Source organism: Prauserella isguenensis (assembly GCF_014191605.1).
GTDB classification, from domain to species: domain Bacteria; phylum Actinomycetota; class Actinomycetes; order Mycobacteriales; family Pseudonocardiaceae; genus Prauserella; species Prauserella isguenensis.
In genome coordinates, this window is sequence record NZ_JACHWU010000003.1 from 1 (window position 1) to 229,553 (window position 229,553).

General features: G+C 70.8%; 210 protein-coding genes, 2 tRNA genes, 2 pseudogenes and 1 riboswitch (1 of these 215 running past the window's edge). Of the genes and pseudogenes, 98 read left to right on the plus strand and 116 right to left on the minus strand.

Annotated features, from left to right (window positions below; translation table 11 throughout):
* Positions 1–91: 91 nt before the first annotated feature.
* On the minus strand, positions 92–661 hold the full coding sequence (locus FHS23_RS12745; RefSeq protein ID WP_183653974.1) for a TetR-type transcription factor C-terminal domain-containing protein: 570 nt from the start codon (positions 659–661) through the stop codon (positions 92–94).
* Positions 662–811: 150 nt separating this feature from the next.
* On the opposite strand from FHS23_RS12745, the gene FHS23_RS12750 reads away from it, so the two are divergent.
* The 3 genes from FHS23_RS12750 to FHS23_RS12760 are packed head-to-tail and all read left to right on the plus strand — an operon-like array spanning position 812 to position 3,809.
* Positions 812–2,002 carry an acyl-CoA dehydrogenase family protein gene (locus FHS23_RS12750; protein ID WP_183653977.1) on the plus strand — a complete coding sequence of 397 codons (1,191 nt, stop codon included), beginning with the start codon at positions 812–814 and terminating at the stop codon, positions 2,000–2,002.
* Positions 1,999–3,045, plus strand: a complete 1,047-nt coding sequence (locus FHS23_RS12755; RefSeq protein ID WP_183653980.1) for a phosphotransferase family protein — start codon at positions 1,999–2,001, stop codon at positions 3,043–3,045. Before FHS23_RS12750 ends, FHS23_RS12755 begins: the two co-directional genes overlap by 4 nt.
* Positions 3,042–3,809 (plus strand): SDR family NAD(P)-dependent oxidoreductase, encoded by a 768-nt coding sequence (locus tag FHS23_RS12760; protein ID WP_183653984.1) that lies wholly within the window; start codon positions 3,042–3,044, stop codon positions 3,807–3,809. The genes FHS23_RS12755 and FHS23_RS12760 overlap by 4 nt, the downstream gene beginning before the upstream one ends.
* Before the next feature lie 22 nt (positions 3,810–3,831).
* On the opposite strand, the gene FHS23_RS12765 is transcribed toward FHS23_RS12760, so the two are convergent.
* Entirely contained in the window at positions 3,832–4,206 is a 375-nt protein-coding gene (locus tag FHS23_RS12765) for an ArsR/SmtB family transcription factor (protein WP_183653987.1), read from the minus strand.
* Between the two features lie 227 nt (positions 4,207–4,433).
* Between FHS23_RS12765 and FHS23_RS12770 the strand changes: the two genes are divergently transcribed.
* Positions 4,434–5,363 (plus strand): cation diffusion facilitator family transporter, encoded by a 930-nt coding sequence (locus tag FHS23_RS12770; RefSeq protein WP_343053877.1) that lies wholly within the window; start codon positions 4,434–4,436, stop codon positions 5,361–5,363.
* A gap of 198 nt (positions 5,364–5,561) precedes the next feature.
* Positions 5,562–6,596 (plus strand): M23 family metallopeptidase, encoded by a 1,035-nt coding sequence (locus FHS23_RS12775; protein WP_246382149.1) that lies wholly within the window; start codon positions 5,562–5,564, stop codon positions 6,594–6,596.
* A 78-nt stretch (positions 6,597–6,674) separates the two neighbouring features.
* Here FHS23_RS12775 and FHS23_RS12780 read toward each other — a convergent pair whose 3' ends face one another.
* Together FHS23_RS12780 and FHS23_RS12785 are read right to left on the minus strand one after the other, a co-directional pair.
* A complete protein-coding gene (locus FHS23_RS12780) occupies positions 6,675–7,163 on the minus strand; it encodes a glutathione peroxidase (protein ID WP_183653994.1) in 489 nt (162 codons plus the stop codon).
* Between the two features lie 94 nt (positions 7,164–7,257).
* Entirely contained in the window at positions 7,258–7,743 is a 486-nt protein-coding gene (locus FHS23_RS12785; protein WP_183653997.1) for a hypothetical protein, read from the minus strand.
* 95 nt (positions 7,744–7,838) lie between these two features.
* Here FHS23_RS12785 and FHS23_RS12790 point away from each other — a divergent pair, with 95 nt between their 5' ends.
* The gene (locus FHS23_RS12790) at positions 7,839–8,795 is read left to right on the plus strand and encodes a TetR family transcriptional regulator (RefSeq protein WP_183654000.1); all 957 of its coding nucleotides are present in this window, start codon (positions 7,839–7,841) and stop codon (positions 8,793–8,795) included.
* Positions 8,796–8,897: 102 nt separating this feature from the next.
* Here the strand turns inward: FHS23_RS12790 and FHS23_RS12795 are convergent, their stop codons facing one another.
* The gene (locus tag FHS23_RS12795) at positions 8,898–9,677 is read right to left on the minus strand and encodes a M15 family metallopeptidase (RefSeq protein WP_246382215.1); all 780 of its coding nucleotides are present in this window, start codon (positions 9,675–9,677) and stop codon (positions 8,898–8,900) included.
* Between the two features lie 490 nt (positions 9,678–10,167).
* Between FHS23_RS12795 and FHS23_RS12800 the strand changes: the two genes are divergently transcribed.
* On the plus strand, positions 10,168–11,631 hold the full coding sequence (locus FHS23_RS12800; protein ID WP_183654007.1) for an MDR family MFS transporter: 1,464 nt from the start codon (positions 10,168–10,170) through the stop codon (positions 11,629–11,631).
* Between the two features lie 55 nt (positions 11,632–11,686).
* On the opposite strand, the gene FHS23_RS12805 is transcribed toward FHS23_RS12800, so the two are convergent.
* Genes FHS23_RS12805 through FHS23_RS12815 form a run of 3 tightly spaced genes read right to left on the minus strand, consistent with a single transcriptional unit; the run spans position 11,687 to position 15,441 of the window.
* The gene (locus FHS23_RS12805; RefSeq protein WP_183654010.1) at positions 11,687–13,285 is read right to left on the minus strand and encodes a flavin-containing monooxygenase; all 1,599 of its coding nucleotides are present in this window, start codon (positions 13,283–13,285) and stop codon (positions 11,687–11,689) included.
* Positions 13,282–14,253: an alpha/beta hydrolase gene (locus FHS23_RS12810; protein WP_183654012.1), complete on the minus strand. Its 972-nt coding sequence runs from the start codon at positions 14,251–14,253 to the stop codon at positions 13,282–13,284. Before FHS23_RS12810 ends, FHS23_RS12805 begins: the two co-directional genes overlap by 4 nt.
* Positions 14,254–14,313: 60 nt before the next feature.
* A complete protein-coding gene (locus tag FHS23_RS12815; RefSeq protein ID WP_183654015.1) occupies positions 14,314–15,441 on the minus strand; it encodes an NDMA-dependent alcohol dehydrogenase in 1,128 nt (375 codons plus the stop codon).
* 260 nt (positions 15,442–15,701) lie between these two features.
* Between FHS23_RS12815 and FHS23_RS12820 the strand changes: the two genes are divergently transcribed.
* The 6 genes from FHS23_RS12820 to FHS23_RS23745 all read left to right on the plus strand — a co-directional run bounded on the left by FHS23_RS12820 (position 15,702) and on the right by FHS23_RS23745 (position 22,502).
* A complete protein-coding gene (locus FHS23_RS12820; protein ID WP_183654018.1) occupies positions 15,702–16,826 on the plus strand; it encodes an AraC family transcriptional regulator in 1,125 nt (374 codons plus the stop codon).
* A gap of 319 nt (positions 16,827–17,145) precedes the next feature.
* Entirely contained in the window at positions 17,146–18,159 is a 1,014-nt protein-coding gene (locus FHS23_RS12825) for a 2-keto-3-deoxygluconate permease (RefSeq protein WP_343053879.1), read from the plus strand.
* Positions 18,156–19,493 carry a four-carbon acid sugar kinase family protein gene (locus tag FHS23_RS12830; protein WP_183654021.1) on the plus strand — a complete coding sequence of 446 codons (1,338 nt, stop codon included), beginning with the start codon at positions 18,156–18,158 and terminating at the stop codon, positions 19,491–19,493. Before FHS23_RS12825 ends, FHS23_RS12830 begins: the two co-directional genes overlap by 4 nt.
* Complete coding sequence (gene pdxA, locus FHS23_RS12835; RefSeq protein WP_221219520.1) at positions 19,490–20,545, plus strand: 4-hydroxythreonine-4-phosphate dehydrogenase PdxA; 1,056 nt, start codon at positions 19,490–19,492, stop codon at positions 20,543–20,545. Before FHS23_RS12830 ends, pdxA begins: the two co-directional genes overlap by 4 nt.
* A 61-nt stretch (positions 20,546–20,606) precedes the next feature.
* Positions 20,607–21,512, plus strand: a complete 906-nt coding sequence (locus FHS23_RS12840; protein WP_183654027.1) for a GntR family transcriptional regulator — start codon at positions 20,607–20,609, stop codon at positions 21,510–21,512.
* Between the two features lie 240 nt (positions 21,513–21,752).
* Positions 21,753–22,502, plus strand: coding sequence for an IclR family transcriptional regulator (locus tag FHS23_RS23745; RefSeq protein ID WP_343053881.1), 750 nt, complete (start codon positions 21,753–21,755; stop codon positions 22,500–22,502).
* 27 nt (positions 22,503–22,529) lie between these two features.
* On the opposite strand, the gene FHS23_RS12850 is transcribed toward FHS23_RS23745, so the two are convergent.
* Genes FHS23_RS12850 through FHS23_RS12890 form a run of 9 tightly spaced genes read right to left on the minus strand, consistent with a single transcriptional unit; the run spans position 22,530 to position 32,244 of the window.
* The gene (locus FHS23_RS12850; RefSeq protein ID WP_183654031.1) at positions 22,530–23,999 is read right to left on the minus strand and encodes a dihydroorotase; all 1,470 of its coding nucleotides are present in this window, start codon (positions 23,997–23,999) and stop codon (positions 22,530–22,532) included.
* A gap of 12 nt (positions 24,000–24,011) precedes the next feature.
* Positions 24,012–25,409 (minus strand): FAD-dependent oxidoreductase, encoded by a 1,398-nt coding sequence (locus FHS23_RS12855; RefSeq protein ID WP_183654034.1) that lies wholly within the window; start codon positions 25,407–25,409, stop codon positions 24,012–24,014.
* On the minus strand, positions 25,406–26,083 hold the full coding sequence (locus tag FHS23_RS12860; protein ID WP_183654036.1) for a hydantoin racemase: 678 nt from the start codon (positions 26,081–26,083) through the stop codon (positions 25,406–25,408). The genes FHS23_RS12855 and FHS23_RS12860 overlap by 4 nt, the downstream gene beginning before the upstream one ends.
* Complete coding sequence (locus tag FHS23_RS12865) at positions 26,080–27,522, minus strand: MmgE/PrpD family protein (RefSeq protein ID WP_183654039.1); 1,443 nt, start codon at positions 27,520–27,522, stop codon at positions 26,080–26,082. Before FHS23_RS12865 ends, FHS23_RS12860 begins: the two co-directional genes overlap by 4 nt.
* Positions 27,522–28,223 carry an ABC transporter ATP-binding protein gene (locus FHS23_RS12870; protein ID WP_183654042.1) on the minus strand — a complete coding sequence of 234 codons (702 nt, stop codon included), beginning with the start codon at positions 28,221–28,223 and terminating at the stop codon, positions 27,522–27,524. Before FHS23_RS12870 ends, FHS23_RS12865 begins: the two co-directional genes overlap by 1 nt.
* Positions 28,210–28,947 (minus strand): ABC transporter ATP-binding protein, encoded by a 738-nt coding sequence (locus FHS23_RS12875; RefSeq protein WP_183654050.1) that lies wholly within the window; start codon positions 28,945–28,947, stop codon positions 28,210–28,212. Before FHS23_RS12875 ends, FHS23_RS12870 begins: the two co-directional genes overlap by 14 nt.
* Entirely contained in the window at positions 28,944–30,008 is a 1,065-nt protein-coding gene (locus FHS23_RS12880) for a branched-chain amino acid ABC transporter permease (RefSeq protein WP_183654054.1), read from the minus strand. Before FHS23_RS12880 ends, FHS23_RS12875 begins: the two co-directional genes overlap by 4 nt.
* Complete coding sequence (locus FHS23_RS12885) at positions 30,005–31,000, minus strand: branched-chain amino acid ABC transporter permease (RefSeq protein WP_183654056.1); 996 nt, start codon at positions 30,998–31,000, stop codon at positions 30,005–30,007. The genes FHS23_RS12880 and FHS23_RS12885 overlap by 4 nt, the downstream gene beginning before the upstream one ends.
* Before the next feature lie 2 nt (positions 31,001–31,002).
* Positions 31,003–32,244: an ABC transporter substrate-binding protein gene (locus FHS23_RS12890; protein ID WP_183654059.1), complete on the minus strand. Its 1,242-nt coding sequence runs from the start codon at positions 32,242–32,244 to the stop codon at positions 31,003–31,005.
* A gap of 239 nt (positions 32,245–32,483) precedes the next feature.
* On the opposite strand from FHS23_RS12890, the gene FHS23_RS12895 reads away from it, so the two are divergent.
* The 5 genes from FHS23_RS12895 to FHS23_RS23575 all read left to right on the plus strand — a co-directional run bounded on the left by FHS23_RS12895 (position 32,484) and on the right by FHS23_RS23575 (position 37,611).
* Positions 32,484–33,671 carry a CaiB/BaiF CoA transferase family protein gene (locus tag FHS23_RS12895; protein WP_183654062.1) on the plus strand — a complete coding sequence of 396 codons (1,188 nt, stop codon included), beginning with the start codon at positions 32,484–32,486 and terminating at the stop codon, positions 33,669–33,671.
* Complete coding sequence (locus FHS23_RS12900; protein ID WP_183654065.1) at positions 33,668–34,507, plus strand: aldolase/citrate lyase family protein; 840 nt, start codon at positions 33,668–33,670, stop codon at positions 34,505–34,507. The genes FHS23_RS12895 and FHS23_RS12900 overlap by 4 nt, the downstream gene beginning before the upstream one ends.
* Complete coding sequence (locus FHS23_RS12905; RefSeq protein ID WP_183654068.1) at positions 34,504–35,325, plus strand: cyclase family protein; 822 nt, start codon at positions 34,504–34,506, stop codon at positions 35,323–35,325. Before FHS23_RS12900 ends, FHS23_RS12905 begins: the two co-directional genes overlap by 4 nt.
* Positions 35,322–36,725 (plus strand): MmgE/PrpD family protein, encoded by a 1,404-nt coding sequence (locus tag FHS23_RS12910; RefSeq protein WP_183654071.1) that lies wholly within the window; start codon positions 35,322–35,324, stop codon positions 36,723–36,725. Before FHS23_RS12905 ends, FHS23_RS12910 begins: the two co-directional genes overlap by 4 nt.
* A gap of 343 nt (positions 36,726–37,068) precedes the next feature.
* Positions 37,069–37,611 (plus strand): DUF732 domain-containing protein, encoded by a 543-nt coding sequence (locus tag FHS23_RS23575; RefSeq protein ID WP_183654074.1) that lies wholly within the window; start codon positions 37,069–37,071, stop codon positions 37,609–37,611.
* Between the two features lie 35 nt (positions 37,612–37,646).
* On the opposite strand, the gene FHS23_RS12920 is transcribed toward FHS23_RS23575, so the two are convergent.
* Positions 37,647–38,333, minus strand: a complete 687-nt coding sequence (locus FHS23_RS12920) for a ribonuclease domain-containing protein (protein WP_246382221.1) — start codon at positions 38,331–38,333, stop codon at positions 37,647–37,649.
* A gap of 217 nt (positions 38,334–38,550) precedes the next feature.
* Positions 38,551–39,474, minus strand: a complete 924-nt coding sequence (locus FHS23_RS12925) for a LysR family transcriptional regulator (RefSeq protein ID WP_183654080.1) — start codon at positions 39,472–39,474, stop codon at positions 38,551–38,553.
* Positions 39,475–39,570: 96 nt separating this feature from the next.
* Here FHS23_RS12925 and FHS23_RS12930 point away from each other — a divergent pair, with 96 nt between their 5' ends.
* Positions 39,571–40,866: an aspartate aminotransferase family protein gene (locus FHS23_RS12930; protein ID WP_183654083.1), complete on the plus strand. Its 1,296-nt coding sequence runs from the start codon at positions 39,571–39,573 to the stop codon at positions 40,864–40,866.
* 60 nt (positions 40,867–40,926) lie between these two features.
* On the opposite strand, the gene FHS23_RS12935 is transcribed toward FHS23_RS12930, so the two are convergent.
* Positions 40,927–41,751 carry an SDR family oxidoreductase gene (locus tag FHS23_RS12935; RefSeq protein WP_183654086.1) on the minus strand — a complete coding sequence of 275 codons (825 nt, stop codon included), beginning with the start codon at positions 41,749–41,751 and terminating at the stop codon, positions 40,927–40,929.
* A gap of 72 nt (positions 41,752–41,823) precedes the next feature.
* Between FHS23_RS12935 and FHS23_RS12940 the strand changes: the two genes are divergently transcribed.
* On the plus strand, positions 41,824–42,837 hold the full coding sequence (locus tag FHS23_RS12940; RefSeq protein WP_183654089.1) for an SDR family NAD(P)-dependent oxidoreductase: 1,014 nt from the start codon (positions 41,824–41,826) through the stop codon (positions 42,835–42,837).
* 15 nt (positions 42,838–42,852) lie between these two features.
* On the opposite strand, the gene FHS23_RS12945 is transcribed toward FHS23_RS12940, so the two are convergent.
* The 3 genes from FHS23_RS12945 to FHS23_RS23235 all read right to left on the minus strand — a co-directional run bounded on the left by FHS23_RS12945 (position 42,853) and on the right by FHS23_RS23235 (position 45,318).
* Complete coding sequence (locus FHS23_RS12945) at positions 42,853–43,401, minus strand: TetR/AcrR family transcriptional regulator (RefSeq protein WP_183654092.1); 549 nt, start codon at positions 43,399–43,401, stop codon at positions 42,853–42,855.
* A gap of 38 nt (positions 43,402–43,439) precedes the next feature.
* Positions 43,440–44,981, minus strand: a complete 1,542-nt coding sequence (locus tag FHS23_RS12950) for a hypothetical protein (RefSeq protein ID WP_183654095.1) — start codon at positions 44,979–44,981, stop codon at positions 43,440–43,442.
* A gap of 103 nt (positions 44,982–45,084) precedes the next feature.
* The gene (locus FHS23_RS23235; RefSeq protein WP_246382154.1) at positions 45,085–45,318 is read right to left on the minus strand and encodes a hypothetical protein; all 234 of its coding nucleotides are present in this window, start codon (positions 45,316–45,318) and stop codon (positions 45,085–45,087) included.
* Between FHS23_RS23235 and FHS23_RS23240 the strand changes: the two genes are divergently transcribed.
* The gene (locus FHS23_RS23240; protein ID WP_246382157.1) at positions 45,308–46,291 is read left to right on the plus strand and encodes a hypothetical protein; all 984 of its coding nucleotides are present in this window, start codon (positions 45,308–45,310) and stop codon (positions 46,289–46,291) included. The two genes, FHS23_RS23235 and FHS23_RS23240, sit on opposite strands and share 11 nt — an antisense overlap.
* 154 nt (positions 46,292–46,445) lie before the next feature.
* Here FHS23_RS23240 and FHS23_RS23245 read toward each other — a convergent pair.
* The 3 genes and pseudogenes from FHS23_RS23245 to FHS23_RS12965 all read right to left on the minus strand — a co-directional run.
* Positions 46,446–46,808, minus strand: a pseudogene (locus FHS23_RS23245) (NAD(P)-binding protein); the annotation flags it as partial.
* Between the two features lie 83 nt (positions 46,809–46,891).
* A complete protein-coding gene (locus FHS23_RS12960; protein WP_183654098.1) occupies positions 46,892–47,737 on the minus strand; it encodes an SDR family oxidoreductase in 846 nt (281 codons plus the stop codon).
* Positions 47,738–47,858: 121 nt separating this feature from the next.
* Positions 47,859–48,527 carry a GyrI-like domain-containing protein gene (locus FHS23_RS12965; RefSeq protein ID WP_183654101.1) on the minus strand — a complete coding sequence of 223 codons (669 nt, stop codon included), beginning with the start codon at positions 48,525–48,527 and terminating at the stop codon, positions 47,859–47,861.
* A 103-nt stretch (positions 48,528–48,630) separates the two neighbouring features.
* Between FHS23_RS12965 and FHS23_RS12970 the strand changes: the two genes are divergently transcribed.
* Positions 48,631–49,686: a PQQ-dependent sugar dehydrogenase gene (locus FHS23_RS12970; RefSeq protein WP_183654104.1), complete on the plus strand. Its 1,056-nt coding sequence runs from the start codon at positions 48,631–48,633 to the stop codon at positions 49,684–49,686.
* Positions 49,687–49,692: 6 nt separating this feature from the next.
* Here the strand turns inward: FHS23_RS12970 and FHS23_RS12975 are convergent, their stop codons facing one another.
* On the minus strand, positions 49,693–50,922 hold the full coding sequence (locus tag FHS23_RS12975) for an MFS transporter (RefSeq protein WP_183654106.1): 1,230 nt from the start codon (positions 50,920–50,922) through the stop codon (positions 49,693–49,695).
* A 257-nt stretch (positions 50,923–51,179) separates the two neighbouring features.
* Between FHS23_RS12975 and FHS23_RS12980 the strand changes: the two genes are divergently transcribed.
* On the plus strand, positions 51,180–52,199 hold the full coding sequence (locus FHS23_RS12980) for a LacI family DNA-binding transcriptional regulator (protein ID WP_246382160.1): 1,020 nt from the start codon (positions 51,180–51,182) through the stop codon (positions 52,197–52,199).
* Positions 52,200–52,227: 28 nt separating this feature from the next.
* Here the strand turns inward: FHS23_RS12980 and FHS23_RS12985 are convergent, their stop codons facing one another.
* The 3 genes from FHS23_RS12985 to FHS23_RS12995 are packed head-to-tail and all read right to left on the minus strand — an operon-like array spanning position 52,228 to position 55,456.
* Positions 52,228–54,129, minus strand: a complete 1,902-nt coding sequence (locus FHS23_RS12985) for a hypothetical protein (RefSeq protein ID WP_183654109.1) — start codon at positions 54,127–54,129, stop codon at positions 52,228–52,230.
* A 35-nt stretch (positions 54,130–54,164) separates the two neighbouring features.
* Positions 54,165–54,608: a hypothetical protein gene (locus tag FHS23_RS12990; RefSeq protein ID WP_343053883.1), complete on the minus strand. Its 444-nt coding sequence runs from the start codon at positions 54,606–54,608 to the stop codon at positions 54,165–54,167.
* Between the two features lie 14 nt (positions 54,609–54,622).
* On the minus strand, positions 54,623–55,456 hold the full coding sequence (locus FHS23_RS12995; RefSeq protein WP_183654112.1) for an ESX secretion-associated protein EspG: 834 nt from the start codon (positions 55,454–55,456) through the stop codon (positions 54,623–54,625).
* Positions 55,457–55,812: 356 nt separating this feature from the next.
* Between FHS23_RS12995 and FHS23_RS13000 the strand changes: the two genes are divergently transcribed.
* The 9 genes from FHS23_RS13000 to FHS23_RS13040 all read left to right on the plus strand — a co-directional run bounded on the left by FHS23_RS13000 (position 55,813) and on the right by FHS23_RS13040 (position 66,009).
* Entirely contained in the window at positions 55,813–56,343 is a 531-nt protein-coding gene (locus FHS23_RS13000) for a YbaB/EbfC family nucleoid-associated protein (RefSeq protein ID WP_343053884.1), read from the plus strand.
* Positions 56,340–56,651, plus strand: coding sequence for a hypothetical protein (locus FHS23_RS13005; RefSeq protein WP_343053885.1), 312 nt, complete (start codon positions 56,340–56,342; stop codon positions 56,649–56,651). The genes FHS23_RS13000 and FHS23_RS13005 overlap by 4 nt, the downstream gene beginning before the upstream one ends.
* A complete protein-coding gene (locus FHS23_RS13010; RefSeq protein ID WP_183654115.1) occupies positions 56,648–58,222 on the plus strand; it encodes a WXG100 family type VII secretion target in 1,575 nt (524 codons plus the stop codon). Before FHS23_RS13005 ends, FHS23_RS13010 begins: the two co-directional genes overlap by 4 nt.
* A gap of 289 nt (positions 58,223–58,511) precedes the next feature.
* The gene (locus FHS23_RS13015; protein ID WP_183654118.1) at positions 58,512–59,549 is read left to right on the plus strand and encodes a substrate-binding domain-containing protein; all 1,038 of its coding nucleotides are present in this window, start codon (positions 58,512–58,514) and stop codon (positions 59,547–59,549) included.
* A gap of 147 nt (positions 59,550–59,696) precedes the next feature.
* Positions 59,697–60,995 carry an MFS transporter gene (locus FHS23_RS13020; RefSeq protein WP_221219521.1) on the plus strand — a complete coding sequence of 433 codons (1,299 nt, stop codon included), beginning with the start codon at positions 59,697–59,699 and terminating at the stop codon, positions 60,993–60,995.
* The gene (locus FHS23_RS13025; RefSeq protein WP_183654121.1) at positions 60,992–61,351 is read left to right on the plus strand and encodes an L-rhamnose mutarotase; all 360 of its coding nucleotides are present in this window, start codon (positions 60,992–60,994) and stop codon (positions 61,349–61,351) included. Before FHS23_RS13020 ends, FHS23_RS13025 begins: the two co-directional genes overlap by 4 nt.
* Positions 61,351–62,517 (plus strand): L-rhamnose isomerase, encoded by a 1,167-nt coding sequence (gene rhaI / locus FHS23_RS13030; protein ID WP_183654124.1) that lies wholly within the window; start codon positions 61,351–61,353, stop codon positions 62,515–62,517. The genes FHS23_RS13025 and rhaI overlap by 1 nt, the downstream gene beginning before the upstream one ends.
* A gap of 29 nt (positions 62,518–62,546) precedes the next feature.
* Entirely contained in the window at positions 62,547–64,589 is a 2,043-nt protein-coding gene (locus FHS23_RS13035; protein ID WP_425501117.1) for a bifunctional aldolase/short-chain dehydrogenase, read from the plus strand.
* 10 nt (positions 64,590–64,599) lie between these two features.
* The gene (locus FHS23_RS13040; protein ID WP_343053888.1) at positions 64,600–66,009 is read left to right on the plus strand and encodes a rhamnulokinase; all 1,410 of its coding nucleotides are present in this window, start codon (positions 64,600–64,602) and stop codon (positions 66,007–66,009) included.
* 91 nt (positions 66,010–66,100) lie between these two features.
* Here FHS23_RS13040 and FHS23_RS13045 read toward each other — a convergent pair whose 3' ends face one another.
* Both FHS23_RS13045 and FHS23_RS13050 read right to left on the minus strand, forming a co-directional pair.
* Positions 66,101–67,504, minus strand: coding sequence for a sodium:solute symporter family protein (locus tag FHS23_RS13045; RefSeq protein WP_221219522.1), 1,404 nt, complete (start codon positions 67,502–67,504; stop codon positions 66,101–66,103).
* Positions 67,501–68,724 (minus strand): metal-dependent hydrolase family protein, encoded by a 1,224-nt coding sequence (locus tag FHS23_RS13050; protein ID WP_183654130.1) that lies wholly within the window; start codon positions 68,722–68,724, stop codon positions 67,501–67,503. The genes FHS23_RS13045 and FHS23_RS13050 overlap by 4 nt, the downstream gene beginning before the upstream one ends.
* Positions 68,725–68,849: 125 nt before the next feature.
* Here FHS23_RS13050 and FHS23_RS13055 point away from each other — a divergent pair, with 125 nt between their 5' ends.
* Positions 68,850–69,815 (plus strand): Lrp/AsnC family transcriptional regulator, encoded by a 966-nt coding sequence (locus tag FHS23_RS13055; protein WP_246382162.1) that lies wholly within the window; start codon positions 68,850–68,852, stop codon positions 69,813–69,815.
* Positions 69,816–69,907: 92 nt separating this feature from the next.
* Here the strand turns inward: FHS23_RS13055 and FHS23_RS13060 are convergent, their stop codons facing one another.
* Positions 69,908–70,675, minus strand: a complete 768-nt coding sequence (locus FHS23_RS13060; RefSeq protein ID WP_183654133.1) for an IclR family transcriptional regulator — start codon at positions 70,673–70,675, stop codon at positions 69,908–69,910.
* A gap of 69 nt (positions 70,676–70,744) precedes the next feature.
* Between FHS23_RS13060 and pcaH the strand changes: the two genes are divergently transcribed.
* The 7 genes from pcaH (at position 70,745) to FHS23_RS13095 (ending at position 76,835) form a co-directional block, all read left to right on the plus strand.
* Positions 70,745–71,494, plus strand: coding sequence for a protocatechuate 3,4-dioxygenase subunit beta (pcaH, locus tag FHS23_RS13065; RefSeq protein WP_183654136.1), 750 nt, complete (start codon positions 70,745–70,747; stop codon positions 71,492–71,494).
* Positions 71,487–72,053 (plus strand): protocatechuate 3,4-dioxygenase subunit alpha, encoded by a 567-nt coding sequence (pcaG, locus tag FHS23_RS13070; RefSeq protein ID WP_183654139.1) that lies wholly within the window; start codon positions 71,487–71,489, stop codon positions 72,051–72,053. Before pcaH ends, pcaG begins: the two co-directional genes overlap by 8 nt.
* Complete coding sequence (locus FHS23_RS13075) at positions 72,050–73,234, plus strand: lyase family protein (RefSeq protein ID WP_183654142.1); 1,185 nt, start codon at positions 72,050–72,052, stop codon at positions 73,232–73,234. The genes pcaG and FHS23_RS13075 overlap by 4 nt, the downstream gene beginning before the upstream one ends.
* Positions 73,235–73,264: 30 nt before the next feature.
* Positions 73,265–73,711 carry a 4-carboxymuconolactone decarboxylase gene (gene pcaC / locus FHS23_RS13080; protein WP_221219523.1) on the plus strand — a complete coding sequence of 149 codons (447 nt, stop codon included), beginning with the start codon at positions 73,265–73,267 and terminating at the stop codon, positions 73,709–73,711.
* Entirely contained in the window at positions 73,708–74,895 is a 1,188-nt protein-coding gene (locus FHS23_RS13085; protein WP_183654148.1) for a 4-hydroxybenzoate 3-monooxygenase, read from the plus strand. The genes pcaC and FHS23_RS13085 overlap by 4 nt, the downstream gene beginning before the upstream one ends.
* Before the next feature lie 110 nt (positions 74,896–75,005).
* Positions 75,006–75,884, plus strand: a complete 879-nt coding sequence (locus FHS23_RS13090) for an SCO6745 family protein (RefSeq protein ID WP_183654151.1) — start codon at positions 75,006–75,008, stop codon at positions 75,882–75,884.
* Positions 75,885–75,980: 96 nt separating this feature from the next.
* Positions 75,981–76,835: an alpha/beta fold hydrolase gene (locus FHS23_RS13095; protein ID WP_183654154.1), complete on the plus strand. Its 855-nt coding sequence runs from the start codon at positions 75,981–75,983 to the stop codon at positions 76,833–76,835.
* Between the two features lie 66 nt (positions 76,836–76,901).
* Here the strand turns inward: FHS23_RS13095 and FHS23_RS13100 are convergent, their stop codons facing one another.
* Both FHS23_RS13100 and FHS23_RS13105 read right to left on the minus strand, forming a co-directional pair.
* A complete protein-coding gene (locus FHS23_RS13100; protein WP_425501118.1) occupies positions 76,902–78,506 on the minus strand; it encodes an AMP-binding protein in 1,605 nt (534 codons plus the stop codon).
* Positions 78,507–78,601: 95 nt separating this feature from the next.
* Positions 78,602–79,321 (minus strand): alpha/beta hydrolase, encoded by a 720-nt coding sequence (locus tag FHS23_RS13105; RefSeq protein WP_183654157.1) that lies wholly within the window; start codon positions 79,319–79,321, stop codon positions 78,602–78,604.
* A 159-nt stretch (positions 79,322–79,480) separates the two neighbouring features.
* Here FHS23_RS13105 and FHS23_RS13110 point away from each other — a divergent pair, with 159 nt between their 5' ends.
* A complete protein-coding gene (locus FHS23_RS13110; protein WP_246382165.1) occupies positions 79,481–79,882 on the plus strand; it encodes an amidohydrolase family protein in 402 nt (133 codons plus the stop codon).
* A 10-nt stretch (positions 79,883–79,892) separates the two neighbouring features.
* Here FHS23_RS13110 and FHS23_RS23750 read toward each other — a convergent pair whose 3' ends face one another.
* Positions 79,893–81,095 (minus strand): RsbRD N-terminal domain-containing protein, encoded by a 1,203-nt coding sequence (locus FHS23_RS23750; protein WP_183654160.1) that lies wholly within the window; start codon positions 81,093–81,095, stop codon positions 79,893–79,895.
* 127 nt (positions 81,096–81,222) lie between these two features.
* On the opposite strand from FHS23_RS23750, the gene FHS23_RS13120 reads away from it, so the two are divergent.
* From FHS23_RS13120 to FHS23_RS13145, 6 genes are read left to right on the plus strand one after another with little or no spacing between them, the layout of a single operon-like run.
* Positions 81,223–82,719 (plus strand): long-chain-fatty-acid--CoA ligase, encoded by a 1,497-nt coding sequence (locus tag FHS23_RS13120; protein ID WP_183654163.1) that lies wholly within the window; start codon positions 81,223–81,225, stop codon positions 82,717–82,719.
* A gap of 35 nt (positions 82,720–82,754) precedes the next feature.
* Positions 82,755–83,960, plus strand: a complete 1,206-nt coding sequence (locus FHS23_RS13125) for an ABC transporter substrate-binding protein (protein WP_183654166.1) — start codon at positions 82,755–82,757, stop codon at positions 83,958–83,960.
* Positions 83,961–84,009: 49 nt separating this feature from the next.
* The gene (locus FHS23_RS13130) at positions 84,010–84,876 is read left to right on the plus strand and encodes a branched-chain amino acid ABC transporter permease (protein WP_183654169.1); all 867 of its coding nucleotides are present in this window, start codon (positions 84,010–84,012) and stop codon (positions 84,874–84,876) included.
* The gene (locus FHS23_RS13135) at positions 84,873–85,910 is read left to right on the plus strand and encodes a branched-chain amino acid ABC transporter permease (RefSeq protein WP_183654172.1); all 1,038 of its coding nucleotides are present in this window, start codon (positions 84,873–84,875) and stop codon (positions 85,908–85,910) included. Before FHS23_RS13130 ends, FHS23_RS13135 begins: the two co-directional genes overlap by 4 nt.
* Positions 85,907–86,689, plus strand: a complete 783-nt coding sequence (locus FHS23_RS13140) for an ATP-binding cassette domain-containing protein (protein ID WP_183654175.1) — start codon at positions 85,907–85,909, stop codon at positions 86,687–86,689. Before FHS23_RS13135 ends, FHS23_RS13140 begins: the two co-directional genes overlap by 4 nt.
* Positions 86,689–87,396, plus strand: coding sequence for an ABC transporter ATP-binding protein (locus FHS23_RS13145; RefSeq protein WP_183654178.1), 708 nt, complete (start codon positions 86,689–86,691; stop codon positions 87,394–87,396). The genes FHS23_RS13140 and FHS23_RS13145 overlap by 1 nt, the downstream gene beginning before the upstream one ends.
* 44 nt (positions 87,397–87,440) lie before the next feature.
* Here the strand turns inward: FHS23_RS13145 and FHS23_RS13150 are convergent, their stop codons facing one another.
* From FHS23_RS13150 to FHS23_RS13160, 4 genes and pseudogenes are all read right to left on the minus strand, one after another.
* Positions 87,441–88,061 (minus strand): IMPACT family protein, encoded by a 621-nt coding sequence (locus FHS23_RS13150; RefSeq protein ID WP_183654181.1) that lies wholly within the window; start codon positions 88,059–88,061, stop codon positions 87,441–87,443.
* Positions 88,062–88,101: 40 nt separating this feature from the next.
* Complete coding sequence (locus FHS23_RS23755; RefSeq protein ID WP_343054010.1) at positions 88,102–88,326, minus strand: hypothetical protein; 225 nt, start codon at positions 88,324–88,326, stop codon at positions 88,102–88,104.
* A 49-nt stretch (positions 88,327–88,375) separates the two neighbouring features.
* A pseudogene (locus tag FHS23_RS23760) lies at positions 88,376–88,741 on the minus strand (trimeric intracellular cation channel family protein); the annotation flags it as partial.
* A 370-nt stretch (positions 88,742–89,111) separates the two neighbouring features.
* The gene (locus tag FHS23_RS13160; RefSeq protein WP_183654184.1) at positions 89,112–90,026 is read right to left on the minus strand and encodes an AraC family transcriptional regulator; all 915 of its coding nucleotides are present in this window, start codon (positions 90,024–90,026) and stop codon (positions 89,112–89,114) included.
* Positions 90,027–90,215: 189 nt separating this feature from the next.
* On the opposite strand from FHS23_RS13160, the gene FHS23_RS13165 reads away from it, so the two are divergent.
* Positions 90,216–90,812 carry a flavin reductase family protein gene (locus tag FHS23_RS13165; protein WP_183654187.1) on the plus strand — a complete coding sequence of 199 codons (597 nt, stop codon included), beginning with the start codon at positions 90,216–90,218 and terminating at the stop codon, positions 90,810–90,812.
* A gap of 140 nt (positions 90,813–90,952) precedes the next feature.
* Positions 90,953–92,431 (plus strand): 4-hydroxyphenylacetate 3-hydroxylase family protein, encoded by a 1,479-nt coding sequence (locus FHS23_RS13170; RefSeq protein WP_246382226.1) that lies wholly within the window; start codon positions 90,953–90,955, stop codon positions 92,429–92,431.
* A gap of 116 nt (positions 92,432–92,547) precedes the next feature.
* Here FHS23_RS13170 and FHS23_RS13175 read toward each other — a convergent pair whose 3' ends face one another.
* From FHS23_RS13175 to FHS23_RS13195, 5 genes are all read right to left on the minus strand, one after another.
* Positions 92,548–94,908, minus strand: coding sequence for a xanthine dehydrogenase family protein molybdopterin-binding subunit (locus tag FHS23_RS13175; RefSeq protein WP_183654193.1), 2,361 nt, complete (start codon positions 94,906–94,908; stop codon positions 92,548–92,550).
* 98 nt (positions 94,909–95,006) lie between these two features.
* Positions 95,007–96,350, minus strand: a complete 1,344-nt coding sequence (locus FHS23_RS13180) for an acetyl-CoA carboxylase biotin carboxylase subunit (protein ID WP_183654197.1) — start codon at positions 96,348–96,350, stop codon at positions 95,007–95,009.
* On the minus strand, positions 96,347–96,586 hold the full coding sequence (locus tag FHS23_RS13185) for an acetyl-CoA carboxylase (protein ID WP_183654199.1): 240 nt from the start codon (positions 96,584–96,586) through the stop codon (positions 96,347–96,349). The genes FHS23_RS13180 and FHS23_RS13185 overlap by 4 nt, the downstream gene beginning before the upstream one ends.
* Before the next feature lie 17 nt (positions 96,587–96,603).
* Positions 96,604–97,581, minus strand: coding sequence for a 5-oxoprolinase subunit C family protein (locus FHS23_RS13190; protein WP_183654202.1), 978 nt, complete (start codon positions 97,579–97,581; stop codon positions 96,604–96,606).
* Complete coding sequence (locus tag FHS23_RS13195; RefSeq protein ID WP_183654216.1) at positions 97,578–98,480, minus strand: 5-oxoprolinase subunit B family protein; 903 nt, start codon at positions 98,478–98,480, stop codon at positions 97,578–97,580. The genes FHS23_RS13190 and FHS23_RS13195 overlap by 4 nt, the downstream gene beginning before the upstream one ends.
* A gap of 120 nt (positions 98,481–98,600) precedes the next feature.
* On the opposite strand from FHS23_RS13195, the gene FHS23_RS13200 reads away from it, so the two are divergent.
* From FHS23_RS13200 to FHS23_RS13230, 7 genes are all read left to right on the plus strand, one after another.
* Positions 98,601–100,043: a PucR family transcriptional regulator gene (locus FHS23_RS13200; RefSeq protein WP_183654218.1), complete on the plus strand. Its 1,443-nt coding sequence runs from the start codon at positions 98,601–98,603 to the stop codon at positions 100,041–100,043.
* A gap of 199 nt (positions 100,044–100,242) precedes the next feature.
* On the plus strand, positions 100,243–101,013 hold the full coding sequence (locus FHS23_RS13205; protein WP_183654221.1) for a LamB/YcsF family protein: 771 nt from the start codon (positions 100,243–100,245) through the stop codon (positions 101,011–101,013).
* Between the two features lie 179 nt (positions 101,014–101,192).
* Positions 101,193–102,071, plus strand: a complete 879-nt coding sequence (locus FHS23_RS13210; protein WP_183654224.1) for a slipin family protein — start codon at positions 101,193–101,195, stop codon at positions 102,069–102,071.
* Positions 102,072–102,159: 88 nt separating this feature from the next.
* Positions 102,160–103,119 carry an ABC transporter ATP-binding protein gene (locus tag FHS23_RS13215; protein ID WP_183654226.1) on the plus strand — a complete coding sequence of 320 codons (960 nt, stop codon included), beginning with the start codon at positions 102,160–102,162 and terminating at the stop codon, positions 103,117–103,119.
* On the plus strand, positions 103,116–103,919 hold the full coding sequence (locus FHS23_RS13220) for a hypothetical protein (protein ID WP_221219524.1): 804 nt from the start codon (positions 103,116–103,118) through the stop codon (positions 103,917–103,919). The genes FHS23_RS13215 and FHS23_RS13220 overlap by 4 nt, the downstream gene beginning before the upstream one ends.
* A gap of 147 nt (positions 103,920–104,066) precedes the next feature.
* Entirely contained in the window at positions 104,067–105,137 is a 1,071-nt protein-coding gene (locus FHS23_RS23255; RefSeq protein ID WP_183654228.1) for a histidine kinase, read from the plus strand.
* Positions 105,134–105,739 (plus strand): response regulator, encoded by a 606-nt coding sequence (locus FHS23_RS13230; protein WP_183654230.1) that lies wholly within the window; start codon positions 105,134–105,136, stop codon positions 105,737–105,739. Before FHS23_RS23255 ends, FHS23_RS13230 begins: the two co-directional genes overlap by 4 nt.
* A gap of 44 nt (positions 105,740–105,783) precedes the next feature.
* Here the strand turns inward: FHS23_RS13230 and FHS23_RS13235 are convergent, their stop codons facing one another.
* Positions 105,784–106,383, minus strand: coding sequence for a TrmH family RNA methyltransferase (locus tag FHS23_RS13235; protein WP_343053895.1), 600 nt, complete (start codon positions 106,381–106,383; stop codon positions 105,784–105,786).
* Positions 106,384–106,532: 149 nt separating this feature from the next.
* Here FHS23_RS13235 and FHS23_RS13240 point away from each other — a divergent pair, with 149 nt between their 5' ends.
* From FHS23_RS13240 to FHS23_RS13255, 4 genes are all read left to right on the plus strand, one after another.
* A complete protein-coding gene (locus FHS23_RS13240) occupies positions 106,533–107,222 on the plus strand; it encodes a FadR/GntR family transcriptional regulator (protein ID WP_183654232.1) in 690 nt (229 codons plus the stop codon).
* Positions 107,219–107,980, plus strand: a complete 762-nt coding sequence (locus FHS23_RS13245; RefSeq protein ID WP_183654234.1) for a creatininase family protein — start codon at positions 107,219–107,221, stop codon at positions 107,978–107,980. Before FHS23_RS13240 ends, FHS23_RS13245 begins: the two co-directional genes overlap by 4 nt.
* A gap of 116 nt (positions 107,981–108,096) precedes the next feature.
* Positions 108,097–109,050, plus strand: a complete 954-nt coding sequence (locus FHS23_RS13250) for a CE1 family esterase (protein ID WP_183654236.1) — start codon at positions 108,097–108,099, stop codon at positions 109,048–109,050.
* A gap of 10 nt (positions 109,051–109,060) precedes the next feature.
* Positions 109,061–110,608 carry an AbgT family transporter gene (locus FHS23_RS13255; RefSeq protein ID WP_183654239.1) on the plus strand — a complete coding sequence of 516 codons (1,548 nt, stop codon included), beginning with the start codon at positions 109,061–109,063 and terminating at the stop codon, positions 110,606–110,608.
* A gap of 110 nt (positions 110,609–110,718) precedes the next feature.
* Here the strand turns inward: FHS23_RS13255 and hrpA are convergent, their stop codons facing one another.
* Positions 110,719–114,630: an ATP-dependent RNA helicase HrpA gene (gene hrpA, locus FHS23_RS13260; RefSeq protein ID WP_183654242.1), complete on the minus strand. Its 3,912-nt coding sequence runs from the start codon at positions 114,628–114,630 to the stop codon at positions 110,719–110,721.
* A gap of 189 nt (positions 114,631–114,819) precedes the next feature.
* On the opposite strand from hrpA, the gene FHS23_RS13265 reads away from it, so the two are divergent.
* The 6 genes from FHS23_RS13265 (at position 114,820) to FHS23_RS13290 (ending at position 119,027) form a co-directional block, all read left to right on the plus strand.
* Complete coding sequence (locus FHS23_RS13265) at positions 114,820–115,482, plus strand: hypothetical protein (RefSeq protein WP_183654244.1); 663 nt, start codon at positions 114,820–114,822, stop codon at positions 115,480–115,482.
* On the plus strand, positions 115,473–116,135 hold the full coding sequence (locus tag FHS23_RS13270; RefSeq protein ID WP_183654247.1) for a hypothetical protein: 663 nt from the start codon (positions 115,473–115,475) through the stop codon (positions 116,133–116,135). Before FHS23_RS13265 ends, FHS23_RS13270 begins: the two co-directional genes overlap by 10 nt.
* Before the next feature lie 152 nt (positions 116,136–116,287).
* Complete coding sequence (locus FHS23_RS13275; RefSeq protein WP_183654251.1) at positions 116,288–117,526, plus strand: Bcr/CflA family multidrug efflux MFS transporter; 1,239 nt, start codon at positions 116,288–116,290, stop codon at positions 117,524–117,526.
* A 36-nt stretch (positions 117,527–117,562) separates the two neighbouring features.
* The gene (locus FHS23_RS13280; protein ID WP_183654255.1) at positions 117,563–117,850 is read left to right on the plus strand and encodes a YrhK family protein; all 288 of its coding nucleotides are present in this window, start codon (positions 117,563–117,565) and stop codon (positions 117,848–117,850) included.
* 104 nt (positions 117,851–117,954) lie between these two features.
* On the plus strand, positions 117,955–118,176 hold the full coding sequence (locus FHS23_RS13285; protein WP_183654259.1) for a hypothetical protein: 222 nt from the start codon (positions 117,955–117,957) through the stop codon (positions 118,174–118,176).
* 188 nt (positions 118,177–118,364) lie between these two features.
* Complete coding sequence (locus FHS23_RS13290) at positions 118,365–119,027, plus strand: O-methyltransferase (RefSeq protein ID WP_183654262.1); 663 nt, start codon at positions 118,365–118,367, stop codon at positions 119,025–119,027.
* 171 nt (positions 119,028–119,198) lie between these two features.
* Here FHS23_RS13290 and glyA read toward each other — a convergent pair whose 3' ends face one another.
* The 24 genes from glyA to FHS23_RS13410 all read right to left on the minus strand — a co-directional run bounded on the left by glyA (position 119,199) and on the right by FHS23_RS13410 (position 146,745).
* Positions 119,199–120,470: a serine hydroxymethyltransferase gene (gene glyA, locus FHS23_RS13295; RefSeq protein WP_183654265.1), complete on the minus strand. Its 1,272-nt coding sequence runs from the start codon at positions 120,468–120,470 to the stop codon at positions 119,199–119,201.
* 2 nt (positions 120,471–120,472) lie between these two features.
* Positions 120,473–120,847 (minus strand): glycine cleavage system protein GcvH, encoded by a 375-nt coding sequence (gcvH, locus tag FHS23_RS13300; protein WP_183654268.1) that lies wholly within the window; start codon positions 120,845–120,847, stop codon positions 120,473–120,475.
* Between the two features lie 10 nt (positions 120,848–120,857).
* Positions 120,858–121,937, minus strand: a complete 1,080-nt coding sequence (gene gcvT, locus FHS23_RS13305; RefSeq protein ID WP_183654271.1) for a glycine cleavage system aminomethyltransferase GcvT — start codon at positions 121,935–121,937, stop codon at positions 120,858–120,860.
* 4 nt (positions 121,938–121,941) lie between these two features.
* Positions 121,942–124,785, minus strand: a complete 2,844-nt coding sequence (gcvP, locus tag FHS23_RS13310) for an aminomethyl-transferring glycine dehydrogenase (RefSeq protein ID WP_183654274.1) — start codon at positions 124,783–124,785, stop codon at positions 121,942–121,944.
* Between the two features lie 47 nt (positions 124,786–124,832).
* Positions 124,833–124,930, minus strand: a riboswitch (glycine riboswitch).
* A 306-nt stretch (positions 124,931–125,236) separates the two neighbouring features.
* The gene (locus FHS23_RS13315; protein WP_183654277.1) at positions 125,237–126,304 is read right to left on the minus strand and encodes an NAD(P)-binding domain-containing protein; all 1,068 of its coding nucleotides are present in this window, start codon (positions 126,302–126,304) and stop codon (positions 125,237–125,239) included.
* A gap of 128 nt (positions 126,305–126,432) precedes the next feature.
* Positions 126,433–127,248, minus strand: a complete 816-nt coding sequence (locus FHS23_RS13320; RefSeq protein ID WP_183654280.1) for an SRPBCC domain-containing protein — start codon at positions 127,246–127,248, stop codon at positions 126,433–126,435.
* Positions 127,249–127,445: 197 nt separating this feature from the next.
* The gene (locus FHS23_RS13325; RefSeq protein WP_183654283.1) at positions 127,446–128,300 is read right to left on the minus strand and encodes an FAD binding domain-containing protein; all 855 of its coding nucleotides are present in this window, start codon (positions 128,298–128,300) and stop codon (positions 127,446–127,448) included.
* Entirely contained in the window at positions 128,297–130,738 is a 2,442-nt protein-coding gene (locus tag FHS23_RS13330; RefSeq protein WP_183654297.1) for a xanthine dehydrogenase family protein molybdopterin-binding subunit, read from the minus strand. The genes FHS23_RS13325 and FHS23_RS13330 overlap by 4 nt, the downstream gene beginning before the upstream one ends.
* The gene (locus tag FHS23_RS13335) at positions 130,735–131,268 is read right to left on the minus strand and encodes a (2Fe-2S)-binding protein (protein WP_183654299.1); all 534 of its coding nucleotides are present in this window, start codon (positions 131,266–131,268) and stop codon (positions 130,735–130,737) included. The genes FHS23_RS13330 and FHS23_RS13335 overlap by 4 nt, the downstream gene beginning before the upstream one ends.
* A 367-nt stretch (positions 131,269–131,635) precedes the next feature.
* Complete coding sequence (locus FHS23_RS13340; RefSeq protein ID WP_183654302.1) at positions 131,636–132,760, minus strand: XdhC family protein; 1,125 nt, start codon at positions 132,758–132,760, stop codon at positions 131,636–131,638.
* Positions 132,753–133,868: a vWA domain-containing protein gene (locus FHS23_RS13345; protein ID WP_183654305.1), complete on the minus strand. Its 1,116-nt coding sequence runs from the start codon at positions 133,866–133,868 to the stop codon at positions 132,753–132,755. Before FHS23_RS13345 ends, FHS23_RS13340 begins: the two co-directional genes overlap by 8 nt.
* Positions 133,869–133,924: 56 nt before the next feature.
* Positions 133,925–134,800, minus strand: a complete 876-nt coding sequence (locus FHS23_RS13350) for an AAA family ATPase (protein ID WP_221219561.1) — start codon at positions 134,798–134,800, stop codon at positions 133,925–133,927.
* A gap of 114 nt (positions 134,801–134,914) precedes the next feature.
* Positions 134,915–135,484, minus strand: a complete 570-nt coding sequence (locus FHS23_RS13355; protein WP_183654311.1) for a nucleotidyltransferase family protein — start codon at positions 135,482–135,484, stop codon at positions 134,915–134,917.
* A complete protein-coding gene (locus FHS23_RS13360) occupies positions 135,481–136,368 on the minus strand; it encodes an IclR family transcriptional regulator domain-containing protein (protein WP_183654314.1) in 888 nt (295 codons plus the stop codon). The genes FHS23_RS13355 and FHS23_RS13360 overlap by 4 nt, the downstream gene beginning before the upstream one ends.
* A 26-nt stretch (positions 136,369–136,394) precedes the next feature.
* Positions 136,395–137,162, minus strand: a complete 768-nt coding sequence (pcaD, locus tag FHS23_RS13365; protein ID WP_183654317.1) for a 3-oxoadipate enol-lactonase — start codon at positions 137,160–137,162, stop codon at positions 136,395–136,397.
* A gap of 55 nt (positions 137,163–137,217) precedes the next feature.
* A complete protein-coding gene (locus tag FHS23_RS13370) occupies positions 137,218–138,393 on the minus strand; it encodes an acetyl-CoA C-acyltransferase (RefSeq protein WP_183654320.1) in 1,176 nt (391 codons plus the stop codon).
* Complete coding sequence (locus FHS23_RS13375; protein ID WP_183654323.1) at positions 138,390–139,184, minus strand: CoA-transferase subunit beta; 795 nt, start codon at positions 139,182–139,184, stop codon at positions 138,390–138,392. Before FHS23_RS13375 ends, FHS23_RS13370 begins: the two co-directional genes overlap by 4 nt.
* Positions 139,181–140,029 (minus strand): CoA-transferase, encoded by an 849-nt coding sequence (locus FHS23_RS13380; RefSeq protein WP_183654327.1) that lies wholly within the window; start codon positions 140,027–140,029, stop codon positions 139,181–139,183. The genes FHS23_RS13375 and FHS23_RS13380 overlap by 4 nt, the downstream gene beginning before the upstream one ends.
* 249 nt (positions 140,030–140,278) lie before the next feature.
* The gene (lgt, locus tag FHS23_RS13385; RefSeq protein ID WP_183654330.1) at positions 140,279–141,415 is read right to left on the minus strand and encodes a prolipoprotein diacylglyceryl transferase; all 1,137 of its coding nucleotides are present in this window, start codon (positions 141,413–141,415) and stop codon (positions 140,279–140,281) included.
* A gap of 42 nt (positions 141,416–141,457) precedes the next feature.
* A complete protein-coding gene (gene trpA / locus FHS23_RS13390) occupies positions 141,458–142,243 on the minus strand; it encodes a tryptophan synthase subunit alpha (RefSeq protein ID WP_183654333.1) in 786 nt (261 codons plus the stop codon).
* Positions 142,240–143,460, minus strand: a complete 1,221-nt coding sequence (trpB, locus tag FHS23_RS13395) for a tryptophan synthase subunit beta (RefSeq protein ID WP_183654336.1) — start codon at positions 143,458–143,460, stop codon at positions 142,240–142,242. Before trpB ends, trpA begins: the two co-directional genes overlap by 4 nt.
* Before the next feature lie 5 nt (positions 143,461–143,465).
* Positions 143,466–144,275 (minus strand): indole-3-glycerol phosphate synthase TrpC, encoded by an 810-nt coding sequence (trpC, locus tag FHS23_RS13400; protein WP_183654339.1) that lies wholly within the window; start codon positions 144,273–144,275, stop codon positions 143,466–143,468.
* A gap of 144 nt (positions 144,276–144,419) precedes the next feature.
* Complete coding sequence (locus tag FHS23_RS13405; RefSeq protein ID WP_183654342.1) at positions 144,420–145,106, minus strand: Trp biosynthesis-associated membrane protein; 687 nt, start codon at positions 145,104–145,106, stop codon at positions 144,420–144,422.
* Positions 145,099–146,745, minus strand: a complete 1,647-nt coding sequence (locus FHS23_RS13410) for an anthranilate synthase component I (RefSeq protein WP_183654344.1) — start codon at positions 146,743–146,745, stop codon at positions 145,099–145,101. Before FHS23_RS13410 ends, FHS23_RS13405 begins: the two co-directional genes overlap by 8 nt.
* Before the next feature lie 74 nt (positions 146,746–146,819).
* Between FHS23_RS13410 and FHS23_RS13415 the strand changes: the two genes are divergently transcribed.
* Entirely contained in the window at positions 146,820–147,449 is a 630-nt protein-coding gene (locus FHS23_RS13415; RefSeq protein WP_183654347.1) for a TetR/AcrR family transcriptional regulator, read from the plus strand.
* Positions 147,450–147,479: 30 nt separating this feature from the next.
* Here the strand turns inward: FHS23_RS13415 and hisI are convergent, their stop codons facing one another.
* Positions 147,480–147,866 (minus strand): phosphoribosyl-AMP cyclohydrolase, encoded by a 387-nt coding sequence (gene hisI / locus FHS23_RS13420; protein ID WP_183654350.1) that lies wholly within the window; start codon positions 147,864–147,866, stop codon positions 147,480–147,482.
* Entirely contained in the window at positions 147,863–148,636 is a 774-nt protein-coding gene (gene hisF / locus FHS23_RS13425) for an imidazole glycerol phosphate synthase subunit HisF (RefSeq protein WP_183654353.1), read from the minus strand. The genes hisI and hisF overlap by 4 nt, the downstream gene beginning before the upstream one ends.
* A 258-nt stretch (positions 148,637–148,894) precedes the next feature.
* Between hisF and FHS23_RS13430 the strand changes: the two genes are divergently transcribed.
* On the plus strand, positions 148,895–150,676 hold the full coding sequence (locus FHS23_RS13430; protein ID WP_183654357.1) for a hypothetical protein: 1,782 nt from the start codon (positions 148,895–148,897) through the stop codon (positions 150,674–150,676).
* Between the two features lie 18 nt (positions 150,677–150,694).
* Here FHS23_RS13430 and priA read toward each other — a convergent pair whose 3' ends face one another.
* From priA to FHS23_RS13450, 4 genes are all read right to left on the minus strand, one after another.
* Entirely contained in the window at positions 150,695–151,432 is a 738-nt protein-coding gene (gene priA, locus FHS23_RS13435; RefSeq protein WP_183654361.1) for a bifunctional 1-(5-phosphoribosyl)-5-((5-phosphoribosylamino)methylideneamino)imidazole-4-carboxamide isomerase/phosphoribosylanthranilate isomerase PriA, read from the minus strand.
* Positions 151,433–151,489: 57 nt separating this feature from the next.
* The gene (gene hisH / locus FHS23_RS13440) at positions 151,490–152,119 is read right to left on the minus strand and encodes an imidazole glycerol phosphate synthase subunit HisH (RefSeq protein ID WP_183654364.1); all 630 of its coding nucleotides are present in this window, start codon (positions 152,117–152,119) and stop codon (positions 151,490–151,492) included.
* Between the two features lie 9 nt (positions 152,120–152,128).
* Positions 152,129–153,283 carry an MFS transporter gene (locus FHS23_RS13445; RefSeq protein ID WP_183654368.1) on the minus strand — a complete coding sequence of 385 codons (1,155 nt, stop codon included), beginning with the start codon at positions 153,281–153,283 and terminating at the stop codon, positions 152,129–152,131.
* 67 nt (positions 153,284–153,350) lie between these two features.
* On the minus strand, positions 153,351–154,358 hold the full coding sequence (locus tag FHS23_RS13450; protein WP_183654370.1) for a PHP domain-containing protein: 1,008 nt from the start codon (positions 154,356–154,358) through the stop codon (positions 153,351–153,353).
* 628 nt (positions 154,359–154,986) lie between these two features.
* Between FHS23_RS13450 and FHS23_RS13455 the strand changes: the two genes are divergently transcribed.
* Positions 154,987–157,080: a VanW family protein gene (locus FHS23_RS13455; RefSeq protein ID WP_343053897.1), complete on the plus strand. Its 2,094-nt coding sequence runs from the start codon at positions 154,987–154,989 to the stop codon at positions 157,078–157,080.
* Positions 157,081–157,180: 100 nt separating this feature from the next.
* Here FHS23_RS13455 and FHS23_RS13460 read toward each other — a convergent pair whose 3' ends face one another.
* The 5 genes from FHS23_RS13460 to FHS23_RS13480 form a co-directional block, all read right to left on the minus strand.
* The gene (locus FHS23_RS13460; protein WP_183654373.1) at positions 157,181–158,257 is read right to left on the minus strand and encodes a Glu/Leu/Phe/Val dehydrogenase dimerization domain-containing protein; all 1,077 of its coding nucleotides are present in this window, start codon (positions 158,255–158,257) and stop codon (positions 157,181–157,183) included.
* A 210-nt stretch (positions 158,258–158,467) separates the two neighbouring features.
* Entirely contained in the window at positions 158,468–159,412 is a 945-nt protein-coding gene (locus FHS23_RS13465) for a lysophospholipid acyltransferase family protein (RefSeq protein ID WP_183654376.1), read from the minus strand.
* Positions 159,409–160,176 carry a GNAT family N-acetyltransferase gene (locus FHS23_RS13470; RefSeq protein WP_183654379.1) on the minus strand — a complete coding sequence of 256 codons (768 nt, stop codon included), beginning with the start codon at positions 160,174–160,176 and terminating at the stop codon, positions 159,409–159,411. Before FHS23_RS13470 ends, FHS23_RS13465 begins: the two co-directional genes overlap by 4 nt.
* 166 nt (positions 160,177–160,342) lie before the next feature.
* On the minus strand, positions 160,343–161,302 hold the full coding sequence (locus FHS23_RS13475) for an electron transfer flavoprotein subunit alpha/FixB family protein (RefSeq protein WP_183654382.1): 960 nt from the start codon (positions 161,300–161,302) through the stop codon (positions 160,343–160,345).
* Positions 161,303–161,334: 32 nt separating this feature from the next.
* On the minus strand, positions 161,335–162,120 hold the full coding sequence (locus FHS23_RS13480; RefSeq protein WP_183654385.1) for an electron transfer flavoprotein subunit beta/FixA family protein: 786 nt from the start codon (positions 162,118–162,120) through the stop codon (positions 161,335–161,337).
* 236 nt (positions 162,121–162,356) lie between these two features.
* Here FHS23_RS13480 and FHS23_RS13485 point away from each other — a divergent pair, with 236 nt between their 5' ends.
* From FHS23_RS13485 to FHS23_RS13500, 4 genes are all read left to right on the plus strand, one after another.
* Positions 162,357–163,196: a DegV family protein gene (locus FHS23_RS13485; RefSeq protein ID WP_183654388.1), complete on the plus strand. Its 840-nt coding sequence runs from the start codon at positions 162,357–162,359 to the stop codon at positions 163,194–163,196.
* A gap of 225 nt (positions 163,197–163,421) precedes the next feature.
* Complete coding sequence (locus tag FHS23_RS13490) at positions 163,422–163,616, plus strand: hypothetical protein (protein ID WP_183654391.1); 195 nt, start codon at positions 163,422–163,424, stop codon at positions 163,614–163,616.
* A 90-nt stretch (positions 163,617–163,706) separates the two neighbouring features.
* On the plus strand, positions 163,707–164,474 hold the full coding sequence (locus tag FHS23_RS13495) for a methyltransferase domain-containing protein (RefSeq protein ID WP_183654394.1): 768 nt from the start codon (positions 163,707–163,709) through the stop codon (positions 164,472–164,474).
* Positions 164,471–165,976 carry a 1,4-alpha-glucan branching protein domain-containing protein gene (locus FHS23_RS13500; protein ID WP_183654397.1) on the plus strand — a complete coding sequence of 502 codons (1,506 nt, stop codon included), beginning with the start codon at positions 164,471–164,473 and terminating at the stop codon, positions 165,974–165,976. The genes FHS23_RS13495 and FHS23_RS13500 overlap by 4 nt, the downstream gene beginning before the upstream one ends.
* Positions 165,977–166,064: 88 nt before the next feature.
* On the opposite strand, the gene ggt is transcribed toward FHS23_RS13500, so the two are convergent.
* Both ggt and FHS23_RS13510 read right to left on the minus strand, forming a co-directional pair.
* Positions 166,065–167,921: a gamma-glutamyltransferase gene (gene ggt / locus FHS23_RS13505; protein ID WP_183654400.1), complete on the minus strand. Its 1,857-nt coding sequence runs from the start codon at positions 167,919–167,921 to the stop codon at positions 166,065–166,067.
* Positions 167,922–168,014: 93 nt separating this feature from the next.
* On the minus strand, positions 168,015–170,033 hold the full coding sequence (locus tag FHS23_RS13510) for a glycoside hydrolase family 2 protein (protein ID WP_221219526.1): 2,019 nt from the start codon (positions 170,031–170,033) through the stop codon (positions 168,015–168,017).
* Between the two features lie 235 nt (positions 170,034–170,268).
* Here FHS23_RS13510 and FHS23_RS13515 point away from each other — a divergent pair, with 235 nt between their 5' ends.
* The gene (locus FHS23_RS13515; RefSeq protein ID WP_183654402.1) at positions 170,269–171,537 is read left to right on the plus strand and encodes a glycosyltransferase family 4 protein; all 1,269 of its coding nucleotides are present in this window, start codon (positions 170,269–170,271) and stop codon (positions 171,535–171,537) included.
* An 81-nt stretch (positions 171,538–171,618) separates the two neighbouring features.
* On the opposite strand, the gene FHS23_RS13520 is transcribed toward FHS23_RS13515, so the two are convergent.
* Together FHS23_RS13520 and FHS23_RS13525 are read right to left on the minus strand one after the other, a co-directional pair.
* Positions 171,619–172,431 carry a serine protease gene (locus FHS23_RS13520; RefSeq protein WP_183654404.1) on the minus strand — a complete coding sequence of 271 codons (813 nt, stop codon included), beginning with the start codon at positions 172,429–172,431 and terminating at the stop codon, positions 171,619–171,621.
* A gap of 332 nt (positions 172,432–172,763) precedes the next feature.
* Positions 172,764–173,162, minus strand: a complete 399-nt coding sequence (locus FHS23_RS13525; protein ID WP_183654406.1) for a DUF5313 family protein — start codon at positions 173,160–173,162, stop codon at positions 172,764–172,766.
* A 46-nt stretch (positions 173,163–173,208) separates the two neighbouring features.
* Here FHS23_RS13525 and FHS23_RS13530 point away from each other — a divergent pair, with 46 nt between their 5' ends.
* Complete coding sequence (locus FHS23_RS13530; RefSeq protein WP_183654408.1) at positions 173,209–173,655, plus strand: MarR family winged helix-turn-helix transcriptional regulator; 447 nt, start codon at positions 173,209–173,211, stop codon at positions 173,653–173,655.
* Between the two features lie 107 nt (positions 173,656–173,762).
* Here the strand turns inward: FHS23_RS13530 and aceB are convergent, their stop codons facing one another.
* Entirely contained in the window at positions 173,763–175,370 is a 1,608-nt protein-coding gene (gene aceB, locus FHS23_RS13535) for a malate synthase A (protein WP_183654410.1), read from the minus strand.
* Between the two features lie 150 nt (positions 175,371–175,520).
* Positions 175,521–176,798: an isocitrate lyase gene (gene aceA / locus FHS23_RS13540; protein WP_183654413.1), complete on the minus strand. Its 1,278-nt coding sequence runs from the start codon at positions 176,796–176,798 to the stop codon at positions 175,521–175,523.
* A gap of 225 nt (positions 176,799–177,023) precedes the next feature.
* Between aceA and FHS23_RS13545 the strand changes: the two genes are divergently transcribed.
* Positions 177,024–178,457, plus strand: coding sequence for a short-chain fatty acyl-CoA regulator family protein (locus FHS23_RS13545; RefSeq protein WP_183654416.1), 1,434 nt, complete (start codon positions 177,024–177,026; stop codon positions 178,455–178,457).
* On the opposite strand, the gene FHS23_RS13550 is transcribed toward FHS23_RS13545, so the two are convergent.
* A complete protein-coding gene (locus FHS23_RS13550; protein ID WP_183654418.1) occupies positions 178,458–179,444 on the minus strand; it encodes a GlxA family transcriptional regulator in 987 nt (328 codons plus the stop codon).
* A 53-nt stretch (positions 179,445–179,497) separates the two neighbouring features.
* On the opposite strand from FHS23_RS13550, the gene FHS23_RS13555 reads away from it, so the two are divergent.
* The gene (locus FHS23_RS13555) at positions 179,498–179,917 is read left to right on the plus strand and encodes a cupin domain-containing protein (protein WP_183654421.1); all 420 of its coding nucleotides are present in this window, start codon (positions 179,498–179,500) and stop codon (positions 179,915–179,917) included.
* Between the two features lie 150 nt (positions 179,918–180,067).
* On the opposite strand, the gene FHS23_RS13560 is transcribed toward FHS23_RS13555, so the two are convergent.
* The 4 genes from FHS23_RS13560 to FHS23_RS13575 form a co-directional block, all read right to left on the minus strand.
* Positions 180,068–181,321, minus strand: a complete 1,254-nt coding sequence (locus tag FHS23_RS13560) for a M14 family zinc carboxypeptidase (RefSeq protein ID WP_183654424.1) — start codon at positions 181,319–181,321, stop codon at positions 180,068–180,070.
* A 274-nt stretch (positions 181,322–181,595) separates the two neighbouring features.
* A complete protein-coding gene (locus FHS23_RS13565; RefSeq protein ID WP_183654427.1) occupies positions 181,596–182,351 on the minus strand; it encodes an acyltransferase in 756 nt (251 codons plus the stop codon).
* Between the two features lie 76 nt (positions 182,352–182,427).
* Complete coding sequence (locus FHS23_RS13570) at positions 182,428–182,622, minus strand: hypothetical protein (protein ID WP_183654431.1); 195 nt, start codon at positions 182,620–182,622, stop codon at positions 182,428–182,430.
* A gap of 144 nt (positions 182,623–182,766) precedes the next feature.
* On the minus strand, positions 182,767–183,228 hold the full coding sequence (locus FHS23_RS13575; RefSeq protein WP_183654434.1) for an HNH endonuclease signature motif containing protein: 462 nt from the start codon (positions 183,226–183,228) through the stop codon (positions 182,767–182,769).
* Between the two features lie 413 nt (positions 183,229–183,641).
* Between FHS23_RS13575 and FHS23_RS13580 the strand changes: the two genes are divergently transcribed.
* The 3 genes from FHS23_RS13580 to FHS23_RS13590 all read left to right on the plus strand — a co-directional run bounded on the left by FHS23_RS13580 (position 183,642) and on the right by FHS23_RS13590 (position 186,815).
* Complete coding sequence (locus FHS23_RS13580; protein WP_183654437.1) at positions 183,642–184,598, plus strand: nucleoside hydrolase; 957 nt, start codon at positions 183,642–183,644, stop codon at positions 184,596–184,598.
* 44 nt (positions 184,599–184,642) lie between these two features.
* Complete coding sequence (locus FHS23_RS13585) at positions 184,643–185,893, plus strand: C40 family peptidase (protein WP_183654440.1); 1,251 nt, start codon at positions 184,643–184,645, stop codon at positions 185,891–185,893.
* A gap of 67 nt (positions 185,894–185,960) precedes the next feature.
* Positions 185,961–186,815: an alpha/beta fold hydrolase gene (locus tag FHS23_RS13590; protein WP_246382172.1), complete on the plus strand. Its 855-nt coding sequence runs from the start codon at positions 185,961–185,963 to the stop codon at positions 186,813–186,815.
* Positions 186,816–186,888: 73 nt separating this feature from the next.
* Here the strand turns inward: FHS23_RS13590 and FHS23_RS13595 are convergent, their stop codons facing one another.
* The 3 genes from FHS23_RS13595 to FHS23_RS13605 all read right to left on the minus strand — a co-directional run bounded on the left by FHS23_RS13595 (position 186,889) and on the right by FHS23_RS13605 (position 189,512).
* Positions 186,889–188,058: a DUF6596 domain-containing protein gene (locus tag FHS23_RS13595; RefSeq protein ID WP_183654444.1), complete on the minus strand. Its 1,170-nt coding sequence runs from the start codon at positions 188,056–188,058 to the stop codon at positions 186,889–186,891.
* A complete protein-coding gene (locus FHS23_RS13600) occupies positions 188,055–188,462 on the minus strand; it encodes a YciI family protein (protein WP_183654446.1) in 408 nt (135 codons plus the stop codon). Before FHS23_RS13600 ends, FHS23_RS13595 begins: the two co-directional genes overlap by 4 nt.
* 138 nt (positions 188,463–188,600) lie before the next feature.
* Positions 188,601–189,512 carry an RNA polymerase sigma-70 factor gene (locus FHS23_RS13605; protein ID WP_221219528.1) on the minus strand — a complete coding sequence of 304 codons (912 nt, stop codon included), beginning with the start codon at positions 189,510–189,512 and terminating at the stop codon, positions 188,601–188,603.
* Between the two features lie 202 nt (positions 189,513–189,714).
* Here FHS23_RS13605 and FHS23_RS13610 point away from each other — a divergent pair, with 202 nt between their 5' ends.
* The gene (locus FHS23_RS13610) at positions 189,715–190,209 is read left to right on the plus strand and encodes a carboxymuconolactone decarboxylase family protein (RefSeq protein WP_183654448.1); all 495 of its coding nucleotides are present in this window, start codon (positions 189,715–189,717) and stop codon (positions 190,207–190,209) included.
* A gap of 100 nt (positions 190,210–190,309) precedes the next feature.
* Here the strand turns inward: FHS23_RS13610 and FHS23_RS13615 are convergent, their stop codons facing one another.
* The 5 genes from FHS23_RS13615 to glgP all read right to left on the minus strand — a co-directional run bounded on the left by FHS23_RS13615 (position 190,310) and on the right by glgP (position 196,907).
* On the minus strand, positions 190,310–191,500 hold the full coding sequence (locus FHS23_RS13615; protein ID WP_183654450.1) for a class I SAM-dependent methyltransferase: 1,191 nt from the start codon (positions 191,498–191,500) through the stop codon (positions 190,310–190,312).
* A 31-nt stretch (positions 191,501–191,531) separates the two neighbouring features.
* Entirely contained in the window at positions 191,532–192,518 is a 987-nt protein-coding gene (locus FHS23_RS13620; protein WP_183654452.1) for a methyltransferase domain-containing protein, read from the minus strand.
* Between the two features lie 2 nt (positions 192,519–192,520).
* On the minus strand, positions 192,521–193,300 hold the full coding sequence (locus tag FHS23_RS13625; protein WP_183654454.1) for an enoyl-CoA hydratase-related protein: 780 nt from the start codon (positions 193,298–193,300) through the stop codon (positions 192,521–192,523).
* A 63-nt stretch (positions 193,301–193,363) separates the two neighbouring features.
* The gene (locus FHS23_RS13630) at positions 193,364–194,206 is read right to left on the minus strand and encodes an ABC transporter ATP-binding protein (protein ID WP_343053901.1); all 843 of its coding nucleotides are present in this window, start codon (positions 194,204–194,206) and stop codon (positions 193,364–193,366) included.
* Between the two features lie 145 nt (positions 194,207–194,351).
* Positions 194,352–196,907: an alpha-glucan family phosphorylase gene (glgP, locus tag FHS23_RS13635; protein WP_183654460.1), complete on the minus strand. Its 2,556-nt coding sequence runs from the start codon at positions 196,905–196,907 to the stop codon at positions 194,352–194,354.
* Positions 196,908–197,029: 122 nt separating this feature from the next.
* Here glgP and FHS23_RS13640 point away from each other — a divergent pair, with 122 nt between their 5' ends.
* Entirely contained in the window at positions 197,030–198,502 is a 1,473-nt protein-coding gene (locus FHS23_RS13640) for a neutral zinc metallopeptidase (protein ID WP_183654464.1), read from the plus strand.
* A 126-nt stretch (positions 198,503–198,628) separates the two neighbouring features.
* Here FHS23_RS13640 and FHS23_RS13645 read toward each other — a convergent pair whose 3' ends face one another.
* A complete protein-coding gene (locus tag FHS23_RS13645) occupies positions 198,629–199,612 on the minus strand; it encodes a tetratricopeptide repeat protein (RefSeq protein ID WP_183654467.1) in 984 nt (327 codons plus the stop codon).
* Between the two features lie 100 nt (positions 199,613–199,712).
* A complete protein-coding gene (locus FHS23_RS13650; protein WP_183654470.1) occupies positions 199,713–200,015 on the minus strand; it encodes a thiamine-binding protein in 303 nt (100 codons plus the stop codon).
* 201 nt (positions 200,016–200,216) lie between these two features.
* On the opposite strand from FHS23_RS13650, the gene FHS23_RS13655 reads away from it, so the two are divergent.
* Positions 200,217–200,717 carry a MarR family winged helix-turn-helix transcriptional regulator gene (locus tag FHS23_RS13655; RefSeq protein WP_183654473.1) on the plus strand — a complete coding sequence of 167 codons (501 nt, stop codon included), beginning with the start codon at positions 200,217–200,219 and terminating at the stop codon, positions 200,715–200,717.
* 36 nt (positions 200,718–200,753) lie between these two features.
* Here FHS23_RS13655 and FHS23_RS13660 read toward each other — a convergent pair whose 3' ends face one another.
* Entirely contained in the window at positions 200,754–201,110 is a 357-nt protein-coding gene (locus FHS23_RS13660) for a DUF3817 domain-containing protein (protein WP_183654476.1), read from the minus strand.
* A gap of 273 nt (positions 201,111–201,383) precedes the next feature.
* Here FHS23_RS13660 and FHS23_RS13665 point away from each other — a divergent pair, with 273 nt between their 5' ends.
* Both FHS23_RS13665 and FHS23_RS13670 read left to right on the plus strand, forming a co-directional pair.
* Positions 201,384–202,505, plus strand: coding sequence for a 5-methyltetrahydropteroyltriglutamate--homocysteine S-methyltransferase (locus FHS23_RS13665; protein WP_183654480.1), 1,122 nt, complete (start codon positions 201,384–201,386; stop codon positions 202,503–202,505).
* Between the two features lie 65 nt (positions 202,506–202,570).
* Entirely contained in the window at positions 202,571–203,608 is a 1,038-nt protein-coding gene (locus FHS23_RS13670) for a class I mannose-6-phosphate isomerase (protein ID WP_183654483.1), read from the plus strand.
* Between the two features lie 21 nt (positions 203,609–203,629).
* On the opposite strand, the gene FHS23_RS13675 is transcribed toward FHS23_RS13670, so the two are convergent.
* Positions 203,630–205,015 carry an MFS transporter gene (locus FHS23_RS13675; protein WP_183654486.1) on the minus strand — a complete coding sequence of 462 codons (1,386 nt, stop codon included), beginning with the start codon at positions 205,013–205,015 and terminating at the stop codon, positions 203,630–203,632.
* Between the two features lie 81 nt (positions 205,016–205,096).
* On the opposite strand from FHS23_RS13675, the gene FHS23_RS13680 reads away from it, so the two are divergent.
* A complete protein-coding gene (locus tag FHS23_RS13680) occupies positions 205,097–206,026 on the plus strand; it encodes a LysR substrate-binding domain-containing protein (protein WP_183654489.1) in 930 nt (309 codons plus the stop codon).
* A gap of 104 nt (positions 206,027–206,130) precedes the next feature.
* Here FHS23_RS13680 and FHS23_RS13685 read toward each other — a convergent pair whose 3' ends face one another.
* Positions 206,131–207,315, minus strand: coding sequence for an acetyl-CoA C-acyltransferase (locus tag FHS23_RS13685; protein WP_183654492.1), 1,185 nt, complete (start codon positions 207,313–207,315; stop codon positions 206,131–206,133).
* Between the two features lie 189 nt (positions 207,316–207,504).
* On the opposite strand from FHS23_RS13685, the gene mce reads away from it, so the two are divergent.
* A complete protein-coding gene (gene mce / locus FHS23_RS13690; protein ID WP_183654495.1) occupies positions 207,505–207,951 on the plus strand; it encodes a methylmalonyl-CoA epimerase in 447 nt (148 codons plus the stop codon).
* Between the two features lie 64 nt (positions 207,952–208,015).
* Here mce and FHS23_RS13695 read toward each other — a convergent pair whose 3' ends face one another.
* The gene (locus FHS23_RS13695; RefSeq protein WP_183654499.1) at positions 208,016–208,393 is read right to left on the minus strand and encodes an SPW repeat protein; all 378 of its coding nucleotides are present in this window, start codon (positions 208,391–208,393) and stop codon (positions 208,016–208,018) included.
* A gap of 332 nt (positions 208,394–208,725) precedes the next feature.
* Here FHS23_RS13695 and FHS23_RS13700 point away from each other — a divergent pair, with 332 nt between their 5' ends.
* The 3 genes from FHS23_RS13700 (at position 208,726) to FHS23_RS13710 (ending at position 211,462) form a co-directional block, all read left to right on the plus strand.
* Complete coding sequence (locus FHS23_RS13700) at positions 208,726–209,844, plus strand: coiled-coil domain-containing protein (protein WP_246382175.1); 1,119 nt, start codon at positions 208,726–208,728, stop codon at positions 209,842–209,844.
* A gap of 90 nt (positions 209,845–209,934) precedes the next feature.
* The gene (locus FHS23_RS13705; RefSeq protein ID WP_183654502.1) at positions 209,935–210,384 is read left to right on the plus strand and encodes a universal stress protein; all 450 of its coding nucleotides are present in this window, start codon (positions 209,935–209,937) and stop codon (positions 210,382–210,384) included.
* 7 nt (positions 210,385–210,391) lie between these two features.
* Positions 210,392–211,462 (plus strand): adenylate/guanylate cyclase domain-containing protein, encoded by a 1,071-nt coding sequence (locus tag FHS23_RS13710; RefSeq protein WP_343053903.1) that lies wholly within the window; start codon positions 210,392–210,394, stop codon positions 211,460–211,462.
* Between the two features lie 164 nt (positions 211,463–211,626).
* Here FHS23_RS13710 and FHS23_RS13715 read toward each other — a convergent pair whose 3' ends face one another.
* The 4 genes from FHS23_RS13715 to FHS23_RS13730 all read right to left on the minus strand — a co-directional run bounded on the left by FHS23_RS13715 (position 211,627) and on the right by FHS23_RS13730 (position 216,871).
* Positions 211,627–213,339 (minus strand): DEAD/DEAH box helicase, encoded by a 1,713-nt coding sequence (locus FHS23_RS13715; RefSeq protein ID WP_425501129.1) that lies wholly within the window; start codon positions 213,337–213,339, stop codon positions 211,627–211,629.
* 345 nt (positions 213,340–213,684) lie between these two features.
* Complete coding sequence (locus FHS23_RS13720) at positions 213,685–214,926, minus strand: aldehyde dehydrogenase family protein (protein ID WP_183654508.1); 1,242 nt, start codon at positions 214,924–214,926, stop codon at positions 213,685–213,687.
* A 140-nt stretch (positions 214,927–215,066) separates the two neighbouring features.
* Complete coding sequence (locus FHS23_RS13725; protein WP_343053904.1) at positions 215,067–215,792, minus strand: M50 family metallopeptidase; 726 nt, start codon at positions 215,790–215,792, stop codon at positions 215,067–215,069.
* A gap of 29 nt (positions 215,793–215,821) precedes the next feature.
* A complete protein-coding gene (locus FHS23_RS13730; protein WP_183654511.1) occupies positions 215,822–216,871 on the minus strand; it encodes a DNA-3-methyladenine glycosylase family protein in 1,050 nt (349 codons plus the stop codon).
* A gap of 233 nt (positions 216,872–217,104) precedes the next feature.
* Here FHS23_RS13730 and orn point away from each other — a divergent pair, with 233 nt between their 5' ends.
* The 4 genes from orn (at position 217,105) to FHS23_RS13750 (ending at position 218,904) form a co-directional block, all read left to right on the plus strand.
* On the plus strand, positions 217,105–217,707 hold the full coding sequence (gene orn, locus FHS23_RS13735) for an oligoribonuclease (protein WP_183654514.1): 603 nt from the start codon (positions 217,105–217,107) through the stop codon (positions 217,705–217,707).
* Between the two features lie 97 nt (positions 217,708–217,804).
* Positions 217,805–217,880: transfer RNA gene (locus FHS23_RS13740), tRNA-His, on the plus strand.
* 200 nt (positions 217,881–218,080) lie between these two features.
* The gene (locus FHS23_RS13745) at positions 218,081–218,434 is read left to right on the plus strand and encodes a metalloregulator ArsR/SmtB family transcription factor (RefSeq protein WP_183654518.1); all 354 of its coding nucleotides are present in this window, start codon (positions 218,081–218,083) and stop codon (positions 218,432–218,434) included.
* Complete coding sequence (locus FHS23_RS13750) at positions 218,431–218,904, plus strand: SRPBCC family protein (RefSeq protein WP_183654530.1); 474 nt, start codon at positions 218,431–218,433, stop codon at positions 218,902–218,904. Before FHS23_RS13745 ends, FHS23_RS13750 begins: the two co-directional genes overlap by 4 nt.
* Positions 218,905–219,051: 147 nt before the next feature.
* On the opposite strand, the gene FHS23_RS13755 is transcribed toward FHS23_RS13750, so the two are convergent.
* Positions 219,052–220,200 (minus strand): L,D-transpeptidase, encoded by a 1,149-nt coding sequence (locus tag FHS23_RS13755; RefSeq protein ID WP_246382178.1) that lies wholly within the window; start codon positions 220,198–220,200, stop codon positions 219,052–219,054.
* Positions 220,201–220,552: 352 nt separating this feature from the next.
* Here FHS23_RS13755 and FHS23_RS13760 point away from each other — a divergent pair.
* A tRNA-Lys gene (locus FHS23_RS13760) sits at positions 220,553–220,628 on the plus strand.
* Positions 220,629–220,892: 264 nt separating this feature from the next.
* Here FHS23_RS13760 and FHS23_RS13765 read toward each other — a convergent pair.
* Together FHS23_RS13765 and FHS23_RS13770 are read right to left on the minus strand one after the other, a co-directional pair.
* Positions 220,893–222,254: a cation:dicarboxylate symporter family transporter gene (locus tag FHS23_RS13765; RefSeq protein WP_183654532.1), complete on the minus strand. Its 1,362-nt coding sequence runs from the start codon at positions 222,252–222,254 to the stop codon at positions 220,893–220,895.
* Between the two features lie 194 nt (positions 222,255–222,448).
* Positions 222,449–224,089, minus strand: a complete 1,641-nt coding sequence (locus tag FHS23_RS13770) for a PucR family transcriptional regulator (RefSeq protein WP_183654533.1) — start codon at positions 224,087–224,089, stop codon at positions 222,449–222,451.
* Positions 224,090–224,241: 152 nt separating this feature from the next.
* Between FHS23_RS13770 and pruA the strand changes: the two genes are divergently transcribed.
* The 3 genes from pruA to FHS23_RS13785 all read left to right on the plus strand — a co-directional run bounded on the left by pruA (position 224,242) and on the right by FHS23_RS13785 (position 228,021).
* Positions 224,242–225,879 carry an L-glutamate gamma-semialdehyde dehydrogenase gene (gene pruA / locus FHS23_RS13775; RefSeq protein ID WP_183654535.1) on the plus strand — a complete coding sequence of 546 codons (1,638 nt, stop codon included), beginning with the start codon at positions 224,242–224,244 and terminating at the stop codon, positions 225,877–225,879.
* A 5-nt stretch (positions 225,880–225,884) separates the two neighbouring features.
* Positions 225,885–226,841: a proline dehydrogenase family protein gene (locus FHS23_RS13780; protein ID WP_183654537.1), complete on the plus strand. Its 957-nt coding sequence runs from the start codon at positions 225,885–225,887 to the stop codon at positions 226,839–226,841.
* A 208-nt stretch (positions 226,842–227,049) separates the two neighbouring features.
* The gene (locus FHS23_RS13785) at positions 227,050–228,021 is read left to right on the plus strand and encodes an NADPH:quinone oxidoreductase family protein (protein WP_183654539.1); all 972 of its coding nucleotides are present in this window, start codon (positions 227,050–227,052) and stop codon (positions 228,019–228,021) included.
* On the opposite strand, the gene FHS23_RS13790 is transcribed toward FHS23_RS13785, so the two are convergent.
* The gene (locus FHS23_RS13790; RefSeq protein ID WP_183654542.1) at positions 227,934–229,115 is read right to left on the minus strand and encodes an MSMEG_0565 family glycosyltransferase; all 1,182 of its coding nucleotides are present in this window, start codon (positions 229,113–229,115) and stop codon (positions 227,934–227,936) included. The genes FHS23_RS13785 and FHS23_RS13790 overlap by 88 nt on opposite strands.
* Positions 229,112–229,553, minus strand: the 3' portion of a protein-coding gene (locus FHS23_RS13795) for a carbon-nitrogen hydrolase family protein (protein WP_183654545.1). 392 nt of this gene lie beyond the right edge of the window; the window shows 442 of its 834 coding nt (coding positions 393–834); the start codon falls outside the window, past its right edge; the stop codon is at positions 229,112–229,114. The genes FHS23_RS13790 and FHS23_RS13795 overlap by 4 nt, the downstream gene beginning before the upstream one ends.

A 229,553-nucleotide genomic window follows, 5' to 3' on the forward strand; every position in this document is an offset into this window, starting at 1 on the left:
TCTCCGGATAGATGTTGATCTTCTTGGTCGTTGATCCATCTACCGGAGACCTCCCCACATCCCCACACCAGGGCCCGTTCTTAAACAGCTCCTAGCCCACGTGGCCGACCAGGCGCAGCGCGAACGTGCTGTACTGCCAGACCACCGCGTCCTCGGCGAGCTCGCCGTCCTCGCGGTACCACGCCGACACGCCCATGCCGAGGTCGAGCACGGCGTAGGAGGCGAGCCGCACGGAGTCGACGTGGAACACCCCGGCCGCCACTCCGTCGGCGACCAGGCACCGGAAAGCGTGTTCGTACTCGGCGCGCAACGCGAGCACGCGGGCGCGATGGGGGTCGACGAGGCTACGGATCTCGCGGTTGCCGACGAACGCCTCGAGCCGGTGCCTCGCGTGGTAGCGCACGTGCGCCTCGGTCGCCCGGCGCAACCGTTCCACCGGGTCGTCGGAACTCGCCACCGCGGTGCGGTATCCCGCCAGCAGCGCCTCCATCGTCGTGGTCATGATGCGCGCCAGCAGGTCCTGTTTGGACTCGACGTGCTTGTACAGGCTGGGCCCGCGCATGCCGACGGCGGCGCCGATGTCGGCCATCGTGGTGGCACGGAAGCCCCGGTCGGTGAACAGCTCGAGGGCGGCCGCGCGGATGTCGTCGAACCGGTCCACGACCCCTCCTCGATCCGATCCGGTCTGTGTGGCTAACCAATCGTAGCCGTACCGGCAAGTGTGTATCGCCAGCACCGACGTTGCTTGCACCCGATCCGGTAGGACGTCTACAGTTCGGCTAACGTCTATTAGCCGAACCGGGAGTCGCCCATGGCCGTCGACCTCAGCCCCACTCCCGACGTCGCCGAACTCGTCGAACGCACGACGACGTTCGTGCGCGACGTCGTGATCCCGCTGGAGGAGCGGCACGGCGGGGTCGCCCGCACCGAGGATGTCCGCACCGAACTGCAGCGGGCCGCCAAGGACGCCGGGGTGTTCGCCCCGCACGTGTCCCACCGGTACGGCGGCCACGGCCTGGACATGCGCGGCCGCGCCGCCGTGTTCGAGGCGGCCGGCTACTCGCTGTTCGGTCCGCTCGCGCTCAACATCGCGGCGCCCGACGAGGGCAACATGCACATGCTCGAGGCGATCGCCACGGAGGAGCAGCAGGAGCGCTACCTGCGCCCGCTGGCCACCGGCGAGGTGCGGTCGTGCTTCGCGATGACCGAGCCCGCGCCGGGCGCGGGGTCCGATCCGAACGCGCTCGCCACGGTCGCCGAACGCGAGGAGGGCGGCTGGCGCATCAACGGGCACAAGTGGTTCATCACCGGCGCCGACGGCGCGGCCTACGCGATCTGCATGGCGCGGACGTCCGGCACCGGCGGCGGAGCGGGCGCCACGATGTTCCTCGTCGACGCGGACAACCCCGGCATGCGGCTCGTGCGCCACATCGACACGCTCGACGAAAGCCTCTACGGCGGGCACCTGGAGGTGCTGTTCGAGGACTGCCGGGTGCCCGACGACGCGGTACTCGGCGAGGTCGACGAAGGGTTCCGGTACGCACAGGTGCGCCTCGGCCCCGCCCGCATGACGCACTGCATGCGCTGGCTCGGCATCGCCCGGCGGTCGCAGGACATCGCGGTGGCCCGCGCGGCCGAGCGCGAGGCGTTCGGTTCCCGGCTCGGCGAGCTCGGCATGGTGCAGCAGATGATCGCCGACAACGAGATCGACATCGCCGCCTCGCGAGGGCTCATCACCCAGGCGTGCTGGGAACTCGACCAGGGGCGGTCGGCAGCGCAGTCGACCGCGATGGCGAAGACGTTCTGCGCCGAGGCGATCTGGCGGGTCGTGGACCGGTCACTGCAGATCTGCGGATCGCTCGGTGTGTCCGGCGACGTCCTGTTGAGCCGGTTCCTGCGCGAGGTGCGGCCGTTCCGCATCTACGACGGCCCCTCGGAGACGCATCGATGGTCCATCGCGCGGCGGGTGCTGCGCCGTCACGACACGGAGGCGCGCCGATGACCACGACGCCGGCCACCGGGCCGGGATCGTCGCCCGACGGTCTCGACCTGCACGCACTCACCGGGTTCTTCGCCGCTCACGTCCCCGGCTTCGGCGGCACGCTGGAGGCCGAGCTGATCGCGGGCGGCAAGTCGAACCTCACGTTCCTGCTGACCGACGGCACGCACCGCTGGGTGCTGCGCAGGCCACCGCTCGGCAACCTCACCCCCTCCGCGCACGACATGCTGCGCGAGTACCGCGTCGTCGCGGCCCTGTCCGGGACCGACGTGCCCGTCGCACCGGCGGTGGCCTACGACGACACGGTGCTGGACGTGCCGTTCGCACTCGTCGAGTACGTCGACGGGCCCGTGTTGCGCACCGAACGGCAGCTGCACGAACTACCGGACGCCGACATCGAACGCTGCGGGTACGCACTCGTCGACGTGCTGGCCTCACTGCACTCCGTCGATCCGGAGACGGTGGGACTCGGAGACTTCGGCAAACCCGCGGGCTATCTCCAGCGGCAGGTGCGCCGGTGGTACGACCAGTGGCAGCGGGTGCGGACCCGCGACCTGCCGGACATCGATGCGCTGCACGCCCGACTGGCGGAGCTGTGCCCGCCCGAGAGCGGGGCATCGATCGTGCACGGCGACTACCGCATCGACAACACGATTCTCGACCCCGACGATCCCGGGCGCGTGCGCGCCGTCGTGGACTGGGAGATGGCGACCCTCGGCGATCCCCTCGCCGACCTCGGCCTCTACCTCGTCTACGCGGACCCGTCGTTCGCCCCGGTGCTGTCCGGCTCCGCGGCCTCGACCAGTGCGAAACTGCCGTCGGCGGGCGCCGTGGCGCAGCGCTACGCCGACGCGAGCGGACGCGACCTGAGCCGGTTCGAGTTCTACCTCGGCCTCGGTTACTTCAAGATCGCCGTGGTGGCCGAGGGCATTCACGCGCGGTACCGGCAGGGCATGACACGTGGCGAGGGTTTCGACCACGTCGGGGAGGCCGTCGCGCCGCTCGCCGCGGGCGGGCTGCGCGCGCTGAAGGGAGACATCGCATGAGCGGCGTACTGGATCTGTTCCGACTGGACGACAGGGTCGCCGTGGTGACGGGAGCGAGCTCCGGCCTCGGCGCGGGGTTCGCCGTCGCACTCGCGGAGGCGGGCGCCGACGTCGTCCTCGCCGCCCGGCGCACCGACCGCCTCGCGGAGACGGCCGAACGGGTACGGAAGACCGGCAGGCGCGCGCTCACCGTGGCCACCGACGTCGCCGACGCCTCCAGTGTCGACGCGATGGCGGCCGCGGCGGTCGACGAGTTCGGCCGTATCGACGTGCTGATCAACAACGCGGGCGTCGGCACCGCCGTCCCGGCGCTCAAGGAGGACCCCGACGAGTTCCGCAGGGTCGTCGACATCAATCTGAACGGCGCGTACCTGGCCGCACAGGCCTGCGCGAAGCGGATGGAGGCCGGCTCGAGCATCGTCAACATCGCGAGCGTGCTCGGCCTGATCAAGTCGTTCGCCCCACAGGCCTCCTACGCCGCCAGCAAAGCGGGCGTCCTCGGGCTGACCCGCGACCTGTCCCAGCAGTGGTCCGGCCGCAAGGGCATCCGCGTCAACGCCATCGCACCGGGCTACTTCGCCAGCGAGATGACCGCCGAGATCCCCGAGGACAAACTGCTGCCCTTCGTGCAGCAGACCTCCACGCTCGGCAGGCTCGGCGTGCAGCGGGAGCTCGACACGGCCGTCGTCTTCCTCGCGGGCCCGGCCTCGTCGTACATCACCGGCTCCACCCTCGCTGTCGACGGCGGCATGTCGGGCCACTGACGGCCCCGCGGCACCGACGTGGTCAGGACACCGCGTGGTGCGCGTTGTCCGCGGCCGGGTCGGCCGCGGGCGGCAGGTCGCGGTCGATGTGGTCGGCGTGGAACAACGCCTGCGCGAGCAGCCCGCGCACGTGGTTGTTGGCGGCGGAGTAGTAGACGAACGTGCCTTCCCTCCGCCCCGTGACCAGGCCGGCGAGCCGCAGCTTCGCGAGGTGCTGACTCACCGCCGTCGGCGCGGCACCGGCGAGTTCGGCCAGGCACGCGACCGACGATTCGCCCTGGAGCAACGCCCACAGCACCTTGATCCGCGTCGGGTCGGCGAGCAGCCGGAACGTCTCCGCGGCCAGGTCGACCTGCTCGTCGTTCGGCATGTCGAAGTCGGGCACGGAACTGTGCATGCGGCACACGCTACGGCATGTCTTCTGTCTGCGCACTTGCTTATCTGCGTGAGTACGCAGATAGTGAGTTCGTGACACATCAGCACGTACACGACGACGGTCCCGGGGCCGACGACCACGACCGGCCGGCCGGACACGGACAGCACGGGCACGGGCACGGGCACGGGCACGGGCACGGGCACGGGCACGGGCACGGCGGAAGTGTCGCCGCCCGGCTGCGTCATGTCGTGACCCCACACAGCCACGACTCCGCCGACCGGGTCGACACCGCTCTCGAAACGAGCGCGAAAGGCCTGCGCGCACTCGCGTGGTCGTTCGCGGGGCTGCTGCTCACCGCCGTGGTGCAGCTCGGCCTCGTGCTGATCACCGGGTCGGTGGCGCTGCTGAGCGACACCATCCACAACTTCGCCGACGCCCTCACCTCGATCCCCCTGGCGATCGCGTTCGTCCTGGGCAGGCGCGCGGCCTCACGCAGGTACACGTACGGCTTCGGCCGCGCCGAGGATCTCGCGGGCGTGGTCGTGGTCGTCCTTATCGCCGCATCGGCGGCGCTGGCCGGCTACGAGTCCGTCAGTAGGTTGTTCGACCCACAGCCGATGTCCCACGCATGGGTGGCGATGATCGCGGGCGTGGCCGGGTTCGCGGGCAACGAGCTGGTCGCGCGCTACCGGATCCGCATCGGCAGGGAGATCGGTTCCGCCGCCCTCGTGGCAGACGGGCTGCACGCGAGGACCGACGGTTTCACCTCACTGGCCGTCGTCGCGGGCGCCTTCGGCAGCATGGTCGGGTTCCCACTCGCCGACCCGATCATCGGCCTGCTCATCACGGTCGCGATCCTCGCCGTCCTCCGCGGCGCCGCGCGCGAAGTGTTGGGCAGGCTCATGGACGCCGTCGAACCCGACGTCACCGAGCGTGTGGAACGCACCGCAGCCGCGGTCGCCGGAGTCGAGGCGGTCCGACAGGTGCGCGTGCGCTGGCTGGGCCACAGTCTCCGCGCGGAGCTCGACGTGGCCGTGGACGGCACGCTCGACGTGGCCTCCGCGCACGCGATCTCCCACGACGTCGAACGCGCGCTCACCGGCGCCGTGCCCCGGCTGACGGCGGCGACGGTACACACCGAACCCGTGACCGGCGCGGCCGACGCACACCTCCGCTGAACCGGCACCCGGCCACGCATCTCGCCCATCCGGGTGATACGACTGTGTGCGATCGAGGCCGGTCCGTGATCGAACCGTTGTGGCGTTTCTCAAAGCCGCTGGACCGCGTGCCGCCGGGTGCGCATCCTCGGTCCTCTCCCCGACCCGAGTGACGCGTCGCCCCCACGCGCGTCCGACCGACACAATTGGAGACCCCGCATGAGTGCGCCCCACGCGCTCAGCCGGGCGGCGGCCGTGGCGCTGGCAACACTGGCGCTCGTCGTCGCCCCGACCACCCCGGTCCACGGCCAGGAATCCCCCGGCGACCTGGAGGCCGCGCGCAGCCAGCTGAGCGAGGCCCAGGCCGCACTGGCACAGACCTACCAGCGCTACGGCGACGCGCAGCGCAAGCACGACCGCACGCAGCGGGCCGCCCAGCAGGCCCGCACCCGCGCCGAGCAGACCCGCGGCGCCGCCGAAGCCGCCGCCGCCCGCGTGCGCGGCATGCGCGGCGACGTCGACCGGTTCGCCTCCGCGAGTTTCCGGCAAGGCAGCACGATCGGCTCGATCTCGGCCTATCTGGGCGCCGAGAGCACGACCGAGATGCTCGAGCGTTCGTCCCTGCTGAACGCGATCAGTGACGACCAGCTCAGCATCCTGGACCGGATGCGCACCGCGCTCGAGAAACGGCGTTCCTCCCAGCGACAGGCCACCGCCGCGCTGCGCGAGGCGTCGCAGAACGAGCGGGCCGCCGAGACCGCGAAGGCCGAGGCGCAGCGGGCGTTTCGCGCCGCGAAGGCGAAGAAGCAGGAGGCGCAGTCCGAGATCGACCGGCTGTCGGCCGCCACCGCGCAGGTGAGCGCCGCACCGGGAGGTGCGGCCAAGCCCGCCGAGGGCGAACTGACCTCCACCTACGGCGCCCGGTGGGGCACGGTCCACTACGGGATCGACATCGCTAACAGCATCGGCACGCCGATCCACTCGACGCTGCCGGGCGAGGTGATCGACGCCGGGACCGCGAGCGGCTTCGGCATGTGGGTGCGCGTGCAGCACTCCGACGGCCTCGTCTCGGTGTACGGCCACATCGACCAGGCGACCGTGTCGGTGGGCCAGCAGGTCGGAGCGGGTGAGCAGATCGCCACGATGGGCAACCGCGGCCAGTCCACCGGTCCGCACCTGCACTTCGAGATCCACGAGAACGGCAACAAGATCGATCCGCTGCCGTGGCTGCGCAGCCGGGGCGTGGACATCTGACGTCGGCGAGAGCCGCACCGGCGACACGGACGAGGCCGCCCACCGAGCTCGGTGGGCGGCCTCGTCCGTGTCGCTCGCTCAGCTCACGAGTGCGCGTTCGATCGCCGCGACGATCTCGGGCGCCTCGGGGTCGGTGCGCGGACGGAACCGCGCCAACGGTGTCCCGTCCCCGCGGACGAGGAACTTCTCGAAGTTCCACTGGACGTCACCGGCCTCGCCGTCGCCGTCGGCGAGTGTGACCAGCTCACGGTACAGCGGGTGGCGCCGCTCGCCGTTGACGTCGATCTTGGCGAACATCGGGAACGTGACGCCGTAGATGGCCGAGCAGAACTCGGCGATTTCCTCCGGGGAGCCGGGCTCCTGACCCATGAACTGGTTGCATGGGAAGCCTGCCACCGAGAATCCCCGGCCGGCGTACTGTTCGTACAGCCGCTCCAGGCCTTTGTACTGCGGGGTCAGACCGCATTTCGAGGCGACGTTGACGACCAGCAGCAGGCGCGCACCGAGCCCGCCCAGTGTGGCCGGTTCACCGGCGAGGGTTCGGAGTTCGAGGTCGGTGACGGTCATCGGCACAGGCTCCAGCAGGCTCGGCGCGGGGTGGACACGGACCGCCCACGGCAAAGGAGCACCGGCGGGCGGCGCGGGCACTCTACCCGCCCTGTCACCAACTGAGCAGTTCGCGCGGTATGCCGTGCTCGACCGCGCCGGGCCGGCCGACGACGGGTACCGAGGAGACGGCCGCGAGCACCGCGCCGAGGCTGGGCAGCCAGCGCCGGCTCGCGTCCGGGGCAACGAGCCACCGTGCCGCGCATGCGTCCCTGCCGTCCGGCAGCGGCACGACCGAGCCGGCGGGCAGCACGCGGACCCCACCGGGCAGAGGCCGGTGTGCCGTGCCGAAGTCGTCGGCCTCGGCGAGCAGGACCGTGACGCGTTCCCTCCGGGTCGGCAACGCGAGGGCGGGACCGGCGCAGTCGAGTTTCCGAAGGTCCGCGAGGACGGTGTCGGACAGCGCGCGCGGCACGACGACGGCGGCGACCCCGGAACCGGTGATCAGGCGCTGGCCACCGGCGTGCTGTTCGACGGGCCAGCCGTACGTGCCGCGGTAGTCGGGACGGGTGCCCTGGGACTCGTCCAGTTCTAGGGTCATCGCGGTCCTCCTGCGGTGCCTCGTCGCTCCACGTGCACGCCCACGCTAGTGGCACTGAGTGCCGTTAGCAAGAGGTTTTCTGCTACCTTCCTGCCATGCCCGCGACCACGTCCTCGCCGTCGCCCGGATCCGCGTCCCAGTCCGGTACCGCTCCCGCCGGGTCGCCGCCGGCCGGAGCGGTACCGGCAGGAGCGTCGGAGTCGGAGTCCCCTCGCCCCCGTGCCGGCCGCACCGCCGCGGGCAGGCGCAAGCTCCGGCGGACACTCACCCACGCCGCGATCGACCTGTTCCTGGCACACGGCTACGACACGACGACCGTCGACGACATCGCGGCGGCCGCCGGGGTCGGCAGACGCACCTTCTTCCGCTACTTCCGGTCGAAGGAAGATTCGATCTTCCCCAACCACGACGAGCTGCTGACCGACATCGAACACACCCTCGCCGAGTCGGACCCGGCGGCCGAGGCGCCGGTCGACGCGGTGTGCCGGGCCGTCCGGCTCGTGCTCGACTCGTACCTGGCAGACCCGGACGTCTCACTGAAGCGCTACCAGCTCACCCGGACCGTGACGTCGTTGCGCGACAAGGAGGTCGCGAGCGTCGACCGGTACCAGCGCGTGTTCACCCGGTTCCTGCGCGAGCGGCTGAACGCGGCCGGCGATCCGGCCGCCGACATGCGCGCCCCCATCATCGCCGCGGCCGTGGCGGCGGCGCACAACCACGTGCTTCGCCAGTGGCTGCACAGCGGAGGTGAGGTCGACGCGCACCGGCTGGCCGACCGGGCGTTCGCGATGGTCCGGCAGGCGAATCCGCCCTACACGATCACGACCACCGACACCTCTGCTCATGCCACTGCCGACACCGACGCCACGGCACCGCAGGAGTCGCCCGCCTCGGCGCGCACTCGGGCGACGGCCACGACCGGCTCCGCGACACCGGAGCAGTCCGGTACCGCGGAGCCGGTCGTGGCGGTACTCCACACATCGGTGCCCGCCGACGAGCTGGTCCGGCGGATCAACGCCGCTCTCACCGACGACACGTGGCCGACACCGTGAGCGCACGTGCTGCGACACTGTTCGGGGCTAACGGCACCGCGTGCCGTTAGCCCCGAACAGTGTTCGAGCCGACCCCGGCGCGTACCGGGGCCGGCCCCGTGCTCAGCTGCCGGTCAGCGCCCTCCGCGCCACGGGGAAGTCGAAGTAGGTGTCCGGGTACGGCTCATCGTCGAGCGTGAAGTGCCACCACTCGAGCGGATAGTTCGAGAAGCCGCCGCCGGCCATCAGTTCCCGCAGCAGGTACCGGTTCTCGCGGACGTGTTCGTCGACTTCCGGCGCCTCGGTCGCGGCCAGCTCGTCGAAGCAGTCGTACCCGGTGCCCATGTCGACCGAGTTGTCGGGGAACCGCTCCCCTTCCGGCGCGAAGCACGCGGTGAGCGGTTCGCCCGGCCGGTACGGGCGCTGGGGCGGCGCGGGCAGGTCGACCAGCGTCAGGTCGACGGTGCTACCCCTGCTGTGCCCGGACCGTTCGGCGATGTAGCCCTCCGGGAACAGTCGTGACTTGTCGATGCGCGGGTAGAACTCCTCGCGCATCCGGTCGTTGCCGTCCTGCTGGGCCCAGCGGACGAAGTCGTCGACCGAACGCTGCGGCCGGAAACAGTCGTAGACCTTGAGGGTGTATCCGCGAGCCAGCGCCGCGCGCTGCACCTCGCGCAGCGCCTCCGCGGTCTCACGGGTCAGCAGGCACAGCGGCTCCTGGTAGCCGCGGACGGGCCTGCCGACGAAGTTGTGCGCCGTCACGTACCGGATGTCGTGCCGGATCGTGGGGTCGACGTCACTCAGCGCCACGAACGACTCCGGTGCGCGATCGGGGCCGCGCGTGTCGGCCGCGCCGGCGGGCACGCCGCTCAGCATCGCGCCGCCCAGCAGGGCACCGACCATCACGCCGACGACACCGCGTGTTGCCCGTCGACTTTCTCGCCATCGAGTCAGCTTCATGCGCGTTTCCTAGCAGCGCACGGCGGGCCGGACAAGGTCCGTCCGGGCGAGATCGCGTCCACTGTGGACCTTCTCGGACGCGGCGGCGCGGTGATCGCCGCTGAGACACACGTCACCGGCCGCAAGTGCCGTCGAAACCCGTTCGCGACCGGTTCCGTCGGTGTGCCAATCTAGACTCGGGATCAACGTCCGGCGAGCCGTGTCGGCCGTTCGGAGGTGCGTCGTCCGCACGGGCCGGCCGGTACACCACCGCGAGCGGTCCGCGACGGCGGCCGGCGGCACACCGCCGCAGCACACACGGCCGCAGCACATCGCCGCAGCACATCGCCGCAGCCGAGCCGCTCGCCGGACGTTCGGGGTGACGACACCCGCCACACCGTGGCGGGTCGCCGCGCTCCGGCGCACCGAGCACGCCAGTTCACTAGGGGGACGTATGACCGACACTGCCCAGACCGGCACCCAGGCGGAGGGGCCCGGGCAGCAGGATCGGGAGACGGATCCCAAGGCGCTGTTGCTGATCGGCATGCTCGTGGCGTCCGCGTTCGTCATGATCCTCAACGAGACGATCCTGAGCGTGGCGCTGCGACAGCTGAGCCAGGAACTCGGTGTCGCGACGACGACCGCGCAGTGGGTGACCAGTGGCTTCCTGCTGACGATGGCGGTGGTCATCCCGACGACGGGATTCCTGCTCGAACGCTTCACCCCGCGACAGGTGTTCCTCGCCTCGCTCACCGCGTTCAGCACGGGCACGTTGGTGTCCGCACTCGCGCCCGGTTTTCCCGTGCTGCTCGCAGGCCGGGTCGTGCAGGCTTGCGGCACGGCCGTGATGATCCCGCTGCTGATGACGTCGGTCATGCGGCTCATCCCGGAGCACCGCCGCGGTTCGATGATGGGCACGATCGGCATCGTGATCGCGGTCGCGCCCGCGCTCGGGCCGTCGATCGGCGGCGCGATCCTGTCCGGTCTCGGCTGGCGCTGGATGTTCTGGCTGGTGCTGCCCCTGGCGATCGCGGCACTGCTGATCGGCGCGCGCTGGCTCAAGCTAGGCAGTGAGACGCGGAACGTGCCACTGGACGTGCTGTCGGTGATCCTGTCCGCGCTCGGTTTCGGCGGCCTTCTCTACGGCCTGTCGTCGATCGGCGAGGGCGGCGGCCACGGCCCGCCGCCGTGGCTGCCGATCATCGTCGGCCTCGCGGTGCTGTCGGCGTTCGTGTGGCGGCAGCTGAGGCTGCAGCGCCGCGACCGCGCGCTTCTCGACCTGCGGCCGTTCGAGTCGCGGAACTTCGTCGTCTCGCTCACGCTGACCGGCCTGTTGTTCATGTGCCTGCTGGGTGTCGCGTCGATCCTCCTGCCGCTGTACCTGCAGACGGTGCTCGACGCCTCGGCGTTCGAGAGCGGACTGGCGGTGCTTCCCGGCGGCCTTGCGCTCGGCCTGCTGGGCAGGCCCGTCGGTTCGCTCTACGACCGCGTCGGTCCGCGCCCGCTGGTCATCCCCGGCACCGTCGCGATGGCGGCGGGACTGTGGCTGTTCACGACGTTGGGCCCGGGTTCTGCGATCGAGACCGTCGTCATCTACCACGTGATCATGATGATCGGCCTGGCGCTGATGATGACGCCGCTCATGACCCAGGCACTCGGCTCCCTGAGCGAGCAGCTGAGCTCGCACGGCAGCGCCATCCTGGCCACGTTGCAGCAGGTGGCGGGCGCGCTCGGCACCGCGGTGTTCGTGACCGTCGCCGCGGTCGCCAGCACCACCGGGTCGGCCGGTCCGGACGCCGACGGCCTGCGCGTGGCGTTCATGGTCGCCGGCACCATCGGGCTGATCGCGATGGCGACCTCGCTGCTGCTCAGCAAGCACAAGTCGAGCTCGGCGGCGGCCGCAGGCCACGGCCACTGAGCGCGGGCGGAGTGGTGTCCGCCGCGCACCGCCGCGGCGGACACCACTGCCCCCGTCAAGCCATCTCGAACCCGTGATACCCGGCGACGGCCACGCCGTCGCCGATCTGCTTGTATGTGCCCACCCCTCCGACGAACGGCATGAACACCCGCTGTTTGCCGGGGATGTTGGCGCCCGTGTACCACGACGCGGCACGCGGCATCAGAGTCAGATCACCGACGTCGTTGGTGGTGTTCACCCAGTTGTCCTCGGCCGCCACGTCCGGTTCCATACGGTGCTTACCGCGGGCCCGCAGATGCTCGATCGCTCGCGTGACCCAGTCGACGTGATACTCGATGGACGTCATCATGTTCGACAGCACAGAGGGGCTCTGCGGCCCGGTGATCATGAACAGGTTCGGGAAGCCCGCCGTCATCAGGCCCAGATACGTGCGCGGTCCCGCAGCCCACTTCTCCGCGAGCGGGCCGTCGGTGCCGCGGACGTCCATCGCCGTGAGCGCGCCGGTCATCGCGTCGAACCCGGTCGCCAGGATGATCACGTCGAACTCTCGCTCGACGTCGCCGGCGACGACGCCACGTTCGGTCAATCGCGCGATCGGCTGCTCCCCGAGGTCCACGAGCGACACGTTGTCCTGGTTGTAGACCTCGAAGTACCCGGTATCGACGCACATCCGTTTCGAGCCGATCGGGTACGACCGCGGTGTCAGCTTCTCGGCCGTCTCCGGGTCGTGCACCTTCCCCCGGATGCGCTCCCGCACGTACTCGGCGAGCGCCTCGTTGGCCTCGACGTCGAACAGCACGTCGCGGAACGACTGGGTGAAACACAGGCCGCCGTCGGACCACCGGGCGTCGAGCTCCCGGCGGACGTCTGCAGCGGACGTCTCGGTGTAGTACCCCGTCTCACCCTCGCGGCAGTGGAAGCCGAGCCGGGAGAGCCTGCTCTCGTCACGGAAGGCCGGGTAGCCGGATTTGACGTCGTCGAGGCGCTGCCCGATCGGGCCGTTGTGCGCGGGAACGGCATAGGACGGGGTGCGCTGGAACACCGTGAGCGAGCCGACCACCGGGGCGATCGCCGTGATGGTCTGCAATCCCGACGAACCGGTGCCCACCACCGCGACCCGTTTCCCCGCCAGGTCGACGCCCTCGTGCGGCCAGTGGGAGGTCCAGTACAGCTCACCCGCGAAGTCCCCCAGACCGTCGAAATCCGGGCGCGACGGCACCGACAGACACCCCGTCGCGGCGATCACGAACCGCGCGGTGCGGGAACGGCCGTCGTCGGTGCGCACCGTCCACCGCTCCGAGCCGTCGTCCCACCGCATCGCCTCGACACGGGTGTCGAACGTGATGTCGCGCCGCAGGTCGTAGCGGTCCGCGACGTACCGGATGTAGTCGAGGATCTCCGGCTGCGAGGCGTACCGCTCGCTCCAGTTCCACTCCTGTTCGAGGGCACGGTCGAACGAGTAGGAGTATTCGATCGACTCGATGTCGCACCGCGCCCCCGGATACCGGTTCCAGTACCACGTGCCGCCGACGTCGCCGCCCGCTTCGAGCACGCGCACGTCGTAACCGGCGTCGCGGAGGCGGATCAGCTGGTACAGGCCTGCGAATCCGGCGCCGACGACGATCACGTCGTGGCCGCCTCGGTGCTCGGTCATGACGTGGCTCCCACCTTTCCCCGCTCGGTCCGCCGCTGGGCGACGAACTCGTTGATGTGGTGTGAGACGAGCCCGATCCCCTCCTCGTAACCGGGGAGGATGTCGGCCATCTGGAAGAACGCGTGCATCTGGTCGGGCGCCTCCTCCAACGCGACCGGCACGCCGGCGGCGGCGAGGGCACGGGCGTAGGCCACGCCCTCGTCGTGCAACGGGTCGTACCGCGCGACGTACACCAGCGCGGGCGGCAGTCCGCCGTGGTCGGCCGCGCGCAACGGTGAGGCGTCCGGGTTCGTGCGTGCGGCCTCGTCGGGCAGGTAGTGGTCCCAGAACCACCGCATCGTCTCCCGGTTGAGCAACAACTGGTTCTCCGGGTCCACATAGGATGGTACGTCGACGTCGCAGTCGGTCACCGGGTAGACGAGCACCTGGTAGTCGATCGACGGCCCCGACCGGTCGCGCGCCCACAGCGTCATGACCGCGGCGATGTTGCCGCCCGCGCTGTCGCCGGCGACGATCAGCGGGGCACTCTCGGCGGCCAGTTCGGCCGCGTGCTCGGCGGCCCACGTCAGGCCGGCGTAGCTGTCGTCGATCGCTGCCGGGAAGCGGTGTTCCGGGGCCTTGCGGTAGTTGACCAGCACGACGGTCGACGACGTCAGGTTCGCCAGCCTGCGCCCGACGTGGTCGTACTGCAGGTCGATGTCGCCGATCACCCAGCCGCCGCCGTGGAAGTACACGATGATCGACTGCGGCGTGCCCGCGGGCCGCAGCACCCGCATCCGGAACCGGCCGCCGTCACCGTCGGGGAGCTTGAGGTCGGTCACCTCGGCCACCGCGGGGCCGGGGCCGCTCATCCCGGCGAAGATCGGCCCGCTCATGCGCGCGATCGCGGGCGTGGACTCGTGGATCGGTGGTGTTCCGGACTCGGCGAGCTGTGCCAGCAGCGCCTGTGACGGGCCGTCCAACGGCATGTCGAACCTCCTGGGAGAGCGTGGTCACGGACTGTCCACAGTGATGCACCGCGGTACGGATCAGTGGTCGTCGTGGGGAAACACGACGAGGCCGCGCAGGTTCTTGCCGTCGGCCAGGTCCTGGTACCCCTGGTTGATGTCCTCGAGGCGGTAGGTCGCCGTGACGAGCTCGTCGAGCTTGAGGCGGCCCGCCCGGTACAGGTGGAGCAACCGCGGAATCTGGGTCCTCGGGCCGGTGCCGCCGAAGATCGCGCCCTGTACCCGCTTCTGCAGCAGGGTCAACTCGAAGAGGTTCAGTGAGACGTCGGTCTCGCGGAAGTCCCCCATGCCGGTCACGACGACCCGGCCCGCCTTGCCCGTCATGTCGAGCGCCTGCTGGATGTGCTCGCCGTGGATCTCGCCGACCGTGACGATGACGACCTCGGCGTTGCGGCCCCACGTCAGATCCGGAAGCTCCGCCATGACCTCGTCGACGGACGCGTAGGCGTGGGTCGCTCCGAAGTCGAGCGCCGTCTTCCGCTTGTACTCCACGGGATCGATCGCCAGCACCTGCCGCGCACCCGCGAACACCGCACCCTGCACGGAGTTGATACCGACGCCGCCCACCCCCATCACGACCACCGTGTCGCCGGGTCGGACGTCGCCGACCTCCGTGGCCGACCCCCAGCCCGTCGACACGCCACAGCCGAGCAGCGCCGCCTTGTCGAGGGGGATGTCCTTCTCGATGCGCACCACGGACGACTCGTTCACCGTCACGTACGGCGAGAACGTACCCAGCAGGCACATCTGCACCGCGGGCCTGCCGCCGACATGCGCGCGGAACGACCCGTCGGCGATCGCCTTACCCGTGAGCAGGCCCGCGCCCTCGTCGCACAGATTCTGCATTCCGGACGCGCACGCCGGACACGTTCCGCACGCCGGGATGAACGCCAGCACGACGTGATCACCCTCCTCGACGCCGCGCACGCCGGGTCCCACCTTCGTGACCACGCCTGCACCCTCGTGCCCGCCGACCACCGGCAGGAACGCCACCGGACTCGCACCCGACACCACGTGCGCGTCCGAATGACACAGTCCCGACGCGGCCAGGCGCACCTGCACCTCGCCCGCCACCGGGTCGCCGAGTTCCACGTCCGAGATCTGCCAGGGTGCGCCGATCTCCTCGAGGACTGCCGCTTTCACCTTCATGCGCTGCTCCCGTACATCGATGGACAGGTGCGACTCGTGCGGACCGATCACCGCCGAACGCCGACTTGTGACACGGGTCACGATGCACGGATCAAGGTACGATCGTCCGAGGTCGCGGCCATAGCGCCATCGCGGCCACAACCGCACCGTTCCGGCCACACCGATGCCGCCCGTGACACTCCGACCCGAGCGGACCCTTGGCACTGACCAGGGATTCGACGGCGTTGACGCCGTGATACGGGCTCGGCGAAACTGGCCGGATGGACCCCGGCAGCGTTGCCGACGACGTTCCACCGATCGCAGGACCCGACCCCCTCCGGCGGCACGGCGCGCGTCGGCACGCAGCCGTCGACTCCAACCGGCTGATCGCGGCGATCACCGACTCGTGGGACCACCCGCGCACGATGGTGGGGGTGTCGATCCTGCTCGACTGGGCCGCCGACCACGGTCTCGACCGGCAGGCGCTGCTCGAGGGTTCGCGCATCGAGCCCACGCTGCTGCCCGATCCGATCGCGTTGATCGAGGCGCACCAGGAGCTCACCGTCATCCGCAACCTCGTCGTCGCGTGCGGCTGCCGGCCGGGGCTGGGCGTCGAACTCGGCGCCCGTTACCACCTGACGGCGTACGGGCATTTCGGCTATCTCCTCGCGACCTGCGGCTCGGTGCGCGAAACCGCCGAGAAGGGCCTGCGCTACGCACTGCTCACGTTCGCGTTCTCCACCATGACGGCACGTCTCGGCGATCACGACGACTACGTGCTGGCCTTCGAGGCCGACGACGTGCCCGCCGACGTGCGGCGGTTCGCGGTCGAACGTGATGCGGCCGCCACGATGCAGATCCAGCGCGAACTGTTCCCCGGCGTGGGCCGCGTGCCGCTGCGCGAGGTGCGGTTCGCGTTCTCACCGGACCGGCCGGACGACGCCGCGGCGTACCACGCACACTTCCGCGTACCGGTGTCGTTCGGCAGACCGCGGACCGAACTGGTCTTCGACGCCGCCTACCTGGACCGCATCCCGCCGATGGCCAACCGCCACACGGCCAAGCTGACGACCGCCGAGTGCGAGCGCATCCGCGCCGAACGCCTCCACCACACGGGGGTCGCCGCGCGAGTGAGGGCGTTCCTGCTCGATCAGACGTCGCTGGACCTCACGCTGGAGACGGTCGCCGAACGGCTGCACTACGCACCGCGGACCCTGCGCCGACACCTGGAGAGCGAGGGCACGACGTTCCGCGCGGTCCTCGACGAGGTGCGGCGGGTCGTGGCCGAGCGGCTGCTGCAGGATCCGTCGGTCCCCCGCTACGAGATCGCCCGCCGCCTCGGGTACCAGGACTGGTCCAGCGTCACCCGCGCACGCCGTCGCTGGGACATCCGGACGGCCACCTGACGGGTCACTCCGTCACCGCTCGGCACGCCGGGCGGGAGCAGCACCCCCTCTTGCGGCCACCTCTCCTAACGGCCATCCCCTCCTGCGGCCGCCACGCGACGTCCCGAACGTGCCGTACGGGCCCCCCGAATCCACAACACGGGCCCCGGAGACGACAACACGGGCCCCGGAACCTGCAACACGGGCCCTTGAATGCGAAACACGCGACCCTGGCGGCCGGGGTTCCCTCGGACGGCGTAGTGTGCGACCTTGTCCGTACAACTTATGCGTACAAGTTTTCGGCGCGAGTGCTCGCGCCGATGCCGACAAGGAGGCCGGCGTGAGCAACCAGGAAACTTCGCGCGTCCCGCTGTTCGCCACGATGCAGCGGATCCCCGGCGGGCTGATGCTGATTCCCCTGATCCTCGGGGCGATCATCGGCACGTTCGCGTCCGGCGCGCTCGAGATCGGCAGCTTCACGACCGCGCTGTTCGCCGACAGCGCGCTGCCGCTGATCGCGCTGCTCATCTTCGCCACCGGCACCCAGGTGAGCGCGCGCACCGGTGGACCGATCCTCGCGACCGCCGGCACGCTGCTGCTCACCAAGAGCCTCATCCCGGCGGGCCTGGCCGTGCTGCTGGGCCTGTTCGTGGGCATCGACGGCGTCTTCGGCATCTCGCTGCTGGCGCTGCTCGCGGCGGTCGACAACAGCAACGGCGGCCTGTGGCTGGCGTTCACCGGCCAGTACGGCGACGAGCGCGACCGCGGTGCCTACCTCGCGAGCGCGGTCAACGACGGCCCCTTCCTGACGCTGCTGTTCCTCGGCGCGTCAGGCCTCGGCGACATCCCGCTGTTGGCGCTGATCGGCGCGATCGTGCCGTTCCTGCTCGGCGTGCTCGTCGGCAACATCGACGCCCAGTGGCGCAAGGTCGTGGCACCGGTGCCCAACATCGTCATCCCGTTCTTCGCGTTCGCGCTCGGCACCGGTATCGACCTCGGTGACATCGTCACCGGTGGCGTCAGCGGCCTGGTGCTCGGTGTCATCGTCGCGCCGGTGACGGGCTTGTTCGTCTACCTCGGCTACCGGTTCCTGCTGCGCCGCGGCAAGATGTCCGGCATCGGCTTCGCCGCGGGCACGACGGCGGGCAACGCGATCGCCACACCTGCGGTCGTCGCCGCGGCCGACCCGACGTTCCAGCAGTACGTGGGCACGGCCACCGCCCAGATCGCGGCGTCGGCCCTCGTCACCGCGATCCTGGCACCGTCGATCGCCGCGTTCATGCTCAAGCGCTCCGGGGCGCTCCGGAAGCAGGATCCGGCGGCGGAACCGGCCGGTCCGGTGGAATCGGTATGACGGCAACGGGCGGTACAGGGGTCGACAGCGCACCGGCCGGCGACCCCGCGATCGGCGACACAGGAGGCGACGGCGTGGCGATCGGCGGCGCATCGCGCGGACACGACGTCGTGATCGTCGCCGACGACGTCACCGGAGCCGGCGATACCGCGGTGCAGTTCGCGGAGGCGGGTTGGACGGCCGAGCTGCGGTTGCAGCCGGGCGGCGGCGACGTCCAGGTCGTCGCCGTGAGCAGCGACTCGCGGGCGTGCCCGGACGCCGAGGCCGCCGAGCGCGCCCTGCAGGCGGCCGCGGGCACGCAGGCCGACCGGATGTTCAAGAAGATCGATTCGACGGTGCGCGGCCCGATCCGTGCCGAGCTCGACGCGCTGCTGGGACAGCTCGGCCCGGACGCGGTGGCTGTCGTGTGCCCGGCGTTCCCCGGGGTGGGCCGGACGATCGTCGACGGCACCGTGCTGGTCGACGGCGTGCCCGTCGGCGACACCCCGGTGGGCCGCGACCCGGTCACGCCGGTGACGGAGAGCCACCTGCCGACCCTGCTCGGTGCGACGCAGGTACGCCTCGACCCCGCGGGCGACCCAGCGGGGTGGGCAGCCCGGCTCCGCGAGGCCGGACCAGTGGTCGTGGTCGACGCCGCCACCGACGACGACCTCGACCGGATCGCACGGGCCATCGACGCGCTCGGCGAACGTGGTCTGCCGGTCGGCGCGGCGGGGCTGGCCGGTGCGCTCGCCCGCCGGTGGCGCCCGACCAACCCCGCCGCCGCACCGGAGTCCGCACCCGCGCCCACCGGCCCCGGCGGCGCGGTGCTGGTCGTCGTGACGAGCCTGCACGCCGCGGCGCGCGCCCAGGTGCAGGCGCTCGTCGACGCGGGCGCCACCCACCACCGGCCCACGCCCGACCAGCTGCTCGACGACGGCGCCTGGCACGCCCTGCTGGAACGGCTCTCCCGCCCACCGGCGGCCGGCGCGGACACGCCCGGGCCGGCCGCCGTGGTACTCAGCGCCCCCGAACGCGGCGACACCGACGTGCCGCCGGCCCTCGTCGCGCGCCGCCTCGCCGACGCCGCGGCCGAACTGGTCCGGACCACCGAACCAGCGGGTCTCGTCGTCACCGGCGGCGACGGCGCCCGCGCCCTGCTGGCGGGTCTCGGCAGCAGTGGCATCAGGCTCGACGCGACCGGCACCGATGCGGGAGCCGGTGTCGCGACGGGCACCGTCGTCGGCGGCCGGGCCGAGGGCCTGCCGATCGCGACCAAAGCCGGTGGTTTCGGCGAATCGAACGTGTTGATCACGGCCGCGCACGCGGTCCGCAGGAGAAGGAGTGACCGTTGACGGCAACAACGCAGGCCGGGGTGCCGACCCTCGCCCTCACGCTCGGCGATGTCGCGGGCATCGGGCCCGAGATCACGGCGCGGACACTGCTGGAGCACGACGAGCTCCGCACGATCTGCCGTCCCGTCGTCATCGGGGACGCCGAGGCACTGCGCCGCGCGGTCACCGGGGTGCTCGGCCGCGACGCCGGACTCGTCCGCGTCGTCGACCGTCCCGCCGACGCGACGAACGACCCCGGCACGATCGAGGTCGTCCAGGACGGGCCGCCGCTCGGCCACGTGCCGTACGGCGAGCTCAGCCCCGACGCCGGTGACGCCGCGGCGCGCTTCGTGATGCGGGCGTGCGACCTCGCGAGGGCGGGCGAGGTCGACGGCATCGTGACGGCACCACTCAACAAGGCGGCGATGCACGCGGGCGGGCACCACTGGCCGGGCCACACCGAACTGCTCGCGCACGAGTTCGGCGTCGACAACTTCAGCCTCGTACTCTCGGCGGGCGAGCTGTACTTCTTCCACCTCACGACGCACGTCTCGCTGCGGGACGCGATCACGGGCGTGAGCGCCGAGCGGACCGACAACGTGCTCCGGCTCGTCGGTTCGTTCGCCGGTGCGCTGGGCACCCCCGACGAGGCGATCGGTGTCGCGGGGCTGAACCCGCATGCAGGCGAGAACCGGCTGTTCGGCGACGAGGACGCCGACGTGCTGGAGCCGGCCGTCCGGCGTGCCACGGCCGCCGGAATCAATGCCGTCGGACCGCTGCCCGCCGATGCGCTGATTCCCCAGGCCGTCAACGGAAAGTGGCGCTTCGTCGTCGTCTGCTACCACGACCAGGGGCACGCCCCGTTCAAAGCGGTCTACGGCGACGACGGGGTGAACATCACGGTCGGCCTGCCGGTCGTGCGGGTGTCGGTCGACCACGGCACGGCGTTCGACATCGCGGGCACGGGCGTCGCACGCGAGGCCAGCCTGGTACTCGCTGCGCGACGCGCCGCCGAGCTCGCACCCGGCTGGCACCAGGTGTGGGAGACCGCCCGGTCGGCCGCGGCCTCGTGACCGGCCCGGCGGCACCGGCCTGCCGTCCCCGAAACCGGCCGACTTCGTAGACTCCAGCATCATGGGCGTCGATCGCAGCACTCGCGCACCGTTGCACCAGCAGGTCGCGGACACGTTGCGCCAGGAGATCCTCGGCCACGACCTCCCGCCGGGTGAGGCGCTGCCGAGCGAGGCAGCGCTGTGCGAACGGTTCGGCGTCGCCCGGAGCGTCGTCCGCCAGGCCGTCGCCGGACTCGCCGGCGACGGCCTGGTGATCCGCAGGCAGGGCAGGCCGACGATCGTCGCACCACCCGCCGAGTACCGCCGCCTGGTGCAGCGCGCGACCGGCATGTTCGACCAGTTCGCCCGCCGCGGCCACCAGCTGCGCACGACGATCCTCGACCTCTCCCCCGCCGCGCCGCCGCCGGGTGGGCGCGGCTTCCTCGGCACCGACGACGCGCTCCGTCTCGAACGACTGCGCCTCGTCGACGGCGACCCACTGTCCTATGTGCGCACCTGGCTGCCGGTCGACCGCGTGCCCGGCCTGCACGCCGAACACCTCACCGACGCATCGCTGCACCGGCTGCTGACCCGGGACTACGGCCTGCGCCCGATGCGCGGCAGGCGGCAGGTGCACGCCGTGGCCGCGGACGACCGTCTCGCCGACGCACTCGACACCGCCATCGGCGATCCGCTGCTGCTGCTCGAAGGCGGCACGACCGATCAGCACGACCGTCCCCTCGAATGGTTCAGCGCCTGGCATCGGGCCGACCGCGTCGTGTTCGACATCGACGTCTCCGAGTCCATGGAGACGCTGCGCCTCGACGCGGCCGACACGACCGCCACCGACCACTTCGCCGACGCCGCGGCCCGGGACGGCGACGAAGACCCGGGCGACCGCGAGCCCACGGGTGACCGAGACCGCGACGACGTCGACCTCGAGCGCGCCCGCAGGCTCCTCGCCGAACTGACCCGTATTCTCGGCTGACCGCGGCGACAAACTTTCCGCCTAGCGGAACAGTCGTTTGTTGTCACCCGTTAGTGGTCCTGCTTGACCGTCGATTTCGCCTGGTGAGACACTCGATAACACCATTCCTGCAACAGAAACGAAGTCGTGGCCGAAAGTACTGTGCCCCCTCACAGCACGCCCCCTCACAGCACGCCCCCTCACAGCACGCCCTCCCCTACGACGGCCCAGGGCGGTACCGGGACGGAGGCCGCCGCGAGGGTGGCGGACGTGCTCCTGCTGTTCACCGGCGGCCCCGAGTATCTCGGCGTGAGCACCATCAGCCGCAAACTCGGCATCTCCAAGGCCGTCGTGTACCGCATCCTGCAGTCGCTGGTGTCGCGGGACGTGCTCGCCACGACGCCCGGCGTGACCGGTTACCGGCTCGGACCCGCCGCTGTGGCGCTGGGCGCGAGCGCCCTTCGCCGCTTCGACGCGAGGACGGCGGCCGCCCCCGTCCTCCGGAGGCTGCGCGACCAGACCGGCGAGACGACGACGCTGTCCGGGCTGGTCGGCGACGAACGCGTGTACCTCGAACAGTTCGAGAGCCGCGCCGAGATCAAGATGACCGTCGACATCGGCACCCGATTCCCCCTGCACGCCGGCTCGTCGGGCAAGGCGATCCTCGCGCAGCTGCCGGACTGGCGTCGAGACGACATCCTCGCAGGCGACCTCGGCGCGTTGACCGAGCGCACCGTGACCGACCGGGAGACGCTGGCCGACCAGCTCGACGCCATCGCGGGCGACGGCGTCGCCGTGTCCCTCGGGGAACGGCAGAGCGGCGCGGGGTCCGTCGCCGCCGCGCTCGTGACGCCGGACGGCGAGGTGCACGGTGCGATCAGTGTGTGCGGGCCCGAGTACCGGTTCACCGGGGAGAAGATCGAGCGCTACCGCGAGCTGGTGCGCGACGCCACCGCCGAGATCATCCGGAACTGGGCGAACGGGCCCGCCGCGGGTGGGCGCCGGGACTGACCCCGGCACTCACCCGCGGCGGGCGGTTCAGCGGCCGCGGGGCAGGTAACGACCCTGCGGGTCACCCTGGACCTTGCCGTCGGCGAACACGTGGTTGCCGCGCACGAAGGTGTCGGTGACCTTGGCCGTCATGTCGAAGCCTTCGAACGGCGTGTACTCCTGGGTGGACTCGGAGTCGGCCGCGCGCACCGTCCACGACGCCGTCGGGTCGACGAGCGCGATGTCGGCGTCGTAGCCCTCGGCGATCGCTCCCTTGTTGACGAGACCGTACCGCCGCGCCGGGTTCCACGACGTCAGCTTCGCGACCCGCTGGGGCGACAGGCCGCGCTTGGCGCCCTCGCCGACCAGACCCGGCAGCAGGTACTCGGCTCCGCCGAACCCCGACTTGGCGACGAACACGTCGTCGCGATCCTCGCCGAACTTCAGCTCGTCCTTGCAGCAGGCGTGGTCGCTGACGACCCAGTCGACCTCGTCGGCCAGCACGTGGCGCCACAGCGCTTCGACGTCCTCCCGCTCGCGCAGCGGCGGGTTGACCTTGCCGCCGATGCCGCTCGCGGTGTCCACATCGGCCAGCAGATGGCCGACCGTGATCTCCCGCCGGAAATCCACGTGCGGGAACGTCTTCGCCATCCGCAGCGCCGCGTCCAACGCCTTCTCCGACGACAGGTGCAGCAGGTTGATGTTCCGCAGGCCGGTCTCGTGGGCCAGGTACGATGCGATCGTCACGGCCAGCCCCTCCGAGTGCGGCGGGCGAGACCGGCTGTAGGCGCGCAGTCCGGACAGCGACGGGTCCTGCTCGACGAGTCTGGTGTAGGCGGTCATGATCTCCGCCGTCTCGCAGTGCAGCGACAGCGAGAGGTGATCGGCGTAGTCGGGCAGCGCCTCGCGCGCTGCCTGGATGCCGCGCATGACGAACTCGAAGTGCGCCAGGTCGTAGCGCTCGTCCGGCGGCGTCATGAGGAAGTCGCTCTGGCTGGCCGACCGTCCGTGCAGACCGTGGCTGCCGTAGAACATGAAGATCTTGAACGACGTCACGCCGTGCTCCTCGACCAGATACGGGATCTCGTCGATGTGCTGCGACATCATCGGTGCCAGGTGGAAGGCGTAGTCTACGTACGCGTTGCCCGATGCGGCAGAGAGCACCTCGGGGAAGAACTCACGGTACGGCCCGCCCTTGTTGAGGTAGTACTGGCCGGTGCGCATGTACGTCAGCGCCGTCGTCACGCCGCCCTGCGCGCTCGCACGACTCTCGGTGCGCGTGTCCGTGGGCAGCTCGTTGTAGATGCCCCAGTGCTGGTGCGCGTCCACCACGCCGGGGAACGCCAGCAGGCCGCGGCCGTCGACGACGTTCGCGGCGTCCTCGCGCGACAGTCCACTCGCGACTCGAGCGATCGTTCCGTCGTTGACCGCGATGTCGGTCGTCTCCGGCGTCGCGTTGTCGGGATCGTCCGGGCGCACCACCCGGACATCAGTGATGAGCAGTTCCGTCGTCGCCATCCGTCGTTCTCCTTACTGCGTGTTCGAATACCGGCGGGCCACGTCGTCGGCGGCCAGCCAGGACAGGCCGAACGCCGGCAACAAGCCGTTGCCCGGCAGATAACCGGCGGCGCCGTGCCCGGAGATCCCGGCCGCGGCACCCCCTGCGGCGTACAGGCCGGTGATCGGCCGGTCGTCGGCGTCGACGACCGCCGCGTGCTCGTCGACCAGCAGGCCTCCTTGCGTGTGGAACAGGGCCGGCACGACGCGGACGGCGGCGAGCCTTCCCGCCAGCGGGCGCTCCCAGTTCGTCCTGCCGAACCGGTCGGCGCGCTCCCCCCGCGCGGCCGCGGCGCTGTCGGCGAGCTCGGCGGCGAGCGCCTCGGACGGCAGGCCGGTCATTTCGGCGAGCTCGGCGACGTCGGCACCCCACACGATCGCGCCCGCGTCGACGTTGTCCTGGAAGTCGCGGAACGGCAGACACTGCTCGTAGATCGTCTCGTCGATGACGATCCATCCCGTCGAGCCGCGGCGGGCGGCGAGTTCCGCGGCGTACTCCGAGTAGCCGCGCGTCTCGTCCCCGAAGCGCCTGCCGTCGAGGTCGACGAGGACGCCGCCGTGGATGACGGTCGCCCATCCGACGAGCGTGCCGGACTTCGCGCCGACCGCGCCGTGTCCCTGGTAGGCGTCGAGGAACCCGGATGCGGCACCGATGCCGTCGCCGATCCGCAGCGCGTCGCCGAGCGAGTACTCGCCGCCCTGGTACAGCGCGCCGGCGATCTCGGGCAGGTGTTCGGCGACGAGACCACGGTCGGCGCCGAAGCCGTTCGTGGCGAGCAGCACCGCGCGGGTCGGGATCTGCTCCTCCGTACCGTCGGGGTAGCGCACGATCACCCCGCGGACGGCGCCGTCGTCGTCGAGGCGCACGTCGACGAGCCGCGCGGGCGCCAGCAACTCGATGTCCGGATGCTCGCCGGCGCGGCGGGCGAGGTGGTCGATCACAACGGATCCGTGCCTGCCGGGAATGGTGTGGCAGCGCGGCACGGCGTGACCGGGATAGTTGAAGTCGGTCACGAGTGAGAGCGGCAGCCCGGCCGAATCGGCCAGCCATTCCACGAGCGGTGCGCTGATCCCGGCCAGCGTCCGCGCCAGTCGCGCGTCCGCGGTGCCGTGGGTCTTGGCCATGATGTCGGCGACGAAGCGTTCCGGCCCGTCGTCGATCCCCGCTTCGGCCTGCCAGCGTGAGCCGGCACCGGGGAACATCGCCGTGGACATCGACGTGTTGTTGCCCCTGCGGAAATGTTCGCCGGCCTCGACCACGAGCACGCTCAGCCCGTGTTCGGCCGCGCGCAACGCACCGGCCAGGCCGCCGCCGGCGCCGGCGACGACGAGGTCGGGTCCCTCGGGCTCTGTCGGGTCGGCACCGGTCATGCTGTCGGCGCTCCTTCCACGGTCAGCAACCGCAGCGCGAGCGCGGTCGGGTCGACGATGCGTGCCGCCAGGTCGGCGGGTTCGACGTCCACCGCGGAGCAGCCGTTGAGCACCGCGGTGGCTCCGCGCTCGGCGAGCCGGGTCACCGCCTGGCCGAGCGCGGCGTTCCAGGCCGCGGTGTCGGCGATGGCGTCGAACGGCAGGTCCAGCACTTCGACCCCCGCCGAGTACGCCACCAGACCGTACGCCGCGAGCCGCCGGGTGAACTCCGCGCCGATCGCCTCGTTGCGGACGACGGCACCGAACCGCTCACCACGGGCCGCGAGGAAGCCGGCCGAGAGTTTCAGCAGCCCGTGCACCGCCGGTCCCGGTGCGGTCGTTCCACAGGGGCCGGCCCCATCGGGCACGGCCGGGTCGAGCACACAGTCGGGAAACGCCAGGTCCCAGCCCGCCGCGCCGTCGGTCAGCGCCGTGTCGAGCGCCGACCTGACAGCCCGTTCCGACGTGCGTACGGCCGCGTCGGTGTCCAGCGCGGGCGGCGCTTCGGGGCCGACGTCGCGCAGCACGATCTCGAGGTCCGGAGGAGCCAGCCGGTCGTATCGGTCCTGCCGCCTGCGGATCTCCTCGTCCGGCAGGTGGATGGGCGTCACCGCCAGCGCGCGCGCCACCTTCATTCCTCCTCCTTCGGGGCCGTGTTCTCCGCGACCGTGCTGTCCGCCGCCGTGCTTTCCGGAGTCGCGCTTTCCGTAGTCGCCGTCGCCGGGAGGTGGGCCAGCCCGCGCAGCGCCTCACCCACCCGCGGCGACGCGGCGAAGCGCGTGCTGAACGCCACCAGCCGGTCGAGCACGGTGTCGTCGCCGAGCAGACCGCGGAGAAGCCCGATGACGGCGTCGCGGTCGAAAGGACGGTGGTCGGCGTCTCCCACCGGGTTGGGCACCTCGGCGGTGCGGGTGTCGCCGTCGGTGTAGCGCACGGTCACACGCGTGGCGCGTTGGCCGGGCAGTCGGGCGGTGAGGTCGTCGGCGGCCACGACGGTCACGCGACGGGCCAGGTCCCGCAGCCGCGGATCGTCCAGCCTGCCGTCCGCGTAGGTCCGTGGCTCTACGGCGCCGTCCAGGGCGACCGCCGCGACCACGAACGGCGTCGAGAACATGGCAGACAGCCGGTTGTCCCAGTCCGTCCGGGACAGACCGGCGCCCAGGGCGTGGGTCTCGACGCGCACGTCGGCGACGGTCCTGCCGTCGGCGAGTGCGAGCATCGCGTCCGCGGCCGGATGGGTGAACGAGCACGACGCGTGCCGCTTGAAGTAGCCGGCGGTGATGTCCCAACGGGTACCGAGCTCCGCCGTGAGCTCGCCCGGGTCGAACTCGCCCAGCAGGGAGCCGAGCGACAACGCCGCGGTACCGGTGTTGCGGGCGACGCCCGCCGCCGCCATCCGCGCCGCGGCGAGGCCGGAGGCGTTGGCGGCGCCGAGCCAGGCGTCGCGCACGGGATTGCCGGTCGTCGCCGAGTCGAAGTGTCCCGCCACGGGCATCCCGGCTCCGGCGTCGATCGCGGCGGCGCACGCGCCGGCGCCGAGACCGAGCAACCGGGCGCACCCGGCGGCGGCACCGGCCACACCCCAGTTGCCGTGCGGATGTACGCCCGCACGCAGCCGCGTCGCCCTGCCGAACCGGGCCGCCACCTCGTAGGCCGCCAGCAGCGCCGCGACGGTGTCGGCACCCGTGGCGTCCCGTTCCGCGGCCAGCGCCAGCACCGCGGGGAACCCGTGCACGGCGGGATGTCCCTTGGCGTACTTGTTGCCCTCGTCGAGCTCCAGACACGCCATCGCGGAGGCATTCAGCCACGCCGCGGTGTCCACCGGTGCCGTCTCCCCCGCCCCGAACAGCGGTGCCGGTCCCCCGGCCACCGCCCACGCACGCCGCAGCGCGGTCTGGTCGTCGGTCCGGGCGCCGACCGCCGCCACCCCGACGACGTCGAGCACCACGAGACCGAGGCGGTCGACGACCGCGGCCGGTGCGGCGGCGGGGTCCAGCCGCGACACCCATGCGCCGAGCTCGGCCGTGGCCGCCACGGCAGCATCCGTCGACGACGTCGTCGTGTGGCCGTCCATCACAGTCCCAGGTAGGCCTTCCGCACGCGTTCGTCGTCGGCGAGTTCTCCGCCGCCACCGGACAGCACGATCGAACCGCTCTCCATGACGTACGCCCTGTCGGCGATGGCGAGCGCCTGTTTCGCGTTCTGTTCGACGAGCAGCACCGACACGCCCGTGTCACGGATCTCGCGAACCGCGTCCAGCATCGTCCACGTCAACTTGGGCGCCAGGCCCGTCGACGGTTCGTCGAGCAGCAGCATCCGCGGGCCCGCCATCAGCGCACGGCCGATCGCGAGCATCTGCTGCTGGCCGCCGCTGAAGGTCTGCGCCACCTGGCCGCGGCGTTCGGCGAGGATCGGGAACAGGTCGTACACCTGCTCCAGCCGGGTCGTCGTGTCCTCCGCCGACGCGGTCCACGCCCCCATCCGGAGGTTCTCCTCGACGGTGAGCGTGCCGAACAGTGCCCGGTCCTCGGGCACGTGCACCAGGCCGTCCCGGACGAGCACGTCGGGCCTGCGTCCCGCGGTGTCACCGCCGTCGAACACGATCCGCCCCGCCTGCGGCGGGAGCTGCCCGCAGATGCTGCGCAACGTCGTGGTCTTGCCCGCACCGTTGGCCCCGACCAGCGCGACCAGCTCCCCCGCACCGACATGCAGGTCCACCTCGTGCAGGATGCGCATGCGGCCGTATCCGGCGCTCAGCTTCTCAAGCGTCAGCATCGGTCGTCGGCTCCTCCCCGAGGTAGGCGTCGATCACGCGCGGGTCGGCCGTGACCTCGTCGGGTGTACCGGTGGCGAGCACCGCACCCTGGTCCAGCACCAGCACGCGATCGGACAGCCGCATCACCGCGGCCATGATGTGCTCGATGAACACCAGCGTCGTGCCGTCCTGCTCCCGTAGTTCGGCCAACAGGTCGAGCACGGGTTCGCGCTCGGCGGGCAGCAGGCCGGCGAGCACCTCGTCGAGCAGCAGTACCCGCGGTCGCGCGGCGAGTGCCCTCGCGAGTTCGAGCCGTTTCAGGCCGGCCGTGGGCAACTCGGTCGCGGGCCGGTGCGCCCACTCCTCCAGGCCGACCCGTGCGACGACCTCCGTCGCGTGGTCGCGCAGCCGCGCCGCCCCACGCGTGTGGTGCTGCGCGGCCAGGCTCACGTTCTCGGCGACCGTCATGCTCGCGAACGGTCGCATCAGCTGGAAGGTCCGCACCATGCCCCGCCGCGCGATCGTCTCCGGTTTGCGGCCGGTCACGTCCGTGCCGGAGAACCGCACCGACCCCGAGTCGGGTTTCAGCGCGCCGCAGATGACGTTGAACAGGGTGGTCTTGCCCGCGCCGTTCGGTCCGATCACACCGACGATCTCGCCCTCCGACACGGACATCTCCACATCGGACAGCGCGTGCAGCCCGCGGAACTTCTTGTCCACACCGGACAGTTCGAGCAGGCTCATCGGCGCCGCCTTTCCGAGATCTTGTCGGCGAGGGTCCCGAAGATGCCCTTCGGCATCAACCGCACGATGAGGATCAGCATCACCGCGTACAGGATGACGTCGAGGCCGCTGCGCCCTTGCAGGAAGCTCAGGAACTCGGGCGGGGTCGCCAGCAACGTCGCGGTCACGTCCGAGAGCGAACCCACGATGACCGCTCCCACGACCGGACCCCAGATCGTGCCGATCCCGCCGATCACGGCGGTGACGATCGCTTCGATGGACACCGAGGACCCGAACGCCAACTGCGGATCGATGAACAGGTAGTACTGGGTGTAGAACGCGCCCGCCACCGCGGTGATCGCACCGGAGAGCGCCACGGTGAGCAGCTTGTGCCGCATGACCGGCGCGCCGACCGAGGCGGCAGCCAGCTCGTCGTCCCGGATCGCCACGACGTACCGTCCCGCGGGCGAGTGCCGGAACAGGATGCTCAACGCCACGGCCCCGCCCGCCAGCACGAGCGCGATCCAGAAGTACGCGGGCGACCCGGCCGGGAACTGCATCTGCCACACCGAAGAACCCTGGATCAGCGGCACCTGATAGCCGACGGCACCGTTGACGACATCACTGCTCGTGGTGACCAGCCGCAGCATCTCGGCGAACGCGAACGTCGCCAGCGCGAAGTAGGCGCCCTTGAGGTCGTACCGGAACGAGAAGTAGCCGATCACCATGGCGACCGCGGCCGCCACGACCATGCCCGCTGCCATGCCGACCCACGGCGACACGCCGTGCTCGACCAGCAGGTACGCGCTCGTGTAGGCACCGAGCCCGAAGTAGGCCGCGTGGCCGAAGCTGAACATCCCGCCGAAACCGCTCATGATGTTCCAGCCCACGGCCATGATCAGGAAGATCAGGATCCGCACGGCCACCGCACCCTGCGCGGACGGCAGGATCAACGGCAGCGGGATCGCCAGCAGCACCAGGACCGCGAGCACCGCGAACTGCCGGTTCTGGGGACGCAACGGCGGCGCCGCCGGCGCCCCGGGCCGCGTCTGTCGCCGCGACTCGACTGCGGTGTCGGTCATGTTCGCCTCCCGAACAATCCTTGCGGACGCAGGAACAGCACCAGCACGAACACCACGAACACGCCGAGCAGCGAGCTCTGGCCGTCGAGATAGATCGTGGTGAGCTGCTCGACCAGTCCGATCAGCAGCCCGCCGACGAGCGCGCCGACGACATTGCCCATACCGCCGAGGACCACCACGACGAACGCGGTGATGTTGAACTGCTCGCCCAACGTGGGCGTGACCGACAGCAGCGGCACGGCCAGCGCCGCGGCCGCACCGGCACAGGCGGCGCCGATGGCGAAGGTCAGCGTGTGGATGCGGCGCACGTTGATGCCGACCAGTTCGGCACCGGGGCCGTTCGACGCCACCGCGCGAATCGCCGTGCCGAGCCCGGTGTGCTGCAACATCCAGTACAGCGCGAGGCCGAGCGCCACGGCGCCGGCGAATGCGTACAACCGTGAACCCGCCACTACGGCGCCGAACACGTCGAGGTGCGTCTCACCGGGCAGCCCCACGTTCTTCGGCTCGGCGCCGAAGAACAGCAACAGCCCGTTCTCCAGCAACAGCGACAGCCCGAGTGTGATGAGCAGCTGGTTCTCCAGCGTCGCTCCGCCCGAACCGGACAGCAGCCCGCGGTGTACGAGCACACCCACGAGGAACAGGGCGGGCACGGTGACCAGCATCGTCAGGTACGGGTGCAGACCGGTCGCCTGCACCACGCCGAACGAGATGAACATGGCCACGGCCAGCAACGCGCCGTGCGCGAAGTTCACGATGTCGAGCACGCCGAAGATCAGCGTGAGGCCCATCGCGATCAGCCCGTACAGCCCGCCGGTCAGCAGACCGGTCACCACCGACTGCCAGACCACGATGCCGCTTCCCGACTGGACCAGCGCGACGGCGATGGCCACCGCCACCAGGGCGCCCACGACGCCCGCACGTTTCAGCACCGCCAGGGTGGCCGACGGCGCCCGGGTCTCCGGGGCGTCGGTGTCGATCGTCGCCGTCATCGTCACCACGCCACCGAGTAGTCGGGATCGGATTCGGCCTTCTCCGGGGGATACACCTGTTTCACCCGTCCGTTCTGGATCTGCATGAGCACCGCGGCCGAGTTCACGTTCTCGCCGTCACGGCCGAACCGCACCGGGCCGTTGCCGACGGTGAGCGGGGCGATCCGCGCCCGGGCGATCCCGTCCCGCACGGCTGCCGGATCGGTGCTGCCCGCCTCCTCGACGCCTGCGGCGATCGCCTGCACGGCGTCGTAGGACAGGACCGCGCCGGTGCGCATCGGTGCTCCGAACCGCTGTTGGTACTCCGCGCGCAGCCGCCGGGTTTCGGGGTTCTGCGCGTCGAAGTGGTAGTTGGTGCTGAAGTACCGGTCGCCGAGTTCCCCGGCGTCGGACACGAACTTCGGCTGGTCGTAGGCGCCGTTCGAGACGCCCCACACCGCGTCGAGATCGGGCTTGACCGCGTCGACGGCCTTGGCGATGAGCAGGCTGTCGCCGTAGTAGCCCGCCACGACGAGCACGTCCGCACCGGAGGCCTTCACCTGCGTGATCTGGGACGTGAAGTCGGCGGCCGTCGTCGCGTCGTAGCTGATGCGCGGGCCGACCTCCATGCCCAGCTTTCCGGCCGCCACCTCGAAGGCGTCGGCCGCTCCGGTGCCGAAGTCGGTCTGCTCGTGGAGCACGGCGACCCGCTCGGCCGGCTTGCCGGCCTTCTCGGAGACCTGCTCGAGATACTCCGCGGCGGACTCGGAGATCTTCGCGCTGCCCGGCTGCACCCGGAACGAGTACCGGTAGCCGTGCTGGAAGATCTCGTCGGAAGCGGTCACGTCCATGACGAACGGCACCTCGTTGCGCTCGGCCACGACGGAGACGTTGCTGCTGACCGAGCTCTGATACGTGCCGATCAGGCCGACCGCGCCGCCCGAGATGAGGCGCTGCGCCTCACTCTGCCCGATCTCGGGCTTTCCCTGGGTGTCCGCGGTCGCCAACCGAACCTCACGGCCGCCGAGCGAGGCGATTCCGCCGGATTCGTTGATCTGTTCGACCGCGAGCTGCGCACCGCGGCGCATCTGCAGTCCGTCGACCGCCATCGACCCGCTGACCGGGTGCAGTGCCCCGATCCTGACCGGACCGTCACCGCTACCGGCAGCGTCCCCCGCGGCGCCGGACGGCGCGGAACCACCGCAGCCCGCAGCTGCGAGCAGGGAGCCCGCGCCGAGGACGGCGATCAGTCTGCGAACGATCATCTCTGATCCCTGTTCTCTGATGTGTTCCGCTGGAGCGCATGTTTCGCTAAGAGAAACATGATTTCGAAGTTGGGCTATCGTGACACCGTCAGCTGCCGTTGGTCAACAACCGTCGACAGCTTGACTACACGCGATCAGCAGTGCGAACTTGACGAGCAGGGGCACGCGGCAGCCACGAGACATGGGCGTTATCGTTGTTCCCCTAAACGAAACGGCTGACGAAAGGCAGGTACCGCCCCATGACGGGCGCATTGTCGGGAATCCGCGTCCTCGACGTGGCCACGCTGTTCGCCGGCCCCCTGGCCGCGACCACGCTCGCCGATTACGGGGCCGAGGTCATCAAGATCGAGCACCCCAACGGCGATCCGGTCCGCCACCACGGCGCCCAGCGCGACGGTGTCGGCCTGTGGTGGAAGCTGCTGGGGCGCAACAAGAAGGCCGTCACGCTCTACCTGGGCTCACCCGAGGGCCAGGAGATCTTCCGTGAGATGGTCGCCGACGCCGACGTGGTGATCGAGAACTTCCGCCCGGGCACGCTCGAACGGTGGGGCCTCGGCTACGACGAGCTCCGGAAGATCAACCCCGGGATCGTGCTCACCCGCGTCACCGGGTTCGGTCAGGTCGGGCCCTACGCCAAACGTCCCGGGTTCGGCACGCTGGCCGAGGCCATGAGCGGCTTCGCCGCCATCACCGGCGAACCGGACGGGCCGCCGACGCTGCCACCGTTCGGGCTCGCCGACGGCATCGCGGCGCTGGCGACGGCCTTCGCCGTCACGACCGCGCTCCGCGCCAGGGAACAGACCGGCGAGGGTCAGGTCGTCGACATGGCCATCATCGAACCGATCCTGACGCTGCTCGGGCCGCAGATCATCGCCTACGATCAGCTCGGCGTGCTGCAGGAGCGCACGGGCAACCGCTCCAGCAACAACGCGCCGCGCAACACTTACCGCACCCGGGACGGCAACTGGGTCGCCATCTCCACCAGCGCGCAGTCGATCGCCGAACGCGTCATGCGCCTCGTGGGCAGGCCCGAGTTCATCGACGAGCCCTGGTTCGCCAGCGGAGCCGAGCGAGCCCAGCACGCCGACGAGCTCGACGAGGCGGTCGGCTCGTGGATCGCCGCACGTGACCGCGACGAGGTCATCACGGCGTTCGAGGAGGCCGAGGCCGCGATCGCGCCGATCTACACGGCGGCCGACATCGTGGAGGACCCGCAGTTCCAGGCGCTCGGCACCATCGCCACGCTGTCCGACGACGAGCTCGGACCGGTGCGCATGCAGAACGTGCTGTTCCGGATGTCGGAGACTCCCGGTTCGATCAACTGGACGGGCGCGCCGGTCGGCGCGCACACGGAGGAGGTCCTCGGCGAGTACGGGGTGACGCCGCAGCAGCTGGCCCGACTCCGCGAGCAGGGGGTCGTCCGGTGAGCGCACCGGTGCGGACGTGGCTCTACGTTCCCGCCGACCGCCCCGACCGGATCGCCAAGGCACTCGGCTCCGACGCCGACGCCGTGATCCTCGACCTCGAGGACGCCGTAGCACCGGAGGACAAGGAGCGGGCGCGACGTAACGTCGTCGCGACGCTGGCCGACGGCCACCGTGTCCACGTGCGCGTCAACGAACCCGGCACTCCACACGGGACGGCCGATGTGGACGCGCTTGCGGCGTCCTCCCACACTCCCGCCGGGGTCCGCGTGCCGAAGTGCGTGGACCCGGTGCGGCTGGGCCACACGGCCGACCGACTCGGCGTGCCCGTGTACCCGATCCTCGAGTCGGCGCTCGGGGTGGAACACGCCTACGCCCTCGCCACGGCGCATCCCCTGGTGTCCGGCATCTCCCTCGGCGAGGCCGACCTCGCCGCGGATCTGCGCGTCAGCGACCGCGGCGCGCTCGCGTGGCCGAGGTCCCGGGTGGTCGTCGCGGCCCGCGCGGCGGGACTGCCCAGCCCCGCGCAGAGCGTGTGGACGGCGGTGCGCGATCTGGAGGGTCTGCACGCCGACACCGACGAGGGACGACGGGCCGGCTTCTTCGGCAGGTCGGTCATCCATCCGGCACAGATTCCCGTGGTGCACGAAGCATGCCGCCCCGACGCCGACGACGTGGCGTGGGCGCGGTCGCTCGTGGACACCGTGCGTGATTCCGGCGAGGCGGCGTGGATCGACTCCGCGGGCCGCTTCGTCGACAAAGCGGTCGTCGAGCGCGCGCTGTGGCTGCTCGCGATCGCCGACGAGGACCCGAACGTCAAGGAAGGCCAGACGTCATGACACGTTCCCAGGACCCGCTGCTCGCCGCCGTTTCCGGCGGGGTCCGGCTCTACGAGCTCGGGCAGCCCTTCTTCACCGGTATGCCGTGTTCGCCGAACCACCCCGGATTCCGGATGACGCTCATCCGCAGGCACGGTGACATGGAGCGTCCGGACGGCGGTTCGGCCGCCAACGAGATCATCGTCACCGGCGGCCACGTCGGCACCCACATCGACGCGCTCTCGCACGTCAGCCACTGCGGTGAGCTCCACGGCGGGGTCGACGCGGCCGAGGCGCAGCAGGGCGGCACGTTCAGCACACACGGCGCGGAGAACCTGCCGGGGCTGCTGCGGCGCGCCGTGCTGCTCGACGTCGCGGCCGTCCACGGCGTCGACACGCTGCCCGCCGGGTACGGCGTCACGGCCGACGACCTCGCCGCGGCCGCCGAGCTGGCGGGTGCCGAACCGGGACAGGGCGACGTCGCACTCGTACGCACCGGCTGGGCGCGCAACTTCGAGGACTCGGCCACGTACATGGGCAAGACGACGGGCGTGCCGGGGCCGACCGTCGAGGCCGGACGGTGGCTCGCCGACCGCGGCATCGTCGCGACCGGCGCCGACACCACGGCCTACGAGCAGATCCCCGCGGGAGCGGGACACGCCGTGCTTCCGGTGCACCGGGTACTGCTGGTCGAGTCCGGCATCTTCATCATGGAACACCTCGATCTCGAGAAGGTCGCCGAGGCGGGCGTCCGCGAGTTCACCTTCCTGCTCGCTCCCCTGCGTATCACCGGCGGCACCGGTTCGCCGATCCGTCCGCTCGCGGCGGTGAGCGCATGACGACGCTGGTCCAACACCTCGCGCGGCTGGCCGCGACCACGCGCGACGAGGGGCTCGCGCCCGATCTGCGCGACGACGTCGCACGCCGGGTTCTCGACGTGCTCGGCAACAGCCTCGCCGCGACCGCCGAACCACCCGCCGAAGCGGTCGGCAGGCTCGTCCGGGAATGGGGCGGCGAGGGCCGGTCGACCGCCATCGGCGCACAGGCGATGCCGGAACCGAGCGCCGCGCTGCTGAACGGCACGCTCGCCCACTCGCTCGACTTCGACGACACGCATCTGCCGTCGGTGCTCCACCCGTCGGCGTCCGTGGTGCCCGCGGCGATGGCGGTGGCCGAGTCCCGGGAAGCGAGCGGCGCGCAGCTGCTCGACGCGATCGGCGTGGGCATCGAGGTCGCCGTGCGGCTCGGGATGGCAGGCTACGACTCCGACCTCGGCAATTCGGTGTTCTTCGAGAACGGCCTGCACGCCACCGCGATCTGCGGCGCGGTCGGCGGCGCGGTGTCGGCGGCGATGCTGTCCGGTGTGGACACCGACGGCATCGCCGACACCGTGGGCATCGCGGCGAGCATGGGGTCCGGCCTGCTCGAGGCGAACCGCACCGGCGGCACGGTCAAGCGAATCCACTGCGGCTGGGCCGCGCACGCTGCCGTCACGGCCGCCGGACTCGCGCGCACCGGCATCACCGGTCCGCCGACGGTGCTGGAAGGCCGGTTCGGCATGTTGCAGGCGTTCTGCGGCGACCGGGTCGACCCCGCCGCCATCACGGCCGGGCTCGGCGAGCGGTGGGAGCTGCCGGGGATCTTCTTCAAGCCCTACCCGTGCAACCACTTCACCCACGCCGGCATCGACGCGGCGCTCCGGCTGCGGGCCCGCGGGATCGATCCCTCGGCGATCGAGAGCATCGAGCTCGGCGCTCCCACAGCCGTGTTGCGGACCATCGGCCAGCCTCCCGAGGAAAAGGCCATCCCCAAGTCGGGGTACCACGCGGCGTTCTCCGGCCCGTACACCGTGGCGGCGGCCCTGCTCGGCGGTGGCGGGCTGGGCGTGTTCCACGAGGACTTCACCGACGCGGCGGCCGCCGATCCGGACCGACTGGCCCTCGCCGCCAAGGTGACGTGCGTTCCCGACGCGGAATGCGACCGGATCTTCCCGCACCAGTTCCCCGCGGTGCTGCGCGTCCGGCTGGCCGACGGCACGGCCTTCACCGAGCGCGTCGACGCCAACCGGGGTGGCCACGGCAACCCGCTGTCGGCCGGCGAGCTCGCGACCAAGTTCCGGCTCAATGCCGCGCGTGCCGTGACCGCCGAGCGCGCCGAGCGGATCACCGAGCTCACCTACGACCTGGCCGGCCTGCGCGAGGTCACCACGTTGACCCGGGAGCTCGTCGGCGACGCCTGACCCCGCCGGTCCGCCCGTCCGTTCCCGGCCGGGAACGGACGGGCAGCCACACCCCGGGAACCACTCGCCACCCACCCGTCCGGATGTCACACGTAAAGGCGACTCCACGGGCCTCGGGAACTGCGCCCCACTAGATTCGGCGCCACTCGCAGGCCTCGAGGTCCGTGTTGCGGTTCCCGGGGTCCGTGTTGCGTTGTCCAGGGGCCGTGTTGCGGTTCCCGGGGGCCGTGTTGCGCCCGCCCGTTGCCCGGTCTCCGTCTCGCATCGGCGCGCTGTCGTGCGGCTGCACTTCCGGGGCCCGTGTTGCAGAAGCCCGTTCCCCGACCGCGTCCCGGGAGTCACCGTGCGCCGATGCGGCATCGCCCTCAGCGCCCTCACCGTCCTGCTCGCACCCGTGGCGGGCTGCGCCGCCACCGGATCCACGGAACCCTCCGCCGGTCGGGCCGCTCCGATCACCGTCGACGCGGCTCCCGTCGACACCGAACCGCCCGCCGACACCGAACCGGCCGGCGTCCCGTTACGGAACGGCACACCACACGCCCCGTTCCCCCTCGCTGACTCGGCCGACTACCTGGCGACGTTGACGAACGCGGGCGTCCGGCCGCGGACCTGGACCGCGGCGGAACAGGCCGCGGCACGCACAGCAGGCACGGCAGGTCAGGGGACCCGCGGCTGGAGCCCGGAGACGTGGGTCGACCTCGGACTGGCGGCCTGCGACCGGCTGTACGACGCCGACGGCGACGTCGCCGCGGTGATCCGGGCGGTCCGCGGGTCCCTGCCCACCGCCGGCGGCTACGGGTGGGCGGACATGACCGCGGCCGAACGGTCCACCCTGATCGTCACGACCGCGGCCGAAGAACTGTGCCCCGACGCCGCGGCACAGTGACCGCCGCGCCGTCACCCGCGGGAGAGTCCCGCGGGTCAGGCGTCGACATCCACCGCCTGGAACGTCGAGTAGTGGTCCGGCGTGTAGACGATCTCGCCGCCCTCTCCGGAGATCACCCGATCCTGGGCGCCGACCTCGAACAACCGGTAGTAACCGGCCTCGCAGTCCGGAAGGACACCCTCGCGGTTCTCGTAGGTCGTGCCCGTGGCACCGCCCTTGGCGTCGGCGACGACAGCCTGCGCGTCCTGCGACAGCGACGACAGTGCGACCGTGTCCAAGGCGGACGTGTCACCGCATTCGGGTTCCTGGGGCGGCGGCGTCCCGCCGTCGCCGGTGTCGATGAGGACGAAGCTCGCGTAGTGGTCGTCGGTGTAGAAGTACTCGCCATCGCTGCCCGCGACGATGCGCCGGGCGCCGCGGTGGTCGAGACCGGGCGTCTCGACGGTGTACTCGCGGTAGTAGCCCTCGTCGCAATCGGGCAGCAGGCCCTCGCGGTTCTGGAAGACCGTGTCGTCCTCCGGGTACGGGTACGGCCCGTCGCTCCGGATCAGCTCGTAGGTGTCGGTGGCCTCCGGCGGCAGGCTCCCGAGCGGGGTCGTCTCGAACCCGGAGGTGTCGCCGCATGCCGCCTGCGCCGCGACGGGGGCAGCCTGCTCGGCGCCCACGGCCGGAGCCGCCGAGCCGAGCCCGCCCACGAGCGCCAGGAGCAGACCGAGAAGCATCGTCACGAGTCGTGACCGGTGTAAGCGCGATCGGTGAGTGCCCATGAGCGGACGGTAGCCCGCCGGTATGACGTCCGCCTAGCCGAAAAATGAACGATTAACCGAATGATCGCAGACGTCGTCAGGGGTTGACCATCGGAGGCCACCCTCACACACCCGACATTCCGCCGGACCGCCGCCGCCCGGACGCACGCCGCTCCGATCGGCCGACCGCCGGTCAGCCCGGGTCGGCGGCCGGGGACGTCAACGCCGGGATCTCCGGGTGATCGCACAGCGCGGTCACGACCGCGTCGACGGCGGCCCGTGGGGCGGTGCCGCCACGAACGACGATCGTGACGTTGCGATGCACCGGCGTGGTCAGCTCGCACGTCGCCACCGCGCGGTCGGCGGGCACGGCGAGTGCGGGCAACAGCGTCACGGCCCGGCCCGCCTCGACCTCACCGAGCTGCAGGAGGTAGTTGCTGAAGCGGCTCACCGTCCGGGGTTCGAACCCCGCCTGCCGGCACAGCCGGAGCGTCAGCTCGGCCATGTACGACCCCGTGCGGTCGCCGGTCCACGTCTCGTCCGCACAGGCCGCGAGGTCGACGGCGCGCCTGCGTGCGAGCGGATGTGCCCGGGGCAGCACGAGAACGACCGGGTCGGTGCCGAGCGGCACGATCTCCAGGTCGCGGCCCCAGGGGAACTCGACGTAGTCGGTGGTCGTGATGATCACGTCCAGGTCGCCGGTGCGGAGGGCGGGTCCGCTCTCGTGTGGTTCCGATTCCACGAGCTCGACCTGCAGGTGCGGATGAGAAGCGGCCAGCCTCGCCACGGCGGGCACGGCAAGCGGGTGGATCGCGCTCTGGAACGCACCGACCCGCACGGTGCCGATCGGCTCGTCACCGAGCATGCGCAACTCGACCTCCGCCTCGGCCATGCTGTCGAGGATCTCCCTGCCCCGCCGCGCCAGCAGGCTGCCCTGCCGGGTGAGCTGCACCCGCCTCCCGTTCCGCTCCAGCAGCGTCGCCCTGGTCTCCGATTCCAGCACCGCCAGCTGCTGCGACACCGTCGACGCGCTCAGGTGCAGCGTCTCGGCCACCGCGCGGACGGTGCCGAGGCTCTCCAGCAGGGACAGCAGCCGTAGTCGCCACGGGTTGAGCATGCTCCCATTGTGCGCTGGATTGTTCGGCGGAACCGAACAGCTGCGTCGACATCGTGTGATGGACACGATGCAACGCGCGTTCGTAGCGTCGAATGCATGACCGACAACGGCACGACCGGCACCGCGCACCTCATCCGCTATCTGGGCCGCGGCGGGTTCAGCCCCTCCGTCATCGACCGCGCCGCAGGCACCTCGGTGTTCACCGAGGACGGTCGCGAACTGCTGGACTTCACGTCCGGGCAGATGAGCGCCATCCTCGGCCACTCCCACCCCGAGATCGTCGCCACGATCGGCGACCAGGTGGGCCGGCTCGACCACCTCTACAGCGGGATGCTGAGCCGTCCCGTGCTCGAGCTCTGCCGAAGGCTCGCCGAATCGCTGCCCGCCCCGCTCGAGAAGACCATGCTGCTCAGCACCGGCGGCGAGGCGAACGAGGCGGCACTGCGCATGGCCAAGCTCGTCACCGGCGGCCACGAGGTCGTGTCGTTCGCGCGGTCGTGGCACGGAATGACGCAGGCCGCGGCGAGCGCCACGTACAGCGCGGGCCGTGGCGGCTACGGCCCGGCGGCGCCCGGCAACTTCGCACTTCCCGTGCCGGACCGGTTCCGGCCCGACATCGTCGACGCCGACGGCGAGCTCGACTGGCGCCGCCAACTGGACCTGGCGTTCGACCTCATCGACGCGCAGTCGACCGGCAGCCTCGCCGCGTGCCTCGTCGAGCCGATCCTGAGCTCGGGCGGCATCATCGACCTGCCGCCCGGCTACCTCGGCGCGCTGCGCGACAAATGCCACGAGCGCGGCATGCTCCTGATCCTCGACGAGGCCCAGACCGGGCTGTGCCGCACCGGCGACTGGTACGCCTTCGAACGCGACGGCGTCGTGCCGGACATCATCACGCTGTCCAAGACGCTCGGCGCCGGACTGCCGCTGTCGGCCGTGGTGACCAGCGCGGAGATCGAGCAGCGTGCCCACGATCTCGGTTTCCTGTTCCTGACGACGCACGTCAACGACCCGCTTCCCGCGGCCGTCGGCAACACCGTGCTCGACGTGCTGACCCGCGACCGCCTGGACGTGCGCGCCGCGGAGCTCGGCGCGCGGCTGCGCGAGGGGCTCAACGAGCTCGCCGCGCGGCACCCGGCCATCGGCGACGTGCGCGGACGTGGCCTGCTGATCGGGCTGGAGCTTGTCACCGCAGTCGGCGGCACCGCGGACACCGACCGGCTCGGCGCGGCCGTCACCGCGCGGGCGAGCGAGCTCGGCCTGCACATGAACATCGTGCAGCTGCCCGGCATGGGCGGGACGTTCCGTATCGCCCCGGCGCTGACCGCCACCGAGGCGGAGATCGACCGCGGCGTCGAGATCCTGGACAAGGCACTGGGCGACGTCACCTGACGGCACCGGCCCGGGTGGCGCCGCCGCAGACGCCGCCCGGGCCACCCGAGCGCAGGGCCGTCAGCCGGCCGCGCGCCCATGCTGTACGGCGGTCACCCCGCCGTCGACAAGCAGGTCCGTGCCGGAGATGAAGCCGGCCGACGACCCCGTCAGGAACGCGACGGCCTCTGCGACGTCGGCCGCGGTTCCGACACGTTTGGCATTGGACGCCGCGACCGCGTCACGCATCCTCCCACCGTGCTCGCTGCCGAGTTCGGACTTCCCCATCGGCGTGGCGATGACGCCGGGGCTGACCGAGTTGATGCGGGCGCCGCGCAGGCCCCACACCTCGCTGGCCGCCTGCACCTGCATGAGGTTGACGCGTTTGGCGAACGCGTACGCGACCCCCGGCCCCGCGAAGTTGCCCTCCGCCAACAACGGCGAGTCCGCGAGGTCGGCGGCGGGCGTCGTGGCCAGCCCGCGCACGTCCGCGGTGGGCGACCCCGGGGCGGAATGCCCCGCCATGCTGGCGATCACGATTCCCGAACCGCCCGGTGCGATCACCGCACCGAACGCGTCGAGCACGTACGCCACTCCCAGCAGGTCGACGTCGAGAATCGCGCGGACCGGCGCCTGCACGGGAGACAGTCCCGCGGTGTGCACGACGGTCCGGACGTCGCCGAGCGCCGCGGCCCGTTCGGCCAGCGCACCGACCGATGCCTGTGACGACACGTCGACCTCCACAGGCGTCGCGTCGTAGCCCTCGTCGAGAAGCCGATCGGTCGCCGATTCCGCCGCGGCCGCGTCGACGTCGGCCAGCAGGACGCGGCTGCCCGATCCGAGCCGCCGTGCCACGGCGATCCCCATACCACCGACGCCGATCACGACGAGCACGTCGTCCGACATGGTTCCCACCTCCCATTCCGTGGGTAAACTTAGTTTACATTCGATCGTCCGTCGACCCGCCCGGAGGCAGCCTTGAGCACGACACCCCGCGTCCTGACCGCCGCCAGCACGGTCGGCGCCTGGCTCGAACATCCCGAGGGCGGCGCCGCGATCCGCGAACTGCTCGAGGAGGCGGGTGTCGGTGCCGACGCGCTCGCGCCCGTGTCGAACCTGCCACTGCAGGAACTCGTGACCGTCAGCCAGGGCAGGCTGTCGCAGGACGTCGTCGACACGCTGGTGCAGCGGGTCGGCGGTGGATCCGCCGACGCGGACGAGACCGCGTGGCGGGAACGCATCACGCCGGGCCGGTTCGACGGCCGCACCGTCGTCGTCACCGGTGCGGCCTCCGGCATCGGCCGCGCCACCGCGTCCCGCATCGCCCGCGAGGGCGGCACCGTCGTGGCGACCGACATCACCCAGTCCGGCCTCGAGGCACTGGCGTCCGAATCGGACACCGACCGCATCGTTCCGGTCACGGGCGACATCACCGGCGACGGCGACATCGAGCGCATCGTCGCGGCCGCAGGTGGACGGATCGACGGGCTGGCCAACGTCGCGGGGATCGTCGACGACTTCTCCCCCGCCCACGAGACGTCCGACGAGCTGTGGCGCCGGGTGTTCGCGGTCAACGTCGACGGCGTCTTCCGGCTCACCCGCGCCGTGCTGCCCGCCATGCTCGAGCGCCGGTCCGGATCCATCGTCAACGTCGCCTCGGAAGCCGCGCTGCGCGGCAACGCCGCGGGCGTCGCCTACACCGCGGCGAAACACGCGGTCGTCGGCATCACGAGGAACACGGCGTTCATGTACGGCCCGCACGGGATCCGCGTCAACGCCGTCGCCCCCGGCGGGGTCGCCACCGGCATCGCCCACGGCGGCGCACCGGACTCGGCCTGGGGCAACGAGCGCACCCGCGAGTTCCTGCGCCTGATCCCGCCGATCGCAACGGCGCAGCACCTCGCCGCCTCGATCACGTTCCTGCTCAGCGACGACGGCGTGAACATCTCCGGCGCGATCGTGCCCTCGGACGGCGGGTGGTCGGTGCAGTGAGGCAGCCGCGACGCGTCAGGCCTGCGGGGTGACGAGCCGCTGCACGATCGATCCGTAGCGCGCGACGAGTTCCTCGCGGTCGGCAGCGAGGTCCTCGTCCCCCACCACCCACAGCGAGTACAGCAACCCGCCCACCGCGGCGGCCGCCATCCGGGCACGGAGATCCGCGTCCACGCCGGACAGCCGGGCGCGCAGCGGAGCGACGAGCGCCGTCTCGTGGACCTCGCGCAACCGCTCGGCGATCCGCCGCTCACCGCTCCCGCGCACGAGCGCGAGGTAGACGCCGCGAATGTCCCCTGTGGACAACACGACCTCGACGAACCTCCTGCCGAAGGATTCCATCGGCACGTCCAGCAGGGGCTCGTCGTCGATGTTCAGGCGCATCGTCTCGAGGAACAGTTCCTCCTTGCTGCCGAAGTAACGGATGACGAGCGCGGCGTTCACGCCCGCGGCGGCCGCGATGTCACGTACCGGCGTGCGCGTGTATCCGCGTTCGAGAAACAGCCGCGCGGCCGCCTCCCGGATCGCCTCCCGGGTGGCGCGCCCCGATCCCCGCTCCGACATGGGTGCCAGCGTAGGTGACGACGGCGTGTACCCGGCGTTTACTCCCCCGTCGAGGGCATGGTGAGCCGCAGCACCGTGCCCTCAGCGGCGGCCGCGACGTACAGCGCCCCGTCGGCACCGACGTCGATCCCGGCGAACGGTACGGCCACACCCGGGAGTCCGTGGTTGAACAGCGCCGGTTGGGCGCGCGCACGTCCCGCCGGAGCCGCGAGCGGCAGCTCGGCGGCCACGATCGCCCGTTCACCGGTGTCCGGGTCGACGCTGAGCACCCGCCGGCGGCCGGTCTCGACGACGAACAGCAGACCGTCGGCAGCGGTGATGCCGTGCGGTGCGTCGAGGCCGCCGGTCACGATCTCGACGCCCGCCCCCGTGATCAGCCCGATGGTCCCGGCGTGCTGCTCGGTGACGTAACACCGGCCCCGGACGTCGACCGCGACATCCACCGGCTCGTCGAGACCGTCGGCGAGCACCGCGAGGTCACTCCCCTCGCTCACCCCGGTCACCGCGTCGGCGGAGTCGAGCGTCACGACCCGGCCCGCGCCGGTCTCCGCCACGACGAGTCCACCCTGCGGCAACTCGGCTATCCCCGTCGGACGCGACAATCCCTCGGCCCGCGTGAGCACGCGGCGGCCGTCCGGGTCGTACGTCCGGACGGTGCCGAACTGGGACGTCAGGTGCAGACCACGCGACCCGGCCGCGACGCCGTGGGTGAGCAGCAGGAGTTCGCGGGTGTGTGCCCGGCCGTCAGCAACGGCGGCGAGACGGTAGTTGTCCGCTGCGAACACGGTTCCCGAGAAGTGCACGGCCACGCCGTACGGACCCGCCAGCCCCGGGGCGACGACCTCGCGGGCACGGCCGTCGGCTGTGACTTCGGCGATACCCCCGGCCGCGAACCGGGAGACGTACATCCGGTTCTCGGCGTCGAACGCCGCGTTGTCCATTCCGGACAGTTCGCCGGGTGTCGTGCGGTGACGCCCGTCCCCGTCCGGGTCGATCCCTTCCGGGCCGCGCGAGAGCACCGTGAGCGTCCCCGCACGGTCGAAGCGCGCCGCGACCGGCGCGTCGACGCCCGTCGCCACGACCTCCGGATCCCCTCCGTCGGGTGAGACCCGGTGGATCTCGCCGGTCAGCATGTGCGGGTAGTACAGCATTCCGTCCGGGCCGAGCTGCATCGCGTTGCCCAGCATCACCCCGTCGGCGAGGACCGTGTGGCCGCCGTCGGCCGTCAGCTCGAGAAACCTACCTCCGGGGCACATCTCGTTGACGAACAGCCGCTCACCGGCGCACGCGATCCCGTTGGGAGCCGCGAGGCCGTCGGAGACGAGGGTGAACGACCCCGAGGGATCGCGCCGCCACACGCGCCCGGGTGTGAGGTCGGTGATGTACATCGACCCGTCGGCGGCAAACGCGAGGTCGTCGGGTGCCTGTACCGGCCCGTCCGGGGCGACGACCCGCTCGACGTCCCCCGACGCCAGGTCGACCGCGCTGATCCGGCCCGCGATGAACTCCGCGACGTACAGCCGGCCGTCCGGTCCGAACGCGACACCGTTCGACCCACGCAGCGGCTCCGGCCGGTTCATCCGCTCGACCCGGGCGGTCCGCGGCGACGAGGACGGCAGCGGCGGGCGGGACTGCGGCGGACAGAAAGCCGGCGAGCGAGACCCCGGCGGACGGCCCGCGCACTCAGCCACCGCCGAGCACCTCCTCGATGCCGTTCCCGGAACGCCACTCACGCAGCAGCCGCTGGAAGGGGCCCGGGCCGGGGCCGTAGGTCTGCCGTGGGCCGCGGGAACGACCCTCGTTGTTGTAGTAGCCGGGCGTGCATTCGGCGTCGAACCGTTCGCGGTCCGGGGACGTGCGGCGGAGCGTCTCGGCCCACTCGCTCTCGGCCTCGGCGGTCGGTTCGATGAGCTTCACGCCGCGACGGCGGGCCTCCGCGACCAGCTCTGCGACGCACCGCCCAGGACTGCAACAGGTTCGTGCCGTCGCGGCCGTACACGGGCAGCCGGCCGGTCAGGACGTCCGACATGCCGACCTCGAACCCGGTGGCGAAGATGATGCAGTCCACCGGGTACTCGACACCGCCGACGACGGCGCGCTCGGTCATCCGTTCCACGCCACCGTGGTCCGCGGTGTCGACGAGCGTGACGTTCGGCCGGTTGAACGCCTGCAGGTACTCGTCGCTGAAGGTCGGCCGTTTGCAGGCGTAGCGGTACCACGGCTTGAGCAACTCGGCCGTGGCGGGATCGTCGACGACGTGGTCCACGCGCGCCCGGATCGCCGTCATCTTCTCCAGATCGAGGTACTCCTCGATCTCCTCCCACTCACCGGGGTCGACGTCGTCGTGGGCGTCCGTGCTGATGATCTTGCCGAGGACGTGCCCGCTCGCGGTCCAGGCGTCGGCGACGAGATCCTCGGCCGCGACGTGCCCGGTGACGACCGCCTGGAAGTTCTCCCGCCGCCGCGTGTGCCACCCGGGCTCCAGCGAGGCCGCCCACTCGGGATCCGTCGGACGGTTCTCCCGAACGTCCACGGTGGACGGTGTGCGCTGGAACACGTAGAGGTGCTCGGCGTCCCGGGCGAGCGCGGGTACGACCTGGATGCCCGTGGCACCGGTGCCGACGACGGCGACGCGCTTGTCGGCGAGTCCGTGCAGCCCGCCGTCCGGGCCACCTCCGGTGTAGCCGTAATCCCAGCGGCTCGTGTGGAACGTGTGCCCTGTGAAGTCCTCGATGCCGGGGATGCGGGGCAGCTTGGCGTGGTCGAGGTGCCGTTCGACACGACGACGTACGACGCGCGCACCTCGTCGTCACGGTCGGTGCGGACGATCCATTCGCCGTCGTCCCACCGAAGCTCGCGCACGCCGGTCCGGAACAGCGCGTCGTCGTAGAGGCCGAAGGTGCGGCCGATCGCCATAGCATGTTGCCGGATCTCCTCGCCCGGTGCGTACTTCCACCGCGGCACGTAGCCAGTAGTGGGAGATACACATAGGACTCGATGTCGCAGTGAATCCCGGGGTAGCGGTTCCAGTACCAGGTGCCGCCGAAGTCGCCCGCCTTCTCGATGACGCGGATCCGCTCCAACCCCGCCTGCCGTAGGCGCGCACCGGCGAGCAGTCCGCCGAACCCGCCGCCGACGACCACGGCGTCGACCCGGTCGGCGAACGGTTCCCGCGTGAAACCGGGTTCGACGTACGGGTCCTCGGCATAATAGCCCCATTCGCCTTCGGCACGCCGATACCGCGCACCGGGGTCGCCGGGTACACGGCGTTCGCGTTCCACGCGGTATCGCTCGCGCACGTGGTCGAGGTGCGCGCCGTGCCGCACGCGCAGCTCAGACAACCGGGGAATCGACATGCCGCCCCTTTCGTGCCCGCCCTCCGGGCGACAGCGGCGGGCCGTGCACATTTTCAGTCAAGTGCCTTATCTCGGTGGCAGACTACCGGGACCGCTCAGCGTCGTGACGGTGGGGGACGTGGCCAGCGACGCGGTCACTCGCGCCGGAACGACCGCATCCGCCGCAGATACCGGGCCAGACCATGCAACGACACGGGCCGCGGCCACTCCTCGGCTCGGAAGTAGGCGTCGGTTCCGCCGTCCACGAACACGACACTGCCCGCCATGAAGTCGGCGGCGTCGGACAACAGGAACACGATCCACTCGGCGAGTCGCCCCGGATCACCGAAGCCGCCCACCGGGACGGGGAACGACGTCACCGCCCTCGCCGACGACGGATCGGCGAGCTGGCGTTCCAGCAGCGGTGTCAGGATCGCCCCCGGCGCCAGCGCGTTGAGCCGGATGCCGGCGCCCGCCCACTCCGGCTTCACGGCCTCGCGCCGCACCCAGTGACTCACCGCCAGCTTGGAACCGCCGTAACTCGTCACCGCACGCGCCGGGCCGTGAAACCGCAGGGCCTGCCCCGCCCGGCGAACGTCGCCCGCGAGCAGCGCCCGCACCATGCGCCGCGGCACCAGCGGGGTCGTCGTCGTCGCGTTGCTGGACAGGACCACCGCTTTGCCGCCGCCGCCTGCCGCCAACGCGGGCCGCCACGAACGCAGCAACTCGGTCACGCCGAAGTAGTTGACCTCCACGATCTCGCGTTCCTTACCCCGCAGAGGGCCGAGTCCGGCTGCCAGGACGGCACCGTCGAGCCGGCCGGCACAGGCCTCGAGCACCGCCGCCGCGGCGCTGCGCCGACCCGCCGTGGTGGCCAGGTCGGCGACGACTTCTGCGTCGCGCAGATCCACCCCGATCACGGTGTGCCCGGCGTCCTCCAGCTTGCCCGCCGCCGCCCGGCCCATTCCGGAGCCCGCTCCGGTGACCACGTACACACCCATGTCGCACACCTCTCACCGCCTGCGCTGGAACGTAGCAGCGGGCCACGGCCGCGCCGCAGTGTCGTTTCAATCAGTGCTGTCCGGGTCGTTTCAATCAGCGCTGTCCGACGGCGCCGGCGTGTCAGCGGTCTCCGCCGGTGTCCCGCCCGCCTGCACCGTGCTCGTCGGCGGCCACAACCGGCTGCCGGAGGATCGTCCGCCGCCTGTCGGCGGGCGTGCGACGGGGGTCGCTGAAGTAGATCTCGTGGTGCGTCCCGGTCATCCGGAGGCCGCGGGCAGGGATGACGTCGTCGTGCATCGTGGCGAGCACGGGTGCCTCGTCGTCGAACGAGCCGACGTACAGCGTCTGGACACAGGTGCCCTCGGAGAGCACGTCACACCGGACGTCGTCGATGCGCGCGGGGCGCTTCTTCACCGCCACGGCCGAGATCGCGGCGTCGACCATGCCGTCACCGACCCAGTCCGGCACCATGATCAGCATCGTCCACGACCACTGCGTCTTGTCGCGCCCCGTGGTGAAGGCGGCCATGTCCTCGGCCCACCACAGGCCTTCCAAGGGCGGCACGACGTAGTCCCTGCCGAGGTCGCGTTTGCTGGCGAACTTCAGCGTGTAGGCCACCGGGTACAGCGCGCCGAGCGCGTCGGCGAACGCCGCGGACGTGTTCGGGTCGCCGCGACCGTCGACCATGAGGAACCGCAGATCCGGCACGTCCACGACGTCGAACCGGCCCTTCCTGGCGCGATAACAGTCGAGCGTCTTCGTGACGTCGACCTTCCCGGTGGCGGCCATGGTGTGATCGTCCCGCACTCGTACCCGGTTGTCGCGGGGATCGATTGCCGGCGGGAACGTCCGACCCCGGTCCGGCGACGCCGCGGGTCGTACGGTGGTCGATATGACCTCGATGCGCAGCCTGCCCGCCCTCGGTGCCGTGACGCTCGTGCTGCTCACCGGGTGCTCGGCCGGCTCGTCCGGCGGTCCCGCGGAACGCACCGACGCCCGCGGCACCACCGAGACGGTGGTCACGGGACTCGACGCGCCGTGGTCGATCGCGTTCGTCGGGGACACGCCGTTGGTGAGTACTCGGGACGACGGCGAGATCCTCGAGGTCACCGGCGACGGCACGCGGGTGGCCGGGACGATCGACGACGTCGAGCCCAGCGGGGAGACCGGACTGATGGGACTGGCGACCGACGGCCGGGACCGCCTGTACGTGCACTCGACCGGGGCCGGCGGCAACCGTGTCCAGCGCTACACCGTCGAGGGGCGACCCGGCGGACTGTCGCTCGGCGACGCGGCGACGATCGTCGACGGGCTGCCGTCCGCGACGTTCCACTCCGGGGGCCGGATCGCGTTCGGGCCCGACGGCATGCTGTACGTGACGGTGGGCGATGCCGGGGTCTCCGACGCCGCGCAGGACCGCGGCGACCTCGCCGGATCGATCCTGCGCCTGACGCCGGACGGCGACGTTCCCGCCGACAACCCGTTCGACGGATCGCCGGTGTACAGCTACGGCCACCGCAACCCGCAGGGTCTCGCCTGGGCCTCCGACGGCACCATGTTCGCGTCCGAGTTCGGCGAGGACACCTGGGACGAGCTCAACGTGATCGAACCGGGCGGCAACTACGGCTGGCCGATCGTCGAAGGGAAGGGCGGCGACGACCGGTTCGTCGACCCGGTTCAGCAGTGGCAGCCCGACGAGGCCAGCCCGAGCGGCATCGAGATCCACGACGGCACGATCCACATCGCGAACCTGCGCGGCGAGGTGCTGCGCACAGTCCCCGTGGCCGACCCGTCGTCGTCGACGGAGCTGCTGGCGGGCGAGCACGGACGGCTCCGCGACGTCGTCACGGCGCCCGGCGGCGAGCTGTGGATTCTCACCAACAACACCGACGGCCGGGGCGAGCCCACCGCCGGCGACGACCGCATCCTCCGCCTGACCGGGCGGTGAACGGCGTCAGTGGGCCCGGCCGACGACCGCCACGTCCGCGGCGCCGGCACCGGACTCGCCGTCGACGTCCGCGGCGTCGGTGCTCGGTTCGGACGGGTCGCGGTCCACCGCCCCGGCGGCGACGGCGATCCCGAGGCCGACGACGGCGAGCACCGCACCGATGATCGCCGGTGAGGCGTATCCCAGCCCGGCACTGATCCCGACCCCGCCGAGCCACGCTCCGCCGGCGTTGGCGAGGTTGAACGCCGAGTGGTTGGACGCCGCGGCCAGGGTCGGGGCCTTCCCCGCTTTCTGCATGATCAGCACCTGCAGCGGTGCGGTGACGCCGAATCCGACGGCGCCGAGTACGACGGTCATGACCACCGCCGACCACGGGGAGTCGATCGCGAACCAGAAGGTCACCAGCGCGACGGCGAGCGCCGCCAGCGAGCCGTAGATCGTCGGCCGGAGCGCACGATCGGCCAACGGTCCGACGATCAGCGACCCCGCGGTCATCCCGGCACCGAACAGGGCCAACACCACAGGCACCGCGCCGTCCGACAGACCGGCCAGCTGCGTCAGCATCGGCGAGATGTAACTGTAGACGGCGAACACGCCCGCGAATCCGAACACCGCGGTGGTCAGTCCGAGCACGACCTGCTTCCTGCCGAGCGCGACGACCTCCGTCCGTAGTCCGACGCCCTCCGGCTTCGGCAGCGACGGCACGAAGCGCGCCACACCCGCCGCGGCGAGCACCCCGAGCACGCCGACGACCAGGAACGCGGCGCGCCAGCCGAAGATCTGACCGAGGAACGTTCCCGCGGGCACACCGACGATGTTGGCGACCGTCAGGCCCATCAGGACCCGCGCGACCGCCGTCGCCTGCCGCGCCGGCCCGACGAGCTGGGCCGCGACGAGGCTGGCAGCGCCGAGGTACGCACCGTGCGGCAGGCCCGCGATCACACGGGACGCGAACACACCCGCGTACCCCGGCACGAGCACGGTCGCCACATTGCCCAGTACGAACAGCGCCAGAAACGCCACCAGCGCCGGTTTGCGGCCGAGCCTCGTGGCCACGGCCGTCAGCAACGGCGCACCGACCACGACACCCAGCGCGTAGGCCGAGATGAGGTTGCCCGCGGTGGCCACGGACACGTCGAGACCCCCTGCCACCTGCGGCAACAGGCCCATGATCACGAACTCGGTGGTACCGATGGCGAACGCTCCGAGCGCCAGAGCGCACAACGCCAGGGCCATGAGGGCACACCTTTCCTGCACAGCGATCGAAGGAGGGACGGCGACGATCGGGCCCGCAGCTCCGGAGACCCATTTGGCACGTGCCAAATCCACGGTCTCAAGAGGCCTCGGGATCGTTCAAGTCGAAGGCCTGTGATCTGCCTCGCGGCCGGCGGTGGCAGTCACCCCGGCCCGGGTGGCCGGTACGATTCCGGGCACATCTCGCGGGCGACCGGACGGTGGCGGGCCGGTCGGGTGGCAGCGTTCAGGAGGCAGCGATGCCGCGGTCGGAGGACTGCGAACCCAGCCGACGTCCCACGATGGCCGACGTCGCGGCACGTGCCGGGGTGTCCCGCCAGACGGTGTCGCTCGTGCTCGGCGACAAGCCGGGCCCGAACCCGCACACGCGCGAACACGTCCTGCGCGCCGCCGAGGACCTGGGGTTCCACGCGGACACGGCGGCCCGGCTGTTGCGGCGGGCCCGCAGCCGTCAGCTCGGCGTACTGTTCACGATGGAACACTCCCTCGATCCACTGGTCATCGAGGGCCTGTACACCGCGGCGGCCGACCTCGACTACAGCATCGTGCTCAGCGCGATCCTCCCCACGCGCGGGGTGCGCCGGGCCGTGGACGAACTGCTCGGCCTGCGCTGCGAGGCGATCATCCTCATCGGACTGTCGATCGAGTCGCCCGCACACCTGACGAACATCGCGCGGCAGTTGCCGGTCGTCGAGATCGGCCAGCACACGGACGGAGCCGGTGTCGACAGCGTGCGGACCGCCGACGAGGAGGGCGCGCGGATCGCGGTCGACCACCTCGTCGAGCTCGGCCACCGCCGGATCGTGCACGTCGACGGCGGCCACCTGCCGGGCGCCGCCGACCGGCGACGGGGCTACGGCGACCGGATGCACGAGCACGGACTCGGCGAGCACGTCGAGGTCCTACCGGGCGACTACACCGAGGAGTCCGGCGTCCGTGCCGCCGCCGAACTGCTGTCACGGACGGAGCGGCCGACCGCGGTGTTCGCGGCCAACGACAGCTGCGCGGAGGGCCTGCTGCACACGCTCGCCCGCGCGGGCGTGCACGTGCCGCGGGACGTGTCGGTCGTGGGCTACGACGACACCCGCGCGGCCGGCATGTCCTACGTGGACCTGACGACGGTGAGGCAGGACGCGACGGCGATGGCCGAGTTCGCCGTACAGGCGTGTTCCGAACGCCTCGACGAGCAACGCGGCTCGGCGAAGGACGTGGTCCTCACGCCGACGCTGACCGTCCGCGGCAGCACCGCCGCACGGTGACCGGCTGCTCGTCCGCCCGAGAGGTCCGCTACCGCCAGTCCTCGTTCTTGTTGTTCTCCCAGTCACCGATGACCGGCGGCGCGATCGCCTGTTCGGGCGCGAAGACATCCTCGTCGTCCTCGAGGTAGCCCGCGACGCGGTGCTCCTTGTCGTCCTCGCCCTTCCGGCCCGCGGCACCACCCATTCCGGGTGCCATTCCGCCGGCCGCACCGCTGCCAGCCGTGCCACCCCCGCTCGCACCGCCACTCACGTACTGGGCCCCGGCACCACCGGCGGAGCCGCCCGCACTCCACGACCCGCTCCCGGTGGCCGGACCGCGTCCGCCTGCACCTGCGCCACCGGAACCGCCTGCCAGCACGCCGCCGATGCCGCCGCCCGGGCTCGCTCCGGTAGCACCACCGAGCCTGCTGCCGATGTCACCGTTCACCGACCCGGACCAGCCGGGCGGGTTGCCGCCCGAGGGACGCAGATCCGGCGAGTCGAACGTCGCGGGTGCGTACGACGACGTGCCCGTGCCACTGCGGTCGACATCCGGGACGTCCACGGGGCCCGGCGCGAAGGACCCACCGCCCTGCGGCACATTCGGAACGTCCGCTACCCCGGACCCGTACGACACATCACGCGGAACACCCTGGGACGGAAACGACTCCCCACCACCCTCCGCCAGGTGCGGAGCCGTCGCCGAGAACGGCGACCCACCCTCACCGGGCCCGGCCGGCGAGTTGGGTACGAAGGACTCAGCACCGCGCTGCCGCACATCGGGTCCGTCCGGCGCCGCAGGCGGAAACGACACGTCACCCGGCGCATCCCACGACGAGAACGACTCGCCACCACCGACCCTCGCCGACAACGGCAGCCCACCGACACCGGACCCGGCCGGGCCGGCCCCACCGTCCCCCACCGCGCCGGTCCCGGCGGCACCGTCGCCCGCGAACGCCCCATCGGCCGGTGGCACCGTCCCGGCGACCGGCGGGAACTCCTGACCGCCTGCGGTGAGTGAGTCCGCGTCTGCCACACCCGACGGCTCGGCGGGTGTGGCCGGTGCCGCTCCTGCGGCCGCCGCACCGGGGGACGCGGCCGCCCGCGGATCGGCGAGGGCGGGCGGCGGCGAGAACAGCGGCATGTCCACGGCGCCCCCGACGGTGTCGTCGAACTGCGACATGATCCGGGCTGCCTGTCCCCGCCTGGCCTCGCTCTCCCCCATCGCCTGCATCTCCTGTTGCGCCGCCATCGCGTACGCCGTCGGATCGTCGATGCCGGCCAGTCGCCGGTTCGCCTCCGCCGCGGAGAACGGCATCGGCGGGTTGGCGTCCAGCTGCTTCTGGGTCTCGTTGAGCGTCTGTGAGTGGACCTGTTGCTGCCGTCCGGTGAGGACCGCCCCCTGTGCGGTCTCGCCCAGCCACTTGGCGACACCGGCCAGATGCTCCCTCGCAGCATCACCGCCCTCGCCCCGCCAGTCGCCCATGCTGTCGTTGATCGCGTCGGCGACGGCCTGCTGGTGCAGCGTCAGCTCGTTGCCCGCCCGCACCCATTCCTCCGAGGTCTCGGCCACCGCCGCCGAATCGGCGCCGGTGCCGAGCGTCTCGACCATCTGCTCGTGCGAGGCGTTGTCCCACACGGTTCTGGGAATCTCGCCCGTCTGCCGGATCTCCAGGCCTTCGTCCATACCGGCCCGGTCGCGGGTCAGGAAACCCTCGTAGAGACCCTGGGTGAACGCGTCACCGAGAGCGCTGAACGGGAAGATCTCCGACACGGCCTCCGCCACGTCGCGGAACTCGTGGCCCGACTCGGCCTTGTCGGTGATCTCGCCGACGTAGAACGGCGACGACGAGTCCATCGTCACGTCGTAGTGGGGGCTGTCGGGGTCGTAGGTCTCACTCTGCGGGTCCGAAACAGACCGCGTCTTCTCTTCCGGAGTGGACGTGGACACGATCGTGGCACCTTTCTCGGCCGGCGCGGAAACGGTCAGAAGCGTTCGTGGAAAGCGTCGAGTTCGCCGCGGGTTCCCGACTCCGTGTCGGCGTACCGGCGCTTGGCCTCGCGGATCGCCTCGATGTACTGCGGCAGCTCTTCCCGTGCGCGGCGCAGCTGGGTGAGCAGCCCTCGTTCGTCGGAGGCCGTCCTGACCGTGTGTTGCGCCACCCATTTCGCGGTCGGCGTCGAACTCAGCTGCGGCGACGTCTCGAGCTTCGACAACGCCGCCCAGCGGTTGTCGAGGGATTCGAGGATGTCCTGGAGTGCACTGATCATCCGGTTGCCCGTGGTCTCGTCCACGGCGAAACCACCCTCGGCGGCCAGCCGTTTCAGCTCGCGCCCGCTCAACATCGAGGTCGGTCGCTCCGCACCACCCATCGCCGAAGCCGTTGCCACAACCGCGGGCCGGGCTTCGCGAATATCGCCCTCACTCATCACACACTCCAGACTCAGTAGGCTGCGGCGATCAGACCGTGGACGGCCCGGGACACCTCGGTACGGCCGGCGGGCTCGTAGCGGGCGACGAACTCGTTGTCGCTCTCGTCCACGTGCACCAGATACCGGCCCTCGCCGGTATCGACCCAGCCCACCGACGGCGGCACGGATCCGTCACCGCGGGACGTCGACACGACGATCTGCCCGCCACCGCGTCGCTCACCGGCGAGCGCACGGCGCAGTCGCTCTTCCCCGGACTCGCCGGTGTTCCGTGATCGCCGCCGTGTGGTCGTCTTCCCCACGACGCGAATGTTCCCGAACGCGCTCGTCTCTTCCTCGTCGTGGGCCCGTTCGGCGGCCTTCCGAGCGTCGAACGCCGAGCGGTGCTCCGGCAGCCTCCGGCGAACCGTCGTCTCCGGGCCGGCGGCCGCGGGAACGGCGGGCAGCGCGTCGGTGAGGGTGTCGACCAGATCGTCGTCGGAGAACAGCCCGAACACCAGGTCGTCCTCCCCGTGGTGCTGCGCGACGCCCAGCGCCTCGGCACCGTCGGTGAACACCAACCGCACGATATCGCCACACCGATCGTCGATTCCACTGATCGCTACCGACACCCGGTGACGACCGAACAGCTCGAACGCCCTTCTCAGAATCGGGTGGGGGTCCTTGCCGACGAGGAGCCCCCGTTCCGCAAGCGTGCCGCTGACGATCCCGGCGAGTGTGCGCAACCGCCCAGGATCGGTTGTCGTGTTGCGGACACGGAGCGGGAAACGCCGGATGTCGGTCCCGAAGGCTTGGGCGACGACACTCGCCTCGACGCTTCCCAGCACGAACTCGTCACGACCGAACACCTTGCTGCAGGCCACCTTTCCGGGAGAACGCCGGGTGATCGTTGCGGCGCGAACGCTAGCAGTACCCCGGACGGGAACCCACGGTTGTGTGCCGAGTTCGACTCACGTGCGCTCATATGAGCAGTCGCGAGGTGGATTGACGAGGGCGGCCTGGACCACGGCTGCGCGTGACGATAGGTTGCCCCGCGGCATCGTCGCCTCCTCCTCATTGGACCGAGCCCGACACCGCGCGCGGTCCTCGCCCGCCGTCTCCCCGTCACACGCCGGACGTCGTGCCGCACTCGACACGGCCGGGTCCATCGCCACCGCACGAGGTAGCGCGTCGGTGGCGTTCCAACGTATCGAAGGAAATGGGTGTGGAACCGAATCCGAACCTGAGACCAGGCGAAGACCTCGAGCACTACGTCGAACGGCAGGCCCGCGAGATGCAGCATCGGGCCTCCGAGCTGCAGGACGCGTTCGCGGCAGCGGCGGCCACGGTGAGCTCGCGCGACGGCGCGGTCACGGTCTCGCTGGCACCGAACGGGGCGCTCCGCGACATCCAGCTCGGCAAACGTGCGTGCGAGCTGGGCGAGGCGCGGCTGACTGCGGCCATCATGGACACCGTGCGGGAGGCGCAGCGGCAGACCGCGCAAGCCATCGCCGGTTCCGTTGAGTCGATCATGGGCGGCGGCGAGGTCCTCGAGATGATGCAGGGCTTCCTACCCACGGACTCCGGGACAGGTTCTGGTATGGACCACTCCGCGTTCACCGGCGAATCCGAACCCGACACGGAGAGCCGGCCGCCGACGAGCTCGGCATCGACACCGCCACCGTCGTCGCGCCCCGCGCCCCGGCGCAGGCCCGAACGGGACGACGCGGATGACGACGAGGTGAATCCCTGGTGAGCGGTGGATACGAAGTAGACGACCCGGAGGCGTTCGAGGTGTTCGGCAAGCATCTCGACGACCTCGCCGACAACCTCCGTGGGACGGCCGAGATGATCGGCGGGTGTGTCGCCGACCCGGGCCTTTTCGGCGTGGTCGGCCAGCTCTTCGGCCTGGGCGCGACCATCCACTGCGGCAAGGCACAGTCCCAGCTCGGCAGCTACGCGGACTCGATCGGCACGTTCCGCGAGAAGCTCGACAAGGCGAGGCAGACCTACCGCCAGCAGGAGGACGACGTGGCCGGTTCGATCTCGGAGCACACCGTATGAGCGAGGACTACCGGCCCGGCGACTTCTGGCACAACCCACAGGAGACCCTGGGCAAGGAGGACATGCTCGCCGGCGCGGGCATCATGGACTCTGCCAACACGCTGGCCGTCGGGGTCGACAAGAAGAACGATGTGGCGATAGGCCTCGGCTCCGTGGGGCTGGCGCTCGACACTCTGGGGCTGGCGATCGACCCGGTCGGAAGCCTCGTGTCGGCGGCCATCGGCTGGTTGATCGAGCACCTCACCCCGTTCCGCGTTCCCCTCGACATGCTGATGGGCGACCCCATCGGGATCAATTCCGCCAAGGACGCCATCGACGCCGAGCGGAAGAAGCTGACCGACTGGGCCGAGGATCACAAGAAGGCGTTGGAGGAACTGCGCAAATCGTGGCGGGGCGCGGCCGCCGATGCCTTCTCCAGGGACATGGAAGGCTTGGCGGCCCATCTGGACTCGCTCGGCAAGTACGTCGATTCAGCATCGCAGCAGATGGGCATCGCCGGTGGCCTCGTGGGTGCCTTCCGCGGCGTCATCCGGGACATCATCGCGGGTGTTCTCGGCGGCATCATCGCCGGCGCTTTCGCCGCCGCGGCAGCGATGCCCTTCACGTTCGGCGCCTCCATTCCCATCTTCATCGGTACGGTCGCCGCGACCGTCGGCATCACGATGACGAAGATCGGCGTCCAGATCACCAAGCTCACACAGAAGCTCACCGCGGCCCGGACCAACATCGACGAGACAGGAAAACTCGGTGACGACGCCGCCAGGGCGTTCGCCGACGGTGCCGGGGGCGGGCCGAAACCCACACCGGGCGGCGGCAACGGGAGCGGTAGCAGCGGTGACGCGGGCGGGCCGGGCGGCAACACGCCTGGCAGCAGTGCCGACACGTCGGGCGGCGGTGCCGGAGGCCCCGGCGCCGCGGTGGGCGATGCCGGTGCCGACGCATCGCCGAAACCGGATCTCACCATCGACACCGATGTGCCGAAGCCCGCCACGGGAGGCAGCCCGTCGAGCGGAGCCACCGAGTACTTCACGCCCGACACCTCTCCCCGGCCCGGCGGTGAATCGCCGGCGGGCTCCGGTTCGGAGGCGCCGAGCCCCGTTTCGAACGGCGACAACGGGTCGGTCTCGTCCGTACTGGACGGTGGCGGCAGACCCGGTGACAACGGCGGGAACGCGAACGCCGGGCCCGGTGGTAACGGCGGGGAGCCCCACGGAAACGGGGACACCCCCGGTGGCGAGAAGTCCGTGGGGCCACGGCACGAACCCCTCTCGGACAAGATGGTGCGTTATGCCAAGGAGAACCTGGACTCCGAGATCGCCGAGAAGCTTCCCCACATCAGGCCGGCCGAACACCGCATCATCCACGAGAAGTTCGACAGCTACGTGAACATGGGAAAGCCGGACCTGACGCGGGTGTTCGGCGAACACGGTGCGGCGCGCTTCGAGTCCATCGTGAAGACCCTGACCGACCCTGGGTACGGCGCCCGCGGATCCCTCTCCAAGAGTGGAATCGAGTTCATCAAGGCGATGGGCAGCGTCCACGAGGAAGTGAACATGAACGACGAGAAATGATCGGCCCCTGTCCCACGGCGCGGCGTCGGAGGCGCCGTGGGACACGTGTGCGCGGTTCTCGCTCGACGTCCCTCGCGTGCGGGGCCTCGTCCGGCGGGAGTGAACCCGGCGTGCGCCCCGTCCACCAGGGCCCGTCGTGCGTGGAGACCCGCGGCCGGAGCCTGGAAGAGATCGGCACAGTGTCGGCGCGGCAGCGAGATCAAAACGATTCAAGTGGGTTATGGTCCGATCATGAACCGATCCACCGGCACGCACCGTCGCGAACGCGGCACTGCAGGCGGGAGTCGGGGTGTCGGACCGACCCGATAGCCGCTCCCGTGGGGTCAGCATCAAGGATGTCGCTCGGGCCGCCGACGTGTCGGTCGCGACGGTGTCCAACGCCCTGAACCATCCGGAACTGCTCTCCGCCGACACGCACGCGCGGGTGATGCGGGCCGTCGAGAAGCTCGGCTACGTGCGGAGCGAATCGGCCCGCCAGCTGCGCGCGGGCCAGAGTCGCATGCTCGGCCTGCTCGTGCTGGACATGCGCAATCCGTTCTTCGTCGGCATGGCGCACGGCGCCGAGCAGGCCGCCCGCGCCGACGGACTCGGCGTCATGCTGTGCGACAGCTCCCAGGAGCTCGCCGCGGAGGAGTTCTACCTGGGCCTGTTCGCCGAGCAGCGGGTTCGCGGCGCGCTCGTGACGCCCACCGACAGCTCGACGACGTCACTGTCCGTGCTGCGCAGGCACGGGATCCCGTACGTCTTCCTCGACCGCGTCGCCTCGGGCGACGAGGCCTGCTCCGTCTCGGTCGACGACGTCACCGGCGGCAGACTCGCGGTCGGCCACCTGCTCGAACAGGGCCACCGTGACATCGCCTACCTGAGCGGGCCGATGTCGCTGCCCCAGTGCCGTGACCGGCGCACCGGCGCTCTGCAGGCCTGCGACGAGGCGGGCGTCGACCACGACGCCGTCACCGTCGTCGAGACCGAATGCCTGGACGTCGACGCAGGCCGGGACGCCGGTTCCCGCCTGCTCGGACGGAGCCCGCGCCCCACGGGCGTGTTCTGCGCCAACGACCTCATCGCCCTCGGCGTGCTCCAGACCCTCGTCGCGGCGGGCGTCGCCGTGCCCGACGACATCGCGCTCGTCGGCTACGACGACATCGACTTCGCCGCGGCCGCCGCCGTGCCGCTCACGTCCGTCCGCCAACCCGCCGCCCAGATGGGCGCCACCGCGACGGAACTGCTGGTGCGCGAGATCGCGGGCGACGAGCAGCACGTCCACGAGAACGTGGAGTTCGCCCCCGAGCTGGTCGTGCGGCGCTCCAGCATCACCCGCCACTGAGCGGAGTCCCCACGCGCCGGTTGGCGGAGCCTCACCCGCCAGCGGCCGGTGCACCCCTCCCCCGGGTCCGGGCCTTGTTCACACGGTCGTGGTCCCCTACAGTGCCTTGAAACGATTCAACGAACGGCGGCTGAAGCGGGAGGACCAATGACGGTCCGCGTGGGAGCACGACGCACGACAGGCTGGCGAGCGACGATCGCCGTGGCCATGTCCAACTACATCGAGGCGGGCTCGATCATCGCGATCGCGACGAGCCTGAGCTTCTGGCAGGAGCACTTCGGACTCGACGACCTGGCCGTCGGCCTGCTCGCCTCGCTCAGCGCCAACGCCTTCGGCGCGGCGGCGGGCGCCGCCATCGGCGGTCCGCTGTGCGACCGCTACGGCAGGAAGTTCATCTACACCTACGACCTGCTGCTGTTCATGTTCGGCTCGCTGCTGGCCGTCTTCGCCTCGTCGTTCGCGATGCTGCTCGTCGCGTTCGTCCTGACCGGCATCGCGGTCGGCGCCGGCGTCACGGCCTCCTGGACCTACATCGCCGAGGAGGCACCCGCCGATCGCAGAGCGGCGCACGTCGGCACCGCGCAACTGGCGTGGTCGCTCGGCCCCATGGTCGGCTATCTGCTGGCCGCGGCCCTCGTCCCGCTCGGACTACTCGGCAGCAGGCTGATCTTCGCGCACCTGTTCGTCGTCGCCGCGATCACCTGGTGGGTGCGCCGGGGCCTGGCCGAATCCACGATCTGGACGAACCGCACCACCTCCGGCAAACAGGTCACGTTCCTGTCCAGTCTGCGCGGACTGCTGACCACCCGCGTCAACGTCACCGCGCTGTTGTTCCTGTTCGGCGTCTACGCACTGTGGAACGCGGTCGCGGGCCAGGCGGGCATCTTCCAGCCGCGCGTGTACGACGCCGCGGGCTTCACCGAGGTCACCCAGCAGTACCTGCTGCAGGTCGTGGTCTGGGGCTGTACGAGCCTGACGACCTACCTCGGGTTCATGCTCCTCGCCGACCGCGTGAGCAGGCGGTGGCTGTACTTCTCCGGGGCAGCGCTCGGCATCGTCGCGTGGGCCGCCCTCATCTACGCCCCGCCGGGCACGGCCACGCTGCTGTTCTTCGCGATCGGCTGGGGCGTCTCCTCCGGTATCGGCGCGCAGGCGTTCTACGGACTGTGGACCAGCGAACTGTTCGCCACGCGGTACCGCGCGAGCGCCCAGGGAGTGCTGTTCCTGTCCGCGCGCATCGTCGTCGGCCTGCTGAGTGTGTGGTTCCCGATGATGCTCACGGGGATCGGACTCAAGGGCGTCGGCGTGATCATCCTGGGACTGTTGGCCGTCGCACTGCTCGTGGGCACGATCGGCGCACCGAACACCCAGGGCAGGACGCTGCAGGACATCGAGCGGGAACGGTACGGCCCGTCCTCCGACGACGACCTGGCGGTGCGCTCGTGATCAGGGTCTGTTTCCAGCTGCAGGTCGCACCGGACCGGATCGACGAGTACCGCCGCAGGCACGCCGCCGTGTGGCCCGAGATGCTCAGGGAGATCGAGGCGTCCGGCAGGCGTAACTACTCGCTCTTCCTCCGCGAGGACGGCCTGCTCATCGGCTACTACGAGACCGAGTCGGTGGAACGCTCGGACGCCTATCTCGCGAGTTCGGAGGTCGCCGCCCGGTGGGAGGCGGAGATGAGCGAGTTCTTCGTCGGCGACGGTCGTCCCGACCGGACCGCGGTGCCGCTCGACGAGGTCTTCCACCTCGAGGACCAGCTGTCCGAGATCGCTCCCCTACAGGAAGGGAATGGCGCGTAATGCCCCGTTTCGCCGACATCACCGACACGCTCGCCCGGCAGGCCATCGAACTGCCCAGCTGGGCGTTCGGCAACTCCGGCACCCGGTTCAAGGTCTTCTCCACCCCGGGAACCCCTCGCACCCCCGAGGAGAAGATCGCCGACGCCGCCAAGGTCCACGAGCTGACCGGCCTCGCGCCGACCGTCGCGCTGCACATCCCGTGGGACACCGTCGACGACTACGCCGCGCTGGGCCGCCACGCCCGGGAACTCGGAGTCGAGCTCGGCACGATCAACTCGAACACGTTCCAGGACGAGGACTACAAGTTCGGCAGCCTGACCCACTCCGACGCGCGGATCCGGCAGAAGGCGATCGACGCGCACTTCCGGTGTCTCGACATCATGCACGCCACCGGGTCGACGGACCTGAAGATCTGGCTGGCCGACGGCACCAACTATCCGGGCCAGGATTCGTTGCGTGCCAGGCAGGATCGCCTCGCCGAGTCGCTGGCCACGATCTACGAGCGGCTCGCACCGCACCAACGGCTGGTGCTCGAGTACAAGTTCTTCGAGCCGGCCTTCTACCACACCGACGTGCCGGACTGGGGCACGTCGCTCGCCCAGGTCAGCGCACTCGGTGACCGCGCACTGGTGTGTTTGGACACCGGCCACCACGCCCCCGGAACGAACGTCGAGTTCATCGTCATGCAGCTGCTGCGGCTCGGCAGGCTGGGGTCGTTCGACTTCAACTCCCGGTTCTACGCCGACGACGACCTGATCGTCGGCGCCGCCGACCCGTTCCAGCTCTTCCGCATCCTGCACGAAGTCGTCGCGGGCGGCGGGCTGGCCGAGGACTCGGCGGTGCGGTTCATGCTCGACCAGTGCCACAACATCGAGGACAAGATTCCCGGCCAGATCCGTTCGGTCCTCAACGTGCAGGAGATGACGGCGCGGGCGCTGCTCGTCGACCACGCCGCGCTGGAGAAGGCGCAGGCATCCCACGACGTGCTAGCCGCCAACGAGGTACTGATGGACGCGTTCCAGACCGACGTGCGCGGGGAACTGGCCGCGTGGCGGGAATCCCGGGGACTGCCCGCCGACCCGATGCGCGCGTACGCCGAGTCGGGACACCAGCGGCGACTCGCCGAGCAGCGGGTCGGTGGCACGCAGGCGGGCTGGGGCGCATGAGCGACGGTCGTACAGCGAAGGAGAACACCGTGACCACAGCCGATTCCGTCGTCGCCGACCTGCTGGCTCGCAGCAACCGCCTCGGGTCCGATCCGAAGAACACCAACTTCGCGGGCGGCAACGCCTCCGCGAAAGGCACGGATGTCGACCCGGTCACCGGCGAGCCCGTGGACCTGTTGTGGGTCAAGGGCTCGGGCGGCGATCTCGGCACGCTCACCGAGCAGGGCCTCGCGGTGCTACGGCTGGACCGGCTGCAGGCGCTGCGCGCCGTCTACCCCGGACTCGACCGCGAGGACGAGATGGTCGCGGCGTTCGACTACACGCTGCACGGCAGGGGCGGCGCGGCCCCGTCGATCGACACGGCGATGCACGGACTCGTCGACGCCTGCCACGTCGACCACCTCCACCCCGACAGCGGCATCGCGATCGCCACCGCCGTCGACGGTCCCGCGCTGACGGAGAAGATCTTCGGCGGCGCGGTGGTGTGGGTGCCGTGGCGCCGTCCCGGTTGGCAGCTCGGTCAGGACATCGCCGACATCAAGCGGGACCATCCGGACGCGGTCGGCGTGGTGCTCGGCGGTCACGGCATCACGGCGTGGGGTGACACGAGCGACGAGTGCGAGCGGAACTCGCTGTGGATGATCGACACCGCCGCGGCGTACATCGCCGAGCACGGCGAACCCGAACCGTTCGGCCCCGTGCTCGACGGTTACGAGCCGCTACCGGTGGAGCAGCGCCACGCGAAGGCCGCCGCACTCGCACCGATCATTCGCGGCCTGGCGAGCACGGACCGGCGGCAGGTCGGCCATTTCACGGACAGTCCCGAGGTGCTGGAGTTCCTGTCGCGTGCCGAACACCCGCGTCTCGTCGAGCTCGGCACCAGCTGTCCGGACCACTTCCTGCGCACGAAGGTCAAGCCGCTCGTGCTGGACCTGCCCGCGACCGCCACGGTCGAGGAGTCGGCACAGCGACTGCGTGAACTGCACGCCCGGTATCGCGAGGACTACGCCGGCTACTACCACCGGCACGCCACCGCGGACTCGCCGCCGATGCGCGGGGCCGACCCGGCGATCGTGCTCGTGCCCGGTGTCGGCATGTTCAGCTACGGCGGCGACAAGCAGACCGCGCGGGTGGCGGGCGAGTTCTACGTGAATGCCGTCAACGTGATGCGCGGTGCCGAGGCGATCTCCAGTTATCGGCCCATCGACGAGTCCGAGAAGTTCCGCATCGAGTACTGGGAACTCGAAGAGGCCAAGCTGCGCAGGCGTCCCGCGCCGAAACCGCTGGCGACCCGCGTCGCGCTCGTCACCGGCGCGGCGTCGGGCATCGGCAAGGCCACGGCGCAGCGGCTCGCCGCGGAGGGCGCCATGGTGGTGATCGCCGACCTCGACGCCGACGAGGCCGCGGCGGCCGCAGCGGAACTCGGATCGGCCGACGTCGCCATCGGCGTGCGGGCCGACGTCACCGACGAGGCCGGTGTCGCCGGCGCCGTGCGGGAGGCCGTACTGGCGTTCGGCGGGCTGGACCTGGTGGTCAACAACGCCGGGATGTCGCTGTCGAAGCCGCTGCTGGAGACCACGTCGGAGGACTGGGACCGCCAGCACGACGTCATGGCGAAGGGCTCGTTCCTGGTCAGCCGCGCCGCTGCCGAGGTGTTCATCGCACAGGACCTGGGCGGCGACATCGTCTACGTCGTGTCGAAGAACAGCGTGTTCGCAGGGCCGAACAACATCGCTTACTCGGCGACGAAGGCCGACCAGGCGCATCAGGTGCGGCTCCTCGCCGCCGAACTGGGCGAGCACGGTATCCGGGTCAACGGCGTCAACCCCGACGGAGTGGTGCGCGGCTCCGGCATCTTCGCAGGCGGGTGGGGCGCCGAGCGCGCGAAGGTCTACGGCGTGCCGGAGTCCGAGCTCGGCGCGTTCTACGCCCAGCGCACGCTACTCAAACGGGAGGTGCTGCCCGAGCACGTCGCCAACGCGGTGTTCGCACTGACCGGCGGGGACCTGAGCCACACGACGGGGTTGCACGTGCCTGTGGACGCCGGCGTCGCCGCAGCGTTCCTGCGATGAGGAGGGGCCGGTGAGCACTGCCCACGGGAGCGTCGCCGCGGTCGACCTGGGCGCATCGGGCGGACGGGTCATGCTCGGCCACGTCGGCGAGAACGAGCTCCGGCTGGAGACCGTCGGCCGGTTCGACAACGAGCCGGTGCGCACGCCCGACGGGCTGCACTGGAACATTCTCGAGCTGTACCGGCGGTTGCGGGAGGGCGTGGCCGAGGCCGCGATCCGCGCGCCCGGCCTGCTGAGTGTCGGCATCGACTCGTGGGCCGTCGACTACGGGCTCCTGCGCGCGGGCACGCTGCTCGGTGTTCCGTACCACTACCGCGACACCCGGACCGGCGACGCTGTCCGGGACATCCACGCGATCGCCGGTCCCGAGGAGCTGTACCGGCACAACGGCCTTCAGCACCTGCCGTTCAACACGCTGTTCCAGCTGGCCGCCGACCGGCGTACGGGGCTGCTCGACGTCGCGGAGCGGATGCTGCTGCTCCCGGATCTGCTGGCGTACTGGCTGACGGGCGTGCAGGGGGCCGAACGCACCAACGCGTCGACCACCGGGCTGCTGGCCCCCGGCGGCGGGGCGTGGAACGAAGCCTTGCTGGGACGGCTCGGCCTCGACCGTTCACTGTTTCCTTCCCTCGTCTCCCCCGGAGACACGATCGGCGAGACCGAGGTGCGGGACGGGCACCGGATCCGCGTCACGGCGGTCGGTTCGCACGACACCGCGTCGGCGGTGGCGGCCGTACCCGCCGCCGAGGAGTCGTTCGCCTACATCTCGTGCGGCACGTGGTCGCTGGTGGGTGTCGAACTCGACGAACCGGTGCTGTCGGAGGAGTCGCGTGCGGCCGGGTTCACCAACGAGCTGGGCGTCGACGGTCGGATCCGGTATCTGCACAACGTCACGGGACTGTGGCTGCTGAGCGAGTCCGTGGCGCACTGGCGCCGCAGCGACCCCGCCGTCGAACTGTCCACAGTGCTCGCCCAGGCCGCGGACGTGCCACCGGGGCACGTGCCGGTTTTCGACACCGATGACGAGCGATTCCTGCCTCCGGGGGACATGCCCGCGAGGATCGCGGCGTGGTTGGCCGAACGCGACCTGCCCGTTCCCGCGACCCGCGCCGAGTTCGTGCGATGCATCCTGGAGAGCCTCGCCGAGGCCTACGCCCGGACGATCACCACGGCGGAGAAGCTCACGGGCCGTTCGGTGCCGGTCGTGCACATGGTCGGCGGTGGCTGCCGCAACACGCTGCTGTGCCGGCTCACCGCCGAGCGCACGGGCCGTCCCGTCGTCGCGGGCCCGGTCGAGGCGACGGCCACGGGCAACGTGCTCGTTCAGGCACGAGCCGCGGGGCTGATCCGCGGAGGCCTCGACGACCTCCGCGCCCTCGTCGCCCGCACCCACCACCTGGAGACCTACCTGCCGTCATGAGCGGCTCGCCGAGCCGGCCCGTACCGGTCTCCGCCGCCGGCCGTCCGGGGCCGACGACGGAGACCGGCCGTCGCGGCAGCAGCTCACCCGATCATGCGGGGACCGACTGCTCGGCCGGTGCCCGCGGGGTGGTCAGCAGGCTGCCGACGACGAGCGCCAGTACGGCCAGTGGCAGGGCGACGAGCACACTGTTCCAGTCGAAGGGCTTGTCGAGGCCGAACTCCCATCCGACGGTCGCCACGATGCCGGTGATCATCGACGCGATACATCCGACGGCGGTCGCGCGCCGCCACAGGAACGTCGCGAGCAGCGACGGCGTCACCACCGCGCCGTACATCGTGTACGCGAACACCTGGATCTCCAGCACCCCGGGGAAGAACTCGCCGATCACGAACGCCGCCGCGCCGAGCAGGACGATCGTCATCCTCGTCAGCAACAGCTCCCTGCGGGAACCGCGTTCCTTCTTCGACAGCGAACCGTAGATGTCACGGACCAGGTTTCCGGCCGACGACAACAAGTACGAGTTGGCGGTCGTGATGATGAACGCGGTCGCGGCCATGAGCATGATCGCCCCGAGCGCCACCGGCAACGAGTCGGTCGAGAGCCGCAGCACCGCGGTGTCCGGCTGGATCGCGGGCAGCAGCACCGCGGCGCCCGAGGAGATGACGATGACCGCCCCGTAGAACAGCAGGTCCCCCGCCAGGAAGCCGACGGTCGAGCGTTTCGCCACCTCCGGGCTCTGTGCGGCGCTGAACCGCTGGTACATGTTCTGGTCGCCCAGGATCAGCAACAGCGTCGGCAGTATGTACCCCAGCATCTGGATCGGGGTCAGTCCGCCGCTCCACGTCATGTGGTCCTCGGGGAGCCGCTCGGCCAGTCCGCCGAAACCGCCGAGCGTCACGAGCACGAAGACGAACGCCCCGACCAGGCCGATGGTGATCAGCAGCGCGCTCAGCGCGTCGGTGTAGGCCACCGAGATCAGACCGCCGCTGAAGGCGAGGAACACGACCACGACCAGTCCCACGATCTTCGCGACGCCCTCGGGAAAGCCCGTCGTGAGGTGCAGGATGTAGCCGAGGCCGCGTACCTGTTCGGAGACGATCGCGCTGTAGGCGATGACGATCGCCACGGCGGTGACGATCCGGACGGACGGCCCGTAGCGTTGCTGCATCAACTCGGGAACCGTGTACTTGCTGTGCTCGCGGACGCGCTTGGCGAGGAACAGGTACATGATCAGGATGCCGAGCGGAGCGCCGATGCTGTAGAAGATGCTCGCGAGCGGCCCGTAGGTGTACGAGAACGACGCGCGCCCCATGATCGTGCCCGCGCCCGTCCAGGTGGCCAGCAGTGTGCCCATCAGCACGAGCCTGCCGAGCCGCTGTCCGGCCAGCATGAAGTCGTGATTGTTCTTGATCTTCCTCGCCGCCCAGACGCCGATCGCGACCATCGCGGCGACGTAGGCACAGATCGAGCCGAGAATCAGCGCGTCCCTCATGGCTCACTCCTGACCACGCGAGCGCCCTGCACGACCGTGCGGATGTTGCCGGGGTCGGCCAGCACGGTGACATCGGCGAGCGGGTCCTCGTCGAGGACCACCAGGTCGGCGTGCGCCCCCGGCGCGAGTGTGCCGAGCTCTCCCCGCATACCGACGAGCGCCGCAGCGTTGGTCGTCGCCGCCCGGATGACGTCGAGCGGGCGCTGCACCTGCGCCCTGATGCGGAACTCCTCGTTCTGCCTCCGCTGCATTCCGCCGAGCAGGTCGGAGCCGTAGGCCAGCCGCACACCCGCCCGTGAGGCCGTCTCCAGCGCGCCGAGGCCGTTGTCGAGCACCTCGCCGACCTTCTCCCAGCTGGCCTGCGGCAACCCGTGATCCCGGCCCTCCTCGCGCAGCGCGAAGTAGGTCACGAGCGTGGGGACGAGGAACGCATCCCGTTCGAGCAGCAGCTCCACCGTGCGGTCGTCGAGGAGGTTGCCGTGTTCGACGCAGTGGACACCGGCCTCGAGGGCACGGTTGATGGCGTACGGCGGATAGGCGTGCACCGTGACGTAGCGGCCCGCCGCCTCGACCTCGTCGACGGCCGCACGCAGCTCGTCCATCGAGTACTGCGTCGAGCCGATCCGGTCCCCCAGTGACGACACCCCGCCCGAGGCGTGCAGCTTCACGTGGTGGGCACCGCGCCGCAGCTCCTCCCGGACGGCCTTACGCACCTCGTCCGCACCGTCGACGACCCGGCCGGTTCCGGAGCAGCACGGGTGCCCGTCGACGTGGTTCTGCTCGACGGTCCGCTTGTCACCGTGCCCGCCCGTCTGGCTCAGGGCCTTGCCGCCGTAGAACAGCCGTGGGCCGCGGATGAGTCCCTCTTCCCGAGCCCGTGCCAGGCCGAAGTCCGCGCCGCCGGTGTCGCGGACGGTCGTGAAGCCGCGGTCGAGCATCGCACCCATGTTGCGGACGGCTCCGGCCGTGACGTAGGTCGGCGGCGCGTCGGCGACGACGGTGAGGTTGCCGCTGAAGGCGAGGACGTGCACGTGACAGTCGATCAGTCCCGGCAGCACGTATCCGCCGTGGACGTCGAGCACCGGGATGTCGGACGCCGGGCGAATGCGGTCGTCGACCTCGACCACCCGGCCGTTCTCGCACCGTAGGTCGGCTCGCCGATACTCCCCCTGCTCGGGATCGAGCACGTGGGCGTCACGGACGAGGAGCGTTGCGGTCATCGGACAAACCTCCGATCAACAGAACAATATGACCGCATACCTTCAACCGATGACATGAATCTGTCAATATAGATCTGTACATGGCTCTGATCGTTCACTCAGGGCGCTCGTGCTAGAAACAGGACATGCTGGCGGACACCCTCGATCCCGAAGACCTCGACCTCGTCGCGGCGCTGCAGCTGGCGCCACGGGTGAGCTTGCAGGTGCTCGCGACGACGCTCGGGATCTCGACGGGCACCGTGAGCAGGCGGTTGACGAGACTGCGGGAGCACTACGGGCTCCGCATCGTCGGCCAGATCCCCTGGTGGCTCGACGGGGCCACCCCGCACCACGTGTGGGTCTCCACTGCGCCGGGGCACGCACGCGAGGTCGCCACGGCGGTCGCGGACCTGTCCGAGGCACAGTTCGTCGCGTCGACCACGGGCCGCGCCGACGTCTACTGCATCCTGCACCCGCGGCGGCGTGACGAGGCGGCCGAGCTGCTGACCGTGACACTGCCGTCGATCCCGGGCATCGCCACGACGCATTCGGAACTCGGTCTGCACCGGTACGTCTCCGGCTCGACCTGGCGGCTGCACCGACTGACGGCCGACCAGGAACAGGCGCTCGTCCAGCACCGCCACGGTGCCCCGCCCGACACGCCCGTGCCGATGGACGACGACGAACGCGCCGTGGCCACGGTGCTGCACCGCAACGGCAGGGCCAGCGCCGCCGAGATCGCCCGCGAACTGGGCAGGAGCGCGTCCACCGCGTATCGCACGACCCAGTCGGTACTGGACCGCGGGCTCGTGCAGCCACGGGTCGAGATCGAACCGGCGATCCTGGGCTATCCGCTCGAGGCCGTCGTCTCACTGTCCACGTCGCCGGCGTCGATGCGCGCCATCGCCACCGCACTGGCGGGCCACGAATCGGCCCGCTACGTGACGACCGTGGCGGGCACCTCGTCCGTCCTGCACCACGGCTTGTTCCACCACGAGGACGACCTCGCGACGTTCCTCTCCGACGATCTCGGCAAACACGCCGGCGTCACCGCATTCGAGGTGTCGACCGTGCTGTCGGTGCTGACCCGCTACTGGTCACCGAGGCGCTAGTGGCACATCAGGGACACCGGCGTCACCACTTCGCCACTCTCTGTCCATTGCGGACCGACGACGGGACTGGGCCCGACCGGGCCCGCAACCACTCACGGCAGGCTGCGGCCGATGCCCCGGGCAGCGACCTGCAGCGCGGCCAGCAGCCGGGTGCGCTCCCGTTTGAGGGTGGGCACGACGATGCCCAGCGCGGCCGCGACCTCGGGGACACCATCTGCCGAAGCTCTGCGCAGGATCGGCACCGCGATGGAGCAGGCCCCGAGGGTCATCTCGTCCTCGGTCGTCGCGTAGCCCTCGCGCCGGACCGCGGCGAGCTGCCGTCGCAACCGTTCCGGGTGGATGATCGTGTGCACGGTGGGTCGGCGCAGCTCCGCAGCGAGGTAGTCGTCCCGCAGCTCCGCGGGCGCGTGCGCGAGCAGCACCTTCCCGACCCCCGTGGCGTGCAACGGCAGCCGGGAACCGGCACGGCTGACCACCGGGACCGAGGCGCGTCCCGACAACCGGTCGAGATACAGCACCTCCCGCCCATCGCGAACCGCGAGGTGGACGGTCGCACGAGTGGCCGCGTGGATGTCGCTCAGGAACGGCGACGCGACCTGCTGGAGCTCGGTCTGCTCGGGCGCGAGCATGCCCACGTCCCACAACCGCCGCCCGATCGCGTACCGGCCCTCCGCATCCCGCGTGAGCGCCTCCCCCGCGACGAGTTCACGCAGCAGACGGTGCACGGTCGGCACGGGCAGGTCCGCCCGCCGCGCCAGGTCGGTGACGCCGAGTCGGCGATGCCCGTTGTCGAACGCGTACAGCACGGCCAGCACCCGGGACACCACACTCGCACCCGGGGTCGACACATTGCCGGACATACAGCTCGCCTTTCACTCAGTGAAAGGACACTCTAGCCCTGGCAGCCACCTCCGCGCACGATGTGGCCCATGACGCCCGCAACGCAGCGGTCCATCTCCGACGAGATCGCACAGCTCCACGCCGCGGCCGAGCCCGGCGAGACCCGCACCCGCCTGGACTTCGCGCCGTACCGCAGCTCCACCCTCCGGCACCCGACGAAACAACCCCTCGCCGTCGACCCGGAGGAGGTGGAGTTGGCCGCCCCGGTCTTCGGCCAGTCCGATGTGGACCCGATCGAGGCGGATCTGACGCTGCACCCTCAGGGTGAGCCGATCGGGGAACGCATGGTCGTGACCGGACGGGTACTCGACGCCGACGGACGCCCCGTGCGCGGCCAGCTCGTCGAGATCTGGCAGGCCAACGCCGCCGGCCGCTACGTGCACAAACGCGACCAGCACCCCGCTCCCCTCGACCCGCACTTCCACGGCGCGGGCCGGTGCCTGACCGACGACGAGGGCCGCTACCGGTTCACGACAGTCAAGCCCGGCCCGTATCCCTGGCGCAACCACGACAACGCCTGGCGTCCCGCCCACATCCACTTCTCGCTCTTCGGCCGGGAGTTCACGCAACGTCTCGTCACGCAGATGTACTTCCCCGGGGACCCGCTGTTCCCACTGGACCCGATCTTCCAGTCCATCACCGACGAACAGGCACGCCGGCGCCTGATCGCGACCTACGACCACGACGTCACCACCCACGAATGGGCCACCGGATACAGCTGGGACATCGTGCTGACCGGCTCGCACGCCACCCCGATGGAGGAGGACGACCATGCGTGAGCAGGGACGGAGCACCCCGACCCCCGGCCAGACCGTCGGCCCGTTCTTCCACTACGCCCTGCCCTACGACGACGGCCCACGCCTGGCACCGCCCGGCGCGGCAGGCACGATCCGGCTGCACGGCACCGTCTACGACGGCGCAGGCGCCCCGGTTCCCGACGCGCTCCTGGAGATCCGGCAGGCCGACGCCGCGGGCCGCATCCCCCGCACCGAGGGGTCGCTGCGCCGCGACGGCCGGTTCACCGGCTGGGGCCGGGCCGCCACGGACGCGGCCGGCCGCTACGCGTTCACGACCGTCGAACCGGCGCCCACCCGGGACGGCGCGGCCGCGTACTTCGCGGTGACCGTGTTCGCCCGCGGCCTGCTCGACCGGGTGTTCACCCGCATCTACATCCCCGGCCCGGCCCTCGACGGCGACCCGTTGCTCACCGCGCTGCCGGAGGAGCGCAGGGGCACACTGGTCGCCATGCGCGACTCCAACGGCGGCCTGCGCCACGACATCCGTCTCCAGGGTGACGGCGAAACGGTGTTCCTGACGTTCCCGGGTCACGACGGATGAGCGGACTGCTCGAACCCGGCGCGCACCGGGCGGCCGACCTGACCGGCGACGCCGCGGTGGCGGAGGCACTGCGTACGGTCGAGATCGCCTGGCTGCACTCGCTCGCCAAGACCGGCGCGATGGAGGCCGCCGACGCCGGCCGCGCGGCCGAGGCTCTCGCCCGCGTGCGCCTCGACGTCGACGAGCTCGCGCGGAAGACCGAAGACGCGGGCAACCCGGTGGTTCCACTCGTCACCGCGCTGCGGGGCGCCCTCGGCGACGACCGTCTCGCCGCACGCGTCCACCGCGGGCTGACCAGCCAGGACACACTGGACACCGCGCTCGTGCTGCTGGCGAGGGACGCATTCGACCGGATCGGCGCGGAACTCCGCACCACCGCGGACCACCTCGCGGCGCTGGCCGAACGCCACCGCGACGACGTCATGCCGGGCCGTACCCTCACGCAGTACGCCGTCCCGGTCACCTTCGGACTGACGGCGGCGCAGTGGCTCGCCGGTGTCCTCGACGCCGGTGGCGCCGTCCGGGACCGCAGAGACCGCCTGCCGGTGCAGTGCGGCGGCGCCGCCGGCACGCTCTCACTCGTTGCCGAGCTCGGACCCGACCCCGTGTCGACGGGCCGCACGTTCGCGGCCGAACTCGGGTTGCGATGGCCCGGCCTGCCGTGGCACACCCGTCGACGTCCGATCACCGACATCGGCGACGCTCTCGTCGGCGTGTGCGATGCGCTCGGGGTCGTCGCCACCGACGTCGGGGTGTTGGGCAGGCCCGAGATCGGCGAGGTCCACGAGGGCTCCTCCCCCGGCCGCGGTGGTTCGTCGACCATGCCGCACAAACGGAATCCGGTGCTGTCCGTCCTGATCCGCGGGGCGGCACTGCAGGCCCCTCAGCTCGGCGCGCAGCTGCATCTCGCGGCCGCACAGGCCGTGGACCAACGACCGGACGGTCCGTGGCACGCCGAGTGGCCCGCGCTCCGCCGCCTCCTCGAACTCGTGATCACGGCCACGTCGCAGGCCACCGAGCTGGTCCAGGGGCTCGAGGTCGACACCGCCACCATGCGCGCCCACGCCGACAGCGCCGCCGACCGGCTCCTCGCCGAGCGGGGCACCTCCGGCGACCCGGCCGGCTATCTCGGTGCCGCGGGACGATTCGTCGACACCGTCCTCGACCGTCACCGCCGCTGACATCCGACCGACCCACGACGGGAGATGGCCATGCCCGACACGTACGACGACGGCATGCGGGTGCGCCGCGAGGTCCTCGGCGACGCGCACGTCGACCGCGCCGAAGCGCGCAAGAACGGTTTCACCGAGGACTTCCAGGACCTGATCACCCGCTACGCGTGGGGAAGCGTGTGGACACGCCCCGCCCTCGACCGGCGTATGCGCAGCGTCGCGGTGCTCACGGCACTGCTCGCCCACGGCCACTGGGACGAGTTCGCCATGCACGTGCGCGCGGCGCTCACCAACGGCCTCACCACCGACGAGATCCGCGAGGTGATCCTCCAGAGCGCCGTCTACTGTGGAGTTCCGGCCGCCAATCACGGATTCGCCGTGGCACAACAGGTTCTCGAAGAGCAGCAGGTGCTGGATGAGCAGCGGGGTCGCGGGGAAGAACCGGCTGCCGGTCAGGACGGCGGCCGGCGGGCGGGTGGGGCATGAGTGCGCGCGAGGTCACCACCACGCGCGTGGGGATCGTCGGCGGTGGCCCGGCGGGACTCATGCTCTCCCACCTCCTCGCGCGGCGTGGGATCGACTCGGTCGTCGTCGATCACCGCACCCGCGACGAGATCGAACGGACCGTGCGGGCGGGCATCCTCGAAGCCGACAGCGTGCGACTGCTCAGTGAGACCGGCGTGTCCGACCGTGTCCTGTCCGACGGCGACCGCCACGGCGGCACGTACCTCGCCTTCGGCGGCCGGCTGCACCACATCGACTTTCAGGAGCTCGCCGGGGCGTCGGTGTGGCTGTACCCGCAGACCGAGGTGTTCGTCGACCTCGCCGACACCCGCGCCGCCGCGGGTGGGGATGTACGGTTCGGCGTCAGCGACACGTCGGTACACGACATCACCGGCGAGCGACCATCGATCCGGTTCACCGGGGCCGACGGCAACGCCCATGAGGTGCGGTGCCGCTACCTCGTCGGCGCCGACGGCTCCCACAGCCTGTGCCGGCACGCGATCCCTCCCACCGCGATCCGGCAGTACCGCAAGGAGTATCCCTTCGCGTGGTTCGGCATCCTCTGCGAGGCACCGAGAAGTGCGCCGGAGCTGATCTACAACCACTCCGACCGCGGGTTCGCGCTGATCAGTCAGCGGACCGAGACGACGCAGCGGATGTACTTCCAGTGCGATCCCGACGAAGACGTCGACGCCTGGTCGGACGACGCGATCTGGTCGGAGCTGCAGGCCCGAGTGGGAGCCAACGGCCACGAACTCCCGGAGGGCCCGATCACCGGGAAATCGGTGCTCCGGTTCCGGAGCAACGTCGTCGAGCCGATGCGGTACGGGAGCATGGTGCTGGCGGGCGATGCCGCCCACACTGTTCCGCCGACCGGTGCGAAAGGTCTCAACCTCGCGCTGGCCGACGTGCGCGTCCTCACCGACGCTCTCGGACAGGCGCTGGCGGGCGACGACGACGCGCTGGACGAGTACTCCCGCCGCGCGCTCGACCGGGTCTGGCGGTCACAGCATTTCTCGTACTGGATGACCTCGATGCTGCACCGTCACGACGGAGCCGACGCGTTCGACCTGCGGCGCCAGGTCGCGGAACTGCGTTCGGTGGTGGGATCCACAGCGGGCGCGACGTATCTCGCGGAGGCCTACACGGGCTGGCCCTCCGGATGACCGCCCGGACCCGCACTCGCAATCGGACTTGAGCTCGACGCCCCGTACTGACAGGCTTCCCACCGCGGCACCGACCGAGGCGGGCGGTGTCATGACCAGGAGGTGCACACGTGGCGAAACCGGCTCGCGCGCTCGCCGGCGCGCTCGAACCCGTCACCGGTCAGGTCTACTTCGCGCAGGAATGTCACGACGCCTACGAGGCGCTCGGGTTCGACGGCAGCCCCGGCTCCCGCGACGGCGTGGCCAACCCGGACGGCGCCGCCTACTTCACCAGTCGCGGGTCGATCCTGGGCCAGGTGCCCGGCGAGGTGATCGCGGCGACCTTCGCCGTGTTCAACCCCGAGGTCGTCGTCCCCGCCGTCGCCCACGGTTGGTCGCTCACCGACGCCGCGACGATCTGCCGCGCACGGACCGACGGCGCGACGCGCCAACTCGCCGGTGTCCTCGGTGAGCGCCCCGACCGCCTCGACGAGGCGCGGTCGCTGTTGGAGCGGGCCGTCGAGCCGCTGCGCCCCGAGGGCAAGCCGCTGTTCGCGGGCCTGCGGTCACTCGGCCTACCCGGTGATCCCGTCGGTGACGTGTGGCGCCTCGGCGACATGCTCCGCGAGTACCGCGGCGACGCCCACATCGCCGCCTGGACCGACGCCGGATTCGACGCCACGGAGATCGGACTGCTCACCGAGCTGTACTGGGGCCTGCCCATGCGCACCTACATCCGCTCGCGCGCGTGGCGTGCCGAGCAGCTCGACGCCGCCGAGCAGCGGCTCGTCGCCCGCGGCCTGGTCGCCGACGGTGCTCTGACCGACCGGGGCAGGACGGAACGCGAGGCCGTGGAGACCGCGACGGACCGCCAGTGCCGGCCGATCGTCGACGCGCTCGGCGACGAGCTGCAGACCCTGATCGAGATCGTGCGCCCGTGGGGCCGCGCCGTGTGTGAGGCGGGCGGGTACCCGTCGGCCGGCCCGATGGTCGAGGCCGCCCGGCGCTGATTCCGCGCCTCGCCGCGGCGTCGGCGACCCGCCTACGTCGGTCGTTCCGTCTCCCGACGTGACCGACCGAGGACGGCGCCGGTTAGATTCGATGCGATGGATTTCAACAGTGATGCCGAGGCGCCGTCGTGGTTCCGCACCGCGCTGGCCCAACGGCCCGAACACCATGACACGACCGTCGACGACGGCAAGGTTCACCTGCGCTGCTGGGGAACCGAGGCCGGGCCCGGGGTGGTGCTCGTGCACGGTGGTTCGGCCCATTCCGGATGGTGGGATCACATCGCGCCGCTGCTCGCCCAGGATCGGCGGGTCGTGGCCGTGGACCTGTCGGGTCACGGCGACAGTGCCGCCCGGGAGGCCTACGACATCACGCTCTGGGCACGGGAGGTCGTCGCCGCCGCCGAGGCCGGTGGCATCGACGGGCCGTTCCACGTCGTCGGGCACAGCATGGGCGGCTGGGTGACCGCCCAGACCGGCGCCGAGTTCGGCGACCGGCTCACGGGCCTGACGATCGTCGATTCCCCGCTCAACGACCAGCCCCCGGAGGACCGCCAGGCCAGGCCCGTCCGCGTGTACCCGGACCGGGAGACGATCCTCGGCCGATTCCGCACGCTGCCGCCCCAGGATGTGCTGCTGCCCTACATCCGCAGGCACATCGCCGAGGAATCCGTGCGGGAGGTCGACGACGGCTGGACGTGGAAGTTCGACCCGACCCTGAAGGTCCCGCACACGCCGTTGCGCGGCATCCTGCCCCGGATCGACCGGCCGACGTCGTTCATCCGTACCGAGCACGGCCTCGTCCCGCCGGAGATGGCCCGCGAGATCCGGTCCCTGTTGCGGCCGGACAGTGTGCTGGTCGACCTGCCCGACGCGGGACACCACCCGATGCTGGACCGGCCGTTGTCCCTCGTCACGGCCCTGCGCACGATCCTCGCCGCAGCCGGGAGCTGACGCCCGCACCGGCGAACCGGGCCGCCGCCCGTGCCGGTCCGGCCCGGCGGCGGGCGGAGCGATTCGTCAGCCGATGCGCGGTCGGCCCTGCCAGACCTGTTCCCGCAGCACGTACTTGCGGATCTTGCCCGTGGAGGTCTTGGGCAGATCCGTGAACACGACGCGGCGGGGCGCCTTGAACCGCGCGAGCCGTGTCCGGACGTGTTCCACGATCTCGTCGGCGGTGACGTCGGCGCCCTCGTGCACGGTCACGTAGGCCGCGGGCACCTCGCCCCACTTCTCGTCGGGCACGGCGATCACCGCGACCTCGAGGACGGCCGGATGGTCGGCGATGACCTGCTCCACCTCGACCGAAGCGATGTTCTCGCCGCCGGAGATGATCACGTCCTTGCTGCGGTCCCGCAGTTCCACGTAGCCGTCCGGGTGCATCACACCGATATCGCCGGTGCGGAACCATCCGTCCGGCGCAGCCGCCCGCGTGGCGTCCGGGTCCCGGTAGTAGCCGAGCATCACGTTGTTGCCGCGCAGCGCGATCTGCCCGGTCGTCTCACCGTCGGCGGGCACGTCGCCGCCGTCGTCGGCGACGACCCGCACCCGGCAGGCGATCAGGTTGCCGACGCCCTGACGGGCCTTCAACCGTGCCTGTTCGCCGGGTTCCAGCGCGGACCACTCGGGCCGCCAGTCGCAGATCATCGCCGGGCCGAACGTCTCGGTCAGCCCGTACAGGTGCGTGACCTCGAATCCCAGTTCGGCCATCCGCCGCAGGATCGCAGGCGACGGCGGCGCACCCCCGGTGGCGATCCGCACCGTCCTCGGCAGCGGCTGCGCCTCGGCCGCGTAGGCCACCATCGCCAGCACGGTCGGCGCCCCGTTCAGATGGGTGACGCCCTCCTCGGAGAGCAGTCGCCACACCTCGGCCGGGTCCACCGCTGGCAGGCACACGTGCGTCGCCGCGGCCGCAGTGACCGCCCACGGGAAGCACCAGCCGTTGCAGTGGAACATCGGCAACGTCCACAGGTGCACCGCCGACGGCGACAGCCCCGTGTGCCCCACCATCGCAAGCGCTTGCAGGTACGCGCCCCGGTGGTGGTACATCACGCCTTTCGGCTTGCCCGTCGTGCCCGACGTGTAGTTGATCGACAACAGCGATCGCTCGTCGACCGGAGCGACGGCCTGCGGCGTCGCCGTGTCCAGCAGCCGCTCGTACTCCTCACCGGCACGGATTGTGATCGGCGGCTCGTCAAGTCCGGCCAAGGTCTCGCCGACCGTGGCGTCGAAGGCCGGGTCGTGGACCAGGACCCCGGCACCGGAATGTTCCAGGATGTAACCGACCTCCGCCGCCGACAACCGCGTGTTGACGGCCACCAGCGGCACCCCGGCCCACGGCACCCCGAAGTGCGCCTCCAGCAGCACGTGCGTGTTCGGAGCCAGTACCGCCACCGGACGTCCGTCCGCCAGGGCGGCCAGCCCACCCGCGAGTCGGCGGCACCGCTCGCGCAACTCCGTGTACGACCACCGCCGCGTGCCGTCGACCACGGCGATGCGGTCACCGTGTGCAGCGGCCGCGCGGTCGAGGAACGACACCGGCGACAACGGCTCCCACGACAAGCCCGACAACTCCGTAGGCACCGACTCGTGCAGGACCGACTCGGGCAGCGCCGACTCGTCCATGGGCCACTCCTTCCCGGCCGGCGGACACCCGCCGCCGGCCGGCCGCAGGTACGAGGAAAGTAACCGCGTCAGGCGGGCGCGATCAAACCTTCCCGTCAGCCGACCAGGCCGGCCAGCCGGGCCGTCACCACCGGCCAGGCCGCGCTCAGCGGGTCGATCACCTCGAAATGCGCGGCGCCGGGCACCACGACCAGCTCCGCCGCCGGGTTGCTGTCCACATACGACTCACTGACCGAGACGGGAAGCCGGTCCTCGGCCCCGTGCACGATCGTCACCGGGCTCTGCGGCGGCGGCAGCCGCACCGGGTCGAGGTCGGCCCGCTCGTCCGGACGGCAGCCGAGGAAGGCCTCCACCGCCCCGTCGCCGAGGCCGAGCCTGTGGGCCAGCATCAGGTCGGCCACCGGCGCGAGCGGCAGCGTCCCGAGCAGCCCCGCGGGCGGGCACGCCGACGCCGCCCACAACGCGAGGTGCCCGCCGGCCGAATGCCCGGCCAGCACCACCTCGCGGGCGCCCACCTGCGCCGGCACCTCGGCCAGCGCGGCGCCGACGTCGCCGACCAAGTCGTCCGGCTCTCCCGGCACCTTGCGGTACTCGACGGACACCACCGGCCAGCCCTCGTCGCGGAGCGCCGCCGCGAGCGGGCGTGTGTGGGTCCGGTCGTAGGTGGGCGTCCAGTATCCACCGTGGACGAACACCAACAACGGGTACCGCGCCGTCACGGGGAACCAGGCATCCGCGACGTGGTCGGGTTCGTCGCCGTAGCGCAGAGTCCGATCGGGTTCGGGCGCCGGTCGCGTCAACACCGCACGGTCCATCACAACCTCCTCCTGCCGAACATCCCTACCCGCCCTCACCGCACGGGCTCGTGGTCACCGACGGCGGGTCGCCGGCTCGAGCGCGGGCAACACCCTGCTGCCTATGAGTTCGATCCCCCGCAACGTATCGAGCCCCTGCGGGGTGCCGAACGGGCCTTGATGTCGGCCAGCAGTTCCGCCGGCGCCTCGACGGTCGGGTCGATCATGGTCGGCGACCGCGACCTCGACGACGAGGGCGTCGTGACGTTCCTCCAGCACTGCGCCCACGTCGGCGCGCCGGTGTTCGTCCACCCGTGGGACATGCCCGAGGGGCCGCGGCTGGACCGGTGGATGGCCAGGTGGCTCACGGGCATGCCCGCGGAGACGCACCCTGTCGGTCCTGGCGATGATCCTCGGCGGGTCTTCGACCGGGTTCCCGACACGCTGCGGATCTGTTTCGCCCACGGTGGCGGCAGCTTCCCCTTCTGGCTCGGCCGCGCCGACAACGCCTGGCACCGCAGGGGCGACCGCGTGCGCGGCAAGCTGTTGTCGGACAACGCGTCCCGGTTCCTCGGCCGGTGACCGATGCGGTTCAGCCGCGCACCTGTTCGGGCAGGAGCCTCACCGTCTCCCGTGCGAGATACAGCCGCGTGAGGTCACCGGGATTGCGCGGGTCTCGACCGGTCAACTGGGCGAGCTTGTTGAGCCGGTAACGGACCGTGTTCTGGTGGCAGTGAAGCCTGCACCCGGCCTCCGCCGCCGACCCCTCCGCGTCGAACCACGCCTGCAGCGTGTCCAAAAGCACGCTCTGTTCGTCGGCAGGCAGGTCGAGCAGCTTGTCGAGCGTGTCCCGGGCGAGCCCGGTGCTCAGTTCGGGAGCGGCGGTGACGAGCGCGGCGACCCGGGCCTCGTCGAACCGCATGACGACGTTGGTGCCGGGGGTCGCGGCGTCGCGGGCCATGAGTGCCTCGGTGACCGCGTGCGGCGTCGCCACGATCGACTCGAACACATCGCTCATCCCGGCACGGCCCGTCGTGATCGTGGCCAGGTAGCGGTTGAGGCGGTCTGCCCGGTACGTCTTGGTCAAGGCGACCAGTCCGAGTTCACTGTCGGCCTCCGAACGCCACACCGACCGCACGCCGAGTGAACTGAGCGCGCGCTCGACGGACACGGCGGATCCGTCGCGTTCCATCGACCTCGGGTCGGAGGCCACGACGACGAACCGCCCGACCTTCGGCAGCCGCAACGCGTCGGCGACCTCGGCCGGCCCCTGCCCGGTGGTCGTGACGCCGCTGAAGAGCGCGGCGAGCGCCGCCTCCCGCAACCGGGAGTCGTTGAAGAGCCGCTCGGTCTCGACATCCTGGTACGCGGTGGTCAGCGCCTGCGCGGACAGGTCGAGCGAGTTCCACAGCACCGAGGCCGACCCGAGGAGTGCCTGACTGGCCTCGGGGTCGGGACGACAGCGGTGGACGAGTTCGTGCCACATGTGCCGGGTGCCGATCCGGTAGGCGTGCAGGACGGCGGCGAGCGGGACGCCGTGCTCGGCCCGTTGCCTGCCGGTGCGGCGCGAGACGCTCGGCTGGTTCGCCTCGTTCTGGATCACGTTCTGCAGGCCGACGATGACGTTCGGGTGGACGGCATCGGCGAGTTGCTGCGTGGACATGTAATCGACGTAATAGGGCTCGTCGACACGGATCAGCCGGGCGATCTCCAGCGTGAGCGTGTCCAGGTCGTCGAGGAGCAGTTCACAGGCGGTCACAACGCGCGCATCCGCGGTGGTGCTGTCACTGGTCACGGGACCTCCTTGTCGCCGAGCACAAACATCCGGTTCGGACGTGAGTCCGGTCACTATGGCTGAACCGGGCGAGCTGGACAAACCTTGGTCGTCACGACATCCCGCACGCCTGAGGACCGGAGCTGCGATGAATCTGGCCGCGAACCTGGAGCGCACCTCCCGGTTCCATGCGCGCGGAGCGGCCCTGGTCCTCGGTTCCGAGGTCGTGAGTTACCGGGAACTCGACCGGCAGAGCAGGTGCGTCGCCGGATTCCTCGCTGCGAAGGGGCTGCGCGCGGGCGATCGCGTGGCGCTCATGCTGCCCAACGTGCTGGAGTTCGCCCCGCTGTACTACGGCATCCTCCGGGCCGGTGCGATCGCGGTGCCGTTGAGCCCCGACCTCACCGGCCCCGACGTGGACTTCTACCTCACCGACTCCGGGGCCCGTGTGCTGTTCACCTGGCAGCCGGACACCGCGGGCGGCGCACCGCTGCCCTGCCGCGACGATGTCCAGACCGTCGCCGTGGCACCGGGCGCACTCGATTCGCTGTTCGGCTGCCGTCGTCCGCTCGAGGGCGTTGCGGCACGCGAACCCGCCGACACTGCGGTGATCCTCTACACCTCGGGTGCGACGGCCCGCCCGAAGGGAGTGGCACTCAGTCACGAGAACCTCGTGCACAACACCGACGTCGTGGCGCGGGAACTCGTGGAGCTGGGCCCCGACGACGTCGTGTTCGGAGCACTGCCGCTGTTCCACTGTTTCGGTCAGACCACGGCGCTCAACGCCGCGGTGCGCGCGGGCGCCTGCCTCGCGCTCCTCCCCCGGTTCGACGCGGGCGAGGCCCTCGAGACGGTGCAGCGCACCGGCGTCACCGTCATGCCCGCGGTTCCCACGATGTACGTCGGTCTGCTGAACCACCCGGCACGCGACGACGTCGACGCGAGCACGCTGCGGTTGTGCACCTCGGGCGGCTCCGCGCTGCCGGTGGAGGTCCTGCTCGAGTTCGAGCGCACGTTCGGCTGCGTGGTACTGGAAGGCTACGGGCTCTCCGAAACCTCGCCGGTGGCGACGTTCAACCGCACCGAGCGGCGGCGGGTCGGCTCCGTCGGCACCCCGCTGCCCGATGTCGAACTGCGCATCGTCGACGAGGCCGGCCGCGCCGTGGCCGACGGCGAGTCCGGCGAGATCACGGTCCGCGGCCACAACGTCATGACGGGCTACTGGAACCGCCCGGACGCGACCGCCGCGGCGATGCCCGACGGGTGGCTGCGCACCGGAGACATCGGGCGCCGGGACGAGGACGGATTCTTCTACCTCGTCGACCGGAAACAGGAACTGATCGTCCACGCGGGCCACACCGTGTACCCGCGCGAGATCGAGGAAGCACTGTACGAACACCCCGCCGTCCTCGAAGCGGCCGTCGTCGGAGTCCCGGACCCGAGGACGGGCCACGAGGTCGTCGCCCTGGTGACCCTGTGCCCGGGACGTTCCGTCGGAGGCGAGGAAATCCGCACGTACGTCAAGGGCAGGGTCGCGGCCGCGGGCTTTCCGCGGCACGTCGAGATCGTTTCCGAACTCCCCAAGTCCTCGACCGGAAAGATCCTCAAACGCGAGATCACGTTCGAGGTCGCGATGCGAGATTGACAACCGGATCCGCCCCATTTCAAAGGAGAAATGACATGGCACCGACACGAGCGATTCGACCGGCCACGACCGTCGCCGCGGCACTATGCACGGGTGTGCTGCTGGCGACCAGCGCCTGCGGCGGTGCCGGCGGTAGCGACTCCGACACCATCGTCATCGGCTATTCGGGGCCGTTGAGCGGTGGCGCGGCCGCGTACGGCAAGAACATCCAGAGCGGTCTGCAACTGGCGATCGGCGACCTCAACGAGGCGGGCGTCACCGTCGACGGCCAGGAGTACCAGGTGCAATTGCAGTCGCTCGACGACCAGTACGCCCCCGACGCCGCCGCGACCAACGCCCAGCGGCTGGCCGAACAGGACGACGCGGCCGTCGTATTCATCCCGCACGCCGGGGGAATCCAGGCGGCGCAGGAACTCAACTCCAGCCGCACCGAATTCCTGTTGGGCGCCTACAGTTCCGATCCGAAGATCGTCGAACAGGGCAACGAGCTGACGATGATGATCCCGCCGAGCTTCACGAGCTACGCGAAACCGTTCGTCGACAAGCTCACCGAGGACGGCCAGAGCAGGCTCGGACTGCTGGGCACGTCCAGCGAGTACGGCCAGGAGTGGACGAAGCTCGTGTCCGACGAGTGGAACAGCCGCGGTGGCCGGGTGCTCACCGACAACAGCATCGACTACGCCACCGTCTCCGACTTCGCCGGTCCGGTGTCCCGAACCCTCGCCGAGAACCCCGACGTCATCTTCCTGGGCGGACCGTCCCAGCCGACCGCGGTGATCATCGAGGAGGCGCGCAGGCAGGGCTACGAGGGTTCGTTCCTCATCATGGACCAGGCGAAGTTCGAGGAAATGGAGAAGTTCACCGATCCGGCGAACCTCAACGACTCCATCGGTGTCAAGCCCGTGCGCGACTACGACGACCCGGGAACCGACGACCTGATCGACAACTACGCCGACGAGGTCACCAAGGAACGGCCGGTGACCAGTGAGGTGGCGCTGAACTACCAGGCGGCCGCCATCGTCGTCACCGCCATGCAGCAGGCGGGCAGCATCGACGACCCCACCGCGATTCGCGAAGCCCTTCCCGACGCGCTCGGCCGGGTCGACGAGCGCTTCCACGTTTCCGGGTTCCCGACGGAGATCACCGACGCGGGCCACCTGCGCAACGCCGACCTCGAGGCCGCCTACCGCACGCCGGAGGGCGAGTACGAGTACCTCTCCATCGACCAGCCCGACGAGTGATCGCCGCGACGGTACCCGTGGCCTGCCGACGACCCTCCAAGGACGGCATATGACCCTGTTCATCCAACAGCTGTTCGACGGCCTGGCACTCGGCGGTGTGTACTGCCTGGCCGCCATCGGGCTGACCCTGATATTCGGCGTCCTGCGGATCCCGAACCTCGCCCACGGCGCGCTGTACATGCTGGGCGCCTACGTCACCTACTTCTTCCTCGTGACGGTGGGTGTGCCCTACGTAGCCGCGATCGGCCTCGCCGCCGTTGTACTCGCCCTCATCGGCGTACTGCTGGAACGGCTCGTGTTCCACCCGCTGCGCAACGCCCCGCACACCCATCACATGATCGCCGCGGTCGGCGCGATGTTCTTCTTCCAGGCCGTCGCGCAAGCCCTCTGGGGAGCCGATTTCCGGCGCATGGACTCGCCGATCAGCGGCAGTGTGACGATCTTCGGTGCCCAGATCTCGTGGCAGCGGATCGTCATCGTCGGCACCGCGGTGATCGTGCTGGCACTGCTGACGTGGTTCATCAAACGGTCGATCCACGGGCAGACCATCGAGGCGATCGAGCAGGACCGCACCGGTTCCTCGCTCGTGGGGATCAGTCCCAGCCGGGTCTCGATGCTCACCTTCGGTCTCGCCGCGGCTCTCGCCACGGTCGCGGCGGGACTCGTGGCGCCCATCAACCTGCTGTCACCCACGATGGGCGACGCGCTCAGCCTCAAGGTGTTCGCGATCATCATCCTGGGCGGCCTCGGTTCGCTGCCCGGAGCGGTCGTGGGCGGGTTCGCCCTCGCCCTGGCCGAAGTGATGACGTCCACCTATGTCTCGGCCGCAGCCGGCGAGGGCATCGCGTTCGTCGTCATCGTGCTCGTACTGGCGATCCGGCCGACCGGACTCTTCGCAAGGGCGGTGCAACGATGACCACCACGTTCTCCCCGCAACGGTTCGGCACCCTCCTCGTGGCGCTCGCGTTGCTCCTGGCACCGCTGACACTGGGCGGCGAGGAGTACGTGCTGCGCGTGCTGACCGTCGGCGCGACCTATGCGATCGCCGTCTACGGCATGAACCTCATCCTCGGCCTCACTGGGCAGTTGTCCCTGGCGCACGGCGGTTTCTTCGGCATCGGCGTGTACGTCGTGGGCCTGTTGACCACCGACTACGACTGGGCGTTCTGGCCGTCGCTCGCGGTCGCGGTGACCGCCACGGCCGTCGGCGGCTACGTGGCCGGCGTCGTGGCGCTGCGCACCCACGAGGAGTACTTCGCCATCTTCACCATGGCGATGGGCTTCATCATCTTCCTCGTGATCAGCCGTTGGGAGTCGGTGACGCACGCCCACTCCGGTGTCAGCGGCGTGAAGTTCCCCGAGGGCTTCGGCGCCTTCGACTTCTCCGAGCCGACCGTGATGTACTACCTGGTCCTGTTGTTCCTGCTCGGCGCCGCGTACGTGACGTACGCCGTCCGCCGGTCGGGCATCGGCCGCACGCTCGTCGCGATCCGGACCTCGGAGGACCTGGCGCGCTCGATCGGCGTCAACGTCGGGTTGAACAAGCAGCTCGCCTTCGCCGCATCGACCACGTTGGCCGGGCTGGGCGGAGGCCTGTTCGCCGCGGTTCAGGGATTCGTCGGGCCGAGCGCCGCCGGGATCGACCTCACCTTCGAGATGCTCATGTTCATCCTCGTCGGCGGTCTGGGCACGGTGCTGGGGCCGGTGGTCGGCACGTTCCTCGTGCTGTTCCTGTTCGAGTTCTTCCAGGATTTCGAGGCCTACCGTTTCCTCGTCCTGGGGCCGATCATCGTCGTGCTGGTGATCTTCGCCCCGCGCGGCATCGTCGGCTATCTCAACCAGTTCGTCGGCAGGGTGCGTTCCCGCGGTGCGAACGGTTCCCGGAACCCCGGCGGACCGCGGGGCGACCGGCAGGCGGAGACCACCACCGACGTGAAGGAGGCGTTGTGACCCTGCTCGAAGTGCGCGGTCTCGGCAAGCATTTCTCCGGGCTGCACGCCGTCGACGACGTCGACCTCGACATCGCCGAGGGCCGGATCACCGCCATCATCGGCCCGAACGGCGCCGGCAAGTCGACGGTGTTCAATCTGCTCGCGGGGTTCTACCGGCCGACGTCGGGCACGGTGCGGTTCCGCGACCGCGACATCACCGGGATGAGCCCGCACCGCACCGTGGCCCACGGCATCGCCCGCACGTTCCAGACCACGAAGCTGTTCGAGGACGCGACGGTTCTGGACAACGTGCTGTCGGGCCGGATCGTGCGCTCCCGGTCGACGGCGTTCGACGCTGTCCTCCGGACGCCACGGCACCGCCGGGAGGAGCGACTCAACCTCGAGAAGGCCATGGCCGCCCTCGAATTCGCCGGCATAGCCGGGTATCGCGACGAGATCGCCGCGAGTGTGCCGCAGGAGGTGCAGAAGCGCGTGTCCATCGCGTTGGCATTGGCCACCGAACCGGAGTTGCTGCTCCTGGACGAGCCCGCCGCGGGCCTCACCGAGGAGGAGACCGTCGGGTTCGCCCAGTTGATCCGGGACATCGTCGCCGACGGCGTCACCGTCGGGCTGGTCGAGCACCGGATGTCGATGGTGATGAGCCTGGCCGACCACATCCTGGTGCTCGACCACGGCAAGGAGATCGCCTCGGGGGCTCCGGCGGCGATCCGGACCGATCCGCAGGTGATCGAGGCGTACCTGGGCGCCGACCACACGGATCAGGAAGGTGCTGGCTGATGTTGACCGTGCGCGGGTTGTCCGCGGGATACGACGCCGTCGACGTGCTGCACGCGGTCGACATCACCGCCCGGGGCGGTGAGCTCACCGTCGTGCTCGGGGCCAACGGGTCCGGCAAGACGACGATGTTCCGCGCCATCAGCGGGATCGTACGGCCCAGTGCGGGCGACATCGAGTTCGACGGCAGACGGCTGCCCGGGTTGGCGGCCGACCGTATCGTCAAAGCGGGTGTGGCGCACTGTCCCGAGGGGCGGCACCTGTTCGCCAAGATGCCGGTGGAGAAGAACCTCCTGCTCGGCGGTTACGTCCGCAGGCATGACCAGCGCCGGGTGCGGCAGCTGCTCGGGCGCGTCTACGAACTGTTCCCCGTGCTGTACGACAAGCGGCGGAATCCGGCCGGCACGTTGTCCGGCGGCCAGCAGCAGATGGTCGCGATCGGCAGGGCGCTGATGTCGGATCCGAGTCTGCTGATCCTCGACGAACCGTCCATGGGGTTGGCTCCGCTGGTCACCGCGCAGGTGCTGGACGTGGTCGCGCAGATCAACCGCGACGGCATCGGCGTGCTGCTCGCCGAGCAGAACGCCCAGGCCGCGCTGCGTATCGCGCACCACGGGTTCGTACTCGCCGAGGGACGCGTCGTGCTGTCGGGCACGGCCGCCGACCTGCTCGACGACCCGGACGTGCGCGAGGCCTACCTCGGCCTGTAGCACCGCAGGTCCGTCGTGCGGGTCGAGGACAGGGCCTGCGACGGTCACGGCAGGTAGAGGTCGCGCGGGCCGGCGTCGACGGCCTCGATCCCACCACCGGAGTGTTCGGCGAGCCACTCCTCGAACCGTGCCGGGTCGGTGACCGCGACCGTGAAGGTGACGTCCGAGCCGTAGTCGGTGTCGCGCAGCAGGTACGGCGAGTTGCGCAGGTCGTGTTCGATCCGTCCGGCACGGTCGTGCGGCACGGACACCAGCAGTTCGTGGTGGCGGACCCGGCGCAGCGTGCCGACGTGATCGAGCGTCTCGGCCAGCACACCGGAGTAGGCGCGGATCAGACCTCCCGCGCCGAGTTTCGTCCCGCCGAACCATCGGGAGACGACGGCGACGACGTCGGTCAGGCCACGCCGGGTCAGGACCTCCAACATGGGTGCGCCGGCGGTGCCACCGGGTTCGCCGTCGTCGTTGCTGCGTGCGACCAGATTGCCGGTGTCCGGGTCCCCGATCCGGAGCGCCGTACAGTGATGGGTGGCGTCCGGGCCGTCCTTGCGGACGCGGGCGATCACCGCCGTGGCCGCGTCGACGTCGCCGACCCGCGCGACGACACAGCGGAACCGGGATCGCTGTATGTCGACCTCGTGTTCGCCGTCCCGCGCAATGACACCCATCCCGGCGAGTGTAGGCGACCCCGGTCGGACGGCTCGTCCGTCAGCCGCGCTCGTCGCGGCGGCCCGGCGGGGCCGGTGCCTGCAGACCGAAGTGGACACCGGCCATGCGGACCGTGAAGCACACGCCGACGGCCGCCAGCGCCGCCCACACGCCGTAGACGTCCGCCCGGATCGTGACGACCGTGACCGCGGCGCCGAGGAGGGCAGGGATGGCGTACAGATCGCTCTGCAACACCGACGGCACCCGGCGGACCCAGCGTGTCACGGATGGTGCCGCCTCCCACCGCCGTGACGCCGCCCAGCAGGATCGCCGGGGTGACGTCGAGTCCGGCCTCGAGCGCGGTGCTGGCGCCGATGACGGCGAACGTACTCAGCCCGACGGCGTCCAGCACGTTGATGGGCGTCTCCAACCGGTCCAGCCACTGGCTCAGCGCGAACGCCGCCAACCCGCCACCGCCCGCGGTTGCCAGGTACGGCCACTCCCGGAACGCCGTGGGCGGCACGGCCCCGATCAGCACGTCGCGCATGATCCCGCCGCCGAGGGCCGTGATCACCCCGAGGGTGACGACGCCCACGATGTCCAGTCGGGCCGCGCGTACCGCCGTCAGCGCGCCGTTGAGCGCGAACGCGAACGTGCCGGTGAAATCCAGCGCCAACAACAACGGTGGTGCGGTCGCCATACCGGGAATCCTTCGTCCGAGCGCTCACCGGCCCGCCGCCGGCTCCCGACGACCGTAGGCCATGCGCCGACGACCGGCAGCCGCGCCGCCCCCGTCTCCACCAGGCATTCGAGGTGTCGTTGATGGCCGCCGTCGTTCCGACCGTCGTCGCCGTGTCCATCGGCATCGAACCGGGGCACCTGCCCGGCTCGGACCCGGTCTGCTCGTACGCGGCCGGGAACGTTGCTGGATCGACCTTCGACGCAGGCACGGACTCGGATTCCCGCAACGGGCTCAGAGTCGGCGCGGAATCGGTGGGCGGCCCCTGCCGCACACCCGAACGGAGCTTGGCCGGTGAGCCGGCCAGGCGGTACGTGCCGGCCGCCTGCGCTCAGCGGCGCAGGGTCGCCGACGGGCTGACGCCGAACTCCCGGCGGTACGCCGCCGCGAAACGGCCCAGGTGCATGAAACCCCACCGGGTGGCCCCGTCCGCCACGGTATCCACGCGGTCGTGCAACAAGTCCTCATGCACCCGCCGCAACCGGATCCGGCGGAGCGCCTCGGTGGGCGTCTCGCCCCGGTAGCGTTGGAAACTCTGCTGCACCCGCCGGATGCCCACGCCGGCACAACGCGCGATGTCGGCCGAGCCCCACTCGCGCGCCGGATCGGCATCCATCGCTTCGACCACCCGCGACACGATCCGCGGGCAGACGTCCCCGGTTTCCGGTTCCGCCGGAAAGCACGCGGTGACGAACGCCGCGGTGAGCGTGGCGGCCAGGCGCTCCCGCACCGCCCGGCGCGCGACCAGCTCAGGAGACCGCAGGCTCTGCGCGCCGATCGAGGTGAGCAGCGCCAGCCAGGCCTGCGCGCCCTCGGTGCGCAGGTCCAGTTGGGCCGGCATGTGCTGAGCGCCGAGCCCGACGAGCGCGGTGACCTCGTCGGCGAGGTAGTCGGCGTCGATCCGCATGCCGAGAATGGAACAGTCGGCCGACCAGCGGCTCATGACGGTCTGCGTGTCGGGCGGGCAGACCGTGGCCTGCCCTTCGAGCGACAGCACGGACCGGCCACTGACCCGGGCGTCGAGCAGTCCGCTCCGCGGCACGTTCACGGCCCAGCCACCGGGGTGGTCCGAGCGCACCCTCACCTCGGCGCCCCACCCGATGCGGGTCAGCCGCACGGGCCCCAGCTCGACCATGCGCAGTTCCGCGAAGCCGGCGCCGTCGCGGAGCACGGTGAGCTCGTGGGGGAAGTAGGCGTCGGCCACATCCGCGGAGAAGTCCGGCAGTTCCTCCGCTGACGTCGCCATGCGACCAGCGTCCATGACACCTCCCACGACGTCGTGATCCAAGCCACGATACATGGCGCTTCGGGTAGCGGACAGCGGCTGCGTCGAGCGGATCGTCGCAGCGCACGAACCCGCCTACCGTTAGCGGCCCACGACACGACAACCACCGCACGAGGGCGTCACACGCCCGGACCCGCCGCTGGAGGCCCGATGGACCCGAAGACGCTGAGGACGACCTTCGGCCGCTTCGCCACCGGCGTCACCGTGATCACCTGCCGGTCGAGCGACGGCGAACCGCACGGCGCGACTGTCACGGCGTTCATGCCGGTCTCGCTCGACCCGCCGCTCATCACGGTCGCCCTGACCCGCACCTCACGGGCCTGCACGTACCTCGACGACGCCCCGTTCGCCGTCAACGTGCTCGCCGCCGATCAGATCGACGTCGCCATGAACTTCGCCGGCAGACCGTCCACCGCCCCGATCCGGTGGGCGCCCGGCCCCACGGCGCCGATACTGGCCGGCACTGCCGCGACGCTGTCCTGCAGGCCCTATCGCACCGACGACGGCGGTGACCACCTGCTGTTCCTGGGCGAGGTCGTCAGCGCGGAGACCACGGCCCACCCGCCGCTGCTGTTCGCCGACAGCACCTTCGTCGAAGTCGGCCGTCCCGCCGCCGAAGCCGTCTGGGCCGGCTCGTTCGACGATCCGCACTCCGGCTGGTTCGACGCCGCCTGCGACTTCACGCCGATATCCGCCCGTCCGGCACCACACGTCGCCGGAGTCGGCCCGGCCGACGTCCGTCCGTAACCGCCTACACCCGAGTCTCGAAGGAGAGATCGATGACCGACACCACCATCCCGGAGCAGTCCCTCGCCGCCGACCCGCCGACGGTCAACCCGGCCGCGAACTCCGAGGCCAACAACCGCGCCAATTTCGCGGCCAGGCCGATGACCGGCGACGAGTACATCGAAAGCCTCCGCGACGGCCGGGAGATCTACCTCCACGGCGAGCGCGTCGACGACGTCACCACGCACCCGGCGTTCCGCAACCCGGTACGGATGACGGCCCGTCTCTACGACGCGCTGCACACCGGCCCGTACGTCGACGAGCTGACCGCACCGACCGACACCGGCAACGGCGGCGTGACCATGCCGTTCTTCAAGACGCCGACCTCGGCCGCCGACCTGCTCAAGGAGCGGGACGCCATCGCCCGGTGGGCCCGGCTGAGCTACGGCTGGATGGGCCGCTCCCCGGATTACAAGGCCAGCTTCCTCGGCACACTGCACGCCAACCAGGAGCTCTACACGCCCTTCCAGGCCAACGCCGAGCGTTGGTACCGCGAATCGCAGGAGAAGGTCCTCTACTGGAACCACGCCATCATCAACCCACCGGTCGACCGCGACCTGCCGCCGGACGAGGTCGGCGACGTGTACATGAAGGTGGAGGAGGAGACCGACGCCGGGCTGGTCGTCTCGGGCGCCAAGGTCGTCGCCACGGGCTCGGCCATCACCAACTACAACTTCATCGCCCACTACGGCCTGCCGATCAAGAAGAAGCAGTTCGCACTGATCTGCACCGTGCCGATGGACGCCCCCGGCATCAAGCTGATCTGCCGCCCGTCGTACACGGAACAGGCGGCCCGCAACGGCACCCCGTTCGACTACCCGCTTTCGAGCCGGATGGACGAGAACGACACGATCTTCGTGTTCGACCGGGTGCTCGTGCCGTGGGAGAACGTCTTCATGTACGGCGACGTCGACCGCATCAACGCGTTCTTCCCGCAGTCCGGTTTCCTGCCCCGCTTCACCTTCCAAGGCGTCACGCGGCTCGCGGTCAAGCTCGACTTCATCGCCGGCCTGCTGCTCAAAGCGCTCGACGCCACCGGCTCGGGCGGTTTCCGCGGCGTGCAGACCCGCGTCGGCGAGGTCATCGGCTGGCGCAACCTCTTCTGGTCGCTGAGTGAATCCATGGCCCGCGATCCCGAGCCGTGGATCGGCGACGCCGTCATCCCCAAACTCGAGTACGGCCTCACCTACCGCATGTTCATGATGCAGGGCTATCCGCGCGTCAAGGAGATCATCGAACAGGACGTCGCGTCGGGACTGATCTACCTGCCGTCCGGAGCAGCGGATTTCAAGAGCGACGCAGTGCGGCCCTACCTGGACAAGTACGTTCGCGGTTCGAACGGCATCACCGCCGTCGACCGGGTCAAGGTGATGAAGGCGCTCTGGGATTCGATCGGCAGCGAGTTCGGCGGCAGGCACGAACTGTACGAGCGCAACTACTCGGGCAACCACGAGAACGTGAAGGCCGAGCTGCTGTTCGCCGCGCAGAACCGGGGCGGCGTGGCGCAGATGCGCGGCCTGGCCGAGGAGTTCCTCGACGAGTACGACCTCGACGGCTGGACGGTGCCGGACCTGTTCTGACCCGGACACCTCCCGGTCGACACGCGGGATGCCGACCGGGAGGCCCTGCCGCGGGCGGGTCCCGACGTCGGTGACCCGCCCGTGGCACCGGCCGTGGACGTGATCCGGTGCCGGCCTCAGGACGTCGAGCGTGCCCGGTTGATCGCCTCCCACACGCGCCGCGGGGTGGCGGGCATGTCGATGTGGTCCACGCCGAACGGCTGCAGCGCGTCGATGACGGCGTTCACCACCGCGGGAGTCGAGGCGATGGACCCGGATTCGCCCGCTCCCTTGGCGCCGAGCGCGTTCGTCGGCGACGGCGTCACCGTGTGGTCGAGGGTGAAGTCGGGAAGCTCCGGAGCGCCGGGGACGAGATAGTCGGCGAGCGAGGCGCTCATGAGGTTCCCGTCGTCGTCGTACACGGCGTCCTCGTACAGCGCCTGGCCGATCCCCTGCGCGATACCACCGTGCATCTGTCCGTCCACAATGGCTGGGTTGATGACGGTGCCGCAGTCGTCCACGGCGAAGTACTCCGGGATCGTGACCTTGCCCGTGTCGGTGTCGACCTCGACGACGCACACGTGCGTGCCGAAGGGGTAGGTGAAGTTCGGCGGGTCGAAGAACTGCTCCTCCGAGAGGCCCGGCTCCATCCCCTCCGGCAGGTCCGCGGCCAGGTATGCGGCCCCTGCGACCTCCTGAATCGTCACACTGCTGCCCGACACGCCCGCGACCGAGAAAGCCCCGCCGGAGAACTCCAGATCCTGCTCGGCGGCCTCGAGCATGTGGGCGGCCAGGGTGCGCGCCTTGGACAACACCTTCTCGCACGCCAGATACACCGCCGTGCCGCCGACAGCGGCGCTTCGCGAGCCGTAGGTGTCCAGGCCGTACGGCGCCGACTGGGTGTCGCCGTGCACGACCTCCACGCTGTCCAGGGGAACACCGAGGCCGTCGGCCACGATCTGCGCCCACGTGGTCTCGTGCCCTTGTCCGTGCGGCGAGGTGCCCGTCACCACCTGCACCGCGCCCGTGGACAACATGCGCACGCTCGCCATCTCCCAACCGGGCGCGCCGAGCCGCAGCGCCGCGGTCATCTTCGACGGCGACAGCCCGCCGTTCTCGGTGTAACTGCACAGTCCGATCCCGAGCTGGACCCGGTCACCCGCCTCGCGCCGGCGCCGCTGCTCGGTACGCAACCGCTCGTAGCCCGCCAACTCGAGGACCTTATCGAGCGCGACCTCGTAGTTGCCGGAGTCCATCTCCAGCCCCGCGGGCGTGGTGGCGCCGTCGTCGAACGGCGGATGGTAGTTCCGCCTCCGCACCTCGGCCGGGTCCATCCCGAGCGTGCGCGCGAGGGCGTCCATCGCTCGCTCCACGCCGTAGATTCCCTCGGTGCGCCCGGCACCACGGTAGGAATCGGTCGGGGTCTTGTTCGTGAACACGCCCTTGCACTCGATCGCGAACGAACCGAACGAGTACACGCCGGGGAAGATGAATGCGCTGAGCAGAGGGATTCCCGGGGTGAGCAGCTGCAGGTAGGCGCCCATGTCGGCGAGGATGCGCACGCGCATGCCCAGCAACGTGCCGTCCTCCCGCGCGGCGAGTTCGACGTACTGGACCTGCCCGCGCCCGTGGGTCATCGTCTGACTGTCCTCGGACCGCGCCGCGACCCATTTGACCGGCACGGACAGCCGCCGCGCCAGAGCGATGGCGATGCACTCCTCGGGATACACGTTGAGCTTGCCGCCGAAGCCGCCGCCGACGTCGGGGGCGACCACGCGCAGATCCTGTTCCGGTACCGAACACACCCCTGCCAGCACACTGCGGAGGATGTGCGGGATCTGCGTCGAGGAGTGCAGCGTGAAACCCCGCCCCGTGGGCTCCGGGGTGACCACGACCGCCCGATCCTCGAGCGGTGTCGGCTGCAGACGCTGCTGCACGTACCGCTCGGACACGGTCACGTCGGCGTCGGCGAACGCCCTGTCCACGTCTCCGGTTCCCAGCGACCAGGTGTAGCTTTCGTTGCTTCCGAATCCGTCGTGCACGATCGGCCCGCCCGCGAGACTCTCCTCCACGTCGAGCGTCGGGTCGGCGGGCTCGTAGTCGATGTCGATGTGCTGCAGCGCGTCCTGCGCCGACGCGGCGTCGGTCGCGGCGACCACGGCCACCGCCTCACCCGCGAACCGCACCTGGTCGACGGCGACGGGAAGATGGTCGGGGATCCTGATGTCCTCGGTCACCGGCCAGGCGCACGGGATGCTCGACCACTCGCCCGCAAGGTCTTCGCCGGTGAACACACCGACCACGCCCGGGCACTCCGCCGCTTCGGAGACGTCGATCGACTCGATGCGGGCGCTCGCGAACGGGCTGCGGAGCACCGCGATGTGCACGGTGCCGGGCGGGGCGATGTTGCCGGTCCATCTCCCCTTCCCCGTCAGCAGCTGAGGATCCTCCTTGCGGGGGACCGCGGTTCCCACACTGGGGCGGAGCGTCTCGGTCATGGTTCACCCTCCTGCTACAGCGACGACACCTCGGTTCGAGCGGGGACCGGAGAACCGTTGCGACGGTGTCCACGATGGACACGCGGGAACCGACGCGGCTACGTCGGATCCGGCAACAGTTCCTCCAACCAGCGGGTGTGCACCGCCCCTGCGCGGAGGTCGGGCTCGTCGAGCAACCGCCGGTGCATGGACACGGTCGTGGGCACGCCCTCCACCCGCAGTTCGGTGAGCGCCTGCCTGCCCCGCGCGAGGGCGGTGTCCCGATCCGGTCCGGAGCAGATCAGCTTGGCGATCATCGAGTCGTAGAACGGGCTGATCCGGTCGCCCGCGACGAAACCGGTGTCCACCCGGACCCCCGGGCCACCCGGCAGGTCCAATCTGGACAGGTCGCCCGGGGTCGGTCGGAATCCGTTGTCCGGGTCCTCGGCGTTGATACGCAACTCCACGGCCGCACCGCGGATCCGCACGTCGTCCTGGGAGAAGGAGATCGGCTGTCCTGCCGCGATGCGGAGCTGCTCACTCACCAGGTCCACCCCTGTGACGGCCTCGCTGATGGGATGTTCGACCTGGATCCGGGTGTTCATCTCGATGAAGAAGAACTCCCCCGACGGCGTCAGCAGGAACTCCACCGTTCCCGCGCCCACATAACCGACCTGGCGTGCCAGCCGCACGGCGGCCTCGTTGATGTCGGCCCGTGTCTCGGCCGACAAGCCAGGAGCCGGCGCCTCCTCGATGAGCTTCTGCCGCCGTCGCTGGACCGAACAGTCCCGTTCGTACGTGTGCACCACGTTGCCCGCGTGGTCGGCGAGGATCTGCACCTCGATGTGGCGGGCACCGTCGATGGCACGCTCCAGGTAGACGGTGTCGTCGCTGAACGCCGCCCGAGCCTCGGCCTGCGCGGCGGGCAGGGCGTCGACCAGCTCCTCCCGTGAGGCCACCGGCCGGATGCCCCGACCTCCGCCACCGGCCGCAGCCTTGAGCAGCACCGGGTAACCGACGTCATCGGCCGCCACCAACGCCTCGTCGACGTCGCCGACCGGCCCACTACCGGGGACGATCGGCACGTCGGCCCGCCTCGCCGCCTCGCGTGCGGCGGCCTTGTCACCCATCGTCTCGATGGTCGACACCGACGGGCCGACGAACGTCAGCCCCGCATCGGTGAACTCCTTGACGGCGCCGGGGCGTTCGGACAGGAACCCGTACCCCGGATGCACCGCGTCGGCTCCCGTCTCGCGGGCCGCCTCCACCAGTGCCGCCGAGTTCAGGTACGACTTCGCCGCCGCCGACTTGCCGATGTGCACGGCGCTGCCGGCGAGCTGCACCCACCGGCCCTCCGCATCCGCATCGGAGTACACGGCGACGGTCTCCAGCCCCGCGGCGTGCGCGGCCCGAATGACCCGGACCGCGATCTCGCCCCGGTTGGCCACCAGGACGCGCCTCATGCCTCACCCAGCCGCACGATGTCCTGGCCCACGTCGACCTCGTCGCCGTCCTCCACGAGGAACTCGGCGACCGTCCCCGACGCGTCGGCCTTGACCTCGTTGAACGTCTTCATCACCTCGATCAGGGCGATGGTCTGGCCCTCGCTGATCGACTCTCCGTCGTCGACGTAGGCGGGTTTCTCCGGCGCGGGCCGGCGGTAGAACACCCCCGGCATCTGAGCCTTGATCGTCGTCATGGTTCGCTGCTGCCTCCCTACCGTGCGATCCGACTGCGGACCCGTTCGATCCGCTCGCGGCGGTCCCGCCGGGCCGCCAACGCCGTGTCCAGGTCCACCGAGTTGAATCGCACCGCGTCCCCGGTCTTCGTCTGCGCGATGCGGTCGCGGTCCACGGAGATCACGGTGCCGATCGTCGCGTAGCCGCCGCCGGTCACCGCGTCGTTGAGCAGGACGATCGGCTCGTCCCCGCCCGGAACCTGGATCGAGCCGACCGGGTATCCCAGGTCGACGACGTTGGCCGGGTCGCTGCCCGCTCCGAACGGCTGCTCGCGTTCGGTGAAGTCGAGTTTGCCGCCCCTCAGCCGGTACCCGACCCGGTCGGCGTCCTTGGTGACCTTCCAGTCGGTGCCGAGGAACGAGGCCAGCCCTCCCTCGGTGAGCCGGTAGGAGCACAGGCCGACGACGGTGCGCAGCTCCGCCGTGCCGGTCAGGTCCGGGCGCAGGTCCTCGGGTACCACGGCGCCGTCGCGGCCCGGCCCTTCGGCCGCCCCCAGTGGGAGCGACTCGTCGTCGACGAGCTTGCGGCCCTCGTGCCCGCCGATCCCCGTCAGCGTGTACGTCGACCGCGAGCCGAGGTACACCGGCACGTCGATACCGCCGCTCACCGCGACGTAGGCCCGGCAACCGGCACGGATCATGGCGAATCCCAGCACGTCACCGGAGCGGACGCGGATCGCCGTCCAGGGCTCGACGGGTTCGTCGTTGAGCGTCACCGGAACGTCGGCACCCGTGACGGCGACCAATCGGTCGTCGGTGAACTCCAGCGTCGGGCCGACGTAGGTGCCTTCCAGCACCCCGGCCCCGTCGGGATTGCCCACCAGCATGTTGGCCACCACCGCCGAGTAGGTGTCCATCGCGCCGGACGGCGGCATCCCCATGTGATAGTGACCGAACCGTCCCGTGTCCTGCACGGTCGTGTACAGGCCACCGGCTCGCACCCGCAGCTCGCTCATCGGTACAGCACCTCCAGCAGCTCACGGTTGACCGCGTCGGGGTCGGCCAGCAGCGTCGCCGGCTCGAACTCGACCTCGCGGATCCGGTACCGGAACGTGCCCTTCTCCACTTCGGACCGGGTCGCCTCGAACTCGGCCATGTCGATCGCCCGGTACCGCAGCACGTCGTTCGCCTTGGGGAAGCAGATGTCGTCGGCGAAGTCGGGAAGGCTCTGCGACAGGTCGAACACCGGCGCGGGCGCCATCCCGAACATCTGGTATCCCCCGGCGCCGCGCACCGGATAGACCACCGCGAACGCACCGCCGAACCCGAACGTCCGCTCGGGGGTGTCGGTGCGCGGGCGCACGTACTTGGGTACCTGGATCTGCCGTTCACGGGGAACGAGCTGGTAGCAGAACGGCAGTCCCGGCACGAATCCCAGCATCGTGACGATCCAGGGCGCGCTGGTCATCGCGTCCACCACGCCCTGCACACTGTCGAACCCGTTGATGCGCGCCGCGTACTCGAGGTCGGTCGCGTCGGGGTCCTGGTGACGGTCCCGGAACCGCATGAGCGTCTCGTGGGTCCACGGGTCGTCGAACAACACCGGAACGTCCACCACTCGGGTCTTGAGCACGTAGTCCTCGGGCAGCGTGCCGACAGTGGACTCGAGGCGACGCAGTTCCTCGACCAGTTCCCGCGGGTCGAGCCGGTCGGGGTCGATCTGCACCATGTAGGAGGCGTTGGACGGGCAGATGTCCACGACCCCCTCGATGGCCTCCTGGCGGAGGGCGTTGGTCACGGCCATTCCTGCGAAGTTCGCCTCCAGGCTCATCGCCTGGTCCAGCTCGACGAAGACGAACTCGTCCCCGCCGTACTCGTAGCGCGCAGGTGGCAGTTGGATCTTCTCGGTGGTCATCACCACGCCTCCCAATGTGTCGGCGATCACAACACTGTGCCCGCTGTCGACCCCCGCCGCCAGTGAAACTCTGTACAAATCGGCACCGCGGGACTGGACAGAATGTGGAAAACTGCTGGTATGCCGACGGCGAGCGATCTGACCGGCGACCGCAAACTCGGCCTCACGCTCCGCGCTGGACGTGCCGGTGCCGATCGCCCGATCTCGTGGGTACACGCCAGCGAGCTCGCCGATCCCACGGAGTTCCTCGCCGGTGGCGAGCTGCTGCTGACCACCGGATTCGGACTGCCGGACAGCAGGGAGGGGCAGGCCGCCTACGTCGGCAGGCTCGCCGCAGCCGGGCTGTCCGGACTCGGTTTCGGCATCGAACTCGGCCACGACGAGATCCCTGACCCCCTGCTCGACGCCGCCGACGAGGCCCACCTGCCAGTACTGGAGGTTCCGCACCGGACGCCGTTCATCGAGATCGGCAAGACCGTCTCGCAAGCGCTGGCGGACACCCGCAGTGCCGAGGCCCAGCGATTCGAGGCGACCCGCAACGCCCTCACCACCGCCGCCGTCCACGGCGAGGACCTGGGCGGGCTGATCGGCAGACTCGCCGCCGGCCTCGGCTGCTGGGCCGTACTCCTCGAACCCGACGGGGCCGCGGTCCACGCCGAACCGGCGCACGCGGTCGAGTACGTCCGCGCCTTCGACGCCGATCTCGACCGCCTCCGCGCCGTGCGCCCGCCCTCGAGCATCGGCTCGTCGTCCCGCGACGGGCACGTCGCGGCGCATTCACTGGGCGGCGGGCACAAATTGGCGGGATTCCTCGTCGTCGGCCGGGACCGCGCCTTCACCTCGACCGACCACCACATCACGCACGCCGCGTCGTCGTTGTTGTCGATCGCGTTGACGCGCACCCGGTCCGCAGCCGACGCGCGACTGCGGACCACCGCGCTGAAGCTCCTCCTGACGGGTCACCGCACCGCGTTCGACGAGCTCGCCGGGCCGCTCGGGCTGCGACTTCCCGACGAGCCGGTCGTCGTGCTCGCCGGATCGGGTCACTCGCCCACACTGGTGGACGGCGGCGCCGCGTCGGACCTGCTGGCGGGCGACATCGACGGCGAACTGGTCGCGGTGGCCTCCGCTTCGCAGCACCTGCCCTCCGCCCGTCATCTGGGCGTGTCCCCGGCGACCGGGCTGGACGGACTACCCGGCGCGCACCGGCAGGCCCGGCAGGCGCTCGCCGAGGCCATGCGCCGTGGCGCGGCGGTCGTCCGGTTCGACGACCTCGGCGTCGGACTGCTGCACGACGTCACCGACACGGGTGTCCTCACCCGCGCCGAGGCGATGCTCGGCCCGTTGTACGACCACGACACCCGGCAACGCGGCGAGCTGGTGCGGTCCCTGCGATCCTGGCTCGCCCACCACGGGCACTGGGACCCGGCGGCCGTGGAACTGGGCGTGCACCGGCACACGCTGCGGCACCGCATGACGAAAGTGGCCGCGATCCTCGACTGCGACCTGGACTCACCCGACGTCCGCGCGCAACTCTGGCTGGCGCTGCGGCTGGTCTCCTGAGTAGCCCGTCTCCTGAGTAGCCCGTCTCCTGAGTGGCCCGTCTCCTGAGTGGCCCGTCTCCTGGTGGTTGTCCCGCGACAGCGGACCGCACACCGCGCATTGTCGTGTTCGCGCGGTCAGAATTGGCCAGACCGTCCATTCCCACCCGCCCCTGGCGGGGCCTACCGTTGCCGTTCCCGACGACGTGAAAGGACAGGCCATGAAGACAGTCATCGACCTCAACGCGGATGCGGGCGAGAGCTTCGGCCGCTGGAAGCTCGGGGACGACGCCGCGCTGCTGCCGCAGGTCAGTTCCGTCAACGTCGCCTGTGGCTGGCATGCGGGTGATCCCGGAACCATGCGCCGATCGGTGGAGCTTGCCGTGTCCAACGGTGTCGCGCTCGGTGCGCACCCCGGATTCCCGGACCTGGCAGGCTTCGGCCGCCGCGCCATGGCGATGAGCCCGGCCGAGGCCGCCGACGCCTGTCTCTACCAGTACGGCGCGCTGCGCGCTTTCGCAGCGGAGGCGGGCACGCACGTCGCCCACGTCAAACCGCACGGCGCGCTCTACGGGCTGACGCTGCGCGACCCGGACGTGGCCGCCGCCGTCGCCGGGTCCGTCGCCACGGCCGATCCCGACGTGTTGCTGGTGCTGCTGGCCGGGCCCACCGCGCAGGGTGTGATCGACGCAGGGCACCGCGTCGCGCGGGAGGCGTTCGCCGACCTCGACTACGACGACAACGGCCACATCATCATCGAACCGGTCCCGGAGGCGAAGGATCCGGAGGTGTGCGCCCAGCAGGCCATCGACGTCCTCAACGGCGGGGTGACCTCCGTCAACGGCAAGGCGATCGACGTCGACGCGGACACGATCTGCCTGCACGGCGACCGCCCGAACTCCCCCGACATCGCCAGGGCGATCCGGGCCCGCTTCGACGAGCACGGGGTGCGCACGGCCGCGATGCACGACGTCGTCGCCTCCCGATACTGAGGCCTCCCGATCCCGCCGAGGCCTCCCGATCCCGCTGGCGGCGCACCGCGGCCGGTGACCGCCCGGCGGGCGCCGGCTGTGCGCCGGGGCCGGCCGGCGCACGGGGCGCTCGCACGGGCTCGACCCTTGTGCCGCGGGCGTATCATCGACCGACAGGGGTTCACCACCAGGGAGCCGCCATGTTGGTCGAGATCCTGATCGCGGTAGGAATCGTCGGCGCCGCCGGAATCGCGGCGAGCGTGCGGATCGTGCGGCAGTACGAACGCGGTCTCGTGTTCCGGTTCGGCCGAGTGCGCCGCGCACCCAGCGAGCCCGGCCTCAGACTGCTCGTACCCGGCATCGATCGCATGACCAAGGTCAACATGCAGATCGTGACGCTGCCCGTACCCGGCCAGGACGGCATCACCCGCGACAACGTGACCGTGCGCGTCGACGCCGTCGTCTACTTCAAGGTCGTCGATCCGGTGCAGGCGATCGTCGGCGTGGAGAACTACCGCTTCGCGATGCTGCAGGTCGCGCAGGCGAGTCTGCGCAGGATCATCGGTGAGAGCAGCCTCGATGACCTGTTGTCCAACCGGCAACGGCTCAACGAGGGCCTCGAGCTGATGATCGACAGCCCGGCTCTGGGCTGGGGCATCCACATCGATCGTGTGGAGATCAAGGATGTCGCCCTGCCCGAGACGATGAAACGGGCGATGTCCCGGCAGGCCGAGGCCGAACGCGAACGCCGCGGCCGGGTCATCGCCGCCGAGGGCGAACTGCAGGCGTCGGAGAAACTGTCCCAGGCAGCCGAGCGCATGGCCGACACGCCCACGGCCCTGCAGCTGCGCCTGCTGGAGACCGTGGTGGAGGTCGCCGCGGAGAAGAACTCCACGCTCGTGCTGCCGTTCCCGGTCGAGCTGCTGCAGTTCCTGGACCGCACATCGGCCGGCGACGGGCGGCGCAGCGCAGACGTCCCGGAGCAGGCCCGCACCGAACGTGACGTGAGCACCCGGGCCGAGGCAGGCGGGGAGCGTCGCGACGCGCCCGTCGACCGGCCGTCCGAACGCGCGACGTAGTCCTGCGACCGGCCCCTGACATCTGTCACGGGGTATCGATGACGCCGGCCCTAGGAGCGGCGCCTCGCGGCGGAGAAGACTGCGGGGCATGGTTTCCGAATCCGTCATCTCCGCCCGCGACGTGCGGATGTCGTTCCCCGACGGTGCGGGCGGGCACGTCCACGCCGTCGACGGGGTCGACCTCGAGGTCGCCCGCGGCGAGGTCCTCGCCCTGCTGGGTCCCAACGGGGCAGGCAAGACCACCCTGCTTGACGTCCTGCTGGGGTTGACCACGCCGCACTCCGGCGACGTGAGTGTCGGCGGGCTGAACCCGCGGGCCGCGGTGCAGTCGGGCATGCTCTCGGCGTTGCTCCAGACGGGAGGGCTGCTTCCCGATCTGACGGCCGGCGAGACGGTGCGGATGATCGCCGCGCTGCACGCTGACCCGGCCGGTGTCGACGAGGTCATCGACACCGCGGGGGTGCGGCCGTTCGCGTCTCGCCCGGTGGGCAAGTGCTCGGGCGGCCAGCAGCAACGGCTGCGCTTCGCACTGGCGCTGCTGCCACGTCCGGAGATCATCGTCCTCGACGAACCCACGGCCGGCATGGACGTCTCCGCCCGGCACGAGTTCTGGGACCGCATGCGCGCCCAGGCGGACGAGGGCGTCACCGTCGTGTTCGCCACCCACTACCTGGAGGAGGCGGAGCAGTTCGCACGCCGGACCGTCCTGATGGACCGCGGCCGCGTACTCGCCGACGGTCCCACCGACGAGGTGCGCGCCCGCGCCGGGGCCGCGTACGTGACGGTCAGCTGGGACCCGACGGCCGCCGAGCTGGCGCGGGTACCGCACGTCGTCCGGGCGGATCGGGAGGGCGCCCGGACCACGTTCCGCACGGAGGACTCCGACGGGCTCGCGCGGTATCTGCTCACGGCCACGGACGCACGGGGCCTCACCGTGCGTCCCGCAAGCCTCGAGGAGGCGTTCCGCCTTCTGACGGAAGACTCACCCGCCACGGGCGAGACCGAACATCCGGTGCTCGTCGCCGACTCCGAGGAGGTCTCGGCATGACCGTCGCGACGAACCCGCGCGCCCACGTCCGGGGAGGCTACGACCTCGGCCGGTACATCGCCATGGACTTCCGGCGGAACCTGCGCAACGTCGGCAACAGCTTCTTCGTGATCGTGCTGCCCACCGCCCTGTTCCTGTTCTTCGGCGCCTCGATGGATTGGTCGGGCGAGCCGGTCGGTGTGGGCAACGTCAGCGCCTGGACCATGATCGCCATCGCCTCGTACGGCGCGGCCATGGCCACGACGTCGATGGCGGGTTCCGCCGCACTGGAGATTCAGCAGGGTTGGGGCAGGCAGCTGGCGCTGACGGCCATGCCGCACGGGGCGTTCATCGTCGCCAAGGCGGCGATCGCCGTCGCGATGGCGGCGCTGCCGGTGCTGGTGCTCAACCTCGCCGGCGTGTTCACGGTCGCCGACATGCCGCCGGGCGTCTGGCTGGCGACCGTGGCATTGACGATCGCCGGATCGCTGCCGTTCGCCTTCTACGGGCTCGCGATCGGGTTGAGCTTCCGGTCCGACGCCGCGGTGGGAGCGGCGACCGGGCTGCTGGTGATCCTGAGTTTCCTCGGCAACGCGTTCATGCCGCTGGACGGGGTGCTGCTCGACATCGGCCGGTTCACCCCGATGTACGGCATCGTGGCGCTGGCCCGGTATCCGCTCACCGACGGCGACCTCGTCTCCATGGGAGGGGCAGCCGGCAGCGATCCACTGTGGATGGTGCTGACGAACGTCGCCGCGTGGACGGTCGTGTTCGCCGTCGCCTGCCTGCTGCTGCAGCGCAGGCGAACCACCCGGCGCTGACCGGGAACCGCGGGCGCCGGGCCGGCGGTACTCGAGCCGGCGGTACTCGAGCCGGTGGTACTCGAGCCGGTGGTACTCGGGCGCAGCCACGCGCGGCCATCGGGGACAGTGGTTATCGGCACGGCGGGCATCGGGCAGGATCAGGTCATGGGGATACGCATCTATCGGCTGCTGTACGCCGGGGTATGGCTGGTGTTCCTCGCCGTCCCCGTGACGTCCGCCGTCACCGCGGACGTCCCAGGCGGCCTGCAGGTGCTCGCCGTCGCCGCCACGGCGTGCTTCGCGGTGCTCTACCTGGAGCTGTTCTGGCAGGACGTCGAGGGCGACGAGGCTCCGCACGGGGGGCACCGGTTCGCGGGCCGCATGGCCGTCCTCGTGGTGCTGGCCGGCCTGGCCGTGCCCGCCGCCGGCTACACGGCCGTCACGTACGCCTGTTTCCTCACCGCGGCGTTGGTGTTCACCCTGCCGCTGCGCTCGGGACTGGTCGGCGGTGTCGCGGTGTGGGTGGCGGCCTGCTTGCTCGCGCTGCCGTTCGCGGAGACGCCCTGGCCACTGTTCGGCACGGGTCTCGGCGTGCTGTTCATCGTGGTGATCCGGCTTGCGGATCACTTCGAACACCGGCAGCTCGACGCTCGGGAGGAACTGCGCCATGCCGCCCAGCGCGACGCCATCGCCCGCGACGTGCACGACGTGCTGGGACATTCGTTGACGGTGCTGTCCATCCGGGCGCAGCTGGCGCGGAAGATGATCGACCTGGATCCGGAGCGGGCGCGGGAGGAGATCGATCGCATCGACTCGCTGGCACGCGAATCACTCGGCCAGGTGCGCTCCACGGTGGCGAGGTTGCGCACGCCGCTGCTCGCCTCGGAGCTGGAGACGGCGCGGGAGGCGCTGGCGGCCGCCGGGATCACCGCCGACGTGGACGTGCACACCGTCGAGGACGGCGAGGCGGAACTGTTCGCCTGGGCGCTGCGGGAGGCGGTGACGAACGTGGTGCGTCATTCCGGGGCGTCGACCTGCCGGGTCAGTGTCCGGCCGGGCATGCTCCGGGTCGAGGACGACGGCGTGGGCACGTGCGACGGGACCGCGTTCGCCGCCGGGTCGGGGCTGCGCGGCCTGCGCGAACGGGCGGCCACGGCCGGCGCGCGATTGACCGTGTCGGCTCGCAGCGACGACCACGAGCGTCCCGGAACGGTACTGGAGGTGGGGCGCGCGTGATTCGACTACTTCTCGCCGATGATCAGGATCTGGTCCGTGGAGGGCTGGCCGCGCTGCTGTCGCTGGAGCGGGACCTCGAGGTGGTCGCGGAGATCGGGCGCGGCGACGAGGTGCTGCCCGCGGTCACCGAGCACCGGCCCGACGTCGCGCTGATCGACATCGAGATGGCGGGTGGTGACGGCATCGAGGCGACGGCGGCGGTGACCGCGTCCGGAGCGCAGTGCCGGTGCCTGATCGTGACCACCTTCGGCAGGCCGGGATACCTGCGGCGGGCCATGGAGGCCGGCGCGGCCGGGTTCGTCGTCAAGGACACGCCCGCGGACCGGCTCGCCGAGGTGGTGCGCCGGGTGGCGGGCGGGGAACGGGTCGTCGATCCGACCCTGGCCGCGGATTCGCTGGCCGGTGGCATCGATCCGCTGACCGACCGGGAACGGGAGGTGCTGCGCGCCGCCGCCGACGGAGCGTCGGTGCGCACCGTCGCCACGCAGCTGCACCTCTCCCCCGGCACCGTGCGCAATCACCTGTCGTCGGCCATCGGGAAGACCGAGGCGGAGAACCGTTACGCCGCGGCGCGGCTGGCCCGCGACCGGGGGTGGATCTGAGGTGACCGTGCGAGCGGCGAGCAAGGGGGCGGCCGCTCGCACGGTCACGTCGCGCGGAGTGCGTACAGCGCGATCCCGGCCGCGACGCTCACGTTGAGCGAGGTCTTCTGCCCGTGCATGGGGATTTCCAGCAACAGGTCGCAACGGGAACGGAGTTCCGGATCGATGCCGCGGACCTCGTCGCCCAGCACCAGCGCGACCTTCGAGGAGGGCTCGTAATCGCCGAGCGACACCGCTGCCGGGTCGATCTCCAGGCCGACGACCGTGTATCCCTCGTCGCGCAGCGAGTCGAGCAGGGCGTGGACGTCGTCGTGCCGCCGCAGCGGCATGGTGTGTTCGGCGCCCGCGGCGGCTTTGGCCAGTCTGCGGGTCTGCCTGGCCGCCACGATCGGGTCCCGCTCGTCGTCCGGGTGCTGCGGATACGGAGTGAACCCGGTGACGTGGACCGTGCCCACGGCGAAGACGTCCCCGGTGCGCAGCAGCGAACCCACGTTGTGGGCCGAACGCAGGTTGTGTGCGACGACCACGATGCTGCGGCGGCCGACCGAGCTGTGCTGCCCGGTGTCGCCGGCGTGTGTGACCAGGGCGTGGTCGCCGACCGTGTCGGCCTGCTCGGGGGTGCTGGGGTGTCCGGGAGTGCTCACGGCGCAGAAACACTAGCAGGCGGCGTTCCCAGCCCTGCCGCTCCGCGTCGTCGAGAGGGGCCGAGCAGGGCGTGGTGACCCTGCGCCAGTTGCGGCCGGGGTCGACCGCGACCCTTGCCCTCAAGCCGAGTAAGTGATTTAGTCACTTAATGCCTCAACGTGAACCGACGCTGTCCGAGCGCCTCGCCGACGACATCGTCGACATCATCCGCACCGACCGGCTGGTTCCGGGCGACGCGCTGGCGTCGTCGCGCGAGCTGGCGCGCCGCTTCGCCGTCACCACGCCGACGGTGCGGGAGGCGTTGCGCCGCCTCGAAGCCACGGGCGCCGTCGAGTTTCGGCACGGTTCGGGCACGTACGTCGGCTCGGGCATCGACCGCAGGTTGCTGGCCAACCCGCACCGCCCGGGAATCGATCGGGACGCCGTGCTGGAACTCGTTGAGGCACGCCTCGTCGTGGAACCCTCGATCGCCGCCGCGGCCGCCGACGCCCGCGAGTCCGACGGCCTCGCCCAGCTCGACCGCGCCGTGACCAACGCGCTCGAACCACAGCAGGGCAGCGAGCGGCCGGCCGTGCACTTCCACGTGGCACTCGCGGCGACGGCGGGCAACACACTCCTGCGGGAGACCGTCGAAGCCCTGCTGCACGTCCGGGTACGGGAGCAGATCGAGATCCGTCACAGCTACGACGACCGCGGGCGCGACCATGCCGAGCACCAGCAGATCCTCGCCGCCGTTCGCGCGGGCGACGCCGAGCAGGCACGGGCATTGACCCACGAGCACCTGGTGTCCATTCGCGACGTCGTCCGGTCCGCCGATCTGCCGGAGCGTGACCGATGAACACCCTACGACTCGCGGAGTTGACGACCGAGGACGCCGAGCGTGCCGTCACCGCGAGCCCACTCGTGCTCCTGCCCGCGGGTGCCTTCGAACAGCACGGCCCCGGCCTGCCGCTGTCCACCGACCTGGTCCGCGCGGACCGGATCGCCGAGCTCGTCGCCGCGGAACTCGACGGCCGCGCGCTGCTCGGGCCGTCGCTTCCGGTCGGTGTGTCGCCGCACCACCTCGCGTTCGCGGGCACCGTCTCGCTCACCACCACGACCTTCGCCGCCGTCGTGCGGGAGTACGTGGAAAGCCTGCACCGGCACGGCTGGCGCAAGATCCTCGTCGTCAACGGCCACGGCGGCAACAACGCGTCGCTGAGCACGGTCGCCCAGGACCTGCTGGTCACCCATCCCGACCTCGGGTTCGCCTGGACGCCGCTGACCCCGCTCGCCTCGGACGTCGTCGCGGATATGGACGTCAGCGAGGTGCACGGGCACAGCGGCGAAGCCGAAACCGCCCAGCTGCGCAGACTGGCACCCGAGCTCGTACACGAGAAGCGACTGGTGCCGGGGACCACCCGGCGCGCCGAGCTGGACTCGCTCGGCACCTTGTCGCGGCAGGCCGCGATCACGTTCCCCGTGACCTACGACCGGCTCAGCCGCAACGGCGTCCTGGGAGATCCCCGTCGCGCCGCGGCCGGGCACGGAAAGTCCCTTGTGGACGCGATCGTCGCCCGCATCGCCGGCTTCGCCGAGGAGTGGCTGGCGAGCTGATCCGCATCACCCTCCGACGACGGCACGCGAGGAGTGTCGCCGCTACCCCCGCATGTCCTGGCACGGGCACGCACATCGGCCGTCGACGACGCCGACCGACCGAAAGGGAACCCGCCATGAGAGTCCGGCTCTCCGGTCTCGCGACGGCACTCGCCGCCGCCTGCACCGTTACCGTCCTCGTCACGCCTGCCGCCGGGGCGGGCGAACCCGACCGCAGGCAGGCATCGGCGGGTTGCGGGAACGCCGCGCCGCAACGCCCCGGCACGAGTCGGGACCACACCATCGGCAGCGGCGGCCTCGACCGCACGTACCGACTGCACCTTCCGGACGGGTACGACGCCGCCCGCCCCTGGCCGGTCGTCCTCGCCTTCCACGGCAGAGGCAACGATGCCGTGCGCACCGAGGCGTTCTCCAAGCTGTCCGCGCTGCCGGCCGTGGTCGTCTACCCCAACGGTGCCGTGGGACTCGGCGACGGTGAGCGACAGGCTTGGCAGGGTGCACCCTACTCGGCGCCCGGCGTGGACGACGTCGCCTTCACCGCAGACCTGCTGGATCGCCTGGAGCGGGACCTGTGCGTCGACACGGGCCGCGTGTACGCGACCGGCAAGTCCAACGGGGGTGGCTTCACCGGCCTGCTCGCCTGCCGGATGTCCGACCGCATCGCTGCAGTCGCGCCCGTCGCCGGCGCGTTCTATCCGGGCACCCGCGAAGCCTGTGCCCCGGACAGGGCCGTGCCCGTGATCGAGTTCCACGGCACCGGCGACTCGACGATCCCGTACGCCGGTGACTCCGACCGCGAACTGCCGCCGGTCCCCGACTGGGTCGCGGGCTGGGCCGCACGGGACGACTGTCGTGCGAGGCCCGCCACCCGGCGGATCGAGCCCGACATCACGATCACCCGCCACGCCGGGTGCGACGAGGGTGCGCAGGTGCATCACGTCGCCGTGACCGGCGGCGGGCACACCTGGCCCGGCGCCGACTCCTACAGCGGCGGGGGACGCACGACCCAGACCATCGAGGCGCACGAGGTGCTGTGGCGCTTCGTGAGCCGACACCGGCTCGCCCCGTGAGGAGCACGTGATGACAGCGAAGGACACCGACACCATCGACGCCGGGCAACGACTTCCCCGCATCGTGCGTGCGATGGGGGTCATCGAGCGCGCGGGCAACGCGCTACCCCACCCGTTCTGGCTGTTCTGGGTACTGGCGGCGATTCTCGCTGTCGCCAGTGCCGTGCTCGCCGGTCTCGACGTATCCGTGGTCTCCCCGGACAACGGCAGGACCGTGGCCGTACAGAACCTGCTCTCGGGCGACGGGCTCGCCATGGCCACGTCGACGATGATCGACAACTTCGCCGCGTTCCCTCCCATGGCCACGATCGTCGTCGTGATCATGGGTGTGGCCGTGGCCGAACGCAGCGGCTTCCTCGCCGCCCTGATGCGGGTCAGCGTTTCGCGGGTGCCCGCATCGTGGGTGGTGTTCGCCGTCGCATTCGCGGGAACCGCGTCGCACGTCGCCTCCGCAGCGGCCTACATCATCCTCGTGCCGCTCGGCGGACTCGCCTTCCGCGCAGTCGGGCGGTCACCGATCCTCGGCGTCGTCGTCGCCTACACCTCCATCGCCTCCGGTTACGACGCCAGCCCGATCCCCACGCCCAACGACGCGATCTTCGCCGGCATCACCACCGCCGCTGCACGTATCGTCAGCCCGGATGCCTACGTGTCTCCCGTGAGCAACTGGTTCTTCAACATCGCCTCGTCGCTCGTGCTGGCGATCGTCATCACGCTCGTCACGCGATTCCTGCTGAGCAAGCGCCCCGATCTCGATCCGGACCCGGACGCAGAACTCGAGGACATCGCCACGCTCCAGCTGTCGGCCAGGGAGCGATCGGCCATGCGGCTCGCCGGTGCCGCGCTGCTGGTCGCCGTCATCGCGCTCACCGCACTCGTGCTTCCCGAGTCATCGCCACTGCGGGGCGAGGGCGGCAGCATCGTGGAGTCACCGTTGCTCGACGGTATCGCCGCCGTCGTCGCGTTCCTGTTCGGCATCGTCGGCATCGTCTACGGCACGCGCACGGGCACCATCACCAAACCCGCCGACGTCCCCGCACTGATGGTCGAGGGCCTGAAACAGATGGCGCCCGTGCTCGTACTGTTCTTCGCCATCGCCCAGTTCCTCGCCTACTTCGACTGGACACACGTCGGAGACGTGCTGTCGGTGAAGGCCGCCGAACTGCTCGAGACGTCGGGCCTGCCGATCGTCGTCGTGTTCCTACTGGTGCTCGCGCTGTTGACGGTCGTCAACATCCTCGTCACCAGCGGGTCGGCGATGTGGTCGATCGCGGCACCGGTGCTCGTACCGATGCTGCTGCTCGTGGACGTACCCGCCGAGACCACGCAGGCCCTGTTCCGCATCGCTGACTCGGGGTCCACAGCGATCACGCCGATGAGCCCGTATTTCGTCATGGCGCTCGGTTTCCTCCAGCGCTACCGCAAGAACGCGGGCATCGGCACTCTGGCGTCGTACACATTGCCGCTCGCCGTGACGATGACGTGCGCGTGGACGCTGCTGTTCCTCCTGTGGTGGGCGTTGGGGATCCCGCTCGGGCCCGGAGCGCCCGTGCGGTGACGGTGCCCCCTCCGCGCCGGTGCGAGGACCCGCGGCCGGGCGCGGCCACAACACCGCGGCGGCCATAACACCGCGACGGCCACAGGGGAGCGGCCACAGCGGAGCGGCCGCTACAGCGGAGCCTTGTCGAGAGCCTTGACGATGCGCTTGACCGACACCGGATACGCGGTCTTGAGCGTCTGGGCGAAGAAGCTGATCCGCAGCTCCTCGATCATCCAGCGGATCTCGGCGAGTTCCGGGCTCGGCTCGGTACGCGGCGGCACCTCGTCGAGCACGGCCCGGTACTCGTCGTGCAGCCAGGCGATCTCGCGCAGCCGTTCCATGTCCCGCGCCGGGTCGCCGGGCAGCTTCTCCAGCCTGCGTCCGATGCCCCGCACGTACCGCACCAGGTCAGGCAGCCGGTCGTAGCCGGTCGCGGTCACGAAACCGTCGTACACCAGCGAGTCCAGATGTGCGCGGGCGTCGGCCAGGGACTCCGCGATCGCCGGTCCGGCCATGTCGGAGAGGGTGGCTTCGACCTCGTGCACTTCGGCGAGGATCTTCTCCACCTCTCCCAGCACGGTGAGCACGGTCGGGTTGAGTCGCTGCCCCACCGCCTTCACCAGTGTCGGGAACTCCGCCTCGTCCCGTACGGGACCGCCCGCCTCGGCGATCAGCTTGTCCACCGCACAGTCGACGCAGTCCTCGAGCAGTCCCTGCACCCCGCCGTGAGGGTTGCGGGCAAGCACGAGCTTGGCCCGGTTTCCGAGGTTACGGTTGATGTACTTCATCGGCGACGGCAGATTGAGCCGCACGAGCTTGCGCGTTCCGGTCCGCATCGCCGAGACCTGCTGGCCAGGGGTGTCGAGCATCCGCACCGCGACCGTGTCGCCCTCGTCCACCAAGGCGGGGTAGGCCTTGACCGCGTGCCCGCGGCGTTCCGCCTCGAACACCTCCGGCAGCGTGCCGAACGCCGCCGTGGTCAGGCCACCCTGTTCGACGTCGTCGGCCGCCGCGGAGATCGTCTCCCGGACCCGGTCGCCCAGCCGGTCGCGCAGCGCCTCGAGGTCCTTGCCCTCGGCCACCGTCGCACGTTTCTCGTCGACGATGCGAAACGTCATCCGCAGGTGTTCCGGCACCGCGTCCGGCGCCCACTCCCCGGTCGGCACCGGGACGCCGCGCAGTCGTTCCAACTCGGAACTCAGCACCTCGAGCAGCGGCCCCTGAGACGGGTCCACATGCGACAGCACGTCCCGCGCGGTGTCGGGAGCTGGAACGAAATTACGCCGGGTCGCCTTCGGCAGCGATTTGATCAGTGCCGTCACGAGCCCCTCCCGAAGTCCGGGGACCTGCCAGTCGAATCCCTCGGCGGTCACCTGGTTCAGCACCGGGAGTGGAATGTGGACGGTGACGCCGTCGGCGTCGGCTCCCGGTTCGAACTGGTACGTCAACGGAAGCCGCAGCTCGCCCTGCTGCCAAGTGTCCGGATAGTCGGTGGCGCGCACCTCGTCGGAGGTGGCGTTGATGAGCATCGCCTTCTCGAAGTTCAGCAGATCCGGATCGCTGCGCGAGGCCTTCTTCCACCACGCGTCGAAGTGCCGGCCCGACACCACGTCGGCGGGGATCCGCTCGTCGTAGAACGCGAACAGCGTCTCGTCGTCGACGAGGATGTCCCGCCGGCGCGCACGATTCTCCAGCTCCTCGACCTCGTCGAGAAGTGCTCGGTTCTGGTGGAAGAACCGGTGCCGCGTGTCCCAGTCACCGTCGACGAGCGCGCGGCGGATGAACAGCTCCCGCGAGACCTCCGGGTCGATCCGGCCGTAGTTCACCTTGCGGCCCGCGACGAGCGGAACGCCGTACAGCGTCACGCGCTCGGAGGCCATCACCGCCGCCTGTTTGCGCTCCCAGTGCGGTTCCGAATACGTGCGTTTGACCAGATGCTGCGCCAGCGGCTCGATCCACTCGGGCTCCACCCTCGCATTGACCCGTGCCCACAACCGGGACGTCTCGACCAGCTCGGCCGAGGCGATCCAGCGCGGCTGCTTCTTGAACAGCGCAGACCCGGGGAACACCGAGAACCGCGTACCCCGCGCGCCCAGGTAGTCGCCCTTCTCGGGGTCCTTCAGCCCGATGTGCGACAGCAGCCCCGCGAGCAGCGAGGTGTGGATGCGCTGGGGGTCGCCGGGGACGCTGTTGAGCGTGATGTCGAGCGGCTTGAGCAACTGCCGCAGCTGGCTGTAGACGTCCTGCCACTCGCGCACGCGCAGGTGGTTCAGATACTCCGCGCGGCACAGTTTGCGGAACTGGTTGCCCGACAGTTCCTTCTGCTTCTCGCGCAGGTAGTTCCATAGGTTCAGGTACGCCAGGAAGTCCGAGTCCTTGTCGCGGAAGCGCGCGTGCTGCTGCCCGGCGGCCTCCTTGTGCTCCGCGGGCCGCTCTCGCGGATCCTGAATGGACAGACCGGCCGCGATGATCATCACCTCGCGCACGCAGCCGTTCTGGGCGCCTTCGAGGATCATCCGGCCGAGCCGGGGGTCGACGGGCAACTGCGCCAGCCGTGTACCGACCGGCGTCAGTCTCCCCTTCTGCGTGTCGAGCGCGCCGAGCTCCTGCAACAGCTGCACGCCCGCGGTGACCTGCCTGCGGTCCGGCGGTTCCACGAACGGGAACGCCGCCACGTCACCCAGGCCCAGCGAGGTCATCTGCAGAATCACCGACGCCAGGTTGGTGCGCAGGATCTCCGGGTCGGTGAATTCCGGCCGGGCATCGAAGTCGTCCTCGGAGTACAGCCGGATGCAGATACCGTCCGAGGTGCGGCCGCATCGGCCCTTGCGCTGGTTCGCCGACGCCTGTGACACCGGTTCGATCGGCAGCCGCTGCACCTTCGTGCGGTGGCTGTAGCGGGAGATGCGTGCCGTTCCGGGGTCGACGACGTACTTGATGCCGGGCACGGTCAGCGACGTCTCCGCGACGTTGGTGGCGACGACGATGCGCCTGCCCGTGTGCCGCTGGAACACCCGGTGCTGGTCCGCAGCCGACAGTCGGGCGTACAGCGGCACCACCTCGGTGTTCGGCAGCTCCATCGCCTCCAGCGCGTCGCCGGCGTCGCGGATCTCGCGCTCCCCCGAGGCGAACACCAGGATGTCCCCCGGACCCTCGGCGACCAGCTCCCGCACGGCGTCGGTGATCGCCTGCGTCTGGTCGCGCTCCGAATCGGCGTCGGGGTCGTCCGGGTCGACCACCGGTCGGTACCGCACCTCGACCGGGTACGTCCGCCCCGAGACCTCCAGCACCGGCGCGGGCTCACCGTCCGCGCCCGCGAAGTGCCGGGCGAACCGGTCCGGGTCGATCGTGGCCGAGGTGATGATCACCTTGAGGTCCGGCCGCTTCGGCAGCAGCTGCTTGAGGTAGCCGAGCAGGAAGTCGATGTTGAGGCTGCGTTCGTGCGCCTCGTCGATGATCAGGACCTCGTACTGCCGCAGCATCCGGTCGCGTGCGATCTCCGCCAGCAGGATGCCGTCGGTCATCACCTTGAGGAGCGTCTCGTCGCTCGAGCTGTCGGTGAACCGCACCTTGTACCCGACGGCCGCGCCGAGCTCGGTCTTCACCTCACTCGCCACCCGCTCCGCAACGGTGCGCGCCGCGAGCCGCCGCGGCTGGGTGTGCCCGATCTGCCCACGTACGCCCAGCCCGAGGTCGAGACAGATCTTCGGCAGCTGCGTCGTCTTCCCCGAACCGGTCTCGCCCGCCACGATCACGACCTGGTTGTCGCGGATCGCCTCGGCGATGTCCTCCGCTCGCCCGCTGACCGGCAGCTGCTCGGGGTAGGCGATGTGCGGCACCGCCGCACGGCGCCTGCGCACCCGCTCCTCTCCCCTGTCGATGTCGGCGGAGATCTCCGCGGCGACCGAGGCGAGCTTGTCCGGCGTCGCCTTTCGGGACTTGCGGGCGCCGTCGATCCGGCGCCGCACCCGGTGGGCGTCGCCGATGGTCAGACCGGACAGCCGCGGGCGCAGCTCTTCGAGGGGGGAACGTGCACACATACCGTCGGCCAGCTTACCGGGCGCGCTCACACCGATCCTCCCGATTATCCGGACTCCGGCGGCGGGCCCCCACGACGAGTCCGCACGGCCCCTCTAGGCTGCGCGTATCCCCACACACGCACACTCGGCGCGTGTCCGAGGCCCGTGCCGGGCCCGGCACGGGCGAAGGCGAACGGAAGGCAGCGGGACGTGAGGAAGTTCCTCCCGGGAGTCGTCGTGGTCGTCGCGGCGCTGGCGGGACTCGGCGGGTGCACCGGCACGTCGGAGCCCCGCCTGGCAGCGCACGCGCAGCCGGTCACGACGACCGAGCAGATCACCGTGGACCCCTTCACCGATGCGGGCGAACCCGACCCCGGCCTGGACGTCGTCGAGAAGGGCCAGGGCAACTGCTGGCAGTCCTGGGTCAGCATCACCACGGCCGACGCCCGCCGCTGCGCACCCCTGCTCAAGGGCGCCGAACACACGTCGCAGGAGGTGCACGACCCGTGCTACCTGCACGTGCGGTCGGGGCCGGACCGGGCGATCTGCATCCAGAATCCGACCACCGGCGAGGCGACGGGCTTCGAGGTCGTCGAGGACACCGGTCCCGCGCCGGAGGAGACGCAACGCCACCGGCCGTGGTTCCTCGAACTCGCCGACGGCCGCCACTGCGTGCTGTTCCCCGGTGCCGACGATCCCGACTCCACCGAGGAAGACCCCACCTACGGGTGCGGTCGGAACGATTACCTGTACGGCATGCCGGACACCGCGAACCGCGTGTGGACGATCGCCAACCGCCACGGCGAGGCCGAGGAGCGCACCGAACCCGGCCCTCGGCTCGACGAGGTGCCCATCCGGACGGCGTGGTTCTGACCGTGACGACCCTCGACTCCCGGCGTGTCCGGCCGGCCTCGCTCGCCCTGGTGACGGCACTCCTGGCCCTCGCGGGCTGTACCGACACGGGCGCCCGCGCGGTCGGGTCCGGCGTCCACCCCGCTCCGGTGACGGCGACCCGCGCGACGCACGTGGAGCCCTTCACGCCGGAGGGCGGGCCCGCACCCGGATTCACGGTCGTCGACCACGCCGCGGCGAAGTGCTCCGCGTCCGGGGTGAACCTGTCCGACCCGGACGCGCGGCGGTGCATGACCACCGAGGGCTACTTCCTGTACGACCCGTGCTTCGTCCGGCACCACCCGCGGCCTGACGTGGCTCTGTGCGTGCAGAACCCGACCAAGTCGCAGGCCGTGCGGATCCGGATCGTCGAGGACACGCCCGGATCGGCCGACCGCAGGCAACCCGACAGGCCGTGGTTCCTCGAACTCGCCGACGGCCGACACTGTGTGCCCGCGCCCAGCCCCTCCGAGGACGATCCGCCGCGCAGGCCGACCTACACGTGCGGCAGCGACGACCACCTCTACGGACTGCCCGACACCACGCAGCCGGTGTGGACGATCACCAACCGCCCCGGTGACGCCGACATCCCGGGCCCGCCGCAGCGGGTCCGCATCCGCACCGCCTGGCTCTGACTCCACGCCCGGCGGATACCCCACCGGGTTCATCCGGTGCTCCGACCCGACCGGTACACCCGTCTCAGATCACCCTCCGTCGAGGGAATAGTTAGCCATGCTCGCTACTTGTTCCAGGAGGACGTCAGCACTCACGAGCACCGGGAGGAACCGTGACCGCAGCCACCACCGTGGCCCCAGACGCCGATGCAGGAGCTCGGCTCAGCCGCACCGGCCGGTTGCGTTTCGCACTCATTCTCGGCGGCCTGACCGCGTTCGGCCCGCTCTCGATCGACATGTACCTGCCCGCACTTCCCGGCATGGCCGGCGACCTCTCCGCCGCCAACTCACTGGTGCAGCTCACCCTCGCGGCATTCGTGATCGGCCTCGGCGCGGGCCAGCTGGTGGCCGGGCCGCTGTCGGACGCCTTCGGCAGGCGGAAGCCGCTGCTGGTGGGTGTCGCGCTGTACATCACGGCGAGTGTGCTGTGCGCGTTCAGCCCGTCGATCGAGATGTTGATCGGTGCACGGGCGTTGCAGGCGTTCGGCGCGGCCGCAGGCATCGTGGTCGCACGCGCGACGGTCCGCGACCTCTTCTCCGGCATCGCCATGTCCCGGTTCTTCTCGGCTTTGATGCTGGTCACGGGCGTGGCACCGATCCTGGCGCCGATCATCGGCGGTCAGCTGCTCACGGTGACCTCGTGGCGCGGCATCTTCGCCGCCCTCGCCGCGTTCGGCGGGGTGTTGCTCCTCGTCTCGGCGCTGGCTCTGCCGGAGACGCTGCCGCAGACGTCCCGCAGGCCCGCGCGGATCGGCGGCGTCCTGCGCACCTACCTCAGCCTGCTGCGCCACCGCGCGTTCCTCGGGTCCGCACTCACCATCGGGCTCGGGTTCGCCGGCATGTTCACCTACATCTCGGCGTCCAGCTTCGTGCTCCAGGACATCTACGGCCTCGACCCGCAGGCCTACAGCTTCGCCTTCGGCGGCGGCGCGATCGGCCTGGTCATCATGACCCAGGTCAACGGGCGACTGGTCGGCCGGTTCAGCCAACGGGGCCTGCTCCGCACCGGCCTGCTGGCGGGTACGACGGCAGGCGTCGTCGCCACCGTCGCCGCGGTCGCAGAGCTCGGGCTGCCGGTCCTGCTGCCCGCGGTCTATCTGGTGGTGTGTTCCAACGGCATGGTGATGCCCAACGCAATGGCGCTGGCGATGTCCGATCACCCGGACAAGGCGGGCTCGGCGTCGGCGCTGCTGGGCGTCCTGCAGTTCCTCATCGCCGGCGCGTCCTCCCCACTGATCGCCCTGTTCGGCGAGAGCTCGGCCGTGCCGATGGTGGCGCTCATGGCCGCGTTCTTCGCGCTGGCGCTGACGAGCTTCCTGACCATGGTCCGCCCCCGCTCCGCAGGCGCCTGACCTGCGGCCCCACCCGCGCGGTGGCACCGTGATCACATGGCCGACGACGACCGTGGACCGCTGCACTTCCGGATCGGTGACGAAGAGCTCCTCATCCGCCGCCGCTACGAGGTGGCGAGCATCGTCAACGACCTGTTGATCGCGCTCTGGTTCGTGATCGGCAGCGTGCTGTTCTTCTCCCCCAGCACCGAGTACGCCGGGACGTGGCTGTTTCTCATCGGAAGTATCCAGCTGATGATCCGTCCCGCCATCCGGCTCCGGCGGCGCGTTCACCTGCGACGACTCCGCTCCGGCGAACCCACCGAAGCCTCGCACGACTTCTGAGACGCCGGATTCGTGACATTCCGTGCGTCGGTCGCGTCATGGCGTAGCCGTGGCCGCGTCCCACCTGTGCTCAGCCCGATGAAGCACGGAGGAAGGCGGTCGGCATGTCGGATCAGAACGAGTGGGTGGTTCCCTGCCGCGACCTGGCGGGACGCAAGCGCAAACTCACCGTGTTCTCCAGTGAGGAGCAGGTGGTCGTGGTCGCCCCTCCCGGGGAGACGGCGGTACTCGGACCGCTCGAGGTGGGCCGGTTCCGGGCCGCGCTGCGCGACGCCGTCGTGCACCTGGCCCAGCACGACCAGGACGAGGCGGGTGAGACGGTGTGATCACCCGCGGGCCTGTGACGCGGCCGGAGGTGACGTGGGGACGGCGGCCGCCGGACGTCGGTGTTGGTCACCGTGGAGGTAGACGCGACAGGCGTCCGGATCCGGCAGCTCGGGACGGTCGTCGCCGCGCCCGAGACACGGCGGGGATTCCCGAGCACGATGCGGGACGAGCGCCTAACCTCCGGGGCATGGATCCTCGGACATGGGCCACGGTGGACGACTACCTGACCGACAACCTGCTCGGTTCCGACGAAGCACTCGACGACGCGGCCCGCGCCGCAGCGGACGCGGGCCTCCCCGACATCGCCGTCAGCCCACCGCAGGGCCGGTTCCTCACACTGCTGGCCACCATGATCCGCGCGCGGTCGATCCTCGAGGTCGGCACGCTCGGCGGCTACAGCGCCATCTGCCTCGCCCGCGCGCTACCGCCGGACGGAACCCTGGTCACGCTCGAGGCCGACCCGCGGTTCGCCGACGTCGCGCGCGGCAACGTCGACCGTGCCGGCGTGGGCGACCGGGTCGACATCCACGTCGGCGCAGCACTCGACACGCTGCCCACCCTGCGCGACGACGCCCCGTTCGACCTCGTCTTCCTCGATGCGGACAAGGCCAACAACCCCGCCTACTTCCGCTGGGCACTCGAACTGGGCCTGCCGGGGACGGTGATCGTCGTGGACAACGTCGTCCGCCACGGCGCTGTCGCCGACGCCGCCTCCGACGACCCAGGAGTGCGCGGCACCCGGGAGATGTTCGAGCTGATGGCCGCCGAGCCGCGCGTCGACGCCACGGCGCTGCAGACCGTCGCCGGCAAGGGCTACGACGGTTTCGCGCTGGCCCTCGTCACCGACTGAGCCCACTCACCAGCCGCCGCGGCACCCTCACAACCCGGGCGAGCCGCCACGTGCTCGATCGAGCGAACCCGGCTGACGTCGAGCACGGCCGGAAGGACCTTCCGCGCACACGGCAACGGCCCGCCGCGCCGAAGCGCGAGCGGGCCGTCGCCGATCCGGGTACTGCCGACGTCAGGACAGTTCCGGGTACAGCGGGTGCTTCTTGGCGAGCAGCTCCACGCGGCCCCGCAGCTCACCGAGCACGGCGTCGTCGGCGTTCGGCTGCAGCGCACGCGCGATGATGTCGGCGACCTCGGTGAAGTCCTCAGCGCCGAAACCACGCGTGGCCAGCGCGGGCGCACCCACCCGCAGACCCGAGGTCACCATCGGCGGACGGGGATCGAACGGCACCGCGTTGCGGTTCACGGTGATGCCGATCTCGTGCAGCCGGTCCTCGGCCTGCTGACCATCCAACGTGGAGTTGACCAGGTCGACCAGCACCAGGTGCACGTCCGTACCGCCGGTCAGCACCCGCACGCCCGCATCGGCGGCGTCGGACTCGGAGAGCCGGTTCGCGAGGATCTTGGCGCCCTCGAGCACGCGCTGCTGGCGCTCCTTGAACTCGTCGCTCGCCGCGATCTTCAGCGCCACCGCCTTACCGGCGATCACGTGCTCGAGCGGGCCGCCCTGCTGGCCGGGGAACACCGCCGAGTTGATCTTCTTGGCGTACTCCTGCTTCGACAGCACGATGCCGCCGCGCGGGCCGCCGAGCGTCTTGTGCGTCGTGGTCGTGACGACGTCGGCGTACGGCACCGGGTTCGGGTGCAGGCCCGCGGCGACGAGGCCCGCGAAGTGGGCCATGTCGACCATGAGCTTGGCGCCCACGGAGTCGGCGATCCGGCGGAACTCGGCGAAGTCGAGCTGCCGCGGGTACGCCGACCAGCCCGCGATGATCAGCTGCGGCTTGTGCTCGTTGGCCAGCCGCTCGACCTCGGCCATGTCGACCAGACCGGTCTCCTTGTCGACGTGGTAGGCCGCGACGTTGTAGAGCTTGCCGGAGAAGTTGAGCTTCATGCCGTGCGTCAGGTGACCGCCGTGCGCGAGGTCGAGCCCGAGGATCGTGTCGCCCGGGTTGAGCAGCGACACCATCGCCGCCGCGTTGGCCTGCGCACCCGAGTGGGGCTGCACGTTGGCGTGCTCGGCACCGAACAGCGACTTGGCCCGCTCGATCGCCAGGTTCTCGACGACGTCGACGTGCTCGCAGCCGCCGTAGTAACGCTTGCCCGGGTAACCCTCGGCGTACTTGTTCGTCAGCACCGAGCCCTGCGCTTCGAGAACGGACACGGGCGCGAAGTTCTCGGAGGCGATCATCTCCAGCGTCGACTGCTGGCGGCGCAGCTCGTCGGCGACCGCCGCGGCGACGTCAGGGTCTACAGTGGACAGATCGGCTTCGAACGAACTCATGGTCAGCCCTCCTGGGTGAGCGCGGTATAAGCGGCGGCGTCCATCAGTTCCGGCATGCTCTCGACGCGGACCTTGAACAGCCACCCTTGTTCATACGGATCGGAGTTCACGGACTCCGGGTTGTCGATGACGGCCTGGTTGACCTCCGTGATCTCGCCGTCGACCGGGGCGTAGATCTCGCTGACCGACTTGGTCGACTCGATCTCGCCGCACGGCGTGCCCGCGCTCACCTCCGAACCGGCCTCCGGCAGTTCGACGAAGACGACGTCGCCGAGGGCCTCGGCCGCGAACGCGGTGATACCCACGGTGACGACGTCACCGTCGACGGAGATCCACTCGTGTTCCTTGGTGTAGCGCAGGTTCTGGGGAATCGTCATGTCAGGCCTTTCAGCGACGCTGGTAGAACGGCAGGGCGACCACCTCGACGGGTTCGAGGCGACCGCGGATGTCGGCGGACAGGGTCGTGCCGGGCTCCGAGCACCGGACGGGCACGTACGCCATGGCGATCGGGTGTCCGAGAGTCGGCGAGAGCGCACCACTGGTGATCTCCCCGACCTCGTCGTCGCCCTGCAGGACACGGTAGCCGTGCCGTGGCGCGCGCCTGCCACCGCCGGTGAGGCCCACCAGGACCGTCTCCGGTTCGGGCTGGTTCTCGAGGGCCGCGCGGCCGACGAAATCACCCTCCTTGTCGAACCGGACCACCCGGCCGAGGTTCGCCGCGAAGGGTGACCCGTCGGCGGAGAGCTCGTTGCCGTACAGCGGCATACCCGCCTCGAGGCGCAACGTGTCCCGGCAGGCCAGTCCGCACGGCACGAGACCGTGACCCTCGCCGGCCTCGGTCAGCACCTGCCACACGGCCGCCGCATCGGCATTGGCAACGAACAGTTCGAACCCGTCCTCGCCCGTGTAGCCGGTGCGCGCGAGCAGCACCTCCCGGCCTCCGACGGTCGTCGGTACGCTCGCGAAGTACTTCAGCGCGGCGAGATCGGCGTCGCTGACGGCGCCGACGATGGCCGCCGACGTCGGCCCCTGCACGGCGATCAGAGCGGTCTCGGCGGACCGGTCATCGACGATCGTGTCGAAGCCCTCGGCGCGGCGCACCAGTTCGGCCGATACCTCGGCGGCGTTGCCCGCGTTGGCGACCACCAAGTAGCGCTCCTCGCCGAGGCGGTAGACCACGAGGTCGTCGACCACACCGCCCCGCTCGTTGCACATCATGCTGTACCGCGCGCGGCCGACGGCCACGGCCGACAGCTTTCCGCTCAGCGCGTAGTCGAGCGCGTCGGCGGCCTGCGGGCCGGTCAGTTCGATCTCGCCCATGTGCGAGAGGTCGAACAGCCCGGAGGCCTCGCGAACCGCGCGATGTTCGGCGAGATCACTGGAGTACCGCACCGGCATGTCCCAGCCGGCGAAGTCGGTGAACGACGCACCGAGTCCACTGTGGACGTCGTGTAGCGGAGTCTTCATCGTCTCAGCTTTCGAAGTCGGTGACGGGCGGGCAGGAGCACACGAGGTTGCGGTCACCGTAGGCGCCTTCGATCCGGCGCACGGGCGAGAAGTACTTGCCCTTGGCCCGCGTCTTGCCCGGGTACACCGCGAGCATGCGGTCGTACGGCCGGTCCCACTCCCCCGCGATCTGCTCCGCGGTGTGCGGCGCGCCCCGCAGCGGGCTCTGCTCGACGTCCCACGTACCCGAGGCGACCTCGGCGATCTCCCTGCGGATCGAGATCATCGCCTCGCAGAAGCGGTCCAGTTCGCCCAGGTCCTCGCTCTCGGTCGGCTCGACCATGAACGTACCCGCCACCGGGAACGACATCGTGGGCGCGTGGAAGCCGTAGTCGATGAGCCGCTTGGCGACGTCGTCGACGGTCACGCCGGTCTGCTTGGTCAGCTGGCGCAGGTCGATGATGCACTCGTGCGCCACCAGGCCGTGCTGGCCGGTGTAGAGCACCGGGTAGTGCGGGCTCAGCCGCGCGGCCACGTAGTTGGCCGCCAGCACGGCGACCTGCGTCGCCCTCGTCAGTCCGACCGAGCCCATCATCCGCACGTAGGCCCACGAGATCGGCAGGATCGACGCCGACCCGAACGGGGCGCCCGAGATCGGGCCGACCCCGGTCGCGGGCCCGGCCTCGTCGAACTGCGGGTGGTTGGGCAGGTACGGCGCGAGGTGCTCGCGCACGGCCACCGGCCCCACGCCGGGGCCGCCACCACCGTGCGGGATGCAGAACGTCTTGTGCAGATTCAGGTGCGAGACGTCGCCACCGAACTCGCCGGGCTTGGCCAGTCCCAACAGCGCGTTGAGGTTCGCACCGTCCACATAGACCTGCCCGCCGGCTTCGTGGACGATGTCGGCGAGCTCGGAGATGCCGGTCTCGTACACGCCGTGCGTCGACGGGTAGGTGACCATGATCGCGGCGAGCGTGTCACGGTGCTGGTCCGCCTTGGCCCGCAGGTCGTCGAGGTCGATGTCGCCGTCGTCGGTGCAGGCCACCACGACCACGCGCATACCCGCCAGCACCGCCGAGGCGGCGTTCGTGCCGTGGGCGGACGACGGGATCAGGCAGACGTCACGCTCGGGCTCGCCGTTCGCGCGGTGGTAGGCGCGAATCGCCAGCAGGCCTGCGAGCTCGCCCTGGCTGCCCGCGTTCGGCTGCAACGACACCGAGTGATAACCGGTGACCTCGGCCAGCCACGTGCTGAGCTGCTCGGTCAGTTCCCGGTAGCCCGCCGCATCGTCGGCCGGCGCGAACGGGTGGATCCCCGCGAATTCGGGCCAGGTGACCGCCTCCATCTCCGTGGTGGCGTTCAGCTTCATCGTGCACGAACCCAGCGGGATCATGCCCCGGTCCAGCGCGTAGTCCAGGTCGGCCAGCCTGCGCAGATAGCGCAGCATCGCCGTCTCGGACCGGTGGGTGTGGAACACCTCGTGCGTCAGGTACTCCGTGGTGCGCTCGAGCCCGGCTGGGATCGCGGGGCCACCGTCGGCCTTCGCGCCGACCCCGAACGCCGCGAGCACCGCGGCGACGGTGTCGGCGGACGTGCCCTCGTCGCAGGCGATCCGGACGTGGTCCGCGCCGTCCCGGCCGAGGTTGATGCCTGCCTCGCGTGCGGCCGCGACGACAGCCTCCGCCTTGCCCGGGACCCGGGCGAGCACCGTGTCGAAGAAGCGCTCGTGGACGACCTCGACGCCGCCGTCGCGCAGGCCCGCGGCCAGCGTCGCTGCGTGGCCGTGCACACGCTCGGCGATCCCGCGCAGCCCCTCCGGACCGTGGTAGACCGCGTACATCGACGCCATCACCGCCAGCAGCACCTGCGCCGTGCAGATGTTGCTCGTCGCCTTCTCCCGGCGAATGTGCTGTTCGCGGGTTTGCAACGCGAGCCGGTAGGCGGGCGCGCCCCCCTCGTCGACGGACACGCCGACCAGCCGGCCCGGCAGCGACCGCTCGAGACCCTGCCGCACGGCCAGGTAGCCGGCGTGCGGACCGCCGTACCCCATGGGCACGCCGAACCGCTGACTGCTGCCCGCAGCCACGTCGGCGCCGAACTCGCCGGGCGCCTGCACCATGGTCAGCGCCAGCAGGTCGCCCGCCACGCAGTAAAGCGCCTTGGCCTCCTTGGCCGCCTCGCCGATGCGCGAGTAGAACTCCGGCTCGCGCAGCACACCGGACACACCGGGGTACTGGACGACCACGCCGAAGAACTCGTCCGGCAGCCCCTGCGACAGCTCACGGACGTCGAGGTCGATGCCGATGACCTCGGCCCGCGTGCGCAGCACCGAAACGGTCTGCGGCAGGCATTCGGCGTCGACGACCAGTGTCGAGGACTTGGCCTTCGACGCGCGGCGCATGAGCATCATCGCCTCGGCGACGGCGGTCGGCTCGTCGAGCATCGAGGCGTTGGCGGTGTCCAGGCCGGTCAGGTCGGACACCATCGTCTGGAAGTTGAGCAGCGCTTCGAGCCGGCCCTGCGAGATCTCCGGCTGGTACGGCGTGTACGCCGTGTACCAGGCCGGGTTCTCCAGCACGTTCCGTCGGATGACGGCCGGCGTCACTGTGTCGTGATAGCCGAGCCCGATCATCTGGATCATCGGACGGTTCTTCTCCGCGAGTGCGCGCAGCTCGCCGATGGCCTCCTCCTCGGAGGCCGCTTCGGGCAGCGACAGCGCGCCCGACGTCCGAATGGCCGACGGCACCGCGGCGGCGACGAGCGCGTCGAGGCTGCCGTAACCGCATTCGGCCAGCATTTTTGCCTGCTCCGACTCGGCCGGGCCGATGTGCCGGGGCATGAACGTCGAAGGCAGTGCGGGCACTGTCATCGAGGAGCTCCTTTCAAGCGCATGACAGGGATACCCGCCACGCTGGGAACTCCCCCTCTGTCATGACACCTGAGAGTTTCACCGTGCGTACACGGCTTTCACCTTGGGTGAGGCTCACCTGAGCCCACTTTCCAGAGTGGCCTCACCATGGCGGTAACGGTACCTGAGAGATTGTGGGGTCTTTGCTCCTTCGGCGCCTCGCGCTACCAACGCACGAGGTCTCTCCCGCTCATGGTTCGAGCAGCCTCGATCTTCGGTTATCAGGGGGTTAAACCTACGCGTCGGGCCGGAGCCAGTCCACCCTGCCCGCCTCCGCAGTGACGTATACCGCGACGCCGTCGACCCGCCGGAGCACCTCCGGCTACTCTGGGTGTACAGACCTCCCTCGGTGACCCCCGGCCGTGGGGAACGATCGCGCACCCTCGGCACACGCGACCCCCATCCACGCTGGTCACAACGCCAAAGCGCTTCGCAGACCGCGGACCGCGGAGCGTCCCGCCCGGGAGGCACCGACCGTGCTCGCGGACGGACCGTAGCCGACAAGGTGGACGCGCGGCTCGGCCACGACCTCGGTGCCGTTCATCCGGATACCGCCCCCGCGCTCCCGCAGGCCCAACGGAGCCAGGTGGTCGAGGGCCGCCCGGAACCCGGTGGCCCACAGAATGACGTCGGCAGGTTCTTCGGTGCCGTCGGACCAGGCCACCCCACTGGGCGTGATGCGCTCGAACATCGGCCTGCGGTCGAGCACTCCCGCCTCTCGCGCAGCGCGGACCTCGGGGGTGAGCATCAGGCCGGTCACGCTGACGACGCTGCGTGGCGGTTTGCCTTCGCGGACGCGTTCGTCCACCTCGGCGACGACCTCGCGGCCGTACTCGGGCGTGAACTCCTCGTCGCGGAACACCGGCGGCGTGCGCGTGACCCACGTCGTGGCCGCGGCGACCGGGGCGATCTCCAACAGCTGCTGCACGGCGGAACTACCCCCTCCGACGACCACGACACGCCGGTCCCGGAACTCGGCGGCCCCGGTGAAGTCGGCGGTGTGCAACTGCCTGCCGGCGAACGTGCCGCGGCCCGGGTACCACGGCTGGAAGGGGCGGTCCCACGTACCGGTCGCGTTGACGATCCCGCGGGCGAGCCACGTCTCGGTGAGCGTGTCGACGAGGAATCCGCTCCGCTCGCCGTCGGCGTACCGCACCGAGCGCACGTCGGCAGGCCGGTGAACCGGCAGATCGAAGGTGCGTTCGTAGCGGGCGAAGTACTCGCTGACGACCTCCGAGGCGGGCCTGTCTGCGTCGGCGTCCTCGAGCGGGAGCCCCGGCAGGTCGTGCAACCCGTGCACCCTGCCGAGCCGCAGCGACGGCCACCGGTACTGCCACGCTCCGCCGGCCCGTTTGGCGTGGTCGAGGACAACGAAACCGGCCTCCGGCGCGAGCCCGGCCCGCCGGAGGAAATAGGCGGCGGACAGCCCCGCCTGCCCCGCGCCGATGACGGCGACGTCCACGGTGTAATCGGCCCACATACCGGGTGCAACCCCGCGGGCGCGCCACTCATTCCGGGCACGCCGCGTGCCGCATGGCCCGCCCCGCCTTCGTCCCGACCGGGGGGAATCACTGCGGCCCCTGGCGGCGATCCGCCGCACCGCCACGGTCAGGTGTCGGCGCCGCCCTGCTTCTTCCCGCACAGCAGGCGGATGATGGCGATCACGCCGACCAGGGCGACGAGACCGCCGATCATCGGCGCGGCACGTTTGGCGACCGACGCGCCCGCGTAGTCGAACAGGTCGATGGCCTCGGCCTCCCGGCCGCCACCGGGTTTGACCGACTCGAGCTGCGGTTTCTCCGGCTCCGGCGGCGGAGACGCCGCGGCCGCACCGCTCGCGATGGCCGACCCACCTCCGGCACCCGGGGTCGTGTCCCGGCCCGACGATGCCGCGGGGCCCGCCGAACCGCCGTCCGTACCCGACGTACCCGCCGCGCTCGACGTTCCTGCCGACTCCGACGAGCTCGACGCAGCCGAGGAGTCCGATCCCAGTTCGGCCGACAGGTTCTCGGCGAAACTGTCGAGGATCTTGCCGCCCACCTCGGAGATCATGCCGCGGCCGAACTGGGCCGGTTTACCGGTCACGTTCAGGTCCGTGGCGACCGCACCCTTCGTGCTGCCGCCCTCGGCCGTCAGGGTCACGGTGACCGTCGCCGCCGCCGTGCCCGCGCCCCGGGAGTCCTTGCCGGACGCCTTGATCGTGATCTCCCGCGACGTCTCGTTCTTCTCGAGAAACTCGCCGTTGCCCTTGTAGAGCAGGGAGACCGGGCCCAGCTTGACCTTCACCGTGCCCTTGAACGTGTCGCCCTCGACGGACGTCAGCGTGGCCCCGGGCATGCACGGCGCCACGCGCTCCGGGTCGATGATCGCCTGCCACACCTCGTCGATGGGTGCCGGGACGGTGAATTCGTGGTCCAGCCGCACGGGCCGACCTCCTTCCTCGATACCTGCGCTCGATGCCTGCGCTCGATGCGCCTTGCTCCCTCGGTGCGCCGCGGTCCCGCCTCGATGACTCGATCGCTCGGTACCTCGGTGCGCCGTCGTCTTCGTTGCCCACGTCCGTGAACCGCGAGGGCACCGCGGACCGTTGGCGGCCCGCGGTGCCCTGCCGGTCACGGCGGTCAGCCGGCCATCGCCGCCTCGACGGCACGTCCCGTCAACACCCTGGCCAGGTGCTGCCGATACTCGACGTCGGCGTTGCCGTCGACGGTCGGGCTCGTGCCTTCCGCGGCGTGTTCGGCGGCCGCCCGGATCGTCTCGGCGTCGGCCGACCTGCCCACGAGGGCCTGTTCCACCGCGGTCGCCCGCACCGGAATGGAGGCCATGTTGGTCAGTCCGATCCGGGCCTCGGTGATCGTGCCGCCCTCGGCGCGGACCGTGGCCGCCACCGCGACCATCGACCACGCCTGTGCGACGCGGTTGAACTTCTCGTAGTGCGCCGACCAGCCCGTGTGCTTCGGTATCCGCACCTCGACGAGGATGTCCTCCGGCGCCAGCGACGTCGTGAAGAAGTCCTGGAAGAACTCCGCGGCCGACGCGGTGCGGCGGCCTCCGGTGCCCTGGATGACCATCTCCGCATCCAGCGCCAGCGCCGGCGCGAGGAGGTCACCCGCAGGGTCGGCGTGCGCCAGCGAACCACCGAACGTGCCCCGATGCCGCACCTGCGGGTCGGCGACCGTGTCCGTGGCCCTGGCCAGCAACAACGCGTGGTCGTGCACGAGCGGGTCACGCTGCACGTCGTAGTGCGTGCTCATCGCACCGATCACGACGGCATCGCCCTCGTCGCGCACCCCCTTCAGCTCACCGATCTTGCCGAGATCCACGACCGTGGTCGGTGCGGCGAGGCGCATCCGCAGTACGGGCAGCAGGCTCTGCCCGCCGGCCAGCACCTTGGCGTCCTCGCCCGCGTCGGCGAGCGCACGCACCGCCTCGTCCACAGTGGACGGTGCTACGTAGTCGAACGGAGCGGGGATCACTGCGCACCTCCGTGTGCTGAGTCGATCGAGCCGAGTCCGCCACCGGCCTCGGCTCCGGGGCCGCCTGCGGCGGCGTCGCCCTCGTGGACGGCGCGCCACACGCGCATCGGACTGAGGGGCATCTCGATGTCGTTGACGCCGTGGTGTCGCACCGCGTCCACGACCGAGTTGACCACGGCCGGGGTCGAGGCGATGGTGCCCGCCTCGCCGACGCCCTTGACCCCGAGCGGGTTCGACGTCGCGGCCGTCTCGGTGCGGTCGGTGGTGAACGACGGCAGGTCCATCGCCGACGGCAACAGGTAGTCGGCGAACGTGCCCGAGGTGAGCGTGCCGAACTCGTCGTACACCGCTTCCTCGAACAGCGCCTGGGCGATGCCCTGCGCCAGCCCGCCGTGCATCTGCCCTTCGACGATCAGAGGGTTGATGACCTTGCCGATGTCGTCGACGCAGACGTACGAGCGCAGCCGCACCCGACCGGTCTCGGTGTCGACCTCCGTCGCGCACAGGTGCGTGCCGTGGGGGAACGAGAAGTTCTCCGGGTCGAACACGGCCTCGGAGTCCAATGTGGGCTCCACGCCCTCCGGCAGGTCGTGCGCCGCGAACACCGCGAGCGCCACGTCCTGGATGGCCGTCGAGGTGTCCGTGCCGCGGACGGTGAACTTGCCGTCGGCGAACTCGAGGTCGTCCTCGGAGGCCTCCATCAGGTGCGCGGCGACCTTCCGGGCCTTGGCGATCACCTTCTCCGCGGCCTTGACCACGGCGATACCGCCGACGGTCAGCGACCGCGAACCGTAGGTGTCGAGGCCCTTGTGCGAGGACTGCGTGTCGCCGTGCAGGATCTCGATGTCGTCGAATCCCACCCCGAGCTGGTCGGCGACGATCTGGCTCCACGCCGTCTCGTGCCCCTGTCCGTGCGGTGAGGCACCCGTGACCACCTCGACCTTGCCGGTCGGCAGCATGCGAATCGCCGCGTGTTCCCAGCCGCCCGCGCCGTAGTCGAGCGAGCCGAGCACCCGGGACGGTGCGAGACCGCACATCTCGGTGAACGTCGAGATGCCGATGCCGAGCTGGACCCGGTCTCCGCGCTCCCGGCGTTCGCGTTGTTCGCGGCGCAGTCCGTCGTAGTCGAACAGCTGCATCGCCTTGGCCGTCGCGGCCTCGTAGTTGCCCGAGTCGTAGGTCAGCGTGGAGACCGTGGTGTACGGGAACTCGTCATGCTTGATCCAGTTCTTCTCTCGCAGCTCCATCGGGTCCATGCCGAGCTCGGCCGCGAGCTCGTCCATGATCCGCTCGATGGCGAACGTCGCCTCCGGCCTGCCCGCCCCGCGATAGGCGTCGGTGAGCGTGGTGTTGGTGAACACCGTGGTGCAGGAGAAGCGGTAGGCCGGGACCTTGTAGATCGCGTTGAACATGAACGCGCCGAGCACCGGGACACCGCCACCGACGATGCCGAGGTAGGCGCCCATGTCGGCGAGCAGGTCGACCTTCAGGCCCGTGATGGTGCCGTCCCGGGATGCCGAGATCGTGATGTCCTGCATCTGGTCACGGCCGTGGTGGGCGGACACCATCGTCTCGGAGCGCGACTCGGTCCACTTCACGGGTTTGCCGAGCTTCTGCGCCACCACCACCGCGGCGCACTCCTCGGGAGTCACCGCGAGCTTGCCGCCGAAGCCACCGCCCACGTCGGGGGCGATCACCCGCACCTGGTGTTCCGGCAGACCGAGCGTCATCGCCACCATCGTCTTGAGGATGTGCGGCACCTGCGTGGCCGACCACATCGTCAGCTGGGGTGCCGTGGGGTCCACGACGACCGACCGCGGCTCCATGAACGCGGGCACCAGCCGCTGCTGGCGGAACCGGCGGGTGACCACGACTTCGGAGCTGCTGATGGCCTGCTGCACGTCACCACCGGAGCCGGCCTCCGCGGAGTCGAAGATCCACTCGGCGCTCTTGTTCGTGCCCATGTCCTCGTGCACCAGCGGGGCGCCATCGGCGACGGCGTCGTCGACGCCCAGCACCACGGGCAGGTCGTCGTAGTCGACGTCGATCTCGGCGAGCGCGTCCTCGGCCTCGGCGGCACTGCGCGCGATCACCACGGCGACCGCTTCACCCGCGAAGTTCACTGTGCCCTGCGCGAGCATCGGCCTGCGCGGGGTCTTCTGGTCGGGGGTGATCGGCCATGCATTGGGCATACCGACCTCCCCGCCCGGATCGAGGTCGTCGCCCGTGTACACCGCGATCACGCCCGGCATCTCCTTGGCCGCCGACGTGTCCATGGCGGTGATCCGCGCGTGAGCCGTCGGACTGCGCAGGAAGGCCATGTGGACCAGGCCCGGCAGCGCGATGTTGTCGGTCCAGCGGGTACGGCCGGTGATGAGGCGCTCGTCCTCCTTCCGGACGCGCGCCCGGCCGACCTCCGGTTCGGCCATGGCGGTCATGCGTCACCTCCGACACCTGTCGTGGTGCGCTCGCCGTCGGCGACCTGTTCGGCCTCCGGGCCCGCACCCGGCCGCATGTGCCCTGCCGCGTCGCGCACGGCGCGGACGATGTTCTGATAACCGGTACAGCGGCAGAGGTTTCCTTCGAGTCCTTCGCGGACGGCCTCCTCGTCAGGGTTGGGATTGTCAGCCAGCAGGTCGATCGACTGCATGATCATGCCGGGGGTGCAGAACCCGCACTGCAACGCGTGGTTGTCGCGGAAGGCCTGCTGCACCGGGTGGAGCTGCCCGTCACGGGCGAGCCCCTCCACCGTGGTGACCTCGCCGCCGTCCGCCTGAACGGCCAGTACCGAACAGGACTTCACGCTCTGCCCGTTGAGATGCACGGTGCAGGCGCCGCAGTTACTCGTGTCGCAGCCGACGACGGTTCCGGTCTTGCCGAGCTTCTCCCGCAAGTGGTGCACGAGCAGGGTCCGCGGTTCGACTTCGTCCGTGTAGCCGGTCCCGTCGACGGTGACGGTGATGCGCATGGGGCCTCCTGTGGTGGCTCGGTCCGCCGGGTGTGGACGGGCCGCGTGGAACGGCCGGAGCCGACCGCCTCCTACGGTGATCGGCTTCACACTCGAGCCTGCTACGTCTGCCCTCGCTCGACAACCCCGATCTTGGGTGCGCGTCCGGGTGATTTCCGCATTCGGCGGAGTTCGGCCTGGAAGACCGCATTGCGGTCGCAGCAACTATCCCCCGATCGGCGGTACGAAGGGTCCGTTCGCGCCGTTGCCGGTAGCCCACTCCCCGCAGTCGGGCGTGTGCCGTCCGCCGTCCCTCGGCGTGACCCGTGGCCCCTCGGCGTCGTCCGTCGGCGTCGGGGTCTCTCCGCGTCGGGGTCTCTGGGCGTCGTCAGCGTTGCTGTTCGGTGTGGATCCGGCCGTCGACGTCGGTCAGCCTGCGACCACCGCCGCCCCACTTCAACGCGATGATCTCCGCCGCGATCGACACCGCGGTCTCCTCGGGGGTCCGCGCGCCGAGGTCCAGGCCGATCGGGGAGGCGAGCCGTTTGAACTCGGCGTCGGTCAGGCCCGCCTCACGCAGCCGGGCCAGCCGGTCGTCGTGTGTGCGCCGCGAGCCCATCGCCCCGACGTACCCGACGTCGAGCCGCAGCGCGACCTCCAGCACGGGCACGTCGAACTTCGGGTCGTGCGTGAGCACGGCGATCACGGTGCGCCGGTCGATCCGCCCGGCGTCGGCCTCGGCCTTCAGGTACCGGTGCGGCCAGTCGACGATGACCTCGTCGGCATCGGGGAACCGCGTCGTCGTCGCGAACACCGGGCGCGCGTCGCAGACCGTCACCTCGTAGCCGAGGTAGGCGCCCATGCGCGCCATCGCCGCGGCGAAGTCGATCGCACCGAACACGAGCATCCGTGGCGGCGGCTCGAAGGTGTTGACGAACACCGACATCCCCTCGCCGCGCCGCTGTCCGTCCGGCCCGTAGTGCAGCGTGCCGGAGCGGCCCCCCGCGAGCATGCCGCGGGCGTCGTCCAGCACCGCGTCGTCGATGCGGTCCGACCCCAGACCGCCCCGGGCCTCCTCCGGCCACACCAGCATCCGCCTGCCCTGCAACTCGGCGTCGGGATGCTCGATCGTGGTCACCAGCGCCACCGGGTTGCCTTCCCGCACCGAGGCGACGAGTTCGGGCAGGTCGGGCATCGAGTCGCGGTCGATGCGCTCGACGAAGATGTCGATGATGCCGCCGCAGGTCAGGCCCACGGCGAACGCGTCGTCGTCGCTGACGCCGTAGCGCTGCAGCACAGGCTCACCGTCGGCGATCACCTGTTGTGCGAGTTCGTAGACCGCCCCTTCGACGCAACCGCCGGACACACTGCCGACCGCTTCGCCGTCACCGCCCACGAGCATCGCCGCCCCGGGCGCCCGGGGAGCCGACGAGAAGGTCGCGACCACGGTGCCGATGCCGACCGTCGCCCCCGCTTCCCACCGGCGGTACACCTCGTCCAGCACGTCATGCATCTCGGACCTCCCGCAACAGTCGTTCCAACGTGGCCAGGCTGTGCCCCGCCAGTAACCGATCCACGTGCGGCAGCGCTGCGGCGATGCCGGACTGCACCGGCTCGTACCCGTCCCGTCCCGCGTGCGGGTTCACCCACAACACGCTGTGCGCCAACCGCCGCAGCCGTGCCATCTGCTCGCCGAGCAGCGCCGTGTCGCCGCGTTCCCAGCCGTCGGAGAACACGACGACGACGGCCCGCCGGGCCAGGCCCCGCTGGCCCCACCGGTCGAGGAACACGCGCAGCGTCTCGCCGAGCCGGGTGCCGCCCGCGAAGTCGGCGACGGCCTCCCCCGCGGCGAGCATCGCCCGCTCCGGGTCGCGCTGCCGCAACGCCCTCGACACCCGGGTCAGCCGCGTACCGAGCGTGAACGCCTCCACATCGGCGGGAGCGCTGCGGACGACGACGTGCGCGAACCGCAACAGTGAGTCCGCGTAGGGCTTCATCGAACCGGACACGTCCACGAGCAGCACGACCCGCCGCGGCCGCGTGCGCCTGCGCGCGTACGCCAGCCGCGCGGGTTCGCCCCCGGCGGCGATCATCGCCCGGAACGTGCGACGCGGGTCGAGCCTGCCCCGGTGCGCGGACCGCAGCCGTGAGGACCGCCGGCGCGGCGACACCGGCCGCAACGTCCGGAACAGCTCGCGCAGGTGTCGGCGTTCGGCATCGGACAGCTCCCCGAGGTCCCGGTCGCGCAGCAGCTCGACATCGCTGGCGGCGACGCTGAGCTGTTCGCCCGCCTCGGTGTCGCCCTCGCCGTCGCCCTCGTCGGACATCGGTGCGATGCGGGCGCGCTGCTCCCTACGCACCGGCATGCCACCCGGGTCCTGGTCGGCACCGCCGAACCAGCTCGCGAAGGCCTGGTCGTACCGCGGCAGGTCGTCGGGGTCGGCACACAGCGTCAACCTGCCGGCCCAGTACAACTGGGCGGCATCGCCGACGTCGACCCGCTCGACGGCGTCGAGATACGTGCGCACGCGGTGCCGGTCGCAGGGCAGGCCCGCCTCGCGCAACGCCGTCGTGAAGCCGACCAGGCCCGGCAGCGGATCGGTCACGTCCGTTTCGGCCATGCTTCCATCATGCACCGCCGGCGCCCGTCCTCCGAGTGCCGAGACCCGGCGTCACCTCAACCGAGGACCGCGTCGAGCCTGGTGCGGACGCGGTCGAGGTCCTCGCTGAACTTCAGCACCGCGCCGAGTGTGGTGGCCGCGGACGCCGCGTCGAGTTCGTCGCGCCCCAGCGCGCGCAGCGCGTTGGCCCAGTCGAGCGCCTCCGCGACACCGGGTGGCTTGAGCAGTTCCATGGTGCGCAGCCGCTGCAGCGTCTCCGCGATCTGCTCGGCGAGCCGCTGGCCGATGCCGGGCACTCGTGCCCGCAGGATCGCGATCTCCCGCGACAGGTCCGGGTGTTCGAGCCAGTGGTACAGGCAGCGGCGTTTGAGCGCGTCGTGCACCTCGCGGGTGCGGTTGGACGTGAGCACGACGAGGGGCGGCTGCGCGGCGCGTACCTCGCCGTACTCGGGGATCGTCACCGTGTTCTCGTCGAGCAGCTGCAGCAGGAACGCCTCGAACTCGTCGTCGGCGCGGTCGATCTCGTCGACGAGGAGCACGCACGGCGACGAGCGCAACGCCGTGAGCAGCGGCCGGGCGAGCAGGAACCGCTCGGTGTAGAGCGACTGCTCGGCGGCGTCGACGTCGAGCCTCCCACCCTCGGCGGCCTCGAGCGCGCGCAGATGCAACAGCTGCCGAGGGAAGTCCCATTCGTACAGTGCCTGGGCCGCGTCGATCCCCTCGTGGCACTGCAACCGAACCAGCGGCAGCTCCAGGCTCTCCGACAACGCCACGGCGAGCGACGTCTTACCCGTGCCGGGTTCGCCTTCGCAGAACAGTGGCTTGCCCATGCGCAGGGACAGGAACGCGGCGGTGGCGACACCGTCGTCGGCGAGATACCCGATGCCGGCGAGCAGCGCCGACAGCTTGGCAGGCGACGACACGGAGGACAGGTCGGGCCCTGCGGAGGAGGCGGTGCGGGCTGTTCCGGCGGCAGTGCCGCCCGCGGCGGGTTCGCTTGTCACGTACTCACCCTAGGCATCCCCCTGCCGATGACGGCAACCTTCTTACGGGTCAAGCAGCTCGGGCGTGTCGGCGTCACGCCCGCCGCCGATGTCGCCGCAGTCGACGAGCCGCACGTCGTCGCGGGCGCGGAGCCAGTCGCGGGCGCCCCGGTCGCCGGCAGCCTGCGCGGCGACCTCGGCCCACCAGCGGCGGCCGAACAGCACGGGGTGCCCGGGAGCGCCCGCGTACGCGGCACGGGCGACGACACCGGTGCTCGCATGGGCACGCATCCGCGTGACGACGTCCGCGCCGACGTCGGGCAGGTCGACCAGGTGCACGAGCGCCGCGTCCGGAGGTGGGGCGACGTCGGCGAGCGCGCGCAGTCCCGCACGCAGCGATGCCCCCATGCCCTCGGCCCAGTCGTCGGCGACGACCGCCCGCGCCCCGTCCGGCACCAGCGGCCGCGCCTCCTCGGCGCGTGCGCCGAGGACGACGACGACCGGATCGCAGCCGCCGTCGAGCAGCACGTCGGCCGCGCGCGTCACGAGGGCCGCGCCCCGGTGTGTCGCAAGGGCCTTGGGCATGCCGAAGCGGCTCCCCTGTCCCGCCGCGAGCAGCAGTCCGGCGGTCATGGGCGGGCCGATCCTGTGCGAGGTGGCGCGGCGGCGAGCAAGTCCGCCTCGATGCCGCGCGCGGCCTCCCGCAGCGGCGGCAACAGCTCGGCCCGCATCGCCTCCGGGCTGCGGCGGGACGCGTGGGTCGACAGGTTCACGGCGGCGGAGACCGTCCCGTCGGCGCCGTGTACGGGCACGGCGATCGACCTCAGACCGTCCTCCAGTTCCTGGTCGACGAGTGCGTATCCCGCCTCTCGTACGCCGGCGAGCTCGGCGCGCAGCGCATCGGCCGAGTCGGTGGTGCGGTCGGTGAACCGGTCGAACGTGGCCGAGGCCGCGTAGGCCTCCAGCGCCTCGTCGGACAGCCCGGCGAGCAGCACGTGCCCCATCGACGTGGCATGGGCCGGGAATCGCGTGCCGACACTGATCGTGACCGCCATGATCCGTGACACGGCCACGCGCGCGACGTACACGATGTCGGAGCCCTCGAGCACCGACATCGAACTCGACTCGCTCACCTCGGCCGACAACCGCTCCAGGTGGGGCTGCGCCAGTCCCGGCAGCGACAGCCCGGACAGGAACGAGTACCCGAGTTCGAGCACCTTGGCGGTGAGCGAGAACTGCCTGCCGTCGCTGCGCACGTAGCCGAGGTCGACGAGCGTGAGCAGGAAACGGCGGGCGGCTGCGCGGGTCAGCCCCGTGGCTTTCGCGACCTCGCTCAGCGTCAGATGAGGCGCCGCCGGGCCGAACGCGGTGATGACGGCCAGCCCGCGTTCCAGCGACTGCACGTGGTGGGTGCCCCTGCCCCGCTCGGCACCGTCCGGCGGGGTCTCGGCACCCGCCGTGTCCTCGCCGTCGGCCGTGCGGTCACCTTCCGCCTCGGCGGCTGCTGCTCCATCCATAGGAGACCCAACCTAGCCGGAGCGGCTCACGCCTTCGCGAGGTGCGTGGTGATCAGCTCGGTGAACCGTTCCGGCTGTTCGACGTTGCCGAGATGCGCTGCGCCGGGCACGACCTCGAGCCGCGCGTGCGGCACGGCGTCGGCGATGACGTCGCCGTGGCCCTCGGGCGGCGTCGCCGAGTCGTCGGCGCCGGCGATCACCAGGGTCGGCACCGGGATCGACGGCAGCCCGTCGAGGAGGTCCATCGTCGCGATGGCGTGGCAGCACGCGGCGTACCCGGCCGCGGGGGTCGCCGCCGTCATGTGGTGGTACTCGCGTCGCTCCTGCGGGTGGGCGGCCAGCCAGTCCGGAGTGAACCAGCGCTCGATGCTGCCGTCGGCGATCACCGTCATACCCTGCTCCCGCGCCGTGCGGCCACGTTCGAGCCACGACTCGGGCGTGCCCAGCTTCGCCGACGTGCAGCACAGCACGAGACTGCGCAGCCGCTCGGGCGCGTGGCTGCCGAGCCACATCCCCGTCATGCCGCCGAGCGACAGACCCACGAAGTGCGCCCGGTCCACGCCGAGGCCGTCGAGCAGCTCGAGCACGTCGCCACCGAGGTCGGCCATGGTCACGTCACTGTCCGGGACGGCAGTACGGCCGTGTCCGCGCTGGTCGTACCGCACGACGCGGTAACCCTCGCGGACCAGCGGCTCGACCTGCGGCTCCCACATCGTCAGGTTGGACCCGATCGACCCGGACAGGACGACGACGTCGCCGTCGGCGGGTCCGTCGACCACGCTGTGCACCTGCATGCGTTCTCCCTCGTGTCTACTCCGGGTACCCGGAACCGGTCCGGGCACGTCGGTGTCAGGCCTCGAGCACAACCGCCAGGCCCTGCCCGACGCCGATGCAGATCGCGGCCAGACCGTACCCGCCACCGCGGCGCCGCAGCTCGTGGGCGAGCGTGCCGAGGATCCGGCCCCCGGACGCACCGAGCGGGTGGCCGATCGCGATGGCGCCACCGTTGACGTTGACGATGTCCGGGTCGAGCTCGGGCCAGTCGGCCAGGCACGCCAGCGATTGTGCGGCGAAGGCCTCGTTGAGTTCCACCGCGGCCAGGTCGCCCCAGCCGATGCCGGCGCGCTGCAACGCGATCTCGGCGGCACGCACCGGGCCGATACCGAACACGTCCGGGTCCACGCCCGCCGCGCCGCGACCTGCGATGCGGGCCAGCGGCGTGGCGCCCACTCGGCCGGCTCCCGCCCTGTCCCCGAGCAGCAGCGCGGACGCACCGTCGTTGAGCGGTGAGGCGTTGCCTGCGGTGATGGTGCCGTCCGCGCGGAACGCGGCCTTGAGCTTCGCCAGCTTGTCCACAGTGGAGTCCGGACGGATGCCCTCGTCCCGTGTCAGCTCGGTGCCGGGCACCGGGACGACGTGTGTGTCGTAGAAGCCCTCGTCCCACGCCCTCGCCGCGTTCACGTGACTCCGGACGGCGAACTCGTCCTGTGCCCGTCGCGAGATCGTGTACTGCTCGGCGACGCGTTCGGTCGACTCGCCGAGCGACACCGTCCACTGCTCCGGCATCCGCGGATTCACCATCCGCCAGCCGAGCGTGGTCGAGTGCAGTTGCTGGTTCCCCGCGGGGAACGCCTTCTCGGGCTTCTGCACGACCCACGGCGCCCGGCTCATGGACTCCACGCCGCCCGCCACGATCAGCGACGCGTCGCCGACGGCGATGGTCCGGCTCGCCTGCATCGCGGCGTCCAGACCGGACCCGCACAAGCGGTTGATCGTGCTGCCGGGAACCGACGTCGGCCAGCCGGCGAGCAGCGAGGCCATGCGAGCGACGTTGCGGTTGTCCTCACCCGCCTGGTTGGCATCGCCGAGAAGCACTTCGTCCACTGCGGCCAGATCGACGTCGCTACGCTCCCGCAGTGCCGACAATACGTGTGCGGCCAGATCGTCGGGCCGCACGCCCGACAACGAGCCGGTGTACTTGCCGAACGGGGTGCGGACGGCATCGAGCACGAAAACGTCGGTCACCGCGAGGCCTCCTTGAGCGTGCGCAACGTGGACAGTTCGGCCGCGGTCGGCGCATCGGTACGAGCCAGCTCGGGGGAGATCTTCAGGTCCCATCCCGTCGCGGCGCGGACGTCCTCGACCTCCACGCCGGGGTGCAGCTGGGTGAGGACGAGCTCGGAAGTCTCCGGGTCCGGCCGCAGCACGCCGAGATCCGTGATCACCAGTGTCGGGCCTGCCCCAGGCAGGCCGAGCCGCTCCCGATCGCCCTTACCCGAGCCGTGACCGACCGAGGTCACGAAGTCGACCTTCTCGACGAAACTGCGCGCGCTCTGGCGCACGACGACGAAGACCTCGTGGCACGACGCCGCGATCTCCGGCGCACCGCCCGCACCGGGCAGCCGCACCTTCGGGTCGGTGTAGTCGTCACCGATGACCGTCGTGTTGATGTTGCCGAACCTGTCCAGCTGCGCAGCACCCAGGAACCCGACGTCGATACGTCCCGGCTGCAGCCAGTAGTTGAACACCTCGGGCACACCGATCACGGCGTCGGCCGTCTCGGCCAGTACCCCGTCACCGATCGACGACGGCAGCACGTCCGGTTTGGACCCGAGCGTGCCGGACTCGTAGATCAGCACGAGGTCCGGCGCGTGGGTGCGCCGTGCGACGTTCGCCGCCGTCGACGGCAGACCGATGCCGACGAAGCACCGCTTGCCGTTCTCCAGCGCGCGGGCTGCGGCGACGGACATCATCTCGTCGGACGTGTAGTCCTGCTGCGCGCCGGACGCAGCGGTCGTGGATGCGGCCCCGCTCATCGCACACCCTCCTTGTCGCCTGCGGCATCGGCCGAGTCCCTTCCGGCGAGCACCTCGTCACGAACCCAGGTCCGGAAGGTGTCGCGGTCACGCCCGATCGAGTCCCAGTACTTGTAGTAGGCGTTGTCGCGTTCGTAGTAGCCCTGCGCGTACGACGGGTGCGCTCCGCGGGGCGCCTCGGCCACGGCGGTGACGGCCCAGTGCGGCAGTACGACCTGACCGGCGACCGGTTCGAGTTCGTCGACGACCTCCTCGACCGTCACGAGACTGCGCCCGGCTGCCAGCACGGCTTCCTTCTGCACGCCGACCAGGCCCCACATCTGCACGTTGCCCGCACGGTCGGCGCGCTGCGCGTGGATGATCGACACGTCGGGGTTGATCGCGGGCACCGCCGCGAGCTCCTCCCCGGTGAACGGGCACGTGATCCACTTGATCGTGGCCGTGTGCTCCGGCAGATCCGTGCCGCGGTAGCCGCGCAACACGGCGAACGGCAGGCCGGACGCACCGGCGACGTACCGGTTGGCCATACCGGCGTGGCTGTGTTCCTCGATCTCCAGCGGCACCGGCCATGCGTGCTGCACCGCGTCGCGGAACCGATGCAGCGAGCCCACGCCGGGGTTGCCGCCCCACGAGAAGATCAGCTTCCGCGCGCAGCCCGCGCCGATGAGCTGGTCGTACACGATGTCCGGCGTCATACGGACCAGAGTCAGGTCCTGACGCCCCTGCCGGATGATCTCCTGCCCCGCCGCATGCGGGATCAGATGCGTGAATCCTTCGAGTGCCACGACGTCTCCGTCGTGCACCAGTTCGCCGACGCCGTCGGCCAGCGACACGATGTCCGCCACGTTCTGCCACCTCGTTCACCGGATACCGGCGGCTCCACCGCCGACGTTCGTATAGCGCACGTGTGTTCTTCATATGAACATACGTGTCGGCGGGACGCACCGTCAACATGCGGCGACGGCGGTCACGTCGCAGCCGACCCCGGAAACGACAACGCCCCCGCGTGCCGCATCTCGGGCTCGCGGGGGCGTTGTCGGACTCGGTGTGCCGACGGGGTTGCCGTCGGGGGTGTCGCGTCGCGGGGCGGACCCTCAGGTCGCGTTGCCGGGCTTGTCGGACGACTCCCCGACACCGGTGTCGCCCGCACCGGACGCCGGCTCGGCGGTCGCCTCCGGCCGCGCGGCCGTCTCGGTCGCGGGACCACCGTCGTCGGTGTCGACATCGGACGGTGCCGATCCCGGTTGCGTGCCAGGCCCCCCGGCCGCAGGCTCCGCGTCGGCGGACGTCGTCGCGCCACCGGACCCGGATTCCGGGGCGTCGCCCTCGTCCGGGTTGTCCGGATCATCCGGGCTGCGAAGGGTTTCCGGGTCCTCCCGCGGCCCCTTCGCCCGGGCCAGGACGAAGTAGGCGACCGCGCCGAGGAACACGACCGCCGACACCCAGACGTTGACGCGCTGGCCGAAAATCTCGTTCGCCGGATCGGTGCGCATGAGCTCGATCCAGAACCGGCCTGCGGTGTACCCCGCGACGTACAGGGCGAACACCCGGCCGTGCCCGAGCCGCAGCCTGCGGTCGAGCCAGATGATCAGCAGCGCGACGCCGAGGTTCCACAGCAGCTCGTACAGGAACGTCGGGTGCACGACCTCGACCGGCACGTCGTTGAGGGCCACACCGCCGAGCGGGTCCTCGACGGCCGGGTTGTCGGGCGACACGCGCCGGTAGATCTCCAGCCCCCACGGCAGGTCGGTGGGCCCGCCGTAGAGCTCCTGGTTGAAGTAGTTGCCGAGACGGCCGACGGCCTGCGCGATGACGATGCCGGGCGCGACGGCGTCCGCGACGGCGGGCAGCGGGATTCCCCTGCGACGGCAGGCGATCCAGGCACCGACCGCACCCAACGCGATCGCGCCCCAGATACCGAGGCCGCCCTCCCAGATGTACAGCGCGCGGATCGGGTCGCGGCCCTCACCGAAGTAGAGCTGATTGTCGGTGATGACGTGGTAGAGCCTGCCACCGATGAGCCCCATCGGCGCGGCCCACACCGCGATGTCGATGATCGTGCCCTTGGTACCGCCGCGCGCCTGCCAGCGGCGCTCGCCGAGCCAGATCGCGACGACGATGCCGAGGATGATGCAGAGCGCGTACGCCCGCAGGGAGAAGGGGCCGATCTCCCAGACACCACGGTCCGGACTGGGAATGGTGGCGAGGAAGACAGAGGAGGCGGTACTCACAGGGTCACCGTAACGTGACGCACGCGGCCGGGCTCGGCCGCGTCACGCACGGGGGCGGCGGACTCCCTCGGCCAGCTCCTTCGTCAGCGCGGCCACCGCGTCGGTGCCCTCACTCGCCTTCGTCACGAGTGCGGACCCGACGATGACACCGTCCGCGAACGCCGACACCTCGGCGGCCTGATCGCCGGATCGCACTCCGAGTCCGACGCCGACCGGCAGGTCCGTGTGCACCCGGGTGCGCTGCACGAGGCCCTGCGCCGCGCTGCCGACCGTCTCGCGGGCACCGGTCACGCCCATCACGGCCGTGGCGTAGACGAACCCACTCGCGGCCGCTGTGGTCAGCGCGATGCGCTCGTCCGACGACGACGGCGCCACGAGGAAGATGCGGTCCAGCCCGTGGGCGTCCGACGCGGTGATCCACTCGGATCCCTCGTCGGGCGTGAGGTCCGGCGTGATGAGCCCGAGGCCACCCGCGGCCGCGAGGTCACGGGCGAACGCGTCGACGCCGTAGTGGAACACCGGGTTCCAGTACGTCATCACGACCGCGCGGCCGCCACGGTTCGCGACCGACTCGACGACGTCGAACAGGTCCTTGAGGCGGAAACCGTTCCGCAGCGCCGTGTCGGCGGCCGCCTGGATGGTCGGCCCGTCCATGACGGGGTCCGAGTACGGAAACCCGACCTCGACCAGATCCGCGCCCGCGTCGACCGTCGCGGCGAACAACTCCTTGGACTCGGCAACCGTGGGGTACCCCGCGGGCAGATAGCCGATCAGCGCGCCGCGGCCTTCGCCACGGGTCTGCGCGAACAGCTCGTCGATGCGGCTCACACGCCCTCCACGAGGTTGAAGTACCGGGCGGCGGTGTCGACGTCCTTGTCACCGCGGCCGGACAGGCTGACCAGGATCACGCCGTCCGGGCCGAGTTCGCGGCCGAGCTGCAGTGCTCCGGCCAGCGCGTGCGCGGACTCCACCGCGGGGATGATGCCTTCGGTCTTCGACAGCAGCTGGAACGCGTCCATCGCCTCGTCGTCGGTCACGGCGCGGTACTCGGCGCGGCCCATGTCCTTCAGGTGCGAGTGCTCCGGGCCGACGCCCGGGTAGTCCAGGCCCGCCGAGATCGAGTACGCCTCGATGGTCTGCCCGTCCTCGTCCTGCAGTAGGTAGGACAGAGCGCCGTGCAGCGTGCCCGGCGTGCCCTGGGTGAGGGTCGCCCCGTGCTCGCCCGAGTCGAGCCCCTTGCCACCGGGCTCGAGACCGACCAGCCGGACGTCGGTGTCGTCGAGGAACCCGTGGAAGATGCCGATCGCGTTCGATCCGCCGCCGACGCACGCGGCGACGGCGTCCGGGAGACGGCCCACCTGCGCGAGCATCTGCTCGCGGGCCTCCTCGCCGATGATCTTGTGGAAGTTGCGCACCATCACCGGGAACGGGTGCGCCCCGGCGGCGGTGCCGAGCAGGTAGTGCGTGGTGTCGACGTTGGTGACCCAGTCGCGAAGCGCCTCGTTGATGGCGTCCTTGAGTGTGCGCGACCCGGTCCCCACGGGAATCACCTCGGCACCGAGCAGGCGCATCCGCGCGACGTTGAGCGCCTGCCGTTCGGTGTCGACCTCGCCCATGTACACGACGCAGTCGAGGTCGAGCAGTGCGCACGCGGTGGCGGTGGCGACGCCGTGCTGCCCCGCACCCGTCTCGGCGATGACGCGCGTCTTGCCCATCCGCTTGGTGAGCAGCGCCTGACCGAGGACGTTGTTGATCTTGTGGGAACCGGTGTGGTTGAGGTCCTCCCGCTTGAGGAAGATCCGCGCACCGCCGGCGTGTTCGGCGAACCGCGGCGCCTCGGTGAGCAGCGACGGCCTGCCCGCGTATCCGGACAGCAGCCGCTGGAACTCCGCGGTGAACTCGGGGTCCTGCTGGGCCTTGTCGTACTCGGAGGCCAGTTCGTCCAGCGCGCCCATCAACGCTTCCGGCAGGAAGCGGCCGCCGTAGTCACCGAAGTGACCGCGGGCGTCCGGATCGTGGCGCGACTGCGGGGTCGTGTCGGTCATGCGGATCACCGGCTCGGACGCGGACAGGCCGGGTGCGACCCGGCGGTGACGAGCTGCACGAGCGCGGCCTTCGGGTCGTCGGTGCCGACGAGCCCCTCGCCGACGAGCACGGCATCGGCTCCGTGGCCCGCGTACGCCATCAGGTCACCGGGACCCCTGACGCCGGACTCGGCGATCTTGAACGTGCCCATCGGCAGGCCCGGTGCGAGCCGGCCGAACACGTCCCGGTCGACCTCCAGGGTGTGCAGGTCGCGGGCGTTGATGCCGATGACGGACGCGCCCGCCTCCAACGCGCGGTCGCACTCCTCGGCGTTGTGCACCTCGACCAGCGCGGTCATCCCCAGGGACTCGACACGGTCGAGCAACGCGGCGAGCGCGTTCTGCTCGAGCGCGGCCACGATGAGCAGCACCATGTCGGCGCCGTGCAGCCGGGCCTCGTGCACCTGGTACGGGCTGACGATGAAGTCCTTGCGCAGGATCGGCACGTCCACGGCGGCACGGACGGCGTCGAGATCGGCCAGCGATCCGCCGAACCGGCGCTCCTCCGTGAGCACACTGATCACGCGTGCTCCCGCATCCTCGTAGTCCTTGGCCAGCACGGCCGGGTCGTGGATCGCGGCGAGATCGCCCTTCGACGGGCTCTTCCGCTTGACCTCGGCGATCACACCGATGCCCGATTCCTGCAACGAGCCCATGACGTCCCGTGGCGCGGGAGCCTCCGCGGCACGCTTCTTCAACTCGTCGAACGGCAGCGCCGACTCACGCTCGGCCAGGTCGGCCCGCACGCCCGCAACGATGTCCTCGAGAACGCTCACCGGTCGACCTCACCGGGTGTCGGGGCCGTTGATTCACTCGCAAGGTGGCTCACAAAAACCTTCCCCTTCCCGCTCAACCGATGCTAACCCGCGGGCTCGTCCAGACCGGGCGCGGGTCGACGACAGCCTCGCCCACCACGGGTTTCACTCCGGGCGGCCGTCACGCGGCCGGTCGCTCCCCGTCGAATCGGTCGGGTCGGCGCCCTCCGACAGCGCGTCCCACAGCTCGGCGTCCGGGTCACGCGGCGCGCGGCGATCGCCGGGAGCGGAGTACTTCGCGCCCATCCGTGCCATGCGGTGCCCGCGCCAGGCCAGCACCACGCCGGCCAGCGCGACGAGCACTCCGCCCGCGACGGCGGCCGCGGGGCCCAGAAATGTCCACGACGGCTCGCCCGCGGCGCCCTCGTATCCGGGGGCCCAGCCGGACCAGGCGATCTCCCGAGTGTCCCCGGCGACGGCCAGATACACCGTCCAGCCGCCCACGACGGCCAGCAGCACACCCAGCAGCCGCCGCGCCACGCCGCGGAGCGCGAGCGCCGCCGCGACGGCCGCCAGCGCCAGCAGCGCGATCGGCACGGGCCACTGGACCAGCTCGCCGCCGGTGAAGTCGTCGGCCAGCCTGCCGTCGACCGTCCGCCCCTGCGGCACCTCGATCCACACCAGACCAGACGCGCCCCAGAGCGCACCCGCGCCGAGCAGCAGCGCGACCACGACCGCCCACAGCGCGCGTTTGTCCCCTCCCGCGGGCGGGCCGCCGGACGCCCCTTCCGCGGCCGCGGGAGCGGCGCGCCCGTCGCCGGACTCGCGCGGATCGGCGTCGCGGTCAGACACCGTCGCCGCCCGTCACGTCCACGGGTGCCTGCGTCTCTCCGGGTGCCTGCGTCTCTCCGGGTGACGGCGTCTCCCCGGGTGACGGCGTCTCAGCGGGTGCCGGGGCGCCCGCGGGTCGCAGCGTGCCCGCCGCCGCGACGGCCGACAGCACGGTGCGGGCCTTGTTCAGGGCTTCGTTGTCCTCGTAGTCGGGTTCGGAGTCGGCGACGACCCCGCCGCCCGCCTGGACGTAGGCCACGCCGTCGCGTACCAGCGCCGTGCGGATCGCGATCGCGGTGTCGGCGTCACCGGCGAAGTCGAGGTACCCCACCACGCCGCCGTACAGCCCGCGCCGCGTCGGTTCGAGCCGCTCGATGAGCTCCATCGCCCGCACCTTCGGCGCGCCGGACAACGTGCCCGCCGGGAAGCACGCGGCCACCGCGTCGATCGCCGCGGCGTCGTCGGCGAGCTCACCGGTCACGGTCGAGACGATGTGCATGACGTGGCTGTAGCGCTCGATCGCGAAGAAGTCGACGACCTGCACCGAGCCCGGCTTGCACACCTTGCCGAGGTCGTTACGGCCGAGATCGACCAGCATCAGGTGCTCGGCGCGCTCCTTCTCGTCGGCGAGCAGCCCCTTGGCCAGCTGCGCGTCCTCCTCCGCATCGGCACCGCGCCAGCGGGTGCCCGCGATCGGATGCGTCGTGGCCTTGCCGTCCCGCACAGTGACGAGCGACTCCGGACTCGACCCGACGATGTCGAACCCGTCGAGCCGCAACAGGTACATGTACGGGCTCGGGTTGGACGTGCGCAGGACGCGGTAGATGTCGAGCGCGTCGGCACCGGTGCGCAGCTCGAACCGCTGCGACGGCACGATCTGGAACGCCTCGCCCGCGTGGATGGCCTCCTTCGCCGCCTCGACGGCCGCATGGAAGTCGTCCTTGGTGCGCGCCCGGTCGAACTCGGGAAGCGGGCGGTCGAACACCGCGTTCGTGGCGGGCGCGGGCGCGGCGAGCCGGGCCGTCATGGCGTCGAGCCTGCGGACCGCGTCCTCGTAGGCCGCGTCCACCCGTTCCGGACTGTCGTCCCAGTTCACCGCGTTGGCGATGAGCGTGACCGTGCCCTCGTGGTGGTCGAACGCCGCCAGGTCGGTCGCGAGCAGCATCGTGAGCTCGGGGATGTCGAGGTCCTTCTCGGCGATCTCCGGCAACCGTTCGAGCCAGCGCACCGCGTCGTAACCGATGTAGCCGACCATGCCGCCCGTCAACGGCGGCATGCCGGGCAACGGCTCGGTGTGCAGCGTTTCGAGCGTCTCACGCAGCACGGCCAGCGGATCGCCGCCGGAGGGCAGGCCCGCGACCGGGGTCCCCGTCCACACCGCCTCGCCGCCGCGCACGGTCAGCGCGGACGGGCTGTGCACGCCGATGAACGACCATCGCGACCACGACTCGCCGTTCTCCGCCGATTCGAGCAGGAACGTGCCGGGACGGTCCTCGGCGAGTTTGCGGTACAGGGCGACGGGCGTGTCGGCGTCCGCGAGCACGCGGCGGACGACCGGGATCACGCGCCGGTCCTCCGCGAGTGCGCGGAACTCCGCGGCCGACGGCGTGACGGCGCCCAGGCCGACACGAGCGGCCTCGACGGAATGGGCTGTGACCATGGCTTCATTGTGCCGTCGGCGCGCGGCAGCCCCGGCGGTGGGATCGGCGCGGGCCGATCGGCGATGATGACGGGGTGACCAGTACCCCCCATCGCACCGCCGACGACGGATCACGGCGCCGCGGCCGCAGGCCCGCCGGTGAGGACACCCGCACCGCACTGCTGGAGGCCGCACGTGCCGAGTTCGCCGACGGCGGCTACACCGGCGCCACCGTCCGCGCGATCGCCACGCGCGCCGGCGTCGACGCGGCGATGGTCAACCACTGGTTCGGCAGCAAGGACCAGCTGTTCGCCGAGGCGGTCCTGCAGCTGCCGTTCGATCTCTCCGACGTGGTCGCCACGGTCACCTCGTACGGCCGCGACCGGCTCGGCGAGGGCATCGTCCGCACGTTCGTCGGACTCTGGGACGGCGCGGGCGGCGACCGCTTCACCGCAGTGATACGCAGCGTCACCAGCAGTTCCGACGCCCTGGACACGCTGCGCGGCGTCCTGGTCGCCAAGGTGATCGGACCGGTCGTGGCGACGGCGGCGGCCGACCGTCCCGAGCTGCGCGCGTCGCTGTGCGCGAGTCAGGTGGTCGGCCTCGGCATGGCGCGCTACGTCGCCCGTTTCGAACCGCTCAGTTCGGCGGACCCGGACACCGTCGTCGCCGCGGTCGCCCCGACGCTCCAGCGTTACCTCACCGGCGACCTCGAACACCCCTGACCCGCGGCCGCGCGGGTAGCGTGTGCGACGTCAGCTCGCCTGCACGTCCTCGTCGGCCAGGAGGAGATCGGCGTCGAAGCACGTCCGCGCGCCGGTGTGACAGGCCGGGCCGGTCTGGTCGACGCGCACGAGAAGGGTGTCGGCGTCGCAGTCCAGCCGGACCTCCCGTACGTGCTGCACGTTGCCGGAGGTCTCGCCCTTCACCCACAGCTGCTGCCTGCTGCGCGAGAAGTAGGTCGCGCGCCGCGTCGCGAGCGTGCGCGCCAGCGCCTCGTCGTCCATCCACGCCACCATGAGCACGTCGGACGTCGTGTGGTCGACGACCACGGCGCAGACGAGCCCGTCGGCGCCCCGCTTCAGCCTGGCGGCGACGGCCGGGTCGAGGCTCGTCTGCCCCTCGCGTTCGTCCCGGCTCATCGGACCTCCACGTTCCCGGCCTTGAGCGCCTGTTTGACGTCACCGATCGTGAACTCCCCGAAATGGAAGACGCTCGCCGCCAGTACCGCGTCCGCGCCCGCCTCGACCGCGGGCAGGAAGTGGTCGACCGAACCCGCGCCGCCGCTGGCGATCACGGGCACGCGCACCGCCTCGCGCACGAGCCCCAGAAGTTCGAGGTCGAATCCGGCCTTCGTGCCGTCGGCGTCCATCGAGTTCAGCAGGATCTCACCGACACCGAGACTCTCGCCACGTGCGGCCCACTCCACCGCGTCGGTTCCGGTGCCCCGCCTGCCGCCGTGAGTGGTCACCTCGAAGCCCGAGGGGGTCGGTTCCCCGCCTTCGGGAACCCGGCGGGCGTCGACGGACAGCACGACGCACTGCGCGCCGAACCGTTCGGACGCCTCTCGCAGCAGTTCCGGCCGGGCGATGGCCGCGGTGTTGATGCTGACCTTGTCGGCACCCGCGCGCAGCAGCCGGTCGACGTCGTCGGTGCTGCGCACGCCGCCGCCGACGGTGAGGGGGATGAACACCTGCTCGGCGGTGCGCCGCACCACGTCGTACGTCGTTTCCCGGTCGCCCGAGGATGCGGTCACGTCGAGGAACGTCAACTCGTCGGCGCCCGCGGCATCGTAGGCGCGCGCCAGCTCCACCGGGTCGCCGGCATCACGCAGGTCGACGAAGTTGACGCCTTTGACGACACGTCCCGCGTCGACGTCGAGACACGGGATAACCCTCACCGCAACGGACATGCCACAAGCCTAAGGAGGCCGCGCGAAGCGCGTCCGCTTGGGCGGCGGTGGGAGACGGGCGGGCCTCAGGAGGCCGCGCGAAGCGCGTCCGATCGGGCGGTTTGCACGCCCGGGCGGACATCGTCGTGCGTGGACGGGGAAACCCGTGCCGGCAGGCGGGATCCGCACTGTCCGAAAGGATGTCGACACGCGTGGCGTCGTCGGGCCGGGGCAGGCGGACCTACGTACGATCACGTGATTGTGACGGCAGACGGAGCAATGGTCGCGACCCATTCGGCGGAGGACACCGCGCGCAGGCAGGAGACGCCGGTCTCGTCGGAGACCGCTGCGCGGGACCGGTGGCGCTCCCGGGCCGCGGCCGCCGCGTCGGTGGCCGCGGGCACGGCGATGATCGGCGCGCACGGCGCCTACTACGGCAACTGGATCGTCGACGACGCCGCGATCACGTTCTCCTACGCGCGCAGTTTCGCGGAAGGGCTCGGACCGGTCGTGCAGCCCGGAGCGGAGCCGGTCGAAGGGTTCTCCAACGTCACGTGGACGTTGCTGCTGGCACTGGCCCGCCTCGTGGGACTGTTCGACCACGGCACGATCTTCGGCGTTCCGGATTACGTGCTGTTGCCGAAGGTGCTGGCACTGGTGCTGTGCGGGGGAATCCTGGCGGCGTGCCACGCCGCGTTCGCCCGCGTGCTCGTGCGGCCGTGGCCCGGCACGCTGGCCGTCGGCGGGCTCCTGGCGATGACACCGTCGTTCGTGATCTGGGTGGTGTCCGGGCTGGAGAACGCACTGTACGGGCTGCTGATCACGACGCTCGCGGTGCTGGTGTTCCGGGCGGTGCTCGACGACGCGGTGCTGCGGTGGCGGCTGGCGGTCGCCACGGGGCTGCTCGCGGCGCTGGCCGCGCTCACCCGGCCCGAGGGGCTGATCTACGGCGCTGTCTATCCGCTGGTCGTGCTGGGCATGCTGCGCCGCTCGTCGGGCGCGCCGGTGGCGGCCAGCCTGCGCCATGCGGCGTTGTCGGTGGTGGCGTTCGTCGGGGGCACCGGTGCGTACTTCCTGTGGCGCCGGTTCACGTTCGGCGAGTGGCTGTCGGCGCCGTCGATCGCGAAGTCGCAGGGCCTGCCGTATCCGACGGACCTGTCGAAGGCCGGCCAGCTCGTGAGCTACGCGGGAGCGCCCGCGATCCTGCTCTGCTGCGTGTTCGTCGGAATGCTGTTCGCGCGGCCGCCGTGGTGGCGGCGCGGGCTGCTCGCGCTGCTGGTGCCGCTGGGCCTGGCGCTCGTCGCGTTCACGGTGCTCGAGGACGACTGGATGGGCCACCTGCGGTTCGCCACCCCGATCTGGATCCTCGGTGCGCTCACGGCCGTGCTCGCCACGGCGGAGGTCGTGCGGCGGACGCGGGGGCGGGCGCGCGCCGTCACGGTCGTCGGCCTGGTCGTGGCGCTGTTCGCGAGCGGGTCGTCGTTCGCGGTGGCGGCTTACGACTTTCGGCGCGCGCCCACACTGTCGGCGTGTCACGTGGCCGACCGCTACGGCCGCGCATTCAACGGCTACGCCGACGTGCTGGGGCTGGACCGCGCCTCGCTGCTGCTGCCCGACCTCGGCGGCACGTCCATGACCAGCAGGCTCCGCCTCGTCGACATGGCCGGGCTGACCGACATCCGCATGGCGCACCTGATCCGTGACAACGACCGCGCAGGTGCGAAACGCTACGTCTTCGACGAGGTCCGGCCCACGTTCATCCACACCCGCTTGCCGTGGACGCGCGGTGACGACCTCACCGAGGATCCCCGGTTCACCCGCGACTACGTGCGCATCTTCGCCGAACCCGGGTTTCCGTGGCCGGACGGCGACTGGGTCCGCCGCGACGTCGTGCCCGACGAGGCGACGCTGGAGCGATTGCGGGCGTACGCCGGGGCGACGGCGGGGCGGGTCGCCGACGCCTCGGTGGCTCCGACGGCCAGGTGCGGAGACACCCTGGGCGTCGGCTCGACCCTGCGACCCGTGCCGCCCGGAGACGCCGGTGGTCGCCCTGCGGAATAGCCTCCCCGACGCTGCCCGTCAGACCGCGGCGACGGCCTCGAGCGCTTCCTTCAGGGTGAACGCCTGCGCATACAGCGCCTTGCCGACGATCGCACCCTCGACGCCGTCGCACTCGAGCGCGGCCAGCGACCGCAGGTCGTCCACACTGGACACACCACCGGAGGCGATGATGGCGGCGTCGGTGCGGGCCGCTACCTCGCGCAGCAGGCCCACGTTCGGCCCCTGCAACGTGCCGTCCTTGCTGACGTCGGTGACGACGTAGCGCTGGGCGCCGTCCCTGTCGAGGCGCTCCATGACCTGCCAGAGGTCACCGCCGTCCTCCGTCCAGCCGCGGGCGGCGAGCCGGTAGCCGTCCTCGCCGATCCGCACGTCCAGACCGATCGCGACCCGGTCGCCGTACTCCGACACGACCTTCGCGCACCAGTCCGGCGATTCCAGCGCCGCGGTGCCGAGGTTCACGCGCCGCGCGCCCGTGTCGAGCGCGGCCTTCAGCGACGCGTCGTCGCGGATGCCGCCGGACAGCTCCACCTGCACGTCGAGCTCGGCCACGACGTGGGCCAGCAGTTCGCGGTTCGAGCCCTTGCCGAACGCGGCGTCGAGGTCGACCAGATGCACCCACTCGGCACCGCCGCGCTGCCAGGCCAGCGCGGCGTCGAGCGGGGAGCCGTAGGAGGTCTCGGTACCGGCCTCGCCCTGCACCAGGCGCACGGCCTGGCCGTCGGCCACGTCAACGGCGGGAAGGAGTGTCAGCGTCACGTCGCCAACTCTAAGACCCGGCTGCGCCGATCGGCCTACAGGGGCATGCCCCTGTGATCAGAGCGTGCCGAGCCAGTTGCGCAGCAGCTGTGCGCCCGCGTCGCCGGACTTCTCGGGGTGGAACTGGGTGGCGCTCAGTGCGCCGTTCTCGGCGGCGGCGACGAAGTCCTCGCCGTGGCGTGCCCAGGTCACCTGCGGCGCGGTGCCGCCGAGCTCGGACTGCAACGTCCACTCGCGCACCGCGTAGGAGTGCACGAAGTAGAACCGCTCGTCGGGGTCGATGCCGTCGAACAGCCGGGAGCCCTCGGGCGCGCGAACCGTGTTCCAGCCCATGTGGGGGAGGATGTCGGCGTGCAGCCGTTCGACCGTGCCCGGCCACTCCCCCGTGCCGTCGGTCTCGACGCCGTGCTCGACGCCGCGGTCGAACAGGATCTGCATTCCGACGCAGATGCCCAGCACCGGCCTGCCGCCCGCGAGGCGCTTGCCGACGATGCGGTCCCCCTGCACCGACCGCAACCCCTCTGCGCAGGCGGCGAAGGCGCCGACTCCGGGCACGACCAGGCCGTCGGCCTCCAGCGCGGCATGCGGATCGGCGGTCACCTCGACGTCGGCGCCCGCGCGCTCGACGGCGCGTTCGGCACTGCGGAGGTTGCCTGATCCGTAGTCGAGAATCACAACTGAGGGCACGGTTCCAGGTTAACCGGTTCGCCGGGGCGCCACCGCCACCGGCAACAGTGCCAGCGACCACACCGCGAGCAGACCGAACGCCACGCCGTAGGACGTGCCGGACGCGATCGCGCCCACGGCCACCGCGCCCAGCCCCTGCCCCGCGTCGAACGCCACGTTCCACGAGATGCTCGCCCGCCCCGCCGTGGTGCGCTGGAACATCGACACGAGGGAGTCGTTCTGCACGGCACCGAACCCGATGCCGAACACGACCATCGACGCCACGGTGAGCCACACCGGGCCGCCCACGCTGAACACCGCGTACCCGGCGAGCCCCAGACCGGACAGGGCCCTTCCCGGTGTCAGCAGCCTGCCGGTCCACCGCGCACCGAACCGGCCTGCGGCCCAGCGCGACACGGTCGTGGCGAGCGGCATGAGCAGCAGCGCGATCGACGACTCCGGGGCGAGCAGCAGGATCGGGGTGAAGGTCGCCAGTGCTCCGAGCCCGGTCGAGGCGGCGAGCATCGGCAGCCACGGCCGCCAGGTCTCCCGCGCGGTGGCGAGGAAGGCGCCCCCGCGGTCCGGCTCGGCGGTGACCCGGGCGGGAGGCAACAGGGCGGCCGGCACCAGCGCGAGCGCGGGCAGCGCGGTCGCCACCAGGAAGACCGCCACGAACCCCCAGTGTTCGGCCAGCCACGGGCCCGCGGGCAACCCGACGAGCTGTGGCAGGCCGGTCGCGAGGCCGTAGAGGCCGGATCCGCGCGGCACCGCGGCCGGTGGCAGCAGCTCGGCGATGAGCGCACTGCCGCACACGGTGAGCAGGCCGAACCCGACACCACGCAGCAGCGACAGGGTGAGAATGCCCTCGGGCGAGGTCCACCCGATCAGCAACGGGGTGGGCACGCCGAGGAACGCGATGCCCGCGAGGATCGCGGTGCGGTAGCCGTAGCGCCGCACGAGCACCCCGGTGCCGAGCTGCGTGGCGACGGTGCTGGCCATGAACACGCCGGTCGCGGCGCCCGCCGCGAACGTGCCCGCGCCCTGCCGGACCGCCCACATCGGCACGACGGGGAGCAACAGCGAGAAGCCGCACAGCGCGAGGGCCACCGCGGCGAGTGACAGCCGGAACGGCCCGTGCCGCCACGGTGACTGGTCACGGGCCGTGGCCCCGGGTTCATCCGCCATGACGACAGTTCTAGTACGTGCGTACAGCTCCCGTCGGGGCGGGGCGTCACTGCCGTACGCGCGGATTTCAGTGCCGGGCGGCCCACGCGGTCAGTTCGTCGGCGGTCCACGTGTTGACGACGCGGTCGGCGGTCACGCCGCACTCGCTCGCCCGTTCACAGCCGAACGGCAGCCAGGACAGCTGCCCCGGCGCGTGCGCGTCGGTATCGACGGCGAAGCGGCAGCCCGCCTCCTGCGCGAGCCGCAGCAACCGCCTCGGCGGATCGAGCCGCTCAGGCCGCGAGTTGATCTCCACGGCGACGTCGTGGTCCCGGCACGCCGCGAACACCCGCTCCGCGTCGAACTCGGATTCGGGCCTGCCGCGCCCGCTCACGAGCCTGCCGGTGCAGTGGCCGAGCACGTTGACCCGCGGATTCGCCACGGCCGTCAGCATCCGCTCGGTCATCTCCACCGCGGGCATCCGCAGTTTCGAATGCACGCTCGCGACGACCACGTCGAGCCGTTCCAGCAGGTCCGGATCCTGGTCGAGCGAACCGTCGTCGAGGATGTCGACCTCGATACCGGTGAGGACGCGCAGCGGCGCGAACCGTTCGCGGCACTCGGCGACGACGTCGAGCTGACGGCGGAGCCGATCGGCAGACAAACCGTTCGCGACCGTCAGCCGCGGCGAGTGGTCGGTGACCACGAGGTACTCGTGACCGAGATCTCGGGCGGCCTCGGCCATCTCCTCGACCGAACTGCCGCCGTCGGACCAGTCCGTGTGGGTGTGACAGTCGCCGCGCAGGGCCGCGTGCAGCGGTCCGCCGTCCGGAATGCCGGGCGCGCCGCGTGACTCCAGGTCGGTCAGGTAGGCGGGCTCCCTGCCCTGCACGGCCTCGGCGATGACGCCCGCGGTCGTCTTGCCGATCCCGGCGAGCTCGGTCAGCGTGCCCTGCGCGGCCCGGCGGGCGAGCTCGCCGTCGGGTAGGTCGGCGGCCACCGCGGCGGCGTTGCGGAAGGCCCGCACCCGGTAGGTCGGCTCCCCGGACCGTTCCAGGTGCAGGGCGATCTGACGCAGCACGTTCACGGGATCCATCGCTCACCTCACCGGTCCGGCAGCCCGCCGACCCCGATTCTCCCCGTCCCGGTGCTCACCGGCCACGATCTCGCCGGCGAGACACGGTCGCTTGCAGACCGGTGTGCTCATCGACACGACCGGCCCCGGCCGACGTCGCACGATCCGGTGACGTCGCTATCGTGGAGGCTGACGGTGTCGACACGGCGTCCCGGTCACCGGATCCGGGCCGCGCCCACACGTGGCGTGACGACCCCGTCAGCCATCCGGCCCAGTGCACCCTACGACCGTCGTAACCCATCGCGGCCTGCGAGGACGACGACCGGGACTCCGATGGGGGTCGCGTACGACCCCCTCGCACACAGGCCGTATCTTGACCCGGTAGTCGGGGTCCGTTATTGCACGCACAGTGCGTGGAGGGGTTGTTTTGCCGCAGGAACCTCGGTGGCCAGGGCCTTCGGAATCTCAGCCGAACGAATGGCCCGAATCCCACACCGAGCAGACCGACATTCTGCCTGCCGTCCCACCGTCGGACGCGGAGAGCACCGGGTCGGCCACGGAGAGCACACAGCTGAGCCCGGAGGTCGGCGCCTCCGATGAGGCCGACACCTCCGGGACCGGGGACACGGCCGAGGGACCGACGGGCGAGGTGACCGGCGAGGCTGCAGGCCAGCCCACCGGCGCCGCCCCCGAACCGACCGAGGCGGAGACCACGCAGCACATCGCGTGGCCCGAGACCGACGCGGAGACCACCCGGCAGGTCCCCGGCCCCGCCGCCGGCGCCGGGGACGACACGGTCGTCACCGGCGCAGCGGACGCGCCGACCTCGCCCGCATCGCCGCCGCCGGACACCTCGGGTGAGACCACGCAGTACATCCCGGCCGTGACTGCCGACGACCCGGCTCCCCGGCACCTGACCGCGGCGATGCCCGCGCAGGGCGCAGGCACGACAACCACCGCGGCCGGGGCGGCCCCGGGGCCGGGCAGCAACGGCGGCGACGGCAGCGACGGCGGCGACGGCGCTGACGGCGGCTCCCGCGACCGTTTCGCCGCACTGGGCAAGGCCCGCAAGCCGCTGCTGATCGCCGCCGCCGTCTTCGGCGTGCTGGCGCTGGTGTACGTGGTGGACGTGTTCGCCACCTCGGGCGACGTGCCGCGAGGAACCGTCGTGGCGGGCGTCGAGGTGGGTGGCATGAGCCGCTCGGACGCCGAGAACAAGCTCCGCTCCGAACTCGAGCCGCGCATGACGCAACCCGTGCAGTACCGCGCCGGTGACGTCGACAGCGAGTTCGACCCCCGGCAGGCCGGGCTCCGGCTGAACTGGAAGGAGACGCTCGACCGCGCGGGCGACCAGCCGCTGAACCCGTTCAGTCGGATCGCATCGCTGTTCTCCGAACGCGAGGTCGACGTCGTCACCGAGGCCGAGCCCAACCAACTCGAGAACGCGCTCGTGTCGGTGCAGGAGACCGTCGACCGCGAGCCGGTCGAGGGCACGATCCGGTTCGAGGGCGCCACCCCGGAGGCCGTCGAGCCGAAGAACGGCCAGAAGCTCGACGTCGCCGGTGCCGAGAACGTCATCACACGCGACTGGGCCGACGGCAAGCGGATCTCGCTCCCGGTCGACAGCACCCCGGTGTCGGTCAGTTCGGAGGACGTGCAGGCGATGCTGCGCGACGTCGCCGAGCCCGCGGTGTCGGCACCGGTGGTGGTCCGCGGCGAGGGCGCCGACGGCACCCTCGAACCGGAGGAGATCGCCGCGGCGCTGAGCTTCACCCCGGAGAACGGCAAGCTGACGCCGAAGATCGACCGGAAGAAGATGGCCGAGGGCGTCCAGGAGGAGCTGTCGGACACGGTCCAGAAGGGCCGGGACGCCGAGATCGTGTTCGAAGACGGCAAGCCCACGGTCAAACCCTCCAAGGACGGCAAGCGCATCAAGTGGAAGGAAACCTTCCAGCCGCTGATGGACGTGCTGCAGCGGGACGAGCAGCGCGAGATCGAGGCCGCCTACGAGAAGAAGGAACCCGAGACCACGACGAAGGAAGCCAAGCAGCTCGGCGTCAAGGAGGTCATCGGCGAGTTCTCGACCGACGGTTTCGCCCCCGACTCCGGGGTCAACATCCGCCGGGTCGCCGAGGAGGTCGACGGCACCATCGTCAAGCCCGGCGAGACCTTCAGCCTCAACCAGCACACCGGCCCGCGCACGAAGGCGCAGGGCTACGTCGAGGCGGGCATCATCGAGGACGGCGCACCGGGCAAGGCCGTCGGCGGCGGCATCTCGCAGTTCGCGACCACGCTGTACAACGCGTCGTACTTCGCGGGCATGACCGACGCGGGTCACCAGGAGCACAGCTACTACATCAGCCGCTACCCCGAAGGCCGGGAGGCGACGGTGTTCCAGACCCCCGACGGCGCGAGCGTCATCGACCTGGCTTTCACCAACAACCTGCCGAACGGTGTCGCGATCCAAACCGTGTGGACGCCGAACGACATCACGATCAAGCTGTGGGGCACGAAGAAGTACGACGTGCAGTCCCGCACCGGCAAGCGCACCGACGTCGTCAAGCCGAAGGAGAAGCAGGGCCCCGAGGGTGACCAGTGCTCCCCGAGCAACGGCGCGCCCGGCTTCACCGTGACGGACACGCGGGTCCTGCGTGACCTCGAGTCCGGTGCGGTCGACGAGGAGACCCGAACGGTGCGCTACAACCCGCAGCCCAAGATCGTCTGCGGGAACAAGCGGCCCTGACAGCAGGCACACGACCGTCACCGGAGCGGGCGGTCCACGGCGAACGTGACGAGCGGGCGGCCCTCGACGGGGCCGCCCGCTCGTCACATCTCGGCCGGTGTCAGCGCACGGTGAGGATCGACCGCAGGTGCGAAACCTCCGACATCCGTCGCTCTGCCAACCGGTCGGCTGCGGTCACCGCGGGCACGCCCTCCTCGTCGGCGAGCGCGAACACGGCCTTCGCGGTGTCGTACAGCGACGTGGCCTTGAGTCTTGCCCGGTCGGCGTCGTAACCGCGCAGCTCGTCACTGACCTGGATCGTGCCGCCGGCGTTGACGAGGTAGTCGGGGGCGAACAGGATTCCGCGGTCCTGCAACAGTTTCTCGACACCGGGATGTGCCAGCTGGTTGTTGGCGGCGCCGCAGACGATCGCTGCGCGCAGCGTGGGCACCGTGTCGTCGTCGAGGACCCCGCCGAGCGCACACGGAGCGAAGACGTCCACATCGGACGCGATCAGCGCGGCGGTGTCGTCGACGACGTCGACCGACGGGTGCACCGCGCGGACCTGGTCGACAGCCCGTTCGTCGACGTCGGTGATCACGATCTCCGCACCCGCCTGCGCCAGGTGACCGACGAGCAGTTTGCCGACCTTGCCGACGCCTTCGACGCCGACCCGCTTGCCCTGCAGCTCGGGGCTGCCCCAGAGGTGCTCCGCCGAGGCGCGCATGCCCTGGTAGACGCCGAAGGCCGTGAGTTCCGAGGAGTCCCCCGCACCGCCCTCCTCACGCGAGCGGCCGGTGACGAAGTCCGTTTCGCGCGCGATGACGTCCATGTCGCGCACATAGGTGCCGATGTCGCACGCCGTGATGTACCTGCCGCTCAGCGACTGGACGAACCGGCCGTAGGCGCGCAACAGCGCCTCCGATTTGAGCGAGGCGGGGTCACCGATGATGACCGCCTTGCCGCCGCCGAGGTCGAGGCCGGCGAGCGCGTTCTTGTAGGCCATCCCCTTCGACAGGGCCAGCACGTCGTCGAGTGCGGCGTCCTCGTCCGGGTAGGGGTAGAAGCGGGTGCCGCCGAGAGCGGGGCCCAGCGCGGTCGAGTACACCGCGATGATGGCCTTCAGTCCGGTGGCGCGGTCATGACAGTAGACGACCTGCTCGTGGCCGCTCTTGCGGCCGAATACACCGTCGGTCACGGGTGGTGACTCCTTTGTCGGTTCCGGCCCGGCGCCGGTCGGCGCCTGCCGGGATCGGTTGTGGTCCACGGCGACGGCTGCGGGGTTGCCGCAGCGCACACCGCGCGGACTCACGATAGACCCGGCTCGAGGCGGCGGGAAAGCGACGGAGGTCGCGGGTGGCCCACCGGCGGCCCGGCTCCCTCGCCGGTGCGACGCGCCTTCCCGGTGTCACGGCCGGTGACGGGCGACCGCGGGAACCGCCCGCGTCGCCGCGGGTGCGGCCCGGTCCACGGGCTTCCCGTCACCCGCCTGGGCCGGGCCCGCCGGTGTGCGCGCGGGTGCGGAGCTGCGGACGCGTGCGGGCGCACCTGCCACGGTCACCGTGCCGAGCGCCGAGGCCACCGCCGCTTGGGCGAGCGCCGCGAGTTCCCGCCGATCCGCGGCACGTCCGGGCGCGATCTCGGGACACACGGTCAGTTCGAGCGTCAGGTCCGGGACGGCGACGGCCCGTCGCAGCGATGCGATGAGCGATTCGGGGCCGATGAACGCGGGTCGCGTCGTCTCCCGTCCGCCCGCCAGGTATCGGATGGCCACCGGACGCACGGGCACACCCGCGTCGATGGCGGCCTGGAACAGCGCCGGGCGGAACTGCCCGGAGGCCGCGCCGCACCACGTCGTCCCCTCGGGGTTCACGGTGACCAGCGCCCCCGAACGCAGTGTCGTGGCCAGTTCGGCCACGGCGTCGGGCAGTGCGGACAACCGTTCGCGGTCCAGGAAGACGGTGCCCGCCCGTGAGACCAGGGGCCCCAGCACCGGCCAGGAGGCGATCTCGCGCTTGGCGAGCGCTCGCATGGGGCGCATCGCGTTCAGCCCCATGATGTCGGCGAACGAGATGTGATTACTGACGACGAGCGCGCCCCGTCCGCTGCCGTCGAGCTCGCCGCGGACGACCAACCGGACGCCGAGCGCGGCCAGCAGACCGCGGAACACCGCGCGCACGATCCGGTCGCGGCCGGGCAGCACCGCCAGGAGCGGGACGAGCACCAGCCCGGCGGCGACGATCAGAACCGCCCCGGTGAGCCGCAACGCCCGTCGCACCGGGCCGACACGCCCCTCCTCCGGGGTGAGACAGCCGTCCCCGCACGGCGAGGCCGGCATCCACAGGTGGCTCATGCCGCTGCCCCCAGGAAGTATTTGAGGTACCGCTCGTCGACCTGCTGCAGGTCGAGCAAGACGAAGAAGTCGGCGACGTCGAAGTCCGGGTCGTGTGCGGGCGGCCCGCAGACCCGCGCGCCGAGGCGGACGTATCCGCGCAGCAGCGGCGGTAGCACCGGGCGGGCGGGACGGACGATCTCGTCGCACCGCCACGGGTGCAACGGCCTCACGCGGTGGGACTCGTCGGCGAAGTGCTTGGTGAACGCGATGTCCCAGACACCGGCGGCCTGTGCGCCGCCGTCGGAGAGTGGCACCGAGGCGCAGCCCGCGAGATACCGGTGCCCGGACAGCAGCATGTACCGCGCGATGCCCGCCCACACCAGGCTGACGACGGCTCCGGTGCGGTGATCGGCGTCCACACAGGACCGCCCGGTTTCGACGAGCGAACCGCGCAGCGGGTTCAGTGCCGACAGGTCGAATTCGGTGTCGGAGTAGAGCTGCCCGGCCTCGCGCGCCCGGCCCGGCGGCAGCATCCGGTAGGTGCCGACGATCGCGCCGGTCTCGTCGTCGGTGACCAGGAGGTGGTCGCAGAAGGCGTCGAACGGGTCGACGTCCAGGCCGTCTGGCCCGGGTGCGAGCCGGGCGCCCATCTCCTCGGCGAAGACCCGGTGCCGTAGCCGCTGCGCGGCGAGCACCTCGTCCTCCCCGGAGGCGACGCGCAGCGAGTACCGCGCACCGCCCGTCGTCCGGTCCGTACTGAGCAGGGGCTGTGACCGCGTCATACCAGGGATGCTCGCGCCGGCAGGGAAACCCCGGCGGGCACCGGCCGTGGCCGACGGCTGCACACCCGGTGAACGCTCCGTTCACGCGGGCCTCACACGCGCTCACGGCCGCCTCCCCGCGGGTGCGGGAAGGCGGCCGTGGGCGGTACTGCGCAGGCGCGAGCGGTCAGCCCTTGCGCTTGGCGACCTCGTCGGTCAGCTGCGGAGCGACGTCGAACAGGTCGCCGACGACACCGAAGTCGGCGATCTCGAAGATCGGCGCCTCGGCGTCCTTGTTCACGGCGACGATGGTCTTCGACGTCTGCATGCCGGCACGGTGCTGGATGGCACCGGAGATGCCGAGCGCGACGTACAGCTGCGGCGAGACCGTCTTACCGGTCTGGCCGACCTGGAACTGCGCCGGGTAGTAGCCGGAGTCGACGGCGGCACGCGAGGCACCGACGGCGGCGCCGAGCGAGTCGGCCAGCTTCTCGACGACGTCGAACTTCTCGGCCGAGCCGACACCGCGGCCACCGGAGACGACGATCGACGCCTCCGTCAGCTCGGGCCGGTCACCGCCGACGACCGGCTCGACACCGGTCACCTTGGCCGACTTGGCGGGGTCGGCCGCGGGCAGCGCGACCGTCTCCTCGGCGGCGCCGCCGTCGGCCTGCTCGGCCTCGACGGCACCCGGGCGCACCGACACGACCGGCGTGCCCTTGGCGGCCTTCGACTTGACCGAGAACGCTCCACCGAAGATGGACTGGTCGACCGAGCCGTCGGCGTTCACGCCGACGGCGTCGACGAGCACGGCACCGCCGAGGCGGATCGCGAGCCGGCCCGCGATCTCCTTGCCCTCGGCCGTCGCCGACACCAGCACGGCGGCGGGCGAAGCCTGCCCCGCGACCGTGGCGAGCGCGTCGACCTTCGGCGTCACCAGGTAGCCGGCGGCGTCGTCCGACTCCGCGGCGTACACCTTCGCCGCGCCGTACGACGCCAGCGCGTCCTTGACCTTGCCTGCGGTGCCGGGCGTACCGACGACGACCGCGGACGCCTCGCCCAGCGAGCGAGCGGCGGTGAGCAGCTCGAACGTGGACTTCTTGACCTCACCGTCGACCTGGTCGACGAGCACGAGTACTTCAGCCATGGTTCGTCTCCTTGAGTGGGATGAGGTCTGTCTCAGATGAGCTTCTGGCCGGCCAGGTACTCGACGACCTTCGTGCCGCCGTCACCGTCGTCCTCGACCCGCTCACCGGCCGCGCGCGGCGGCTTCGGTGCGGCCTCGAGCACGGTCGCGGCGGCGCCCGACAGGCCCAGCTCCCCGGCGTCGACGCCGAGGTCGGCGACCGTGAGGGTCTCCACCGGCTTCTTCTTGGCGGCCATGATGCCCTTGAAGGACGGGTAGCGCGGCTCGTTGATCTTCTCGGTGACGCTCACGACGGCGGGCAGGTTCGCCTCGAGGTGGGTGACGCCGTCCTCGGTCTCGCGGTCGACCTTGAGGGTCGTGCCCTCGAGGGACAGCTCGCGGGCGTGGGTCAGCTGCGGCACACCGAGGATCTCGGCGAGCATCGCGGGGATGGCACCGCCACGGCCGTCGGAGGCCTCGTTACCGGCGATGACCAGGTCGTAGCCGTCGACCTTGCCGAGCGCACCGGCGATGACCTTCGCGGTGGCGACCATGTCCGAACCCTGCAGGGCCTCGTCGGAAACGTGGACGGCCTTGTCGGCGCCCATCGACAGAGCCTTGCGGATGGCGTCGGTGGCGCGGTCGGGACCGACGCACAGCACGGTCACCTCGCCCTCGCCTGCTTCCTTGATCTTGAGCGCCTCCTCGACGGCGCGCTCGTTGATCTCGTCGATCACCGCGTCGGCGGACTCTCGGTCGAGGGTGTGGTCACTCTCGTTGAGCTTGCGCTCCGAGTACGTGTCCGGCACCTGCTTGACCAGTACAACGATGTTGGTCATGGAACTCCTTTAGGCGCAATGCAGGGCGTTACTGGGCGGTAGATTAGGCGCAAAACCACTGGTACGCGCGCCGAGGTGACCACGTTCACCCGGAATCGCGTTTTAGTGGGACGATCGTTCAGATAACTGCTCGATCCACTGGCCATTACACCACGTACATGGCTCGCGAGCGGAGGTCGCATGACACTCCCCCTAATGGGTGCAAACTTTCGTGTACCGCGGGGTAGCCTCGGTGAGTGCCTGTCGCAGTGATCACCGACTCCACGGCGAGCCTGCCGGAGCGGACCGCCAAGCAATGGGACATCTCCGTCGTCCCCGTCCAGGTCGTCGTCGGCGATCGCGTCGACGACGAGAACCGCTACGACCGCGAGGACCTCCTCCACAAGTTGCGGGCCCACGAACCGGTCACCACACAGCCACCCGACCCCGGTGCGTTCTTCTGGAACTTCCAGGACGCCGTGAGCGCGGGGGCCACCGCGATCGTCTGCCTCCACATCTCCAGCAAGCTCTCCGCGACGGCGGACGCGGCTCGCGAGGCGGCACAGCAGGTCGGCGTGCCGGTCTACGTGCTCGACAGCGGCACCACCAACATGAGCCTCGGCTTCGCCGCCGTGTCGGCCGCGCGCGCCGCAGCGGCGGGCGCCCCGGTCGAGCGCGTCATGAGCGCCGCGGACGATCGCATCCGCGGCAGCAAGGAGCTCATCTACGTCGACACGCTCGACTACCTGCGCCGGGGCGGGCGCATCGGCGGCGCCGCCGCGGCGATCGGGTCGGCGCTGTCGATCCGCCCGATCCTGACGATCAGCGGCGGCGAAGTGGCACCGCTCGCGCGGGTGCCGGGCACCAAACGCGCCCTGGGCAAACTGGTCGACCTCGCCGTCCAGCACGCCGGCGACATCACGGTCGACGTCGCCGTCGCCTCCGCGGAAATCGGCGACCGCGAGCACCGACTCGCGGGCGAGCTCCGACGGCGCATCCCCTCCCTCGGCGACCTCGCGCTCGTCCAGGGCAGCACCGTCATCGGGGCGCACGTCGGGCCCGGCGCGCTCGGCATCACCGTCGCCCCGTCCCAGTGACACCGCTCGGTCCCGCCGACACCGCTCAGCCCCACCGTCCGCCCGGTCCCGCCGACACTGCGCCCCGCCGACACCGGTTTCGAGTGACGCCGGTGCGCATTCGGGCCGATCGCGCCGCGGGCGGAACTCGCGTCGGTATCCTGAACGGCGCCGGCGTCGGCCGAGGCGTGTCGCCCCGGCCATCGACCCGACGAATGGCCTGACGGCCGACGGAAAGGACCACACATGGCATCGCTGTTCCACAAGGTGGCCCGGTTCGCGAAGAGCCCGGCGGGCAGGCGCGCGATCTCCGAGGCGAAACGGATGGCCCGCGACCCTCACAAACGCCGGCAGGCCAAGGAGGCCTTCGACAAGATCCGCAAGGGCGCGGGCGGCTCGGGTGGTTCGCGCGGCGGTGGGCAGCCGCCGTCGTCCCACTGACGCGGGGTGGCCGTGGCCGCGCCGACCGCCTGCTGCGACTCTCGTTACCGGCGGGTAGGGCGGCGCGGGCACGGCGGCTAGTCTCTCCGCGTGGACACGACTCGCGCCGAAGCCCTGCACCTGACCGGTGAGCGCACCGTGCCGGGAGTGCCGGAGGAGAACTACTGGTACCGCCGACACGAAGCCGCCTATCACGCGTTACTGCCGTACTGCACGGGCGCCGTCGTCCTGGAGGCCGGTTGCGGTGAGGGGTACGGCGCGGGCCTGCTCTCCGACCACGCGGCGCAGGTACTCGCACTCGACTACGACAGTGCCGCGATCGGCCACGTCGCCCGCAGCTACCCGGCCGTGGCCGCACTGCACGGCAACCTCGCGACGTTGCCGCTGGCCGACGCCCGACTGGACGTCGTCGCCAACCTCCAGGTGCTCGAACACCTCTGGGACCAGTGCGGGTTCCTCGCCGAATGCCGCCGCGTACTCCGGCCCGGTGGGCGGTTGCTGGTGACCACCCCGAATCGGCTCACCTTCACGCCCGATAGTGACACGCCGCTGAATCCGTATCACACCCGCGAACTCTCACCGTCCGAACTGGACGAGATGCTCCGCGAAGCCGGATTCGCGGTCGAGCTACTCGCCGGTCTGCACCACGGTGCGGGTGTCCGGGCGCTCGACGAGCGCTACGGCGGGTCGATCATCGACGCCCAGCTCGACGTCGTCATGGGCTCGTTGCCCGGGCAGGCGGAGTGGCCGGAGGATCTGCTCGCCGACGTCGCCGCGATCCGGGCCGAGGACTTCGACGTCCACGACCGCGACCTGGACGCCAGCCTCGACCTCGTCGCCGTGGCGGTGCGACCGTGACGCGCGATCCGGGCGGCGATACCGAGGGCACGTTCTGCCTCGTCCTCCACAGCCATCTGCCGTGGCTGCCGCACCACGGCGCCTGGCCGGTCGGCGAGGAATGGCTCTACCAGGCGTGGGCGCATTCGTATCTGCCTGTGATGGACCTGCTGCGGCGGTTCGCCGACGAGGGCAGGCGTGACGTCCTGACGCTCGGCGTCACCCCGGTGCTGGCGGCCCAACTCGACGATCCGTACGCGCTGCGCGCGATGCACGACTGGCTCGGTACGTGGCGGCTGCGCGCCGAGCACGCCGCCGGCCTGTGGAGGGGAGACGGGCTGCTGTCCGACCTCGCCGCCGCGGAACACCGCACCGCCACCCATGCGATCGACGAGCTCGAGACGACGTGGCGGCATGGTTTCTCACCCGTTCTGCGGTCGCTTGTGGACAGTGAAACTGTGGAACTCCTCGGCGGGCCGTTGGCGCATCCGTTCCAGCCGTTGCTCGACGAACGGGTCCGCGGTTTCGCACTCTCCGAGGGCCTCGCCGACACGGCGCTGCGCCTGGGCCACCGGCCCGCGGGTATCTGGGCGCCGGAGTGCGGCTACGCACCCGGCATGGAGAACGCGTACGCGGCGGCGGGAGTGCAGCGTTTCCTCGTCGACGGCCCCGCCCTGCACGGCGACACGGCGACGGCACGCACGGTCGGCGAGTCCGATGTGGTCTGCTTCGGCCGCGACCTGGAGGTCACCTACCGGGTCTGGTCACCGAAGGCCGGCTATCCCGGCCACGCGACGTACCGCGACTTCCACACGTGGGCGCACGAGGTGGGCATCAAACCGTCACGCGTGACCGGCAAACAGGTACCGCCGCAGGACAAGGCGCCCTACGATCCCGCCCGCGCGGCCGACACCGTGGACACCCACGTCAAGGATTTCGTCGACACCGTGGTCACGCGGCTGCGCTCGCTGCGCGAGCGTGACGGTCGTGAGGCGCTCGTGGTCGCCGCCTACGACACGGAGCTGTTCGGACACTGGTGGCACGAGGGCCCGCAGTGGCTGGAGGGCGTCCTGCGCGCACTTCCGGAGGCCGGGGTGCGGGTCACGACGCTGCGCGGCGCCGTGGAGGCCGGGCACGTCGGCGCCCCTGTGGACCTGCCCGCCTCGTCGTGGGGATCGGGCAAGGACTGGCGCGTGTGGGACGGCGAGCAGGTGGCCGACATGGTCGACGCGAACGCGCGGCTGCAGCAGAGGTTGCTGGCCCTCGACGTGCCACGCGATCACCGCGACCCGGTGGCCGATCAGGCCGTCCGCGAGGCGCTGCTCGGCCTGTCCAGTGACTGGGCGTTCATGGTCACCAAGGATTCGGCGGCCGATTACGCGCGCAGGCGTGCCGGCGAACACACCGACCGCTTCGACGAGCTGGCGGCACTGCACCGTGCCGGCGACCCGCGGGCCGTACGGCTGGCGGCCGAGCGGCGCCGGACGAGCCCGTTCGGCCGTCTCGACGCCCGGACGCTCTAGCTGCGCCGACGACGAAGCGCCGCCGTGGAAGCACCGCCGTGGGAGCGCCGCCGTGGGAGCGGGTCGCCCCTACCGCGACGGCGAGGCGCTACCAGCGCCGGGTCGGCGACACCACGGCCGCGGAACCACCGCCGTGCCGTTCCGGCTCGGCAACCGCTTGCGCCCTGCCACCGGGCAGGAGCTCGATCGCGGCCACCACACCGATCGACGACGTCTCGGACAGCTCGTGGCCGAATGACGTGAGCTCGTCACCGTAGGCGTCGACGAAGCCCGGCTCGGCAGTGACCTCGGCCGAGTTGTGCTGGTAGGCCCGCGGCGCGGCCACCGCCGACGGCAGATCCATACCGAGATCCATGCGGTTCAACATCGTCTGCGTGACCGTTGTGATGATCGTCGAACCGCCCGGCGAACCCACCGCCAGCCACGGCTCACCGTCCTCGAACACGATCGTCGGCGTCATCGACGACCGAGGCCGCTTCCCGCCCTCGATGCGGTTCGGATCGGTCTCGTCGTAAACGTGGCTGAAATCGGTCAGCTCGTTGTTCAGGATGAAACCCCGATCCGGAACGGTGATGCCGCTGCCACCGGTCTGCTCGATCGTGAGCGTGTACGACACCACGTTGCCCCAGCGGTCGGTGACGCTCAGATGCGTCGTCGACGGCCCCTCCGAATTCGGCCGATCGGCACGCGGGCCCGTCGCCCCGTCACACGGCGTCGAATAGTCGCCGTCCGCGTCCCCGGACGCCACCGGCTTGTCCGCAGCCCGGTTCGGATCCACCTCGCACGCCCGCTCGGCCGCGAACTCGTCCGACAACAACTCATCCAACGGCATGTCCACGAAATCGGTGTCGCCGCTGTAGGCCGCCCGATCGGCATAGGCCAACGCGGACGCCTCGAGATAATGGTGCATCGCGTCCGCCTCGGACATCGACGGCACATCGAACTGCTCGAGAATGTTCAACGTCTCGGCCGATGTGTGCCCACCGCTGGACGGCGGCGCCATCCCGTAGATCTCGTAACCCCGATACTCGTGGCTCGTCGGCTCGGGCGTGTTCACCGCATACTCGGCGATGTCCTCGGTCGTCATCTCACCGGGCGGCACCGGCAGATCGGTGCCCTCCACAGCCGGCGGGTTCTGCACGGTGTCGGCGATCTCCTCCGCCAATGCACCCTGGTAGAACCCGTCCATCCCCTCACGCGCCATCAAGCGATACGTGTCCGCGAGGGCAGGGTTGCGGAACGTCGAACCGACCGCGGGCGGCTCCCCGCCGGGCAGGAACAGCTCGGCCGTCGACGAGATCGCGGCGAAACGCTCCTGATTGTTCGCCGTCATGCGACGGAACGTCTCGTCGACCTCGAAACCGTCCTCCGCCAACGTCGCCGCCGGCTCCAACGTGTCCGCCAACGAACGGCTGCCCCACGAATCCAGCGCGGCCTGCCACGTGGCGGGCGTACCGGGCACACCGACCGAGGCACCGCTGGTGACCATGTCGGGGAAGAACGTGTACGTCTCCCCCGTCTCCGGATCGATGAACGCGTCCTGCGGCATCGCCGCAGGCGCGGTCTCCCGGCCGTCGATCGTCTCGACCTTGCCGCTCGCCGCGTCGTAGTGCACGAAGAACCCACCGCCACCGATACCGGCGCTGTACGGCTCGGTGACCCCCAGCGCGGCGGCCGTCGCGACCGCCGCGTCCGTGGCGTTGCCGCCGTTACGGAGAACCTCGATTCCGACGGCCGTGGCGTCGGAATCGACCGAGCTCACCGCACCGCCGCGACCCTCGGCGACCCATTGCTCGTCCTGCTTTCCCCGCTCCGGCGGGCCGACCCCGGCCGACGGGTCCGTAGGGCCCGCCGCGCTGGCGGAACTCGCAACGACCACACCGGCCCCCACGGCCACAGCGGACAGAACGGCCAGCGCTCGGGTGCGCGGACGGCGTGCGGACATCGACGCTCCTTCGGTTCCTTCGTCGCGGAATTGTCACTCTCCACGTGAATCGGGCACAAGGAACTTTCGAAGGCCGTCAGGACTGTTCCGACGTCAATCCGAACCGGCCTCGATGACCGCGCGGTTGCCCGCGGCCGCAGCCTCGATATCCACTTTGGCCACCCGGCGGTCGTAGGTCAGCAGGCCGTTGACCTCGTTCTCGACGTCGGTGGTCTGGGTGTAGACCGCCGCCGACAACCCGAGGTGCCGCACCACGGTGCGCAGCTCGCGGGCCACCTCGACGTAGCGCCGCGTCAGCTCCTCCGCGGAACCGGTCAGCTCGTAGGCCACGGGTTCGCCGGGCCACAGGTGCCCGTCGAGGGCGAGGCCCAGCCCTCCGTACTCGCCGTCGGCCGTGGCCCGGTGATCCGTCGCGAGCGGCCTGCCCGGGCCGACGTAGGTGTGGTCGTCGTAGATGTGTCCCGCGCCGGAGTCGGGGTGCGAATGGCAGCAGTTGACGCCGCTGTCGGCGACGACGAGCCGTTCGGGGTCGGCCGCCATCAGCTCCTCGGTGATCCGCGCGGTGTCGTACTCGCCCCAGCCCTCGTTGAACGGTGTCCACACGACGAGCGACGTCACCGAACGCAGCGCCGCGACGATGTCGGCCAGGTCGGCCTCGAACCGGGCGCACGCCCGGTCCACGGGCCGGGCCTGCGGGCCGGGCGGGTTGTCGAGCACGATCGGCAGCGACGGGATGTCCTGCCAGACGAGCAGCCCGAGCCGGTCCGCCCAGTGGTACCAGCGGGCGGGCTCGACCTTGACGTGTTTGCGCACCGTGTTGAAGCCGTAGGCCTTGGTCTGCTCGAGGTCGTAGCGCAACGCCTCGTCGGTGGGTGCGGTGTAGATCCCGTCGGGCCAGTACCCCTGGTCGAGCGGGCCGTGGAGAAACGTGATCCGCCCGTTGAGGGCGATCCGGGGACGGCCCTCGGCGTCGCGGACCAGGCCGACCGTGCGCAGGCCGACGTGACTGCGAACCTCGTCGAGCAGCGTGCCCGCCTCGGTGCGCAGCCGGACGGTGAGGCCGTACAGGTACGGATCGTCCGGGCTCCACGGTCGCGGCGACGGAACCTCCACCCGCACCGGACGTTCCGGCGTGCCCGTCACCGTCACCCCGCCCGCCTCGACCTCGACCTCGACGACGGCGCCGGCCCCTTCGGCTCCGGACACGGCAGCCGTGACGGCGAATCCGGTGAGGTCGGAGGTCACGTCGAGCCGGTCGACACGGGTGTGCGGCACGGCCTCGAGCCACACGGTCTGCCAGATACCGGACGCTCCCGTGTAGAGGATCCCGCCGGGCCGGTTGGCCTGTTTGCCGACCGGGAAGGTGCCGCTGTTGCCCGCGTCCTCGGCACGCACGACGATCTCCTGCTCCCCGCTTCCCTGGCCGTCCGGAGCGCCGCCCGCCGGGTCCTCGGCCCGCAGCACGTCGGTGATGTCGACGCTGAACGGCGTGTAGCCGCCCTCGTGACGAGCGACGAGCTGGTGGTTGATCCACACCGTGGCGACCTGGTCGACCGCCCCGAAGTGCAGCAGTGTCCGGTCACCGCGCCAGTCCGCGGGCACGTCGAACGTGCGCCGGTACCACATCCGCTCGACCCGACGGCCGATTCCGGAGAGTGCGGCTTCGGGTGGGAACGGGACGACGATCTCCTCCCTGCTGTGCGGCTCGCCACCGTGGGCCGCCGCGGTGAACTCCCATCTGCCGTTGAGGGTGCGCCAGCGATCCCCGCGGGTGAGTTGCGGGCGCGGGTGTTCCGGTAGCGGGTCGTCGGGGTCGACGTCGGCGGTCCAGGGCGTGCTCAGCGGCGCGACCGGCGAACCGTCGGGACCGGTGGGCGCCGTCCGAGCGGTGTCCGGCGCGTCCGCCGTCGGTGACACGACCGGCGATGTCGGCGCCGAGGCCGCTGCCAACGCGGTCGCGTCGAGGCCCGCGGGATCCGGCGCCGGGTCGGCACTGCCGGCGCCGGTGACACGGGCATCACCGGAGTCGGGCGCGCCGGTGTCCAGGTGGGTGGCACCGTCCTGGGGGGCACCGGCGTGGGTGGGGTCGTCATCCGTGGCGTCGGCGTTCATCACCGTCGATGCTTCCAGAGACCGGAAGGCCCGCCACCGGGGTACGAGAGGCTGCGGACAGGGCGGAGGAGGCTCACACCATCCCCTACACCACATCGCGCCGTGGGGCCGCCCTGCTCCCCGCGTGCGAAGGCCGCTCCGTCACCGGCGGACGGAGGCGGAGCGGGCGCACTCGCCCGACCGTCTCCGACGGGTGTCGCTGGCCGGTGCCCGTACCGATGAGTAACCTCCAACCATGCGCGTGTTGATGCTCTCGTGGGAGTACCCGCCGGTCGTGGTCGGCGGACTCGCCCGGCATGTCCACGCCCTGGCCCGGCACCTCGTCGCCGACGGCCACGACGTGACGGTGCTGTGCCGGCACGTGGCGGGCAGCGATGCCGAGACGCATCCGACGTCCGACGAGGTCTCCGAGGGCGTGCGGATCATCCGCGTGGCCGAGGACCCGTTGCACGTGACGTTCGAACGCGACCTGGTCGCCTGGACGCTGTCGATGGGCCACGCGATGATCCGCGCCGGGGCGCGGTTGGTTCGCGAATGGCCTCCGGACGTGGTGCACGCGCACGACTGGCTGGTCACCAATCCGGCCGTCGCGCTCGCGGACACCGCGGAGGTCCCGCTGGTCGGCACGATCCACGCCACCGAGGCCGGCAGGCACTCGGGATGGCTGTCGCACCCTCTGAACCAGCAGGTGCACTCGGCGGAGTGGTGGCTCGCCAACCGGTCCGACGCACTCATCACGTGCTCACAGGCGATGCGCCGCGAGGTGGCGCAGCTTTTCGACCTCGACACGGAGTCGATCAGCGTGATCCACAACGGCATCGAGGAACGGGGCTGGCAGGTACCCGCCACCGAGATCACCACCGCACGGCGGCGCCACAGCCCGGACGACGCTCCCCTGTTGCTCTACTTCGGCAGACTCGAGTGGGAGAAGGGCGTGCAGGACCTGCTCGAAGCCCTTCCCGCGGTGCGGGACCGGCATCCGGGCACCCGACTGGTCGTGGCAGGTGTCGGCCGGCATCACGACGAGCTCGTCGAGCAGGCCCGGACTCTCGGCCTGGCCGAGGCGATCGACTTCGTCGGCCACCTGCCCGACCTACGGCTGCGGGCGGTGCTCGCAGCCGCCGACGCCGTGGTGCTGCCCAGCCGCTACGAGCCCTTCGGCATCGTCGCGCTCGAGGCGGCCGCGGCCCGGCGCCCGCTCGTGGCCTCCACCGCCGGAGGGCTCGGCGAGGTCGTGATCGACGGTGAGACCGGCTTGGCGTTCGATCCGGGCGACGTGCGGGCCATCTCGGGCGCGGTCGACACCGTGCTGGCCGACACCGGCGCCGCGGAGCGGCGTGCCCGCGCCGCGCAGTCCCGACTGGCGGCCGATTTCGACTGGGCGCGGATCGCGGCCAGCACCGCGGACGTCTACCGCCGCACGCGGCCCGGCGGTCCTCAGGACCTGGCCCGGCCGAAAATCCCGACCGGCAACGTCTTCGACCGCGACACCGGCGACACGTAACCGTCGACTGAAGCACCGCCCGGCGCGCCGCCCCGGCCCGGCCGGGTGGGGGACGCCTGCGAGCGGCGTCCCCCACCGGCCTCACGCCCGGCCGGAGGCCAGCTGCCCGGCGATGTCGTCGGCGTAGGTGCCGACCCGCGCGTACACACCCGGATAGTTCGGACGGGCGCAGCCGTTGCCCCACGACACGACACCGGCCAGCCTTCCGTCGACGACCAGCGGGCCGCCCGAGTCGCCCTGGCAGGCGTCGACGCCGCCGTCGGGAAGACCGGCACAGACCATGCCCTGGGCGTCGTACTCGGAGCCGTACGCGGTGGAGCAGTCCTCGTCCGACCTGACCGGCACAGTGCCCTGCAGCAACGTGTCCGACGACGAGCCGCCCTCCGACGTGGTCCCCCAGCCGGCGACCGTCGCGTCGGCGCCCGGCGTGTAGCTGGGCCCGTCCGGGGCGGAGGCGAGTTCGATCGGTTCGCCGTCGGACACCGGCGAGGCGAGTGTGAGCACCGCGACGTCGGCGCCGGTGGTGACGCTGCTGTAGTCGGGGTGCACCCAGATGTCGCTGACGGGTGTCTCGCTACCGTCGTTGGTGGTCAGATCCGTGCGGCCGGTGACGGCGACGACGTCGGCGGGGTCCTGACCTTCGGCGCAGTGCGCGGCCGTGAGGACCTTGTCCTCAGCGATCAGTGAACCGCCGCAGAACTGGAAACCCGACGCATCGGTGAGCGCGACGGCGTAGGGGAAGTCGGCGATGTCCGCGGGCGATCCGCCGACGACGTCGGGCTTCACGCCGGCGTTCTCGTCGGCGTGGGCGACCGTGAGCGATCCGAATGCGACCGCGAGCACCGCCACGCTCACCCCCGCGGCGCGGGCGAAGGTGCGTGCGTTTCGAACCATGGGAGCTGCCTCCAGTGTGGGAAAGTCACTGACCGTCCACCTATGGCAGCGCACCACACCCCGTCCCGACAAGCGACGGAAGTACTGGTAAAACCGGACCTTGCCTCGCAGCGCGATCTCTGTTTTTCCTGCTCGAAGCACGTCTACCGCAGGTCCGAACCGGTGTGAACGGCTGGTCGCCGTGCCCCGAACCGTCGCCGCGGCTTCCTCACATCGCCACGAACGGTCCACTCGTGCACCACACGACCACGCGAGCGGCCCGTTCGCGTCACCGCGGCAACGGCCCGTGGCGATCGGTCACCCATCCCACCCGGTGAGCACCTCCGCGGCTCTCACGATCGGTAGATCGCCTTGTAGGTCTCCCAGTCCTCGGCGCCTGCGGCGTTCTCCCGCTCCCGACGGATGGCGCGCGCCTGGCCGTACTCGTAGCCGTGCTTGGCGACGCGCAGCTCGACACTCTCGTCGCCGTAGGCCTGGGAGTAGAACACGCCCACCAGCATCGCCATCAGCGACAGCGACAGTCGCAAGCCCAGCGGGCCGGGCAGCAGAAGCCACACCGACGTGAGCGGGACCAGGTACACGAGGTTGCGGGCGGCGAGCCGCCAGCGCCACGCCCGGCTCGTCGCGTCCTTCAGCACCCAGGGCGCCAGTTCCTCCGGCAGCCGGCCGCCCACCGAGTAGCGGAGCCATCCGATCGGGCCGGGACGCACCTTCTCCTCGCCTGCAGCCATAATCGACAGGCTAACAGTTAGTGCACTAACCGACGGAGTGACGGCGATGACGGACATCGATCTGGGAGAGAACCCGCTCGCACTGGAACGACAGGTGTGCTTCGCCTTGTCGATCGCGTCCCGGAGCGTCATCGGTATCTACCGGCCGCTGCTCGAACCACACGGGCTCACCCACCCGCAGTACCTCGTACTGCTCGCACTGTGGGAACAATCCCCTCGTTCCGTGCGCGACCTCGGCGAGACGTTGTGTTCCGAGCCCGCCACGCTCTCGCCGTTGCTCAAACGTCTGGAGACGTTGGGGTATGTCGCGCGCAGGCGGCGCACAGGCGACGAGCGCACCCTCGAGGTGTCGCTGACCGATGCGGGACAGCGGCTCCGCACCGAGGCCGAGCGCATCCCGTACCGCGTCGTCGAACGCCTGGGCCTCGACGTCGAGGAACTCGAGCAGCTCAACGCCGCACTGCACCGCGTGATCGAGGCTGCGCGTCACTGAGCGGCCGGCCGGCGATGCCCGCCGCCCACCTCTCCCCTGCCTCGCGCGCGAAGGGCACCGCCTGCCGCAAGGCGGGGATGCGGCAGGCGGTGCCCGGGTTCGCGCTGTCAGACCGTGGCGTTGGTCAGGTAGCGCGCGTACGCACCCGTGGTGACGAAGCCCGGCAGCTTCTCCCCGAGCGCTGTCTCGACGAAGAGCTCACGCGCGTCGGAAAGCCGGGTCTCATCCCCAAGATCGGCACGCATCGCGGCGAGTTCCTCGTCGAGCCATTCGGTGACCAGCTCACGGCTGACGACGGTGCCGTCGGTGAGCTTGGTGTCGTGGCGGATCCACTGCCACACCTGGCAGCGGGCGATCTCCGCCGTGGCGGCGTCCTCCATCAGCCCGTGGATGGCGGCGGCGCCGGTGCCGCGCAGCCACGCGTCGAGGTACCGGAGCGCGACGTTGATGTTGCCGCGCACACCCTCCTCGGTGACCTCGCCGCCCGCGCTGGCGACGTCGAGCAGGTCGGCCGCGGTGACGTCGACGTCGTCGCGCAGCACCGCGAGCTGGTTCGGCTCGTCGCCCAGGACGGTGTCGAACGCCTCCCGGCACGTGCCGACCAAGCCCGGGTGGGCGACCCAGGAGCCGTCGAACCCGTCGGCCGCCTCACGCTGCTTGTCCTGCCGCACCTTCTCGAACGCGGCGGCGTTGGCCTCCTCGTCCCGGCTCGGGATGGCCGCGGCCATGCCGCCGATCGCGTGTGCCCCGCGCCGGTGGCAGGTCTGCACCAACCGCTCGGTGTAGGCCCGCATGAACGGGACGGTCATCGTGACGTCACCGCGGTCGGGAAGCACGAAGTCCGCGCCGGCCTCGCCGAAGGTCTTGATCATCGAGAAGATGTAGTCCCAGCGGCCCGCGTTGAGACCCGCCGCGTGTTCGCGCAGTTCGTAGAGGATCTCGTCCATCTCGAAGGCCGCCGTGATGGTCTCGATCAGCACGGTCGCGCGGATCGTGCCCTGCGGCAGGCCGATCTCCCGCTGGGCCGTGCGGAACACGTCGTTCCACAGCCGCGCCTCGTGGTGGCTTTCGAGCTTCGGCAGGTAGAAGTACGGGCCGAGTCCCTTCGCCACGAGCCGCTTGGCGTTGTGGAAGAAGTAGAGGCCGAAGTCGAACAGGCTGGCCGACACCGGGCGTCCGTCGATCCGGACGTGCTTCTCCACGAGGTGCCAGCCGCGCGGGCGGACGACGGGGGTGGCCGGGTCCTCGCCGATCGTGTAGTGCTTGCCGCCCGATTCGAAGTCGATGTTCCGCCGGACCGCGTCGTAGAGGTTCAGCTGACCGCCGACGACGTTCTCCCAGGTCGGCGATGTGGCGTCCTCGAAGTCGGCCAGCCACACCTTCGCACCCGAGTTGAGGGCGTTGACGGTCATCCTGCGATCGACCGGTCCGGTGATCTCCACCCGCCGGTCCTCCAGGCCCGGAGCGGGCGACGCCACCTGCCAGGAGGCGTCGTCGCGAATCGCCGCGGTCTCGGGCAGGAAGTCGAGCTGCTCCTCACCGGCTGCGATCCGCTCGCGGCGGTGACGCCGCACGTCGAGCAGTTCGCGGCGGCGCTCGGCGAAGGCGTTGTCCAGCTTCGCCACGAACGCGAGCGCGGCGGGGGTGAGGATCTCGTCGTAGCGGCTTGCGATCTCGCCGGTGACGGTCAGCCTGTGGTCGAACCTGTCAGCCATGATCGGACCCCTCTCGGGCGGGCACTCCGGGCGACGATCGCTGCGGAGTGGGGTGGAAAAACGGGTGGGCCGGTCCGGTGGAAGTGACCGGCCCACCCGCTATGGGGTGTCACGGGGAGCGCTACGCAACGGCCGTGACACGCTGTTTTCTCAGAACTGCGCTTCCTCGGTGGAACCGGTCAGCGCCGTGGTGGAGCTCTCCGGGTTCAGCGCGGTGGACACCAGGTCGAACCAGCCGGTGCCGACCTCGCGCTGGTGCTTCGTGGCGGTGTAGCCACGCTCCTCCGAGGCGAACTCGCGCTCCTGCAGGTCGACGTAGGCCGTCATGCCCTCACGGGCGTAGCCGTGAGCCAGGTCGAACATCGAGTAGTTCAGCGCGTGGAAGCCGGCCAGCGTGATGAACTGGAACTTGAAGCCCATCGCGCCGAGCTCACGCTGGAAGCGCGCGATCGTGTCGGCGTCGAGGTGCTTGCTCCAGTTGAACGACGGCGAGCAGTTGTAGGCGAGCATCTGGTCCGGGTACTCGGCCTTGACCGCCTCGGCGAACTTGCGGGCCACCTCGAGGTCCGGCGTGCCGGTCTCCATCCAGATGAGGTCGGAGTACGGCGCGTAGGCCTTGGCACGCTCGATGCAGGGCTCGATGCCGTTGCGGACCTTGTAGAAGCCCTCGGAGGTGCGCTCGCCGGTCAGGAACTGCTGGTCGCGCTCGTCGACGTCGCTGGTCATGAGCGTCGCGGCCTCGGCGTCGGTGCGGGCGATGATGAGCGACGGAACGTCCATCACGTCGGAGGCGAGCCGGGCGGCGTTCAGCGTCCGCTCGTGCTGCTTCGTCGGGATGAGGACCTTGCCGCCCAGGTGGCCGCACTTCTTCTCGGAGGCCAGCTGGTCCTCCCAGTGCACACCCGCGGCACCGGCGCTGATCATGCCCTTCATCAGCTCGAACGCGTTGAGCGGGCCACCGAAGCCCGCCTCGGCGTCGGCGACGATCGGCGCGTACCAGTCGATGTCGGTGTTGCCCTCGGACCAGGCGATCTGGTCGGCGCGGCCGAGCGCGTTGTTGATGCGGCGCACGACGGCCGGAACCGAGTTGGCCGGGTACAGGCTCTGGTCCGGGTAGGTCTGGCCGGACAGGTTGGCGTCGGCCGCGACCTGCCAGCCGGACAGGTAGATCGCCTTGAGGCCGGCACGCACCTGCTGGACGGCCTGGTTACCGGTCAGCGCACCGAGGGCGTGGACGTAGTCCTCGGTGTGCAGCAGGTCCCACAGCTTCTCGGCACCACGGCGCGCGAGCGTGTTCTCCTCGACGACGCTGCCGCGCAGCTTGGCGACGTCCTCCGCGGTGTAGGCGCGCTCGACACCCTTCCAGCGGGGGTCGTTGTCCCACTTCTTCTTCAGCTCCGCGGCCGTCTGCTCCAGGTTCTGTGCCATCGAACTCTCCACCTTTGCGAACTTTGCGATTGACTCGCTGTGTAGATCGACCATGACATGCGCTGCGAAAACTCGGCCACATCTCCAATTTGCAAATTTCTGCAAAATTTCCGTAGGATGTTGCGAAGGTTGCGAACAGGGCATTCGCACGAACGGGAAAACACGAACACTGAACCGGTTACTTGACCGTTTCGGTACGAAAGATCTACGGGATGTGAGGCTGCGATGGACAAGACTTTCGCCGGGGGCAAGCTCCGCCATTTGAGGGAGAGCCGCTCGATGAGCCAGGCGGACATGGCCCGACTCCTCGACATCTCGCCCAGCTACCTCAATCAGATCGAGCACAACTCCCGTCCGCTGACCGTTCCGGTGCTGTTGCGGATCACCGAGGCGTTCGGTGTCGACACCGAGTTCTTCTCCAACACCGACACCGCGCGCCTGGTCGCGGACGTCAAGGAGGCGCTGCTCGACGAGGCGGTCGGCATCGAGGCCACGACCGGCGAACTCAACGAGCTCGCGTCCAACCTGCCCAACGTGGCGTCCGCCCTGGTCAAACTGCATCGCAGCTACCGCAACGCCGTCGAGACCACCGCAGCGCTGGTGACCGAGAACGGCATGGGCCAGCACGGCAGCGCCGCCGCTCCCCTCCCCCACGAGGAGGTGCGCGACTTCTTCTACGAACGCGAGAACTACGTCGGCGAACTCGACGAGCGCGCCGAACGCATGGCCGCCGACATGGGCCTGCGCCGCGGCGAGACGGTGCACCGCACGCTGCTGGACCGGCTGACCGACCACTACGGTGTGCAGGTCACGAGCGACGGCCTCGACGAGTCGGCGGGTCAGCAGCACCGGTACGAGCCCGATGCGAAGATCCTGCGACTGGCCCCGAGCCTGCGGATCGGGCAGCGCGCGTTCCGCATGGCCTCGCAGATCGCGCTGCTCGAGTACGACGACCTGATCACCGACCTCGCCGACTCGTGGGCCTTCTCCGGCCCGGCGGCGCGGTCGCTCGCCCGCGTGGGCCTGGCGAATTACTTCGCGGGTGCGCTGATCCTGCCGTACGGGCCGTTCCTGTCGATGGCGGAGAAGTACCGCTACGACATCGAGCGGCTGTGCGACGAGTTCGGCGTCGGGTTCGAGACGGTCTGCCACCGCCTGTCCACGCTGCAACGGCCGAAGGCGCGCGGCGTGCCGTTCTCGTTCGTGCGCGTGGACCGGGCCGGCAACATGTCGAAGCGCCAGTCGGCGGCGGGGTTCCACTTCTCCCGGGTGGGCGGCGCGTGCCCGCTGTGGAACATCTACGAGGCGTTCACCTCGCCGGGCAAGGTCATCACGCAGGTGGCGACACTGCCGGACGGCAAGAGCTACTTCTGGATCGCACGCACGATCTCCCGCAATGTCGGTGGCTACGCGAGCCCCGGCAAGACGTTCTCCGTCGGCCTCGGTTGCGAGCTGCGGCACGCCCGGCGACTGGTGTACTCGGCGGGCCTCGACCTCGACGATCGGACCGCGGCCACCCCGATCGGCATGGGCTGCAAGGTGTGTGAACGCCCCGCTTGCCCGCAGCGGGCGTTCCCGCACATCGGCAAGCAACTCACGGTTGACGAGAACACCAGCACGTTCGTCCCGTACCCGGCGGTGCCGAAACCGGAGGAGTGATCAGCCCCGCTCGGCCGACCCGGTCGCGGCGAAGGCGCGACGGTAGGCGGTCGGGGTGAGGCCGGTGTGCTCGGCAAGCCGGGTGCGGAGGTTGGCGGCCGTGCCCAGGCCGCTGTCGCGTGCGATGCGGTCGACGGCGAGCTCGGTCCGTTCGAGCAGCCGGCGGGCGTGCTCGACCCGTACCGCGGTCAGCCACTGGATCGGGGTGCAGCCGAGTTCGGCACGGAAGCGCCGGTGCAGGGTCGCCGGGCTCATCACCGCCCTGGCGGCGAGGTCGGCGACCGTGAGCGGCCCGGTCGCGTGGTGTTCGGCCCAGTTCAGCGCTCCGGCGAGCGGGCTTTCCGCCTCCTTGGGGATGGGCCGTTCGACGAACTGCCGTTGCCCACCGGGACGGTGTCCCGGGAAGACGAGGCGGCGCGCGACGGCGGCGGCGATCTCGGCGCCGTGGTCGCGGCGGACGACGTGGAGCGCCAGGTCGAGGGCCGCGGCGCTGCCTGCCGCGGTGAGGATGTCGCCGTCGTCGACGAACAGGACGGCGTCGTCGACGACCACGCGCGGGAAACGGTCGCGGAACTCGTCGGCCCACTGCCAGTGCATCGTGGCGCGGCGCCCGTCCAGTACCCCCGCGTCGGCGAGGGTGAACGCCCCGCTGCACATCCCGACCATCCGGGCGCCGCGCTCGTGGGCCCGGAGGACCGCCTGCAGCACCTCGGGGTGGTGCGGCGTGTCGGTGTCGGGCCGGTTCGGGACGATCACCGTGTCCGCGTCGTCCAGCGCCGACAGTCCCGCGATGCCGGTCATGGCGAAGAAGCCCTGCCGCATCGGCACTGTCGACCCCCGTGCGCACAGCCGCACGTCATAGAGCAGCCCACCGACCTCGGGACGGTCGATGCCGAGAACCTCGGTCACGCAGGCCAGTTCGAAGGGGTTGGAGCCCTCGTCGACGAGCGCGACGACCCGGTGCAAGCGCGAGGATTGTTGCGGCATGCGTCATTCCTTGCACTGGTCGGGACGAAGCGCAAGACGCAGGATCTCCGGACATGACGAACCCGAGCGCGAACATCGACGCCGTCCTGGCGTCCTTCGAGGAGCGTTGGAGCCCCCGGATCCTCACCCGGGTCAACGACTACGACGTCCGACTGGCGAAGGTGGAGGGCACGTTCGTGTGGCACTCCCATCCGGACACCGACGAGTTGTTCGTCGTGCTCGACGGCAGCCTCGACATCCGTCTCCGGCAGCCGGGCACCGAAAGCGCCGACCCCGGTACCGGCACGACCGAGACCGTCGTACACCTCGGCCGCCACGACGTCTTCGTCGTGCCACGCGGCGTCGAACACTGCCCCGCATCGGCCGACGGCGCGGCGGTGATGCTGCTCGAACCGACCGGAACCCTCAGCACCGGCGACTACGCGGGAGATGTCCCCGACCACATCACCTCGACGACCGGCCTCCCCTGGTAGCCGTCGCGGGAAACGACGGGGGGCCGGTTGGGTCGGCGCCGGCCGATGCGCGCCCGTCGGTCGGCGCCGAGTCGCCGGGTCACGAGGACACGCCGAGGACGGTCCGGCGCACCGGCACCGGACCGTCCTCGGCGACGTCGAGCAGCCGGCTTACGGCTCGGCGACCGTGCGCGCCCGGTCCCCGATGCTCGGGCCGCGCGGCGGGATCGCGTCGTAGACGGCCGGGTCGAGGTTGTCCACCTGACCGCTCGCCACCGACGACAGTATTCCGTCGAGTCCCGTGTAGACGGTGCGCACGAGTTGTTCACGGTACTTCTGGCCGAGCGTCTGGGTCTGTCCCCGCACCTCGAACAGCACCGCCCCGCTCCCGTTCAACGCGAACGAGCCCAGCCCGGTGCCCGGCAGGTTGATGTCCTGCGGGTAGAGGGTGATGTTGCCGAACAGCGGGTTCTTGTTCGCCTTCCCCTGCAACGCGTTGTACGCCGCCACGTTGAGCTGCTTCGCGTAGTCGAGGTCGTACTCGTCGGCGTACTCCTCGTACCCCGGCGTCTGCGCCGGGTCGTCGACGAACTTCCCGGAGATCGACATCGTCACGAACCGGTCCGGGTCGTCCGGCATCACGTAGCACGCGCCTTGGTGGTGAAGGTCGACGTACGTGTCGACGGTGCCGAACTCCTCCTCCAGCCCGATGTAGACGTCACGAACGGCCCGTGTCTCCGGCGAGAGGTACCAGCCGGTGTCGGCGGACGTCCCGGGGAAGTCCGCGGCCTTCGGTTCGTACGACAGGTCGGGGTTGTAGTCGCGGTTGATGTCGAAGCCGGGCCGCTGCGAGTAGTCGTCGCCCTGGAGCTCACCGGTGTAGTAGTTCCACGCCGGCTCGGCGTCGGCGAGCTGCGGATACCGCTGGACCACGTCGTCCCACGTCATATCGTTGCCGCGACGGTCGAGTTCGGCGGCGTCCGGGTTCATCTTCGGGATCGCCACGATGGTCAGCTCGTCGCGCCAGCGCTCGGCCTTCGGGCTGTCGCTGGTGCCGACGAAGCGCAGCAGCCGCAGCAGTGCATCGGTACCGGTCTTCTCGTTGCCGTGGATCTCGCTGGTCAGGAGGACGGCCTTCGGGCCACTGCCTGCGCGGGCCGACCATATCTCGCGGCCCCGGTTGCTCCGGCCGATCTCGTCGACGTCGACCACGCCGCCGGACACCCGCTCGATGCGCTCCAGTTCGCCTCCGAGTTCCCGGTGGTCGGTGAACTCGTGGACGGGCAGATCCTGCGGCTCGTCACTGCATTTCTGGGCGGCGGGCGCACCCGTAGCGGACTGAGCCGTGGCGGGCACGGCGGTGACGAGCGACAACACGGCTACACCGGCGACGACGGCCGCCAGCGAACGCTTCGGTCTGGACACGGCACTCCTCCTGTGTCGGCAGGTCCCGTAGGACTCCGCGGGTTCGGCACGGAAATGTCGTGGTGGCGCCACCGGGAAAGTTAGTTATAACAGCTAACCACTGCGGTGGGTGGTACCGAACCACCGAACGGGTGGATATGTCGTGGATGGTCCACCGGCTGACGACGACAACCGCCGGGCCGTGTGCGACGTGGCCGCACGAGCGCTGCGCACCCGTCTGCGGGCGACGTGTCCTGAGGAGAGCGCCGCCCTTCCGCAGGTCTTCCGGGCGGACTCAGGATTCGTCGAGGGTCTGCCGCAGGGCTTCGTCGGCCTTGCGCGCCATGTCCTTGACGGCTTCACGGCGCTCGGCGTCGGCCTCGTAGTCGGCCCTGCGGTCGCGCACGACCCGTGCGGGTGCGCCGACGGCGATGCCGAAGTCCTGGATGTCGCCGCGGACCACGGCGTGGGCGCCGAGCACGCAGCCGCGGCCGACGCGGGTGCCCTTGAGCACGGACACCTTGGTGCCGATCCAGGTGTCGGGCCCGATCCGCACCGGCGCCTTGACGATGCCCTGGTCTTTGATGGGCAGGTTGATGTCGGTGGTCACGTGGTCGAAATCGGTGACGTACACCCAGTCGGCGATGATCGAGGATCCGCCGATCTCGATGTCCAGGTAGCCGTTGAGCACGTTCTGCTTGCCGAAGACCGTTTTGTCACCGATGCGCAGCGAGCCCTCGTGGCACCGGATCGCGTTGCCGTCGCCGATGTGCACCCACCGGCCGATCTCCATGCGCCCGTATCCCGGACGGGCATGGATCTCGACGTTCTTGCCGAGGAACACCATGCCGCGCAGCACGATGTGCGGATTCGCGATGCGGAACTTCAGCAGTCGCCAGTACCGGACGAGATACCAGGGTGCGTAGGCCCGGTTGCGCAGCACCCAGCGCAGCGATTCCTTCGTCAGAAACCGGGCCTGATCGGGATCGTTGCGCGTCCGTCGCCAGGCCTGGACGCGGTGCAGCACGGGCGAACCCCACATCGACGTCATGCCCGGAGAGTAGCTGTGCCCCGCAACGTCACCGGCCGGCAGGTGGCGGGGAGGTGACAGGCCCGGCTCGGCGCCCCTACGTTTCCGACTTCTTCTGCGCGGCGACCGCCGCCCCGATGAGCACTCCCGCACCCGCCAGTAGCACGGCAGCGCCGACGATCATCGTGATCTCCGCCGGCGCCGGCAGATCGAGTGCCGCAGCCAGTCCGCCCAGCAGCGCCGCGAGGCCGCCGAGGCAGGCGGCGAGCGGACCGAACGCCTTGGGGTTCATACCGGGACCGTACCGAGCGTCCGTCCGGCGACCGCGGCCCGGTGGGCACGGTCCGGTGGGACCGGTCCGGTGGGCACGGTCCGGTGGGCACCGACAGCACCTCCTCCGCACAGCCTGCATCGACGACTGGCCGCCGCGCCCGGGTCAGAACGGCGGCGGGTCGCTGTCACCCTCGCGCCCCGGATCGTTGCGCGGGACCGGATGTTCCGGATGGTCCCGCTGCCGTGAATGGTCACGCTGCCGTGAACCGGCGCGCCGGCGGGAGTCGGTGCGATCGCCACGACCGGAACGGGGTTCGCCTCCGCCACCGTTCGTCCGCTCAGCATCGGCGGTGTAGCGCTCCCGCGGAGCCAGCACGGGCTCCCGATGGCCGGTGTAGGTGGTGCCGTTCGGCGTGGTCACCGTACCGGTGCCCTGCACCGGGTCGTAGCGGAAGCCCCACCGCGGGTCGTTCTTCAGCCGGTGGTGACGTCGGCACCGCGGCCCGCCGTTGGCGACCGATGTCGCCCCACCGTCCTTGGCCCACTCCCGTTCGTGGTCGTGATCGCAGTGCCGGGCAGGCCGATGACACCACGGAACGACACACTCCCGGTCCCGTGCTCGCACCAGTTGCCGGATCGTCTCGCTGGGCCGCCTCCAGCACCGCGGTCGTCGCGAGAACCCGGTGCACGGCGTACGACTCGAGATGCCCGGCCCGCATCGATGCGACGAGCAGTGGCATCCGCCGCACCAGGTCGACCGCGCGCCGAATCCGCTCCCGCACGGTCGTCGGCGACGCCCGCAGTTCCGGAGCGAGTTCCTCGGCGAGACTCCACCAGTCGTCGTCCCCGGCCGCCAGCTCGGCCAGGAACGTCACCTCCTCGGCGTCGACCTGCGCACGGCGCTCCCGCAGGGCCCGCGCGCGCTCCGCACGTCCCGTCTCCATCCGATCCGCCACGACTCGACCTCCGCCGCAGTCGCATCGACACTCCCCCGCGGTCGTAACCTGGCGGTGAACAACCGAACGGTGAGGAGTGGGCGTGGCACAGAAGCTGATCATCGACACCGATCCCGGCGTGGACGACGCCTTCGCCATCGCGCTGGCGGCCCTCGGCAGCGATGTCGAACTTCTCGGCGTGACCAGCGTGTACGGCAACGTTCCGCTGTCGGCGACGACGATCAACGCCCGCCGTCTCCTGGCGCTGTGCAAACGACCCGACGTGCCCGTCGCGGCGGGCGCCGCACGGCCGCTGGTCCACCGCCACCCCAACGAGGCGGGGCAGGTCCACGGCGCCGACGGCTTGTCCGGCAGGTCCGCGGCACTGCCCGAACCGTCCCGCCCGCTCGACGAGCGCGACGCGGTCACCCTGATGGCAGATCTGCTCGAGGCCTCCGACGAGCCGGTGACGATCGCACCTATCGGGCCGCTCACCAACATCGCGGCACTGTTGGCCGCACATCCGGCCACGGCCGAGAAGATCGAGCGGATCGTGATCATGGGCGGCGCGCTCGGCCACGGCAACTCGACGGCCGCCGCCGAGTTCAACGTCTGGAGCGACCCGGAAGCGGCGCACCGCGTGCTGACCGGCGGTGAGGCCCCGTGCGTGCTCGTGCCGATGGACCTGACCTATCGCTGCGCGGTGGATGCCGCGTGGCTCGGCAAGCTGGACTCGTCCGGACCGATCGGTGCGGCGCTGCACGCCCTCACCCCGGACTACCGCGAGCACTACCGCGGCGCACTCGGCTGGGACGGCATGGTGATCCACGACGCGGTCGCCGTCGCCGAGGCGATCCTGCCCGGAACACTCCGCACCGAACGCGTCCCGGTACAGGTCGAGTGCTCGTTCGGACCGGGGCGAGGCGCAACGCACGCGGACCGCCGGCTGCCCGCGCTACGCGCGTCGACCGACGATTCCGACCCGGCGGCCGAGGTCGAGGTCGCCGTCGACACCGATCTCGACGCGCTGCGCGGACTGCTGCTCGACCGATTGCGGTGACCTCGACCGTGCCCCGCATCGCGGCCCTCCGTATCCTCTGAGCCATGACTTCGGGGGAGACCGAGACAGAGTCGTCCACGGCACCCGGGCCCGGCTCGACGGCGCCCGCGACGCCCCCGCGCGCCCGGGGCCGGTTCGCCGCGCTGCTCGCCCTCGCCACCGCGGTCGTGCTCGCGGCCGGCGTGATCACCGTCGTCCAGTTGTCCCCCGCACCTGCCGATGACACGGGTGCCGCGGCAGCGGCGGCCGACGGTGCCGCCGTGGGCGGACAGGCACCCGGACCCGGCAGTACTCCGGCATCCCAGCAGACCCCGCAGCCGGAATCGACACCGGCGCCGACGAGTTCCCGGCCCGCCCGGGACGTGCCGCAGGAGCAGGGCACCCGGTTCGAGGCATGGGTCGACGAGGTCGCGGGCTGGCTCGACATCCCGCGCCGCGCCATGCACGCCTACGCCACGGCGACCGTCCGCATGGAGAAGGAGAAGCCGGGCTGCAACCTGTCGTGGGTCACGCTCGCCGGCATCGGGCGTACCGCCAGCGACCACGGCCGAGAAGGCGACCGCACGCTCACGCGGGACGGCACGCCCACCTCCCCCATCGGCACCATCGAGCTGCGTAATTTCGCGGGCGACGTCATCTCCCAAGCGGGTGCCGAAGGGCCGCTGCAGCTCTCCCCCGCCGTCTGGCAACAGTGGGCGGCGACCTCGGCGGGCGATGTGCCGAGCATCCAGGACATCGACGACGCGGCACTCACCGCCGGCCGCGCCCTGTGTGACGGCGGGCGCGATCTGGACCAGGGACAGCAGTGGCTCGCGGGGGTATCCGCGCTCCACGACGAACCGCTGTTCCTGCATCGGGTGCTGGCCACGGCCAACGTCTACGGCACGGTCGGCATGCAGGACGAGCCGCCCAACGAGAAGGTGCTGCGGGCGGTCACGTTCGCCATCGAGAAGATCGGCCTGCCGTACGTGTGGGGCGGCAACGGCACGGAACAGGGCGACGCCGGTTTCGACTGCTCCGGCCTGACGACCGCGGCGTACGCCTCGGCGGGCGTGTCGCTCGAACGCACCGCCCACTGGCAGTACTCGTCGCTCCCGATCACCGGCCCGGACGAGCAACCCCGGCTGGGCGATCTGGTGTTCTTCGGCGACCCGAACACGAAGATCCACCACGTCGGCATGTACATCGGCAACCAGCAGATGATCGACGCGCCGACGTTCGGCCAGGCCGTGCAGGTGCACAACTACCGTAAGCCCGGCGATTCCTACGCCGGCGCCGGACGGCCGGTGGCCTGACCGTGCGGGCCCCGGTACGCCCCCGGTCACGCAGTTCGACCACCACCACTGCGCCAGGAGGCTGACCATGGAGATGCCGACCGAGTCGTTCCGCACCTCCACCGGGGTCGACCTCGGGATCGAACACTTCGGTGATCCGGCTGCACCGCTCGTCCTGCTCGCCGGTGGCCCGACCATGCTGTCGTGGCCTGACGAACTCTGTGAGGCGCTGGCTCGCCGGGGACGCCACGTGGTGCGCTACGACCTGCGCGATGCAGGTGCGTCGACCACCGGCGACCCCGACGCACCGAAGTACACCCTGCGCGATCTCGCCCGCGACGCCGCCGTGCTCGCCCGCGACCTCGACGACCTGCCGGCACACCTGGCCGGCATCGGGATCGGCGGCATGGTGGCCCAGGTGGCGGCGCTCGATCACCCCGACGCGTTCTCGGCACTGACTCTCGCCGGTACGAGGCCGGTCGCCCCGGGCCCCGTCGACGCCGACCTGCCCGACCACGACGCCGGCACCCTGGAGCGGGCGTTCGCCCTCCCGATGCCGGACTGGTCCGACCGCGACGCCGTGGCGGACTTCGCCGCCGCCCACGCCGAGATCCTCGGCAACGACCCGGTGGCCGCACGCGCCACCGCGGCCCGTGTGTTCGACCGCACGCCCTCGACTGAACCCGCGGTCCACCGCGCCAACCAGCTGGGCATGGTCTTCGCCGCGCTGGACTGCACACCGCGCTGGCGGGAGCGGCTCTCCGAGTTGGCCGTGCCGACACTCGTCGTCCACGGCCGGCGCGACCCGTTCTTCCCCGTGGGCAACGGCGAAGCCCTCGCCACGGAGATCCCCGACGCCCGGCTGCACGTGCTCGACGAGGCGGCGACCGCGATCCCCCTCCGTCTCGCCGAGGAGGTCGCGGCCGCCATGGTCGCGCGGTAGACCGCCGCGGTCCGTGGGCGTGCTCGCACTCAGCCGCAGGTTCTCGGCGCCGGTGAGCGGTCCGTCCACGCGGTCACGAACACAGGTGTCGCAGTCGCGCGGCCCGCCGGGTCAGGTGGTCGCGCTCGGGAACGCTCATGGCCGTGTGGGCCGCTTCGGCGTAGAGGTCCGCTGCGCGGGCGTGCTCGCCGGCGCGCTCGTGCAGGTAGGCCGACGCGGCGGCATACCGCGGCAGGCCCGGGTCCACGTCCTCGAGCGCCGCCAAGCCCGCTCTGGCCCCGTCGGCCTCGCCGACCGCGACCGCGCGGTTCAACCGCACGACGGGGCTCTCGGTGAGCCGGAGCAGCTCGTCGTACCACTCCACGATCTGCGGCCAGTCCGTCTCGGCCGCAGTCGGAGCGTCGGCGTGCAGCGCGGCGATCGCCGCCTGAGCCTGGTACTCGCCGAGCCGATCCCGTGCGAGCGCTGTCTGCAGGATCTCCACTCCCTCCGCGATCAGACCGGTGTCCCAACGGCCACGGTCCTGCTCGGCGAGGGGAATCAGCCGTCCGTCGGCGTCCGTGCGGGCCGCGCGGCGGGCGTGGTGCAGCAGCATCAGCGCCAAGAGGCCTGCCACCTCGGGGTCGTCGGTCAGCGCGACGAGCTGGCGGGTCAGTCGGATGGCCTCCGCCGCCAGGTCTACGTCGCCGCCGTAACCCTCGTTGAACACGAGGTACAGCACCCGCAACACCGTCGCCGGATCACCGGACCTGTCGAACGACTCGCCCGCGATCCGCCGCTTGGCCCTGCTGATCCGCTGCGCCATCGTCGCCTCGGGCACCAGGTACGCGGCGGCGATCTGCCGCGTGGTGAGCCCACCGACGGCACGCAGTGTCAGCGCGACCGCCGACGCGGGAGCCAGCGACGGATGTGCGCACAGGAAGTACAGCCGCAGCGTGTCGTCCGCGGCGGGAGCGGGGCCCGGCGGAGGCTCGGCCGCCACCTCGACCTCACGCCCCCGCCTCGACTCCTCCGCACGCTTGCCGTCGACGAACCGGCGCCACGACGCCGCGATCAGCCAGCCCTTCGGGTCCCTCACGGGATCCGCGCCGCTCGAGCGCGAGGAGGAATCGTCGGGCCAGGTCTCCAACGCACGGATCACGGCCTCCTGCACCGCGTCCTCCGCCGACGCGAAATCCGCCCCGCGCCGGACGAGCACCCCGATCACGGCGGGCACCAGCTCCCGCAGCAGCGTCGGATTCACTCGACGCTCTCGGCCCGCCCGGACATGAACGGGCGCAGTTCGAGCCATTCGTGGATCGGCTCGCCGTTCGGACCGGGAGCCGCCGACAGTTCGCCCGCCAGTTCGAGCGCCCGGTCGTAGGAATCCACGTCGATGACCATCCAGCCCGCGACGAGATCCTTGGTCTCGGCGAACGGCCCGTCCGTCACCGGCGGACGCCCCTCGCCGTCGTAGCGCACGAACGTTCCCTCGGGCGAGAGCGCCTGGGCGTCGACGAACTCACCCGTGGACTGCAGCTTCTCCGCGAAGTCGCTCATGTACCGCATGTGGGCATCGACCTCGTCGGGGCTCCAGCTGTCGATCGTTCCGTAGTCGACGACCGGCTCCGGCCCGCCCCGGTAGTGCTTCAGCAGCAGGTACTTCATGGTGCTCCTCCTTCACCGTGGCGGCCCTCGTGGCCGCTCGCATGCCCCTGGGACGGAGCCGACTCCTCATTCTCGACACGATGCGAGCACTTTCTCCGAACTTTTTCCCGGGCCGTGCCGAAGACCGTCGTACGGCGTTCAGAGACTCAGGACGGTCTCGTGGGTGACATGGGACAGCTTCTCGGGGTTGCGCACTCCGTAGAGGCCGCTGATCAGGCCGTCGTCGATCCGCACCGCCACCACGGTGTCGACCTCGTCGCCGCGCCACAGCACGAGAGCCGGGTGCCCGTTGACGCTCGCCGGGGCGAGCGTGCCGATCTCGGGGACACGCCATGCGCCGGTCGCCAGGACCCTGCCCACCTTATCCGCGCCCACGATCGGGTTCGGCACCGCCTGCGCCAGGCCGCCGCCGTCACCGATGAGCACCGCGTCGGGAGCGAGGATGTCCAGCAGGCCCTGCAGGTCACCCGTGTCGACAGCGCGGCGGAACGCGTCCAGCGCCCGCCGCGCCTCGTCCGGCGACGCCGGGCCGCGCGGCCTGCGGGCGGCGACGTGGCCGCGTGCCCGGTGGGCGATCTGCCGGACCGCGGCGGCGTTCTTGCCGACCGCCGCGGCGATCTCCTCGTACTCGACAGCGAACACGTCCCGCAACACGAACACGGCGCGTTCGGTCGGCGACAGCGTCTCCAACACCAGCAGCATCGCCATCGACACGCTCTCGGCCAGCTCGACGTCGTCGGCCACGTCGGCCGCCGTGGCCAGCGGTTCGGGCAGCCACGCGCCGACGTAGGTCTCCTTACGCCTGCCGAGAGTGCGCATTCGCGTGAGCGCCTGCCGTGTCGTGATGCGCACCAGGTATGCCCGCCGGTCACGCACCCGCGCCAGTTCGACGCCCGTCCACTTCAGCCACGTCTCCTGCAGTACGTCCTCCGCGTCGGTGGCCGAGCCCAACATCTCGTAGGCGACCGTGAACAGCAGGTTCCGGTGCGCGACGAACACCTCGGTGGCGGCGTCGACGTCCGGCGCGGGCCGGTGCGGCATGGCGGTCATGGGTCTCCCTTCGGACGTGACACCCCTACGACGCCGACGAGCGCCGCGCTGTGACACCCGCGGCCGGCACGGACCGGTGGCAACCACGGATGTCACACGCTTCGCACCGCCGGCGTCTTCTGGTCGCCCCACGTCGACGTCGTCGCGCGACAACGCGTCATCCGGCGACGTCGCCGCCGCAGCAACGAGGAGGACCACAGCCATGGAAACCCGATTCGACATGTTCGGCAACGAACTGGCGCTCAAGTTCGCCAAACGCTTCGCGAACGCCGGCGCCGTCATCACCGACTCACCGCTGCCCGCGTCGATCCAGGAACTCGTGTCGCTGCGGGCCAGCCAGATCAACGGCTGCGGCTGGTGCGTCGACATGCACACCAAGGAGGCCGCCGCCCACGGGGAGAGCGCAGAGCGGCTCAACCTCGTCGCCGTCTGGCGGGAGACCACCGTCTTCGACGCCGCCGAGCGCGCCGCACTCGCCTTCGCCGAGGAGGGCACCCGGCTCGCCGACGCCCACCAGGGCGTGTCCGACGAGACGTGGGCAGCGGTCCGCAAGCACTACGACGATGACCGGATCGCAGCGCTTGTGGCACTGGTGAGCTTGATCAACGCGGCCAACCGCATGGCCGTGATCGTCCACCAGAAGGGCGGTTCGTACCGGCCCGGCATGTTCGATGCCGCCCTCGCGGGACAGTCGTGACCTGACCGCCGTCACGGGACGTGCGCGGGTGCGCCCGGTTCGGGCGCACCCGCGCATCCGTCACGCCCACTGCGACCGCATCACCGGACCCCGCGCGCCGTCAGGCGGGCACGCGTTCGGCTCTGCAGAGCAGCGCCGTCGGCCTCCGCCCGATCCGGGTGAGCACGACACTCGCCTCGCCCGAGCCGGACGGCTTGAGCCTGCGGCGCAGCGTGTTCGGGTCGACATCCAGGCCGCGCACGAGGATCTCCACCCTGCCGACGTCGTGGCGCCGCAGCATCGCCCGCAGTTCCTTCTCGCTGTAGTGACCGAACTCCAGCACACGGAACGCACGCACCCCGGGTGGCGGCTCGTCACCGGTGAGGTAGGCAATGCGCTCGTCGAGCTGCCACAGGCCGTGCCGAGCCCCGTAGTGCCGCACCAGACCGGCCCGGACGACGGCGCCGTCGGGGTCGACGAGCCACTCCCCCGGCTCCCCGACGCCGGCGTCGTCCGGCTCGTCGTCGGTGATCGTCCACTGTGCAGCGCCTGCCCCCGCCTCGCCGGTTCGCAGTACCGTGGCACGCCTGCGCGTCGTGGCGAGGCCGCCGGACCACAGACAGGATTCCCGCACCTGCCCGTCGAGTGAGACCAGCTCGACCTCGCGCGCCCACGGCGCGATCGACGTGTCGAGTCCCGGTGCGCACTTCACGACCAGGTCGCGTCCGTCGTACGCGGCGGCCAGCTCGTCGAGCGCGGGCACGAAGTCACCGGGTTTCCACGTGCGGCGCCCCGACGAGTCCCGCCTGGCGGGATCGGCCACCACCACGGCATCGCGGGTGACCGGCGCGAGCGCGTCCGCGCGCACCACCGTGGGAGACACCCCGGCCACGGCGGCGTTGTGCCGTGCCATCGCGAGCCGGGTCGGATCGAGGTCCGAGCCCACGCACCGAGCCGCGGTCCGGGCCAACTCGACGAGGTCGGCCCCGATGGAACATGTCACGTCGTGCACGTCACGCCCCGCGAGCCGTGCCGCCCGGTGGCGTGCCACCGGCGAGGCGCTCGCCTGTTGCAGCGCCTCCGAGGTCAACAGCCACGAAGCCGGATCGTCCAGTTTGGACGACGCTTTCCGGCGCAGCAGTACGGTTTCCAGCACCGCGGCGTACCGGTCACCCACCAGACGACGGGCGCTGGTCACGTCGGAGAGCCAGCTCGCGTCGGTGAGCCCCAGCCCGTCGCAGGCCGCGATCGCCTTCTCACCCTCGGCCGAGGCCAGGAAGGCGACGTCGTCGGGTGAGAAGGCGTACGGCAACGGTTCCGGTGCTCCTACTCCGACGAGCCGGTCAGGGCTCGACGGGCTCTGGCGGCTTGGTGCCCGTGATCATCACGTTGTAGAACAGTTCCCGCGGCAACACCCTGGACAACAGCTTCTTGTCCACGGCCGAGAGCCGCAGCCACAGCTTGTAGGCGAACAACCGCCACTTGAGCGTGAGCTTCTCGTCCGGAACGGCGGCCTCGAACGTCCGGATCGGCCAGCCCGCCAGCGCCGCGCTGAACTCGTCGGTGACCGCCCGGACATCGGCCGCACCCGCCGACAGCGCCGTGCGCTCCAGATCGGACGGATCGAACGTGTGCAGGTCGACCACGGCCTCCAGCGCCGCGGCACGCGAGGACTCGTCCAGCTCGGCCTGCGGCCGCCGCCAGCCGCTCAGCGCGGGCAGCTTGGTGACGGTCGTCGTCAGCCACCATGTCAGCTGGCCCAGTCTGCGGGCGTAGAAGTCACCGACCTTGGTCGGCTCGCCCGCGAACACGAACCGCCCGCCCGGCTTGAGCACCCGCAGCACCTCGCGCAGCGACGCCTCGACGTCCGGGATGTGATGCAGCACGGCGTGCCCGATCACGAGGTCGAAACTGTCGTCCTCGTAGGGGATCCGTTCGGCGTCCGCCACCCGGCCGTCGACGTCGAGTCCCAGCTGCTCGGCATTGCGCAGCGCGACCTCGACCATCCCGGGCGACAGGTCCGTCACCGAACCCTTCTTGATCACCCCGCCCTGCATCAGGTTCAACAGGAAGAAGCCCGTGCCGCTGCCCAGTTCCATGGCGGTGGGGTACGGCCGATCGCTCTCCCCCGCCACCGCGGTGAACACGTCGGTCGCGTAGTCGATGCAACGCTCGTCGTACGAGATCGACCACTTCTCGTCGTACGTGCCGGCTTCCCAGTCGTGGTAGAGCACGTTGGCGAGCTTCGGGTCGGCATAGGCGGCCTGCACCTCGTCGGCGCTCGCGTGCGGGTTCGGAGCGGGGTCGAGGCCGCGTACGTCGTCGGACACGGTCACTTCCCCTTGAACCGGGCCTTGCCGGGGCCGTTCTCGATGAACGACTCCATCCCCGCGGCCTGGTCCTCGGTGGCCCACAGCGCCGTGAACAGCTGCGTCTCGAGCTTCAGCGCGTTGCGCAGGTCCATGTCCTGACCGCCGTCGATGGCGGCCTTGGCGGCCTTCAGTGCGACAGCAGGGCCGTCGGCGAACTGCGCCGCCCACGTGTGCGCCGCGGTGTACACGTCGTCCGGGGCGACGACCTGGTCGACCAGGCCCATCGCGAGCGCCTCCTCAGCCTTCACGAACCGTCCCGTGTAGACGATGTCCTTGGCCTTGCTCGGGCCCACGAGCCGGGTCAGGCGCTGCGTACCGCCCGCACCCGGGATGATGCCGAGCTGGATCTCCGGCTGGCCGACCTTCACGTTGTCACCGACGATCCGGCGGTCGGCGGTCATCGCCAGCTCGAGACCCCCGCCCAGCGCGTAGCCGGTCACGGCCGCGACGGTCGGCTTCGGCAACTCGGCGATCGACGCCAACGACGCCTGTAGCTCGGCGCCGAACTCGTTGATCTCGACGTAGGACTTGGCCGCCATCTCCTTGATGTCGGCACCGCCCGCGAACGTCTTCTCCCCGCCGTAGAGGATCACGGCGCGGACGTCGTCGCGGCCCGCGGCCTCCTTCGCGGCCTCGGCGAGCTCACGCTGCACCTGGTTGTTCAGCGCGTTGACCGGGGGCCGGTCCAGCCTGATGGTGCCGACGCCTGCCTCGACCTCGAGTCGTACGAACTCGCCCACGCCTTCCTCCTTGAACGCTTGCTCGACATGCCTGCGACCGGAAGCTACCGGCCGGTAATGAGCTTACCTGCGCCGTGCGAAGAAGCGATCACCCGAGCGCTCCAGCACGAGGTCCTGGCCGAACGTAGCCGACAGGTTCTCCGCCGTCAGCACGTCGTCGAGCAGCCCCGCGGCGACCGTGCGCCCCTCGGCGAGCAACAGTGCGTGGGTGAACCCGGGCGGGATCTCCTCGACGTGGTGGGTGACCAGTGCCATCGCGGGCGCGTCCGGGTCGAGCGCCAGCTCCGAGAGCCGCGCCACGAGGTCCTCGCGGCCGCCGAGGTCGAGTCCCGCGGCCGGCTCGTCGAGCAGCAGCAGTTCGGGGTCGGTCATCTGCGCACGGGCGATGAGGGTGCGCTTGCGTTCACCCTCCGAGAGCGTGCCGTACTCCCGCGTGCCCAGGTGAGCGATGCCGAGCGCGGCCAGCAGCTCGTCGGCCCGCTCCGTGTCGAGCTCGTCGTAGCGCTCACGCCACCGTCCCATGACGGCGTAACCGGCGCTGACGACGACGTCGCGCACCTTCTCGTCACCCGGGACCCGCGAGTTGACGGCCGCCGACGTGAACCCGATCCGCGTGCGCAGCTCGAACACGTCGGTACGGCCGATCTTCTCCCCCAGCACGTGCACGGTGCCCGTCGTCGGGTGCAACTCCGCCGCCGCCAGCTTGAGCAGCGTGGTCTTGCCCGCGCCGTTCGGGCCGAGGATCACCCAGCGTTCGTCGAGTTCCACCGACCAGTCGAGATCGGCGAGCAACTTGTTGCCGCCCCGCCGGACCCCGACCCCCGAGGCGTGGACCACCAGGTCCTCGAGGTTCTCCGGCTGCCCGGTGCTTGCGTCGTCCCGTGGAGTGTCGTGCGCCGCGTTCACGAGTGCCATTCTCACCGACCGGTCGCGCGCGCCCGCGTGTGGGCCCACGACAGGCCGACTGGACTCACGCCGCCGTGCCCCACCCGTGGACTCACGCCACGATGCTCGATCGATGGACTCACGCCACCGTGCCCCATCCGTGGACTCACGCCACGATGACCTTGCCGAGCTCGGCCGGGCTCGCCAGCAGCCGGTGCCGCGGCAGCACCCGCACCGTGTAGCCCAGCGCGCCCGCGTGCGGCAGCCGCAACCGTGCCTCGAACACGCCACGTTCCACCGGTTCCATCGCCACGTGCACGCCGTCGGCGAGCTCGTCCGTGTCGCCGACCCGGCCGACCACGGCCTGCACCTCGACGTCGGCCGCATCCAGGCCCGCCATGTCGACCTGTGCGCGCACCCGCACGTCCGCACCGACCACGAGCGTCTCCGCCCCGTCTGCCAACAGCTCCGTGTCGGCGACACGCACCTGCGGCCACGCCTCGTCCAGGCGCGTGCGGTAGTCGTGGAACGCGCGCGACCCGGCGTAGGAGTCCGCCGTGGCCTCCGCGACCGTCTCGGCCGCCGGCAGGTAATACGACTCGACGTACTCGCGCACCATCCGCGAGGCCTGCACGCTCGGGCCCAGCGTGCGCAGCGTGTGCCACACGCGGGAGAGCCAGCCCTTCGGCACACCACGCTCGTCCCGGTCGTAGAACAGCGGCGCGATCTGCTGGCCCAGCAGGTCGTACAACGCGGCGGCCTCCAGATCGTCCCGCTGCAGCGGGTCGGCGACGCCGTCGGCCGTCGGGATCGCCCAGCCGTTGCTGCCGTCGTAGAACTCGTCCCACCAGCCGTCGCTCGTGGACAGGTTCAGGCAGCCGTTGAGCGCCGCCTTCATCCCGGAGGTGCCGCAAGCCTCGAGGGGGCGGGTCGGGTTGTTCAACCACACGTCACAACCGCGATACAGGTAGCGGGCCATCTGCATGCCGTAGTCCGGCAGGAACACGATGCGCCTGCGCACCTCGGGGTCGTCGTCGATGAACCGCACGATCTGCTGGATGAGCGCCTTGCCGCCCTCGTCGGCCGGGTGCGACTTGCCCGCGACGACGATCTGGATCGGCCGGTGCTCGTCGAGCAACAGGGCGCGCAACCGCTCCGGATCCCGCAGCATCAGCGTCAGCCGCTTGTAGGTGGGCACCCGCCGGGCGAAGCCCACGGTGAGCACGTCCGGGTCGAAGATCCGGTCCGTCCACCCCAGTTCGAGCGCCGAGGCGCCTCGCTGCAGCCACGCCTCCCGCGCGCGCCTGCGCACCTCGCCGACCAGGTTGGACCGCAGTTCCCTGCGCAGTTCCCACAGCTGCTCGTCGGTGACGTCGGCGGCGATGCGCGTACCGTTCCCGTCTCCCTCGTGGCCCCACTCCTCGTCGTTGCCGCCGAGCAGCGCGGTCATCTCCCGCGCCACCCAGGTCGGGCCGTGCACACCATTGGTGACCGAGCGGACCGGCACTTCGTCGACGTCGAAACCCGGCCACAGCCCGGCGAACATCCGCCGCGACACGCGGCCGTGCAGTTCGGAGACGCCGTTGGCGCGCTGCGCCAACCGCAGCCCCATGTGCGCCATGTTGAACATGCCCGGGTTGTCCTCCGCGCCGAGCGCCAGCACGCGCCGCGGATCGACGTGCGGCAACAGCGCGCCGTCGCCGAAGTAGTGCTGCACCAGGTCTACGGGGAACCGGTCGATCCCGGCGGGCACGGGCGTGTGCGTCGTGAACACCGTGCCCGCGCGGACGGCCGACAGTGCCTCGTCGAACCCGAGATCGCCGCCTTCGAGGATCTCGTCGGCACGCTCCAGGCCGAGGAAACCCGCGTGGCCCTCGTTGGTGTGGAACACCTCGGGCTGCGGATGACCCGTGAGTTCGCAGTACCGCCGCACCGCGCGCATGCCGCCGATCCCGGCGAGGATCTCCTGGCGGATGCGATGGTCTGCGTCCCCGCCGTAGAGCCGGTCGGTGATCCGCCGCAAGTCGTCGTCGTTGCCGTCGACGTCGGTGTCGAGCAGTAGCAGCACCGCCCGGCCGACGCTCGCCTTCCACAACTGCGCGCGCAGCTCGCGGCCGCCGGGCATCGCGACACTCACCATCGCGGGCTGACCCGAGTCCTCGGTGACGAGTTCGAGGGGCAGCCCGTCGGGGTCGATCACCGGGTAGTGCTCGACCTGCCAGCCGTCGAGCGACAGCGACTGCCGGAAGTACCCGGCCCGATACAGCGGCCCGACACCGATGATCGGCACCCCCAGGTCGGAGGCGGCCTTGAGGTGGTCGCCCGCCAGCACGCCCAGCCCACCGGAGTAGTTCGGCAGCGCCTCGTGCACACCGAACTCCATCGAGAAGTACGCGACCGCCGACGGCACGCGCTCGTGGTCATCGGCCAGTCGTTGGTACCAGCGCGGTTCGGTCAGGTACCGGTGCAGACCGTCCACGGCCGCGCGGGTGCGTTCCAGGAACGCCTCGTCGTCGGCCAGTTCCTCGAGCCGGTCGGCGGGCATCTCGGTGAGCATGCGCAACGGGTCGCGGATCCGCCGGAACAACGCGTCGTCCATCGACGCGAACAGGTCGCGCGTCGGCGGGTGCCACGTCCAGCGCAGGTTCGTGGCCAGCGCGGTGAGCCCGGCCAACCGGTCGGGGATGCGCGCGTGCACGGTGAATCGGCGGACTGCTCTCATGCTGCGATTGAACCTACTGGATCACTCGCGCGCCGCACGGGGGCCGTGATCGGCGACATTCCGAGCGCCCGATGTCCGGATCACCGCGTGCCGCACACCGACACTCAGTAAGGTGCACCCCCATGAGGACAGGGGGGCGCCCGGGACGCGTCAACGCAGTGCGGGTCATCGCCGGACTGGCCGTCGTGGCCCTGACCGCGACCGCCTGCGCGGGCGAACAGGTCACGGGCGAGCTGCAGACGGTGGGGGAGGTCGCCGGGCTGCCGGTGACGCACTTCGAGAGCGGGCTCAAGGACGACGCGGCGAAGCCGGACGTCCGGGCCGAAGGCGCCACCGACGCCGTCGAGGACCGGCTGGCGCTGGCGTCGATCGCCGACGTGACCGACTACTGGGACGAGCAGATGCCGGAGCACTTCGGCGAGAAGTTCGAACACGTCGACAAGCTCATGTCCTACGACCCCGAGGGCGAGGCGCAGGAGGTCTGCGGCACCAGCACCCGGGACATGGCGCTCAACGCCTTCTACTGCCCACCGGAGGACCTGGTCGCCTGGGACCGTGGCGTCCTGCTTCCGCTGCTGCGCGAGAAGTTCGGCGATATGGCCGTCGCGGCGGTGCTGGCCCACGAGTTCGGGCACGCGGTCCAGACCCGGCTCGGCGAGAAGGCCGGCATCGACGGCGGCACGTCGACGATCGTGAAGGAGCAGCAGGCCGACTGCTTCACCGGCTCGTACATGCGGTGGATCGCCGAGGACAAGAGCAAATACTTCGAGCTGTCGACGTCCGACGGCGTGAACGAGGTGCTCGGTGCCCTGTTCCTGATCCGCGATGCTCCGGGCTCGCACGCCAACGAACAGGGAGCCCACGGGTCCGGGTTCGACCGCACCTACGCCGTGCAACTCGGCTTCGAGGAGGGCGCGAAACGCTGCGCGGAGATCGACAAGACCGAGGTCGACGAGCGCATCACCGAGGTGCCGTTCAAGAACGCCACCGACCAGGCGCAGCAGGGCCAGGCACCCATCACGGGCGGCACCATGGTCCACGTGCAGCGGAGCCTCGACCAGGCGTTCTCCGCCACCGGTGTCGACCCGCCGCAGATCGTCGAGGGCGACGGCACCTGTCAGCAGGGCCGCTCCACCCCGCCGGTGTCGTACTGCGAGCAGAACAACGAGGTCCACATCGACCTGACGACGCTCGAGAAGATCGGCCAACCCGCCGACCAGGTGGGTGAGCTGACCGGGAAGAATTCACCCGACGCGGGCCTCGGCGACTTCGCGGTGTTCTCCGAGGTGGCGTCCCGGTACGTGCAGGGGATCCAGAAGGGCGTCGGGGCGCCCACCGAGGGCGGGCAGGCGGGGCTGCGCACGGCCTGCCTCGTGGGCGCGTGGGCCAAGTTCGCCAACAACCCCGACAGCGGCTCGACGCTGTACCTGTCCCCCGGCGACCTCGACGAGGCGATCGCCGAGCTGCTGCAGCCGCGCAGCCTGCTGGCCGCCGACATCAACGGGCACCGGGTCGCCAACGGTTTCGCCCGCATCGAGGCCCTGCGCAACGGCTACCTGGAAGGCTCCTCGGTCTGCACGGAGACCTACAAGTAGCGCCGATGTTCGCGGGCGCGCTGGGCTGAGGGCGCTCGTGCCGGATCGTTCCCGGCCGGGACACGACGTCGGGCCGGGACGACCGGAGCCGCCCCGGCCCGACGCGCGGTGTGTTCGGCGGTCGGTTCAGAACAGGGCGCCGGCGAGGTCGCGGCGCGCCTTGACGACCCGTTCGTCAGCCGGGTCGAACAGCTCGAACAGTCCGACCAGGTGCTCGCGGACGCGGTCGCGGTCCGGCCCCGCGGTGCGGCGGATCGCGTCGATGAGCCGGGCGAACGCTGCCTCGACCTGCTGCTGGGCGACTTCCTGGTCGGCCGCGGCGAGCTGGACGTCGAGGTCGGACGGATCAGCGTCGGCCTTGGCGATCGCCGAGGAGTCCGACTCCGCCGCCCGTGCGGCGAACCGCACCTGGTTCAACGCGGCCTTCGCCTGCTCGTTGGCGGGCTCGGTGTCGAGGATCCGCTGGTAGGCCGCTTCGGCGGCAGCGAGGTCGCCGCGCGCGAACGCGTCCTCGGCCTCGGTGAACCGCTCGTCCTCCGGCTCTTCCACCGGCTCCGCGGCGGCGCCTTCCTCTGCGGCACGGATGCCGGGCAGCTTGTCGCGCAGTGCGTCGAGCAGCTTGTTCAGCCACTGCTTGATCTCGGGCTCCGGCAGCGCACCGGAGAAGGCGTCAACGGGCTGTCCGCCCGCGATCGCCACGATCGTCGGGATCGACTGCACACCGAACAGCTGTGAGATGCGCGGGTTGGCCTCGACGTCGACCTTCGCCAGCACCCACGCGCCGTTCGCCTCACCGGCGAGCTTCTCGAGCACCGGGCTGAGCTGCTTGCACGGCCCGCACCAGTCGGCCCACAGGTCGACGACGACGAGCGTGTTCATCGACCGCTCGACGATCTCGGCCTGGAACGACGACTCGGTCACGTCGATCACCGCGCCGCCGGTGGCTCCGGAACCGCCACCGGCACCTGCGGGCTGCGGCGCGGCCTCCCCACTCGACGCGGACGGGCCGGCCTGCTGTTTCGAGGCCTCGGCGCGCTGCTTCAAACCGGACAGATCGACCGCTCCGGAGAGGGCCGCCGGTACCCCTGGAGTGTTGCGTGGCTGTGTCACGGTTCCATCCTGGCACGGACTACTGGGAGCTGGGTCACTGGTGGAATCCTAGCGAATCCGCAGCTCGGCGCCCCACTGCGGGCGGGGCGGGTGCGGGCCGTCATGCGTCGCGCAGGTGCGCCTCGACGCGGTCGAGCTTGGCGTCGAGCTGGCCGGTGTAGCCGGGTCGGATGTCGGCCTTGATCACCAGGCCGACCCTCCCGGCGCCCTCGCCTGCGGCGTCCGTCGCGCGCTTGACCACGTCCATCACCTCGTCCCACTCGCCTTCGATCTCGGTGAACATGGACCCGGTGCGGTGCGGCAGGCCGGACTCGCGCACGACCCGCACGGCGCGCGCGACGGCCTCGCTCACGCCTCCGTCGGACTCGGCGGCGGCCGGGCTGACGCTGAACGCGACGATCATGGTGGGACTCCCTGGGATCTCGTACCGGTTCTCGTGCCGGTGGCCTCGTCTCGTGCCTCCCGACCGGCTCGTGGCCCCTGCTGTTCTACCGCGATCCCGCCCCACCCGGCATCACCGGCGGCGAACCGTGGAGCGGTGAGGCGGCGGCCGGCTCGGGGCGAGTGCCCGGCGATCCGGTCCGCGCTGCTAACTTCGGGCGCCATGAACCGTCCGTTGCCGTTCGACCCGATCGCCCGCGCGGCGCAACTGTGGGAGGACCGCATCGGGCCTTCCGACACCATGGCGGCCGTCACCGGTGTCATGCGGGTGCAGCAGATCGTCCAGTCGGCGGTCGACGGCGCACTCAAACCGCACGGGCTGACGTTCGCCCGTTACGAGGCGCTGGTCCTGCTCACCTTCTCCCGCCAGGGCTCACTGCCGATGCGGGTCATGGGTGAACGACTGCAGCTGCACCCGACGAGCGTCACCAATATCGTCGACCGGCTGGAGTCCGGCGGACTCGTCGCACGAACTCCGCATCCGACCGACCGGCGCACGACCCTCGTCGAGATCACCGATGACGGGCGCGCCCGCTACGAGGTGGCGACGAAGGCCGTCACCGACATCGACTTCGGGCTCAGCGGCCTGACCGGGCGACAGACGCAGCAGCTCACCGAACTACTGACCAAGGTGCGCAAAGCGGCAGGCGACTTCACCGAGTGAGCTGCCTGCCGCTTGCGACGCGGGGGTGGGTGGCGCTCAGGCGCCGACCGGCTCACGGAACAGCGCCGTGCCGCCCTGCCGGGAACGCTGCGGGCCGTCGAGCTTGCCGCGGCGCAGCGCCCACGTCTCGAACCACCACGTGAACAGCGGCGGGATGCTCGCGAGGAGCGCGGTGACGGTCGTACCGGCCGTCCAGCCCAGCGGCTTCGCAACGCCCAGCGTCACGACCAGGTACACCACGAACATGGCGCCGTGCACGGCACCGAGGACGGGAACGCCGCCCTCACCGAGCTCGACGACGTACTTCAGGAACATGCCGATCAGCAGGCCGGCCCACGACAGCGCCTCGGCCACGGCGACCACGCGGAACAAGACGGCGGCCTTGTTCGACAACGGTTCCTCCTCCGCTCGGATTGGACCGCCTCGGACGGCGGCCACGTCACTTGCTGTATACGTCAACGCCGCCCGCGACGCGCAACATGCCCGTACGTTCCGTGACGGCACTCACGAACGTAGGTGTGACCTGGTGGGACCGTGACCACACGTAACCGCGCCGTGCGCATTGTCACCACTTCGGGCTCTCCGCCGCCGCGGCCCTCCGACGATCCGGACGGCCGCGGCATCGGCACCATTGATGGGCCCCGATGACTGTGTGACGATGCGATCATGGCTCAGCGTCAGACACCGCCGTTCCGCGCAGACCACGTCGGCAGCCTGTTGCGCCCCGCCGAACTCCACAGGGCGCGGGAGCAGGCGGCGCAGGGCGCCATCACCGCCGAGCAGCTCGCTTCCGTCGAGGACGAGGCGATCCGCTCCGTCGTCGCCATGCAGCGCCGGGTCGGCCTGCAGTCGGCCACCGACGGCGAGTTCCGCCGTTCGTCGTGGCACATGGACTTCATCTACCAGCTCGACGGCGTCTCGAAGAGCGACGAGAAACTGCAGGTGAGTTTCCGCAACGCCGACGGCGAACTCGAGTTCAGCTCGTCCGGACTGAAGGTCGAGGGCAAGGTCGGCATCGGCCATGCGATCTTCGGCGACCACTTCGACTTCCTCAAGTCCACTGTGGACCCGGAGGTCACGCCGAAGCTCACGATCCCGTCGCCGAGCATGGTCTACTACCGCGGCGGCAGGGCGGCAGTCGACAGCACGGTCTACCCGGAACTCGACGACTTCTTCGCCGACCTGGGCTCCGCCTACGCCGAACAGGTCGCGGCGATGGGCCGGCGCGGCTGCCGGTACCTGCAGCTGGACGACACGAGCCTGGCCTACCTCAACGACCCGAACCAGCGCGAGCTCGTCGCCGACATGGGCTTCGATCCCGAAACGCTCCATCTGCGCAACATCCGGACGATGAACGCCGCGATCGCTGCCAAGCCCGACGACATGGCGATCACCACGCACCTGTGCCGCGGCAACTACCGCTCGTCCTGGGCCGCCGAGGGCGGTTACGACTTCGTCGCCGAGGCGCTGTTCAACGAGCTCGACGTGAACGGCTACTTCCTCGAGTTCGACGACGAGCGCTCGGGCGGCTTCGAACCACTGCGCTTCGTGCCGAAGGGCAAGTACGTCGTACTCGGCCTGGTCACAACGAAGCGCGGGGAGCTGGAGACGGTCGACGGGCTGCGGCGACGCATCGAGCAGGCATCGCAGTACATCGACCTCGATCAACTCTGCCTCTCCCCGCAGTGCGGCTTCTCCTCCACCGAGGAGGGCAACGACATCACCGAGGACGAGCAGATCCGCAAACTCGAGCTGATCGTCGAGACGGCCGAGAAGGTCTGGGGCTGACGCCTGGACGGGACCGGCGACACGCGAAACCCCGGGCACCCGCACGTGGCCTACAGTGCTGTGCCGTGCCGGAATCACTCGAACCGATCTTCCTGCCCGCCAACCAGCCGCCGCAGTTCTACCGCGGCGGAGCCGCCATCGCCGCGCTCCGCGGGGACGAGGCCCGTGAATACGGACCTGAGGACTGGGTCGCCTCGACGACGACGCGGTTCACGGGCGGTCCTGACGGGCTGACCCGCCTGCCCGACGGCCGGTGGCTGGCCGACGCCGTCACCGCCGATCCGCGCGGCTGGCTCGGCGACGCGCACCTGCGCCGGTTCGGCGATTCGACGGCACTGCTGGTGAAACTGCTCGACGCGGGCCAGCGACTGCCGGTCCACTTCCACCCCGACGACCGGTTCGCCCGCTCGCATTTCGACTCGCACTTCGGCAAGACCGAGGCGTGGGTCGTTCTCGGCACCACCGGTGACGACGCGACCGTCTACACCGGATTCCGGGAGACGACGTCCGCCGCGACGGTGCGGGACTGGGTGCGGGACCAGGACGCACCGTCGATGCTCGAGGCGCTCAACGCCGTCCCGGTCACACCCGGCGACACGGTCGTGATCCCGGCGGGCCTGCCGCACGCGATCGGCGCGGGCGTGTTCGTCGTCGAACTGCAGCAACCCACCGACTTCTCGCTCACCATGGAGTGGCGGGGCTTCCTCGACTCCCCCGAGCAGGGCCACCTGGGCATCGGCTTCGACACCGCGTTGCAGGTCCTGGACACCTCCGGGTGGGACGCCGAACGCCTGGCCTCGCTGATCCGCCGCGGCCACAACCCCGACCCCGACGCGGCCGGTGGAACGACCGAACTGCTCGCACCGCTCGCCGACGGGTTCTTCCGCGCCGACCGTCTGCGCCCCTCCGAGGCGCCGTCCGACGCCGTCACGCTCACGCCGGGATTCGCCGTCCTGGTGGCGATCGACGGCGCGGGCACCCTCACGTCCGACCGCGGCGGCAGCGCGATCGCACGAGGCGACACCGTCGTCGTTCCGTACGGAGCAGGACCACTGCGACTGTCCGGCGGCGTCACCGTCCTCCGCTGCCGCCCACCGGCCTGATCCGCCCTCGGCGATCCGCGGTCACCGCCCGGTGCGGACGCGGCGACGCCCGGCCGAACGCGTGCGCGGGCGCAGGAACGCAGGACCGCGACCCGGATGCGCCCGGACGGCCCGGCCGCGGCGCTCCCGCACCCCGGCCGCGGCGGCCCGGCCGGCACCGCCGTCGCTGCGACGACCGCCCGGCCACCACACCCGCACGCGGTGGAGCGGGTACGCGGGACGCTGGAACGCGACCACCGCCGCGGCGACGAACGGTACCGACGCGGCGGCGGCCGCCGTGGCCCAGGTCGTCGCGACGGCGAGCGGATGAGCCAACGTGATCAGACCGACCACCACCGCGGGCGCGCCGGAGCCGAGGTAGAACGCCACGTGCAGCGCTCCGGTGATCGCGCCCTTGCGCGCGACGGGTGTGACGGCGTCGACCGCCGCCGACGCCCCGCCGTACGCCAGCCCGTGCCCGGCACCCGCGATCACGGCGGCCACGAGGGTCACCGTGGTGGACGCGCCCGCGGTCTGCGCCAGTAACGCCAGGCTCGTCAGCAGTGCGCCGAGGCCCACGACCTGTGCCCGACGGTCGCGCAGCCTGCCGACGAGCGGCTGGGTCACCACCGAGCACACCAGCACCAGGCCGAGAATCGCGCCCGTCACCGCCGGGTTCGTCTGCCCCGCCCGGTCGAGCAGCGTGGGGATGATCGCCAGGAACAGGCCCGCCACCGTCCACGCGAGGAACCCCGCGGCGGCCGCCGAGACGAACACCCTGCGCATGCCACGCGGAATCTCCGGCTTCGTGGGGCGCCACCGCGTGAGGCCCGACGTCACCGTCATCCCGGGCGCACCGGCCCCGAGGCGGGACACGAGACGCCATCCGATCGCCAACAGGCCGAGATGGAGCGCGAACGGCAGCATCTCCGGGGCGGGCGCGTACCGTGCCAGCAGTCCGCCGACGACCGGTCCCGCCGCGGTGCCGCCCACGAAGGCGATACCGGCCAGTGCTGCCGGAGCGATCCGCCTGCCGCCGTGCAGCGAGGTCAGCGCACTCGCGGCCGCCGTCGCCGCGCCGAGCGCGAGACCCTGCGCCGCACGGCCCACCAGCAGCCATCCGGTGCCGGTGGCGATCACGAAACACGCCGAACCTGCCGCCGCGACCAGCAGCGCCCCACGCAGCACCGGCCGCGCACCCACCGCATCGGTGGCCTGCCCGAACAACAGCAACGCCGGTGCGCTCACCAGGGCGAACGTCGCGTAGACGACCGTCATCGTCAGATCGTCGATCCCGAACGCCCGTTGGTACGCGGGATACAGCGTGCTCGGCAGATACGCGCCGAGCGTCAACACGACGAGCACGTAGGCACCGGTACCGGCCGGCGATGTGAGAACGGGGCGACGGGGGACAGCGAGGCGTTCCATCAGCAGCACACGACCAGGATGCCGCCGGTGATCCATGAGGAGAATCAAACAATTTTCGTCATGACCGTGCAAAATGACTGCATGATCGATCCGAAGCTGCGCGTGCTCCAGCTGGTGGCCCGGCACGGCACGGTCACCGCGGCCGCGGCGGCCTCGCACTACACGCCGTCGGCGGTCTCCTACCAGCTGCGCCAGCTGTCCGAGGAACTGGGCGTCCCGCTGCTGGAGACGCAGGGCCGCGGGGTCCGGCTGACCACCGCGGCACGCACAGTGTTGCGGCACGCCGACGTGCTGGCGGCACAGACCGAGCGTGCCTACGCCGAACTCGCCGCCCTCTCCGACGAGCCCAGTGGCCCGTTCACGGTGTGCGGCTTCTCGACGGCCGCCACCCACCTGCTGCCTCCGGTGGCGGCGACCCTGCGCGACCGGCATCCCCACGTCCGTATGCGCGTGATCGAGGCCGAACCGGGCCGGTGCTTCGACCTTCTCCTGGCGGGCGACGCGGACCTGGCGCTGGTGATCAACACGGAGCACACACCGCCGACCGGCGACGAACGGTTCCACCAGCAGCCGCTGCTGGACGACCCGCTCGACCTGGTCGTACCCGAGGACCACCCGTTCACCACGCGGCGCCGCGTCACACTGGCGGACGCAGCCGACCAGGACTGGATCGTCGGCCGGCCCGGCACCGCGTACCACGACCTGGTGCGCACGGCGTGCACCGCGGCAGGCTTCTCCCCCAACATCGCGCACTACGCGGACGAGTGGGACACCGGAGCGGCGCTGGTCGCGCGCCGGTTCGGCGTGATCCTCGTGCCCCGGCTCGCGCGGTTGCACGACGACCGGCCGGTCGCGCGCGTCCCGCTCTCCGGTGACCCCGCACCCGCGCGCAGGGTGCTCGCCGCGACCCGGAGCGGCCACGCAGGCCATCCGCTCGTCACCGAGTCCCTCGAGGCGATCAACGAGGTCGCGGCACAGCTGCTGCCCACCGAGGCGCCGCAACCGCGGTGACCACCTACGGCCCCCGACGCGCGCCGGCGCCGGGAGCCTCGGTGCTCACCGGCGCCGGCGACGTACGGGACCCTGGCCGCCGCTTCTCGGGCGGCCGCTGACGGCTACTTCGGCACGTTCAGCAACAGCGCGTCGCCCTGACCACCGCCGCCGCACAGGGACGCGGCACCGAGACCGCCGCCGCGGCGGCGCAGCTCGTGCACCAGGTGCACGGCCAGCCGGGCGCCGGAGGCGCCGATCGGGTGGCCCAGCGCGATCGCGCCGCCGTTGACGTTCACGATCTCCGGGTCGAGGCCGAGCTTGTCGGTCGAGACCAGGCCGACCGCGGCGAACGCCTCGTTGATCTCCACCAGGTCGAGCGCCGAGGCTTCCATTCCGGCCTTGCGCAGCGCCGCGCCCACCGCGTTGGAGGGCTGCTCGTGCAGGCTTGCGTCCGGCCCGGCCACGACACCGTGCGCGCCGATCTCGGCGAGCGGGGTCAGACCCAGCTTCTCGGCCATCACCGGGCTCGCGACGACGACCGCCGCGGCCCCGTCGGAGATCTGCGACGCCGAACCGGCCGTGATCGTGCCGTCCGCGGCGAACGACGGGCGCAACTTGCCCAACGACTCGGCCGTGGTGTCACCGCGCACGCCTTCGTCGGTCTCGAACAGGACCGGATCGCCCTTGCGCTGCGGCACCTCGACGGGCGCCAGCTCGGCGGAGAACACGCCGTCGGCGATGGCCTTGGCCGCGCGCTGGTGCGACCGTGCGGCGAACTCGTCCTGCTGCTCGCGGGTCAGGCCGTAGCGCTCGTTGTACTTCTCCGTCGACACGCCCATCGCGACCTGGTCGAACGCGCAGTGCAGACCGTCGAAGGCCATGTGGTCGACCAGCGTCGCGTCGCCGTACTTGAACCCGGAACGCGACTTCGGCAGCAGGTGCGGCGCCTGGGTCATCGACTCCTGGCCGCCCGCCACGACGAGCTCGAACTCACCGGCGCGCACCAGCTGGTCGGCAAGGGCGATGGCGTCCAGGCCGGACAGGCACACCTTGTTGATCGACAAGGCGGGCACGTCCATCGGAATGCCCGCGTCGACGGCGGCCTGCCGGGCGGGCATCTGCCCCGCGCCGGCGGTCAGCACCTGGCCCATGATCGTGTACTGCACCTTCTCGGGTGCCACACCTGCCTGTTCGAGAGCGGCCTTGATGGCGACGCCTCCGAGCTGGGCGCCCGAGAAGTCCTTCAACGAACCGAGCAACCGGCCGATCGGCGTGCGGGCCGCCCCCAGGATCACGGAACCGGACACGTGTCTTCCTCCAAGCGTTGACGATGCTGTCGGCGCTGACCCGGCACGCCTCGCGTGCCCTGTGCACCAGCGGCGCTTCGCCCGGAAACGATACCGGTCGTCGCGGTCGTACCGGCCTCCGCGGCGGCACAACCCACGGTGTGAACAAGCGCACGCCTGCCACCGCACCGGCGGGCCTATCCTGCGCGTATGCAGCAGCAGGCAACCGCGGCGCTGGCGCCGTTCATCACGACGATCGACCATGTGGGCGTCGCCGTCGCCGACCTGGACGAGGCGATCTCCTTCTACGGCGACAGCTTCGGTCTCGAGGCCACGCACGTCGAGGTCAACGAGGAGCAAGGCGTGCGCGAGGCGATGCTGCACGCGCCGGGTGACGAGGGCGGCCCCGCGGTGCAGCTGCTCGCGCCGTTGCGGGAGGACTCGACGATCGCGAAGTTCCTCGACACCAAGGGCCCGGGACTGCAGCAGCTCGCCTACCGGGTCACCGACGTCGAGGCGGCTGCGCAGGTGTTGCGCGACAAGGGGTTGCGGATGCTGTACGCGGAGGCCAAACGCGGCACCGCCGACAGCAGGGTCAATTTCGTGCACCCGAAGGACGCCGGCGGCGTACTCGTGGAACTGGTGCAGCCGGCTTGATCGAGAAGGCCGGTACCGCTCACGGCGCCGTCACCGAACGCCGTGAGCGACAGTGCGCCGGCCGCTAGTGCTGGCCCGCCATCCGATGTGCGGCACTGGCCACCGGTACCGCCGCCGCGCCCACGAGCACGGTCAGCCCACCGATGATCCAGGACGTCCACGCCGCGCCGGTGAGGGCCGTGTAGCCCATCACCCACGGGGACACGAACGCCAGCACACCGAGTACCACCTGGATGCCCTCGCCGACGATCATGCCGGGCATGGCCAGGGACACCAGCCCGTCGATCGCGATGAGCGCGCCGAGCAGCGACATGGTCCACGCCGCTCCGGTACCGGTGCTCAGCCACAGCGGGGACAGAGCGAGTACCGCACCGAGAACGACCTCGGCCCAGTCGTGCGGCCGGGTCCACGGACGTGCCGGATGAGTCGATGATCCGGACATCGTGATCACCTCCTGGGGTCGACCCACGACGGACACCGCTGTGCCCGCCGTCGGGGTCGACCGCCGGACCACGCGCCGGCAGGTGTGCTGGTGCCCGCCTGCGGATCGAAGTGGTGCCGACGGCGGCCCCTAGTGTCAGGATGCGCCTCGCTCCCACCTCTGGTCAATGCCGCCGACGATGGTCCGAACGTCGGTGTTTTCCCAGCGCATCACGGAACCGATGGCGCGCCGACGCGCCCCGCGGGGCCCGGTTGTGAACCTCGCGTGAAGCACTGCGACGCCACGACCACATTCGGCGGCGTGGCGATCACACGTGCGGTTAGGGTGGGGACATGAGCCTTGGCGACGAACGGGATCTCGTGCCGCTGGGGGCCGGCTTCGACTTCGAGAAGCGCGGCTACAGCCGGGCACAGGTCGATGAGCACCTGGAACGGCTGGACGCCGATCTGCGGATGCTCACCTCCGACCGCGACGCGGCGATCTCCCAGGCCGGCGACCTCGCGAAACAGCTGGAGTCGGCCCGCGTCGAGATCGACGACCTGCGCGGGCAGGTCGACCGGCTCGCGCAACCGCCGACGACGATCGAGGGACTCTCCGAACGCCTCCAGCGCATGCTCCGGCTCGCCCAGGAGGAGGCCGCCGACACCCAGGCTCGCGCGGAGGCCGAGGCCGGGCACATTCGCGCCAAGGCCGAGGCCGATGCGAGCGCTATGCGTGCCCGCTACGAGCAGCTCCTGACCGAACTGGCCGAGCGGCGCCGCGAGATGGAGGCCGAACACCGCAAGGTGATCGCCGACGCGCGGGCCGAGGCCGATTCGATCCTCACCAAGGCCAAGGAGGAGCGCGACCGTCTCGACACCGAGGCCGAGCAGCACCGCACCAAGGTCGAGGAGGACTTCGAGATCGCGATGGCCACGCGTCGCACCGAGGCGATGCGTGAGCTGGCCGTGCAGGAGGCCGCGAGCAAGGCCGAGGCCGAGCGCCGGGTCCGTGAGGCCACCGAGGAGGCCACCGCGATCCGCACGGAGGTCGCCGAGGAGGAGTCCAAGGCGAAGGCCGACATCGAGCGGCGGCAGCGCGAGTCCGTCGAGGACGCCAACCGGCGTAAGCAGAACTCGATCAGCGAGGCCAACGCGCGCGTCGCCGAGGCGACCGACGAGGCGAACCGCCGGGTCCGCGAGGCGACCGAGGAGTCCAACCGCCGCGTGCACGAGGCCACCGAGATCGCCAAGCGGCGCGTCGCCGACGCCAAGGCCAAGGTCGAAGCGCTGCGTACGTTGCGGCACAAGGTCGCGGACCAGGTCGTGTCCGCGAAGGCCATGCTCGCCGAGGTCGACTCCGCCATCGATGGCAAACACTCCGGCGCGGACCCGGCGGCGAAGCGCAACGGGCAGAAGGCCCACGCGGGTGCGTCGGCAGGAACGCCGGGAGCGGAAGCGACTCGCGAGTAGGTACGGTGTAGCCCCCGGTACGGCGACCGGCTACTGTTCGGCCAGCAGTACCGCCGAGGTTCACCGAGCCCGCTGGAGGATGCGAGAAGCATGGCCGCTTACCAGACCGTCGTCGTGGGCACGGACGGTTCCGACTCGTCCTTTGCCGCCGTGGACCGTGCCGCCGCCGTCGCGGCGGATTCCGGCGCCACGGTCGTGATCGTGTGCGCCTATTTCCCCGCAGGCAAGGACGAAGTGCTGCGGGCGCAGGACGAACTCGGGGACGAGGCGTACCAGGTCGTCGGGTCCGCGCCCGCCGAGGACACATTGCAGTCGGCACGGGATCGCGCCGTGAAGGCCGGTGCCCGCGACATCGAGACGGTCGCCGTCAAGGGCGAGGCCGTGGACGCGTTGCGCAGCACGGCCCAGGAGCGTCGCGCCGACCTGCTCGTCGTCGGCAACCGTGGGCTCAACACGCTCGCGGGTCGTATCCTCGGCTCGGTGCCGTCCGAGGTGGCACGCAAGTCCGGCGTCGACGTGCTGATCGTGCACACCACCTAGGCCGCCCGTGGACGACGCGCTCGCGCGCCGGCTGGAGCGGATTCTCCTCGACGGCAAGCGCAAGTACACGCGACTGCAGGTCGCGGAGAAGGCCGGCGTCCCACCCGAGCGGACGAAACGGTTGTGGCGTGCACTCGGCCTGGCGACCGCCGCCGACGACGAGGTCGTGTTCACCGAGGCCGACGTCGAGGCGGTGCGCATCGTCGACCGGCTCGTGACGGCCGGACTGCTCGACGAGGACCTCGAGACGTCCGTGGCCCGCGCCGTGGGCCTGCACCTGTCCCGGCTGGCCGAATGGCAGGCGGACCTGCTGTGGTCGCTGGTCGCCGACAATCCGAAGCTGGCGGGCGACGAGCGCCGCATCGGCAAGCTCGTCGAGAGCGTGCTGCCGGAGCTCGAACGGGTGCAGAACTTCGTGTGGCGCCGTCACCTGGCGGCCTACTCGGCCCGGCTGCTCACCGCCGCCGACGAGGAACCGGAATCGCGCACCGAGGTGGTCGGATTCGCCGACATGGTCGGCTACACGCGCATGACGCGGCGGGTCGACGAGGACGAACTGAGCGCCGTGCTGGAACGGTTCGAAGCACTCGCTTCGGACATCATCGCCGAACGCCACGGGCGCATCGTGAAGATGATCGGCGACGAGGTGCTGTTCGTCTGCGACGAGCCCGCCGCGGCCGCCGAGATCGCCCTGACCCTGGCCGAACGGGCGGGCGACGACGAGGAGCTGCCGCACGTGCGCGTCGGTATGGCGGCGGGCCGGGTGCTGGGCCGCTTCGGCGACGTCTACGGCTCTGTGGTGAACCTGGCCAGCAGGCTGACCTCGCTCGCCCGGCCCGGCACGGTCCTCGTGGACCGCGAACTCGGCCGCGAATTGGCCGACCTCGACGACTACGACGTGCGGTCCCGCCGCGCGACCTCGGTCCGCGGCTACAGCCGTCTCCGGCCCGGCGTGCTGCGGCGTGCGGGCACGTCCCGGCGGGTCCCGAGCGGCCAGCAACTCGCGGCCGAACTGCTCGGCCTCAGCAGGCCGGACCACGACACCCGGGAACGCGACGCGAGCGAACGCGACGACTGACGCCGCTGACACTGCACGGAACTGCTCCCCAGGAACCCTGTGGTCCTCGAACGCAGCCCCGCGGCAGCGTGGCCTGAAGGCGGGTGGCCGGGCCGGCGGAGAAGCGCGACCACAGTGCCCGTCGGGCTGTTGGCCTCACCGGCGCAGCAGCCTGCCGGGCCTCGTTACTTCTTCTGGTACCGCTCGCGGCGCACCGTGGCCTTGCGGCCCTTGATACTCGTGCCCTTCAGTGCCGTGATCACGTCGTCGGCGGCGCCGGAGGGGACGTCGACGAGCGAGAACCGATCGGCGATGTCGATGGCGCCGATGTCCCGGCCCCGCAGCCGCGACTCGCCCGCGATCGCGCCGACGAGGTCCTGCGGCCGGACCCCCGACGTACGGCCGACACCCACGAACAGTCGGGTCATCCCGGGTCCGACGGCACGGCCGCCCTTCTGCTTGCCACCGCCGGGCCCGCCCTGGACGCCGTCGCGCTTGCCGCCGCGCTTGCCGTCCGCGGGCGGCCACGCCTTCACCTCGGGAATCTCTTCCTCTTCGGTGATCGTGCCGCCCGCCTCATGCGCCAGTTTGACCGCCGCGAGCGCGATCTCGACCACGTCGTACTCGTCGGCCAGCGGCTCGACGACCGAGCGGAACCTGTCGAGGTCCGCGGTGTCCTGGAGCGCCTCGGTCAGCGAGGACCGGGTCTGCTCGAGCCGCTGGGCGCGCAGGTCGGCGATCGTCGGCAGCTTCTTCACGGCGATCTTGTGCCCGGTGACGCGTTCGATCGTCTTGAGCATGCGGTGCTCGCGCGGCTCGGCGAGCGTGATGGCCGTGCCCTCGCGGCCGGCACGGCCCACTCGGCCGATGCGGTGCGTGTACGACTCCGGTGCGCTCGGCACGTTGTAGTTGACGACGTGCGTCAGCTGATCGATGTCCAGTCCCCGCGCGGCGACATCGGTGGCGACCACCAGGTCGGCACTCGACCCGCGGAGACGTTCCACGACCCGGTCGCGCTGCAACTGGTTCATCCCGCCGTGCAACGGTTCGGCCCGGTACCCGCGGCCGTTGAGCGTCTCGGTGAGCGTGTCCACTTCGTCGCGGGTACGGCAGAACACGATCGCCGCGGCGGGCGATTCGACGTCCAGCACCCGGCCCAGCGCCGCGGGCTTGTGCCCGCGCGGCACGACGTAGGCGGTCTGCGTGATCGGCGACTCGGCACCACCCGCGGTGCGTTCCCTGCCGACGCTGATGTGCGCCGGCTCGGTGAGGAACCGCTTGACGAGGCCGTTGATGCGTGGCGGCATCGTCGCCGAGAACAGCATCGTCTGCCGCTGCGTGGGCATCTCCGCGAAGATCGCATCGATGTCCTCGGCGAATCCCATGTCGAGCATCTCGTCGGCCTCGTCGAGCACGGCCATGCTCAGTTCGCCGAGCGACAGCGTGCCCCGCGACAGGTGGTCCAGCGCCCGCCCCGGGGTCGCGATCACCACGTCGACCCCGCGTTCGAGCGCCTTCAGCTGCCTGCCGATGGGCTGACCGCCGTAGATGGGCAGCACGCGCGTGCCGAGTTCGCCGCCGTAGCGGTGCAACGCCTCCGACACCTGCACGGCGAGTTCGCGCGTCGGCGTGAGCACGAGCGCCTTCGGGCCGGCACCCTTTCCGTGGCCGGTGATGCGCTGCAGGATCGGCAACGCGAACGCCGCCGTCTTGCCCGTACCGGTGGCGGCCTGCCCGACGAGGTCGCGGCCGGCCAGCATCGGAGGGATCGCCTCCCGCTGAATCGGGGTCGGCTCCTCGTAGCCAAGCGCCGACAGCGTGCTGAGCAGCTCCGGACGCAGGTCCAGGTCAGCGAACGTCACGCCCGCCTCGCCCCCGGTCTCGCCGAGGTCGCCGATCGCATCGTCGCTCTCGGCGGGCGTATCGACACTGTCGCTCTCGGCGGGCGTGTCGGCGGTGTCGGTATCGGCAGGCGTGTCGACGTCGTCCGCCTCGGCGGGAGTGTCGACGTCGGTCGTGTGAACCTCGGTGGTGTCGGTGTCGGTGTCGGCGGTCGCCGCGTCGGCGACGTCGGTGTGGTCCGGGACCGCCGCGGCGCCGGTGGCGCTATCGATGCTGTCGCCGGAAGCGCTGTCGTTCACTGTGGTGGACCTTCCTGATCCGGGGAGTGTGCGGCGACGCCACAGCCGTGACATCCCCGACAGAGGTGACCACCTGCCGCCGCAGCGGCGGTGGGAGTGCGTTCACCGCGACGCCGGCAGAACGGCGTACTGGCGGACGTACAGGTCGGTGTAGGTGACCGGACCACGAGGGCCGGGCACGCGGTCCAGGTTGATGCCGGTCTCCGGCACGCCGAGCAGCTTGAAGCCGTCCAGCAGCCGGGTCGGGGCGTTCCAGAACACGCCGGTGCCCTGATAAGCGTCGAAGAAGGCCTCGGCCGCGGCGGAGTCCTCGGTCGCGATTCCCGCGGCGAGGCCGGAGGTCTGCTCGTTGGCGATCGTCACGGCTTCGGTGAGCCCGTCGACCGAAGCGACGGTCACCGTGGCCTCGCGGTCCGAGTCCAGTGACCACTCGTAGCCGATCGCGTGGTCGTGCGGGGGCAGCGACGGGGTCACGTCGCGACCGGCGAGGGCCTCGGAGACGACCGGCCACAGCCGCTCGTAGACGGCGGAGTGGATCAGCAGCAGGTTGAGCCGGTTGCAGACACCGAGCCGGTCCAGACTGCCACTGACGAGGCCGGCGACCGTATCGGCGTCGGCCGCCTCGTCCACGTACAGCACGCCACCGCCGTCGGCGTGCGCGAGCGTGCGCACCCCGTGCGTCGCGCCCTCGGCGGCAAGGGCCCGCGTGGTCTCGCCGCTACCCCGCAGGATGACCAACGGCACCAGGTCCGGCAGTCGGACGAGCGCCGCCGCCGCGTCCCGCTCGGTGCGCGGCACGAGCTGGACGACACCGGCGTCGATACCGGCCGCGGTGAGGGCGGGCGCGACGACGACCTCGATCAGCCGCTGCGCCGAGCCGAGCGCGGCCGAGCCGGTGCGCAGCACGCCCGCGTTGCGGGATTTCACGAGCTGCGACGCCACGTCGACCGTGACGTTCGGCCGCGCCTCGTAGTTCGCGCCGATGACGCCGACGGGCCTGCGCCGCTCGACGAGCGTCAGCCCGCCGTCGAGCGCGGACACGTCGACCGAGCGCTCCTGGTGCGGGGCGCCGGCGAGCAGCCGGAGCTGGTCGGCCATCCCGGTCAGGCGATCGCCGGTGACTGTGAGGCGGTCGAGCAGACCTGCGCTCATCCCCTCGGCACGGGACCGGGCGACGTCCTCCTCGTTGGCGGCGAGGATGTCGGCCCGGTGTTCGACCAGCCTGTCGGCCATTGCGGTCAGGGCGACGTCGATCGCCTCGTCCGACGCGGTCGCCAGCGACGGCGCCGCGTGCTTGGCCACACGCGCGCACTCCTCGACAGCCTTGGCGACCTCGTCCGTCACAGCCAGTGCCCTTCCCCGCTCACGCGGGCGCCGAGCCCGCAGTCGTCCGCACCGCCATCGTTACGGTGTCGACTCCTCAGTGTGCCTCACGGCGGGTGCGCGCCCACGGCCGGTCCCCGGTCGGTCACCTGCTCAGGGGGCTACAGGGGACCACCGAGGGCCGGCTCCACGAGCAGCATGCCGCCCACGACGGCGCATCCTCCGATCAGGACGCCCAGTACGAGCAACCACAGCGCGGCGGGCAGGCCGGTCAGCCGGGCGAGCTGATCGATGTCCGAGTCGCGGGCGGCCCCGCGACGGCGTTTGCGCTGCAGTTCGAACAGGGGCCGCACCGCGCCGAGGATCAGGAACCACGTCACGACGTACACGAACACGGCCTGAACGCCCGGCGGGGCGAACCACGCCACGGCACCGAGCACGACGGCGGATGCCAGAACCGAGAAGACCCCGTAGGCGTTGCGCACGAGGACCAGCACGCCGAGTAACAGCACCGCGGTCACGCCGAGCACCGCCGAGAGCTGCTCGGCCCACACCAGCCACGAGTACAGCAGGCCCAGCAATGCGGGCGCCGGGTACCCGGCCAGCGACGTCAGCACCATGCCCGGACCTTCGGACCGTCCGCGCGACACGGTGACGCCCGAGGTGTCCGAATGCAGCCGAATCCCCTGCAGTCGCCTGCCCACCACGAGCGCCGCGAGCGCGTGACCCGCCTCGTGGACGATCGTCAGTACGTTGCGCGCGAGTCGCCACGGCGTCCCGGAGAGCACCACGATCAGCGTGGCGACACCGCTGATGAGGATGATGGTGCCCGCCGTGGTGGCATCCAGGTCGAACGCGCGGGTGATGTCGTCGATACGGTCCTGCACCGCGCCAGCTCACCACAGCCACCGTCGGATCACCGTGACACCCCGGGGCGAACACCGCGTAGCAGCGCGGCGAGCCTGATCACGAAGCTCGCCCAGCTCCGGTACGGCCGCCAACGCTCGACCACGTCGACGAGCGGCTCGTCGTAGAGCTCCTCCGTCGCCGCGGCCAGCACACGGTCGTGCGCCGGGAACACGTCGGGATGCCCGGCGCCGCGGGCCACGACGAGCTCCGCGGACAACGGCCCGATCCCTGGCAGCTGTCCCACCAGGTCTACCGCCTCGTCCGGCTCCATCGCCCGCAGTGCGGCCCCGTCGAGCAGGCCGGATTCGGCCGCCTCGGCGACGACCGCCAGCCGTTCGCGCTTGCGGGCCGACAGTCGTGTCGTGGGCGACACGGCCCGCAACTCCGAGGGCGGAGCAACCACCGCCCGGCTGCTGCCGCCCACGGGGACCACGCGGCCGTACCGGGTGACCAGCCGCGCATACATGGCGACCGCCTGCTCGGTCCGCAGCCCCTGGCACACCACGGCCCAGCACGCGGCTTCGTACGGTGATCCGAACAGGATCGGCCGGGTGCCGGGACTCGCCCGCCGGAGCCCGTCGAGGACCGGATCGCGGCCCGCGACGGCCGCGAACGCCGCACCGTCGCAGTCGAGCGACAACACACGGCGGGTCTGCGCCACCGCCCGCTCCACCTCGGGCTGCGACAACTGGGCAGCCGGCGGCGGTGCGTCCCGTGCCCGCGGATCGATGTCCGCGCCGGCGGGACCGCGAGGTGCCGCTCCGACTCGGAACTCCACCATCGCGGGTGATCGCCGCCGCACGTGAACCCCGACCGCACGCCAATCCGGGACCGGACGCGAATCCCCGACCGCACGCCGACCTCCGTCCAACAGGAACGCCAATCGCAACTCGCTCCCGCTCCACAGGTCGCGGCCCACCGCAGGCACCACCGCGTGTGCGACGCTCCCCGACGTGCGGAGGTCGATCTCGTCGCAGGTCGCCGGTTCGAGTCTCGTCGTCACGGCCTGCACCCGCGTCGCCTCCGCCGTTGCCCGTCTCGCCTCGCCGGTCGTCATGCGTCCCCACTTCCCGCCCGGTGTTCCGGGCTACCTCGCTCCCACAGCGATTCGAACACTAGAGCGACTATCGATACCCCCGAAACCGGTGATCACGCGAAAATCGCGTTCATGCGGGGAAAGTGACACGAGTGTCGAATTCTTTTCGCTCGAGCCACCGCGAAGGGCCCACTCGTGCCACCGGACGACGACTCGTGACACACGGCGTCGGGGCGGCGCGTTAGTGTGACCGGGTGACCGACCGTCTAGTCTGGATCGACTGCGAAATGACGGGACTCGATCTCGCGACCGACGCGCTGATCGAGATCGCCGTACTCATCACCGACGCCGACCTCAACGTGCTCGACGACGGCCTCGACCTCGTCATCCACGCCGACGACGAGGCGCTGGCCAACATGCCGGACGTCGTGGCCGAAATGCACGAGAAGTCGGGACTGACCGACGAGGTGCGCCGCTCGACGATCACGCTCGCCGAGGCCGAGCAGCAGGTACTCGACCACATCAAGCGCTACGTGCCCGACGCCCAGGCCGCCCCCCTGGCCGGCAATTCGATCGGTACCGACCGTGGCTACATCGCGCGGGATATGCCGGCGCTCGACGCCCATCTGCACTACCGCATGGTGGACGTCTCATCGGTCAAGGAGCTGGTGCGCCGGTGGTATCCGCGGGTGTACTACGCCAAGCCGGAGAAGGGTCTCGCCCACCGAGCACTGGCCGACATCAAGGAATCGATCGCCGAACTGCGGTACTACCGCGCGACGGCGTTCGTGCCCCACCCCGGCCCGACCAGCGACGAAGCACGCGCCGCCGCCGAGAAGACCACCGCCACGTCGTGACCGCCCGGCGTCCGGCCCACCCGTGGCGGACCTCCCCGAAACCCGATGGGGACGGTGCGCTACGATGTGTCAGCCGAGGCGCTCAGCGGCTCGCATGGTGGATGTAGCTCAGCTGGTAGAGCACCTGGTTGTGGTCCAGGAGGTCGCGGGTTCGAGCCCCGTCATTCACCCCACACAACTGCAGTCCATGCGGTTACAACCCCGGAGGCATCCCCTCCGGGGTTTCTTTTTTCCCGCGCACCCCGCGGGACAGCTAGGCAACGCCCACGCCCCACGCGAACCGGCCGCAGCGGGTCACAGTCGAGCCACGTCACCCGAGCCATGCGCGCACACGGATTGCGGCCAGCATTCCGTAAGTCTAGACTTACCGTTCGTGGAGACTTACGGAATGGACGCGTGGGACGCGATCGGCGACCCCACCAGGCGGGCGATCATGGCGTGCCTCGCCGGGAAGGAACTGGCCGTCGGGGAACTCGCCGACGAACTGCCGGTCAGCAGGCCGGCCGTCTCCCAGCACCTGAAGGTGTTGAAGAACGCCGACCTGGTCGCGGAACGGACCGTGGGCACGAGACGGATCTACCGGCTCAACCCGGCCGGGGTGGCCGCACTACGGGACCAGCTGGAGACGTTCTGGAGCCGGGCCCTCACCGGCTACCAGGACGTCGCCGAAGACCGGGCCGGCCAGACCACGAACAGCAGAGCAGATCGACTCGAGGAGGAAGAATGACGCAGGCGCAGACCTCGGTGGTGCGGCAGCAGATCGTCGTCGAGGCACCCCGCGACACGGCTTTCACCACCTTCACCGAGCGGTTCGGCGACTTCAAGCCGAAGGAGCACAACCTGCTCGACTCGCCGATCACCGAGACGGTGTTCGAGCCTCGCGTGGGTGGGCACATTTACGACCGCGCCGAGGACGGCAGCGAATGCCGGTGGGCACGGATTCTCGCGTACGAGCCGCCGAGCCGGGTGGTGTTCAGCTGGGACATCGGCCCGACCTGGCAGCTGGAGGCGGACCCGGAGAACGCCAGCGAGGTGGAGATCCGGTTCGTGGCCGAGACGCCGGAGCGAACTCGGCTCGAACTGGAGCACCGTCACATCGACCGGCACGGCCCGGGCTGGCAGGCCGTCGCGGACGGCGTCGGCGGTGACGGCGGCTGGCCGCTGTATCTGCGGCGGTACGCGGCACTGCTCGGCTGAGCCCGCGGCCCGGATGGATCCGGGCGAACGGCGACGCGGAATCGGGAGCACTCCGCGTCACGGTGGGAACGGGCGCCAGGAGGGCCCCGGCGCCCGTTCCCATCCCCGCAGGGCGACAGACCCTCGGTGCGGCGCGCCGTCGGAGCGTCAGGCTTCCTCCGAGGTCCACTCGTCCCACGACAGCTGCCACACGCTCCAGCCGTCGGTCCAGTCAAGAGGTTGCCCGCCGGAGTTACGCACCGTGATGACGTCTCCCGGCTTCGAGTTCTTCATCAACCACGCGGCGTCGTCGGTGGCCAGGTTGATGCAGCCGTGACTGGTGTGGGTGTTGCCCTGGTAGCCCACCGACCACGGTGCCGAGTGGTAGAAGATTCCCGAGTACGACATCCGCGAGGCGTAATCGACCGTCAACCGGTAGCCGTCGCTGCTGTCGGTCGGCACCCCGTAGGTGCTGGAGTCCATCGTGTAGCCGTGGTGCTCGCTCATCACCGTGTACGCGCCGTTCGGTGTGGGTGACGAGGGCTTACCCATCGAGATCGGCATCCGCCTGACGCGCTCGTCGTCCACGAACACGGACATGTGGTGCGACTCGCCGTCCACGATCGCCGTGACCTTCCGTCCGATCTCCAGCGATACCTTCCGGTCCTGGGCTCCGTACAGCCCGCCGCCGAGCGGCTTGCCGTAGATGGACGCGTCCACGGTGATCTTCGTGCCGGGTTCCCAGTAGTCCTTCGGCCGCCACAGGACCTCGGAGTCGCTGCGCCAGCGGAACGCACCCTCGGTGTCGTTGTCGGTGCGCACGCGCAACGCCTTCTCCGCCAGCTCGCGGTCGGGTACGTCGGTGCTGAACGTGAACATCAGCGGCATGCCCACGCCGACCTTCTGCCCGTCCTGCACGTTGAGCCACACCTCGGCCTGTCCCTGCGGAACGACCGTCGTGAAGGTCGCCTTCTCCGTGACGGTCCGGCCGTCCTCGCTCTCGGCGGTCGCCTTCAACGTGTAGGTCTTGCCGTATCCCAGCGCCTCGGACGCCCGCCACGCGGTGTCCTTCAACGTCGTCCCGCCGTCGACGACGGTGCCGTCTTCGCCCACCAGCGACGCCTCGGTGATCGTGCCGTGCTGCACCGTCGCCGTGAACGCACCCCCGGGCGCGACGTCGCTCGCACCCGGTTCCACGGACAGATCCAGCTGGGCGGGCTGCGGCGGCCGGGTCGTGTCCGCGGAACCTGCGCCTTCCTCACCCTGCTCCTGCGCCGACGAGCTACACCCTGCAACGAGCGCGCCCCCTACGACCATGATCGTTGCCAGTCGAGCCCACCCACCGGGTCCTGCCATCCCCCAACGCCCCATCGACAACCTTCCAGTCGACGTTGTCAGTCCTCGCGCGGTCAGTGCTCGCACGAACGCCGCCAGTCTGCCGGAGCAGTCCCCCGATCGGGGCGGCTTTAATACGAGCGAGACGCGCGAGTACCCCGATTCGTTGTCTCCGACTCCCCTCGTGCGCGCCTGCCGCGACGTGCGGTGACGCGAAACGGGAGGGGGGCCGTTAGGGACCCTCACGCACCGTGCTAATCTTTTTCTCGTCGCAAGGGAGACCGAGGACGCCGGGCCGGACAGGCCAGGGCGACCGGGTTTTCATTCGAGTGACGCGCCGTTAGCTCAATAGGCAGAGCAGCTGGCTCTTAACCAGCGGGTTCGGGGTTCGAGTCCCTGACGGCGCACCACAGCCCCAGGTCATCGATCTGGGGCTCTTCTTATGTCGGCTCGTGTTGTTCTTGCTGCTCCAGCCGTCCCGCTGGCCGAAGCGGCGTGCGGGTCGGTAGCCCCACGGCCGAGCAGGTGGTATGGACCATTCGCCGCCCAGCCGCGTGCGCGGCGCCCGCGATCACCACGGTGACACCATGGCGATCGCGGGCGCGGCGCTCGGTATCCACACCGACCGGCGTGGAGTACCGGCCCTCGGATCGCGGCTCGTGAGGAACGTCTCGTCAGACCGCCGCGGTCGCCTTGGCTCCGTCGTCGCTCGCCTGGGCTCCCGTGTCGGTCAGCAGCGGCGGAGCACTCGGTGTGCGCAGCACGTCGTCGTCGAGCAGTCCCTCCGTGCGCGCCACCACGGTCGGGACCACGATCTGGCCCGCGACGTTGGTCGCCGTACGCATCATGTCCATGATCGGGTTGACCGAGTAGATCAGCGCGATGCCCGTGGCGACCTGCGCGGGATCGAGGCCGATGACCGTGCCCGTGAGCGTCAGGGCGGTGAGCCAGCCGGTGGTGCCCGCCGTCGCGAGTGCACCGAACACGGCCACGACGACGATGCCGAGATACTGCCCGACGCTCAGCGACACCCCTGAGATATTGGCGATGAAGATCGCGCCGATGGCCGGGAACACCGCCGCGCAACCGTCCATTTTGGTCGCACTCGCGAGTGGTGTGGCGAACGCCGCGTACCCGGGATCCACGCCGAGGTTCACCGTCGTCTGCCGCGTCAGTGGCAGGGTCGCGCCCGACGACTGGGACACGAACGCGAACTGGATCGCGGTCCACGCCTTGCCGAAGAACCGTCCGGGGCTCACCCTCGCCACGAGCCGCAGCAACGTCGGGTAGACGACGAACATGACCAGCCCGCTACCGACGTAGACCGCGGCCGTGATCGACAGCAACGGCCGGAACAGCGAGTCGCCGTACTCGGCCACAGCGGAACCGATGAGACCCAGGATGCCCAGTGGGGCCAGCCGGACGATCCAGCCCAGGTACCGCTGGATGATCTCGAACACGCTCGTCACGACGTCGACGAACGGCGCGGCGCGCTCCCCCAGGCTGTAGGCCGCGGCACCGATCACCAGCGCCAGAAACAGCACCTGCAGCGTCTGCCCCTCGGCGAACGCGGCGACGAAGTTGTCCGGCACGATTCCGTCGAGGAACGCCGTCCACGAACCCCACTCGCCGACGCTTCCCGCGGCCTTCTCGGCGTTCTCGGCCGTCGCCTGCGCCCCGCCGAGCCCACCGCTGCCGGGGTCGAACAGCAGGCCGACGCCGATCCCGATGAGCACGGCGATCAGCGACGTCGTCGCGAACCACGCGACGGTCTTCCCGCCGAGCCGCGCCGCGGTGCGCCCGCCGCCCAGACCACGCAGGCTGTTGATGCCGACGATGATGGCGGTGAACACCAGCGGCACGACCGCGATCTGCAGCAGCGTGGTGAACACCGAACCGACCTGGTCCAGAACCTCGGCGAGCCAGGTCGTGTCGGTGACACGGGCCAGCGCGCCGAGTCCGGCACCAAGGAGAAGAGAACCGATGACCGCGGACGCGAAGACCGCGGGTTTCGTATACACGCGCAGCAAGGACACGAAGTCGCTCCGAAGACGGGGTTGCCGATAGATCCGGTATCGACAACGCGATGCGACCGCCGCGTCTTCCGTGTCCCAGATCGTGGAATCCGGTCACGGCCCGCCCGCTCGACCCGTCCTGGGAGCGTGTCGACCGTGACGACGTCCGACCATGGGCCGGCCCTGACCACAGGCTCGGCGCCGGCTCGCCGCCGTCAGCCGCGGCGGGCGCGCATCACCAGCTGGAGTTCCAGCAAGAGCCGGTCGGACGGGTCGCGCAGATCGAGGCCCGTCACCTGTTCGACACGGCGCAGGCGGTAGCGCAACGTGTTCGGATGCACCCGCACGCGCTCGGCCGCGCTGCGGACGTCGCCGTGGCCGGCCAGGAACGCCGCAGCGCTGGCGCGCAGTTCGGTGCCGTGCCGCTCGTCGTACGTCCGCAGCGCCTCGACCCGCGGGTCGTGCAGCTCCTCCCGCGCACTGACCAGGTCGAGGATCTCGCCCAGCAGTACCGCCGTCCGCGATTCGGCGAGCGTCGTCACCCGGCCCTCCGGCGGGTTGTCCGCTGTGCCGTCCAGCACCCGGTCGACCTCGGCGCGCGCGGCCGCGACGTCGCCGAGGTGCGCCACACCCGCCGCGATGGCCGCGCGCAGCACCACAGCCCGGCTCTCCTCGAGGGCACCGACCAGCTGCCGCGCCCACGCGGCGACCGCCTGCTCCGAGGTGTACCCCGGTAGCAGCACGTAGGCGCGGTCGCCGAACATCGTCGTCACCGAGTCACGTCGGAACGCGCTCGCGTGCAGGCGCAGCACGCTGCTCGCCCGCCCGAGCCTGCCGTGCCCGGACGCCGCGAACCCGAGCACCGCGACCGGCCCGGCCGACGGCAGGTTCAACGCGCCCGCGAGCGACGGCACGTCCACTCCCTCGCCGTGCAGCCCGAACAGCCTCCGGATCAGCAGCTCCTCCGTGGAGGGCGCATTGTGGGTGCGCACGATGATCCGCGCCGCGATCGCCGCGGCACCGCGCAGCACGTCGGCGGCGTCCGCGGCGAACGGCTGCTCCCCCTGCTGCAGCCAGATGGAGCCCAGTGTCCGCCCCGTCTCGCTGCCGTCGGCCGGTTCGCGGATGCCGACGACGAGGCGTCGTTTCGTGCCGAGCTCGGCGTGTTCGGGCACGTCGACGACCTCGTCCCCGGTGCGCAACCGGTCGTAGACGCCCCACCGATGCAGCACCCGCAGGTAGTCGCGCGGGCCTTCCCTGCCCAGGATCGACAGTGTGCGGAGTTCGTCGGCGGTCTCGTCGGACGGCGAATGCGCCAGTACGCGGGAGGTGGCGTCCTCGATCGACACCATGCCACCTGCATTGCGGGCGACGCTCTGTGCCAGGTCGAACAGGTCCGTGTCGACGGCGAGCAGGTCGGGGTCGGCGGGCGCGGTGTGCCGGTGGCTGCGGTCGAGCATCCGCTGCACCCGCGGCAGGACGTGGTCCCAGCGCGCCCGCGGATGCATCTCGACGAGTGCCACGTCGGCGCCGCGCGCCGCCGCACGCACCTCCGGGGACGTGGTCTTCGACAACACCGCGCGCGGACGCAGGCTCGGCGGACGGCCCGTGAGCGAGGCGAAGTACGCCAGCGCCTCCTCGTCGCGCACGCCGACGTGCAGGCACACATCGGGCGCCGCGGACGCCGCGTCGCCCGGTTCGCCGGTGGGCCCGGCGTCGGCGGCCAGTTCCGCACCGTCGACCAGCGCCACCGAGGAGACCACCGCGGACGGATCGCCCACGACCGTGCCCACGACCGCGGTGTCGAGCGCGTCGACGAGTTCGCGCAGCGTGGTCGTCCGGCCGTCGATCGGCATCCGCGCCACCCTCCCTGTCGTCGTTGTCCGACCGAACAAGCAGATCCCTGGTTCTTTGTTCGATCAGCTCAGTTTACGGGCGCTCACACCCTGCTTCACTTCCCGCGTGCGGCGAACCCGCTCGCATCGCCCCGAAGGAGGTCACGAGGTCCATGGACGGCATCACGAACGTTCCGCAGCCCGCGAACGAACCGGTCAACTCGTACGCGCCCGGCACGCCGGAACGTGTCCGGCTGGAGGCGAAGCTGGCCGAACTGGACGCGAACCCCACCGAGGTGCACCACGTCATCGACGGGCAGCACCGGCGGAGCGCGACGACCGTGCAGAACGTCGTCCAGCCGCACAAGCACGCCTCCGTGCTCGGCACGTTCACCCACGCCACGCGACAGGACGTCGGCGACGCCGTGGAGGCCGCGAACGCGGCGGCTCCGGCGTGGGCCGCCATGCCGTTCGACGAGCGCGCCGCGGTCTTCCTGCGCGCAGCCGACCTACTGTCCGGCCCGTGGCGCGAGACCATCGCCGCCGCGACGATGCTCGGCCAGTCGAAGACCGCCCACCAGGCCGAGATCGACGCCCCGTGCGAACTGATCGACTTCTGGCGCTTCAACGTCCACTTCGCCCGCCAGCTGATGACCGAGCAGCCGCTGTCGGTGCCCGGCGTGTGGAACCGCGTCGAGTACCGCCCGCTCGAAGGCTTCGTCTACGCGGTCACGCCGTTCAACTTCACCGCCATCGCCGGCAACCTGCCGACCGCGCCCGCGCTCATGGGCAACACGGTCGTGTGGAAGCCCTCGGACACCCAGGCCGTGTCGGCGTACCTGACGATGCAGCTGCTCGAGGCGGCGGGCCTGCCCAAGGGCGTCATCAACCTCGTCACCGGGCCGGGCCCCGACATCTCCGACGTCGTGCTGGCCGACCCGCGCCTGTCCGGCATCCACTTCACCGGCTCCACACAGACGTTCCAGACGCTCTGGGCCGAGGTCGGCACGAACATCTCGCGCTACGACTCCTACCCGCGCCTGGTCGGTGAGACCGGCGGCAAGGACTTCGTCGTCGCGCACAGCTCGGCCGACCCGGAGGTGCTCACCACGGCCCTGATCCGCGGCGCGTTCGACTACCAGGGCCAGAAGTGCTCGGCGGCCTCGCGCGCGTTCATCCCGCAGTCCGTGTGGGCGCAGATGGGCGAGGACCTCATCGCCAAGACCAACGCCCTCGCGTACGGCGACGTGGCGGACCTGTCGAACTACGGCGGCGCCGTCATCGACAAGCGCTCGTTCGACCGCAACGCCGCAGCGCTGGAACGTGCCAAGTCGACACCCAGCCTGACGATCGCCGCGGGCGGTGGCGCGGACGACGGCGTCGGCTACTTCGTCGAGCCCACGATCCTGCTCGGCGACGACCCGACCGACGAGGCGTTCCACAAGGAGTATTTCGGCCCGATTCTGGCGATCCACGTCTACGACGACTCGAAGCCGGGCGCGTTCGATGAGATCCTGGACACGGTGGACTCCGGCTCCGCGTACGCCTTGACCGGCGCGGTGATCGCGGACGACCGCGACGCCGTGGCCAGGGCGTCCGAGAAGCTCCGGTTCGCCGCGGGCAACTTCTACATCAACGACAAACCGACCGGTTCGATCGTGGGTCAGCAGCCGTTCGGCGGGGCCCGCGCCTCGGGCACCAACGACAAGGCGGGGTCACCGCAGAACCTGCTGCGGTGGGCCTCGGCACGCTCCATCAAGGAGACGTTCGTGGCCCCGACCGATCACCGCTACCCGCACCAGGGGGTGTGATCACCATGCCGTCTCCGCTGCGCACGAGCCTGCTGGCCGCGGCGAGGTCGAAGCGGCTCGAACGGACGGCCTCGCGGGTCCCGCTCACGCGCAAGGTCGTGGACCGGTTCGTGGCGGGCGAGACCGAGCAGCAGGCGCTCGACACGTCCCGGACCATCCTCTCCTCGGGCCGGTTCATCACGATCGACCACCTCGGCGAGGACACCACGGACGTCTCACAGGCGACGGCGACCGTATCGGCGTACCTGTCGTTGCTGTCGGCCCTCGCCCCGCTGGCGGGAAGGCAGGTCACCGCAGACGGCCCGCGCCCGGTGGAGGTGTCGTTGAAACTGTCGGCACTCGGGCAGTTCGTGGGCGCAGACGGTGACCGGATCGCCTTGGAGAACGCGCACAAGATCGCCGCCGCGGCCGAGGAGGCCGGGGTGTGGGTCACGGTGGACGCCGAGGACCACACGACGACCGATTCGACGTTGTCGATCGTGCGCGAACTCCGCACCGACTTCCCGCACCTGGGAACGGTGCTGCAGGCCTACCTCAAGCGGACCGAGGCCGACTGCGCCGACCTGTCCGGGCCGGGATCTCGCATCCGGTTGTGCAAGGGCGCCTACGCCGAACCGCCGACCGTGGCCCATCAGGGCGACGCGGTCGACGAGGCATACGTCCGGTGTCTGCGCGTGCTGATGAACGGCCGGGGTTATCCGATGGTGGCCACGCACGACCCGGCGATGGTCGAGGCAAGCTTGCGGCTGGCGGCCGAGGCGGGGCGAAGCGCCGACGAGTATGAGCTGCAGATGCTCTACGGCATCCGCGACACCGAGCAGTTGCGGCTCGTCGGCCAGGGGCGTCACCTGCGCGTGTACCTGCCGTACGGCACCGAGTGGTACGGCTACTTCATGCGCAGGCTGGCCGAGAAACCCGCCAATCTGGCCCTGTTCCTCCGCGCGTTGACGTCGAAGAAGTAGTCCCCGCCGTCGCGTGCTCCAAGGACACCATCGGGCACTCGGGCACAGCCACGCGTCGGCGTGTCCTCGAGGGGTGGTCGTCGCCACCGAGGTGTCCTTGGGCGGCACCTCGGTGTGCTGCGGGCACTCGGGCGGGGCTGTCCCGTGGCAGATCGCGGCCATAGACTCGCCCACGGTCCATGATCAACGGCGAAAGGCGCGCACAAGGATGTACGCAGCGACGGTCACCCGCACCGACGGCCCGGCGGCCCTCGAGGTCACCGAGACACCCGCGCCGACACCCGGCGACGGCCAGGTACTGATCGACGTCAAGGCGGCCGGGGTCAACTTCCCCGACCTGCTGCTGACGAAGAACATGTACCAGTACAAGCCCGAGCCGCCGTTCACGCTCGGCGGCGAGCTGGCGGGCGTCGTCCGCGAGGCCCCGGCCGGATCCGGTTTCTCCGCCGGTGACCGCGTCGCCGCGAGCACGACGACGGGCGCCTTCGCCGAACAGGTCCTCGCACCGGTCACGAACGTGTTCCCCCTGCCGGACGCGATGAGTTTCGCCGCGGGCGCCTGCCTGCCGATGAACTACCTGACCATGACGTTCGCCCTCCTCAAGCGCGGGCAACTGCAGCGGGGCGAGACCGTGCTCGTGCACGGCGCCGCGGGCGGGATCGGCACCGCCACCATCCAGCTCGCGGCCGCGATGGGCGCACACGTCGTGTCCGTGGTGTCCACAGAGGACAAGGCCCGGTTCGTCTCGTCGGTCGGTTCCCACGACGTCGTCCTGGCCGACGGATTCAAGGACTCGGTCTCCGAACTCACCGGTGGCCGCGGCGTCGACGTGGTGGTCGACCCGGTCGGCGGCGACCGCTTCACCGACTCGCTGCGCAGTCTCGCGCCGTTGGGGCGACTGCTGGTCATCGGTTTCACGGCGGGTGACATCCCGACCGTCAAGGTCAACCGCCTGCTGCTGAACAACATCGACGTCCGCGGAGTCGCGTGGGGCGCCTACGTCATGGCCGACCCGAGCCGCCTCCGCACCGAGTGGGACGTGCTGCTGCCGTACCTCGAGTCCGGTGTGGTCGACCCGCCGATCGCGGCGACCTACCCGCTGTCCCGGGCGGGCGAAGCGGTCGCACAGCTGGAGGACCGCGCGGTGCTCGGCAAGGTGGTGGTCGACCCGACGGCGTGACCACCCCGCGCTCGGGCGGGGTCGGCCAGGCGGCGATACAGCTCTCGGTGCCGTTCGGCGGCACCCGCCCAGCTGTATCGCCGCGCCAGCGCCCGCCCACGCTCCCGGTGACGGTCCGGCTCGGACAAAGCGCCGGCCAGCGCGTCGGCGAAGCCGCGGCGGTCGCGTGCGAACCGGACGGCGGAGCCGAACACCTCGCGCAGCACCGGCAGGTCCCTCGTGACGACCGGAACCCCCGCCGCCAGCGCCTCCATCGCCGCGAGCCCGAATCCCTCCTTCGTGGACGGAAAGCCGAAGACCTCCGCCGCGGCGACGACGAGCGGCAACTCGTCGTGCTCGACCGCGCCGAGCACAACCGGTTCCACGCCCAGTTCGGCGGCACGGGCGTCGAAGCGCGCGCGGTAGTCGCGGTAGTCGAACAACGTCTCCCCGCCGACGATCACCAGCCGCAGTTCCGGATCCCGCTCCCGCAACGCGAACCCCTCGAGCAGGTCGATCGTTCCTTTCCGCGGTTCGATACCTCCCACCGTGACGACGTAGCGGCCGAGTTCGTCGCGCCACCGGCCCGTGCCGTCGACGTCCGCCGCCGCACGCTCGAACCGGTCCGCCTCGACGCCGTTCGGGATCACGGTGGCGTCGATCCCCCAGCCGTCACGCAGTTCCTCCGCGACGGCTCCGGACACGCACACGTGCGCGTAGGGCGCTGTGATCGCGTGTTCGTGGCATGCCGCCAGTTCCGGGGTGGTGAACCGGTCGATGTGGTGCACGGTACGCACGCATTCGCCCGCCGCGTTGGCGCTGATGCAGTCCTGGGCGTGCACGATGTCGTACGCGCGGCCGTCGAAGGCCTCACGCAACGTCTCGATCGACCGCAGTATGCGCGGGCCGACGCCTTCGCCCTCGCGCGCCCCGAAGGGCACGACCCGGACCGTGACCCGTGGGTCGACGCGGCGGAAGAACCCTGTGTCGCCGTCGCGTCCGAGGGTCCACACCGTGACGTCCTCCCCCGCATCCGCAAGCGCCTCGGCGAGCGCCAGCGTGTGGACCACACCGCCACGGGGTTTCGTGGAGTAGCTCAGCAACGCGATCCTCACGATGTCCCTCCGTACGCCTCGGGTTTTCGCTCGCCGAGGTGGTGCAGCACCCGCCGGGCGTTGGCCAGCTCGCCCGCCACGTCCACCTCGGCCACGGCGATTCCCGCCTTGCTCCACGTGCGCGCCAGGATGTCCCCGCCGGGGCCGACGACCTTGGCCTGACCGAGGAAACGCATGCCGCCCAGCGCACCGGTCTGGTTGGCCGAGGCGAGCACCACCTGGTTCTCGGCGGCGCGCGCCTGGTCGTAGAGGTCGAACAGCCGTGCCTGGCGGTCCTGCGACATGCGGGGTGCGCGGTTGGTGATGCTGGTCGGCCACGCGGACAGGCACGCGATGATCTCCGCCCCGTCGACGGCGAGACTGCGCGCCGATTCGGGGAACGTCTTGTCGTAGTCGATCAGCATGCCAACCCTGCCCGCCGGCGTGTCGAATGCCGCG

Excerpts from the sequence above, each read along its gene's own strand:
- FHS23_RS12750 (WP_183653977.1), top strand. The coding sequence starts at position 812 with ATGGCCGTCGACCTCAGCCCCACTCCCGACGTCGCCGAACTCGTCGAA.
- FHS23_RS12755 (WP_183653980.1), top strand. The coding sequence starts at position 1,999 with ATGACCACGACGCCGGCCACCGGGCCGGGATCGTCGCCCGACGGTCTC.
- FHS23_RS12760 (WP_183653984.1), top strand. The coding sequence starts at position 3,042 with ATGAGCGGCGTACTGGATCTGTTCCGACTGGACGACAGGGTCGCCGTG.
- FHS23_RS12765 (WP_183653987.1), bottom strand. The coding sequence starts at position 4,206 with ATGCACAGTTCCGTGCCCGACTTCGACATGCCGAACGACGAGCAGGTC.
- FHS23_RS12775 (WP_246382149.1), top strand. The coding sequence starts at position 5,562 with ATGAGTGCGCCCCACGCGCTCAGCCGGGCGGCGGCCGTGGCGCTGGCA.
- FHS23_RS12780 (WP_183653994.1), bottom strand. The coding sequence starts at position 7,163 with ATGACCGTCACCGACCTCGAACTCCGAACCCTCGCCGGTGAACCGGCC.
- FHS23_RS12785 (WP_183653997.1), bottom strand. The coding sequence starts at position 7,743 with ATGACCCTAGAACTGGACGAGTCCCAGGGCACCCGTCCCGACTACCGC.
- FHS23_RS12790 (WP_183654000.1), top strand. The coding sequence starts at position 7,839 with ATGCCCGCGACCACGTCCTCGCCGTCGCCCGGATCCGCGTCCCAGTCC.
- FHS23_RS12795 (WP_246382215.1), bottom strand. The coding sequence starts at position 9,677 with ATGGTCGGTGCCCTGCTGGGCGGCGCGATGCTGAGCGGCGTGCCCGCC.
- FHS23_RS12800 (WP_183654007.1), top strand. The coding sequence starts at position 10,168 with ATGACCGACACTGCCCAGACCGGCACCCAGGCGGAGGGGCCCGGGCAG.
- FHS23_RS12805 (WP_183654010.1), bottom strand. The coding sequence starts at position 13,285 with ATGACCGAGCACCGAGGCGGCCACGACGTGATCGTCGTCGGCGCCGGA.
- FHS23_RS12810 (WP_183654012.1), bottom strand. The coding sequence starts at position 14,253 with ATGCCGTTGGACGGCCCGTCACAGGCGCTGCTGGCACAGCTCGCCGAG.
- FHS23_RS12815 (WP_183654015.1), bottom strand. The coding sequence starts at position 15,441 with ATGAAGGTGAAAGCGGCAGTCCTCGAGGAGATCGGCGCACCCTGGCAG.
- FHS23_RS12820 (WP_183654018.1), top strand. The coding sequence starts at position 15,702 with ATGGACCCCGGCAGCGTTGCCGACGACGTTCCACCGATCGCAGGACCC.
- FHS23_RS12830 (WP_183654021.1), top strand. The coding sequence starts at position 18,156 with ATGACGGCAACGGGCGGTACAGGGGTCGACAGCGCACCGGCCGGCGAC.
- FHS23_RS12840 (WP_183654027.1), top strand. The coding sequence starts at position 20,607 with ATGGGCGTCGATCGCAGCACTCGCGCACCGTTGCACCAGCAGGTCGCG.
- FHS23_RS12850 (WP_183654031.1), bottom strand. The coding sequence starts at position 23,999 with ATGGCGACGACGGAACTGCTCATCACTGATGTCCGGGTGGTGCGCCCG.
- FHS23_RS12855 (WP_183654034.1), bottom strand. The coding sequence starts at position 25,409 with ATGACCGGTGCCGACCCGACAGAGCCCGAGGGACCCGACCTCGTCGTC.
- FHS23_RS12860 (WP_183654036.1), bottom strand. The coding sequence starts at position 26,083 with ATGAAGGTGGCGCGCGCGCTGGCGGTGACGCCCATCCACCTGCCGGAC.
- FHS23_RS12865 (WP_183654039.1), bottom strand. The coding sequence starts at position 27,522 with ATGGACGGCCACACGACGACGTCGTCGACGGATGCTGCCGTGGCGGCC.
- FHS23_RS12870 (WP_183654042.1), bottom strand. The coding sequence starts at position 28,223 with ATGCTGACGCTTGAGAAGCTGAGCGCCGGATACGGCCGCATGCGCATC.
- FHS23_RS12875 (WP_183654050.1), bottom strand. The coding sequence starts at position 28,947 with ATGAGCCTGCTCGAACTGTCCGGTGTGGACAAGAAGTTCCGCGGGCTG.
- FHS23_RS12880 (WP_183654054.1), bottom strand. The coding sequence starts at position 30,008 with ATGACCGACACCGCAGTCGAGTCGCGGCGACAGACGCGGCCCGGGGCG.
- FHS23_RS12885 (WP_183654056.1), bottom strand. The coding sequence starts at position 31,000 with ATGACGGCGACGATCGACACCGACGCCCCGGAGACCCGGGCGCCGTCG.
- FHS23_RS12890 (WP_183654059.1), bottom strand. The coding sequence starts at position 32,244 with ATGATCGTTCGCAGACTGATCGCCGTCCTCGGCGCGGGCTCCCTGCTC.
- FHS23_RS12895 (WP_183654062.1), top strand. The coding sequence starts at position 32,484 with ATGACGGGCGCATTGTCGGGAATCCGCGTCCTCGACGTGGCCACGCTG.
- FHS23_RS12905 (WP_183654068.1), top strand. The coding sequence starts at position 34,504 with ATGACACGTTCCCAGGACCCGCTGCTCGCCGCCGTTTCCGGCGGGGTC.
- FHS23_RS12910 (WP_183654071.1), top strand. The coding sequence starts at position 35,322 with ATGACGACGCTGGTCCAACACCTCGCGCGGCTGGCCGCGACCACGCGC.
- FHS23_RS12920 (WP_246382221.1), bottom strand. The coding sequence starts at position 38,333 with ATGCTTCTCGGTCTGCTCCTGGCGCTCGTGGGCGGGCTCGGCTCGGCG.
- FHS23_RS12925 (WP_183654080.1), bottom strand. The coding sequence starts at position 39,474 with ATGCTCAACCCGTGGCGACTACGGCTGCTGTCCCTGCTGGAGAGCCTC.
- FHS23_RS12930 (WP_183654083.1), top strand. The coding sequence starts at position 39,571 with ATGACCGACAACGGCACGACCGGCACCGCGCACCTCATCCGCTATCTG.
- FHS23_RS12935 (WP_183654086.1), bottom strand. The coding sequence starts at position 41,751 with ATGTCGGACGACGTGCTCGTCGTGATCGGCGTCGGTGGTATGGGGATC.
- FHS23_RS12945 (WP_183654092.1), bottom strand. The coding sequence starts at position 43,401 with ATGTCGGAGCGGGGATCGGGGCGCGCCACCCGGGAGGCGATCCGGGAG.
- FHS23_RS12950 (WP_183654095.1), bottom strand. The coding sequence starts at position 44,981 with ATGAACCGGCCGGAGCCGCTGCGTGGGTCGAACGGTGTCGCGTTCGGA.
- FHS23_RS23240 (WP_246382157.1), top strand. The coding sequence starts at position 45,308 with ATGAGCTTCACGCCGCGACGGCGGGCCTCCGCGACCAGCTCTGCGACG.
- FHS23_RS12960 (WP_183654098.1), bottom strand. The coding sequence starts at position 47,737 with ATGGGTGTGTACGTGGTCACCGGAGCGGGCTCCGGAATGGGCCGGGCG.
- FHS23_RS12965 (WP_183654101.1), bottom strand. The coding sequence starts at position 48,527 with ATGGCCGCCACCGGGAAGGTCGACGTCACGAAGACGCTCGACTGTTAT.
- FHS23_RS12970 (WP_183654104.1), top strand. The coding sequence starts at position 48,631 with ATGACCTCGATGCGCAGCCTGCCCGCCCTCGGTGCCGTGACGCTCGTG.
- FHS23_RS12975 (WP_183654106.1), bottom strand. The coding sequence starts at position 50,922 with ATGGCCCTGGCGTTGTGCGCTCTGGCGCTCGGAGCGTTCGCCATCGGT.
- FHS23_RS12980 (WP_246382160.1), top strand. The coding sequence starts at position 51,180 with ATGCCGCGGTCGGAGGACTGCGAACCCAGCCGACGTCCCACGATGGCC.
- FHS23_RS12990 (WP_343053883.1), bottom strand. The coding sequence starts at position 54,608 with ATGAGTGAGGGCGATATTCGCGAAGCCCGGCCCGCGGTTGTGGCAACG.
- FHS23_RS13010 (WP_183654115.1), top strand. The coding sequence starts at position 56,648 with ATGAGCGAGGACTACCGGCCCGGCGACTTCTGGCACAACCCACAGGAG.
- FHS23_RS13020 (WP_221219521.1), top strand. The coding sequence starts at position 59,697 with ATGACGGTCCGCGTGGGAGCACGACGCACGACAGGCTGGCGAGCGACG.
- rhaI (WP_183654124.1), top strand. The coding sequence starts at position 61,351 with ATGCCCCGTTTCGCCGACATCACCGACACGCTCGCCCGGCAGGCCATC.
- FHS23_RS13045 (WP_221219522.1), bottom strand. The coding sequence starts at position 67,504 with ATGAGGGACGCGCTGATTCTCGGCTCGATCTGTGCCTACGTCGCCGCG.
- FHS23_RS13050 (WP_183654130.1), bottom strand. The coding sequence starts at position 68,724 with ATGACCGCAACGCTCCTCGTCCGTGACGCCCACGTGCTCGATCCCGAG.
- FHS23_RS13055 (WP_246382162.1), top strand. The coding sequence starts at position 68,850 with ATGCTGGCGGACACCCTCGATCCCGAAGACCTCGACCTCGTCGCGGCG.
- FHS23_RS13060 (WP_183654133.1), bottom strand. The coding sequence starts at position 70,675 with ATGTCCGGCAATGTGTCGACCCCGGGTGCGAGTGTGGTGTCCCGGGTG.
- pcaH (WP_183654136.1), top strand. The coding sequence starts at position 70,745 with ATGACGCCCGCAACGCAGCGGTCCATCTCCGACGAGATCGCACAGCTC.
- pcaG (WP_183654139.1), top strand. The coding sequence starts at position 71,487 with ATGCGTGAGCAGGGACGGAGCACCCCGACCCCCGGCCAGACCGTCGGC.
- FHS23_RS13075 (WP_183654142.1), top strand. The coding sequence starts at position 72,050 with ATGAGCGGACTGCTCGAACCCGGCGCGCACCGGGCGGCCGACCTGACC.
- pcaC (WP_221219523.1), top strand. The coding sequence starts at position 73,265 with ATGCCCGACACGTACGACGACGGCATGCGGGTGCGCCGCGAGGTCCTC.
- FHS23_RS13085 (WP_183654148.1), top strand. The coding sequence starts at position 73,708 with ATGAGTGCGCGCGAGGTCACCACCACGCGCGTGGGGATCGTCGGCGGT.
- FHS23_RS13095 (WP_183654154.1), top strand. The coding sequence starts at position 75,981 with ATGGATTTCAACAGTGATGCCGAGGCGCCGTCGTGGTTCCGCACCGCG.
- FHS23_RS13100 (WP_425501118.1), bottom strand. The coding sequence starts at position 78,506 with ATGGACGAGTCGGCGCTGCCCGAGTCGGTCCTGCACGAGTCGGTGCCT.
- FHS23_RS13105 (WP_183654157.1), bottom strand. The coding sequence starts at position 79,321 with ATGGACCGTGCGGTGTTGACGCGACCGGCGCCCGAACCCGATCGGACT.
- FHS23_RS13110 (WP_246382165.1), top strand. The coding sequence starts at position 79,481 with ATGTCGGCCAGCAGTTCCGCCGGCGCCTCGACGGTCGGGTCGATCATG.
- FHS23_RS13120 (WP_183654163.1), top strand. The coding sequence starts at position 81,223 with ATGAATCTGGCCGCGAACCTGGAGCGCACCTCCCGGTTCCATGCGCGC.
- FHS23_RS13125 (WP_183654166.1), top strand. The coding sequence starts at position 82,755 with ATGGCACCGACACGAGCGATTCGACCGGCCACGACCGTCGCCGCGGCA.
- FHS23_RS13130 (WP_183654169.1), top strand. The coding sequence starts at position 84,010 with ATGACCCTGTTCATCCAACAGCTGTTCGACGGCCTGGCACTCGGCGGT.
- FHS23_RS13135 (WP_183654172.1), top strand. The coding sequence starts at position 84,873 with ATGACCACCACGTTCTCCCCGCAACGGTTCGGCACCCTCCTCGTGGCG.
- FHS23_RS13145 (WP_183654178.1), top strand. The coding sequence starts at position 86,689 with ATGTTGACCGTGCGCGGGTTGTCCGCGGGATACGACGCCGTCGACGTG.
- FHS23_RS13150 (WP_183654181.1), bottom strand. The coding sequence starts at position 88,061 with ATGGGTGTCATTGCGCGGGACGGCGAACACGAGGTCGACATACAGCGA.
- FHS23_RS13160 (WP_183654184.1), bottom strand. The coding sequence starts at position 90,026 with ATGGCGACGTCAGCGGAGGAACTGCCGGACTTCTCCGCGGATGTGGCC.
- FHS23_RS13165 (WP_183654187.1), top strand. The coding sequence starts at position 90,216 with ATGGACCCGAAGACGCTGAGGACGACCTTCGGCCGCTTCGCCACCGGC.
- FHS23_RS13170 (WP_246382226.1), top strand. The coding sequence starts at position 90,953 with ATGACCGGCGACGAGTACATCGAAAGCCTCCGCGACGGCCGGGAGATC.
- FHS23_RS13175 (WP_183654193.1), bottom strand. The coding sequence starts at position 94,908 with ATGACCGAGACGCTCCGCCCCAGTGTGGGAACCGCGGTCCCCCGCAAG.
- FHS23_RS13180 (WP_183654197.1), bottom strand. The coding sequence starts at position 96,350 with ATGAGGCGCGTCCTGGTGGCCAACCGGGGCGAGATCGCGGTCCGGGTC.
- FHS23_RS13185 (WP_183654199.1), bottom strand. The coding sequence starts at position 96,586 with ATGACGACGATCAAGGCTCAGATGCCGGGGGTGTTCTACCGCCGGCCC.
- FHS23_RS13190 (WP_183654202.1), bottom strand. The coding sequence starts at position 97,581 with ATGAGCGAGCTGCGGGTGCGAGCCGGTGGCCTGTACACGACCGTGCAG.
- FHS23_RS13195 (WP_183654216.1), bottom strand. The coding sequence starts at position 98,480 with ATGACCACCGAGAAGATCCAACTGCCACCTGCGCGCTACGAGTACGGC.
- FHS23_RS13200 (WP_183654218.1), top strand. The coding sequence starts at position 98,601 with ATGCCGACGGCGAGCGATCTGACCGGCGACCGCAAACTCGGCCTCACG.
- FHS23_RS13205 (WP_183654221.1), top strand. The coding sequence starts at position 100,243 with ATGAAGACAGTCATCGACCTCAACGCGGATGCGGGCGAGAGCTTCGGC.
- FHS23_RS13210 (WP_183654224.1), top strand. The coding sequence starts at position 101,193 with ATGTTGGTCGAGATCCTGATCGCGGTAGGAATCGTCGGCGCCGCCGGA.
- FHS23_RS13215 (WP_183654226.1), top strand. The coding sequence starts at position 102,160 with ATGGTTTCCGAATCCGTCATCTCCGCCCGCGACGTGCGGATGTCGTTC.
- FHS23_RS13220 (WP_221219524.1), top strand. The coding sequence starts at position 103,116 with ATGACCGTCGCGACGAACCCGCGCGCCCACGTCCGGGGAGGCTACGAC.
- FHS23_RS23255 (WP_183654228.1), top strand. The coding sequence starts at position 104,067 with ATGGGGATACGCATCTATCGGCTGCTGTACGCCGGGGTATGGCTGGTG.
- FHS23_RS13240 (WP_183654232.1), top strand. The coding sequence starts at position 106,533 with ATGCCTCAACGTGAACCGACGCTGTCCGAGCGCCTCGCCGACGACATC.
- FHS23_RS13245 (WP_183654234.1), top strand. The coding sequence starts at position 107,219 with ATGAACACCCTACGACTCGCGGAGTTGACGACCGAGGACGCCGAGCGT.
- FHS23_RS13250 (WP_183654236.1), top strand. The coding sequence starts at position 108,097 with ATGAGAGTCCGGCTCTCCGGTCTCGCGACGGCACTCGCCGCCGCCTGC.
- FHS23_RS13255 (WP_183654239.1), top strand. The coding sequence starts at position 109,061 with ATGACAGCGAAGGACACCGACACCATCGACGCCGGGCAACGACTTCCC.
- hrpA (WP_183654242.1), bottom strand. The coding sequence starts at position 114,630 with ATGTGTGCACGTTCCCCCCTCGAAGAGCTGCGCCCGCGGCTGTCCGGT.
- FHS23_RS13280 (WP_183654255.1), top strand. The coding sequence starts at position 117,563 with ATGGCCGACGACGACCGTGGACCGCTGCACTTCCGGATCGGTGACGAA.
- FHS23_RS13285 (WP_183654259.1), top strand. The coding sequence starts at position 117,955 with ATGTCGGATCAGAACGAGTGGGTGGTTCCCTGCCGCGACCTGGCGGGA.
- FHS23_RS13290 (WP_183654262.1), top strand. The coding sequence starts at position 118,365 with ATGGATCCTCGGACATGGGCCACGGTGGACGACTACCTGACCGACAAC.
- glyA (WP_183654265.1), bottom strand. The coding sequence starts at position 120,470 with ATGAGTTCGTTCGAAGCCGATCTGTCCACTGTAGACCCTGACGTCGCC.
- gcvH (WP_183654268.1), bottom strand. The coding sequence starts at position 120,847 with ATGACGATTCCCCAGAACCTGCGCTACACCAAGGAACACGAGTGGATC.
- gcvT (WP_183654271.1), bottom strand. The coding sequence starts at position 121,937 with ATGAAGACTCCGCTACACGACGTCCACAGTGGACTCGGTGCGTCGTTC.
- gcvP (WP_183654274.1), bottom strand. The coding sequence starts at position 124,785 with ATGACAGTGCCCGCACTGCCTTCGACGTTCATGCCCCGGCACATCGGC.
- FHS23_RS13315 (WP_183654277.1), bottom strand. The coding sequence starts at position 126,304 with ATGTGGGCCGATTACACCGTGGACGTCGCCGTCATCGGCGCGGGGCAG.
- FHS23_RS13330 (WP_183654297.1), bottom strand. The coding sequence starts at position 130,738 with ATGACCGCCATGGCCGAACCGGAGGTCGGCCGGGCGCGCGTCCGGAAG.
- FHS23_RS13335 (WP_183654299.1), bottom strand. The coding sequence starts at position 131,268 with ATGCGCATCACCGTCACCGTCGACGGGACCGGCTACACGGACGAAGTC.
- FHS23_RS13340 (WP_183654302.1), bottom strand. The coding sequence starts at position 132,760 with ATGCATGACGTGCTGGACGAGGTGTACCGCCGGTGGGAAGCGGGGGCG.
- FHS23_RS13345 (WP_183654305.1), bottom strand. The coding sequence starts at position 133,868 with ATGGCCGAAACGGACGTGACCGATCCGCTGCCGGGCCTGGTCGGCTTC.
- FHS23_RS13355 (WP_183654311.1), bottom strand. The coding sequence starts at position 135,484 with ATGACCGCCGGACTGCTGCTCGCGGCGGGACAGGGGAGCCGCTTCGGC.
- FHS23_RS13360 (WP_183654314.1), bottom strand. The coding sequence starts at position 136,368 with ATGGATGGAGCAGCAGCCGCCGAGGCGGAAGGTGACCGCACGGCCGAC.
- pcaD (WP_183654317.1), bottom strand. The coding sequence starts at position 137,162 with ATGCAGGTGCACAGCGTGGTCGACGGACCCGCCGACGGCGACGTCGTC.
- FHS23_RS13375 (WP_183654323.1), bottom strand. The coding sequence starts at position 139,184 with ATGAGCGGGGCCGCATCCACGACCGCTGCGTCCGGCGCGCAGCAGGAC.
- trpB (WP_183654336.1), bottom strand. The coding sequence starts at position 143,460 with ATGACCGACACGACCCCGCAGTCGCGCCACGATCCGGACGCCCGCGGT.
- FHS23_RS13410 (WP_183654344.1), bottom strand. The coding sequence starts at position 146,745 with ATGGTCACAGCCCATTCCGTCGAGGCCGCTCGTGTCGGCCTGGGCGCC.
- hisI (WP_183654350.1), bottom strand. The coding sequence starts at position 147,866 with ATGAGCCGGGACGAACGCGAGGGGCAGACGAGCCTCGACCCGGCCGTC.
- hisF (WP_183654353.1), bottom strand. The coding sequence starts at position 148,636 with ATGTCCGTTGCGGTGAGGGTTATCCCGTGTCTCGACGTCGACGCGGGA.
- FHS23_RS13430 (WP_183654357.1), top strand. The coding sequence starts at position 148,895 with ATGGTCGCGACCCATTCGGCGGAGGACACCGCGCGCAGGCAGGAGACG.
- FHS23_RS13445 (WP_183654368.1), bottom strand. The coding sequence starts at position 153,283 with ATGGCGGATGAACCCGGGGCCACGGCCCGTGACCAGTCACCGTGGCGG.
- FHS23_RS13450 (WP_183654370.1), bottom strand. The coding sequence starts at position 154,358 with ATGGATCCCGTGAACGTGCTGCGTCAGATCGCCCTGCACCTGGAACGG.
- FHS23_RS13465 (WP_183654376.1), bottom strand. The coding sequence starts at position 159,412 with ATGAGCCACCTGTGGATGCCGGCCTCGCCGTGCGGGGACGGCTGTCTC.
- FHS23_RS13470 (WP_183654379.1), bottom strand. The coding sequence starts at position 160,176 with ATGACGCGGTCACAGCCCCTGCTCAGTACGGACCGGACGACGGGCGGT.
- FHS23_RS13475 (WP_183654382.1), bottom strand. The coding sequence starts at position 161,302 with ATGGCTGAAGTACTCGTGCTCGTCGACCAGGTCGACGGTGAGGTCAAG.
- FHS23_RS13480 (WP_183654385.1), bottom strand. The coding sequence starts at position 162,120 with ATGACCAACATCGTTGTACTGGTCAAGCAGGTGCCGGACACGTACTCG.
- FHS23_RS13490 (WP_183654391.1), top strand. The coding sequence starts at position 163,422 with ATGGCATCGCTGTTCCACAAGGTGGCCCGGTTCGCGAAGAGCCCGGCG.
- ggt (WP_183654400.1), bottom strand. The coding sequence starts at position 167,921 with ATGTCCGCACGCCGTCCGCGCACCCGAGCGCTGGCCGTTCTGTCCGCT.
- FHS23_RS13510 (WP_221219526.1), bottom strand. The coding sequence starts at position 170,033 with ATGAACGCCGACGCCACGGATGACGACCCCACCCACGCCGGTGCCCCC.
- FHS23_RS13515 (WP_183654402.1), top strand. The coding sequence starts at position 170,269 with ATGCGCGTGTTGATGCTCTCGTGGGAGTACCCGCCGGTCGTGGTCGGC.
- FHS23_RS13520 (WP_183654404.1), bottom strand. The coding sequence starts at position 172,431 with ATGGTTCGAAACGCACGCACCTTCGCCCGCGCCGCGGGGGTGAGCGTG.
- FHS23_RS13525 (WP_183654406.1), bottom strand. The coding sequence starts at position 173,162 with ATGGCTGCAGGCGAGGAGAAGGTGCGTCCCGGCCCGATCGGATGGCTC.
- FHS23_RS13530 (WP_183654408.1), top strand. The coding sequence starts at position 173,209 with ATGACGGACATCGATCTGGGAGAGAACCCGCTCGCACTGGAACGACAG.
- aceB (WP_183654410.1), bottom strand. The coding sequence starts at position 175,370 with ATGGCTGACAGGTTCGACCACAGGCTGACCGTCACCGGCGAGATCGCA.
- aceA (WP_183654413.1), bottom strand. The coding sequence starts at position 176,798 with ATGGCACAGAACCTGGAGCAGACGGCCGCGGAGCTGAAGAAGAAGTGG.
- FHS23_RS13545 (WP_183654416.1), top strand. The coding sequence starts at position 177,024 with ATGGACAAGACTTTCGCCGGGGGCAAGCTCCGCCATTTGAGGGAGAGC.
- FHS23_RS13550 (WP_183654418.1), bottom strand. The coding sequence starts at position 179,444 with ATGCCGCAACAATCCTCGCGCTTGCACCGGGTCGTCGCGCTCGTCGAC.
- FHS23_RS13555 (WP_183654421.1), top strand. The coding sequence starts at position 179,498 with ATGACGAACCCGAGCGCGAACATCGACGCCGTCCTGGCGTCCTTCGAG.
- FHS23_RS13565 (WP_183654427.1), bottom strand. The coding sequence starts at position 182,351 with ATGACGTCGATGTGGGGTTCGCCCGTGCTGCACCGCGTCCAGGCCTGG.
- FHS23_RS13570 (WP_183654431.1), bottom strand. The coding sequence starts at position 182,622 with ATGAACCCCAAGGCGTTCGGTCCGCTCGCCGCCTGCCTCGGCGGCCTC.
- FHS23_RS13585 (WP_183654440.1), top strand. The coding sequence starts at position 184,643 with ATGACTTCGGGGGAGACCGAGACAGAGTCGTCCACGGCACCCGGGCCC.
- FHS23_RS13590 (WP_246382172.1), top strand. The coding sequence starts at position 185,961 with ATGGAGATGCCGACCGAGTCGTTCCGCACCTCCACCGGGGTCGACCTC.
- FHS23_RS13600 (WP_183654446.1), bottom strand. The coding sequence starts at position 188,462 with ATGAAGTACCTGCTGCTGAAGCACTACCGGGGCGGGCCGGAGCCGGTC.
- FHS23_RS13605 (WP_221219528.1), bottom strand. The coding sequence starts at position 189,512 with ATGACCGCCATGCCGCACCGGCCCGCGCCGGACGTCGACGCCGCCACC.
- FHS23_RS13610 (WP_183654448.1), top strand. The coding sequence starts at position 189,715 with ATGGAAACCCGATTCGACATGTTCGGCAACGAACTGGCGCTCAAGTTC.
- glgP (WP_183654460.1), bottom strand. The coding sequence starts at position 196,907 with ATGAGAGCAGTCCGCCGATTCACCGTGCACGCGCGCATCCCCGACCGG.
- FHS23_RS13640 (WP_183654464.1), top strand. The coding sequence starts at position 197,030 with ATGAGGACAGGGGGGCGCCCGGGACGCGTCAACGCAGTGCGGGTCATC.
- FHS23_RS13650 (WP_183654470.1), bottom strand. The coding sequence starts at position 200,015 with ATGATCGTCGCGTTCAGCGTCAGCCCGGCCGCCGCCGAGTCCGACGGA.
- FHS23_RS13655 (WP_183654473.1), top strand. The coding sequence starts at position 200,217 with ATGAACCGTCCGTTGCCGTTCGACCCGATCGCCCGCGCGGCGCAACTG.
- FHS23_RS13665 (WP_183654480.1), top strand. The coding sequence starts at position 201,384 with ATGGCTCAGCGTCAGACACCGCCGTTCCGCGCAGACCACGTCGGCAGC.
- FHS23_RS13675 (WP_183654486.1), bottom strand. The coding sequence starts at position 205,015 with ATGGAACGCCTCGCTGTCCCCCGTCGCCCCGTTCTCACATCGCCGGCC.
- FHS23_RS13680 (WP_183654489.1), top strand. The coding sequence starts at position 205,097 with ATGATCGATCCGAAGCTGCGCGTGCTCCAGCTGGTGGCCCGGCACGGC.
- mce (WP_183654495.1), top strand. The coding sequence starts at position 207,505 with ATGCAGCAGCAGGCAACCGCGGCGCTGGCGCCGTTCATCACGACGATC.
- FHS23_RS13695 (WP_183654499.1), bottom strand. The coding sequence starts at position 208,393 with ATGTCCGGATCATCGACTCATCCGGCACGTCCGTGGACCCGGCCGCAC.
- FHS23_RS13700 (WP_246382175.1), top strand. The coding sequence starts at position 208,726 with ATGAGCCTTGGCGACGAACGGGATCTCGTGCCGCTGGGGGCCGGCTTC.
- FHS23_RS13705 (WP_183654502.1), top strand. The coding sequence starts at position 209,935 with ATGGCCGCTTACCAGACCGTCGTCGTGGGCACGGACGGTTCCGACTCG.
- FHS23_RS13730 (WP_183654511.1), bottom strand. The coding sequence starts at position 216,871 with ATGACGACCGGCGAGGCGAGACGGGCAACGGCGGAGGCGACGCGGGTG.
- FHS23_RS13750 (WP_183654530.1), top strand. The coding sequence starts at position 218,431 with ATGACGCAGGCGCAGACCTCGGTGGTGCGGCAGCAGATCGTCGTCGAG.
- FHS23_RS13755 (WP_246382178.1), bottom strand. The coding sequence starts at position 220,200 with ATGGTCGTAGGGGGCGCGCTCGTTGCAGGGTGTAGCTCGTCGGCGCAG.
- FHS23_RS13770 (WP_183654533.1), bottom strand. The coding sequence starts at position 224,089 with ATGCCGATCGACGGCCGGACGACCACGCTGCGCGAACTCGTCGACGCG.
- pruA (WP_183654535.1), top strand. The coding sequence starts at position 224,242 with ATGGACGGCATCACGAACGTTCCGCAGCCCGCGAACGAACCGGTCAAC.
- FHS23_RS13780 (WP_183654537.1), top strand. The coding sequence starts at position 225,885 with ATGCCGTCTCCGCTGCGCACGAGCCTGCTGGCCGCGGCGAGGTCGAAG.
- FHS23_RS13785 (WP_183654539.1), top strand. The coding sequence starts at position 227,050 with ATGTACGCAGCGACGGTCACCCGCACCGACGGCCCGGCGGCCCTCGAG.